Origin of the sequence: Trichlorobacter thiogenes, from assembly GCF_900167465.1 — a bacterium.
Classification (GTDB): Bacteria; Desulfobacterota; Desulfuromonadia; order Geobacterales; family Pseudopelobacteraceae; genus Trichlorobacter; species Trichlorobacter thiogenes.
The window spans coordinates 1-180,317 of the sequence record NZ_FUWR01000005.1 but is presented as its reverse complement, the minus strand read 5'-3'; the positions used below and the strand labels follow the sequence as shown (position 1 = coordinate 180,317).

Genomic DNA, 180,317 nt, shown 5'->3' with positions numbered 1-180,317 from the left:
CAGATTTGTAGGCGGGATGCTCTATTTCGTTCACCAGGTAGCTGCTCAGACCATCTTCGGCAGGTCAGTTACCCATAAATTCTGCGGAAGAACCTTAACTATAAGCATAAAATCAAGCTTCAAGGACCGTGTTTGCACATATCGCAGATAATATCCAAGTTTGGCTGGCAAAATCTCTTCAATGTAAGCCTTGTCAGGATTTGCGGCAGCGCCCAGAATGTCATTTTCATCCTTGTATTCAATAGATGCAAAATCAGTTATTCCAGGTGGTACAGAAAGTACAATCTGGCGAGTATCTTCAGGATACATTGCTACGTACCTGGGAACTTCTGGCCTGGGACCGACCAGACTCATCTCGCCTTTGATCACATTCAGGAGTTGTGGCAACTCGTCAAGTTTGTATTTGCGTAAAAAAGTGCCTGATTTTGTGATTCTCGGATCATTCCCCACTGTGATTTGACGTCCCTTGGCTTCGGCATCAATGCACATGGTGCGGAACTTGAGTATTCTAAATGGTTTTCCAGACTGCCCGACTCTTTCCTGACGGAAAAACACAGGGCCTTTTGAATCGAGTCTGATCCAGATGGCTATAATTAGCATAAAAGGAGCTAGTAGCAGAAATCCTGGAATAGTAAAAAGAAGATCGAATAACCGCTTTGCTAGCATGCCAGAATCTCTTTAACAGCCTGGATGACGCGCTGTTGGTCTTCCTCGGACATTTTAGTATATAGTGGCAGACTGACAGCCTGCTCAAATCCACTCTGGGCATTAGGAAAATCCTCCGGCTTAAGTCCGTATAGATCCCGCCAGTACGGATGGAGGTGCAGTGGTATAAAATGTACGCTGCAGCCGATCCCTTTTTCAGCCATTGCCCCAATGAAACTATCTCGGCTGATACCAGCTTTATCATGAAGGCGAATGACATAAAGATGCCAGGCATGTGTGTCGTTATCAGGCGCATGTGGAGGCAACGTCAATGGCAATCCATAAAAGGCAGAATCGTATGTGGCGGCCATCTGGCTTCGCTTCTGCTGGAAAGCTTTGGCTTTCTTAAGCTGATGAATGCCAAGCGATGCGGCAATGTCGGTCATGTTGTACTTAAAGCCAGGGGCAACTACTTCGTAATGCCAGGCAGGCTTTATGGATGTGTATCGATCAAAGGCATCACGGCTAATACCGTGCAGTCTCATTATACGACAGCGCTTGGCCAACTCAGGCGAGTGGGTTACCACCATGCCACCCTCGCCGGTAGTAATGGTTTTTGTGGCATAAAAGCTGAACACGGCAGCATCACTTTCAAGTGCACCGATCAATTTGCCGTTGCAGGTAGTAGGGAGGGCATGGGCAGCGTCTTCAACCACCTTCAGATTATGCTTACGCGCAATTGAAAATATGGCCTGCATATCGCATGACAGGCCTGCAAAATGCACCGGGACAATGGCTTTCGTGCGGGATGTAATGGCAGCTTCAATTTTCGAGGGATCGATATTAAAAGTGGCTGCATCAATGTCAACTAAAACAGGATCCGCTCCCAAGTAACGAATTACCTCAGCTGTTGCCGTAAAAGTATAGGGCGTTGTAATCACCTCATCACCAGCTGTTATACCTACGGCTTCAAGAGCAAGATGCAACCCCGCAGTAGCAGAATTTACGGCAATTGCCTCACTGTTGTTACCAATGAAAGCTGCAAAATCCTCCTCAAACCGTTTTGTTTTGGGACCGGTGGTCAACCAACCAGAGCGGAGAGAATCAAGTACTTCATTGATTTCATCTTCACAGATATCCGGTAGGGCAAAGGGAAGAAAACTCATGATTAGTTCCTTGGCGAATATGCATTAATTAGATAGGAATTTCTGTTAAAACATCATGCTTCTGATGGTGACTCACCAGCTGCTTTCGCAGTGCGCTCTGCCAACCAAGTTTCAATCACAGAGGGATCATAATAGTTTTTTTGAACCAGTTCATTCTTGAAATATTTCCTATCGAGCTTTCTGGTGTCACCTATAATCTCAGCAGGGTTCCCGGATACAATAGAGTAATCAGGAATTGATTTTGACACGATTGCCCCTGCCCCGATAAGGCACCCTTTGCCGATGGATACGCCCGGCATGATAAGCGCTTTTGCACCGACAAAGGTGTATTCACCAATTGAAACAGGCCCGCGTTGATAGCCGATCCGCTCATCTTTTTCAAAGTAGATATACTTTTCTCCAAGTAGCCTGACGGCCAAGTGGCTTCCGTGGGTAAATATGCCCACCCAGGCCCCGATCTGACAGCCCTTTCCGATTGAAATGCCGTTGCTGGCATCCAGTATGCTGTGATGCCACACCCAGGTATGGTCAGCAATATCCAGCTGCTTTTTGTCAATGATTACTGCGGTGGAACTTATCCGTGTGTATTTGTTAAACCTGTTGGTGCGGCGGTTTAAGAAGCCATATACCATAAACGGGCGGTGCAGTATCCCAAACAGATTCATAAAAACAGATATTAAATAGCCAATTGGAGATACATAAATCTGCTTTAACATGTTTAGACCTTATTATTCGCAATATTTTCAATGAAAATGACATAATTGGGGTAAATCGTACCGGTGTCAAAAGTATGTGCACACATCAGTAGATTGTTGTGCATATTTTGCAAAAGTTCTTTGTCCAGGTGTAACAGCTTGATTGCTTGCGCCAGAGAGTCTGCATCTCCAGCTGCGTATTGGACACCAAGTTGCTTGTCGGCAACCAATTCTCCCCAATCTTTATCAAGCGAATTCACTACAGGTAGGCCAGCTGCCAGACAATCAAATGCTTTGACAGGCATCGAAACGGTAGAAAGACCACGATAGGTGGAGAGCGCAATATCACAGTGTTTGTACAATGCATTCAGCTGATCAACCGGCAAGATCCCAAGGTAGGTTATATTGTCAAGTTTCTCACCTCTGATTACATTTGTTATCATAGTGCGTAATGGTCCTTCTCCAACGACAAGTAATTGAACATGGCATTGTGTCTTTTTGAGAATACGGGCAGCTTCAATAAGTGTTCTTATGTCATAGTTTATTCCAAGTGTACCTGCATAAATCACCCAAGAATGCTCGGGAGTTTTTATGGGCAGCTCAACATTTGCCAACGCATTACTATTTCTAAGCGATTTATAAAAGTCATCTAAATTGATCCCCAAATAAAATACATTGCCAGGCGTTTCTGGTGCTGCATTTAATGCCAGATTAAGATAATTTTTTGATACAGCTACGATGCCATCTGCCTGCCTAAGAAGCCACGAGCGTTTTCTGTAGAGTGGCGCAAAGAGTATGTTTCCAAGCCATGATAAAGGGCGAGGAAGTACTAGATGGAAGAGCTCAGGCCACAAATCCAGAATATCAACGACAAGCTTGCAACCTGCACTTTTAGCATAGGCGACAACGTCAGTAGAGGTAAAGAGTGCGGGGTCGGCTATAACAAGTACATCTGGAGATGAATAGGCTTGTGATAACTGAACAAAATTACGTGCAAATTTTTTTTCAAAACGGATTCTTGCAAGTGAAATATTGTGTGAATATGCTGTTGAGGGGACCAAGTGGACCTTGAATTTTGAGGAGACATCCCTCACTTCAAATCCCGTAGTTCTAAATTGTTTGGTTCGGTGTTCAAAATTAGCTACCCACCAGATAGCTTCGTGCCCAGCCTTTTCTAATGCATGCGCCAACATTGTTGAACGATAATCTCGCCAGCCTTCACCTGGCAAATTACCGTATGGATTGACAATCCAGACTTTCATTTGGTGGTTGCGTCGTTTTTTGCTGGCTGACACGTTCTATAGCACGGATATAGAAGCTTGCGCAGTGTTGTGACAAGAGGGGCGAGTACATGATACCGTTCCAGCATATATCTGATATAGGGGAATATAAAAGCGCTGGCTGTTGAGTATAGCACCCCCGCACCAAGAGCGCGGCGAACAACAAAAATTTCCTTTGATCTTGCCAAAGAAGCCCCGCTTGTAAGGCCTCCAAGGCGAAAGACACTGATCACTTCGTTACGTATTGAAAATTTAATACTGTTTCTGATTTGCGCATAGAAAAGCTGCTCGCTCGTAAAACGAAAGGATTCAGGATACAACCCGAACTTGTTGTGAACTCTACGGTGGGCAACAACTGATTGATGGGGCCATACCGAATCTGCTGTTGGATGGCATGCGTAGGCTAGCTTTCCGTACATGTCAACAACGTTTTGTCCGAATACAATCAGGTCGTCCTTGGAATCACGAATTGAGTCTAAGTGGGTACATGCACCTTGTTCAAGCGTATCACCTGAATTAATAACTATAATCCACTGCCCGCTACTGCACGAGATGCCAATATTTTGAGCGTGGTACACCCCCTTCTTTTCATCAAGCCGATACACAGTAGGGGCAGATGCATCGCCCAGCATGTTTCTTATGCACTCAAAGCCAAACGGCTCATCACTACCATCAACTATAACAATCTCACTTGATTCAGGTAACTCTCTGCAGATGGAATTAACAGTCTGCTGTAATTCTTCGGGATTGTTTCTGGTTACAATCACAAATGAAAAACTAATTTGTTGTGGATCATGCAGGTCTGCAGGGATATTGGGTAACATATTAGTCATAGCTTGTGCTTTAAACCGTCTTGGGTAGTTACTTTATATGTATGCTTAGCACCCAAAATTCTGGATTTTAGCTTGCGTCTGTATTGTGGGGGGATCAGGTTCAAAAGTTTTGACCGAAAGATCATTATCTTAAGCAACAGCTCTTCAGTCAGTGACAATCTAGCTCGTCTGTTGTCGTTGAAGTCAGTGCATAACGTACAGATCTTTCTATAAGCGCAGTTTCTCCATTTGCCTTTGATAATGCCGTTTAATACGTTAAAAGAGTCTGTTTTGGTAGCATAAAAACCGTCAAAGCGGTCTGACCGAATTGTTCCGTTGATTTCAAAGTCCCAAGCACTCTCACCAGAAACCAGCAGGTCCGATAACACTGATTTTCGCCATAAGGACATAACGGTTGAGGTACGGTAGATAGTCCCGGCAGATACACGGCCAAAATAATTATTGCACGGTAAGTCTGCATGAATAGTGGGATTCAGGCGTAGATAGTTACCGTCTCTCGCTATAAAATCGTTTGTCATTTCAAGAACCAGAGATGTGTCTACATGCTGTAACAAGAAGAGGTCATCTATCCAAATAAGCACATACTGCTCTTGAATCAATGTAAGTGCGTACTTGAGGTTGTCGGACCATGATACATCTTCGCCAACCAGCAGAGTTTTTACACCAGGCACAGAATACTCTTTGGTGTTGCTAATGAGATAGGTATTGAACGGGCAGTCAGGCCAGAAACGTGAGTAAAGCTCGAAGAAAGGAGACCACACATCGGAGTAGTTATCACAAGAAACAACCAGAACAGCCGTTTGCTGGTCTGACTTGTTCATTTTTGTACCTATATTATTTAAAGTCATAGCTAAATATTCTCATATCAGTAGCTTCCGATATACTGCAAGTGTTTCAGTCGCACATCGTTCCCAGGAAAACTTCTGAATTCTCTTTCTTCCAGCCTCGATGAGGGTATTTCTCAGAGTTGGGTCATTGGCCGTACGTTCAATGGCAGCCATTATTTCACCTGTACTCGTTGGATCAAAATATTGACCGGCATCTCCAACAACCTCGGGAATGGAGCTTACATTGCTACACACAACTGGGCAATCATATGCCATCGCCTCAAGTGGGGGAATACCAAACCCCTCATAGAGAGAGGGGTAAACAAATAAGCACGCATGTTTATACAGACCTGCAAGCATAGCGTCTGAGCCCGACAACTGGCAAACGCTATTTTCCTCGAAGCAGAGTTCCTTAATCAGCTCCTGCTCTTTAGCTGAAAACGGTCCGCCGCCGAAGCAGACAATACGATACTTTTTATGCAAATCAGGCGATAAAGCCACTGCCCTCAAAAACCTTTCAAAATTTTTATATCCGGTCCGCATCCCAACATAAAGCAAATATGGTGAAGTATCTCCCAGGTGACACGCTTCTATCTGGTGGGTAGTGAGCTTGAATCCCAAATGTATAACCGTTGTTTTTGCAGGATCAACGTTAAGCAGGTTGATCAAATCACTCTGTGTTTGGTGGGAGATGCAGATGATATGGTCTGCACGTGCAACTGCAGTAGCTTTCATCTTGCTTGTGGGGTCTGATGCTGAAAAATACTCAGGGAAAATCTCATGAATCATATCAAAAACTGTGAGTACGATTTTTGCCCCCTGAGGTGCTCTTCGCGTATAGGAATAATAGGTTTCATGCACTATGTCAGAGGTGCTAAACTTTAATAAACAACCGTTCACAAGTGAGCCGATTGGGGGTAAAATTATTCCCGAACCTTTAAATTTATTTATAGCAAAACCAACTATATCAATGTCTGATTCGGCTTGTTTCAAGTATTTGTTTACGTGCGCTGGTGCAGATACAGTAGCTTCAGTATTAGGCCTCATAGTAAGTTCTTTAGCAAGCTCAACAAAATAGCGCGAAATCCCTCCGTAGGCCTGTAAGCAAAATATTTGATGGTCAAAGACTACTTTTATTTTCATCATTTCAGCTGGTGTTCCGAACGTCTGTAGTGGTCAGACATCATTTTTGAGCCAAGTTTGCGCCTGACATAAAGTGCCGTAGGTATACTTAACCGCGATGTTAGCAGTCGTGACAAAGACAGGTTTTTGATGTGCTGATCCGTAAAGACCTGCAGGCCGTGTATGTTATAATAACGCAAGCCCAAGAGTTCTGCCATTACCTCCATGGTAGATCTCTGAAAAAATGAGATATGTTGGCCATTGCTTCGCGCATAGTACCACCAATCCGGTGGTGGTGGGAACTCACCGGAATAAAGTTCAGTACTGAAAATTAAGGTTTTGGTACCAAATTTATTCAGCGTTTCAGTAATGAAACTGACAGGATCCGGTAGGTGTTCAAGCACCTCAAAAGCTGTTACCGCAGTGACAGGGGGTTGAGCTTGGCTACTCTCAAAGCCTCTAGCCATAAGATTTTGGCAATATTTATCTTCCCAGTAAAAATCAAAACCGAAATCTCGCATAAGGCGAACCAGCAAGCCATATCCACCAGCAAAGTCGATATAAGTTCCTCTCGGGTCGAAGGAACAGTAAAGCAAAGAAGCCAATTTAATTGATGTTGATATATTTCTCATCACTAAGCCGGTGTCGGTATCGACTATTGCATCACTATACGCTTCCTTAAGCCAGTAAGGTGTTTCGGTGTGCAAAAAACCACATGTTTGACAGCGATAGTAAGCAACATCATATTTATTTAGTATTAGGGCATTGAAGCTCCATTGCCCTTCAATGCCGCAGATAGTACATTTCATTAATTTGATCCAATACGGAGTCTATTCATGACAAACCTAAATTTTCTCAAGATCCGTCTTCCAACAGAAGGCATAAACATTGTTTTTACTGTAAAGTTATCAGCTTTGTAATGAGTTAAAAAAAGCTCTGGGTGTGTTAGGGGAAAGGGCATAGGGGATACTGACATGTTTGCGTAGGGAGTGACTCCTTGAGTATGAGTGGCATCACTACCGAATCCGATGTTTGATATCAGGTTTACAGATGGTATGATTGAAACCATGTTGTTGATATAACTTGCAAAATCCACTTGATAATCCCAGGTGTCAATTTTGCCTTCGTAGACAGTCTGAAAGATGTCAGACCAAAATCTACATTCACGCTGATTGGGTATTACCGACTTGAGCCATTCTTCAGCATTGATTGTTGGCCACAATTTAATATCACGGTCATAATGCTTCCAGGCTCTCCGCCACGAGGCCCAACCCCATATGTGATTATAACGCGTAAAATAGTAGCTTGCATTTGTTCTTTTTTGACTAAATTGAAAATTTGCTCCGCAAATCATAAAAATACGTTCATCATGTCGATATTTTTCTAGCAACTCCTCACAAAACCGGAAGAACGTTGGGTCAGGCAGGCAATCATCCTCTAAAACAATGGCCTCTTCAACCTGTTCAAACACCCAATCAAGCCCACTTGACACCCTCATCTTACAACCAAGATTTACATCGGAGTAGTTTTTTAAAATATCACAGGGCCAGTCAACAGTATCAATAATCGCACGTACGGCCTGGCACTTTTCTTCCTCTTCTGGTCTGTCTACACGTGGACCATCAGCTACAATCAGCAATTTAGGAGGACGTGCGCGTCTAATTGCTTCGAAAACCTGTTGGGTCGTATCGGGGCGGTTGAATACCAAAAAGGCTACAGGTGTTGTAAGTTGGAAATCATTTATCATGGCGAAGGTATATGGATATCATGGAACTGATCGTCAATTCGTTTGGATAGTACATTTATCCACTTACAGGGGGTCTTACAGACAAAAGAGTGAATTTCAAACGGCTCAATCACAAATATGGCCCCTGGTCCAACCGTGAAGCTTTTATTAGCACCGCCGTTGATTTCAGAAATAGTAATTTCAATATCTCCCTCAATTATAAAGAAAAGTTCACGTGTTTCTTTGTGGTAGTGCCCACCGCGCACCTGATTAGCTGAGGTTTCTACAAAGTTTATCTCTTCCCAGTGCCCTGAATTTACAATGCCAAGGAAACTGCCTCTGCTGTCTTCAAATTGTTTATATGCTTCAAGGTGCTTCATCTATTCTCCTTCTTTAACTTTGTTAGAGCTTCGCGGATTCCGGTGTTTCTAAACTTGAATGTTTCAAGTGACCAATCGCAGTTTAACGATAGGTTGGGGAAAAGATACTTTCCTCCATTGACAGCACTCGTTTTTTTCACCAACCTAGTTTCGAGGCCAAAAACTTCGGCATAAATGAGAGCAAAATTGTAACGTGACGTTGCTTCGCCACAGATGTGATACACAGGCCCGGTCAGGCTTTGATCATAAAGTAAAGTATCAATGGCTACTAACAAATCTTGGTAATATGTTGGTGAATATATCACGTCTGTAAAACAGTCGATCGATTGTCCTTGTGACAGCTTTTCTTTAATAAATTGTGGAAAGGCTGCTGCGTCATCGTACAGTGCACTGAGTCGAATGGTTACGAAATTGCTCCCAGCTATGCGTCGACCTTCTGTTTCTCCACATAATTTACTCTTCCCATAAACTGTCTGAGGTGATGGTATATCATTTTCTTTATATCCACCTTGTATTCCATCGAAAACATAGTCCGTTGAAAGATAAAAAATTCTGGAGGTTGAGCCAAATGCTTCAGCCACATTTTTTACTGCATTACAATTGATCTGAAAAGCGTCATCTGGGTGTTCTTCACAGAAGGCAATATTCTTGTTACCTGCAACATGGATTACCACTTCAGGTGTAGTAAGCATCGCAAGCGATCTTACAGCGTCAGAATTGGTTAAATCGCATGAGATCTGAGCAGCATTGACTGAACCGACTTTATTAGTCTTAATTAAATTATGGTGTTCGGCAAGATAACGGCTTACGATAGTCCCAATATATCCTGACGCGCCGGTTACAAGAATTTTCACTATTTATCCTTCCGGGCTTTAACCTGTTTCATAATGGTATCAGTGCCACCATCATATAACTTAAAATCATCAACTTTTATTCCATCTTTCAGCAAAGTCTCATACATTTCTGTACCGGGGAAGGGTGCACACGCAGCAAGCTGATAATTTCGGTATTTATCTTTCAGAGAGAACCCCATTTCCTTTAATAAACACATATCCCGTTTGTGAATATCATCTGTCTGTCCAGGTAAATCCTTCATCATCGTCACATGTAGCATGAGTTTTGGGTATTTGTGGCTTATGTGCCGAAGAGTTTCAACCAGTGCTTCCGATTCAAGACCTTTTTTGATATTTTTAAGTACCTGCGTATCGAATGTTTCTATCCCAAAGCGCATACCAACACATCCCGATGCAACCATTTTGTCGTAAAGCCACAATGGTGAACAGTCAAGTCGTCCCATCATAGTCCAAGGCAAACCTATTGCTTTTAATTCATCACAAAGCTGGCTTATGCGATCATTGCCAACATTGAAGGTGTCGTCATCAAAAAAAATACTTTGATAGCCATACTTGGCTATACATTCTCGAATTTCAGCGGCAATGCACTCAGGCTTACGATATGAAACCTTTCCCTGGTACATGGTTTGAGGCCAGAGACAGAACGTGCATTTAAACGGACACCCCTTGCTGGCATAAATCTGCAGCTGTGGTCTTGCAGTTGGCATAGTCGGATCATAATAGCGTGTAGCAGCCGAATAATCCCGGTAGGGAAACGGCAACAAATCCAAGTCGTCAACAACGGTAGACTCATAAATGCCAGCGCGGCGAGTACGAACCATCTCCAGGCAGCTGCGGATGTACTCGCCTTTAAGCAGATAAGTGATACTTGGGTGTTTTAAGTGAATTTTTTCAGCATGGCTTGTTAGGTGAGGACCAGCAAGGCAGACCGTAGCAAACGTCGCAACCTTTTCGGCAAACCAGATGTCTATATCTATGGTAGGGGTAGAACATTCAATTACAACTATGTCAGCCTTAAAATTTCTAACGTTTTCAAGACAGGCAGAGTATGAATACTCCTCGTCTGCAACAGCATCAATAATAGCTACGTCAAAACCATTAGATTGGAGGTTCGCTGCTGCATAGCCCATAAAAAAAGGATAGGGAGGCCCACCGTGCGGTACATCCATCGTCCATGGCCAGCGGGAACCAGCACGAACACCATACCTGATTCCTTTTCCTGCTCCGATCATTTTTTTTAATTTATTAAATCCTGGTATTTTTCTATATCTCGGATGCGATATTAACCCATCGATTTTAAAATCATTCTCCGGAGACGATTGAGCAGAACGAATTACAGGTGGATTAACAAAAAGAACTTTCATGCTATTCCTTTTAAATACGCTAAGAATTTCTCTGCCCTTCGTTCTATAGTTGCATGTTGAATGACATACTGATAGCCTTTTAAGGCTATTGCATCTCTTTCTTGCGGGTGGTCAAGATAATATCTGATTTTTTTTACAAGATCATCGTCACCATCTGTAAAAACTACGCAACCGTCGAGCTCTCTCTCTGCAGCTGAGACTCGGTCGGTAATAAGAAATCCTTTGCAGGCTAAAACCTCTAAGGTACGGAGTGTAATAACATCCCAATCAACACAATCCTGGGCCGTGCAGTTAAGGTTTATTTGAGTACTGGAATACAGTATAGGTACATCTGCCTGAGGGATCTTGCCGCGAGATAGCTTTTCAAAAGTTTTTTGATAATTAGGACGTTTCCCCCAATTTTTCCAAATTCTGAACCTAGATCTCGGTATGACCCAGTTTCCAAATAAGCCAAAATTATATCCTGTTGCAGGTACAAGATAGCGAACGGTACGTTCTTCTCCTTTTATATCACTGCCCACATAAGCAACATCAAAGGCATAACAAGCTTCTTTGGGCACAGGCCTAAAGGTTTCAACATCCACACCAAAAGGGAGAAAAATGCCACCATAACCTTCAGCTAAATGCAATTGAAGCAATCTTTTGGAAATAAATGCATACCCATCATATTTACGAGACTGGAATTTGCGAAGAACAGCATCAGATCCATCACCATAAGCGTTTTGCATATAAAGCACATGACGTCGTGCCCATTCTTTAACGGGCTCATTTTCGTTCATATATATCATAATATCAAGAGCACGATCAGGCAGATGATTGGGTGCATAAAGCTCACACCAATCTATTTCTGGCAGCCTTCTGAATGCCCTTACAAGTGATTCACCGATTAATTCATCGCCCAGCACATTACCTTTTGAATTCATAGAATTTTTGGGCCACTGAATATAAAAACCTATTTTCATGGCCGTCTCAATGTAGGGTTAGTAAGAAAATCATAGTATGTTTTTTCAAGGCCTTCACGCAGAGATGTTTTGTGACGCCAGCCAAGAGAGTGAATTTTAGTTACATCCATAAGCTTTTGTTGGGTCCCATCTGGTTTTGTGACATCCAACTCAATTCCGCCATTAAAACCAACCACTTCAGATATTAGCTGTGCAAGCTCCATGATGGTGCAATCTTCTCCAGTCCCTATATTCACTAATTCGCCTACAGCGGCAGAGGTATAATTTTCCATCAAGAACACACAAGCCTCTGCCAGATCATCTGCAAAAAGAAACTCTCTTCTTGGGGTACCAGTGCCCCAGATAACAACACGATCCAAACCATTTATTTTTGCCTCATGAAACCTACGCAGAAGCATTGGAAGTGCGTGACCATTTTCAGGATGGTAATTATCATTTAATCCATAAAGGTTCGACGGCATAACGCACATAAAATCTTTGCCATATTGCCTGTTCATAGCACTACATAGCTTAATGCCAGATATTTTTGCGATAGCATATGGCTCATTCGTCTGCTCAAGCAAAGATGTTAAAAGGTATTCTTCTTTAATTGGTTGTGGAGCCGCCTTTGGATAAATGCAACTTGAGCCCAAGAATAGTAACTTTTGAACCCCATGCCGCCAAGCAGCTTCAATTATATTGTTCTGAATCTTCATGTTACCAAGTAAAAAATCGACAGGGTATGTACTATTACCGTGTATGCCACCAACTATCGCGGCGGCAAGATAGACCGCGTCAGGGCGTTCTGACTCAAAAAAGCTATTCACTGCAATAGCGTCAAGTAAATCAAGCTCATCATGGTTCTGGGTTATAATATTGGTGTACCCATTTGTTGATAAACATCTGTGAATAGCACTTCCAACTAAACCTTTGTGGCCAGCTATAAATGTTTTTTGAAAGAGTTTGCTCATTTAAACGCCTATCTTAAGATAATATTTTCTGCTGTTTAATCGCTTTTCTTTTGAAAAATGCACATTATATCAGATGTACCGGCTCGCAAAACAAGTCGATATTTTTTGAGTAAAAAAGCTCTTCCACCTCCAAGGTAAAAATTGTTTGCGGCCTCATCAATATGAGTCAGTTGACCACGCCAAGGTGCTTTCAAATATAATAGTCCATTTATTTTTAACATAGGATGTATATTGTTAATAAAAATATCTGAAGAATTTTCAAGATGCTCAAGAACATCAATACAGTATAAACCAGAAGCAATATGGCTTTTTTTAAAAGAAGTTACCTCATGAAACAACGACCTAGTACCAATATTATGTTTATTTATTCTAAATTCAACGAATTTATTTACATCATTATAAACATCTAGCATTATGATATTTGGTTTAAATAATTCTTGTATGATAAATGATATACTTAAGGTGCCAGTACCACATCCGAAATCTATAATGGTATCACTGTAATCGAATGATTTAGCAAAATATTTATCTATAATTCTAAAATTGATAGTATCGTAGTGCTGATTTAAAACATTCGCACATATATTATATTTGGTATAATCACCGCTCCATGACTCATAAAAACTTGAAATATTACTTTTATTAGTGAATAGTTTTTCTTCTTGCCTTGACCACTCGACAGCATAATTAAAAAAATCATCGGTGCTAATTCCTAAATAATCCTTTACATCGTTTACAGATGATATAAGGCTTTTTGAAATAATATTATTGCAGCTAGGGAGAGAATTTATTGTACTGCGGTGAACAAGATAATAAGCTAACAAAGCCTTTTTCTGGCACCACTTTTCAGTTAAACTTGGCATAATTTTCCTTGTTTAGTACGTAATATATCGATTCTATATGTGTTGTTAATATTCTTTTGTCTACAAGTAAACCTAATGATACTGTTGGGACAATATAACTGACTAATGTAGAAATTGCAGCTCCATTAATTCCATATTTATCTATTAGCCATAGATTTAGCAGTACGTTTGCTATAGCACCTAAAGCTGTGCCAATCATGCTTACTCTTGTAGTATTGTCAAGTATATATTTTTGGCTGAATACAATTCCCATACTTACAACGACACCAGAATAAATATGAATAGACAAAACTGAAGATGCTTCTGCATAACTAGCTCCATACATAAGCGCAACTATTTCTCTGCTGAATCTTGTAATTATCATACCTAGTAATAACGAGCCCCAAAATAAATAACCCATAATCATTTTAAGTTTATGATAAAATAACTCTTCCGACTTATGATAAGACTCGATTAACGTTGGATAAATAGATACTGAAATTACAGTAGGTATAAAATACCAGACTTCTGAGACCTTTGTTGCTGCAGAATAAACTCCAACCGCTTTATCACCCATCATGCTTCCTAACATAATTTGATCAATTTTCATGTAGATCATTATAAGCATCCCTGAAAGAATCAACGGCCAACCACTATTAAAAAGTCTTATTGATCTATCAAGGCTAGGATGCCATAACATCCTAAATGTTTGCTGTTTCAAATAAAATAACAGTAAACCAACGCCAGCAAGTATGATCTCAGCCAAGGCAGCCCACGCAAATGTCGTTAAAGGCGCTTTATTTAGAATCAAGATAACCTTGACACATGCCAACACGACAAATGCACCATTCTTTGCCAGAACAGTGTATTTAGATTGCACCTGTGACTGGAACCAGAGGTCTATTGTATCAAGAGATTGAAAGATCATACCTGAAGCAATAATGCCGACCAACCAGTGGGCCTGAGAGTCTGCAGGGCGTATGACAAAAATAGAGGCCCATGCCATTATAAAAGCTATGCAGCCACCACATAGCTTCAGTACAAAGGCAGAAGAAAGTATTTCATGCTTTTTCTCAGGTTCACGAACTATATCACGAACAACAATGCTATCCAGCCCCAGCGAAACAAAAGCACCAAAAAGAGCGACAAAAGCAATGGCAAAATTGAAAGCGCCAAACTGTTCCGGCCCCAGATAGCGGGCTACCCAGACGCCAACAATCAGACCAATACCCATTCTCAATATCTTGTCAAAGAATAACCAGCCAATATTACCTAGTATCTTTTGTAAATTAGGACGGCCTTCAATTCTCTTTCGTATGAAGGAGGGGAGATATGTAATCAAAGTGTTATTCAAGAAAGAGCCCCGCTGTTGCGTGGGTGTTTAACATTATTCATTGAATTACTCCGGCTGTATCTGCTCTTTCAACAGACGCACAAGATACTGTCCATACCCGTTTTTTGCAAGCGGGGACGCAAGTTTTTCAAGTTGTTCTGCACTGAGCCATCCCTGTCGCCAGGCAATCTCTTCAGGACAGGCCACTTTTAGCCCCTGTCTGTTTTCAATGGTGGCAATAAACTGCCCGGCCTCCAATAGGCTTTCATGGGTACCGGTATCCAGCCAGGCATAGCCGCGGCCCATGATCTCTACCGACAAATTTCCTTCGTCAAGATAGAGCCGGTTGAGGTCGGTAATCTCCAGTTCTCCCCGGGCAGATGGCTTCAGACTTTTAGCTCGCTGCACCACGCTGTTGTCGTAAAAGTAGAGGCCGGTAACGGCAAAATTTGATTTTGGCTGTTGAGGCTTCTCTTCAAGGCTCACTGCTTGCCCTGCCTTGTCAAAGGCAACCACACCATACCTCTCTGGATCGTGTACATGGTAAGCAAAGACCGACGCCCCTGATTCTCGCTGCATGGCGCTGCTCAAAAGCTGATTAAAATCATGCCCATAGAAAATATTGTCACCTAAAACCAGGGCAGAGGGGCTGTTGCCGATAAACTGTTCACCGATGATGAACGCCTGGGCCAGGCCATCAGGGCTGGGTTGTACGGCATATTGCAGTTTCAGCCCCCACTGGCTACCGTCTCCCAATAGCTGTTCAAAGCGTGGTGTGTCCTGTGGTGTTGAGATGATCAGGATCTCGCGAATCCCTGCCAGCATCAGGGTGCTGAGGGGATAGTAGATCATTGGTTTATCGTACACGGGCAACAGTTGTTTCGATACGGCCAGAGTTGCCGGATGCAAACGGGTGCCGGCTCCTCCGGCCAGGATAATGCCTTTTCTGGTCATAGCATGTTTCCTTTCGGGGTGGCTAAGCGGCTAGCTTGTAGTATTCCTGATACCATTTAACAAAATGTGCAATACCTTCTTCTATGCCGGTGGTTGGCCTGAAGCCGGTATCAGCAACCAGATCATCGATATCGGCAAAGGTCGTCAGTACATCACCGGCCTGCATCGGTAGAAAGTTTTTCTGCGCGGTTTTCCCTAACTGTTGTTCCAGGATCGCTATGAACTGCAGCAGCTCAACCGGCTTGTTGTTGCCGATGTTGTAGATACGGTAGGGGGCAAAGCTGGCACCTGGGTCCGGCTGACTGCCTGACCATGCTGGATTTGCCTTTGCAGGCTTGTCAGCTATGCGGACAATACCCTCCACGATGTCATCCACATAGGTAAAATCACGCTGTAGCTTACCCTGATTGAAGATGTTGATCGGTCTGCCTTCCAGGATCGCCTTGGTGAAGGAGAAATAGGCCATATCCGGCCTGCCCCAGGGACCATAGACCGTGAACAGCCGCAGGCCGGTAACCGGCAGGCTGAAGAGGCTTGCATAGCTATGGGCCATCAGCTCATTGGCTTTTTTGGTGGCTGCATAGAGAGAAACAGGGTGATCAACATTCTGGTGGACAGAAAAAGGGATGGCGGTGTTGGCACCATAGACCGAGCTTGAGGAGGCAAAGACCAGATGTTTGACTCCAGCGTGGCGACAGCCCTCCAGGATGCTCATAAAACCGGTTAGATTGCTGTCAACGTAGGCGTGAGGATTTTCAAGTGAGTAGCGGACACCAGCCTGGGCTGCCAGATGAATCACGAGATCAAACGGTTCCAAGCTAAACAGTTGTTCAATTACAGGGCGGTCTGCCAGATCCGCCTGCACAAACCTGAATCCGTTCCGGGTCGTCAGTTGTGCAAGACGGGCCTGTTTCAGGCTGACATCATAGTAGCTATTCAGATTATCCAGCCCCAGGACAGCATCGCCCCGTGCCAGCAGTCGCTGGCAGAGATGAAAACCGATAAACCCGGCTGCGCCGGTAACAAGAATCTGCATGGTGCTTATTGCTCCGTTGTAACAGAATAGCCGCGCTTGGCAAGCAGTGCCAGTACCTGATTGGCATGATCCTGGCCACGGGTCTCCAGCAGCAACTGTACGGCAGTGGTACCCATGACCAGCCCCTTGGTACGGCGATCATGGGTGATATCATGGATGTTGGCGCGGGTAAAGGCAAGGTCTGTGGCAAGATTTGCCAAGGCACCGGGTGTGTCCTGCATCTCAATCCGCAGTTTCAGGTAGCGACCTGCTGCCAACAGACCACGCTCAACCACCAGGGCCAGGGTGCGGACATCAATATTCCCACCGGAAAGCAGACAGACCGTTTTGCCCCGGATTCCCTTTGCACGGCCATTCAGCAGGGCAGCCAACGGCACAGCACCAGCCCCTTCCACCAGCAGCTTGCTTTTTTCCAGCAGCGCCACAATGGCCAGGGCTATCTCTTCCTCTTCCACCAGCACCAGATCATCCACCAGGCTCTGGATAATGGGGGTGGTTAACTGACCGGCTTTTTTGACCGCAATGCCATCGGCAATGGTGGTGCTTAACGGGACTTCAGAAATTTGGTTGTCATGCACGGCCCGGTACATGCAGGGGGCAGCCGCAGATTCAACACCGATGATCCGCACCTGAGGGTTATACTCCTTGATGGCGGTTGCAATGCCGGCCAGCAGACCGCCACCACCAATCGGCACCAGCAGGTTGGCAATATCCGGCAGGTCTTTCAGGATCTCAAGCCCGATGGTGCCTTGCCCGGCCATGACCAGCGGATCATCAAAGGGATGGATAAATACGGTGCCGTTCAGGTTGCTGTCTGCCTGGGCTGCTGCAAAGGATTCATCAAAGTTGGCGCCGGTCAGCACCACCTCTGCCCCAAGGTCGCGGGTGGCCTGCACCTTCTGGGGCGGCGTGCTTTCCGGCATGAAGATCTTGGCCGGTACCCCCAGCAGATCAGCTGCATAGGCCACCCCCTGGGCATGGTTGCCAGCCGATGCTGCCGTAACCCCCTGGGCCAGTTCAGAGCGATCACGGGCAGTCATAAAATTCATGGCGCCACGCAACTTGAAAGCACCGGTGGTCTGCAGGTTTTCGCACTTAAGCAGCAGGGGATAGCCCAGTTGCTGGCTGAAATGGGTTGAGCTGATCAGTTCGGTGTGGCGTACCCGTTTGCGCAGGCGATCCTGGGCTTCCAGTACCAGTTCATAGTTGAGGTGTATTGATTCCATGGCCTATGCCCGTTCCAGTCCGGCAAATCTCAGTAGCAGCTTTTTCGGGCCGCAACTGGCAAACCAGACGACCGCCTTCTGTTCATCGCCTTTGCCTTCTATCTTGCGGATGGTGCCCACGCCGAATTTGCTGTGGCGCACCTTGAGCCCCACATAGATACCGCTACCATAGTCATCGCTTGGCTCCGGCACCATTTCCACCTCGGCACTGGCCGAAGCCACTGCAGCAAGGTTGTGGGAGGGAGCAGGGGTAAAAGAGCTTGTATGCTGCACTGCTGCTGACGGTTCAGAGCTGTAGGAAACATGATTGCGTTCCATCAACTCTGCCGGAATCTCCTTTAAAAAGCGTGAAGGCAGGTTGGCCTGTTCCTGGCCAAAGATCATTCTACGCCGGGCATAGAGAAGGTAGAGCCGTTCCCGCGCCCTGGTCATCCCCACGTAGCAAAGTCTGCGCTCTTCTTCCATGCCATCAGGGTCATCCAGTGAACGGACATGGGGAAAGAGCCGTTCCTCCATCCCCACCATGAAGACCGCCTTGTATTCCAGGCCCTTGGCAGCATGCAGGGTCATCAGGGTCACGGAAGGCCTGCCAGCCTCGCCCCGCTCCAGATCAGACACCAGGGCCACCTGTTCCAGGAAGTCAGCCAAGCCGGCCTCAGGGTTTGTAGCGCTGAACTCCTCCACTGCCGAGACCAGCTGGGCCAGGTTTTCCAGCCGTTCACTGTCCTCTTCATCCCTGCTTTCCTTTAAGCGCGCCAGATAACCGGATTCTTCCAGTATGGCTCGAACCAGTTCAGGCATGGTTGTGGTGGCAGCAACCCGCCGGAACCGCTGCAGCAGCTCCACAAAAGCAGCCACCTTGCTACGGGGACCGGAACCCAGCAGGTTTGAATCCACTGCCCGCTCAAAGGCCTCAAACAGGGTGAGCTGCCCCTGTCTGGCCAGTTCTGCCACCCGTTCCACCGTGGCAGCCCCGATCCCCCGGGGCGGCACATTAATGACCCGCTTCAGCGAGACATCGTCTGACGGATTCTCCAGCAGGCGTAGATAGGCCAGAATATCCTTGATCTCAAGCCGGGCATAGAACCGGACACCGCCCACGATGTGGTACGGAATCCCCTCGGCTGCCAGCGCCTCTTCCAACAGGCGGGATTGTGCATTGGTGCGGTAAAAGGCTGCCATCTCCGACAACGGCAGTCCGTTGCGCTGCAACAGGGCGATCTCTGATGAAACAAAACGGGCCTCGGCCCGGTCAGACTCCAGCCGCTCACAACGGATCGGCTCGCCGTCCGGGTTGTCTGTCCAGAGCGTCTTGGCCTTGCGCCCAAAGTTTCTGGCCACCACGGCACCTGCCGCCTGCAGGATGGTGGGGGTGGATCGGTAGTTCTGCTCCAGCCGGATCACGCTGACCTGGGGGAAATCCTTCTCAAACTCCAGGATGTTGCGGATATCTGCCCCGCGCCAGGAGTAAATTGACTGGTCATCATCCCCCACCACGCAGAGGTTCTGACGTTCACCGGCCAGAAGGCGGATCAGGCGGTACTGCACCGGGTTGGTGTCTTGATACTCGTCCACCAGCAACCACTGAAAACGGCCCTGCCAGCGGGTCAAGGTATCTGGAAACTGCTCGAACAGCCGCACGGTCTGCAGGATCATATCGCCAAAATCAAGGGCATTGCAGCGCTTGAGGCGTTCCTGATAGGCAGCATAGATCCTGATGAACTGCTGGTTCCAGAGATCCCCCGCTGGCAGTTCTTCCGGCAACAGTCCCCGGTTCTTGCAGTCATCAATCCGCGCACCAATCCCGTTTGCCGGATAGCGTTTGTCATCCAGATTCAACTCTTTGATGACATCCTTCAGCAGCCGTTCGCTGTCCTTGTCGTCATAAATGGCAAAGGATGATTCGTAGCCCAGCTGATAGATATCCTGGCGCAAAATCCGGCCACAGGTGGCATGGAAGGTGGCAATCAGCGGGGTATCATGGGAGCCGAGCAGATGCTGCACCCGTTCAGCCATCTCTTTGGCAGCCTTGTTGGTAAAGGTCACGGCCAGGATGTTCCTGGGACGGATGCCATGCTCCCGGATCAGATGCACGATCCGGTGGGTGATCACACGGGTCTTACCGGAACCGGCACCGGCCAGGATCAGCAGCGGGCCTTCAGTGTGGAGAACGGCCTGTTGCTGTGGTGGGTTTAAATGGGCTAATAAATCCATAGACTGGTTGTAGTATCGTGTATCTGCAGCGTCAAGAAAAAGTAGTGCTTGCGGCAGCGGTCTCCCGCAGATAGGCCAGAATCCCGCTGAAGTCCTCCGGCGGTTCACTGCTGAACTCCAGGTACTGGCCGGTGACTGGATGGATAAACCCCAGTACCCGGGCATGCAACGCCTGCCGTCCCAGGTGGGAGATCATCCCCTTCAGACGGGTGTCTTTGAGGTTGTTGAAGCGGCCACCATCAGGATAAAGCGGATCACCCAACAGCGGCATGTTGGCTTCGGTCAGGTGGACCCTGATCTGATGGGTGCGACCGGTTTCCAGCCGCAACTGAACCAGGCTGGCTGCGCCAAATCGCTCCAGTACCCGCCAGTTGGTGGTTGCTTCCTTGCCGTGCTTTGCCTTGCTTGACATCCGTAGCCGGTCAGAAGGGTGACGCCCAATGCTGTTACTGACCTTGCCGGTATCTTCACTAGGGGAACCATAGATCAAGGCCCAGTAAAGCCGTTTGATACTGTGTGCGGCAAACTGTTCTGCCAAGCCCCTGTGGGCAATATCATTTTTGGCAGCCACCAGCACACCGGAGGTGCCTTTATCCAGACGGTGCACAATGCCAGGCCTGATCTCGCCACCAATACCGGACAGGTCAGTGCAATGGCCCAGCAGCGCATTCACCAGGGTGCCGGTAGCCGCCCCGGCTCCGGGATGGACCGTCATGCCAGCTGGTTTGTTGATCACGATCAGATCATGATCTTCATAGAGAACATCCAGGGGGATCTGCTCTGCCAGCGGCACTGCCGGGGCAGGCGGTGGTATATCCACCGTAATCTGCTCGCCACCAGCCAGCTTCATTGACGACCGTGGCTTTCCCTCAGCCAGCAACACCTGGCCTTCGTCAATCAGACGTTGTACCGCAGCCCGGCTTAAATCAGGCAGTTGGGTGGCCAGAAAGGCATCCAGCCGCTGCCCTGCTGCCTCAACCGGCACATCAAAACTGTAATGAGTTATTTCCACTGACACTCCAAACAGAAGAGGCGCGCCACCAGGACACGCCTCTTTCTAACTATATACACATTGGTTTAAAACGCTACCAGATGGCCGATTCAATCTTACCAGCCCGCTTGATCAGAATATCAACCAGGTTCAGATCAAACATCCGTTCCGGGTTCAGTTCCGGGGCAACGCGCGAATAAAAATGCTGACGACCTTCTTCGATCTCTTCAGACAGCACGTCAAAGATGTTGTCATTTTTGATGCCGCTTTCAACCTTCTCCTGATTGTAGATCGCCACATCGGAGATAATGGCCCGTGCCAGACGCGCCGCCTGTTCCTTGGTGGTGAGAATATTCATGATTCTTCCTTTCGGAGGGAAGTCATCCAAACATTTTGGTACTCTAGCCTAGTTTTATCGCAAAGTAAATCAATTGACTTATCGTGCGCCCTCTTCCTCATTAATTCGACGCGATGAACTGGAGCTGTCGGCGTTGCCAGGCTTAACGGTTACCGTCATTTTGCGCCCTCCACGCAGAATCACCACCGGCAGCGCGGCACCGATAGGGGTTACCGCCGCCAGTTGCTGCAAATGGGAGGGATCGCGCACTTCGTTGCTGCCAAGCATAAGCACGATATCGCCAGCGCGTATGCCTGCCTTTGCTGCCGGACCATCACCTTGTACGCCAGCTATCAAGGCGCCAACCGGCTTGGATAAGCCTAAAGAGCGTGCCTCTTCATCGCTGACCGGTTTGATGCTGACCCCCAGCCAGGCCCGTGTCACCTTGCCCTTTTCAACCAGCTGGGCAATGATCGGACGGGCCATATTGGTGGGGATGGCAAAACCGATCCCCTGGCCTGCTGCCACTATGGCGGTGTTGATTCCCACCACCTCGCCATGGATGTTTAGCAAAGGACCACCAGAGTTGCCGGGATTGATGGAGGCATCGGTCTGGATGAAGTTCTCAATACTCTCAATCCCCACATTGGAACGCCCCGTGGCAGAGATAATCCCCACGGTCATGGAGCGTTCCAGGCCAAACGGGTTGCCAATGGCAATTGCCCATTGTCCCACTTCAATCCGGTCCGAATCCCCCAGCACCGCCACTGGCAGATCAGTTGCATCAATCTTGATCACCGCAATGTCGGTTTTGGGATCACCACCCACGACCCTAGCCTCATAGACCTTGTCGTTGGAAAGTTTAACCCGGATACTCTCTGCATCCCGCACCACATGCTGGTTGGTAACAATAAAACCATCGCGACTGATGATAAAGCCTGATCCCAGACTCTTGTCGCGACGAGCAGCGCCGCCGCCAAAAAACTCTTCAAACAGGGGCGGCATGTCAGGAAGAGGACGCACCAGCTTTTTGCGACTGATGGTGGAGATGTTAACCACAATCGGGGTCACTTTTTTGGAAACCTGACTGAAGGCACGCTGGGTGGACAGGATATCAGCCGGCACATCCTTAACCGGCGCTTCAGCTTCAGCAGCCGGGCGCTTTGACTTGAAAAAGAGCGGTTCATCCTTGGACGATGAACAGGCGCTAACTGAACCGATGATGAAAATCAACAGAAGAAGGCGGGATAGATCTCTCATCATATTGACAACCTTACTGAATGGAATGTATACAGGATAGCATCTGTGTCGTAGAACAGGGTTAGGCTAGCCGAAAGATTGCTGGCTGTCAACTGCCTGGCCCGGCATGGCAATGGTAGCACCCAGGAGGCGTACGGTGACCGATATCAAGGCACAAATCAAGGAGTTCCGGATTGGCGAAAAGATCCGGGGACAACGACAGCAACGGCGTTTGACCCTGCAGGAATTATCAGAATTAACCGGTCTTTCCAAGCCGCTACTGTCCCAGATTGAAAATGAACAGGTTGTGCCTCCCCTGGCAACCCTGCTAAAGATCTCCCGCGGACTGAAGGTTGATATCCATTTCTTTTTTGAAGACGAGGGCAATCGCCAGAAGCTGGTGCTGACCAAGGGCGACGACCTGCGGCCTGACCTGCAGCGTCAGGCGGTTAATGCGGAAAACCGTCCCTATACCTACCACTCACTGGCCCACGGTATGCGCCAGAAGCATATGGAGCCATTTCTGGTGGAGGTTAAAAACTCAACTTGGGATGACAAACTCTTTTTTCGCCATGAAGGGGAGGAAGAGTTTCTGTATGTGCTGGAAGGTGAGATTGATCTGCACTATGGCAATGAAATTCACCGGGTAAAGAGCGGTGACAGCGTCTACTACGATTCCAGCGAACCCCACGGGCTGGTGTCGGTGGGGGACCAGAAGGCCCGGATTGTTGCGGTGCTCTACTCCAAGTAATCGGGTTGTTTGAAAAAGAAGAGGGGTGCCACAGGTGGGCACCCCTCTTCTTCTATTCTATCTATGCCATCTCAACCACGACCTTGATACACTTCCCAATCCCTTCATACACCTCTGAAATCCTGCCAGCCAGCATGTACGCCGGTGTGGAGACGATCTTGTTGGCCTGATCGATCACGATATCATTTGCCGGGCAGTCCTGATGCCTTGCCCCGGTTTTTTCAACCTCTGCAGCAGTGCCCGGATCGGTGCCGATGGTCAGAGTTGGGTGCGCCTCTTTACCCAGAATGGCGGCGATCAGGGCCGGTGCAATGCAGATGGCGCCGATCGGCTTGCCTACAGCATGGATCTCCCGTGTCAGACGGGCCACTTCAGGGTTGACTGAGGCAGCCGCACCTTTCTGGCCAAAATCGCACAGGTTCAGGGCAGCGCCAAAGCCGCCGGGAAAGACCAGAGCGTCTAGGTCAGCAGCCTTGATTTCGGCAATATTTTTGATCTTACCACGGGCAATCCTTGCTGATTCCACCAGTACCTTGCGCTTGGCGCCGGTCAGCTCCATGCTGCAGTGGTTCATCTCATGCAGCTCTATGTCCGGGGCCATACAAATAGCCTCGGCACCGGCCTGGTCAATGGCCAAAAGAGCACAGACCGCTTCATGGATCTCACTGCCGTCACGAAAACCGCAACCTGAAAGTACCACACCGATCTTTTTCATAAAGGACCTCCTGCATGTTGTTCGGCCAGAGCCGTTCGTATGGCGTCATTATAGGGGGTCAGCCGGATCGGCAACAGTTCCTGAATCCGGTTGTCCCGGCAGATTACTTCATTTTTAAGTCCTTCAATCAGGGCGATGGCAATGGCTGACTTGACCGGTGTTACCAACCCCACCCAGTAGGAAGAAAGTTTTGGTGTCAGCACCGGCACCGGAATGATCCAGAGCCGCTTGCCTTCCAGTGCCGCAAACCGTTCCATCATCTCTTTATAGGTCATGATATCAGGGCCACCAATATCAAAGGTCTCGCCAGCGGTTTTGGGCTCTTCCAGGCAACCAGCCAGATAAGCGATCACATCAGCCACAGCAATCGGCTGGTTACGGGTGGCAACCCAGCGGGGGGTAATCATGACCGGTAGCCGTTTTACCAGACTGTGCACCATCTCGTAGGATGAACCACCGTAACCGATGATCACTGCAGCCCGCAGGAAGGTAGTACTGAAACAACCGGTCTGCAGGATATGAGCCACCTCAAGACGGCTGGCCAGGTGGTGGGAAAGGTTGTCGCCGGTCTCACCCAGTCCGCCCAGATAGATGACCCGTTTGACACCAGCCAGATCAGCGGCAGCAACAAAGTTGCGGGCTGCCTGGCGATCCTGTTCAGCAAAATCACCTTTGCTCTGCCCCATTGAATGCACCAGGTAATAGACCGTATCAATCCCGCTCAGGGCAGCAGTCAGGCTGTCAGATCTCAGCAGATCAGCCTGAATCTGTTCAACCTCATCAGGGAAATCTGAAGGGCGGCGTACCATGCAGCGCACCCGGTAGCCCCGCTGTAGCAGTTCTTTCACCAGGCGCCTGCCTATAAAGCCGTTTGCGCCGGTGACCAGTATGGTGGTCTGTTTTTGTACACTCATAGTAGCGCTATTCTGCCACAAATTCTGGTGCTGGCAAGTGGACAGTTTGTGTGGCACACTGTTTGCCATGTCAGCCAAGGCTCCGTTACAGATCGCCTGTCAGCAGGTGCTGCAAGAGGATAGTTCGGTCTTCTCAATCCAGTGGACCGACCTGCCCCTTGAGCTTGCTCAAGGGATGACCCCGCAACGCCTGCTGGAAGCCTATCTGACAGCCATCAGGCGGCTGACCTGGGGACTGATTCAACCAGATCAGACTGCAGAAGGGATCGCCTTCAAGCTGTTGGGTTGTGTTCCGCTGCTTTGCTTTCTGCAGCCTGTACCAGAGGCGGGCGGGCTGTCCCTGAGGATCTGTGGCGGGCTACTGGTGCAGCGGGACCAGTGTGATCGAGGTGAGTTGGCTTTTTGCTGCGAAGCCAAGCCTGATAGCTTTGTCAGAGTCACCCTGCGGCTGTCGGATTACTGCCCGTTGCTGCTCGGTTCGCAGCGCCCGTCCGTTGTGCGACGCTGGTTGTACCGGCTGACCCAGGCGACCCTGCACCGCCTGGTAACGATCCGTTTTCTGGCCCGGTTGTATCGGCAACTGGGTGGCACGGCCAAAAGGGTTCAAACCGTGCAAGTGCAGGTACAACAGGGGCGGAACACCTGATTGAAGATTGCCGGTTGTCATGGTACTATGTATCCCCTGAATTTTACTGATGCAAAGAAAGAAACCAGATGCCCCATAATGAACTGACCATACCTGCAATCCTGCCGCTTTATCCGTTAAAGGATATGGTGGCCTTTCCCTACATGGTGTTTCCACTCTATCTGGATGAGCCGGAGCTGGCCCTGTTCCGTGCCGCCCAGGATCAGTACGACGGTTTTGTTGCGGTTTCATTTCCCCGTAAAGAACCGCAAGGCACCGATATTCTGGCAACCTTGCATGAGATCGGTACGGTCTGCCGGGTAACCCAGATCAAGAAGGTCTCTGGTGGTCGCTACAAGGTGACCCTGGAAGGGATCAACCGGATCAGGTTGATTGAGCTGGAGCGGATGGCACCCTATCCGCTGGTACAGGCGGCAGTGGTGCGGGAATTTGCTGAAAAGGGGCTGGTGTCCGAGGCACTGGTGCAGTCGTTGATCGGCCTCTTGAAGATCTCGCTCTCCTATGGCAAGCCGTTGCCGGATGATGTGATGAAGATGATCGACTACATCGACAACCCGGCCCGCCTGTCTGACCTTGTGGCGTTGTACGTCAACCTGCCCCAGTCCGATCTGCAGGAACTGCTGGAAACGGTTGATCCGCTGGAGCGGCTTAAAAAGGTCTATGTCCATCTGACTAATGAAGTGCAGAAGCTGCAGGTGCATGGTGAGATGAAGACCGAGCTGAACAAGCGGGTCGGCAAGAACCAGAAGGACTATCTGCTGCGTGAGCAGATGAAGCAGATTCAGGAAGAATTAGGGGATGAAGACCCCCGCAATGCTGATGTGGCTGATCTGCGCAAGCGGATTGATGAGGCTGAGATGCCGGAAGAGGTGCGCAAGATCGCCATCAAGGAGCTGAAACGGCTGGAAAAGATCAATCAGGCCTCCCCGGAATACAATGTCAGTCGCACCTATCTGGATTATCTGGCTGGCATGCCCTGGGCGATATCCACTGAGGATTCGCTGGATATCACCAAGGCTGAAGCGGTGCTGGATGAGGACCACTACAACCTGAAAAAGGTCAAGGAGCGGATTCTTGAGTTTCTGGCTGTGCGCTCCCTGAAAGATACCATGAAGGGGCCGGTCTTGTGCTTTGTGGGGCCGCCAGGGGTGGGGAAAACCTCGCTGGGGCGCTCCATTGCCCGCAGCCTGGGACGCAAGTTTGTGCGGGTTTCATTGGGCGGCGTGCGGGACGAGGCCGAGATTCGCGGCCACCGCCGCACCTACATCGGCGCCCTGCCGGGCCGGATCATCAAGGAAATCTACCGCTGCGGTTCCAACAACCCGGTGCTGATGCTGGACGAGATCGACAAACTCTCCCATGATTTTCGGGGCGATCCTTCTTCGGCCCTGCTGGAGGTGTTGGACCCGGAACAGAATTTTTCCTTTCAGGATCACTACCTGGATGTGCCGTTTGATCTGTCCAAGGTGATGTTCATCACCACAGCCAACCAGATGGACCCGATCCCCGGTCCTTTGAAGGACCGGATGGAGATTATCCGGCTGGCAGGCTACTCCAGTGAGGAAAAACAGCATATTGCCAACCGTTTTATCATCCCCCGTGAGATTGAGGAGAACGGCCTTGCCAAGACTCAGCCAACCTTTACCGAAGAGGGCCTGATCAAGCTGATCCGTGAATATACCCGTGAGGCAGGGGTCCGTAACCTGCAGCGCACCATTGCCCAGGTACTGCGCAAGCTGGCCAAGGAGATCACCCAGGGCAAGGAGCTACGGGCTGAGATTACCCCTGAACTGGTGGCTGAACTGCTGGGGCCGCGCAAGTTTCATGACGAGGTTGCTGCCGAGTCCGACCGGGTGGGGGTGGTGACCGGCCTGGCCTGGACCGAGACCGGCGGCGATATCCTCTTTATTGAGGCCACCAGCATGCCGGGCAAGGCAGAACTGATCCTGACCGGTTCCCTGGGTGATGTGATGAAGGAATCGGCCAGGGCTGCCCTGTCCTACATCCAGGCTCATGCAGCAGAGTTTGGCATACCGGATGGTGTCTTTGAAAACCGCACCATCCATATCCATGTCCCCTCCGGTGCCATTCCCAAAGACGGCCCATCAGCCGGTGTTACCATGGTCACCGCCCTGGTTTCTCTGCTAACGGGCAAACCGGCCCGCCGTACCGTGGCCATGACCGGCGAGATCACCCTGACCGGACGGGTACTGGCCATTGGCGGCCTGAAAGAAAAAGTGCTGGCTGCTCACCGGGCCGGGGTCAAGACGGTATTGGCCCCTACCCGCAACCGGGACGATCTGGAAGATATCCCGGATAATGTCCGTAATGAGCTGGAGTTTATCTTCATTGACGAGGCAGCCCAGGCAGTGGAAGCGGTGTTATAATCATGATCCGGCTGTCTGCCATTGACCAGCAGTTGCTGGGATTCTTTGCCCGGTTTCAGGCATTCTTCTTCCTGGCATGGCAGGCCTTTGTCCGTATCTTTCACAAGCCGTATTACTACCGGGATTTTGCGATTCAGTTTGACAAGCTGGGTTTTTCCTCCCTTTTTATCTGTGTCCTGACCGGCCTGTTTACCGGCATGGTCATGGCCCTGCAGGCCCTGATTCAACTTAAGCCGTTTGCCGCCACCAGCTATGTGGGCGGTATGGTGGCGGTGACCATGATCAAGGAACTGGGGCCGGTGCTGGCCGCCCTGATGGTGGCTGGCCGGGTTGGATCAGCCATCACCGCCGAGCTGGGCACCATGGTGGTGACAGAGCAGGTGGATGCCATGCGGGTGGAAGGTACCGACATCATCCAGCGTCTGGTAACCCCCCGCCTGAAGGCGATGCTGGTGGCCCTGCCACTGCTGACCATCATTACCGATGCAATCTCTATGCTGGGGGGCTACCTGATCGCCTCCGGCTACGGTATCAGCCCGATTATGTACCTCTCTACCTTCACTCAATTCATGGTGCCGCTGGACTATCTGGAAGGGGTTACCAAACCGCTGGTCTTTGCCTTCCTGATCACCATGATTTCGTGCCAGACCGGCCTGAACACCGGTGGCGGCGCCGAAGGGGTCGGGGCGGCTGCCAAGCGGGCCGTGGTGCTCTCATCGGTACTAGTGCTGATGTGTGACTTTTTTATTGCCAAGATCTTTGTGGTGTTCAGGTGAACCAGGTGACGGAAGAACAGAGCATACGGATGGAAAAAGTCTGCTACACGGTTGGTGGTCGGACGATCTTGAGCGACTTCGACATGGAACTGGAGCGGGGGGTGAACCGCACCATCCTGGGGGTGAGCGGCTCTGGCAAGACCACCATCCTGAAGTTGATCTTGGGGCTGATCCATCCCCAATCCGGCAGGGTTTTTATCAACGGTCTGGAGATTACCAACAGGGCTGAGGCAGAGTACCGTGAACAGCGCAAGAAGATTGCGATTGTGTTTCAAGGCGGTGCGCTGTTTGATTCCATGACCGTGGGGGAGAACGTGGGCTATCGCCTGTTTGAGGAAGGGCGCTTGTCCCAGGCCGAGATTGAAGAGATCGTACAGGAGAAACTGCGCTTTGTGGGGGTGGAGCCGGCCCTTGATCTGTATCCGGCAGAACTGTCCGGCGGTATGAAGAAGCGGGTGGCCATTGCCCGCGCCTTGGCAGCTGACCCGGAATATATCTTTTTTGACGAGCCGACCACCGGCCTTGATCCAATTGGGGTCTACAATATTGTCTCTCTGATGAACCGGCTGCAGGAGGCGGGCAAGACCACCCTGATGGTGACCCATGACCTGCCCACGGCCTTTGCCACTTCGCAGCGGTTTTCTCTGATCCATGAATCCAGGCTGGCCTTTGAAGGGACTGAGGCAGAGCTGCGGGACTGCCCGCTGCCCAATGTGCAGGAGTTTTTACAACCGACAGACAAGTCGCTGTTTGTATGAAAGGGATTGCAGGCCATGAAGCTCATCCCGTTAGTGTTTTTGCTGTTGCTGATGGCAGGCTGCGCCCATAAGCCGCTGCATGAGAAGGATTATCAACGCTGGTGGTGTGAAAAACATGCTGGAGAGCTAGAATATCGGCTGCCGGACAAGACGCGGGTTGATTGTCTGACCAAGGAGTATGCGGTTGAGGTGGAGTATGCCTCCAAATGGGCAGAGTCGATCGGTCAGGCATTGTACTATGGGCAGAGTACCGGACGTAAACCGGCTGTGCTGGTGATTGTGCGGGACAAGGATGACGAGCGGTTTTTGAAGCGGTTGCGGACGGTGGCAAAAGAGCAGGGGATCAAGGTCTGGACCGTACGGCCAAAGGATCTGGAGTGACTATTTGGAAGTGATGTTTATTTTGGAGTGTTCGCCATAAAGAAAACCGATAGGTCGCCGTAGTGGGGAAAATGTCCTATGATCACGCGCAAACGTTTCACCCTTGGATTTGTTATAACCGTGCTGTTTGTGCTGGCAGTCACCGCCGGGGTGTATTATGTGGTTCAAAAGCGGATTCTTGACCGGGCCGAGCAGAGTGTTGAAAACCTGATCCTGTCCCAGCGTGGCCTGCACCATTATATCCAGCGGGTCATGCATCCCACCTTTTTTGAGGGCATTGAACACGGAGACGTTTCCAGGACGTATTACACGCCTAAAATATTTTCTTCCACCTACATTGTCAGGACTATGCACGGTTTTTATAATGAAGAACTGGTGAAGCATGGTCAGCATGAAATCTACTATAAACTTGCTGCAAAAAATCCGCGAAATCCTGTCAACAAGGCCAATCAGCATGAATTGGCCCTGTTGGAGAGGTTTAATAAGGACCGAGCGTTAAAATCACATCGTGAAATTCTCACGATTGATGGTCAGAAATACCTTTACTATGCCATACCGTTTCTGGAAAACACCCAGGCCTGTTTGCGGTGCCATGGCAAAAGGGAGGATGCTCCGTCGGGACTGCTTGCACTGTATCCCGGTGAAGGCGGTTTCAATGAGAAAGTGGGCGACATCCGCGCCATAGAGTCAATCCGGGAGCCGCTAAGCGGGGAATACGAAACTATCTTTATCATTTTGGCGGCGGTTGGGTCAGCGGCACTCGCGCTGCTGGTGCTGTTCTGGTTCAATAAACGGCTGCGCTCGGAGGTGGAGACAAAAACAGACAGTCTGCAGCGGGAACTGTTAGCCCGTACTGCAGCTGAAAATGAATTGCGTATCCAGGCAACGCTGCTTGAAGACGAAATAGCTGAACGCCAGAAAACCCAAGAGGCGTTGCACAATGCAAAAGAGATGGCAGAGGCGGCCAATAAGGCCAAATCCCTGTTTCTGGCCAATATGAGCCATGAGCTGCGCACTCCGCTTAACGGGGTTGTGGGGATGGCGCAACTACTCGCCATGACCGAAGTAAATCAAGAACAAAAAGAGTACCTTGAAACGCTTCAATGTTCTGCCGACAATCTGCTGGCGCTTATCAGCGATATTCTTGATATTACCAAGATTGAAGCAGAGCAGTTCCAGATTTACCACGCCGAGTATTCACTTCGCAGTTGTCTTGATGAGATCATCATGATGCAGCAGGCGGCCATAGATCAGAAAGGGCTGATGCTGGAACAGGATATTCCGGATACGGTACCTGATACCATTGTTGGAGATCGTCTGAGAGTTATGCAGGTGCTGTCCAACCTGCTTTCAAATGCAGTTAAATTTACTGAACAGGGTGGCATCAAGCTTTCAGTGACCGTTAAAGAACAGCATGGTTCAATACTGCTGCTTGATATGGCTATTACTGACACCGGTATAGGTATTGTCCCTGAAAAAATCGGGTATATTTTTAGCGCCTTTACCCAGGCTGACGAAACCTTTACCCGCAGGTTTGGCGGTGCCGGTCTGGGGCTTGCCCTGAGTCGCAAGCTGGCTGAACTGATGGGGGGCAGTATTACCGTTGAAAGCACACTTGGTAAAGGCAGCACGTTCCATCTGCAGCTTCTCTGTACCGTGCCCTCCCGGCCGAACGGTAAACTCTACGATGTCTCCGAAGCGTATGCTGAATCCTCAACGAGATCGCTGTCAGTGCTGATTGCAGAAGATAATCCAGCCAACAGTGCCTATGCCCAAAAACTGTTAAAGGCCCTTGGGCATCAGGTTGTGCTGGCAACTGATGGTAAACAGGCATTGGAAGCATGGGAGCATGGTGCCTTTGACCTGATCCTGATGGATGTTCAGATGCCGGTTATGAATGGGGACGAAGTAGTTAGGCTGATTCGTCAGCAGGAAGTGGACAAACGAATCCCGATCATTGCCGTGACCGCCCATGCCTTGGTGGGTGACCATGAGCGCTTGCTGGAGGCGGGCTGTGATGGGTATGTTGCCAAGCCGTTCAAGATTGAAAAACTGGCAGCTGAAATCAAACGGGTAATGGCCTGATATCCCGGACCGGGTATGTCGGGTAATGCACGTAGAACTGCGTGACAGTAAAGAGGATACCTAATGGAACGAAGTAATCAGATCGGTTGGGCCCAGGTCAGGGCCGGTGTATTTATTCTGATCACCCTGCTGCTGGCAGCAGGGGCGATCCTGCTGATGGGGCAGAAGACCAAGCTGTTTATCCCTACCAGCACCATCCGCATCACCATGAAGAACGTGATGGGGCTGAAGGAGGGGGCACCGGTCTGGCTGGCAGGGGTTGACGTGGGGGTGGTACAGCAGATCCGCTTTGAAAACCCTCGCGACACCAATGAGGTGCTGATTGTTGCCGAGGTGGATTCCAAGGCCCACAAAAAGATCGGACCGGATTCGGTGATTACCATCAAGACCCGTGGCCTAATGGGGGAAAAGTATGTTGATATCCTGCCCTCTGCCAGTTACCACGAGCGGCCGATCACTCAGTTTAACGGTAAGGCGGTGCATACCCTGGATGACGTGGCCCAGAAGGCCGGTACCACTTTTGAAAAGCTGAACAGTATTGTGGATAACGTCCAGTCCGGTAAAGGAACCCTGGGTCTGCTGGCAACCGACACCAAGTTGTATATCAATGCGGTGCAGCTTTCCAGTGAGCTGAACATCCTGGCCGGTAACATCAACCGTGGTCAAGGTACTTTGGGCAAGCTGGCCCGCAGTGGTGAACCATACGACAAGCTGATGCAGATCCTGACCAGGGCAGACAAGACCCTGCAGGATATCCAGACCGCAGATGGCAGTCTGAATCGGTTGATTCATGACAAGACACTCTATACCAAGCTGGTCAGTCTGGCGGAGAAGAGCAACCAGGCTGCTGATGATGTACGGGAACTGAACCGCAGGCTGACCTCTAAGGACAATACGTTGGGGATGCTGATTAATGATAAAGAGTTGTATGATAAGAGCCTGTCGCTGATCTCCCGGGCGGATAATTCCATGAAAGATCTGGAAAGCGCCACGGCCCGGATTAAGGCTGGTGAAGGCACTGCCGGGAAGTTGATCAATGAAAAAGAGCTGTACGAAAAACTGAACCGCGCAGTGGATAACATGGATGCCCTGATGGTGGATATCAAGAAGAACCCCGGCCGTTATGTCAAACTGTCATTGTTTTAGAAAGGGATACTGAATCATGATGCAGCGTGTTGTAAAAACCATTGCCAGCCTTTGCCTGGTCCTGTTGCTGGCTGCACAGGTGGGGGCTGCCAACCTTGAAGATAAAGTGGTGGAGCATACCTTTAAAAACGGTCTGAAACTGTTGATGGTGGAGCGTCACAGCTCCCCCACGGTTTCGGCCTGGATCCGTTTCAAGGTGGGTAGTGTCCATGAACGCAGTGACGAGCGGGGGCTGGCTCACCTGCTGGAACATATGCTCTTCAAAGGCACCAGGACACTGGGTACGAAAGACTACGCTGCTGAGGCTCCGCTGCTGGAAAAGATCGAGCAGACTGCTCAACTGATGCTGGCTGAAGAAGCCAAAGGGGGCAAGGCAGACAAGGCGAAGCTCGCAGCCTTGCGGGCCGAACTGGCAAAATTTGAGAAGCAGGCTGAACAGTATGTGATCAAGGATGAGTTTTTTGATCTGTATGCCCGCAACGGCGGTTCCGGCTACAACGCCTTTACCGGTCGGGACGGCACCACCTATCTGATCTCCCTGCCTGCCAACAAGCTGGAGTTGTGGGCAGCCATCGAGTCTGACCGGATGAAGCATCCGGTGCTGCGGGAGTTTTATACCGAGCGTTCCGTGGTGATGGAAGAACGCCGCCGTTCCTATGATGCCGAACCATCAGCCAAGTTGTGGGAGACCTTTGTGGCAGCAGCCTATCAGGCCCATCCCTATGGTCAGCCCACCATCGGCTGGACCTCGGACATCAGGCAGCTTTCCCGCACCAAGGCCGAGTCGTTCCTGAAGCGCTACTATGCCCCCAATAATGCCATTATGGCGGTGGTGGGCGATATCAAACCTGCTGTGGTAATTCCGCTGGTTGAGCGCTATTTTGGCGACATTCAGCCCGGTACACCGGTACCTGATGTGCCGGTGCAGGAGGAACCGCAACAAGGTGAGCGGCGGGTTGAGCTGCTTGGTGATGCAGAGCCGGAGCTGGTGATCGGTTTCCATAAAACCGCCATCGGCAGTGATGATGACTATGTCTTTGACCTGATCAGCTCGATTCTTGGGCAGGGCCGCACCTCACGGCTGCACCGTTCCCTGGTGCTGGAAAAGCAGTTTGCTACCCAGGTTTCAACCTTTGATGCACCTGGGAATCGGTATCCCAATCTGTTTGTGCTGTATGCATCCCCCCGAGCCCCCCATACTGCCGCTGAGGTTGAACAGGCCGTGCTGGCCGAACTGGAACGTCTGAAAAAGGAACCGGTCAGCCAGCAGGAGCTGCAGCAGGTGCTGAACCAGCTTGAGTTTGAAGAGGCGCGGCGGATGGGGACCAATGGCGGTCTGGCCCGCAATCTGACCGAGTATGAGTCCATAGCCGGTAGTTGGCGTTACATGACCACCTATCGGGCCAGGGTTGTAAAGATTACCCCCGCAGACATTCAGCGGGTGGCGCAGCAGTACTTTACCCGAGAAAACAGGATCGTGGGTACCCTTGTGACGAAAAAGGCAGGAGGTGCCCAGAAATGAAAATTCGTATACTTTTTGTCTGCATCATCTGCCTCTTTGGTCTTTCAGCTGCCTATGCTGCGGAACCCGCCAATCCGCGCAGCATGAGCTTTCCTGCCTTGAACTTCAGTATCCCCAAAGCAGAACGGGTGGTGCTGAAGAACGGCACGCCGGTTTACCTGCTACAGGATCAAGAACTGCCGATTGTGACAATCTCGGCCCTGATCCGCACCGGTTCGGTCTATGATCAGAGCGACAAGAGCGGCTTGGCCAGCCTGACCGGCTCGCAACTGCGCGGCGGCGGCACCCACGTCCTGGCCCCGGCGGAACTGGACCGCGAGCTGGAGTTCATGGCCTCTGCTGTGGAGAGTTCCTTTGGCACTGATCTGGGGACGGTTTCACTCTCCAGTCTGACCAAAAATCTGGACCGCACCCTGCAGATCTTCACTGATGTCCTGCTTCATCCCCGTTTTGATGAAAAGCGGCTGGAGGTGGTCAAACGCCAGGCATTGGAGATGATCCGGCGCCAGAATGATGATCCCAAAGAACTGGGGGATCGTGAGCTGCAAAAGGCGCTCTATGCCGGGCATCCGCTGGGGATTGTGCCAACTGCTGCAACGGTCACTGCCATCAAACGCAACGACCTGCAGGCCTTTCACCAGCGTTTTGTCCGGCCTGACAACATGATCCTGACCGTTGCCGGTGATTTTGACCGGACAGCCATACTTGCTGCGCTGAACCGGCTGATAGGACAGGTCAAGCCAGCAGGACGTTTGCAGCTGCCTGAGGTGCCGCAGGTAAAGACGCAGTTTGCGCCAGCGGTGCTGCATGCCCCCAAACAGGTCAACCAGTCTGTGATCCGCCTGGGCCATCTGGGAATCACCAAGGATAATCCTGACCTGTACGCCATCCGCGTACTGGATTTTATCCTGGGCGGCAGTTTTACCTCCCGCCTGATGATGGAGATCCGCACCAATCAGGGCCTGGCCTACAATGTGGGTAGCCATTTTGATGTGGGGCGTCGCTTTACTGGCAGCTTTACCGCAGAGACCGAGACTAAGGCTGAGGCTACGGCAAAAACTGTCGGTTTGATGACCTCCATCATTGCAGGGGTACGCAAAGAGCCGGTGACTGAGCAGGAGCTGAAGCTGGCAAAGGACTCAATCATCAATTCCTTTCTGTTTGGCTTTACCACGCCGGCCTCTATTGTAACGCAGCAGGCACGGCTTGAATTTTACGGCTACCAGTCTGATTATCTGGATCGTTACCGGGATCGAATTGCTGCGGTAACCCGTGAAGATATCCTGCTGGCAGCCCGCAAACACCTGCATCCTGATGCCTTCAAGCTGGTGGTGGTGGGTGATCAGAAAGGGTTTGACAAGCCGTTGGCGACATTTGGAAGCGTGACAACCCTGGACCTGAAATAGGTATGAGTTCAAGGGCATTTCTGAAACATATGCCTTTTACGATTTAAGGTTTTTGAAAAGGTTGCCGAAAGGATAAGTAATGGAGGGCAAACCATGCGTATAGATAGCTCAACAACCGCAATTTTTGGTGCTCAACCGGTCATGAAGACCGCTAAAAGTGAGGCCAGCCGGGCAACACAAGCAAGCTCTGGGGTGCAAAGCCCGTTTAGTGTTCAATTAACCAATATGGTTGAAAAACTTTCCAGTGTTCAGCCATCCAGTGGCGATGTACGTCTTGATAAGGTGCAGGATATCAGTCAGCAACTGGCCAATGGCAGTTACAACATCAGTGGTCAGGATGTGGCTGAAAAGATGTTAATGGCTCTACAGGGCTAAATACTGTTTATTCATCTTGTTGCGTAAAGGCCCCACCGGTTAGCGGTGGGGCCTTTTTCTATTTAGTGTTTGCAAAGTACAGTTCTAGATCACTGACAAGGGCACCCAACGTAGCCTGTTCCGGTTCCACTGCAACGCTAAGCCCCAGCTCCTGACAGGCCCTGGTGGTGACTGGCCCGATGGAGGCAACTGCCAGATTTTCCAGCATCGCCTGCAACTGAGTGACACCACCCACCAAGGTGGCCAGATTACGCACTGTTGAAGGAGAGCTGAAGACAACAGCATCAAGCTGGTGCTGCTCCAAAGCCTGACGGGCAGCGTCAGGCAGGGCCTGGGGAATGATGTTGCGGTAGACCACTGGATCAACCACCTCTGCCCCCATACTGCGCAACTGTTGCGGGATCAGCTCTCTGGCACCATCCGCCTTGGGAAACAGTATCCGCCTGCCCTGTAGATCAATCCCTTGAAATGCAGCCACAACACCTTCGCCGGTAAACTGTTCAGGCACCAGGTCAGGCGTGATGCCCAGCTCCAGTAGCGCCTCTGCGGTCTTTGGTCCCACCGCACAGACCTTGCAGTTCTGCAGGTCATGGGTACTACGCCCCAGCTCCTGCAACCGGGTAAAGAAAAACCTGACCCCGTTGGTTGAGGTCAGGATCAGCCAGTTAAAGCTGGGTAAATCGTTGATGGCAGCATCTACCTTGGTCCAGGCTTCAGGTGGTACCAGTTGTATTGTGGGGCATTCCACCACCACAGCGCCACGTTGACGCAGCTGTTCTGTGAACTCAGCCGCCTGTTCCGCAGCGCGGGTTACCAGTATCCGGCGACCCTGTAGCGGATTAGTGGGCAATTTCACGCTGGTACACATCTTCAAGAATCGCCTTGCCGCCAGCTGCCAGCAGTTTATCTGCCAGCTCAATTCCCATCTTGACCGCATCTGCTGTTGAACCACTGATGCTGTCCCGTACGGTCTGCTTGCCATCCACTGAGGCGATGAAGCCAACCAGTGTCAAGGTGTCACCACTTACCGTGCCATGGGCTGCGATCGGTACCTGGCAGCCACCTTCACAGCGCTTGAGCAGGGCACGCTCTGCTGCCACAGCAGCGGCGGTGTCGGCATGGTTCAGGAATGAGAGCGCCTCAATGGTGGCAGCGTCATCCAGACGGCATTCCAAACCCAGGGCGCCCTGGCCAATGGCCGGGATGGAGAAATCCACATCCAGCAGTTCGGTGGCCACATCTGCAAAGCCCAGCCGGTTCAGACCGGCAGCAGCCAGGATCACAGCATCCAGATTGTCTTCCTTCAGCTTGCGGATACGGGTTTCCACGTTACCACGGATGATCACCATCTCAAGATCAGGCCGAGCCTTGAGCAGTTGGGCCTGACGCCGCAGGGCACTGGTGCCGATTCTGGCACCCTGACGCAGTTCGCTGAATTTCACCTTGTCAGAGATAAAGGCATCGCGGGGGTCTTCCCGCTTGGTGGTCACCACCAGCCCCAGTCCATCAGGAAACTCAGTGGGCACATCCTTCATGCTGTGGACAGCCAGGTCAATCTCGCCACGCAGCATCGCCTCTTCGATCTCTTTGACAAACAGACCCTTGCCGCCGACCTGAGCCAGGGGTACATCCAGAATCTTGTCCCCCATGGTCTTGATCTTGAGCAGTTCAACTTCAATGCCGGGGTAGACTCGCTCCAATTCAGATTTGATCCAGTTGGCCTGCCAAAGGGCAAGCTGGCTGGCGCGGGTTCCTATGCGAAGGCGTTTTGGTGCCATGTCTGTTCTCTCCTTGTGATCAGTTATTCTTCAAGTTCAAGTGAATCATCAGTGTCAGTGGTGCCAAGCTCCAGATCAAACAGGGCGCGCAGGGCATCCAGGTACAGATCGTTACGGTTTCCCTGTCCGGCTTTTTTCAGCACCATGGTGGGTTGGTGCAGCAGTTTGTTCATAAAGGCACCCGTCAATGCATCCAGTCGTTTTTCTGCATCCGCTGGGGCATCTTTCCAACCGGCCAGGGTGCGCTCCAGTTCCGCTCTGCGCAGTTCTTCAAAACGGTTACGCAGCGCCACAATGGTGGGGGTTACCTCAAGGGTGCCCACCCATTTGTAAAACTGGATGATCTCTTCGGCAATGATCGCCTCGGCCTTGTCAGCCTCCTGCATCCGGCCTTCCAGGTTGGCCGCCACTACCTGCTGCAGGTCATCCATATCATACAGATAGACCGCATCCATCTCGTTCACTGCCGGGTCAATATCGCGGGGCACGGCAATGTCGATCAGGAACATCGGGCGCATCCTGCGGCGTTTGATCACCTCTTCAAGATCAGGCGGGGTGATGATGGCATGGGGGGCGCCGGTGGAGGTCAGGACAATATCTGCCTTGTGCAGATGCAGAAACAGCTCCTCAAAGGGGATCGCTTCACCGTTGAACTCTTCGGCCAGCTTCTGAGCCCGCTCAAAGGTGCGGTTGGTGACCATCACCCCTTTGGCGCCGTTGGTCAGGAAGTGACGGGCAGCCAGTTCACACATCTCACCAGCGCCGATCAGCAGCACGGTCTTGTCGTTCAGGCTGCCAAAAATCTTTCTGGCCAGCTCAACGGCAGCAAAGGAGACCGAGACGGCTGACGAGGCGATCCTGGTTTCAGTACGCACCCGCTTGGCCACGGAAAACGCCTTGTGCAGGAAGCGGTTCAGGATAATGCCGGAGGATTTGTACTCGGCAGCATAGCCGTAGGAGGTCTTGATCTGCCCCAGGATCTGGGGCTCACCCACCACCATGGAATCCAGTGATGAGGCCACCCGGAAGACGTGACGGATCGCCTCTTCGCCGTGGTAGCTGTACAGGTGCGGATCCAGCAGGTCATGGGCCAGGTGGTGATAATCGGCCATAAAGCGGCGGATGCGGGCAATGCCACCGGCAATGTCGCGGGTGGTTGCGTAGATCTCCACCCGATTGCAGGTTGAGACAATCACCCCCTCAACAATGCCTTCAAGGGACACCAGTTCACGCAGCGGTTTTTCAATACTGTTGGGAGAAAACGCGACTTTTTCGCGGATATCAACCGAGGCTGTTTTATGGGACAGGCCAACCACAATAATGTTCATGGTCAGAGTCCTTTAGGTGTAGCTGTGCAGGCCGGGTAGCCAGAGGTTGACCCCGATGAAGGTAAACAGCATGATCAGAAAGCCGATGACGGTCAGGATGGCAGCCCGCTTGCCACGCCAGCCGGTGGTCAGTCTGCCGTGCAGCAGTGCCGCATAGATGAACCAGGTAATCAGCGACCAGCTCTCCTTGGGGTCCCATGACCAGTAGCTGCCCCAAGCTCGGGAGGCCCAGATGGCGCCGGTAATGATTGCCACGGTCAGCATTGGAAAGCCAAAGGCCAGGCAGCGATAGCCGATTTCATCCAGAATATCCAGTGAAGGGAGCTTCAGGAACAGGTTGCCCAGATGTTTTTTCTTTAAAAAGTGCGACTGAATCAGAAACAGAACCGCCACAGCGCAGGAGATGGTGAAAAATGAATAGGCGCCAAAGGCCAGAATGGTATGGGAATAGATCCAGGCTGATTGCAGGGCCGGATTAAGCGGCTTGATGGTTGTGGGGACCAGTCCGGCTCCCAGCGTTATCAACAGGGCAAACGGCACCACAAACGATCCCAGGGAGTTGACCTTGTAGCGGGTCTCAAAGTAGAGATAGATGCCGACAATGGACAGGGCAAAGAAGGACAGCGATTCATGCATGTTGGTGATCGGCAGATGTCCGGCAGCTATAAAACGGTGGATGACCGCCAGACAGTGGGTGAGGAAGCCGACGATAAGTATCCGGCGGGCTATGGATGCCTGGCAGGGAGTGGTACGCAGCAGGCAGGCAAGATAGGCCAGTGTGGCAATGCCGTACAGCGCCAGGGTAAGATAGAAAGAGATCTCTGTCATTGAATAGTGTCCAAAACTCCTCAGTAGAAACGGAACGCTGGGGCAAAAGTACTGATCGGGTATTGTAAGGGCTGGCTATTACCAGCGTCAACAGCTTTTCGTTGTCTGCACATCTCTGTTGGATTTCCTGCTTGCATTTTTTCTGAAACGCGGTAGTATTCAAAAAGTTGAATACATTCACCTAGCTTAAGGAGGCTTTCCATGGCCAGCGATGCGGTTCTTACCCTTACTGACGCAAATTTTGATCGTGATGTGCTGCAGTCAGACCTGCCGGTACTTGTAGATTTTTGGGCTACCTGGTGTGCCCCTTGTAAAGCGATAGCTCCCTTGATTGACTCCGTTGCTGCCGACTATGCCGGTAAGGTAAAGGTTGGCAAGGTAAACGTTGATGACAATCAGGCTACTCCCGGTAAATATGGTGTGCGTGGTATTCCTACCCTGATCCTGTTTAAAGGTGGCAAGGTGATTGATCAGGTGGTTGGCGCGGTTCCCAAGTCGCAACTGGATGCCCTGATTGCCAAGGCCCTCTAGGATGCTGCCACGGTTTAATCAACGCATTTTCAGGGCTGTGACGCTGGTTGTCACAGCCCTTCTGCTAAGTCTGGCCCCGCTGGATTCAGATGCGGCGCCACGCCGTAACCAGCCTGCACCCGCCTTTAAGACCTTTTCTATCAAAGGACAACCGATTTCCTCAGAAGGGCTGAAAGGCTCCGTGGTTCTGCTGGATTTTTGGGCCACCTGGTGTCCTCCCTGTCGGGAGTCAATCCCCCATCTTGCTGAACTGCATCGCAAATATGGCAAGCAGGGGTTGGTGGTTGTGGGGATGAGTGTGGATGAGGGGGGCGAGCGGACCGTCAAGGAGTATGTGGAACGTCAAGCCATTCCGTACCAGATTGTCATGGCCAGTGGCAAGATCAGCTCAGATTACGGGGTGCGGGCACTGCCGGTGCTGTATGTGATTGATAAAAACGGCGTGGTTCGAGAACAGGTCATGGGGTTTTCTGATCAGGCCGGTAAGGTGATCGAGAATCTGATTAAAAAGCTACTGAATGAAAAATAGGGCGAGGTAGTAATGCCTCGCCCTGATCTTGCTACTGACAGCCCAGTCGTCCCTTTAGGTAAGCCGTAAACTCATCCTTAAATTCATCCCGCTTTAGTGCCAGATCCACCGTTGCCTTCAGGAATCCCAGCTTATCTCCGCAGTCATGGCGTAACCCTTCAAAGAGACAGCCATACACCGCCTCATCCTGAGACAGACGTTTGATGGCGTCGGTCAGCTGGATCTCGCCGCCCCGTCCCGGCTGCTGCTGCTCAAGAATCGGGAAGATGGCCGGGGTCAAGACATAGCGGCCGATAATGGCCAGGTCAGAAGGGGCCTCGGACCGCTTCGGTTTTTCCACCATGTCAGTCACTTCCATCACCCGGTCTGTGATCCGGTTAACCGCCACACAGCCATAGGAAGAAATCTGCTCCATCGGTACCTGCTCAAGGGCCAGCACACTGCCCTTGTAATGCTCATATACTCCCAACAGCTGGCGCAGGCAGGGGTTGGCTGGGGCATCGATAATGTCGTCACCCAGCAGTACGGCAAACGGTTCATTGCCGATAAAGTCGCGGGCACAGAGGATGGCATGTCCCAGGCCAAGGGCCTTTTTCTGGCGCACGTAGTAGATATCCACCAGATCAGAGATCTCGCGCATGGCCTGGAGGGTATCTTCCTTGCCCTTTTCCTCAAGGTGGCTTTCCAACTCAGGTGAGCTGTCAAAGTGGTCTTCAATAGCCCGCTTGGTGCGACCGGTCACAAAGATGATCTGCTCAATGCCGGCTGCCACCGCCTCTTCAACCACGTACTGTACCAGCGGCTTGTCGATCAGCGGCAGCATCTCTTTGGGGGATGATTTGGTGGCAGGCAGGAAGCGGGTTCCCAAGCCAGCCACCGGAAAGATCGCCTTGCGGACTTTCATGGCACGTCCTCTCAATTTTTTTCAACGCAGAGTCGCAGAGATGCAAAGAAAACCAAGGGAAAAGCAAAAACCTGGCTTTGGTTCTAAGGACTTTAGCCTGAAATAGTATGCAGTTGTCTTTCTCTGTACCTTTGCGTCTTTGCGTTAAACGGTTTTGACTTTTCTCTGTGCAGACTCAAGCGTGTTTTGTAGTAGCATGGCGATGGTCATGGGGCCGACACCACCCGGTACCGGAGTAATGGCGCTGGCCCGCTCAGCAGCAGCTGCGTACTCCACATCACCCACCAGTTTTTTCTCGCCAACCCGGTTGATCCCCACGTCAATTACTACCGCGCCCGGCTTGATCCAGTCCCCTTTAACCATCTCTGCCTTGCCCACCGCAGCAATAACCACATCGGCCCGGCGGACAACATCAGGCAGATCTTTGGTGCGGGAATGGCAGATGGTGACCGTGGCATGGCGGGAGAGGCACATCAGCGCCACCGGCTTGCCCACGATGTTTGATCGACCAACCACCACCACCTCTTTGCCCTTCAGGTCATAGCCGATCTCATCCAGCATCACCATCACGCCATAGGGGGTACAGGGCTGGAAGGTCGGTTTACCGATCATCAGACGGCCGACATTATAGGGATGGAAGCCATCGGCATCCTTGTCCGGCGAGATCGCCTCCAGTACTTTGTCAGTATCAATATGGTCCGGCAGCGGCAACTGCACCAGAATGCCGTGTACCCGTGAGTCAGCATTCAGTTGCCCGATCAGTGCCAGCAGCTCTGCTTCAGTGGTGGTTGATGGCAGCTCATGGTCAGCCGAGTACATCCCCAGCTCTATGCACATCTTCTTTTTCATGCCGACATAGACCCGGCTGGCCGGATCATCGCCCACCAGCACCACGGCCAGGCCGGGGGTAATCCCTTGCTCTTTCAGGGTTGAAACCGTGCTGCCGATCCGTTCACGAACCTTTGCGGCAATTGCCTTGCCGTCAATAATCTGTGCTGCCATAGCTGTCTCCAATCGATGCCTTAGAATATCTTTATATGATACGTTCAGGTCTGCTGCTTGTAAAGGCGGTATACCGTGAAAAATAAAAAAATCCCCTGATGGGTATCACCAGGGGATCAGGTTTGCAGTTGTTTCCGACACCCGGCCGGAATCTTACACGCCTCAGCCACCGGCTGAGCAGGCTGCCGGTTTGGGGCCGCCGCTTGAGGGGCAGTAGCCGGAGTTGAACCAGCCTTCGCCCTTCAGGCTGAAAGCGGTCTGGGAGATCATCTTTTCGACTACGCCGCCACATTGCGGGCATTCAGTGGCAGGTGCGTCAGAGAACTTCTGGCGCAGTTCAAACTGGTGATTACAGGATTGGCAACGGTATTCGTACATCGGCATGGCAACAGCCTCCTTCTGATATATCTCTTTTTGAATATAGTAGTTCTTCTGGCTATTTGTCAAGGGGACGCAGAAAAATGACAAAGGCGCCGCTGCCGCCCATTTCTTGCGGGGCCGGGGCGTATTCAGTAATCAGGTCTCGTCCCTGATCGCGCAACCAGCCAGCCACCACCTGTTGCAGAACCGGGCCTTCAACAGAGTGGGTACCCTTGCCGGTAATTACCAACACCCCTTTTTCGCCACCTGCTCTGGCTGCCTGCAGAAACGGCCCCAGTGACTCGACAGCCTCTTCACGGGTCAGGCCATGCAGATCCAGCTGGCGATCCAGCTGGATGATGCCCCGCTTAAGCTGCCGCAGGCGGTTGCCGTTTAGCGGGCGTAATTCATCATCCGGCAGGCTGTCTTCAAAGCGGACATCCAGCTGCAGCTTTTCCACCTCTTGCAGAAACGTCTTGCGGGCGGTGATCTCTTCTCTGGCCAGTGGCTTTGTTGGGCGGGCTTGCGGTTTGCTGGCAGTGGCTGCACGCTTTTTGGGGCTACTGTTTTTGGGGGATGCGCCTGTGACGTCATCATCCAGTCGGCGAACCCCGGACATGGCCTGTCTGAAGAGATCTTCGCCAGCTGGTTCCGGTTTTGGCACTGCCACCTTTTTAACCGGTTCAGGTGGCGGTGCTGCTGCCTCAACGGTAATTCCTTTCAGCGTGGCAAAAGGGTTGTTCCGAAACGGGGCTGGTGCTGCCGGTTTTTGCTCTTTCTGTTTCTTGGGCGACATGAGGCATTCCTTAACGGTAGAACAGGTACGGGATCAATACGCACCGTGGAAGGGTTGTGCTTAGTCCTCCTGAACGGCCTTCTTGCTCAAGGAACTGAAGATCATGTCCAGCACCGCCTTCTGGCGTACTTCATGTTTGTTGAGTACGGCAAGACAACTGCCCATGGGGCACTGTTCATGAAGAAAATCAGCATCCCTGCTGGAGAGGATTACTATCCGGTTTTTTTCTATGCCGGATTGAACGGCAAAATTCATCAGTTTGCGGCCATCAAGGGTCGGCATCTCAAAGTCAATCAGGATCAGGTCATAGGGGGCACGACGAATAGCGGTCAGTGCTTCAAGGGGATTGTTGCAGACATCCACCGCGAGAAGGGGATACTGTTCGGCAATATACTCGCCCAGCAGGCGGGTAAAGACAGGATCATCATCTATGAGGAGTATCTTTCCCATATAATCCTTAGCCCCTGTTAAAACAGATAGGGTGAGTGGTTGGTGAACTGCTCACGCTGCCGTTGAATCACCCAGCTGATCCAGAGGATAATCCCTACGGTAACCAGATTGCTGAACAACATGCCTGTGGGATCAATCGGACGTTCCAGCAGACGCTCCAGCTCTTTGTGCGGTACCAGCCAAAGGTTGAGCAGGGTGTTCAGCACCTCATAGCCGTTATAGATCAGTAGCAGGTACCAGGTCAGGCGCTGGCGTTTTAACAGCCCCAGAAACAGGTGCAGGCAGACCAGGCTGTCCACCATGATAAAGATCCGGGCCGATGTGCCTTCCAGCAGGATACCGAAGAGCGGCACCGGCTGACCATAGCTCATCAGGGTCATCAGCAGCAGGAAGAGGTACAGGCCGGTCAGCATCACCATGGTCTGTGAGCGAGGCTGTATCTCTTCTGTATCAGGCAGGTCTTCGGTCATGACTTCTTTTTGCGCATGTCGCTGATCGCTACACAAAAGGCGATTACCAGCAGGATAAAGCCGATAAACAGCCAATCGGCGGTGCTAAAGCCGAACATCTAGCACCTCCCCCGCACTGCATCAGCCTTGTCGGTCAGGTTAAGTGCCCGGTAACACTGCTCCAGAAAATGGTAGACCCCGGCCATGGGAAACTGGGCGCAGAAGACGGTGTCCAGCAACACATCCTCTACAATGGCAGCTGCCTCATGCAACTGGTCATCCTGATGCTGCTCAAAGGCAACCGAGAGAGCGGTCAGGTAGTCCACCGCTGGTACCTTGGGCAGCTCGCCACGCTGGATGGCGGCAATCCGTGCCTCAAGGCTGCGGCGTTCACCGTCCTTAAGCTGTTCCACCAACGGCTGCCACAGGGCCAGTGCCTGATCATAGTGGCCCAGTACATAGTGGGTCTCGCCTAGTTGGTAGCAGGTATGCAGGTCATCCGGGGCAAGCTCAAGGGAACGGGTCAGGTATTTTTCTGCGCCGTACCAGGACTGGACAGCCAGGTGGGCAGCCTCCATCCGGCTCCCTTTTTCCATCAGGGTGCGGCCGATTTCGCGCCACAGAGCAGCATTGTCCTGTTCCAGCAGCGCCATGATCTTCAGCAGGTTGACCTTGCGATCAAGATAGGGCGAATCCACTTCCTTGGCATCCAGCATGATCGCCTCACCGCCGATTTCGGCAATGATGTGGGGATAACCGGCTTGCAGTACCCGCGCATAATCAACCCCGTAGGTGCAGTCCGGGTTCTGGCGCAGGGCAAAAAACATTCCCTGTCCGATCTGGTCGTAGCTGGGGGCTCCATGCTCCAGGGCTGCGCGGTAGCTTTCCTCTGCCAGGGGGATTGGGAACTCCCACGGAATGTTAACCCGGCCATCACGGCCGGTGATATGGAACTCTGCAGGGGGCTGAAAGTAGCTGATCCCGTCCAGCGGGGTTGGTGCGATGCAGTTCTGCATTAGTGCTGCTCCTCAATCCGACGATCCGGGAAGGTGTTTAACCCGGCATCTACGCCGATCATTTTATAGATTCTGATTTCATCCCAGGGTTCGTCCAGTATCCCGTCATGGATGGCCCAGCTGCGGCCTCGCACGGTCTGTTCCATCCCCGGCATCCTGAACGGGCTGGAACCATCCAGCCGCTTTTGCAGCCTGCCACCGGGCTGGAACTGGCGATCAATCTCCAGCATCAACCGTTTACCGGTCAGATAGTCAAAGCCGTAACGTTCATAGCGGATGGCGTTATCGTAGGAAAGCGGTTCCCCAACGATCATCTCCATCCCCAGGCTGTCGGTAAACTGCTCCAACAGCGCGAAAAATTCACCAAACATCCTTAGGCCCTGTCGGGTCTGGTGCGGAAACAGCCCGGCCTGCATGGCTCTCAGCTCTTCCTGCAGGTTCCTGCCTTGGGAAGTGAAGTAGTTTACCGCCCCTGCTTCGGTCACGTCAACCGCAAAGCGTGGGGCAGCAGGATCACAGATGATGCAGAAGGCCAGTTCCATCTGATGAAACTGGGTGTCAGTCAGCTCAACGAAAAAAACAACATCAGCATCTTCAGGTCGGGCACGGACCTCGATCCTGACAAAACTCAGGCCTTCCGGCGCGATCACCTGCACCAGCTGTTCGTTGGTATGGTTGCGGAGGGTGACAGTATCAAGCTGTAGGAGATCAAGCAGCCGCTGCGGTAACAGCCTGGCGTAGATTGACTCTTTTTCCGGAATGTCCAGCCGGTTAATGGCAGCCAGAGAGGTCAGTGGATGACCATCCCGGCTCAGCATCGGCCTATTTCCCGGCAGCTTCGGCATCAGAGCAGCTCCGCCAGATCCCCGCCGATAATGACCGGGAAGACCTGCTTTTTGATGGTGCTGATACTGCGTTCCAGGGCATCCAGGGCCAGGCCGCGATCATGTTCATCTGCCCAGTGCAGGGCATCCAGCAGCATGGTGTGGGGGTAACCCTGCTGTTGGATCTTTTTTACAAAAGTAGCCGGCAGCCGTGGTGGCAGTGCCACCTTATTCATGGCGCCCCAGGCAATGGTCCAGGCCCGGGCCGTGTTCATCAGGTCGTAGCCGCCACCCCCCAGTGCCACCCAGGGGATCTTCAAGGCCTGCAGCTTGCGCATAATGTAGGCATAGCTGTGGGTGGTAAGCTCCAGCCGGGTCAGGGGGTCGGTGCGGAAGGCATCTGCACCGATCTGGGCCACGATGATATCTGGGTTAAAGGCCGCCAGCAGGGGATAGACCACCTCATCAAAGGCCCGCATGTAGAGCGGATCATCGGTGTGGGCCAGCAGTGGCAGGTTCACCGTGTAGCCCCGCCCGCAACCGGTGCCGATCTCATCCTCAAACCCGGTGCCGGGAAAGAAGTAGACCCCGCTTTCATGCAGCGAGATCGTCAGCACCTGATCATCAGCGTAAAACCCCTCCTGCATACCGTCACCATGGTGGGCATCCAGATCAAGGTAGGCCACCCTGCGGCCCCGCTCCCGCAGCCAATTGATGGCGATTACCGCATCATTTAAGTAGCAGAACCCGGATGCCTTTGCACGGTGGCCATGGTGCCAGCCACCAGCCAGCGACAGTACACTGTCAAAACGTTCCTCCTCAATCAGGCGGCAGGCCTCCAGGGTGGCGCCTGCACCCAGGGCAGCATAGTCGTACAGCCCTTTAAAGACCGGACAATCGGCATCCCCCAGGCCAAACATGAAATCAGCCCGCGGTTCATCCGAGGCGCTGAACTCCTTCAGTCGTTGCAGGTAGGCCGGGCTATGAAAGGTCAGGATCTGTTCGTCAGTCACCGGACTGCAATCACGGCGCTCCATGCCGGGCAGGTCAAGCAGACCATAGGCCTCCAGCAGTTCCAGTGCCAGGCCGTAACGATGCAACTGGAACGGGTGGTGACTACCATAGCTGAACTGTTCAAAACGGGATGAGTAAACCAGGGCAGTACGGGACACAGGCGGCTCAGGCAAAGGAGGAGATCAGCGACGGGATGTCGCGTACAGAACGGTCTGGTTGACTGAAACCGGTTGCGTTTGATGAAGAAGAGTCAGGGCCTTGGACCGCAGGATTGCCATAGGCGCTCTTTATCTGGGCGTCGGTTGCTTTGGAACCGGATTGGGCGTTGTTCTCACCGGATTTTTCTGGATTAAGGGCCGTGTCAATCGCCTCTTGAGCGGGATCAACCGGCTGGGCGGGATCTTGTCCGCCAGTTGGGCTGTCAGTCTGCAGTTTTTGCTGCTGTGCCTCTGCCATCCGGCTGGCAGCTGCAGCAGCAACAGCACGGTCCTGGCCGGATGGATCAGAGGGGGCCAGTGCTGCCCGGATCACCTGCTGCATGCGGGAGATGGTCTCCTGCGGGGTGCGGCCATCAGACATATCAATCTGCACTTCACCGCCGGTGATATAGCTTTGGCCATCCGGTCCACGGGTATAACTGTAGGAGGCCGAGCTGGCCAGATTGCCACCCACTGCCTTGTGGGCCGCCTCATGGGCCTTGACCTTCTCTTCGGTCTGTTTCAGCTTGGCAATTTGGGCCTGAATGGCCGGATCTTCAACGCTTTGGCCGGTGGCGGTGGTTTTTTCACCCGGCTTGGCTTCTGACTGGTCAGCCTCTGGGGAGTCAGAGGTTTTCTCTGCCGATTTCGGGTCAGTCTTTGTGTCAGGCTGTTTGCCAGAAAGGGTAACGGTATCTTCTGGAAGTTTGATGCCTGAAGCGGTCGTAGCTGTAGTGGTTTGCTCAGCTCTGGAAGCGGCCTGACGTTCATCCGTTTTTCCAGAGCTGCCTGTTTGCGTTACGGTTGTGTAATCACTGTTGGTGATGCTACCCAGGGGTTCCATGACCGCCATTCCGTTTTAGAAATATGCTGTCTTATTCAAATTATACAAAATCAGTGGACAAAACTGCAATAAAACATTGTTGGGTCTTACAGGCCTGCCTTGGCCAGCTCTTCCACCAGCTTTTTCTGGCTGCTGTTCAACCCTTCCGGCACATGCACACTAATCTTCACGTACAGATCTCCCTTGGCATTGGAGCCAAGCGCTTTGATGCCGCAGCCCTTCAGGCGGATCTTCGTGCCGGGCTGGATACCTGCCGGTACCTTGATCCGTTTTAGTTCTTCAAGGGTCGGCACCTCAAGGCTGACCCCCAGACAGGCCTCGCTGAAGCGGATGGTCCGCTCCACAAACAGGTCGCCACCGTCACGGGTAAAGACCGGATCATTGGCAACCCGGATCTCAAGATAGAGATCGCCATTGGGACCGCCATTTTCTCCGTCACTTCCCTTACCGGCAATCCTGATCCTGCTGCCATTATCAACCCCGGCCGGAATCTTTACCTTCAGCTCTTCCCGTTGCCCGTTGCGGCGGAAGGCCACCAGACGTTCACCGCCGGTGGCAGCATCACGGAACCCGAGATCAACGGCCAGGGACAGATCACCCCCCTGGCGGGGAGCCCTGCCAAAGCCCCGGCCACCGCCGCGACCAAAGGCACCGCCGAACAGGCGTGAGAAGATATCCTCACCACCGCCCATCCCCATATCCTTGAAGGTGCCGGAGAAGTCAAAGTTGCGGAAGATATCCTCCTGGCTGTACTGCTGGTGGAAATCTGATGATCCAAAGGTATCGTATTTTTTGCGCTTCTCCGGGTCAGAGAGGACGGCGTAGGCCTCGTTGATCTCCTTAAACTTCTCCTCTGCCGCTGTGTCGCCCTGGTTACGGTCCGGGTGGTATTTGACCGCCAGTTTGCGGAATGCCTTTTTGATATCGTCAGCTGAGGCGTCTTTGGCAACACCCAGCGCCTCGTAGTAATCTTTCTGTGCCATTGTTTGGTACTCCTTTCATCCAATTCGTATAACAATTTAGGCAGGTTTTGCCCAACTGTCAACGTTGCTTGACAGTCCTGTGGGGCCACCGTACTATCTTTAGCACCACAGTATGAGAGGACTACCATGAAAAAGGTGCTGGTGATTGGCGGTGGCATATCCGGACTTTCAACCGCATGGCTGCTGGACAAGCGGGCCAGAGAAGCAGGGATAAGTCTTGATCTCTGCCTGTTTGAGCAGGAACAACAGCCTGGTGGCAAGATTAAATCGGTCCGTGAAGAGGGGTTTCTGTGTGAATGGGGCCCCAACGGTTTTCTGGACAGCAAGCCCCAGACCCTGGAGCTGTGTGCTGCCTTGGGGATAACCGATCGTCTGCACCGCAGTAATGATAATGCCCGCAAACGCTATATCTTCACCGGTGGAGAACTGCACCGGCTGCCGGAAAACGGCCCTTCGTTCCTGAAGAGCCGCCTGTTGTCCTGGCCGGGTAAATTCAGGTTGCTGGGGGAGCCGTTTGCGGCCAATCCGCCGGGCACAGACGAAAGCCTGGCTGCCTTTGGCCGCCGTCGTCTGGGGGCAGAGGCGCTGCAGAAGCTGATTGCGCCGATGGCCTCCGGCATCTTTGCCGGTGACCCCGAAACCATGTCGCTGGTCTCCTGCTTTCCCCGCATTGCTGAGTTGGAGCGGGAATACGGCGGCCTGTTTGTGGCCATGCTGGCCCTGGCAAAGAAAAAGAAGCAGGAGCGCAAGGAAGGCAAGATCAGCAGTTCTGCTGCCGGACCGGGCGGCACCCTGACCTCATTTAAAGAGGGGATTCAGTTTCTGACTGATACCCTGGCTAGTCAACTGGGGAAGCGGGTCAGGACCGGGGTTGCGGTTGCTTCGGTTAACAGACTGGGCGACGGCTGGGAGGTCAGAACCATGGCTGGCGAAACCCTGCAGGCAGATCTGGTTATCTCGGCAGCGCCGGCCTTTGCTGCTGCCAACATGTTGGAAGGGGTTGATGCCAGCCTGGTTGATACCTTACGCCAGATCCTCTATTCCACCCTGAATGTGGTCTGCTGTGGTTTCAAAACCGAAGGTTTGGGACATCCGCTGGATGGTTTTGGCTATCTGGTGCCCAAGGAAGAAGGACGTACCGTGTTGGGCACCCTCTGGGATTCCAGCATGTTTGAACAACGGGCACCGGACGGCATGGCGCTTTTGCGCAGCATGGCCGGTGGTGCCTGCAAGCCGGAACTGATGGAACTGCCAGAGTCTGAACTGCTGCAGCGGGTACGGGATGACCTGCAGGTTGCCATGGGGATCAGCCAGCCCCCCTGTTTCAGTCGAATCATCCGCCATCAACAGGCGATCCCCCAATACACCGTGGGACATGGCAAGCGGTTGGAGGCGATTGAAGGACGCTTGTCCAGTCTGCCTGGCCTACTGCTGACCGGCAACGCCTTTAAAGGGGTGGGCTTGAACGACTGTGTGGCTGCCTCACAGGCCACCGTTGATAAGGCACTGGCGTTTCTTGGAGGGTAATCATGAAGATCAGAAGAAAACTGTTTGCTGATTTTGAGTATGAAGAGGTGCTGGACAGCAAGACCCGCGAACTGATCCGGGTCGGCTGTGCCGTGGCGGTTGGGTGCCCCACCTGACTAAAGAAACACTTCGCCCTGGCGAAGGAAGCCGGCGCCGGGAGCGCCGAACTGAAGGAAGCCATGGCCTACGGGGTGATCGCTCCGGCTGGCAGGGCCAAGAATTTTGCACTGGAACTGATGGGGGAGTTAGAGCAGTCCTGATTCCACAAAGCTGAAGTAGCTGCCATCCCCGATAATGATATGATCCAGTACCTTGATCCCCAAGATCTCGCCGCCCTCTTTCAGGCGGCGGGTGATCTCGCGGTCCTCCCGGCTGGGGGCCGGGTCGCCGGAGGGGTGGTTGTGGATGAAGATTACGGCAGCGGCTGATTCCCGCACTGCCGGGGCAAAGACCTCCCGCGGGTGGACAATGGACTGATTCAGGCAGCCTTCTGATATCTGTACCTTGCGGGTGATCCGGTTCTTGCCATCCAGCAGCAGGATCAGAAACAGTTCTTTGCGGTTATCCCGCAGTTCATGGTGGAAAAAGTCAAAGACCTGGGCCGGTGCCGTAAATCGTTCCAGTGTCTCAAGTTTGCGGGCCTGGAAGCGACTCCCTAACGTAAAGGCAGCTTTGATTGAGGCTGCTTTTGCCAACCCCAACCCCTTGATCTGCTGCAGCTCATTCAGTTCAGCCTGTGCCAGTTCCCGCAGGTTGCCGTTACATCGTTCCAGCAGTTCCCGTCCCAGATCAATGGCGCTCTTGCCTGCAGCTGCATCGCCAGTACGCAGCACCAGGGCCAGCAATTCTGCATCAGACAGGGCTGCTGCCCCACGTTTCAGCAGCTTTTCCCGTGGCCGCTCATCTTCCGGCCAGTCTTTGATGGCGTTGCTGCTCATGGCATCAGACCTGCCCCCAACAGCGCCATAACCCCGACTCCAGCTGCAACCCGGTACCAGACAAAGGGCCAGAGGGTGCGGCTCTGCACAAACTTCAGCAGAAAGGCAACGCTGATGTAGCCGACAATCGCCGAGACAGCTACCCCCACCAGCATCGGCATGGCCATACCCGGTTCAATGCCATGCTTCAGCAGATGAATCCCTTTCAACAGTGCAGCGCCAAACACAATCGGCAGCGAGAGCAGGAACGAGAAACGGGCCGCATCGGTCCGGGCCAGCCCCAGCAACAGTCCGGCGGTGATGGTGATGCCGGAGCGGGAAACTCCCGGTATCAGGGCCAGACACTGGAAACAGCCCACCAGCATGGCACCCCCCAGGGTAATGGAGGCTACATCGCGCAGTTGTTTGCCGTAGCGGTCAGACAGACCTAAACCCAGTCCGAACAGGATCAGCATCAGGGCGATCATCAAGGGGCTGTTGCGAAAGATTGCCTCTATCGGCTCTTCCAGGGTCTTACCAACCACCGCTGCCGGAACCGAGGCCAGCACAATCATCCAGGGCAGCCGCAACTTCTTTTGTTCGCCCGGCTGATACAGGCCGGTCAGGCCATCCTGTACCAGTGTAACCACATCCTTGCGGAAGTAAAAGAAGATGGCCAGAAAGGTGCCAAAGTGCAGGGCAACATCAAAGGTCAGGCCGGAATCGGCCCAGCCCAGCAGACGGGGGATCAGGATCAGGTGGCCCGAGCTGCTAATCGGCAGTACTTCGGTGGCACCCTGAATCAGGCCCAGCAGGGCGGCATGCAGCAGGTCCATTGATTGTTACTCCTTGGGGAGGGTTTTCATGGTGGGGTGTAAGCGTAGAGAAGCGCCATCCTGTCTGCCTTGATGGAAGGCCTCTGACACAACGGTGGAGCTGCGACTGCGCCGGGTTCTCAGTTCGCCGATATGCTCTTCCCGGTACTGCTTGATCAGGGCGTCTTTAATCGGCACCAACGCCTTGCTGGTGGTGGGGGTCTGGGCCTTCTGGGCCTGCAGGGCCTGTCGTATGCCATGCACACCGCCCAGCAGATAGGAGGTGCGAACCCTCTGGCGGTCAGTGGGGTGCAGTTTGTCATCACGCAGCTCCAGGCTGCTGAGATAGCCTGAGGCCAGCCGACGTAACTCCTTGATCAAAAACTGCAGGGTGCAGGCTGCCACACCGGGATCTTCTCCTACCCCGATGAAACGCAGACGGCTGTTTTCCGGGGTTGTGGTGACAATTGGGAAACAGTCAAAGGCATTGGCCACGGTGGCAAACAGGGACGAGAGCCATTTGGCAACGGTCTTGGCCACCACCAGCTCTGCCTCGCCAGCCCCTTCTTCCTGAACCTCCAGCTCTGACATGGCCAGGTTGTGTTCAGCCAGCAGGCGTTGGGCATGGGCCGCAGCCAGGGCTGCTTCATGCTCGTTACTGCTGTTTGAAAGGGCCAACAGCTTGCGGACCCGCTCAATAATCCGCTCACGGGTCATGCTTCACCTGCTTTGGTTCCAACTCAAGATCTTCACCGGCGATGATTGATTCACGGGTCAGTTCTGCCAGACCAGGGTCTTTACGGCGGAAGCGTACCACCAGCCAGTAGCAGAGAAAATAGGAGAGAACTGCTGCAGCAAGGCCGATGATGGAACTGCCCAGCAGCACAGCCTTGGCATAGGGCTTTAAAGCTGTCCAGCTGAGTTCAGTCAGATGGAACGGTCGAGGCGGAATGTTGAGTAGCCATTCGCCAAATTTGTAGCTGGCGGCCAGAACCGGCACAACGGTCAGCGGGGTGTTGACCCAGGCCCCGGTAATGGTGGTTAGCTTGTTGAGGCGAAACAGAAATGCTGCAGCAATGGCCAACGGCGTGTGGACACCAAAAAATGGCGTAATGCTGATAAAAACCCCCACCGCAAAACCGGCGGCAATATGGCCGGGGTGGCTGTCCAGGGCAAGAATTGCCTTCATCCGTTGTTTTATCTGTTCTTTATTCATGGGAAAGCCCACTCTAAAGAGCGGGCTGCAGGTTTGTCAATCGTCAAAAACAATTGCAGCATAATTGTAATAATGGTAACCAGTCCGCACCAACCATTACAGACTACTATTCCTGTCGGGAGTAAACCATGCCCCATCGTGAGCTGACCCATTATGCTGTTTCAGTAGTTGGTGCTGATCGTCCCGGCATTGTTGCCGGAGTTACCGAGGCACTCTACAAGTTGGGCTGCAATATTGCCGATTCCAGCTGCGCCATGCTGGCTGGCGAATTCGCCATGATCCTGATTGTCTCCCACAAAAAGCCGTTTACCAAGGCCCTGCTGATTGAAGAGTTGAAGCCGGTTTGTGAGCGGATGGCCATGACCCTTTCGGTGCGTCATCTGCCGTTGGGTGAAGAAGATCGCAAGGAAACATCGGGCGAGATCTGCCAGATCACCGTCTATGGGGCTGATCAGCCGGGGATTGTCTACCGGGTGACCAATACCTTGGCAACACACCAGATAAATATTATGGATCTGCAGACCAAGCTGGCCGGAACAGAACAGGAGCCGGTTTATATCATGCTACTGGAGGCAACCCTGCCGGATGGTTGTGAGCCGGAAGCGGTGGAGCAGCTTCTGGATGGACTGAAGCAGGAGCTGCAGGTTGAAATCAGTGTGCGGATAGTTACCCCGGTGGAGCTGTAATGGCGGTTCAACCGATTCTGAAATACCCGCACCCGCTGCTGAAAAAGATGGCCCACCGTGTTGATAGTTTGGATACAGCTATTCAGAATTTGGTGCAGGACCTGCTTGACACCATGGCGGCCGGTCCCGGTTCGGTGGGGGTGGCTGCGCCACAGATCGGGGTGGGGTTACGGATCTGCGTGGTGGATGTGTCCAACAGCCGCCACGGCAAGGATAATAATCACGGTCTGCTCTGCATGGTTAACCCGGAAATTATCAGTCGCAGCGGTAACGCCGTGATGCGGGAAGGCTGCATGAGTGTGCCGGATTATACCGGCGATGTTGAGCGGGCCACCGAGATAACGGTCCGTTTTCTGGATAGCCAAAGCGGTCTGGAGCGGGAAGTGGCTGCCTCCGGGTTTGAGGCGGTGGCGATCCAGCATGAGATGGATCATCTGGATGGTCTGCTTTTTCTGGATCGGGTTATTAGTGTATCAACAGGCCTGTTTCGCAGAAAAAGCTACCGTTAGGGAGCAAAGATGAAAAAGACTGAACAGAAGCTGTTGCTGCAGCTAGCCAGGACAACCATCGTGGCACAGGTGAACGGACAGCCTCTGCCCGGCATTGAAAAACCGTCAGAGGCGCTGCAATCCCATTCCGGCTGTTTTGTAACCATCAAGCAGCAGGGGCAGTTGCGTGGCTGTATTGGCAGTTTTGTGGCCCAGCAGCCACTCTGGCAGACCGTGCGGGAAATGGCGGTTTCTGCTGCCACCCGGGACCCCCGTTTTTACCCGATGCGGCCTGCAGACCTGGCTGATTTTCAGCTGGAGATCTCAGTGCTTTCGCCGCTGCAGCTGATCCAGTCGGTTGATGAGATTGAGGTTGGCAGCCACGGGCTCTACCTGATCAAAGGACATGCCCATGGTGTGCTGCTGCCCCAGGTGGCCACGGAGTACGGCTGGGATCGGGAGACCTTCCTGCGCCATACCTGCCTGAAGGCCGGCCTGCCGGAAACGGCCTGGAAAAAGGATTGTGAGATCTACATCTTCTCTGCCGAGGTGTTTGGAGAAGGGTCTTGATGTAAGGTCTGTCTGCGATTTTGTGTGTTGTATACTGATTGATATCCCGCCTCAATACGATTATCTGGTTGTCCTATCATTCTTGTCAAGTTATACTCATTAAAAGTCCCCGCTGTCGTTATTGTGTTTTTGTTACGCCTACTGAATGCAATAGGGAAACATCACAGGAGTTGTGATATGCGACGTGCCCTTGTTTCTTTGGTTCTGCTACTGGCATCACTGCTGCTCTCCGTTGCACCTTGTCTGGCCGTAAAACTTAACAGTCCGGCCCCAGACTTTGTTCTCAAGGATCTGCATGGGGTTAAACAGGCCCTTTCAGCTTACAAGGGTAAGCTTGTACTACTTAACTTCTGGTCAACCACCTGTCCCCCCTGCGTGCAGGAATTGCCCTCACTGAACGAACTTTATAAGGAACAGAAACAGGCTGGCTTGGTGGTGCTGGGCATCGCCCTTGATCCTGCTGAAAAGCCGGTTCGTGAGCTGGTCGGCAAGCTCAAAATCGAGTATCCGACCATGCTTGATAGTAACAAGGATGTTTACTTTGACAGTTACGGCCTGTTTGGCCAGCCGGTGAGTGTGATTGTTGACCGTACCGGTCTGGTGCGTGAAAAGATTATTGGTGCCGTAGACTGGAACTCGCCTCAGATCAAGGCAAAAATGAACAGCTATCTGAAAGGACGGTGACCCTATGCAATTCTGGATGAAGTTTGGTGTAGTGCTGATTGCAGCTCTTGGCATTAGCGGCTGCAGTTCCGGGAATTTTATGGTCTACAAGGATTCCAAACATTTTTATGTGACCAGTACCGGGCCAGAGCTTAAGAGAATCCTGTGCGATACCGGGGATATGGATAAAATTGCCAAAGAATCTCAGCTGCCAGCCCCCCTGCAGAAAGATCTGAAAGATGGCATCTGCAACAGTAACAAGGTTAAGGAACGTCTGTTAGCAACCCTTGAAGGGATGACTAAAGAGCAACGTACGGCACTGAAGACCGCATTCCAGCAAAATGGTTACGATATCAACGTTGTGGCCAACTGTTGAGGCAGCGGCTACTAGCGCCCGTGTGGCGCATCAGGAACCGAGGCAGGAAGTAGTCTTCGAAACAATGGCCGGGTGTTTACCCGGCCATTGCCGTTTAAGCAACGGACAGTCTTTGAGGGGCTGACGTGTGCCGTTTCATTGACAGCTTTTGCTTTTACGGTAAGCTTCTCAAGCGACACGCAAAGAACGGGAGGTATATATGTTCCTGTTTCGCATAGCCGCAGTTTTCTGTTGCCTTTTAAGCCTGCTGATTGCCTGTTCGCCCAAAAAGCCCGTTAAGATCGGTTTTCTGGGTGGCATGTCAGGTCGGGTAGCCGATCTGGGGGTGGCTGGCCGCAATGGTGCCATGCTGGCCATTGAGCAGAGAAACACTGCCGGTGGTATTCATGGGCAGCAAGTGGAGCTGGTGGTAAAGGATGATGGACAAAATTCGGAAGTTGCCCAAAAAGCAGTTGCCGAGCTGCTGAACAGCAACATTGAGCTGATCATTGGCCCCATGACCAGCAGCATTGCCTTGGCGGTGCTTGATCAGGTTAATGCCTCAAAGGCGATTCTGCTTGCTCCTACGGTGAGCACGACGGCCCTGACCGGCAAGAATGACAATTTTCTGCGGATTATTGGCGACACCAGTACCTACGCGACCAAGCTCGCCCGCTATCAGGCGCAGAAGTTTGGACACCGCCGCGTGGCGGTGATCTATGACCTGAACAACCGTTCCTACACTGAAAGCTGGTTTGGAGATTTCAAACGTGAATTTGAACTGCATGGCGGCTCAGTCGTTGCGGTAGAAACCTATCATTCCTTACCCACAACCTCTTTTCATCAACTGGCAACAACGCTTTTAAAACAGAAACCAGAGCTGGTGGTTATCATTACAAACGCTGTTGATGCTGCCCTGATCTGCCAGCAGATCCGCAAACAGGATGCTGCGGTGTCGATCGGTATGGCCGAATGGGCCTCAACCGAGCGGTTTATTGAGTTGGCAGGCGGTGCTGCGGAGGGGGTTCTTGTTTCCCAGTTTGTAAATCGCACAGATCCTTCAGAACGTTATCAGAGATTTCTAAAGCAGTACCGTGAGCGTTTTGGTGGTCAGGAGCCTGGCTTTGCAGGGCTTGCTGGCTATGATGCTGCCCTGGCAGCCATGGATGCCTATGCTGCGCGCAAATCAGGAGAGACTCTTAAGCAAACCATAATCCGCCTGAACAGCTTTCAGGGGGGGCAGCAAAAGTATCAGATTGATCGTTTTGGTGATGCAAACCGCTTAACAACGGCCACCATTGTGCGTAACGGAATCTATCAAACTCTGGAGTAGGCATGGCTATGGCTGTCCGCCCGCTGCGTCATATGCTGGTCCGTTTTGCTGCGCTGGTTACCCTGTTGCCCCTGGGGTTAAGTGCGCTGCTGGGCAGTCTGTGGCTGTTGCCCCAGGCGGAGCAGGAGATCGCCTCCTACCATCGCCAACTGGCATTGACCATTGCCGGACAGGTTGATTCGTTCTTTAAAACATCACGTGTCACCGCTGTTTCCGTGGCAGGCGTTATTGATCATGACGAACATGTTGCTACTGTCCAGAAGGCCATTGCAACCAACCTGCAGTTACTCAAACGTCTCCGCGCCATGTATCTTGTTGATGCTGGCGGTCGGGTGCGGGCGGTTGGGGTTAACAAAATGTCTGCGGCACTGCAGAACGATCTGCTTGGGCTTGATCTTTCCCGCAATGAGCTGTTTCAAAAGGCAAAAAGCACTGGTGCGGAACAGTGGTCTGACAGTTTTCTTTCGGTGGTTGGCGGAGGACTGTCGGTTGCCGTAGCCGTACCGACAGGCACTAACGTGGTGATTGCCGAGTTTGATCTTGCCTATCTGAGTGAGTTTTTGCAGCAGACAACCCCCGTTTCTGACCAGGTGATCATGCTGATTGACCGGCGTGGACAGGTGGTTGCCGATCAGGCAGGGACCTGGACCGCTCAGCAGCTGAATCTGAGCAACATCCCGCTGATCCGTGATCGTCTCAACTCCTCGAAAGAGGTGCATGGACGTCTGGTGCTGAATGGTGTTGAAATGGTGGGCAGCCTGCACAGAATTGGCACGGTTGACTGGTGGGTGCTGGTGGCGCGCCCCACGCAAACGGCCTACCGCCAGCTCTGGACCTCACTGGGTATCATGGCGGTAGCACTTTCAGCCACCACACTGGCCGCCTTTGGGGTGGCCATGGTGCTGACTCGCCGGATGTCACAGCGTTTTGAATCGCTGGCTGAACATGCGCAATTGATCACCCGTGGTGGAGCAGCAACGGACTGGCCGCATTCCAATGTTGCTGAATTTAATGCGTTGGCCGACAGTCTGCAAAAGATGTCAGGAAGCCTGCATGAACGGGCCCGACTGCTTGAAGATGAGATTGCAGAACGCCAGCAGGTGCAGGAACAACTGCATGAAAAAGCGTTGCTGCTGGAGCAGGAGGTGGCTGAGCGGGTGTTGGCAGAGCAAAGTCTGCAGGTTAAACAGACGCAGCTTGAGACGTTGAATCTGACCCTTGAAGACCGGGTCCGCCAGGAGCTGGCCAAAAACCGCGAAAAAGATGCCATTATGATTCAGCAGGGACGTCTTGCTGCCATGGGGGAGATGATATCCAACATTGCCCACCAATGGCGGCAGCCGTTGAATGAACTGGCAATCATGGTCCAGACCCTTAGGCTGGAGTATGATGATAACCTACTGAATGGTGAACGGATTGATGAGTTTACCGATGACTGCATGAATACCATTCAGCACATGTCTCAAACCATCAACACCTTCCGTGACTTTTTTAAGCAGAATCGCGCAGTACAACAGTTTGATCTGTCGACCGCCATCACGGCAACCGCTAATCTGCTTCAGGCCTCGCTGCAGGCCGCTGGTATCAGCCTGAAGCTTGATCTGCAGCCAGGTTGTCTGCTGCAGGGACAGCCCAATGATTTTTCTCAGGTTGTGCTGAATATTTTAAATAATGCCAGAGATGCACTGCTGACTCGAGCGGTGCCTGCTCCGGCGGTAACGGTGACAACCCAGCAGGTCCAGGGGATGGCTCAGATCACCGTAGAAGATAATGGCGGCGGTATTGCAGCCGATATTGTTGATAAGATCTTTGATCCGTACTTTACCACCAAGCATAAGGCCCAGGGCACAGGTCTGGGGTTGTATATCTCAAAAAAGATCATTGAAGAGAACTTTAACGGTACGATAGAAGTGGAATCCTGTTCAGGCGGTACCCGCTTCAGGATTGTCGTGCCGGTGAAGGCGCCTGATCTGCAGCAACAGAATTCTGCCTAGCCGCATTAACAGGCAGTACACATACTTTCATGCCGTAGCCGGGCCGCCTTTTTGTGAGAGGCGGCCCGTTTTGTGTTTAAGAGTCTGGCGTGTCCAACAGCCCGTCCTTCAGGCGGATGGTGCGCTGGGCGTAGCGGCCGTTATCCGGGTTGTGGGTCACCATCACGATGGTCTGGCCAGCCTGATGCAGCTCTGCAAAGAGTCCCATGACCTGGTCGCTGGTGGCGCTGTCCAGGTTGCCGGTCGGCTCATCGGCAAACAGGATCGCCGGGCGGTTGACTACGGCCCGTGCGATTGCCACTCGTTCCTGCTCTCCACCGGACAGGCGGCTGGGCAGGCGTCCGGCGCAATCTGCCAGCCCCACCCGTGTCAATGCGTCACTGGCCAGCTGTTGTTTTTCCAGCGCTGACATCTTCAGCGGGGCCAGCGGCAGCATGACGTTCTCCAGTGCGGTCAGGTAGGGCACCAGATGAAAGGACTGGAACACGAAGCCGAAATGCCCGGCCCGGAAATCCGCCAGACCATCGTCATTCAGGCTGTAGATGGCAGCGCCATCCACCTCGACACTACCGGCACTGGGGTGGCACATCCCTCCCAGAATGGTCAGCAGGGTACTCTTGCCGGAGCCGGATTGCCCCATGATGCAGACAAACTCGCCGGTCTCCACGGTCAGATCAACCCCCTTCAGGGCAGCCACGTTGCCTGCACCAGAGGGGTAGTTTTTTGTCACATTGGATGTGGTTATCATGTGGTTCCTCGTTTTCAGAAAAAGGCCATTTCCTAAAGACTTCTGAGTGCGTCTGCCGGGTCCATCCTGCCTGCCCGCCGCGCCGGATAGACCGCTGCCAGCAGACTGACCAGTCCCACGGCAGCAATGGCGGCAAGGGCCACCTGCCACTGTAGCAGCAGGTGCGGGTGATCGGACTGAGCCAGCAGAGGTAGCGCAATCGCCGCAGCCCCAAGCCCCAGCAGATAGCCTGCCAGGCCTGCCACCAGCCCCACCAGCCCGGCCTCCAGCAGGATAATCCCCATCACATGTCCGGTGCGGTAGCCGATGGCCCGGAAGATGCCGATCTCCACCTTGCGCTCATTGACATTGCCCATCATGGTGATGAAGACCACCAACAGACCGATCAGGGCGATCACACCGCCCATGCCCAAGGAGAACCGCTTGAGCTGGCCGATGGTCTGCAGCCGCCCCTCCACCACCTGTTTGATGGCGCTGACCTTGGCATCCGGCAGCACCGCGGCAATCTGATCCACCATCTCGCCAATCGGACAGCCGGAACAGAGCGCTGCCACCTCGATCAGGGTGATTTTACCCTGTTTGGCGGTAATGGCCTGGGCAGCTGCCAGCGGCACAAACAGCAGGCCGTCATCCTGGGAGCCGGTCTCCTGCAAAAGCGCCGCAACCTTGAACGACCTGTCCCCTACGGTAAGCCGGTCACCCGGCTTTACCCCCAGCACCCGTGCGGCGTTGCTGCCGAGTAAAGCATCGTCAGCTGCCGACGGCTCCGTACCGGTCAGACGCCACCAGGGCTTCATCCGTAATTCAGCCGCAAAGTCCACCCCCACCAGTAGTAGCTCCTTGCCCTGCAGGGTGACTGCCCCCAGCACCTTGGGGGCAACGGCGGCGATGTTCTGGTGGTTCTTGATGGTGCGGATCCGCTCCAGCACCGATGGATCAAGCTCACGCTGGTCAAAGGAGACCCGTCCCAGGCTGATGCCACCGTAGGAGAGGGCCAGATCATTGCTCTTGGGGGTGATCAGGATATTGGCCCCGAACTGATCCATGGTGTGCTCAATATCAGCAGTCATGGAGTTTGAGAGGGTGACCAGCGCCACCACCGCAGCCAGCCCCACGGCCAGTGCCACGGTCAGGAAAAACATCCGGGCAGGTCGGCGGATCAGGTTTTTTAAGGCGATCTGATAGGGTCTCATGGGAAGAACCGTGCCCCCTGTTTCAGTTCAGCCACCGGCAGGAGCAACTGATCACCTGTCACCTGTGAGGGCAGGAAGTGGGGGTTGCAGCCACCTACAGATGATGGACCGATCCGGTCAATCGGGAAGGTCAGGTTGCAATTGCGGCAGAGCATCACGTCCCCCTGCTGTTGATAGCCTTTGCGTTCCTTAAAGCAGACGTCGCAGGCATCCAGCGCGGTCCTGATCCGGCCATCACTGCCTTTGACCGCAAAAAAGCGGATCTCTTTGCCGTCCAGGGTAATCCGGTAAAAGGAGGCCTGCTGCGGTTGCAACTCTGCCAGCGGAATCTTTACTACGTTGCCGTCTGCCTGCACCGTCTTGTGTGAACCACTGCTGCAGGCTGTTACAACAATCATACAGATCACCATCAAAACCTGTTTCATAGCGAATCTCCTGATGTTTTATGTGGGTATGGCGTCTCAATACCGTTATTGCAGGCAGCGCAAGGTGCCTGCGGTCCAGTATTGGGCCACTACTGCAGTATATGAGCTTGTGTAATAGGGACTTTTAGGGTTTAGAAACGGTTTTGAGGAGGAACAAAAATGGAGATATAGACCTGTGGCGGTGCTTGTGGGGTTGGGAGGTTAAAGTTACTGGCAATGGCAACCGGCAAAGGAACTGTAATGGCTTTCAGGGTCAGGGGGGCATGGCAGGCGCAGGCACAGGCGGTTGTTGCGCAGCAATCGTCCTGCTGGGTATCCGCTGCATCATGATGACAATCATCACAACCAGTGGCTGCAGCTGCAGAACTGACAGTTTTGGGCAGATCCTGATGGCTCAGTGCAGCCACCGGAGCCATCAGGATCGTTGCCAGTGCCAGTATGCTCAGCAGGGTGGTGCTGAATATGCGGATACGTTTTTGTAGCATAGTTAAATAGTAGGGATTCCCCTGGATGTTTGTCAAGCTGTTTCCAGCAGTTCATCGGTTTCCGGTTTCCGCAAAAGCAGCGAGGCAACCACTGCAATTACCAGGGTTACCACGATCACTGCAAGCGACAGGCTGATCGGGATATGGAAGCCCAGCATCATCAGGATCATCTTCACCCCTACAAAGGCCAGGATCAGGGCGATACCAAACTTGAGGTAGGCGAACATCCCCATCAGATTTGACAGCAGGAAGAAGAGTGACCTGAGTCCCATGATGGCAAAGATGTTGGAGGTCAGTACAATAAACGGATCCAGGGTGATGGCGAAGATAGCTGGAATGGAGTCCATGGCAAAGATCAGGTCGCTGCTTTCCACCACCAGCAGCACCATGAAGAGCGGACTGGCGATCCAGAGCTGCATGCGACGGGTAACAAACCAGTCGCCCCTGATCCGTTTGGTCATTGGCAGAAAGCGGCGGGCCAGTTTGACCAGCGGGTTCTTGTCCGGCTCGATCTCGTCATCGCCGCTGAAGGCCATCTTCCAGGCGGTGTAGACCAGCAGTGCACCAAAGAAATAGAAGAGCCATTGAAATTCCTTCAGCAGGACGCTGCCAGCGAAGATGAAGGCCAGCCGCATCACAATCGCCCCCAGAATACCCCATTTCAGCACCTTGGCCTGCAGTTCGCCCCGCACCCCGAAGACCGTGAAGATCATGATGAATACGAACAGGTTATCCACCGAAAGCGACTGTTCAATCAGGTAGCCGGTCAGAAACTCCAGCGCCTTCTGCTGGCCCATGGTGAACCAGATTCCGCCACCGAACAGCAGAGCCAGGAGCATCCAGACCACGGTCCAGGTGGCTGCTTTTTTGAAGCTGACGTGACCGCTCTTACGATTCAGGCTCAGGTCGATGACCAGCATAAAGCTGATCAGTACGGCAAATACTATCCACATCAGTGTTGTCGGGGACATATACAAACTCCAGATTTACAGTGAAAAGAGGCGCCAGCCCATGGCAACGCCAAATACCAGAAACATGAATCCGGCAGTGCGATGAATCCAGCAGACCGGGATATATTTAACCAGTTGTTTACCGGCAAATATGCCGATCAGCGAGACCAGCCAGAGTGCCAGGGTTGAGGCCACAAAGACCGTGCCCATGCCGCTCAGGCTGCCGGAATGCTGGGCTGCCTGACTGGCGGTAACCAACTGGGTCTTGTCACCCAGTTCCGCCATGAAGATCATCAGAAAGGCGGTCCGCACTGCATCAGCCGCTGTGGGGGGGGGACCATCTTCATCTTCAGCATCACAGGCATTTTTCAGGGTGCTGTAGCCAAAGTACAGAAACAGCAGGGCAGAAACCAGGGTGACCCAGAAGATCGGCAGCACCAGAAACAGGATCTTGCCCACCAGTACCGCTGCAAGATTCAGCACGGCAAAGGCAGCGGCAATGCCGATGAAGATCCGTTTCCAGGGGTAGCGCAGCGCCAGGGCCATGGCTGTGAGCTGGGTCTTATCACCCAGCTCTGCCAGAAAAATCAGCCCAAAGGTGCTGATAAAGGTGGACAGCTCCACCTAGAACTTTACTTTCGGTGCAACCTTGGCTCCCTCTTCAGCCTTGAACGGTTCCTTGCGCTTCAGGTGCAGCATCAGGGAGTTGGTCAAAGAGTTGGGGAAGGTACGGATGCTGGTGTTAAAGGCCTGTACCTGCTTGTTGTAACGCTCACGGGCCACGTTGATCCGGTTTTCAGTCCCTTCCAGCTGTTTCTGCAGGTCAAGGAAGTTCTGGTTTGCCTTCAGGTCAGGATACTTCTCTGCCACCACCATCAGGCGGGACAGGGCGCCGGACATCTGACCCTGCATCTGCTGGAACTTGGCAATGGCAGCCGGGTCATTGATGACATCCTTGCTCACCTTCATGCCACCCACACTGGCACGGGCCTCGGTGACCGCCTTCAAGGTGTCGGCCTCATGTTTGGCATAGCCTTTGACCACCTCAACCAGGTTGGGGATCAGGTCGTTACGACGCTGATAGGCAGATTCCACATCACCCCAGGCAGCAATTACCGCTTCTTCATTGGCCTGCATGGAGTTGTAGCCGCAGCCGGACAGCATGCTCATCAGCAGGGTTCCCATAATCAACAGCATGATTCGTTTCATTGTGATTCCTCCGTTTTCTTTGGTTTCTTTACTTTCTTCTCAATGTAGGTCTTGACCTTGTGCAACAAATCCTTGGCCCAGACAAATTCAGTGGCCAGGATCCCCAGGCCCAGTGGTATCACCACGATTGCCGGGCCAGGGGTAAAGATCATGATGATACCGATGATCACCACCGTGACACCTACCACCGCCACCACCAGTTGGCGGGCCTTGCGCAGGGTCCAGTGCAGCATTAACGCTGGGCCATGGCCTGCAGCCGGGCGATCCGCTCTTCCATGGGCGGATGGGTGGAGAACAGGCTCATCATACCGCCGCCGGTCAGCGGATTGACGATGAACATATGGGCTGTGGCCGGTGTGGCGTCATGCATCGGAATCTGGTACGATGCGTTCTGCAGCCGTCCCAGGGCACTGGCCAGGGCGCGGGGCTTGCCGCAGATCTCGGCGCCGGTTGCATCAGCCAGATATTCCCGCGAGCGGGAAACCGCCATCTGGATCAGCATCGCCATAAACGGGGCGAGAATTGCCATAGCCAGTGATCCCACCAGGCCGCCAAGACCGCCACCTTCTTCATCATCCCGCCCAGCGCCCAGCATGGCTCCCCACTGCAGCATACTGCCGATCATGGAGATGGCACCGGCAAAGGTGGCAGCAACCGTGGAGATCAGGATGTCGCGGTTCTTGACATGCCCCAGTTCATGGGCCATCACCCCTTCCAGTTCTTCAGGTGAAAGAATCCGCAGGATCCCTTCCGTGGCTGCCACTGCAGCATGGCTGGGGTTACGACCAGTGGCAAAGGCATTGGGTGACTGGTCCGGGATGATGTAGACCTTGGGCATCGGCAGATTGGCCCGGCCAGCCAGCCGCTCCACCATATCGTAGAAGGCCGGGTTCTCAGTGCGGGTGATCTCCTGGGCATTGTACATTCGCAGTACGATCTTGTCTGAAAACCAATAGCTGCCAAAGTTCATGACTGCCGCCATGACAAAGGCGATCAGCATGCCGCCTGATCCGCCAACAGCGCCGCCCATGGCCACCAGCAGCACCGTCAATAGTGACAGTAGCAAGGTTGTTTTAAACTGGTTCATCATTGTTTGGTTCCTCCGTTAGGTTGCTTTGATAAAACCGGGGAAGGCCAAATAAAAAAGACCTTTACCCACGGCGAAATAAAAATTTTGCACCTGGATAAAGGTCTTGCTGGCGATTTCTCGTCCCACGTCCGAGCCCTTTTTACAGGACTGTCTTGACGAATCGTGGGCCGACCATGTCTCCGGTCGGTAGCTACTCCCCTTTACGTAGAGAAATCATAATCAGCCTTGGTATGCTTGTCAAGGGGATTCGATAAGTTGTTTTTTATGTCATTTCAGCAGGTTTTAAACAAGCAGCGTAAATTCGCCACTGGCAGGGTGGTAGCTGTACAGGTTACCGGACTCAATATCAAAGTACCAGCCATGCAGGTCCAGTTGTCCGGCATCAACCCGCTCCCGTACCCAGGGGAAGGTCAGCAGGTTTTCCAATGAAACCAGTATCGAGGCATGTTCGCAGGCCTTGGCCTGGCGCTCCGGCGAGTCACCGGCAAAGTTTTCCAGCACCTGCTGCTTGGCCCGCTCGGCAATGCTGACCCACTTGCTGATATACTCACCGTTTTTATCAGACGGAATCCCCTCCATTAAAGAACGGATGCCTCCGCAGTTGGAGTGACCCAGCACAATGATATGCTCCACCTCAAGATGGCAGACCGCATACTCAAGGGCGGCGCTGACCCCGTGGTAGGCCTGGTCATGTTCGCAGGGGGGGACCAGGTTGGCCACGTTGCGGACAATAAACAGATCCCCCGGCTCCGAGCGAACCATCATGGAAGGATCGACCCGTGAATCACTGCAGCCGATCAGCACCACCTTGGGGCGCTGCCCCTTTTTCAGACAATCAAACAGCTCGTGGTCTTCATGGAAGTATTCTTCCTGGAAGTTACGGAAGCCGTGGATAAATTTTTGGATTTCCTGCATTGCAGCTTCTCCCTCAAGCCTGCTTCAGGCGGGTCTGCAGCTCGCTGGATTTTGTCTCCAGCTCCTGACGGGTGGAGGCACGGAACTGCTCCAGCTTCTCTGCCAGCTCAGGTCGTTTGATGGAAAGGATTGAGGCAGCCAGATAGCCGGCATTTTTGCCGCCATCAATGGCCACGGTGGCTACCGGAATGCCGGGGGGCATCTGCACTGTGGCATAGAGGGCATCCACACCGGCCAGGGCACCTGATTTCAGCGGTACGCCAATCACCGGCAGGGTGGTATGGGAGGCGACAACGCCAGCCAGATGGGCAGCCATACCTGCCCCGCAGATCAGGACCTCAATCCCCCGTTCGCGGGCGGTACGGGCATAGACAGCGGTCTTGTCTGGCAGACGGTGGGCAGAACTGATATCCATTTCCCAGGCGATTCCCAATTGGCTTAAAACCTCGGCAGCCTTCTCCATTACCGGCAGATCACTGTCGCTGCCCATCAAAATACCAACCAGCGGCTTGTTCATGGCGTACGTCCCTTTCAAATGTTGTCGCAATTGTATGAAAATAAAAAAGCCTTTATCGCACAGTTTGGATCTCTGGACAAAGGTTGGCACAACCTAACGAAACAGCCGTTTGCTGTCAACAGCTTTTGGGCCATGCAGGCGTTGATGCAGCTGGATTCTGGTAATCAGCTGTGGCATGATGCGCCATGCCCATTTCAACCTCAGATACAAGCCGTTCACTGCACTACGGCTGGGTCATTGTGGCGGTCGGTGCCTTGGTGCTGTTCTCCTGTCTGGGGCTGGCCCGTTACGCCTACACCATGCTGCTGCCTGCCATGCAGGCCGGTCTGCAGCTGTCCTATGACCGGATGGGGCTGATCGGCACCGCCAACTTCAGCGGCTATCTGGTTGCCGTGGTGCTGTCCCCCTGGCTGATCCGCCGTTTCCGCCCACGGGCGGTGATCAGTGCCGGTCTGCTGCTGATCTCACTCTGCATGGCCGGTATCAGTCAATCCCACGGTTTTCTTCCGGTTGCACTGCTCTATGCGCTTACCGGTCTGGGTGGTGGTTTTGCAAACATCCCCCTTATGGCGCTGGTTCCCTGCTGGTTCCGTAGTCAGACCCGTGGCCGGGCAGCCGGGCTGATTATTGGTGGTAATGGTCTGGCCATTATCTGTGCCGGGTATCTGATCCCTCTGCTCAATCGCTCTTACGCTGCCGATGGCTGGCGTATGGCCTGGCTGCTGCTGGCAGCCATGGCTCTGCTGACTGCTTTGATTGCGGCCCTCTGGCTGCGTAATACCCCTGCAGAAAAGGGGCTTGAACCGCTGGGGCCGGTGCAGCACGAACAACACGGCAGCATGCCGGTACCCCATGAACATCGTGGTGATGGCGGGCTGCTTGTCCGGTTGGGATTGCTGTATCTGGCCTTTGGCGCAACCTTCATGGTCTTCGGCACCTTTATTGTCACCAGTATGGTGCGGGAGTACGGTCTGAGCGAGGTCCGGGCAGGGCAGTACTGGTCATGGGTAGGCTTCTTCAGCGTTTTTTCCGGGGTTGGCTTTGGCGCCCTGTCTGACCGGATTGGGCGCAAGCAGGGGCTGATACTGGTTTTTCTGGTGCAGAGTACCGCCTATCTGTTAGCCGGTCTCAAGTTGGGAAGCGTTGGTCTACTGTTTGCCATTGTCCTGTATGGCTCCGCTGTCTTTGCCATACCGGCCATCATGGCCGCTGCCGTGGGTGACTATCTGGGCAGCGCCCGGGCTGCTGCTTCATTTGCCACCATTACCCTCTTTTTTGCGGTGGGGCAGGCCATCGGGCCAGCCGTTGCCGGGCTGCTGGCGCGTCTGTACGGTTCATTCAGCCCTGCCTATCTCTGCGCTGCTGCTATTACACTCTCTGCAGCCCTGTTTGCCTTTTTTCTGCCCTCTCCAAAACAGCGTGGAATAGCTTGACATCTCATGGTTTAATGGCAGACTTTTACACGCCTTTAAGCTGATTTAACAACACTGGGCACTGAAGTCTTAATGCGGGTGAGGCCTCCCGTTGAGGTTAAACTAGATGATCTATCTTTCCCTGATTCAGAACATCGCCCTGCTGGTGGCCTTAACCTTCCTGCACGGGCTGCTGCTGCGCCGCATCCGGCACCAGGGGCTCGGGTATGCGCTGGTGTCCGGCCTGCTGTTTGGCGGAGTGGCCCTGGTGGGGATACTGACCCCGATAGTCCTGCAGCCCGGCCTGATCTTTGACGGACGCAGTATTGTTATTGCCGTGGCCGGTCTGTTTGGTGGTCCGGTTACCGCCGGGGTTGCCGCCGTTATGGCTGCCGGCTACCGCTATTGGCTGGGCGGGGTCGGGGCTGCCATGGGAATCGCCGTTATTATCGGCGCTGGCGGCATCGGTGTGATCGGTTACTACCTGCGCCGCCGCTATCCCGGTCTGGCTGGTCTGCCCGGTATCTATCTGTTCGGGCTGCTGGTGCACCTTTGGATGATCGGCTGTACCGCTCTGCTTCCTTCGGCTGTAATTGCCAAAACACTGGCAACCATTACGCTGCCGGTCCTGGTTATCTATCCCCTTGCCACCCTGCTGGTCTGCCAGCTGTTTCTTCAGATGGAGCGCCATATTGCCGTTGAACAGGCCCTGGAAGCTGAACGTGCCAGCCTTAACAGTCTGATTCAGGCCATACCGGACCTGTTGTTTGAGTTGGGGCTGGATGGCCGTTACTATGCCTGTTATACCCGTGATCCAGACAAGCTGGTTGCACCGTCTGAGCAGTTATTGGGCAAGACGGTGCATGAGATGTTGCCGCCCCAGGCAGCAGAGGTCTGTCTTGAAGCATTGCAGGAGGCCCATATAACCGGCCATTCCCATAGACGGCAGATCATGTTGCCGCTTCCAGATGGCGATGCCTGGTTTGAGCTGTCTGTTGCCCGGAAGTCGGGAACTGGCGGCGATCAGCCACGCTTTGTGGTGCTTTCCCGTGATATTACCCTGCGTAAGCAACATGAGGCGCAGTTGCTTGAAGCCCGTTACGCTGCAGAGGCAGCCAACCGGGTGAAAAGTGAGTTTCTGGCCAATATGAGCCATGAGATCCGCACCCCGATGAACGGCCTGCTGGGGATGGTGCAGCTGATGCGCTATACAAAACTGAATCATGAGCAGGAAGAGTATTTGGAAAACATGGAGCTTTGTTCCAGCACCCTGCTTTCTCTGATCAGCGACATTCTGGATCTTTCCAAGATTGAAGCAGGCCGGATCGAACTTGAAGAGATCACCTTTCCAATCCGTCTGGTGCTTGAAGAGGTCGTTGCTATCCAGAGTGCCACTGCCCGACAGAAATCGCTGCAACTACAACTTGATCTGGCGGATGATCTGCCGGAGCAGATGCAGGGCGACCCGTTGCGCTTCAAGCAGATTATCCTGAACCTGTTGGGGAATGCCGTCAAATTTACCCAGCAGGGGGGCGTTACAATCAGTGCTTGCCGTCTTGCATCAGAACAGGATACACCGGCCAGATTGTTGGTAGCAGTCAGAGACACCGGCATCGGCATCTCTGAGGAACATCAGAAACAGATATTTGCCCCTTTTACCCAGGCCGATGGAACCATCACCCGTAAGTTTGGCGGCTCCGGTCTGGGGCTTGCCATCTGCAAGCGTTTGACCGAGTTGATGGGAGGGCAGATCCGGGTTGAATCAGAGCCGGGCAAAGGAAGCTGCTTTTATGTCGAACTACCGCTAGCAAAGGAGCTCCCATGACAGAACGTATCATCCTGCTCTGTCTGCTCTGTTTTCTGTCTGCTCTGGTGCTTATGTTCCGTAATCTAAGCAAGCGCCTGCAGACAGAGATTGATGAACGGGAAAAAACCGAGCAAGAGCTGGTTGCCAGGGAAGAGCAGTTACGCACCCTGATCAACTCTGTGCCTGATATTGTCTGCTTCAAGGATGCCGAAGGCAGGTGGCTTGAGGCCAATGAGTTTGATCTGCAGCTGTTTCAGCTGGAAGGGGTTGACTACCGGGGCAAGAAGGATTCAGAACTTGCCGCCTACAGCGGATTTTATCGGGATGCCTTTTTAGGCTGCGAAGACAGCGATGAAATCGCCTGGCGCAAGGGCAGCCTCTCCCGCTCTGACGAGATTATTCCCCGACCTGATGGCAGCAGCAAGATCTTTGATGTCATCAAAGTACCCACCTTTGACCAGCAGGGCAGGCGCAAAGGGTTGATCGTGGTGGGGCGGGATATTACGGAGCGCAAACAGATTGAGCAGAAGCTGGAGACCGATCGCAACTATCTGAAGGCATTGTTTGAGTATGGCGGTTCCGGCCACCTGATTGTCTCTTCGCAACGGATTATTGTGCAGGTAAACCAGCAGTTCTGCGAGATGCTGGGCTATACGGAACAGGAACTGCTGGGGCAGTCGGTGCGGATGCTGCACCTTGATGAGCAGCACTATCTGGATTGGGCCCCGCGCTTTATCCAGGCCCGTAACGGTGTTACCCATCTGAGCGCAGAACATCCTTCATTGCGTAAGGATGGCAGCATTATCTGGTGTGTCTTTACCGGGGTGCGCTTAACCCTGCCTGATGGCGATCAAGGGGTTGTCTGGAGCGTGATCGACATCAGCGACCGCAAGCAGGTTGAGGATGAGCTGCTGCACGCCAAAGAGGCTGCCGAGGCTGCCAACCGGGCCAAGAGTGAATTTCTGGCCAACATGAGCCATGAACTGCGTACCCCGATGAATGGGGTGATCGGTATGGCCCATCTGTTGGGTGCCACGGAACTGAGTCCTGAACAGGAGAAGTATCTTGGCTGCATTGAAAGCTCAGCAAACAGCCTGATTACCTTGATCGGTGATATTCTGGACCTCTCCAGGATTGAGGCAGGCAAGCTGGAGCTAGAGCAGGTTCAGTTTTCGCTACGGCGCATGGTCGATGAACTACTGGCAAGCCAGCAGTTTGAGATTAACCAAAAAAATATCAGCGTCCATATTGATCTGGCTGACAGCCTGCCGGAGATCCTGCTGGGTGACCAGATGCGGACGCGGCAGATCTTGCTGAACCTGCTGGGCAATGCGATTAAGTTTACCGGGCAGGGCAGGATTACCATTGCCGTGGAACTGGTGGCACGCAGAAACGGTAGTGCAGTGGTCCGTCTGACTGTTGCCGATACCGGCATCGGCATGTCGCCGGACAAACTGGCGCGGATCTTTGCCCCCTTTGAGCAGGCTGATAACTCAACCACCCGCAGGTACGGCGGCAGCGGATTGGGTCTTGCCATCTGCAGCCGTCTGGTTGAGCTGATGGGAGGACAGATCTGGGCGGAAAGCCAGGAAACGGTTGGCAGTAGCTTTCATGTTGAACTGCCGTTTACCGTGCCGGATCAGTCAACCATTCAGCAGCAGTGCAATGGGGCGGAGACGGATAGTGGGGTGGTGTTGCGGCCATTGGCCATCCTGCTGGCAGAGGATAATCCGATCAGTAGAGAGTTTGTTGTAAAATTACTGACACGGTTGGGGCATCAGGTCACTGCAGTGGCTAATGGTCAGGAGGCGCTTGAACAGGTGGAACAGCAGCGGTTTGATATTGTCTTGATGGATATCCAGATGCCGGTACTGGGGGGTGATGTTGCCACCAGGAGTATCCGCCAGCAGGAGCAGCAGAGCGGCGGCCACCTGCCGATTATCGCCCTGACGGCCCACGCCATGCATGATGAACGGGCACGATTGCTGGAGCAGGGGTTTGATGCCCATGTGTCCAAGCCGGTGGATGTCGCTTTGTTATTGGATGTCATGAAGCGACTGACAGGTATCGCGTCATGACGGCATCTGTCCTGGTCTATGGTGTTGGCATGCTGATTCTGGCTGCTTTGTTTCTGTTGTATAGCTGGCAAAAACGCCAGTTGCAGCACCAGGTAGCATTCAAGCAGGCGTTGCTGGAACGCACCACCGCAGGGATTCTGATCGTATCATCAGAGCGGATGATCGTTGAGGTGAACCGACGTTTCTGCGAGCTGTTCGGGTATGGTCGCGATGAACTGGTTGGCCAGAGCGTGGAGATTGTGCATCCTGACCACGAGCAGTATCTACGTTTTGGTCAATGGTTCGCCAATGCCCGTGCCAATGGACCGCTGGTACAGATTGAATGGCAGTACCGACGCAAGGATGGCAGCCTGTTCTGGGCGGTTATTTCCGGTGGCGCCATTACCCTGCCTGATGGTGATGGCGGGGTGGTCTGGAGCCTGACTGACATCAGTGATCGTAAACAGGCTGAAGAAGAACTGCTGGCTGAACGCAGCCACCTGCAAGCCCTGTTTGAACATAACGGCACCGGCAACCTGATTGTCTCGTCAGAACGGCTGATGCTGAAGGTCAATCAGCAGTTCTGTCACCTGTTCGGGTATCAGGAAGAAGAGATGGTGGGGCAGTGCGTACGGATGCTCCATGTTGATCAGCAGCACTATGAAAACTGGGCGCCCACCTTCAGGCAAGCCCGGGATGGCAAGACGCACCTGACTGCTGAATACCCGATGCGCCGCAAGGACGGCAGTGTCTTCTGGTGCTTCTTAACCGGGGTCAAGTTGCCGCTGCAGGATGGCGAGATCGGGGTCGTCTGGAGTATCATTGATATCACCGAGCGTAAACAGGGAGAGATCGCCCTGAAACGTCTTTCACTTGCCGTGGAACAGAGTGCCAATATAGTGGTGATCACCGATCCCCACGGGGTGATCCAGTATGTGAACCCCCGTTTTAGCGAGGCAACCGGTTACAGCCCGGAAGAGGCCATTGGTCAAACCCCCCGGATACTCAAATCAGAGTATCATCCCCCGGAGCTGTATGCCGAGCTCTGGCAGACCATTACCGCAGGCCAGCCCTGGCGGGGTGAGCTGCTGAACAAGACCAAGGATGGCACGGAATTCTGGGAGCAGGCCACCATCACCCCGCTGCTTGATGATAGCGGAGCCATCATTAACTTTGTGGCGATCAAGGAGATTATTACTGAGCGCAAAGAGGCAGAACGGCAGATGGCCCTGCTGAATTTTGCCCTGGATACGATCCATGAGGCGGCCTTCATGGCCGACAAGGATGCCCGTTTTTACTATGTCAATCAGGAGGCCAGCCGTGCCACCGGGTACAGCCGCGAAGAACTGCTGACCATGGGGATTGGCGATATTGATACTGATTTTTCACTGGATGAGTGGCCTGCCCTTTGGCACCAGCTGATGGCACAGCGCAGCATGACCTTTGAGGGATCTCACAGAGGCAAGTCAGGTAAGCTCTATCCGGTTGAGGTTACCGCCAATTACCTTGAGTTTAATGGAGAGGGCTACAACCTGGGGCTGGTACGGGATATAACCGAGCGGAAAAAGATTGAGGCAGCACTGCAGGAGGCCAAGGAACGGGCAGAGACTGCCAACCGGGCCAAGACAGAGTTTCTGGCCAACATGAGCCATGAACTGCGTACGCCAATGCACGGGATCATCAGTACGATACACCTGTTGCAATCAACAAAACTAGATCATGAACAGGATGAGTACCTGGAGAATGTTGAGCTCTCTGCCAAAAGCCTGTTGGCAATAATCAGTGATATCCTTGATATTTCAAAGGTTGAGGCAGGTAAGCTTGAGTTTGAATATGTTGATTTTTCCCTGCGCCAGACACTGCATGAAATTATTGGGTCCCAGACCTATACCATCAGCCAAAAGGGACTGGAGCTGATCTGTGACCTGCCGGAGGAGCTGCCGGATACCCTGCAGGGGGATGCGCTACGGGTCAAGCAGATCTTTCTCAACCTGCTGGGCAATGCCATTAAATTTACTGCACAGGGGCGGATTACGGTTGCGGCCCGGCAGATTTCCCGTGATCGCAACAGTGTCACCCTGCGTCTATCGGTCAGCGATACCGGTATCGGCATGTCGGCAGCGGCAATGGAGCGAATCTTTGCCCCCTTTGAACAGGCAGACAGCTCCACCACCCGCAAGTATGGCGGCACCGGTTTGGGGCTTTCAATCTGTCGCCGACTGGTTGAGCTGATGGGGGGACGGATCTGGGCAGAAAGCAAGGAAGGGGTTGGCAGCAGCTTCCATGTTGAGCTGCCGTTCCTGCTTCAGAAACAGCCGGAACGGTCCCTGAGCCAGGTGGTTAAGGAGAATCTCCCGGAACAGAGGCCAACCCGTTCTCTGAAGATCCTGCTGGCAGAGGATAATCAGATTAACGCCCGCAGCATGACTGCCATCCTGAGCCGGATGGGACATCAGGTCACTGCAGTGGAGGATGGCCTTCAGGCGCTTGAGCAATGGCGAACGACTGAGTGGGACTGCATCCTGATGGATGTGCAGATGCCGGTAATGGATGGCATTGAGGCCACCCGTCAGATCCGCCAGGAGGAGCAGCAGCGGGGGAGCCACACCGCCATTATCGCCCTGACCGCCCACGCCCTGCGGGGTGACCGCGAACGGATCATGGCAGAAGGGTTTGACAACTACATCGCCAAGCCGGTGGATATGGAACTGCTGCTGGCAGCATTGGCATCACTACCAGGAGGTACATCTGCTTCTGCTCATCGGGTCTGATAGAAGCACAGTGTAACATTGCCTATGGGCCATGTGACGTGGCATCGGAGCCTTACCTATGACCAGCCCATTTAAACTGCCCCGCCTGAGTTTGTTCACCCGCCTGCTGCTGGTCAGCGGTTTTGTCATGTTTGTGATTACCTCGCTGTTGGTCTGGTTTCAGGCACTGCATGAACTGGACAGCCTGCGTGAACGGATCAGGGAAGAACTGCATGATCAACTGCGGGATCTCAGTGCTGTTGTTGCCGGTAATGCTGCTTCAGGTGATTATCACAGCATTGAGCAGGTCTTGCGCAGTACGGTAAAACAGGAACGTATCTATCTGATTCGTTGGACCGATCAGTCAGGCAGGGTGCTTGAAGTGGTTGACAATGCTTCAAGGAGGCATGCTCCGGCGTGGTTTGAAAAACTGACTGATATTCATAAACGTCGTGAAAGCACGTTGGTAGAAGCTGGTGGGCGTTCCTACGGCGAATTGGTCCTGGGCTACTCACCCGCTAAAGAACAGGCACTGTTCTGGCGTTTGTTGCAGTTGCAAGGTTTTTTTCTGCTGGTTGGTCTGGCCTCCTTCTGTGGTCTGATGGCGCCTGTTATCAGGCAGGCATTACGGCCACTGCGTAGTCTGCAACAGGCTGCAGAGCGGTTTGGCAATGGTGATTACCGTATCAGGGCAGAGCTTTGCCGCCTGCCGGAGATCGATACCTGTGTCACCGCCTTCAATGAGATGGCTGCTACCATTGAAGATCTGATCCACCAGCGTGATCTGCGGGAGCAACATCTGCAGGATCGTCGTGCCTTTCTGCATACCCTGCTGGATACGATCCCGGCCCTGATCTTCTACAAAGATGTCAACGGCTGCTATCTGGGGTGTAATACCCTGTATGCCGAGCGTTTTATCGGCCTGCCCAGAGAGCAGATTATCGGCCATTCTGATCTGGAACTGATTAAGGATCAGGAACTGGCCGGCTTTATTCGACACAAAGACCGTGAGGCGCTGGAAGCCGGACAGCCGATCAGCTATGAGCTGCCGGTAACCATGCAGGATGGCAGTCAGGTGCAGGTGGAAAGTACCAAGATGGCCTTTCGCGACAGCGCCGGGCAGGTGGTTGGGCTCATCGGTATCAGTCATGACATCACGGCACGTAAACAGGCAGAAACCGAATTGCGCCGCAGTCGTGATGAATGGGAGCGGACCTTTGATGCCATGGCTGATCTGATTTTTATCATTGATGCCAACCACCGCATCATCAGAGTCAATCAGGCTGCTTTGGATGCACTTGGTGTCACCAGGACCCAGGCGGTGCAGGCCCCCTGTTACCTGTGCATGCATGGCAAAGAAGCGCCCCCTGAGTCGTGCCCCCAATCCCAAACCCTGCTTGATCATGACAACCATTGCGTTGAGACGCTGGTGGAGCGGCTGGGGCGGAGCTTCCAGGTAACCACCATTCCGATGTTTGGTGCAGATGGCAGCTACGAGGCCACGGTGCATGTTGCCCATGATATTACCGAGCGGAAGCAGCATGAGGCAGAGCTTGAGCTGGCCCGGGAGGCAGCTGATGCGGCCAACCAGGCCAAAAGCGAGTTTCTGGCCAATATGAGCCATGAGATCCGTACGCCGATGAACGGTGTCATCGGTATGTCCCAACTGCTTCGCTTTACAGAGCTGACCCCGGAGCAATCAGAATATCTGCACAGTATTGAACTGTCTGCCGACAACCTGCTGTCGTTGATCAATGATATCCTTGATCTCTCCAAGATTGAGGCGGGCAAAGTTGAACTGGAATATGCCGACTTTTCCCTGCGCAAGACCATCAACGATATTGTCAGTACCCAGATCTCCCGCATTCACCAGAAGCGGTTGCAGATCAAGGCTGATCTTTCAGCAGCCGTGCCGGATCTGCTGGTGGGTGATCAGTTGCGTATCAAGCAGATTCTGCTGAATCTGTTGAGTAATGCCATCAAGTTCACTGATTTGGGCAGCATTACCATTGGGGCAACGGTTGTTTCAGAGGATGGTGGTCAGCTGGTGCTGCGCCTGAGTGTGAGCGATACCGGCATCGGTATCTCGCCGGAGGCGATGGGGCGGATCTTTGCCCCCTTTACCCAGGCAGACAGTTCCACCACCCGCCGATACGGGGGCACCGGTCTGGGGCTGGCAATCTGTCGTAAGCTGGCAGAGCTGATGGGGGGACGGATCTGGGCTGAGAGCAATGATGGAAGCGGCAGTGTGTTTCATCTGGAATTGCCCTTTGCCGTACCACAACAGCTGATCTGCAGCAATGATGACAGATCAGCTGCAATACCGGTCTGGAGCGGAACACCACTCACACTGCTGGTGGCAGAAGACAATCCGGTTAACGCCCGTTTTATCTCTACCCTGCTGACCAAGATCGGGCATCAGGTCACCACGGTTGAAAACGGCAGGCAGGCGCTTGAACGGTGGCAGCGACAGCGGTTTGATTGTATCCTGATGGATGTGCAGATGCCGATCATGAGCGGTACTGAGGCATTGCAGACAATGCTGGCCATTGATCAGATCGGCGGCGGTCATACGCCGGTTATTGCACTTACGGCCAACGCGCTGCGTGGTGATCGTGAACGCCTACTGGCTGATGGATTTGACGGCTATGTCACCAAGCCGGTTGATATCAGACTGCTCTGCGCTGAAATGCAGCGGGTAACCACAAAGGAAGGGCCATGACAAACACCAGCTTCACCGACCATTTTGCCAAGGTAGCGGCCCACTATGCCAGCCACCGTCCCAGCTATCCGGCAGAGCTGTTTCGCTGGCTGGCTGATCAGGCTCCGGCCCGCAAGCTGGCCTGGGATTGCGCCACCGGTACCGGTCAGGCCGCGGTGGCACTGGCTGATTATTTTGAGCAGGTCTGGGCCACCGATGCCAGTGGGTCACAGATTGAGGCAGCTACCGCCTGCGCCGGGGTGCAGTATCATACCGCACCGGCTGATTGTTCCGGTCTGCCGGATCAGTCGGTTGATCTGGTAACCGTGGCCCAGGCCCTGCACTGGTTTGATCTTGAGCGCTTTTATGCCGAGGTACGACGTGTGCTGAAGCCGGGCGGTCTGCTGGCGGTCTGGACCTATGGTGTCTTTCAGGTTGAAGGGGCTGATACGGTCGGGATCCAGGCGCTGCTGGACCGCTTCTACTACGAAACCGTTGGTGACTGCTGGCCACCGGAACGGCGTCATGTGGAGAACGGCTATGCCGACCTGGCTTTCCCCTTTCAAGAGTTAAAACCACCGGTTTGTGCCATGGCGGTTGACTGGGATCTGGATGACCTGTGCGGCTATCTGCGTAGCTGGTCTGCCACCAGTCGTTATCGTGATCAGCATGGCAGTGACCCGGTGGTAAGCCTGTCAGCAGAGCTTGCTCCCTACTGGGGGCCGGGCTGTCAAAGGGTGGTCTGGCCGCTGTCGATCAAGGCGGGTCGGATCTGATTTTTTCTGTCTTCATTGTAAACCGTTAAACCGGTGGTACACTGATCTGACAATGGTCTTAACCGCACGGGAGCTGCCATGAAGTTCCGTACCCGACTTACCATAACCTTTGCCGTGATTATCCTGCTGATTGTCAGTGTGGAGCTACTGGTCAGCTATCTGGGGGCCACCCGTAATGATCAACAGGTGGCGACCCGCAACCTGCTGGGTACCAGCCATCAGGTCAGCCATACCATAGATCTGCTGCTGCAACAGGCATCCCGTGACCTGGCAATGGTCTCCCGCTCTGCCTTCCTCAATGAACCGGGCCGTAGTATTCCCTCCATTAACCGTCGTCTGTTTGACTTCCGTGAAAGCTCTGCTTCCTTTGGACACCTGACCTTCTGTGGGCCTGACGGCACGGTTCGGGCCGATGCCGATGGTCTGAACCTGGGGCAGCCGATGGATAAAGCGCTTTGGCAGAAGGGGATGGCTGGTCAGAGCGGTTTCCTGATTCAGCCGGGCAGCGGCAGTACAGCGGCCGGGGTGTTGTTTTATGCGCCGGTACGCCGTGAAGCAGGGGAGCAGCCCAAAGGGGTTATCGTTGGCAGGCTGCAGGAAACCCGGTTGAGTGCCTTAAGCGAGTATTTTCAAACCTATCGAATGAGCGGGGCAGATCGTCTGCAGGTTGCGTTGCTGAACCAGGCCGGGCTGGCGCTGTTTACCAGTGGCGGTAATCAGGCGCCGGTTAGCGGACCGTCCGGCAGCGCAGGACAACTGGTGCGTGATAGCGGGTCAGAACTGCAGATTATAACGCCGGTGCAGGGGCTGAGTAGTTCAACAACAGGAATCTGGCATCTGCAGGTGAGTATTCCCAAGGCCCAGATCTATGAGGTGGCCCGTCAACGGCTGAAGCGCAAGCTGGTGGTAAATGGGTTCATGTGTGCGGTCGGCATTGTGATTGTCTCGCTGATGGTGGGCAGGATCAGCCGTCCCCTTGAAGAGATCTCCCGTGCCGTCCGTCGTCGGGGTGAGGGTGATACCACGGCGCTGGAGCAGCTGCCGGTCCGTCGTGATGAGTTTGCCCTGCTGCAGGAAAGTCTGCAGCAGATGTCTGCCCGCCTGCAGGAAAGCATGGAGCGTCTGGCCGCCAGTGAAGAACAGTTCCATGCCCTGTTTGATGCCATGGCTGAAGGGGTGGCATTGCATCGGATCTGTTACGATGCAGAGGGTACTCCTTGCGATTACCGGCTTGAAGAGATCAATCAGCGCTATCGTGATATTCTGGGGCTTTCCCGCGATGAGGTGGTGGGGAAGCTGGCCACAGAGGTCTATCGTATCTCCCATGCCCCCTACCTGCAGGAATATGCCACCGTGGTGGCAACCGGTCAGCCCTGTAGTTTTGAGGCGTATTATGAGCCGCTGCAACTGCACTTGACGGTTTCAGTCTGTCGGATCGGGGCGGAGCGGTTTGCCACCATCTTCAGCGATATTACTGCCAGGATCTGGCAGGAAGACGCCCTGCGCAGCACCATGACGCAACTCAAGCAGGCCAACGAGGCCAAGAGCCGTTTCCTGGCGGTGATGAGCCATGAAATCCGCACCCCGTTAAACGGTATTACCGGCATGGTGCAGCTGTTGCAGGATATGGAGATGCCTCCTCTGCAGCAGGAGTTTCTGGATAATATTGAAACATCAGCAGAAAGTCTGCTGAGCGTGATTAACGATATCCTTGATTTCTCAAAGATCGAAGCTGGCCGGATGGAGCTGGAGGAACTGCCGTTCCAGCCCTGTGGACTCTTGAACGATACCCTGCGGGTGATGCGTCTGCGGGCACAGGCCAAAGGGCTGCAGCTTACCCTTGCCTGCAGCGACAGCCTGCCGGCAGCACTGACCGGTGACCCCCACCGGTTGGCGCAGGTGCTGAGTAATCTGGTGAATAACGCCATCAAGTTTACGGTGGGTGGTGAGGTCGCGGTCCAGGCTTCAGCCAGAGAGGTCAATGAGGAAACGGTGCTGTTTCTGGTTGAGGTCAGGGATTCCGGCATCGGCATGGATGCAGCAACCCAGCAGGCGGTGTTTGAGCCGTTTATCCAGGCCGATAGCTCCACCACCCGCAAGTACGGTGGTACCGGCCTGGGGCTGGCGATCTGCAAGCAGCTGGTTGAGCTGATGAACGGCAGTATCAGTCTGGTCAGCAGTCCGGGCCAGGGTAGCACCTTCAGCTTTTCCGTGCCGCTTAAACGTGCGGAACTTCGGGAGGCTATGCCGGAAGCAGTCCCCATTATTACGCTTGATCAACCGTTAAAGATACTGGTGGCAGAGGACCAGCCGGTGAACCAGCGTTTTGTGGCAGAGATCCTGCGGAAACAGGGGCATACGCCGCTGTTGGCCAATAACGGGCAGGAAGCGGTCGCCCTCTGGCAGGATGAGTCAATTGATCTGGTGCTAATGGATATCCAGATGCCGGTCATGGATGGTCTGAAGGCGTTGGCGGTTATCAGGGCGGCAGAAGACTCGATCAGACGGCATACCCCGATTATCGCCCTGACGGCCCACGCCATTGTGGGGGATCGGGAACGGCTGCTGAACGCCGGTTTTGACGGCTATCTTGCCAAGCCACTGCAGGTCAGCAAACTGTTTGAAGAGATGGCACGGGTGCTGGAACTGATCAGCAAGGAGAAACGCGGATGACAACGGCTGAGCATCGTGCAGAACTTGAACGTCAACTGCTTGAGTCGGAACAGCGCTATCATGCCTTTACCGAGCTGACCTCCGATTTCTGCCATGTCTGCAGTCGTATCGCAAACGGAGCCTATCGCGTGCAGTGGATCGGCGGACAGTTTGAGCGGATTACCGGCTATTCCGAGCAGGAACTGTATGACTTTGGCTGCTGGTTGCCATTGGTCCATCCCGATGATCGGGAGCGGATAGCAGCCGGGCTGTTGAAAATGGCAGATGGTGATGAGGTCCGTACCGAGTTCCGCCTTGTCCGCAAAGATCAACATGTACGCTGGATCCGCGAACACAACAAATGTGTGCAGCACCCCTCTGATCCAGATCAGTTGCTGCTGTATGGCACAGCCCGGGATATTACCGCTGCCCGTGAAGATGCCCTGGCGCTGCAGGCGGCAGAGAACGCCTACCGGACCATCTTTAATGCCACCAATGACGTGATCTTTATCATGGATGCCCAGCAGGGGATGATCATTGACTGTAACAAGCAGGCGCTGGAACTTTTTGGGCGTCCACGGGAGGAGCTGATCGGGGCTAACCCGGCGCAGCTTTCTCCGTCGGATCATTCTGCATTCAGTTTTGAACAGGCCCAGCGTTATATACTGGCAGCATTAGAGGGTGAACCGCAGCTGTTTGAATGGCTTTGTGCGCGCCCTGATGACACGACCTTCTGGGTCGAGGTCAGCCTGCGGGCCGCTGAGATCAACGGCCGACAACGGTTGCTGGCGGTGGTGCGGGATATCAGCGAACGTAAAAGGCTGGATGCCGTGCTGCGAGAAAGCGAACACCGCTTCCGCGCCCTGGTGGAGAATGTGCCCCATCTTCCGGTGCAGGGATATGACAGCCAGCGCCGGGTCATTTTCTGGAACCATGCCAGTGAGCTGTTTTACGGCTACAGTAGCGAAGAGGCGTTGGGCAGACAGCTCGAAGATCTGATCATCCCCTCTTTCATGCGGGAAGCGGTTATTCAAGGGGTGCAACAGTGGATTGATGAGGATATCCCGATCCCTGCCGGAGAGCTGCAGCTGCAGCACAAGTCAGGTCAGTTGCTGGATGTTTTTTCAAGCCACGCCATGCTGCGTAATATCAATGGCGAGCTTGAGATGTACTGTGTTGATCTTGATATTACCCAGAGAAAACTGGCTGCCCTTGAACTGCAGCGGACGCGGGATGCAGCTCAGGCCGCTACGGTTGCCAAGAATGAATTTCTGGCCAATATGAGCCATGAGGTGCGCACCCCCTTGAACGGCATCATGGGCTTGAGTCAGTTGCTACGGACCACCAACCTGACTGAAGAACAGGCCGGTTATATGGATATGCTGGATGGCTCGGCCCGTAATCTGTTGACCTTGATTAACGACATTCTTGATATTTCAAGGATAGAGGCCGGCAGCCTTGCCATTCAACAGACACCGTTCAGCCTGGCCAAGCTACTGCGTGAGGTGGCTGCCCTGTATGAGAAACCTGCAGCAGAAAAAGGGATCGACCTTACGGTGCAGCTGCCGGATGATCTGCCCCCGGCCCTGGTGGGTGACCCCCTGCGTCTGAAACAGGTCTTGATCAACCTGGTGGGGAACGCGATTAAGTTTACCAGCCGTGGCGGGGTCAGCGTTCAGATTCATCGGCTGCATGATTCTTCCCAGGGGAGTCGGCTCCGGTTTGAGGTGTGTGACAGCGGTATCGGTATGGCGCCGGAAACCCTGCAGAAGATATTTAATCCCTTTACCCAGGCTGATGCATCCACCGCCAGGAATCATGGCGGCAGTGGGTTGGGGCTGGCGATCTGCAGACGCCTGTCTGAGTTGATGGGGGGAAGTATCCGTGCTGAAAGCAGCCTGGGACAGGGCAGCTGTTTTATTGTGGAACTGCCTTTTGGGCGCTATGCAGGTGAGCAGGTTGCCGATGATACTCAACCGGCAGTGTCAATCCTGCAGCTTGAGCCGCTTCAGATTCTGCTGGTTGAGGATCAGGAGGTAAACCGTACCTTTGTGCAGCGGCTGCTGGAGCGGCAGGGACATCGGATAACACCGGCGGTCGATGGCCTGATGGCTCTTGATCTGCTGGGACGGGAACAGTATGACCTGATGCTGCTGGATATCCAGATGCCCGGTATGGGTGGTGAAGAGGTGCTGGCTCGTCTGCGTCAGACTGAACAGGCCAGCGGGCTGCATCTGCCGGTTATCGCCCTGACCGCCCATGCCCTGGCAGGGGACAAGGAAAAGTTGCTGAAAAGCGGTTTTGATGGCTATATCAGCAAGCCGGTCCAGATTGACCAGCTGATGGCTGAAATGGCACGAGTCGTTGCGATGAAAGGGACGTTTCATATATGAGTGATAGTGACAACCAAGCGCTGCCAGAGTCTGAACTACTGGATAACAGCGGTGATGAGAGTACAACCGACTGGCAGCCGGTTACCGATCTGCTTCGGCGCGTTCTGGGTATAGATTTTGGCTGTTACCGTTCCGGTACGGTAGGGCGCCGGATTTCGCGCCGGATGGAGATGCTGCAGCTTGATGATCCGGCTGATTATGTCACCCTGTTGTCAGCGGATCAGGAAGAGGTTGAGCTGCTGGGTCGTGATCTGCTGATCGGCGTGACGGAGTTTTTTCGTGATCCCCAGGTCTTTCGGGGGCTTGAAGAACAGCTGCGGGAGCTGTTGCGCGGACGGTCGGCATCCGATGGGTTCCGGGTCTGGTCCGCCGGCTGTGCAACCGGTGAAGAGGCCTATTCACTGGCGGTGCTGCTGCACAGCATTGCCCAGGAGGTTGGGTTTAGCGGTGATCTGAAGGTGTTTGCCACTGATGTCCACAAAGGTGCGCTGGAGATCGCTTCACGGGGGGCCTATTGCGAAGATTTGATTGCAGGGATGCCAACCCCGTTTCTTGAACGTTACTTCCGTGCTGAAGAAGAAGGCTGTTACCGGATAGATCCCCAGATCCGGCGTATGCTGGTCTTTGCCCACCACAACCTGTTGTCTGATCCTCCTTTTACCCGGATTGATCTGGCGGTCTGCCGTAATATGCTGATCTACCTGCAGCCCGATGCCCAGCAACGGGTGTTGACGGCCCTGCAGTTTTCATTGGTGCCTGGCGGCCTGCTGCTGCTGGGTCCCAGCGAAGGGGTCAGTCATCTGCCCAACGCCTTCAGTAGCGTACAGGCCGGGATCAAGCTGTTTCGGAAACAGGCCACCCCCCGTGACAGCATCACCGTGCCGGGTATCCCCTGGATGGCCCGTAATCCCTTAATCGCCTCGCTGCATCAGGGGCCGCGCAATGCCATCGCCCTGGACCGTCACCTGCTGCATGACTATGACCTGATCCTGGAACGGTATGCCCCGCCCGGTATGCTCTTAAACAGCAACCGCCAGGTGCTGCATATCTTTGGCGACCTGACCCGCTATCTGCGCCCTCTGACCGGTCGTTTAAGCGGTGATATTCTGGGCAGCCTGCGTGATGAGCTGCGGCCTGCCCTCTCCACCGCCCTGTTGCGGGCGGAGCAGCAACATGAAAATTCAGTGGTGGACCGGATTCCACTGCTGCAGGATACCGGCTGCAGCTATGTTGATCTCTCGGTCAGCTGCCTGAGGGATGACCGGAGCAATGAGATGCATTTTCATGTCACCCTGGCCCCTTCAGACTGGCAGCCGACCCAGGAATCTGATCGTGTCAGCTGTCACCATGATGCTGCTGATTCAGCTGCCCACCACCGCCTGTCAGACCTTGAGCAGGAGCTGCACTCCACCCGGCATTCCTTGCAGTTAACCATTGAAGAACTGCAGGCCAGTAACGAGAAGCTGGATCTGGCCAATGAAGAGCTGATCTCCTCCAACGAAGAACTACAGAGCACCAACGAAGAACTGAAATCGGTCAACGAAGATCTCTACGCCGTTAATGGTGAGCTGGAACGGCGCAATGAGGAGTTGCTGCGTCTGAATAGCGACCATGACAACCTGCTGGCCAGCACCGAAGTGGGCACTGTTTTTCTGGACCAACAGCTCTGTATCCGCAAGTTTTCCAGTGCCATCAGCGGGTTTATGAAGTTGTTGCCCCAGGATCTGGGACGTCCCATCGATCATATTGCCTATGAACTGAGTTCGCCCCAGGAGTTCAGGCGAAACCTTATTCAGGTGCTTGAGACCGGCCTGCGGATGGAGCAGGAGATTCAGTCCGGCCCTGATCAGTGGGTGCTGCAGCGTATCCTGCCCTACAAGGGTGAAGACGGCACGGTGGATGGTGTGGTGCTGACCTTTACCGATATCAGTGCGGTCAAGCAGGCCCAGGCTGCTGTGGCAGAGATGAACATCCAGCTTGAGCAGAAGGTGCAGGAACGGACCCGGGAGCTGTCGGCCAGCGAAGCCAATATGCGTGCCTTTATTGAAAGTTCTGTTCAGGGATTCTGGCAACTGGGGCCGGACCGGTTAACCATCAAGGTTAATCCGGCTTTGTCTGCCATGCTGGGCTATAGCCCGGAAGAGATGCTGGGTCGTTCTCCGGTTGAGTTTGCCGTTCAGGAATCACGGCCTGCCTTCCTGTACCAGCTGGGTAGGGTTGAAGGGACGCTTCACCGTAACTTTGAGCTGAACCTGCAGCACAAAAACGGCGATCCGGTGCCGGTCATGTTTCATGCCACCACCCTGTTTGATGAAAACGACACGGTCAAATCATCCTTTGCCTTTGTCACCGATCTGTCAGAACAGAAAAAGGTTGAGCAGGAGATCCGGCTGGCCAGGGATGCCGCTGAATCTGCCAACCGGGCCAAGACCCAGTTTCTGGCCAACATCAGCCATGAGGTGCGTACCCCCTTGAACGGTATTATGGGGATGAGCAACCTGCTGCATATGACCCCGCTGGTGGATGAACAGCTGGACTACCTGCGCCATCTGGATGATTCTGCCCAGAGTCTGTTGTCGGTCATCAACGACCTGCTGGATCTGACCCGGATTGAGTCTGGCGGATTTGGCATGGAACAGGCAGACTTTGATCCCGATGAACTGGCCAATGACATCCTGCGGATTCACCAGCCGGTTGCCCAGCGTAAAGGGGTGGGCCTGCAGCTCAAGCTGGCCCCGGACCTGCCTGCCACCATGCGCGGTGTGCCTTCACGCCTGAAGCAGGTCCTGCATAATCTGGTGGGGAACGCGGTCAAGTTTACCGATCAGGGGCAGATTGTGCTGCAGATAGAAGCGCTGTCCCAGCCGGGGCAACCGCTCCATGCCCGCTTTCGTGTGACCGATACCGGCATCGGCATGGAGCCGGATACCCTGAGCCGGATCTTTGCGCCGTTTACCCAGGCAGATGAAACCATCAGCCGCCGCTATGGCGGCACCGGCCTTGGGTTAGCCATCTGTCAGCGCCTGACTGAGCTGATGGGGGGGAGTATTGAGGTTGAAAGCACGCCCGGTGTCGGAAGTTGCTTTACGGTTACCCTGCCGATGAAGGTACCGCTGGGGGCCATCATGCCCCACAATCTGGCTGAAAAGGCACCGGTTCATACGCAGGGACAGTCGTTGCGGGTGCTTCTGGCAGAGGATCAGCCGGTGGGACGGCTCTATGCCACCCGGCTGCTTGAACGTCTCGGACATCGGGTGACCGCAGTGGAAGATGGCAAGGCAGCCCTTGAAGGTTGGGTTAAGGGGGATTTTGATCTGATTTTGATGGATGTGCAGATGCCCGGTATGGATGGTGTTGCAGCCACATCGGCAATCAGGACGCAAGAAAAAGGTGGTGATCGTCATACGCCGATCATCGCCCTGACCGCCCATGCCCTGACCGGCGACCGGGGTAAGTTGCTGGAGCATGGGTTTGACGGCTATGTGGCGAAACCGATTGATGTTGATGAGTTAGTGACGGAGGTGAGCCGTTTGATGCGGCAGGATGGTAGCGGTTTCAGCCAAAAGGAGGAAACGCCATGAAAACAGTTGCGGGGTTGGTGATGCTGCTGATGTTGGCCATGGGACTGCCTGCCCAGGGGGCAGAACAGAAACCGTATATTTTTGCCGTGCTGCCGCAACGGCCGCCGGTGACCATGCATACGACGTGGCGACCGTTTCTGGATCAACTGGAACAGGAGACTGGAGTCAAGTTTAAGTTAAAGCTGTACGAGACCATGAACCAGTTTGAGGCTGAATTTAAACAGGGGGTGCCAGATTTTGCCTTTTCCACCCCCTACCAGCTGATGCTGGTGCATCGCAGTCAGAATTACCGGCCGCTGGTGCGGGGCAGTCACCTTCTTGCCGGTATGTTGATTACCAGAGCTGATTCAGCCATCAAGGTACTGCCAGACCTGGATAACAAGCAGATTGCCTATGTCGGTAGTCGTAACGTCTGCAGTCTGTCATTGCGGCAGATCCTGTCACAACAGAATATCAAGCTGAACATGAAAGAGGTTTTTGTCGGCTCCAGCAGTAATGTCTATAAAATGGTCTTGTTGGGCAAAACCGATGCCGGAACAGTGCTGAACGTTGATTTTGATGCTCAGCCGGAAGATGTGAAGGCGAAATTGCGTGTCTTGATGAAAGCACCCATGATAGCGCCACACCCGATCTCAGCGCACCCCCGGACATCAAGGCAGGTTCAGCAGGCGGTGGCTGATGCGGTGCTGCGGATGGCCGGCAAGCCGGAAACAAATCCCCTGCTTAAGCCGGTACAGTTGGGTAAGCCGGTTGTGGCGGAGTATGATCGTGATTACAAGGCCCTGGAAAAAATGGATTACGAAGCAATGACCAAAGGTATCTAAACAGATGCAACTGCTGCCGCAGCGTTTGTATACCCGCATGTTGCTGGCGATTACCCTGGCCATGGTGATCGGGACTCTGGGGCTGTCCTTCTGGACCGCTGCAAGTCAGTCAAATCAGCTGCTTGCCGCACGTCTTCAGCAGGCAATGCTGTTGTCTGAAAATCTTGCCGAGGGGTGTGCCCATCCCCTGGCCCTTGAGGATTATGCGGCACTGGATCAGTATCTTCGTCATGCCACCGGCCTGCCGGGGTTGCGTAAGGTAGTTGCCACCGATGCCAGAGGAGTGGTGCTGACGGTATTTCAGCGCACCACTGATACCTCTGCAGCAGAGTTGGCTGATGGACCACCTGCGCTGCAGGTGCCTGGTACCGCAACGCAAGCGACGCAGTTGGCCGGTACTACCCTGCTGGTTTGGCAGCCGGTGCAGGCGGGCGGCATGTTGGGGTGGCTACAGATTACCTATAGCCTGGAGGAGATTACTCAATTACAACAGCAGATCTGGCGGCACGGTATTATTCTCAGCTTTGTAGAGAGCTTGATCGGTATCAGTCTGGTGGTCCTGCTGCTGCGACGTCCCCTGCGATCCATCAGCACGCTGTCCGGTTTTGCCCGGGAGCTGCCACAGCATAAAGGTGCAACCGTGCCGGTTGAGAGTAGTGTGACAGAGGTGCAGGACCTGGGGGCATCGCTCAACTATGCCTCGACAGAGCTGTGCCGGATTGAGCAGGAACTGCTGGAGTTGAATCGCACCCTGGAGGCGCGAGTTGAGGAAGAGGTTGCCAAAAGCCGTGAAAAGGATGCCCTGTTGCTGCAGCAGGCCCGCTACCAGACCCTGGGTGAGCTGCTGGTCAATATTGCCCACCACTGGCGACAGCCGCTGAATAACATCGGGGCGCGGGTGCAGGAAAATGCCTGGTTGCTGGCAAATGGTGAACTGGCCCCTGAAAATGCCATGGCCGCTGCAGATCTGGTGATACAGGATCTGAAGCAACTGTCCCGCTCGATTACCGGTTTCCAGTTGCTCTGCAAGCCTGCGGTTCCTGATGAAACGGTCTTGCCCTCAGACGCCGTGAAGCGTTCTATCTCAATGGTGCAGGACAGCTACCAGCAGTCGGGGATCAGTTTTGAGCTGAACCTGATCTCGGAACAGGAACTTCAAGGGGCTCTGCAGGATCTGGTACAGTGCGTATTGAATGTTTTTACGAATGCCCGTGATGCCATTGTGGCCAGTCAGGCTGCTACTGGACGTATTACGGTAACTATTGCCAGGCAAACCCCGGACGTTTTATGTATTGTCGTGGCTGATACGGGTGGCGGTATTCCGCAGCAGCTGCTGGGCTCTCTCTTTGATCCCTACGTCACCAGCAAGTTTCGTACGCAGGGGGTTGGTCTGGGGTTGTTTGTGGTGCGGCAGATTATTGAACAGCGCTTTAATGGCACGGTTACGGCTGAAAACCAGGATGGTGGTGCCGTCATAACCCTTGCCATTCCGCTGAAACAGGGAGAAGTCTGATGGACGCTACTGAAAAACTGAAGCAGTTGACCCTGCTGTATGTGGAAGACGAAGATATTGCCCGTCTCTCCATCGGCAGTTTTCTGCGCCGCTATATGGGAGAGCTGCTGCTGGCTTCAAACGGCAGCGAAGGTCTGCAGCTGTATCAGGAGAAACGGCCTGCCGTGGTGATTACTGATCTTGAGATGCCGGTTATGAACGGGATGGAGATGATCCGTAAAATACGGGAGCTTGATCACAGCATTCCGATTATCATTACCACGGCCTACGATGATGATGCCCACTACTGTCCTGAGGCAGACCTGACCATCCTGAAGCCGATCAGTTTTATGGAACTGCTGCAGGCGGTGAAAGACTGTCTGGCAGCACGGGAGAAAGGGTAGTTGGTAAGAACTGAAACCAACCCCCCTTAGTCCCCCCTTGTCAGGGGGGAATCCTTTAAAATTGCTACGTTGCGCCCCTCCCCTGACAAGGGGAGGCTGGGAGGGGTTTGATGTAAAATAAATTGGTTGTCTGGCTTACTTTACCGCAGTACCGCCTCTGCCATAATCTCTGCAATATCCTTCACCTGCACCTTTTCAGCCTTTAGATCTTTCATACCGTCATCCAGCATGGTCAGACAGTAGGGGCAGGCGGTACAGATCGTATCCGGCTGCTGTTCCAACGCCTCGGCTGCCCGCACCAGGTTGATCCGGTCGCCGGTAAACTCTTCCATCCACATCCGTCCTCCACCGGCACCGCAGCAGAAGCCGTCTTCACGGTTGCGGGGCATCTCCAGCGGCTCTGCACCGGTGGCAAGGGCCAGTGCCTCCCGTGGTTCGTCATAGATGCCGTTGTGGCGGCCCAGGTAGCAGGAATCATGGTAGACCAGTTTGCCCAGATCAGCCTGCTTGGGCAGTTTCAACCGGCCATCCTGCACCAGATACAGCAGCAGCTGGCTGTGGTGGATCACCTCCAGCTCGATACCGTACTGCTTATAGTCATTTTTCAGGGTGGTCAGGCAGTGGGGGCACTGTACGATCACCTTCTTGATCCCCCGCTCTTTGAACAGGGCCACGTTCTCTTTGGCCAGCTTGTCAAAGACATACTCATTGCCCAGCCTGCGCAGGCTGTCTCCGCAGCACTTCTCATCCTTGCCCAGCATGCCCCAGGAAACCCCGGCCTTGTCCAGCAGCAGGGCGGTGGCTACGGTAATCTGCTTGGCACGGGCATCAAAGGAACCGGCACAACCAACATAGAAAAGATACTCGCTCTTGCCCGGCTCATAGGGACGCTCGCCCAGCTGGGTGGCCCACTTGCCCCGCTCAGTGGGGGCGATACCCCAGGGGTTGCTGCGTCCTTCCATGTTTTCAAACAGGTTCAGCAGTTCTTCCGGGAAGCGTGATTCCATCTCCACCAGATGTCTGCGCAGTGGGATCAGCTTGGGCATCTGCTCGATAAAGACCGGGCAGGCCTGCAGACAGGCGCCGCAGGTGGTACAGGACCAGATCGCTTCTTCAGAGATGGAGGCCTCACCTTCGCCGATCAGCGGCGTGGTGGCTGCCTTGCCCTGCTTCAGCTGGGGGCCGTTGGCCATCAGGTTATGCTTTAACTGGGCGATCACCCCCCGCGGGTTCAGCGGCTTGCGGGTCTGGTCTGCCGGGCAGACATTCTGGCAACGGCCACACTCGGTACAGGAAAAAGAATCCAGCAGTTCTTTCCAGGTATAGCCGTCAACCTGACTGATGCCGAAGCTGTTGCCAGCATTAAACTCTTCCCGTTCCGGCAGGGGCGGATGCTCGCGCCGCCGCAGAAAGACGTTGGGGATGGCGGTAATGATATGGAAATGCTTGCTTAACGGCAGCAGGTTCATGAACAACAGCAGCACCAGGGCATGGGTCCACCAGGACAGGTCATGCACCAGTCTGCCCATGCCTGGCGGCACATAGGGGGCAAACAGGCTGGAAACCGGCATGATGTTTTTTGCCATCTCCAGCATTGAACCCTGCATGCGGGAGATCTTGGCGGCATTCACGCCAAAGTTTGCCATCATCAGGGTGGCGATCAGAAACAGGATGAAGAACGCCTCAAAGGTACGGGCCTCAGGATAGGGCGGGGCCACCAGCCTGCGGATGGCAGCCGCAGTCACCGCCAGCAGGGTGATCAGCGAGACCACGTCAATCATCTGCATCAGCGGCATGAAGATGCCGTCCGGCAGCTTGGTGAAGCTGACAGCAGGGAACAGGCCATGCAGAATAAATTCAGTGTTGGCAACCATCAGCACCAGAAAACACCAGAAGATGGCCACATGGATCAGGCCGGACGGCTTGGCCAGGACCCGTTTCTGGGCAAAGGCGTAGCTTAGGGTGTCGCCGATCCGTTGGCCGATGTTGTCAAGGCGGTTGTCAGGCCTGCCCAGTGCGGTGAGCGAGAGTCGTTTCCAGCAGCTCCAGATAAACAGGGCGGTGGCGGCAATAAAAAGTGGTGCGAAGATGGTCTGGGTTGATGTCATTGTTTTTTGCCTCGTGCTTTCAGCTCACGAATTTTTCGCGTCAGGACAGGTACCACCTGGAACAGGTCGCCCACAATGCCGTAATGGGCCACTTCAAAGATCGGTGCATCCTTGTCCCGGTTAATGGCGATAATCAGATCAGCATCCTGCATTCCCACCAGATGCTGAATAGCGCCGGAGATGCCGCAGGCGATGTAGATCTTGGGCCGCACGGTCTTGCCGGTCTGGCCCACCTGCCGGTCATGGCCAAGCCATCCTGCATCCACTGCAGAGCGGGAGGCCCCCACCACGCCGTTCAGCTCTTTGGCCAGCTCTTCCAACATGCCGAAGTTTTCCGGTCCCATCATGCCACGGCCGCCAGAGACAATAAATTCAGCGCCGCCGATATCCACCTTGTGCTTGCTGTCCCCATCACGGATGATCTCCAGTACCTTTGCCAGTACCTGATCTTCCGGGGTGGTAAAGCTGTCTCTGATGATCTGGCCGGTTGCCCCCGGTAACGGTTCCGGCATCTGCATCACATGGGGCCGGACCGTGGACATCTGGGGCCGGTACTTGTCACACATGATGGTGGCCATGATGTTGCCGCCAAAGGCCGGGCGGGTCTGCATCAGGTTGCGTTTGTCATCAATATCCAGGCCGGTGCAGTCAGCGGTCAGGCCGGTGCCGACCCTGGTGGCCACGGCCCCGGCCAGGTCACGGCCCATACCGGTGGCCCCCATCAGGATCACCTCCGGCTTGTGCTGCCCGATCAGGTGGCACATCGCCTCAAGGTAGGATTGGGTGCGGTAATCGGCATAGAGCGGTGCATCCAGCAGATAGGCCTTTTCTGCGCCGTACTTGAATGCCTCATGGCAGAGTGGTTCCACCTTGTGGCCGATCACCACGGCAGACAGGCCGACCCCCAGCTTGGCAGCCAGCTCCTTGCCCTTGCCCAGCAGTTCCCAGGAGACCTTGGCCGCCTCACCATCAGCCTGTTCAATAAAGACCCAGACCCCGCGATACTGGGCCTGCAGTTTGGCAATGGCAGCAGCTTCAGGATCCTCATCTTCAGCCTGTGGTGCTGCCCCTGCTGCGGCAAGCTGATCCAGAATCTTCTGCTCTTCAGGGGTGAAGAACATCTCAATCGCCTGGGCCGGACAGACCTTGACGCACTTAAGGCAGCCGATACACTTTTCAGCATCCACCACCGGCTCGCCGGCCTCATTCATGCTGATGCAGTTGACTGGGCAGGAGCTTTCACAGCGGGCACCGCAGGCGATACACTTGCCGTCCAGCAGGCGGGCGCGTCCACGGGGTTTTTTGATCTTTGGTGTGGTTTCACTCATAGCGGTAGCAGATCCTTTTCCATCAATTTGCCCAGCAGCAGGTCAACGGTCCCCTCCGGGTCAGCGTAGCCGTCCCCCACAATTTCGCCTTTGTCACGTTCTGGTGAGAAGATCTTGGATACCCAGGTGGGTGAGCCTTTCAGGCCGATGGTCTGCGGGTCCAGTTGCAGCACCCCGTTATCCCAGACCTCAACCTCGGCAGTGGCCGCAGCCAGCCGCATCGGCACGGTGGGGTAGCGGGGGCGGTTCAGCTCCCGTACCACCGTCAGCATGGCCGGTAGCGGTGCCTGCACCCGTTCGTGGCGGCCTTCCAGCTTACGGCTGACCACCAGCTTTTTGTTGACCAGGTCCAGTTCTTCCACCTTGTCCACCAGGGTCAACTGCTGGTAGCCCAGCCGAACCGCTATGCCCGGTCCCACCTGGGCGGTATCGCCATCAATGGTCTGCTTGCCGCAGATCACCAGTCCCACCGGCTCCACCTCGGCATTCAGCTTGGCAATGGCAGCGGCCAGCACCTTGCTGGTTGCCAGAGTATCGGCACCGCCAAAGACCCGGTCAGACAGCAGAATGGCACGATCAACACCGGCAGACAGCGCCTTGCGCAGGGTGGCCTCGGCATTGGGCGGCCCCATGGAAAGTACCGCAACCCGGCAACCAAACTGGTCTTTCAGTTGCAGCGCCGCCTCCATGGCATGGGTGTCATAGGGGTTCATGATGAAGGGGATCCCTTCACGCACCAGGGTGTTGGTGACCGGGTCAATCTTGACCTGGGTCGTATCAGGGACTTGTTTGATACAGGCGACAATCAGCATGTTTTCCTCGATATGACTATTTAATGTGCAAAATGCCGGGTTGCGTTTGCTCGTACAGCTGGACTGATGTAAATACTGCATCAAAATAAATCATGCAATACCTAAAGTGCTGATTTTGCTATTAGTGGTGCGGCTCGTTATTTGGCGCATGAGTTACATTCTGCGCCAAAAGTGAGCTGATAAATAACTCTAATTCAACTGTTACGCTGCTATGGCTGCGCGGGTGTCGTCAGTGTAAAATAAAATAGTGCCCATATTGTGTGCTGTGCTGCGAGTTATCTGTATAAAACGTATGCAGCTGAATATTTATTGGGCATATATACTGCATGCTTGATTCGGTTTATACATCCAGAGCCCAAGGTTCTGCATATTAAGGAGGCATTTATGGCCAAGCTGGACGAAAAGATCGAAGGTATCTACAACGACGTACTCAAACGCAACCCAGGTGAAATCGAGTTCCATCAGGCCGTGTTAGAGGTTCTTGAATCCCTCGGGCCGGTCGTGGTCAAGCATCCTGAATATCTTGAGCGTAAAATTATTGAGCGGATCTGTGAGCCGGAGCGTCAGATCATCTTCCGGGTGCCCTGGCAGGATGACAAGGGCCAGGTACATATCAACCGTGGTTTCAGGGTTGAGTTTAACAGCTCTTTGGGACCTTACAAGGGCGGCCTGCGTTTTCACCCTTCGGTCTATCTGGGTATCATCAAGTTCCTCGGTTTTGAGCAGATCTTTAAAAACTCACTGACCGGCCTGCCGATCGGTGGCGGCAAGGGCGGCTCGGACTTTGATCCCAAGGGCAAGTCCGATGACGAAGTGATGCGTTTCTGCCAGAGCTTCATGACCGAACTGTACCGTCACCTGGGCGAGCATACCGACGTACCTGCCGGTGATATCGGCGTGGGCGGCCGTGAAATCGGCTATATGTTTGGCCAGTACAAGCGGATTACCAACCGCTATGAGCCCGGCGTCCTGACCGGTAAAGGTCTGACCTGGGGTGGTTCGCTGGTTCGCACCGAAGCGACCGGCTATGGTGCCACCTACTTCATCAACGAAGCCCTGAAAGTACGCAAAGAGAGCTTTGAAGGCAAGACCTGTCTGGTGTCCGGTTCAGGTAACGTGGCCATCTATACCATTGAAAAGATCCATCAACTGGGTGGCAAATGCGTTGCCTGTTCAGACTCTAACGGTGTGATTTATCATGAAAAAGGCCTGGACCTTGATCTGATCAAGCAACTGAAAGAGGTAGAGCGCCGTCGTATTTCCGACTATGTTAACGCCCACAAAGATGCAAAGTATATTCCAAATGGCAATATCTGGGATATCCCCTGCCAGGTGGCCATGCCCTCTGCAACCCAGAACGAAATAAACGGTAAAGATGCCGCAACCTTAGTGAAGAACGGCTGTATTGCTGTCGGCGAAGGCGCCAATATGCCCACCACGCCGGAAGGGGTAAAGGTGTTTCTGGATGCCAAAATTGCCTACGGACCAGGCAAGGCTGCCAATGCAGGCGGCGTTGCCACCTCGGCGCTGGAGATGCAGCAGAACGCCCAGCGTGATTCCTGGACCTTTGAGGATACCGAGGCCAAGCTGGAAAACATCATGAAAAATATCCATGCCAACTGCTACGAGACCGCAGAAGAGTATGGCGCACCGGGCAACTATGTCCTGGGTGCGAACATTTGTGGATTTATCAAGGTCGCCAATGCTATGGTAGCCCACGGTCTGATCTAACCTGAAACGGCAATCAGCCACAGAGGTCACAGAGAAACACAGAGAACTGCAAGAAAAATCGGATGGTAGTGCCTCATCCAAAAGCAAACAGGTAGTGCGTTGTATTTTTTGTTTTTTCTCTGAGAACTCTGTGACCTCTGTGGCAACTGTTTTTGTTTGTAGTACCTGCGTTCTGTTTGGTATCTAGCCCAGCCCACAGCTGGGCTAGATCTGTATCAGCAGAGATGACAACACGGTTATCACGAGGTTGCTATGGCATCGGTAGTTCAAAAATATGGCGGTTCTGCAGTCACCTCGCCGGAGCAGATCAGGAAGATCGCCCAGCGGATTATTCAGTCGTACAACGACCGCAACGACGTCGTGGTGGTCATCTCGGCCCGGGCAGGTGAAACCAACCGCCTGATTGAGATGGCGCAAGAGATCAGTCCGGCCCAGACCGGCAGCCAGTATGATCTGCTGATCTCTGCCGGTGAACAGGTCTCCATCGGCCTGCTGGCGCTCAGCATCAGCTCGCTGGGCTACAAGGTCAAGACCTACCTGGGCTGGCAGGTGCCGATTATCACCGACTCGCTGCACACCAGGGCCTCCATAGAATATATAGACCCGACAAAAATCAGGGCAGACCTCAACCATGGCGCCATTGTGCTGGTTGCCGGATTCCAGGGGATTGATCGCAGCGGCACCATTACCACCCTGGGACGGGGCGGCGGTGATACCTCTGCCGTGGCCCTGGCCCACGCTCTGGGTGCAGAGGTCTGTGAACTGTACTCCGATGTTGATGGCATCTTTACCGCTGATCCGGCCATCTGCGAAAATGCCCGCAAGATTAAAGAGATCTCCTATGATGAGATGCTGGAGCTGGCCAGCCAGGGGGCGCGGGGTGTCCAGATCCGTGCCATTGAATACGCAAAGAAGCATAACGTGACTATGCATATCCGCTCGGCATTCACTGCTGAAAGCGGCACACTGGTCGTAAAGGAGCATATGCCAATGGAAGGTGTGGTTGTTACCGGGATTGTGGCAGACAAGAATGAGGCGAAGATTGCGGTGCTGGGCGTACCTGATAAACCGGGCAGTGCCGCAAAGATCCTGACCGGCCTGGCTGACAAGGATATCTCCGTTGATATGATTGTCCAGAACGTGGGGCAGGATGGTCTGGCGGATATCACCTTTTCCGTCTCAAAGACCGATCTGGACAAGGCCCACCAGATTACCGCCCAGATCGCCAAAGAGGTTAATGCGCGGGAACTGCTTGCAGACCGCAACATCAGCAAGGTCTCCATTGTCGGCCTGGGGATGAAGAACCACGCCGGTGTGGCAGCCCGGATGTTCACCGCACTGGCCTACAACAATATCAATATTCAGATGATCTCCACCTCGGAAATCAAGGTCTCGGTGGCCATTGAAGAAAAGTACACTGAACTTGCCGTGCGGGTCCTGCATGAGGCGTTTAAGGTGGATCAGTGCAGCGAGTGATGGGGGCTGATGCTTGAAACGGCAGTTACTCACGCGGAGCCGCGGGGCCGCGGAGAAAATCTGATGGTTAGGAGCTTGCAAACGATAACCCTGTTGGAGAAACGGAAACATACGTGAATAATCCTATAAAAAGCATTTGAAACTGGGATGAATAGGATAAACACAGATACATCAAAGAGTTAAAGGCAAAAGACAGTCAGGTTTTATCCGTGTTCATCCTATGTATCTGTGGTTAACTGCCGTTTTATAGATAATAGCTTGATTTTTTCTTCGCGTCTCTGCGTCTCCGCGTGAAATGGTTTTTCTGGGGGTATTGTTTTGTTCTGTCAGCAGGCTGGCCGCAAGTCAGGCTTCCGTGTCCCCAGATCCTGCAGTACCAGCCGCTCCAGCGAGGCATCCAGCATCGGGCGATGGCATTCCACGGTGTCGATTGCTCCATTTTTCTGTAGCGTCAGCAGCCGGCAGCCACCAAAGCAGATCGGCAGGTAGGCGCAGTCCAGGCATTCGTCATTCTTCCAGATATCCAGCCGGTGAGATTCTTGGTAGTCACTCACCCCCTCGGCCAGGGTGCCGACACAGAACTCCGGCCAGCCCATCAGGCTGGGGCATTTGTACAGGCTGCCATCGTAGTTAACCACCAGAGTCTGTTCCAAATCAATCATGCAGATGCCCATCTGCAGTTTGTCCATCGCAAAGCCGCGCCGCAGTATTTCTTCCCGCAGAAACAGGTTCGCCTCAATCAGCCACGGTTCGTTAGGAAGGACACAGGCTGCGGCGTGGGGATCAAACAGGCCGGACTTGGGGTGGATTGGTGAAAACTGCACCGGTCCCAACCGAGACGGATCAATACCAGCCTCCAACAGCAGGTCCAGCATTTCCGGAAAACAACGGTAATTGTCGCGGGTGAAATTGCCACCGGGCTTGATGGTGACCAGATCGTACACCGCTGCAAGATTGTCGATGATGGTCTTGAAACTTCCTTTGCCTGATACAAACGGACGCTGCTGGTCGTGGATCTCCGGCGGTCCGTCCAGAGTAATGATGGCGCTTTTCAGGCCAAGGGGGAGCAACTCTTCCACCATTGCCCGCGTTAACAGGGTGGCATTGGTCACCAGGCTGAATGAAAAGGTTTTGCCTGCGTTTGCAGCCGCTGCCAGCAGCGGGGTGGCAATCTCCTTTAGTCGCGTGGTAGCCATTAATGGTTCGCCGCCATAAAAGCGCAGTTCCACATTGCGGCCCTGATCAAGATGATTCCTGATAAGATAATCAACCAGCACCCTGCCGGTTTCTTCAGTCATCTCCTGGCCGTCCCGGAACGGTTCTTCAAAACAGTAGGGACAGGCCAGATTACAGGCCAGGGTCAGCACCACTGTGGCGGAAAAGAGCGGGGCATGGCTATTGGTATGATCAACAATGGCTGCCATCTCGCTACGCTCGGCATCCAGATCATTGGTCCAGAGCTGGAGCTGCTGCAAGGTGGCGCGTTCTTCATCTGTAAGGGTGTTGTTTGTAATAGCGGTTAACAACTGCTCAGAAACCCTGACCAGAGACCCCTTGCGGGTGGAGTACAGAATTGTAAAGCCAGGACGCTGCGGGTCGGGAAATGAGATGGCGTAACGGGAAAGCGGCATGGTCAGGCTCCTGAAAAAATGAATGGGGAGCAAGCGCCCCCCATTCAAATACAGCTTTTTGTTTTTTGTTACTTGCGGGCGCTGTTGGCACCGCCGGTGCAACAGCCTGCCACTATCTGACACTCTTCCACTCCCTGATTCAGCACTTCAATTTCCATGACGCACCTCCTTTTGAGTGTAATACCATCCAAATAGATGGAATGTAGGGTGTTTACCCTAGACGAATGCCTATAAATTTGCTAGTAAGAATTTGCACTGCAGGCAGGTTTACCAGGAGTGGTCATGTTGATCCGTATCAACTGCAAAACATCATGGTTGCTTCTGCTGATGCTGTTGTGGCACACAACAGCCGCTACGCTGTGTGCTGCCGATGACGGCCTGGAGGATCTTGGTATTATTGAGGCCCAGGCTGAATCGGTTGTTGCTGCCTCTCGCAGTCCCCGTCCTACCTCCCGCGTTGCTGAAAACATCACTGTTATTACTGCTGATGATATTGAACGACTGAATGCCCACACCCTGGCTGAGGTGTTGCAGACCGTGCCGGGCATCCAACTTGACTACCTGCGTACCCCTGGCACCTTTAGTTTTTTCAATATCCAGGGGGCATATAACACCACAATTCTAGTGCTGGTGGACGGTATCCGCCAGAATGATTTTGATCAGAACATGGCCATTCCCGGCTTGATTCCGGTGCAACAGATTGAGCGGGTTGAGATCATCAAGGGGGCTGCCTCGGCTGCCTGGGGGCCGGCCCTGGGCGGGGTGATCAATATCATCACCAAATCCCCTGATGCTGAGCGCAAATTCAGCGGCATGGTGTCCGGCTCTACCGGCTCTCAGTTTACCGCAGATTCCCGCGCAGAGGTAAGCGGTACTCTGGACCGTTTTGGCTATTACATGACCGTCGCTAACCTGCGTTCTGATGGTCTGACCCCCAATGCAGGTACTAACCAGAATAACCTGTTTACCAAGCTTGCCTACCAGTTACCGCACAATGGCAGCCTTACCTTTGGGCTGTCCTATCTGACCGCCAAGCCGGGTCTGGATGAAGGGGAAACAGTTAGTTGGGGCTTTGTCCATGACAATAACCAGTACCGCCGCACCAATGCCTACCTGAAACTTAACCAGCCTCTGACTGATCGCTTGACCCTGGAGCTGGACAGCTACCTGACCAACCGTGATGACCATACCAAATTTGGTGCTCCTGATGGTCTGGGTGGTTTTGCTTTTTATAGTGATGGTGTGGTGAGGGACACCAGCCAGGGGATCAATGCCCGTCTGCGCTGGGGTGACTACCAGAAAAGCCTGCTGCTGGGGCTTGATTATAGCCATGCCTGGGCCATTAACAAAGACGTCTTGAGCGGTAGTCCTCCGCTCTACGAACGAAGCTGGGACCGTTGGGGCATCTATGCCAATGGCGCCTATACCCTGGGGCAGCTGACTATTCTGCCCGGTGCCCGTTATGACATTACCGGTACATCCGGCGATGTTACCAGTCTGACCCTGGGGGCCACCTATCAACTGGCTGAACATACGCTGCTGCGGGCCTATGCTGCCCAGGGCTATACCCTGCCAACGCCAAAGGCCGACAACAGGCTGCAGAAGATCAAGACCGTTCAAGTAGGGGTAGAGAGCGAGGCACTGCCTTTTGTCTGGCTGAAGGGGACCTACTTTTTTAATGCCCTGCGTGACAGCCAATCTATCGGTACCGTAACCACCACCAGCAACCAGCAGCGTCAGGGGGTTGAGCTGGAGGCCCGCACCACGCCGCTGTTCGGCCTTTCTCTGGCCGGCGGCTATACCTATCTGGATGCCTGGGATAGTGATACTGGCCAGCGGCTGCATACCAACAGCAATCAGGCGGTTCCCCCCCATACTGTCAAGCTGGCCTTGAACTACGATAACCGTGAGTTGGGGTTGCGTGGAACGGTGACCGGCAACTATGTCTGGTGGAACCGGGATGAAAGCACTCTTGCCCGTGACACCGGCATGATCTGGGACCTGCACCTGAACTGGCGGATAAAGTCATGGTATGGCCTGACACCTGAACTGTTCTTCTCTGCCCATAACCTGTTCAATGGCGTACAGACTACAGACACCGAACTGTATCGTAACGCTGGCCGCTGGTTTGAAGGCGGCATGCGGGTGAAGTTCTGATGCGGCGCCTGGTCCTGTGCATACTCGCCCTGGCGTTGCTGCTCCCCTCATTGGCCCAGGCCTATGACGTGCTGGTGCTGCAGAGTCAGCGTAACCCGGCCTATGATGAGGTGTTGAAAGGTTTTTACCGTGATCAGGGGATTACCCGGCGGTTGGTGCTGCTGTCTGACTATGCTGAGGTGGATGTTGTGCGTCTTGTGCGTGAAGACCGGCCCCGTATGATCCTGGCGGTGGGGGATGCTGCCCTGGCCCTGGCCCGCAAGATACGGACGATTCCGGTGATCGCCCTGATGTCCCTTGATATCCATCGCCTGAAGTCTGTTCAGGCCAACCTGACCGGTATCGGTATGGTTGCCCCGCCTGAACAGTATTGTAATCTGCTGCGGCAGATGAAGGTGCGCCGGGTGGGGGTGGTCTATAATCCTGCCAGAAGCGGCTGGTACCTGCGGCAGGCACAGCAGGCAGCGGAACAGGCCGGTATCAGTCTGGTGCTGCGGGAAGTGACCACAGCCCGCGATACCCTGCCCCAGCTGGCCTCGCTGGCCGGCAAGGTGGATGCGCTCTGGATGCTGCCGGATCTGACCGCAGTAACCAGAGAGACAACCGAGGCCTATTTCTACTTCAGCCAGCAGCACGGGGTGCCGGTGGTCTCCTTTACCGCCAGTTATCTGGGGCTGGGGGCTGCGGCGGTGCTGGATATTGATCGTGCTGCCCTGGGGCGTCAGGCAAGGGATATGGTTGATCAGCTGCTTGAAGGTGGCTCTGGTGACAGCATGTCACTGCGCTTCCCTAAGGGCGTGACCCTTAAAACCAATGCCGGTCTGTTGAAACGTCTGAAAATCAACGATACTCTGGTTAAACAGTTGGTTGAGTAGTAAGGAATCCTCCATGATTACCCGCCTGAAACAGTTAGATATCCGTACCAGCTTTCAGCGCAAACTGCTTACGATTTTTACCCTGTTTACCTTTCTGATTGTCCTGCTGTTAAGCACCCTGTTTATTACCCGGGAAATTTCAAAAACAAAAAATGAGGCGGTTAAGCATCTTCAGCTGCAGGCCCAGTCCCTGGCCCAATCGATCCGGTTGCCGCTGTTTGCTGAAAATACCTTTCTGCTGCGCCAGATGGCAGAGCAGGTGGCAGAGTCACCTGAAATCTACCGGGTGGTGATCGCTGCTGCAGATGGCAGGGTGCTGGTTGATCTGCATGCCAAACCCACGGTGCCCACTTCAGAAATCATCAGCCAGACCGTGGAGGTGCGTAGCAATCCGCAGCTCTCCTCTATCAGTTCATCGCTGGGGGCCGGGGGGGATGTGCAGTCTGTGCTGGGTAGCCTGCGGATCGAGCGCAGCACGACTGATCTGTCCCGTTCAGTGCGGATGCTGGTGGGCTGGTCGGTCAGTATCGCTATTCTCTTCTGGGTGGCTGTCTCTTTCCTGAGCCATCTGGTGCTGCTCCGGTTGACCCGTTCTTTTAACGCACTTATGCGTGGCATTGATACCTTGCAGAAGGGTAATTTCAGTTCCCGGATTGCTGTGGAATCCGATGACGAACCGGGCCAGGCGGCGCTTGCGGTTAATGAGCTGGCAGATTCACTGGAACAACGCTTTGAGGAAAAACGGCTGGCCAGGGAAGAGTTGCTTAAGGCCAAGGCTGAGGCAGAAGCGGCCAACAATGCCAAGACCGAGTTTCTGGCCAACATGAGCCATGAGATCCGCACCCCCATGAGCGGGGTGATCGGTAATGCCCAGCTGCTCCGCTTTACGGTTCTTTCTGAAGAGCAGTCCAAGTATCTTGCCAATATTGAGGCTGATGCAAAAAACCTGCTGTCGATGATCAATGATGTGCTTGATATCTCAAAGATTGAGGCAGGCAAGCTGGAGCTTGAGAGCGCGCCGTTTAGTCTGCGCAGCTGCATCACGCAACTGATCAGATCCCAGGAAGCGCGGGCTCAGGCAAAGTCTGTTGCCGTTGTGCATGAGATAGCTGATGGTGCCCCTGACAGTTTGTTTGGTGATCAGTTGCGCCTGAAGCAGATCCTGTACAATCTGGTGGGCAACGCCATCAAGTTTACCAGTAAGGGTGAGATTCGGGTCAAGGTCCAGTTGCTGGATCGCCGTGATGACAAGGCGCAACTCTGTTTCAGCGTCAGTGATACCGGGATTGGTGTCAAGCAGGAGGCGCTTGAGAAGATATTTGCCCCCTTTGCCCAGGCCGATACATCAGTAAGCCGCCGCTTTGGCGGCACCGGACTGGGGCTGTCCATCTGCAGCCGGCTGGTCCATCAGATGGGTGGGGAGATAACGGTTGAAAGTCAGGAAGGCAAGGGCAGTACCTTCTCGGTTACCCTGCCGTTCCTGATCAACTCTCAACCGGCACCCCAGCAGGAAACCCTTACGCCTGACCGGAGTAAGTCACTATGGGATGGGCCGCCGCTGCGAATTCTGCTGGCGGACGACAGTGAAACCAACTGCATGATGCTGAGTCTGCTGCTTTCACGCTACGGCCATACCGTTACCCAGGCGAATGATGGCGGTGAGCTGCTGCACCACTGGCAAAAGGGTGAGTTTGATGTGGCCCTGATGGATATTCAGATGCCGGTTATGGATGGTATGGAGACCACACGGGTTATCCGTGAGCATGAGAAAAAGAGCGGCGCGCATCTGCCGATTGTCGCCCTGACCGCCCATGCGCTGAAAGAGACCCGGGAACATATGTTAAGTTCCGGCTTTGACGGCTATGTTGCAAAACCGGTTGATCTGAAGCTGCTGCATGAGGAGATGAAGCTGGTGATTGCGCAGGGTGGGGGGCAGGCGTCGAAAGAATAGTCCTGAGAAAAGCAGTTGTCCACGAAGTTCACGAAGAAACACGAAGAAAAACGTATTGTTTAAAAAAGAGCAAACACCTTTTGGGTGAATCGTTTGTTTGCTGTAACTGCTTAATCTTCGTGAAACTTCGTGTCCTTCGTGGATATGAGCTGCTGTGTTTGTTGTTGGTTAATTTGCTGCGCCAGTTCCTGACTGACCCCTGCCACGGTGGCAAGTTCCTCAACCGTGGCATTTTTAATCCCTTCCAAAGAACCAAACTGCGTCAACAGCAGCCGCTCCAGTTTCGGCCCGATGCCGGGAATATCCCGCAGGGCGGAACGGAGCGTTGCTCTATCCCGCAGGCTGCGGTGGTACGTGATGGCAAAGCGGTGGGCCTCATCACGGATAGCTGCCAGTAGTTTTAGCGGGGCTGAATCCTGCCGCAGTCTGAGCGGGTTACGGCGGCCCGGCAGAAAGACCCGTTCTTCAGTCCGCTCTACGTGGATATCTTTTCCATCCCCTTTAACCCTGCTTTTTGCCAGCGACACAACCGCCAGCTGTTCTGAAAGTCCCAGTTCTGTCACCACCGCCAGGGTGCTGTTCAGCTGCCCGATGCCGCCATCCACCACCACCAGATCCGGCAGGCCCCATTGCTGGATCCGCTCCGGGCTGAAACGCCGGGCAAAGACCTCCTGTAGCATCCCGAAATCATCCTGCCCCTGGCTGTTTCTGATCCGGTAACGCCGGTAGCGGGCCTTGTCCGGCAGCCCATCCAGAAAGGCAATGCCGCTGCCGACGGAGTGCCGTCCCTGCAGGGTAGAGATGTCGTAGCATTCAATCCGGCGGGGCAGGCTTGGCAGGGACAGTTTTTGCTGCAGCTCTTCCAGCGTCCGGTCCTGTGAGCGACTGGTTGCTGTTTTTTCAAGCAGTGCAGCCTGGGCGTTACGGCCAGCCAGGTTGACCAGATCCAGTTTGTCGCCGCGCCGGGGCTGATGCAGGCGGACCTTTCTGCCCTTCAGTTCACTGAGCCATTCTTCCAGCGCCTGGCTGGCTTCAACAGGCAGCGGCAGCAGCAGTTCATCAGGGATAAACCGCTCCTCATGGTAATAGCGCTGGATAAAGGCGGTCAGGGCATCCGCGGTATCCAACCCGCCGGAGCCATGCAGGGCCGTGCTGCCGGACAGGTTGCCGCCCCGCACAAACAGTACCGCAACAGTCAGGCTGTCGCCATTGCTGGCCAGCCCCAGGATATCGCTGTCGCCCCCCTGGCTGACCATCTTCTGGTGCTCCAGGGTGGTGTCAATCGCCCTCAGCAGATCACGCCAGCGGGCAGCCTCTTCATAGCGCATCCCTTCGGCAGCATCCTTCATCCGGGTTTTAAATCCAGCCACCAGATCCTTGCTTTTGCCTTCCAGAAACAGCACCGCACCTTCCACCAGCAAGCCGTACTCCTCGGCTGAAATCAGCTTGTGGCAGGGGGCGCTGCACTGGCCGATCTGGTGGTACAGGCAGGGGCGGGGACGGTTCATGCAGCTTTTGAGCGGGTAGTGACGCAGCGGAAACATCCGCTGCAGCTGGCGCAGCACTTCACGGGCAGCACTGGCAGAGGCGTAGGGGCCAAAGTAGCGCGCACCGTCCCGGCTGACCTTGCGTACCACCTGAAAGCGGGGAAACGGCTTGTGCAGGTCAATCTGCAGAGAGAAGAAGGTCTTGTCATCCTTCAGGTTGAGGTTGTAGCGGGGCTGATGCTGTTTGATCAGGGTGTTTTCAAGCAGCAACGCCTCTTTTTCAGTATCGGTGATGGTGAATTCAATGGTGGCCACACGGGCCATTAGAAAGCGGACCTGGGGCCGCCCATCGGTGTTGCCGAAGTAGTTACTGACCCGCTGGCGTAGGTTACGGGCCTTGCCGACATACAGGATCGTACCGGCGGTATCCCGCATCAGGTAGACGCCGGGGCTGGTGGGAAAGCTGCGGATGGTGTCACGAAGTTCCATGGGGGCGGGGTTATGATCTGGTGCTGTTCAGCAGGATGACGCCTGGAATAGAGGCGGCCTTGCGGTCAAAAGTAAGCATTGCAGAGCAGCCGGAACGCTTGTAGCCGGTGGCGATCAGGCAATCGGCAAAATCGGCGTTGTTGTTTTCGTACAGGTACAGGGCATGTTCAAGGTAGTCCTCATGTTCAATCAGCAGATCACGGGATTCGAGCAGCATTCTGAAGGTGGTTATGATGGTCTTTTTATCAAGTTTTGCGCATGAACGCAGAACCCATTCTGTCTCCAGCACAACCGGCAATCCGACTGCCACCTGATCACCAGAAGCCAGAGTCTCTTCAATCACTCGCCTTGCCTGTTCTGCCTGTACCGGATCGTCTTTAAGCAGAAAACGGACCAGTACATTGGTATCAAGTCCAAATATGCTCATCAACGGCACCGCATATCTTCAAGCGGAATGGTTGATCTTTTCGGGTCATGCAGCGCACCAAACAGCTCCCGGATAGCCCGCTTTTTTACCCTCATGATGACGGTTTCATCGGCAATCAGGGTAAACTGAACCTGGTCTTTGGGCTGTAGGCCAAGACAGTCTCTGATCTCTTTGGGAATGGTTGTCTGTCCTTTTGAGGTGATCGTTGCAAGTGACATGGCTCATCCCTCCTTACTTTTTAATATATGGTAAGGACGCGGGCGTTGTCAACGATCTCTGTTGTTACATTGTTGGCAGGAGGCTGCTTCGATCAGAAAACGAAGCGGTTTGGTGTGATGGGAAAACTGTAGATGGTGATCAAAATAAAGGCATATATGCATATATTTTATGCAGACATGACTGCCTTTATTTTGTACTAAGGCTCCATTTTTCAGGCAGTTGCAGCGTAAGTTGCTGATTGGCCACATTTTTGCTTGTCTGGTTGCTGCCATCTATTGATGCAGTGCAGTTTAAATTATGCCCAGGAGGCAGCAACAATGGAGTTGTCACCCCTTACCCCCCTGAAACAAAGTGGAGATGTCCTGTTCTTGATGCTTGGTGCGGTGATGGTCTTTGCCATGCACGCCGGATTTGCCTTTCTTGAAGTGGGCTCGGTCCGCAAGAAGAGTCAGGTGAATGCCTTTGTAAAGATCCTGACCGACTGGTCTGTTTCAACCATTGTCTATTTTTTGATCGGCTTTCCGCTGGCCTATGGCATCTCGTTTTTGAAACCGGCTGATCAGCTGATGCAGGGCGCCATGGGCTATGACCTGGTCCACTACTTCTTTCTGCTCTGTTTTGCCGCCTGTATCCCGGCCATTATCTCCGGCGGTATTGCGGAACGGGCCAAGTTCTGGCCCCAGGTGATCGCCGGGGCGATCTTTGCCGGTCTCTGCTATCCCCTGTTTGAGTCCCTGATCTGGGGTAAGAACGCCTCGCTGCTACAAGGGATCTTTAAGTCAATCGGCGGGCTTGAGTTCCATGATTATGCCGGATCGGTGGTGGTACACTCCATTGGTGGCTGGATCGCCCTGCCTGCGGTGATTCTGCTGGGGGCACGTAAGGGGCGCTATCAGCATGGCAAGTCCCACCCCCTGCCGATCAGCAATATCCCGTTTCTGGCGCTTGGCTCCTGGATTCTGGCGGTGGGCTGGTTTGGTTTTAACGTGATGAGCGCCGGTAATCTGGAGAAGATCTCCGGTCTGGTGGCGGTCAACTCCTTGATGGCCATGGTGGGTGGTGTGCTGGCAGCACTGATTGCAGGCAAAAATGACCCCGGCTTTGTGCATAACGGTGCCCTGGCAGGCCTGATTGCGGTCTGTGCCGGCAGTGACCTGATGCATCCCCTGGGGGCGCTGGCAACCGGTGCCATTGCAGCAGTGATCTTTGTCTATGGGTTTACCTTTGAACAGGAAAAGCTGAAGATTGACGACGTGCTGGGTGTCTGGCCGCTGCATGGGGTGATCGGTACCTGGGGTGGTATTGCCGCCGGTATCTTTGGCCAGAAATTTTTTGGCGGGATGGGCAACATCAGTTTTATTTCCCAGCTGGCCGGTTCTCTGACCGCGGTACTGTTTGCGGTTGCCAGCGGCTTCATTGTCTATGGCGCCCTGTCAAAAACAGTCGGTATCAGGATGCATGAAGAGGATGAGTACAACGGGCCTGACCTGGCAATCCATAAGATTGGGGCCTACCCAGAAGACCATATACGCTAAACCTGTTAAACGGTCTTTTTCGCTTCAGACCTCGTCATACAGCAGAAGGGCTTGTGCGACGTACTGTACCGTACGTCTCCGCGCCCTTCTTTGTCTGCCAAGCCCTGAAACGAAAAATCCTCGTTTCGTCAATGCTGGTGATTGTTTAAAACCCTCTGCTGCTCGCTTTCCGCGGTTGACAAGGGACGGTGAAGATGCTAAGGAATACCCATTTTACCCAAGTATTTCTTGGCAGTTACCACCGCCGTCCCGGTCAGCCGGGGAAAGGGTGCCCCCCGTGAAGATGCTTAGATACTGCCGTGCCTTAACGGCATTTTTTACCTGCCTGCTCATTGCCACCCTGCTGTGTGCAGCAACGGTCGTTGCTCAAGAGACCGAAGACTCCCAACTGTTCCTTTCCGGCTTCAATGCCTACCAGCAACAAGATTTCTCTGCAGCAGTGACCCGCCTTGGCGATGTCCTGAAGAAATATCCTGACACCCCCCTGCGTGACATGACCCTGTTCTGGTTGGCCCGGGCCCACTTTAAGGCCGGTAGCCGTTCTGATGCAGCCCGCTATATGGCCCAGTTTTCCCGCGAATATCCCGATAACCCCCTGAAAAATACGGTTGAAGAAGATCTGCTTGCGTTGGCGTCCCAGTATGAAAAGGGTCAGGGTAGTGCTGTTCAGGTTGCCGCTGCAGCGCAGCTGGAGGCTGAAAAACAGCGTGCTGCAGAAGCCACGGCGCAGGTTGCCCGCGAAAAGGCTGAGGCTGATCGCCTGGCAGCCGCCAAACTGGAATCAGAGCGTCTGGCTCAGGAAAAGGCGGCCCAGGAAGCAGCCGAGAAGGCCCGTATCCTGAAGGCCAAGGCAGAGGCAGACCGGATCGCCCGCGAGAAGGCGGAAACAGAGCGACTGGCAGCCATCAAGCTGGAACAGGAAAAACAGCAGGCCGCAGCTGAGGCAGAGCGGGTTGCCCGTGAAAAGGCTGAGGCTGATCGTCTGGCAGCCGCCAGGCTGGAGTCAGAGCGTGTAGCCCAGGAACAGGCAGCCCGGGAAGCAGCTGAGAAGGCCCGCATCCTGAAGGCCAAGGCTGAAGCAGAGCGGATTGCCCGCGAAAAGCTGGAAGCTGAACGTCTGGCGGCTAAAGCGCTTGAAGATAAGCGTCAGGCGGATCTTGCAACAGAGAAGCAGAAGCTGGTTGCGCTTGAGGCGGAAAAGATGCGTCAGGCGGCGTTACAGGCAGAGCAGCAGCGTGCGCTTCAGGAAAAAGCAGAAGCTGATCGTCTGGCAGCCGCCAAGCTGGAGGCAGAGCAGCGCTTAGCCCAGGAAAAGGCCGCTCAGGAGGCAGCCGAGAAGGCTCGCATCCTGAAGGCTAAGGCAGAGGCTGACCGGATCGCCCGTGAAAAGGCAGAGGCTGATCGTCTGGCAGTAGCCAAGCTGGAGGCAGATCGCCTGGCCCAGGAAAAGGCAGCCCAGGAAGCAGCTGAAAAGGCCCGTGTCCTGCAGGCCAAGGCCGAGGCAGACCGGCTTGCAGCGGTGAAGGCTGAAGAAGAACGACTGGCCAGGGAAAAAGCGGCAGCGGATAAGGTGGCAGCCGAGAAGGCAGCTGAAGAACGCCGTGTAGCTGAAAAGGCTGCCATGGCTGCAGCCGAGCAGAAAGAGCGTGAGCTTGTGGCGGCCCGTAAGGCGGATGAGGCCAAGGCGGCTGCAGAGAAGCTGCGTCAGGAACGGGCCGGGCTGAAGGAAAAGGCGATTGCAGGATACAAAGGGATTCTGGAGCGTTTCCCCAATACGCCGGCAGCCCGTACTGCGGCATCACGCCTGAAGGAGTTGGGGGTGGCAGTGGCATTGCCACCAGCATCAACGCCGTCCCAGCCGGTTGAAAGTAGCGCCACTGCCCAGGTGCTGACCCTTGAGGTTGCCCAGTATGCGGCCTTTGAGTTTGATGTGCAGTCTCCCCAGGCTCCCCTTGAAGTTGCCCGCAAGAATGTTATTCCGTTTGAGATCCAGAACCGTGGTAACGGTCAGGATAGTTTTTATCTTGCTTCAGGGTTCCCTGCTGAGTTTGGTGCCCGCTTTGCTGCTGCCGGAATGCCAGAGCAGTCCATCAACCAGACCCCGCAGCTTGCGCCCGGTGAAAAATTCAAGGGTCTGCTGGTGCTGAGCGTGCCTGCAGCTTCAATTGACGGTCTGAGGATAGCCCATCCGATCAAGGCAGCTTCTCAGTTTATGGCTGAGGCATCCCAGAGCCGGACGGTATCACTTGCTGCTGCTGCTCCGCTGCTGCGTGCTGTGGTCAAGACTGACAAACCCCAGTTACTGCCCGGTGATACGGTGCAGTACCGGGTTGCGGTGCTGAACGTGGGATCAACACCGGCAGAGGATGTTACCCTGCGCCTGAATTTCCCTCCCCAGTATCAGGCGGTTGATTTTGCCGCCGCAGGCTTCCGGCAGGAGATGGGAGCGGCACTGGTACTGGACGGCCTTGCACTTAAGCCGGGCGAAAGCCGTGATCTGACCGTGACCTTCCAGCTTAAGGCTGAGGCGCTGGCAAAGGAAGAGCTGATCGTACGGGCTGATCTTATGAATAATCCGCTGCAGATCAGAGGCACCTTCCTGTCCAATGCCAGCTTTGTGCTGCCGGTTAGTGAGCTGGCGGTGAAGATGGCAACGGAGCGGGTCAAGGCGGTACCTGGACAGGTGGTGACCGTTCCGGCCCGGATTGTGAACAAGGGCAACCAGCGTGAGCGTTTCAGTCTGGTGGCTTCATCGGCACCGTTCCAGAAGGTTGTTGTCTATCATGACCTGAACCGTGACGGCCTGCGTCAGCCGGGTGAGCCGGAGGTGGCGGTTATCGGCCCACTGGGTCCGAAGGAAGAAGCTACACTGTTGCTTGAAGTGACCACATCAAAGACGGCACTGGACGGGACGGTTGAAAAACTTTCTCTGAGTGCCGCACCTGAAGCGGTGCAGGGTAAGGCCGTTATGGTTGAAGCCGAGATCGGCTATTCACGGCCAGTGCTGCAACTGGCGATGAAAGGGCGCGAAGGCCGGATGGTTCCGGGGGATCTGCTGACGATCGATCTGGATATCCTTAACCGTGGTTCCAACCTTGCCAAGCAGGTGGAGTTGGCAGTCACCTGGCCTGAGCAGATTGAGTTGGTGGCCATTGATCAGGCTGCCGGTAAAGCCGAGGCAGGTACGTCTCTCTGGCGTTTCAGTGAGCTTGGTGCCGGTGAAAAGCGGGTGGTGAAGGTGTCATTCAGGATTAAGCCTGGTACCGGTGTTGGTACCGGTGTTCAGCTGAAAAGCATCCTGACCTACCAGGATCAAGTGGGGAACAGGTACTGATATGCATCTACCAGGTGTAAAGATTCCATTGTTGATGGCACTGTTGTTGTGCGGGGCAACCGCAAGCTGGGGCGCTGATTACCTCTATTTACCCCAGCCGTTTAACGGCGAAGCCGGTGAAGGGGTGCTGGTGCGGGAGGTTACGGTTAAGAAGGGTGACAACCTTTCGCGGATCTCCAAGAGGTATTCTGGCCGTGATTACTACTATCCCCAGATTCTGCTCTTTAATGATATCAAAAGACCCCATTGGATTCAGATCGGACAGGTCCTGCGGGTACCGCTTTCCCGCAAAGCCGCCGCGAAACTTGGCCAGCAGGCTGTAGAAGAAAAAAAGCCGGAGCAGAAGTCTCTTACCCATGAGTTGACCGTGGATGTTCCTAAGAAGAGATCTGAAAAGCAGCGCCCCTCTGCTGGTGCCAAGGGCGAGTACAATGCCTATAACCGTGGGCTTGAAGCCTACAAAAAGGGTGATTGTGAAACAGCCATTGCCCAGTTTGATCAGTTTATCAGCAGCTACCCTTCATCGGCACTGCTACCTGAAGCTACCTTGAACCGGGCGGAGTGCTATCTGAAGCTTTCGGCAAAATAGAACGACACTGTCGTTGTCTGCTTAACAAAAGAACGGGCACCCCAATCAGGGCGCCCGTTCTTTTGTTGTTTATCCTTAAAACAGCAGTTTCTCACGCAAAGCCGCAACGCTCGCAACGAAAACCAAACAGTTACAGAAACATTCAGATACATCCGTTTGGTGAGAGGCTTTGTTTATGCAAGATTTTGCTTTTATTGCGTAGCGTCGTTGCGCCGTTGCGTGAACTGCTTTTTTTAGTTTTATGGTTATTCTTCCCGTTAGGGCCAGGTAATTACAAATCCCCGCATCCTGCCCCCCTGGGCATCCCGATACTGTACCAACTGTAGACCGGCCAGCTCACCACGGCGGATCTCATAGCCTTCCTTGATCTCTGAAGAGGTGGGGCGCATTACCGTCGCACCGGCCAATTCTTTAAGGATGGTGGTGTAAAAAGATTCCTGGATACCGGCGCCACTGCGGTCAATGACCTGAATCGCCTTGATGGCGCCATCCTTTTCGCGGAAAACACGGTATTCACTGGTCTGGCCGCGATAATTTTCCCAGCCGGGATTGTCTTTGCCATAGCCCAGCTCCAGACCTTCTTTGGGAATAAAGCTTGGCAGACTGCGGGGACGTCCGGTGCCATGGGAGGCAAGAGCCGGTTTCTGCTCTGGTTGAGGAGCAGCAGCGGGGGCTGCCGGAGGTGGCGTTGGCGCCGCTGCTTTTTGTTCTGCAGCAATCTTGGGAGCTGGTGTTGTCGTGCGGTTTGAACGATGCTGGAACAGGCTTACGGCCACCACCACAACCAGTGTGACGCTGATCAGCATGAACGATGTTTTGCGATACCAGGGCTGCGGCTCTTCAAAATCTGCAATCAGATGCGGTTCCTGGTGCAGGTCCCTGATCTGCAGTTCTCGTTCGCGGTGGCTGAACGGTGCGGCTACAGGTTCAGGTTGGAGGGTGTCTGATCTGGTGTCGAGCTGCTTGCTGAAATCAGAAATAATCGAGAGACCGGTGCGGCGCGGCATTTCGTAGGTGAGTGGAGTTGCCGGTTGTTCCTCATCTGCTTCAGCATCACCTGCTGCATCAGATAGCGGGGGCTGCTGCTCCAACGGCAGTTCTGGTTCCTGTGCAGGGGCAGCAGGCTGGCTAAGAGCTGCAATCTCCTGCTTTTTTGCGGGCTGGCGCTGCAGGATTCGTTCGAGTGCCTGCTCCAGCTGCGTATCGTCCAAAGCCGGGTCCAGGATGGTTTCAAACTGTGCAGAGGTGTCAACATCCAATGTTGCTGAGCTGCTGATCAGACCAAAGCGGGCCTTGTGCTGACCCAAACGGGATTTAAGGTGCTTCTGCAGAATATCGGCCGACAGACCGGAAAGGTGATTCTGGATAATCACCACGACCGGTTTGCGGCTTTCAAGCTCCTCAATGCCGCGATGAATCTCGTTGACCACGACCAGATCAGGGTACTGTTGGACCAGGCGTTCAAAAAAAACAGTCATGCGCGGTATGTCAGTGATGGCAACTATCTGCATGGGTGTCCTGTGTGTATCCGGGTTAAATGTTTAGGGCTCCTAGCCGGCTAAGGCTGCCTTGGCCCGTTGGATCCGGGCCACTGCCTCTGGTACCCCTAACGCCATGACAATCTCACCAATACCAGGGGCCTGGGTGCTGCCGGAAAGTGCTATCCGCACCGGCTGGCCAACCTGGGGCATCTTCCAGCCACCTTCTGTGCAAATTTCCTTGAACAGTGCATCGCACTCTGCGGCAGTGGTGATTGCTGCAGCTGACAGTTTTGCGGCAACTGCCGTAAAGACCGCTGCCAGATGGGGTTTCTCAAACTTGGCCAGGGCTGCCTCATCATAGCTTTGGGGTACCTGATAGTAGAAAAGAGCCCGCTCGGCCATCTCTTCCAGGGTCTGGGCCCGTTCCTGCAGGGTGCTGATTACCCCGGCAAGATCAGGGGCTGTTGTGTCAGTTACACCACGGCTGGCCAGGTGTGGTTTCAGCAGCTCTGCCAGTCGGGCAGGATCGCCGGTCTTGATGTAGTGGGCGTTCAGCCAGTTCAGCTTGTCCGGGTTAAAGACAGACGGAGAACGGCCCACATTGGCGATATCAAACTTCTGTACCATCTCTTCACGGCTGAAGATCTCGTCATCGCCATTGCTCCAGCCAAGCCGTACCAGATAGTTGTTCAGCGCCTCCGGCAGGTAGCCCATATCACGGTAGGCGATTACGCTGGTGGCTCCGTGGCGCTTGGAGAGGCGGGCCTTGTCACTGCCCAGGATCATCGGCACATGGGCAAAGATCGGTACCGGATAGCCCAGTGCTTCGTAGAGTTGAATCTGGCGGGGGGTGTTGTTGACATGGTCATCGCCACGAATGACATGGGAGATCCGCATCAGGGCATCATCAATCACCACGCAGAAGTTATAGGTGGGGGTGCCGTCAGTACGGCTGATGATCAGGTCATCCAGTTCAGCATTGGGGAAGGCGATCCTCCCCTTGATCAGGTCATCAAAGGCGGTTTCTCCCTCTTCAGGGGCCTTGAAGCGGATTACGTGGGGCTGATCAAGCGGTTGATCCTGGCGGTGGCGGCAGGTGCCATCATATTTGGGCTTGCGCCCTTCTGCCATGGCTGCCTCGCGCTTGGCCTCCAACTCTTCCGGTTTGCACCAGCAACGGTAGGCCTTGCCTTCCTCTAACAACTTCTGCACATGCTGCTTGTAGAGCGGAAAGTTGTCGGTCTGAAAGAACGGCCCTTCATCACAATCCAGCCCCAACCACTCCATCCCCTGTAAAATAGCATCCACCGACTGCTGGGTGGAACGCTCGGTATCGGTATCCTCAATCCGTAGGATAAAGGTGCCGCCAAAGTGGTGGGCGTAGAGCCAGTTAAACAGGGCGGTGCGGGCGCCACCAACATGCAGGTAGCCGGTGGGGGATGGGGCAAAACGGACACGCAGATCAGACATCGGGGGAAACTCCTGAAAGATTTTTGATAGTCCTGCTTAATGATAGTATTGGCAGACAAGATACTACAGAACGTATTCGCAAGATACGCACTTTTTTTGACCAAGGTCATGCATTATCTAAAAGGACTGCTATACTCTTCATACCATACAAACGACCAAAACGCATCTGATGAGGATGTACCTAACCCAAAGGAGGATTCGAGTATGAGTATGTTCTGTAACCAATGTGAGCAGGCAGCAAATGGAACCGGCTGTAACATTTCCGGTGTCTGTGGCAAGAAGCCTGATGTGGCAGCCCTGCAGGACCATCTGTTATACGGTCTGAAGTCTGTCGCCCTGTATGCTGATAAAATGGGACGTGATGCCGAGATCGACCGCTTTACCATTGAGGCGCTGTTCAGCACCGTCACCAACGTGGATTTTGATCCTGAAGATATCGGCAAGCTGATTCAGAAATGCTACCGGTTGAAGGAAAAGGCCAAGGCAGCCTCCGGCGCTGCAATCGCCTGCCCGGTTGCTGATTGGAAGCCTGCGGCCGACCTGGCCGGCATGGTGGCTCAGGGTGAGCAGCACGGCATCAACACCCAGCATATTAACGAAGATATCCGTTCCGTGATCGAGATCCTGATGTACGGCCTGAAAGGGATGTCTGCCTATATGGATCATGCCATGATCCTGGGTCGCAGCGATGACGCAGTAATGGCCTTTTTTCAGAAGGCGCTGGCAGCCACCACGGATCCGGCTCTTGGTCTGATGGATTTCGTTGGCCTTTGCATGGAGTGCGGCAAGCAGAACCTGACGGTCATGGCCCTGTTGGACACGGCCCACAACGAGACCTACGGCGCACCGACCCCGACCTCGGTTAACCTGGGCACCAAGGCAGGCAAAGGGATTCTGGTTACCGGTCACGACCTGAAGATGCTGGAAGAGCTGCTGAAGCAGACCGAAGGCAAGGGGATCAACATCTATACCCATGGTGAGATGCTGCCTGCCCACGGTTATCCCGGCCTGAAGAAGTACCCCCATCTGGTGGCCAACTATGGCGGCGCATGGCAGGATCAGGCCAAGGAGTTCCCTAACTTTCCCGGCGCCATCATCTTCAACACCAACTGCATCCAGCGTCCGGCTGATTCCTACAAGGATCGTCTCTATACCTGGGGACTGGTGCAATGGCCAGGCGTAACCCACATCAGTGGCTGGGATTTCTCCGAGGTGATTAACAAGGCGTTGGAGTGCCCAAGTCTGCCGGAAAATCCGGGCCAGGAGATCCTGACCGGCTTTGGTCACAAGGCAGTTCTGGGTGTGGCTGACAAGGTGATCGCAGCGGTCAAGGCTGGCCAGATCAAGCATTTCTTCCTGGTGGGCGGTTGCGACGGCGCGAAATCAGGTCGTAACTACTACACCGAGTTTGCCGAGAAGGCACCCCAGGATACCGTGATCCTGACCCTGGCCTGCGGTAAGTACCGCTTCAACAAGCTGGAGTTTGGCGATATCGGCGGTATCCCCCGTCTCCTGGATATCGGCCAGTGTAACGATGCTTACAGTGCCATCCAGATCGCGGTGGCCCTGGCAGGTGCCTTTGAGTGTGGCGTGAATGATCTGCCGCTCTCCATGATCCTGTCCTGGTACGAGCAAAAGGCGGTGGTGATTCTGCTGACCCTCTTGTCACTGGGTATCAAGGATATCCGCCTCGGACCTTCACTTCCGGCCTTTATTACGCCAAACGTACTGGCCTTCCTGGTGGAGAACTTCAATATTATGCCGATTACTACGGCAGAGGAAGATCTCAAGGCCATTCTGGGGTAGAAGGGCAACGATCTTTTTTCGCCCTGATGCAGGTCAAGCAGCGGGGTGAGTTGTGCGGCGTACTGCTTAGTACGCCGCACAACTCACCCCTTGCTTACCCCGCACAGGCCGAAAAAATCTTCGTTGCAAACGTTCAACTGTTTATGAAACATTTTAGAAAGCGGGCAGTCCCTTGGCGGGGCTGCCCGCTTCTGTTTTAATAACGCAACTGAAACTTTACATCTCCGTCACATACCTGTAACATGCCCTCGCTTGTCATGATCTGTCAGTTGTCTGCATTGAAAAAGGAGAGCAGCATGTTTGGATTGATCCCGAAGGAAGAGAAGTTCTTTAAGATGTTTCAGGATATGGGCGTGATCATTACTGAAGGTGCCCAGCAACTGAAGGTGATGTTGGATGATTACGTTGATCCCCTTGCCAGTCAACGTCAGATTAAAGATACCGAGCATAAAGGTGACAACCAGACCCACCTGATTATCAAGACCCTCAACAAGACCTTTATTACCCCCCTTGACCGCGAAGATATCTATTCGCTGGCCTCGAAACTTGACGATATCATTGACCTGATCGATGCCTCGGCCCAGCGTTTCGTAATGTACAATGTTGAGAAACCGACCCCGGAGGCACAGCAGCTGGCCTTTATTATCCTGAAGTGCTGCCAGACCGTTGAGCGGGCACTGAAGCATCTGGGCGGCAAGTTTGAGGATATCAATGACTGCTGTGTCGAGATCAATGCCCTGGAAAACGAGGCAGACCGGGTCTGCCGTGAGGCGATCAGCCGCCTGTTTGATGAAGAAAAAGATCCGATCAACCTGATCAAGTGGAAAGAGATCTACGAGACGCTGGAAAAGGCCACTGACAAGTGTGAAGACGCTGCCAATATTCTTGAAAGCGTGGTAGTGAAAAATGCCTGATCTTGCCTTGATCATGCTGGTGCTGGTGATTGTTGCCGCACTGGCTTTTGATTATATCAACGGCTTCCATGATACCGCCAATGCCATTGCCACCTGTGTCTCTACCCGTGCCCTGTCGGTTAAGGCTGCCATCTTCATGGCCGCCTTTCTGAACTTTGCCGGTGCCATGGTTTCAACCAAGGTGGCATCAACCATCGGCAAAGGGATTGTCGATGCGAATAATGTTACGCAACTGGTGGTGCTGGCCGGAATTCTCGGGGCCATTATCTGGAACCTGATTACCTGGTATTACGGTATGCCCTCCTCTTCATCCCACGCCATTATTGGTGGCATCATGGGGGCGGTTATTGCCCATTCCGGCACTGCCACGCTGCATTGGAAGGGGTTGCAAAAGATCGTGATGGCCTTGATTCTTTCACCGATCATCGGTGTTGCCATCGGCTTTGTATTTATGATGATTGTCATGCGACTGTTTCATGACAGCAATCCTGGGCCACTGAATAAAAATTTCCGTAAGTTACAGGTTGCTTCAGCCGCATTTATGGCCTTCTCGCACGGTACTGCCGATGCTCAGAAATCAATGGGTGTTATCACCATGGCCCTACTTTCCTATGGCCTGATCCCCTCTTTTGATGTGCCTACCTGGGTCAAGATCTCCTGCGCCATTGCCATGGGTCTGGGAACTGCTGCCGGTGGCTGGCGGATTATCAAGACCATCGGCAAGGACTTTGTTAAATTGCAGCCAGTGCATGGGTTTTGTGTTGAAACCGCGGCAGCCGGTGTTATTCTCGGCGCTTCCTCCATCGGCATGCCGGTCAGTACCACCCATGTCATCACCTCAACCATTCTGGGGGTGGGGGTTTCCAAGCGGTTGACCGCAGTTAACTGGAACGTTGCCAAGCGGATTGTCTGGGCCTGGGTTCTAACCATTCCGGCAGCGGCGTTGGTTGCCTTTATGACCTATCAGGTCTTGCTGCCACTACTTGGCTGAGTTTCTTCTGTGGCGAATTAATGGTCTGTACAAGGCTGCTTCTGTTTGGAGGCAGCCTTTTTGCATTCTGCCACAAACTGTTTGCACCGGCGTAACAAGCCTGTAACCTTGCTCTGATACTGTTACAATCTAAAATAAGCTGTTTTCTGGTTTAGTGGCACAGGAGATGACCATTATGAAGAAGGTGTTGATCGTTGAGGATGAGCGTGATCTGGCGGAGTTGCTGGCCTATAACCTTGAAAAAGAGGGCTATCAGGCGCTGGTGACCGGAACCGGTCTGGAGGGGTTGGAGACCGCCCGGCGGGAGTTGCCGGATCTGATTCTGCTGGATCTGATGCTGCCCGGCATGATGGGGACCGAGGTCTGTTCATCCCTGCGCCACAGTGACAAGACCCGTGGCATCCCGGTGCTGATGCTGACTGCACGGGGTGACGAGATTGACCGGGTGGTGGGCTTTGAGATGGGGGCCGATGACTATATCGTCAAGCCGTTTTCCATGCGGGAGCTGATGCTGCGAATTCGTGCCATTCTGCGACGCAGCGGTCAGGAACCGGTCAACACGGAACGGCAGATCACCATGGGGACGATAGCCATTGATTGTGGCAGTCATCGGGTCACCGTGGCCGATGCAGAGATTGAGCTAACCAGCACAGAGTACAAACTGCTGCTCTATCTGGCTGAGCATAGCGGGCGGGTCATGAAGCGTGAACTGCTGCTGCAGGATGTCTGGGGCTATAATTTTGTGGGTGATACCCGTACCGTGGATACCCATGTAACCCGTTTGCGGAACAAGCTGGGGGATGCCGGTGAGATGATCAAGACCGTGCGTGGCTTTGGCTATAAGCTGGAGGAGTAGACCATGTCATTTCGCTGGAAGTTGTTTCTATCGTATATCTCCCTTTCGCTGCTGATTGCCGGTGGCGGGTTCGGCTATGTCAATCATCTGCTGGAACAACGGCTGCTGGATGAAAGTCGCTTAAATCTCCAGCAACAGGCCAAGCTGGCCAAGCTACTGGTTGAACAACAAAAGGAGCTCCCTCCCCAGAAGCTTGCCCACAAACTGGGAGCAGCGATCAAGTCGCGGGTTACCCTGATTGCAGCCGACGGTCGTGTGCTGGGTGAATCAGACCTGCGTGATGACCAGCTGTCCGGCATTGAGAACCACCTAATGCGGCCGGAGGTGCAACAGGCCCTGAAGACCGGCAGCGGCAGCGCCATTCGCTATTCAGAAACGGTACGGGCTACCATGCTGTACGTGGCCCTGCCGGTTGCAAGCGGTCAGGCGGCGGTGCTGCGGCTTGCCCTGCCCCTTGAATCGTTTGACGCAGCTAAAGAGAACCTGCATGGCCTGCTGGGCGGTACGTTGATTGCGCTACTGATCATCTCGCTGATTTTAAGCGTCATTTTCTCAAAGATCACGGCCCGTCCGCTTCGTGAGATCGCCGATGCTGCGGCCCGGATCGGTATTGGTGAGCGGGGTGTGCGGGTGCCCACCGGTAAAGGTGAAGAGATCGATTATCTGGCCCGAGTCCTGAACGAAATGGCTGCCCGGATTGAAGATCAGATGCACAAACTTACCTCGGAACAGCAGCGTCTGGCTGCCATTCTGCGGGGCATGGGTGAAGGGGTGATGGTGACCGATACCCAGGGGGCCATTATTCTGGTCAACCCGGCCTTCCGCAAACAGTTCGGCCTGCCTGGCGAGGTGGAAGGCCGACCACTGGTGGAGGTCTGCCGACATCCTGATCTGCTGCAGGCCTTTGAGGAACAGCGTGAATCCGGTGATGAAGTGACCTGCGAGATCACCATCCCTGCCACCAATCTGGTGCTGATGGCCCACTGGGTGCCGCTGTCTGGAGAACATGGCAAGCGCGGTACCGTGGCGGTCTTCCACGATATAAGCGATATGAAGCGGATTGAGACCATGCGCCGTGATTTTGTGGCCAACGTCTCCCATGAGCTGCGCACCCCGGTGGCGGTCATCAAAGGCTATGCCGAGACCCTGCTGGATGGCGCGCTGGAAGATGTACCTGAGCGGGGGCGACATTTTGTCTCCATTATTGCCGGTCATGCCGAGCGGCTGACCAGCCTGATCAATGATATTTTGACCCTGTCCAAACTTGAAGCGCGGGATGCCGCTTTGGCCCTGCATCCGCTGGACCTGTGCGGAACCATTCGTAAGGCCCAGATGCTGATGGAAGATCATGCCCGTACCAAGGGGATCCGGTTGACTGCTGCCTGCCCGGAATCAATACCCAAGGTGCTGGCAGATCAGGGGCAACTGGAACAGGTGCTGCTGAATCTGCTGGATAACGCCATCAAGTACACCCCGGATGGCGGTGATATTGCGATACGGACCCGTCAGGAAAACAAGCGGGTGGTAATTGAAGTCAGCGACACCGGCATCGGTATCCCCCCCAAAGACCTGAAACGGATTTTTGAACGATTCTACCGGGTTGATGAAGGACGTAGCCGGGAACAGGGCGGCACCGGCCTGGGGCTGGCCATTGTCAAACATATTGTCCAACTACATGGCGGCGAGATTGCCGTGACCAGTGAGGCGGGCAAGGGCAGCACCTTTACGGTAACACTGCCAGCGGCTTGAACTCTTGGCAAAATGCGTTAGACTCTACGAAGAGGAGACTACCGATGGAGATCTATCTGGTACGACATGCAGAGGCGGTAGAACAGGCTGAAGGGCTTGAGGACAGTACACGCTGGTTGACTAAAAAAGGGCGTAAGGCCATGCAGAAGGCGGCCTCTCGTCTGCATAAAAAGCGGGTGCGGCCTGATCAGATCATTACCAGCCCCTTGACCCGGGCTGTGCAGACAGCAGAACTGCTGATGGCTGAAGTTGGCAGCCATGCCGAGCTGTCGGCTGATAGTCGGCTTGCGCCGGAATCTACTGCTGATCAGGTGGTGGAGCTGCTGCATAGTCGTCAAAAGCTGAAGAGTATCATGCTGGTGGGACATGAACCATTGCTGAGTCAGACCGCTGCCCTGTTGCTGGGTAAAGAGCAGGTGGCCGGATTGGGTAAAGGGAGCTGTCTCTGTCTGGAACCGCGTCTAAAACCGGGCAAACCGGCCCGTTTTCTCTGGCTTGCACCAGCCGGCGGCAAGCTGATCAGTTCAGTAAAGAAAGTCCTTGTCCCTGTCCAATAGTCCGCATAGAACGGTTCAACCGCCGTTACCCGGCAGCCGTCAGCTGCTGGAGGCCTTTGCTGCCTGTCTTACCTCCCGTTGGGATGATCTCCTGCAATTACGCCATCAGACCCTGAACTGTTTTGATGTTGAGCATATCCACGATCTGCGGGTGGCCAGCCGTCGTCTGCGTGGCGCGGTTGAACAACTGGGGCCGTTTATCGGAACAGAACGGATGGACCGCCTGCGGCGGCCTATCAGACGCCTGACCCGTGAACTTGGACTGGTGCGGAATCTGGATGAAACCCTGCTCTATCTGGAAAAGACCGGCGAACAAGGGCTTGAGCCGTTGCTTGCCTCATTGGGACAACAGCGGAAACAGGAGGCGGCCCAGGCCAGACGTTTACTGGAAACGCTTGATTGCATGAAGCTGGAACGCCAGCTCCGTGCTGCGGCAACAGCGCTGGTGACACCGGATAATATCGCTTCGCAGGGGCTGCTGGCGCTGTTGTCCGAACGCAATCTGGCCTTGTACTACCCGATCCATGCCCTGCTGCCGTTGGTGGCTGCCCCAGAGATGGTGGAGGAACGCCATGCCCTGCGGATTGCGGTCAAAAAGTGGCGCTACTTCACCGAGCTGCTCCATGCTATACTGGGTGGCAAGCAGCAGGTCTTACTGGATCAGCTGCGCCAGTATCAGTCAGTGTTGGGTGATATGAATGACCGGGTGGTGATTGCAGCCCTGCTACAGGGGGCGGCTGATCTGCCGGAACCGGTGCGGGAAAAACAGCTGAAAAATATTGCCAAAGAACAGCGTAAACTGCTGAAGAAGTTGTGTGATCTGCTGATTGCCAACCCGATTGCCTATTGTTTTGAGCTGTAGGGAGTATCCATAATGACCAAAGACCGTCTTGCCGCCATAGATATCGGTACCAACTCCATTCGTTGCATCGTGGTTGAATGTAATCAAGACGGTAGTTTTCGTATTCTTGATGACGAAAAGGATACGGTACGGCTGGGAGAGGGGATTGCCGAGACCGGCGAGATCTCCGCTGCAGCGGTGGCACGGGCCGAGGCAGCCCTGATCCGGATGCACAAGCTGGTAACCGGCCTCAAGGTCAAGGCGATTGATGCGGTGGCCACCAGTGCCATGCGTAAATCAGCCAATGGTCCGCAGTTGGTTAAACGTTTTTCCGAACTGCTGGGGAGCGAGATCCGGGTCATCTCCGGCGATGAAGAGGCCGCCCTGGCAGCCCAATCAGCCCTGCGTAACTTTGATACCCACGGCAAACGGTTTGGTGTGCTGGATGTGGGTGGCGGCAGTGTTGAGCTGATCACTGCCCAAGGTGTGCATGTGGAGGAGTTCTACTCTTTTGAGCTGGGCGCGGTGGTGATGACCGAGCAGTTCCTGAAGGCTGATCCGCTCCGCTCCACCGACTACCGCAAGTTTCAGAAGCATATCCGAGATACGGTCAAGAAGCAGCTGGATGGGGATAAGCTGACCCTGCCGACCCTGATCGGCTCTGGCGGTACCATCAACGCCATTGCCCAGATGGCCCTGCAACTGCGTCGCAACCCGGTGGAAGGGGTGCATGGGTTGGAGGTGCTGCGCTCAGAGGTGGTGCATCTGCTGGCCATGCTCCAGCGTCGTGACCTCAAGGGACGCCGTGAGGTGCCGGGGCTTACGCCGGACCGGGCTGATATTATCGTGGCCGGTGTCGGGCTGGTGGATACCATGATGGAGCTGTTTAACGCCAACACCCTGTTGGTAAACAGCCACGGTATCCGGGAAGGGATGATCGTCGAGGCGATCAAAAGGCGCGGTCTGGCGCCGGATGCACCTTCGCCCCGTTCCTGGCGTGAATCAGTGGTCAGCTTTGGCCGATCCTGTCAGATGGATGATATGCACTCCCAACAGGTGGCAACCCTGTCACTGGCCCTGTTTGACGGGTTGGCCGATAGCTATGGGCTGAAAAAACGTGAACGGGTGCTGCTTGAGGCAGCTGCCCTGCTGCATGATATCGGCTACTACATCAGCTACCACAGCCACCACAAACATTCCTGCCACCTGATCCGCCATGCCGACCTGTTTGGCATCACCCCTCGTGAACGTGAAATGGTGGCGGTCATCGCCCGTTATCACCGCAAGTCGTTGCCCAAAAAGAAACATGATGAATTCCAGCGTCTCACAGTCAAGGAACAGACAACGGTGATCAAGCTGGCTGGCATCCTGCGGTTGGCCGATGGGCTTGACCGGCGGCGCTGCTCAACGGTCAGCGGTCTGCAATGTTGCGTTGAAGGCAGTCTGGTGCGGCTGACTCTGTCCGGTACTGAAGATCTGGCCGTGGAACTGTTTGGTGCCAGCGCCAAAAAAGACCTGTTTGAAAAGGCCTTTGGTCTGCAGGTACTGTTTGCAACAGAGGGTTGCCTGCCATGATGCGCTATCAGTTTACCGCCTTTGCCATTGGCGGCGATCTTGACCTGAACCGTCTGGCAACGCGATTGGGGATTGATCGCAAGTACCGCTGGGAAGAACCGATGCGGCTGAATCCGGTTACCTTCACCCCTTCTGCAGCAGGTGACGGGGTCTGGGTCTACCTCTATTATTTCGGCGGTATGGTCTTTCTGAACTGCAGTGACGACATTGTTGCCCGCTGCATTGAAGGGTTGAAGCAGCACCTTGAACAGCTGAAGGAACAGCCCCAGCTCCCTTTCCGTGAAGACTATCAGCTGGAGATCAATCCGGCTGCTGAGCCCTCCATAACCAACGACAGCGCCAGTATGCCGGAGTTCAAGCAGGAGCTGCTGGAGATCATCTGTTTTGTGATTGCCAAGTCGGTTGCCCTGGAGCGGATTGAAGAGCATGTGGATGCGGTCTTTGACGAAGTCGGCGTCATGATCAACCGCCTGGGGCAGGGTGTGCTGGAACTGCCGGACAAGCGGCTTGCCAAACTGGCCTCAGTGATACTGGGCTTCAAATACACCTCAATCGCCCATATCATGGTGCTGGATAAGCCGGAAAGCACCTGGGATGACGCTGAGGCAGACCGCTTTTACCTGACCATCTCCAACCTGTTTGAACTGCGTCCCCGCTATCAGGAGATCAAGCACAAGGCAGAAACTCTGATGGATGTCACCGATGTCTTTTCAAACCTCTCCCATGCCCGCCGCTCCGCCCGCCTGGAATGGATCATTATCATCCTGATCGCCTTTGAGATCATTATGGCCCTCTGGCAGAAGTTCTGGGGTGGTTGATGTCTTTTTTGGTAATCACTCTTGTTATTGCGGGAATCTGTGCTAGTTAAAAAAGATAACGTATTTTTTGATAAGGACGATATGTGATGAAGAAGCGCAGCGTATTGTTGATGACCATGTTTGTTTTTTTGTGGTCAATACTACCAGAGATATCTATGGCTAACCCTTCTTCGAATTTGTCAACAATTAGCCTTGCCGGAGTTGTAAAAGACCGCGTAAATGCCTCGGTGGCAGGTGTCCTGGTTGAAGTTGATGGCAGCCCCACATTATTTAACGTGACTGACGAAAATGGTTTTTTTGTTGTGTCTGGCATTCCTCAAGCGGCACTCTTTCGTCTCAAAATAACGAAGGTTGGCTACCTGCCTGTTTATACCCAGTATTATTCATCTTCCCAGAGTTTTGATAACTCAAACTATCCTTATTATCTCTTTACCCCTGACGAATTAGAACTATTACCAGGGCGTAGTGCTGTCATAGTGGGCGTAGTTGATAGCAATAGTGGGTCTCTACTTAGCGGTGTTTCTGCTAGTACTAATGTAGCGACGACCCAGATTATGTATGTTGATGCAGCTTCGCATAATATTGTTCCTGGTACGGAGACTGATTTAAGCGGTGTCTTTGTGGCCATTGTTCCCTCTGCTCATGAAGTTACACTATCCGGCATGAAGTATGGGTATTTCATGAACAGCCTGACCACTACGGTCCCAAATGGTTCAATTATTGAAGCTGTATTGCCGCTTTCTCTCAGACCTACATATTCCCTGACTTTGCAGCAAACAGGCTCTGGGAATGGTTTTCTTTCCAGTTCCCCTGGGGGTACATGCACCGAACCTTCTTGTACTATTTCTATAGTTGCCAACCTGGGCTCGACAATAACTGCAGTTCCAAGCGATAATTCAAGTTTTGGCGGGTGGGTGGACAGTAATTGTTCAGGCCAGAGCAATCCGTGCGATATTTGGATGAGCGACAATAAAACAGTCATTGCATCTTTCTCTTTGCAGCCGTTTAAAATAGAGGGTGCAGCGAGATATTTTTCTTCGTTAGCGGAAGCCTTTTCTGCTGTTCAGAATTATGAGACAATTTTTGCACAGAAAAGCTACACTCCAACAGGAACCACCTTTAACCGACCGAATGTGTTGGCCACTTTAAAAGGTGGTTTTAATGATTCATTTAATAGCTCAACTAGGGAAGTAAATGATTTTACTTTAATCGATGATACGCTGGTTGTCAGTCACGGGACCCTCGTTGTGGATCAGATCATCATAAAATAGCCTGAAACAATTTGTGCAACGTTGTAATTGATTAATCAGGTTGCTCTTGCGGGCTGTTTTGAAAGCGCTATGCCCCTCTAGCGAAGAAACTGGGGTAGTTGACGTCTTAGTGATGCCTGCTACACTTGGGACGAACCGAGGAGGTTCGTCATGCTTCCCAACGCCCCACCACAGGTACGATTGGCTGCATTGCGTATTGTCGGCATTTACGCCTTCTTTGCAGCGGTCTGGATTCTTGTTTCCGACACTATTGTTGGTTGGTTGGTGTCTGACCATGACACCCTGACCAGGATTGCGCTTTTCAAGGGCTGGCTGTTTGTCCTGCTTACCTCGTTGATCCTCTATAAACTCATCTATTCCGATAACCTGAAACTGGCAAAGGCAACTGCCCTGTTGCAGGGTAGTGAAGAGCGCTTTCATACCATTTATGATTCTCTTAACGACGCCGTATTTATCCATGATGCAGAGTCAGGGCGTATTCTTGACGTGAATGAGACCATGTGTCGGCTCTACGGTTACAGTCGAGATGAGGTGCTGAACAAAGGTCTCTATCAGGTAGGAACGGGAGAGTCGCCCTATAGCGAAGTTGAGGCACTGGAATGGATTCAGCGTTGTGCAGAAGGCGCTCCCCAGACCTTTGAATGGATCACCACCACAAAATATGCCAGCCGTCTGTGGGTTGAGGTCAGCATGCGCCGGGCAACCCTTGACGGTGAAAACCGGATTGTGGTGATGGTACGGGACATCTCTGAACGCAAGCGGGCTGAAGAACAGCTCAGTTTGCAGCAGGCACAACTGGAGGAGCTGAACCACACCCTTGAAATGCGGGTTGCTGAGGCGATTGCAGAGTTGCGTCAAAAGGATGAACTGCTGTTACAGCAGAGCCGCCATGCCGCCATGGGAGAGATGCTGAACAATATTGCCCATCAATGGCGGCAACCATTGAACAATATTGCAATTTATGTCCAAAGCATGCAGCTACTGAAGGCCTCTCATGAGCTGACCGACGAGCAGATTCAGAGCGATGTCCAGAACATCATGGCAATCATCAATTATATGTCGAAGACCATTGATGATTTTCGTACCTTCTTCAGAAACGAAAAACAGAAACATCCGTTTTCAGTTAAAGAGGCGGTCAGCAAGGCGATCAGCTTTGTCTCGGCGCAGATGGAACATTACGGCATAAGCTGTCAGTTGAATGTCCATGACGAGCTTATGGTCAACGGCTATCAGGCCGAGTATATTCAGGTGGTGCTGAATATACTCAACAACGCCATTGATGCGCTAAATCACAGCATCAACCCGGATAGACGGATTCTGGTCAGAATCAGCGCAGAAAACAACAGGGCAGTCCTGTCGGTTCAGGACAACGGCGGCGGGATCGCCCCTGAAGCGTTGCCTCACATCTTTGAACCGTACTTCACCACCAAAGGGCCGGGGGAAGGAACCGGCATCGGTCTCTATATGGCAAAGACCATCATTGAGAAGCATATGGCTGGCAGCCTGTCGGCACGGAACAGGTCCGAAGGGGCAGAGTTCATTGTCAGTTTGCCGTAGGCTGCCAGCCACTGAAAGCTTTGTGAATAATGCATAGACGTAAAAAACCGCATGGTCCCTTTGGCAGGGCGATGCGGTCACAGGAAGCAGGTGTCAGTGTCATCACTGGCTTCAGATCGGTGATACCTGCTCTTCAAGCTGGCTGCAGCCTGACAGACAGAGCCTGCCGGTGTTGCCATTGCTGGAATAGATGCTTTTCAGCTCAGCGCCACAGGCGTAGTTGATGATCTCCATTTTGAATTTGGGCAGGACGTTGTCAATGGTTTTAGAGACCGCCCTGCTGCCGCACTCCAGACAAAATTCCTTTAGATTTTTCATGGTTTGTTTCCTCCCTACGATTTGAATGTATGAAGGAAATGTAGCATGCAGATGTGTCAGACAGGTTGAGCTGTCCTGAAGGTTGTGCAACGCTTTTCAGGTCACCAGTCGATCAAGTTCTGCTGCAAGCTGCTGTATATCAACCGGTTTGGCAACATATCCATCAAAACCGCTACTCAAGAACTGTTCCCGGTCACCACGCAGGGCGTGGGCGGTCAGGGCGATGATCGGCATATGCTGCCCGGTCTGCAGCTCGGCTTCACGGATAATGCGGGTAGTCTCATCGCCACCAAGAACCGGCATGGAGATATCCATCAGGATGCAATCATACCTGCCTCTAAGCAGGCAGTCCAAGGCCTGTTGGCCATTGCTGGCCAGCTTAATCTGGTGTCCGAGCTTCTTCAGCATAGCGATAAGTGTGGCGGCGTTCAGTTCATTGTCTTCTGCAAGGAGCAGTTTGAGGCTTCTTGTGCCATTGCTGCAGGTCTGCGCAGCAGGCTCGGGTTGCTGCGTCTGTTGTTCTGTAGGTAGCTCAAACGGCAGTTCAACCAGGAAACAGCTGCCTTTTGCCGGTTCTGACTCTGCCCAGATTCTACCCCCCATCAGTTCTGCCAGGCGGCGACAGATGGTTAAGCCTAATCCGGTGCCGCCGTATTTGCGGGTGGTGGAGTTATCGGCCTGCTCAAAGGGGGCAAAGATTCTTTCCAGTGCTTCAGGCGTCATGCCGATACCGGTGTCCTGCAGTGACAGCTGGAGTTTCAGGCTGCTACCCAGACGTTCGATTGTGCTGACGGTCAGGGTGATACTGCCGGTTTCGGTAAACTTGATGGCGTTTGCCAGCAAGTTCAGCAGAATCTGTTTGATCCGCAGTGGGTCGCCAAGCAGGAAGTCAGGAAGTTCATCAGCAATATTGGTGGTAAATTTGAGTCGTTTCTGATGTATCTGAGAGATCTGGGTGGTAATCACTTCCTGGATACTCTGGCGCAGTGAGAATCTGGTGTTTTCAAGTGTGATCTTGCCTGATTCAATCTTTGACAGATCCAGAATGTCGTTCAGCAGTGACAACAGGTTTTTGGTGGAGCTATCCAGGCACTGCAGATACTCCTGCTGTTCCGGGTTCAGGTCGGTAAATTGCAGTAGCTGCGCCATGCCGATGATGCCGTTCATCGGGGTGCGGATCTCATGGGACATATTGGCGAGAAACTCGCTCTTGGCGCGGTTGGCAGCGTCGGCTGCCCTGCGGGCCTGCTTCAGTTCTTCTTCGTACTGCTTGCGCTCACTGATATCACGGGTGATGTTCAGCAGGCACTGCTCGCCATTTACGGTAATAATGCAGGCCGACATCTGTCCGGTAATTATTGATCCGTCTTTACATCTGAACTGTGTTTCAAGGTTTTTAACAACGCCGTACTGCCTTATCGCTTGCACCAGTCGCTGACGGTCTTCCGGGAATACCCAGATGTTCAGATCAAGGGATGATTTGCCCAGTACTTCTTCAGCTTGGTAACCGACTATACTGGTGAAGCCCTCATTAACCTCCAGATAGGTGCCGTCTGTGAGCCGGTTGAGGTTGACGGAGTCTGGAGAAGCCTTGAAGGCACTGGCAAACTTTTCTTCAGACAGGCGTAATTGTTCTTCAGCCCGTTTTCGCTCCGTTATATCCCGGACAAAATTAAGCAGGCATTCCTCACCATTAATCATAATCAGTGCGGTGGACATCAGGCCGATTTGAATCTGGCCGTCCTTGCGTCGGAATTGTGCCTCCATATTTCGAACAGATCCCTTGTCCCTGATCTGCTGTACCATCAGATCCCGATCAGTCGGGTTTACCCAGATGTTCAGATTAAGAGAAGACTTGCCGACGACATCTTCCGACCGGTAGCCGAGCTGCTCGGTAAAACTCTCGTTGATATCCAGGAATACGCCGTCTCGGAAGCGGGTCAGGGAAAACGCATCGGGTGATGATTTGAAGGCGGTTGAAAATTTTTCTTCAGACAGTCGCAGCAGTTCGTAGGCCCTGGTTCGTTCAGATATATCACGGGCGACTCCCAGTACGCCGATCAGTGTGCCCTTACTATCAAACATGGGGGTTTTGATTGTCTCAAATCGGCCATGGTAGCCGCTTGCAGCAAAGGTCAGCCATTCCTCGTTAACGGTTGGCTTTCCTGCTTCTGCTGCCTTACGGTCGTTGGCGCGGAAAAAATCACCCAGTTCTTTGTCAACAAAGTCGTAGTCAGTCTTGCCGATAATGTCAGATTCTTTTGCTCCGTACAGGTCTTCAAAGCGGGGGTTACAGACAAGGTAGACGCCTTCTGGATCTTTAAGCCAGACCAGGTCTGGCAGGGTTTCAATCAACGTTTTTTGGAACTGTTCATTTTTTTTAAGCAGTTGAACAGCTTGATTGTGTTCACTGATCTCAGCTCCAAGTCGTTGATTGGCTTCCAACAGACGCAGATTAAGTCGTCTGATACTGAAAAAACGCCATATCAGTGCCCCTGCCAGGAGCAGGATACCGCTGCTACCCACCACCATTACAGCACGCTGTACGGTCCACCACGGTTTGGGTTTACCCATCCAGTGCTGGAAAATTTTTACATGTTCAGGTGATTTGTGAAAGGCCTTGATGGCATTGTTGAGTTGAAGTTGCAGAATCTGGTTGCCGGGATGCACTGCTATGGCACGTCGTGACTCCAGTGCCGGTGGTTCAATCACCCGGATTTGATCGTCCAGGCCGCTTTTCTCGGCCATCTGCATAATGGTGCTTCTAAAGGTCAGTACCAGATCAAGCTGGCCAGACACCAGATCAACCAGCAGATGCTGCAGACTTTCATAGGGAATGACCGTAATGTCGTTGCGTTCCCGCAGCATGCTGTAGGCGGTGCTTTTGTTCATGACCCCCACCCGTTTGCCGGGTGTCAGGCCTTTGGTGCTGTGGTCTGTGGCGCGTACTAAATAGTTGATTGGCGCGACATCCAGCACCTCAGTGAATAGAAACTGTTTTTCTGTTGCCGGGTTAATCACCCGTAACGGAATCAGGTCTGCCTGACCTTTTGCCACCAGCTGATCTACCTCATCCCACGCCTTGGCAAAGCGGTATTCAACGGTAAACCCGCCATGGCGGGCCAGGGCATTGGTGATGTCAACGGCCAGTCCGGCAGGCTTGCCGGTGGCAGGGTCACGGAAATAATAGGGGGCAAGGTCGGTGGGAATGACGGCGATCAGCGGTTTGGTAACCGGCGGTGCAGCAGTGGTGGCTGCTGTAAGGGCCTTCCCCTGCAGGCAGAAGAGTAGAAACAGCAGGATTCCTATGATGCAGCTGCTACGTTTCATGAGCTGGCCTCTAGTAGCGGTAGCCGTACAAGCTCTTCTGTAACACAGTTTTTTGATAAAACAACCGGCTGTTCTGCAATTTCTACCCGGTTCCTGCCCTTGTGCTTGGCCTGATAGAGTGCGGTATCGGCCCTGGCTACAAACTCTTCAGGTTCTTCTCCATACCAGTATTGGGTTACCCCGAAACTGACCGTTATTTTAAGGCCATTGCCAAAGTCAAACTGTTCGATCGCCTCACGCAGGATTTCAGCCAACTCTGCTGCCTTGCATACATCATTTTTAGGGGCCATGATGACAAACTCTTCCCCGCCCCAACGGCTGAAAATATCGTAATTCCTGATTCTGCCTGAAATCAGCTCTGCAATTTTTTGCAGGACATGGTCGCCGGCGGCATGTCCCAGGGTGTCGTTAACCTGCTTAAAGTGATCTATGTCCATCATAATCAGCGATAGTGAAGAGTTGTAGCGGTAGGAGCGGGCGATTTCGGCAGTCATCAGGCCATCAAACATCCGGCGGTTATAGATGCCGGTCAGATAGTCGATCCGGGCATGGTTAGCCAGCAGCTCATTGGCCTGTTTCAACTCTTCCTGAGATCGGCGACTGTCAATGATTTCCCAGGTGACATCTGCCAGATACAGCACCTCTTCGGCATCCTTCAGCGTGTAGTCGCTTTCTTTGTTGCCTACCCCCAGTACTGCCACAATCCGCTCATCCCGAATTACCGGCACCACCAGCTCACGCATCACCGGCGCATGGCCCGGCGGCAGCCCCTTTTTGTTGGGTAGACCGGCATAGTCATTATGGATAGCTGGTGCCCTGGTCTGGATGCATTCTGCCCAGACACCGGCCTGTTCAACACCATAGTGCATGCCGTGCCCTTCAGCCCTGCAGAACTCCTGCAGGGTACGGGTGGACCAGGCTTGCAGGGTCAGGGCCTGTTGGTCAGGGTCAACAAAGTGGTAGAATCCGATCGGACTGTCGCTGATCCGGCAGACTTCATCAAGGCCGTACTGCAGCAGTTCATCCACCGTATGCATGGTGGCATATTCCAGCAGTTCATAGCGGATCTGCACCATCGCCTCTGCCCGTTGTGCCTGCTTTTCAAACAAAGACTGGCGCCGGTGCAGTAGAAATAGCCCGATTGAGCTGCCGATGCAGGCCACCAGAAACAGCAGCCCCTGAAAGATCGCCTCATTTTTCCAGCTTTCCAGGACTGCATCCGGGCTGCGGCTGATGATGATCACCAGCGGTTTATCCATTTTAAGTTCTTTGGGCTGGAGGGTCAGCAGGGCCACCATACGGTACTCGCCGGTGGCATAGGCGGTGTCGGTAAAGATGTTTTCCGGCTTGCCGCTCTCTTTATGGCGGGTAAACAGGGAACCGGGTACGGCCAGATTTTTGCCAACCTGCCCCTCGCGATACGGCATGGTCATGAAACGGAGGCCGTCACCATGGTTAATGGTGTTCCACATATCCGGTGCATAGAGGGTTGATGCGAGAATCGTTTCAAAATAGTCAGGATCGACTCCGGCGGTGACAATGCCGTTAAACGAACCGTCAGGAGCGGGGATGATCTTGGTAAGATCAAAGACGTATCTGTTCAGGACTGATTTGAAGGGAGGAGAGATATAGAGTGTATCAGGATCAGGATGTCGGCGCGGTTCATCAAAAAACTGTCTGGTTGTGACGTTACGTCCGATCAGTTCCTGTCGGTTAGAGGCCAGAATAGTCCCTTTGGCATCAGTATAAAACAGGGTGCGCACGCCGGGCATGGCATCGGCCAGTACGCTTAGACGTTTGTTGGCTTGTGCATGATTTTGTGGGCGATGCAGCTCCGGCAGATCATCAATAATTCCCTCAAGAGTCAGGCTGGTTGCCGTAAGCTGACGCTCGATATTTTTGTCGATTACTCTGGCCTGGTTTGTCAGCCTCTGATGTTCCTGGCTGATAATCCGCTGACGCATGGAAACCAGATTGTAGGCAACAATACAGCCAAGCAGGGTAAGCGCAACAGAGAGTGCCAGCCAGTGTTGACGCATTCTGTATTGTGATGATCGGTCCAGTGTTTTGCTCATCGTTCTGGAAAGCCGATACAGGTATTGGGCTGGTGTTGTGGCAGGTGGCTCTGGAGTAATGCTTCGCATGCCACCACCAGTTGTTCCATATTCTGATGATGGGCTGCCAGGGCTGTACCGGCAACACTTACGGTGCAGGCAAGTGAGTCTTCAGCCGCAACAACTCGTATCTGTGCAGCCTTTTCCCGTATCCGTTCAGCAACCGGCAGGGCATCGGTAACTGCAGATTCTGATAGCAGGATGCCGAAGGAGTCTTTGCCGACCCGGCCGATCAGGTCTGTGGTGCGTACCGATGCGCGACAGATCTCGGCCAGTTGCTGCATGTACTGGTTGCCGGCCGGATAACCGAAGCGGTCATTAACCTCTTTAAAGTGGTCAATATCCACAATCAACAAGGTCATGGATCGCCCGTAACGCAGAGCTGCGGCAATGTCACGATTTCCCAGTTCAAGCAGGATTTTACGGTTATACAGACCGGTAATTCTATCATTTATGGCGTAGGCGTAGATCTCTTCTTCCAGCCTCTTTTGGCGGGAGATGTCTTCCATGACCCCTACATAGCGGGAGATGCCGTTGTGGTGGTTGCGGATCGGTGCAATATGGAGGTGTTGCCAGTAGCACTCACCGTTCTTTTTGCGGTTAAGCAGCTCGCCGCTCCAGGCATAGCCCCGGCTGATGGTGCTCCAGATGCTTTGATACAGCTCAGGGGGGGTCTGGCCGGATTTGAGAATCCTGGGGTTGGCGCCCACAAGTTCTTCGGCAGTGTAGCCGGTCATCTCTTCCGCCCGTTCGCTGACATGCTCTATGGTGCCCTGGGTGTCAGTGACCAGAATCAGGTTGGGTGATTGGTTCATGGCGGCAAAGAAGCGGGCAACCTGTATCTCTTTATGCATGCGGGGCGAAAGGTCTTGGGCCAGAAACACCAGATAGGTGCCTTTGTCCTGTTTCACCAGGGTTAGGTGGGCCTGTATCCAACGTTCTCGCTTGTCAATGGTTACGGTAATGTCGCGACGGATCTCCCGCCCTGTCTCAATCACCTCGTCTGCCATGGCAAGCAGGCCAGAATCACGCCACCAGTCAGTTTGTCTAAAATTGCCCTTGCAGCCGTCCCAGCTTGGACAGCCCATCAGACGGACCATGGCCATGTTTTTATGGATACATTCGCCGGTGGTACGGAAGGTGGCAATGGCCACCCCGCTCATATTGTTAATCGGATGCAGCGCAAACGCCTCGTCACTGCCACCTGATTTGAGTTGGGTCAGCCTGAAATTATTCAGGAAGCGGTAGCTTTTGTCTCCCTTGTCAAAGTAGATCGGATAACCGGCTGCCTGCAGGTGGTTCAGATAACGGTAGATGGTGCGGACCCCGACATGAAAGTCCTGCGCCAGCAGCTCTGGGTTCAGTTGTTCTCCGGTATCAAGCCGTTTCAGTATGGCAGTGAGTGCATCAATTTTATTGGCATACTTGTACATAAAAAGGGCGTTGTCCTTTGGAGATGCAGGATTTTCGACGTAGTTGTAGGGGAATTATCCTGATTTTAACGGATAGCTATAGCAGACTTCGGTGACAGGTGTCTGTCACTTTAAAAGGAGTTGTTTAAAATAATCTTATTTGTTGTGACGAATGGTTGAAAATTCACCTGATTGTTACCTGTTGCCAGCAGTTCCGACATACTGAAAGGGTACGGTTACCGCATGTCATCCTTTCAGAGTAGATGAGGCCCCCATGCCGGAATTGTCACGCCCGTGGTGTACGACAATCAGCAGAGAACACAAGCATCAACAGACAGGTATAGCTCAGGCCCTTTCATTGGCCGGTGTCTGCCTGGAGCGACCTGAAACCATCATTGCCTCACTCCCTTTTTCAGCCGGAGATGTGACTGCCGGGTCTGAAAGTGAGCTGCAGGCGGTGGTGGCTGGAGACAAGCGGCATGTTGATCTGCCGCTGATTATTGAGCAGTCAAACTACTTTGCCAATATGATGAAGCGGGCCGCATCGGGCGAAACCTCCCATCGGGCGGTGGCTGATCTGGAGCGGTTTTTGGCAGACAACAGCAGTGCTGTCTGGGAAAACAGCTGGGTTCGCTTTCCCCTTAAACGGCTTTCAAGCTATGCCAGGCAGGTGCTTGATCAGGATCTGCTGGCAGACAAGCAGAACCCGGCGGCAGGACAGCGGGCCGATGCCGCACGCTTCTTTTTCCATGCTGCAGATGGCAAGGTTATGCTGCGTCTGCCGATCAGTTATCTGATCAAACTGGCCCTGGCCGACCTGATCGGATCTCAACAGATCCTGCCGGACCTGATCCGCCAGACCGGTATCCGGTTGCTGGGGCACTACCTGAACGACAACACCTCGCCTGAAACCTTCTCCTTTAACGTGGTTTCCCTGACCCCCCAGAGCGGTATGGGGGCAGCCATTGCCCGGGAGACCGCCATCCGCTTCCTGATGACCCAGTTGTTGATCCTGTATGCCAATCAGGCCTTTGGCATCACCGAACATGGCCAGCAGGCCATGGCCTACTTTGCCCCCCATCCGCCGGTGCGTCAGAAAGAGCTGAACGACCATATCCCGGACAGCTTCTACCGTGAGCTATTCATGAGCCCCTGCCTGTCCGGCTGGGATCGTGGAGAAGACAAGTTCCGCTACATGCAGCTCTGCCATCAGGTCCTGTCCCGCAGCCAGCTCAACGCCGTGGCCAAGCTGAAGGATGCCGGGATCATCCTTAATAATCTGGTGGTGCTGCCCAATGTCTCCAATGTCAGTCTGGCCAACAACGGCACCCATATCAGCATTGGCAGCCGCAGGTTGACCGCTGCCCTGCAGGACAGTGGATCAGGCTTCACGGCAGCCCATGAAAAGCTGCTGGGGGATCTGACCATCAAGATCAGCGAGCATTTTCTGCCGCTGTTTGTTGGCTCTTACACTGCTGCACCGTTCCGGCTGGCCTTCAGTGATTTTCACCCTGAAAAGGCGCTGGGCTTCCTGCCCCATGAGCTGGATTACACCCACCTGCGGATGCTCTGGCGGCGCTGGCGCAAGAAGGCGGATATCTCCATCTTTGGGCAATCAGTCACGCCGTTTGGTCCTCCGGCAGTGGATTCATTTCTCAGCCGTGCCTTTGGTCTGAAGGGTGATTTTGTGCCGGATTATCGCCTGGTGGATTATCTGGTCTGCCTGCTCTCAACCGACCGCAGCCCGGCCTTGAATGGTCAGCCGGGCAATACCGATTTGCTGCGGCGTGACCTGGCTGATATGGGGGTCTTTGATGAGCAGATGTCGGTCTACCTGCTCTACAAACAGCGAGAGTTTGCCAAAATGGGTTTTTCCGGGTTTGAAGGGCGTCACTACAGTCTGTTCCAAACCTTTAGTGGTGATATGGGGCGGGCGGCTGACCTGCAGACCCTGATCACGGCCCTGGCCTACAAGTATATGGCGCAAGGGGTTGATCACCGCAGCATACCTGATGATCCTACGCTGGAGAGCGAGCGGCGGCAGATCTTCTTTGGGGCAGCCATCGGCCTGCCTACCTTCTTTGTCCGTAAGGATACCGCCAATGGCTTCCTGCAGCGGATCATTGCCAAAACCCAGGGGGTGCGCCCCAGTAAACGGTATCCCGGCTATCTGCGGGTCCAGATTCATGAATACCGGCTGGCGCTGCTGCGTGTCCTGCGGGAGGATGCTGCTGACCTGATCGAGCTGATGGGGCTGCAGGATACCATTGCCGATCTTGCATGTCGGCTGAGAGAGCCGGAACAGTACGCTGCCAGCGGCCGCCTGACGGGCGGCATCCTTGAACAGATCGGCAGCAGATCTGCCCTGAAAACCGAGGCCCGTGACTTCAATAGCGGGGCTGAAGAGTATTACCGCACCACCCTGCGTAAGGAGCAGATGGCTGAGGCCTTTGATCTGCTGCAAGACGAATGCTGCAGGCTTGATCAACAGGCAACAGAGCTGGATGAACCGCTGCGCAAGGCGTTGTTGCTGACCCTGCAGGGGCAGAGTGCGGATCAGTTTATGGGCTTGATCAGACAGGATATCCTGCAGGAGCAGGCTGATATCCCGACCCTGCAACGTCTGATGAATCTGCTGCTGGTGAAGGTACACCATGATCAGCAGCAGTCCATGACCAGAAGGAGTGAACAGGATGCTGCAGCACCAGTATATCGAGCGGGATAGCGGCGCAGTGATGACCGAACAGCTGCTGGGTGACCGGATGGTGCAGCTGCTCTACCATCAGGTCAGGGAAAACAGCAGTGGGCTGTTCCGTCTGCTGACCAGCAGCTGGTCATCCAGAATCCTCGGGGCGGTCAACTTTGATCGTCCGCTCTTGAACCGGCAGAGCTTCGCAGCACGCTGCGGCATTGATCTGAGTGAATGCCTTGATCCGCCGGAACAGCTGGACACGGCCCGCAAGGTCTTTGAACGCCGGATCAGGTACGAACAGTGTCGGCCGATGCCGGATGATCCTGCTGCGGTGGTCTCTCCGGCCGATGCACGGGTGATTGTGGGTTCGCTGCAGGAGACAGAGCTGTTCTTTCTGAAGGATAAGTTTTTCAGCTTTGAAGAGCTGATCGGCCCTGAACGCAGCTTCTGGCGCCATCGTTTCGCAAACGGTGATTTTGCCCTGTTCCGCCTGACCCCGGACAAGTATCACTACAACCATGTCCCGGTCAGCGGTAAGGTGGTTGACTTCTACAGTATTGACGGTGCCTACCACTGCTGCAATCCCACCGCCGTGGTCAGCATGGTCACCCCCTATTCCAAGAACAAGCGGGTGGTGACCCTGATCGACACCGATGTGGAGGGCGGCAGCCGGGTCGGGCTGGTGGCAATGGTGGAGGTGGTGGCATTGATGATCGGCGATATTGTGCAGGCCTACAGCCACCAGGGCTACGATGATCCCCGGCAGGTCAGGGTCGGTATGTTTCTGGAAAAGGGACAGCCCAAGAGTCTCTACCGCCCTGGCAGCAGCACCGATATCCTGCTTTTCCAGCCCGGCAGGGTCAGCTTTGCCGCAGATCTGCTACAGAATCAGTTGCGTAGCGGGGTGGCCAGCAGATTTACGCAGGGTTTCATCCGGCCTTTGGTGGAGACCGATATCAAGGTGCGCTCACTTTTAGCAACAGGGTGCTAAAACTGTTGCCTGGGGTGTCAGACCCTGATCACCTCTCTGCTACCTCCAAGAAAACGGCTCGTTTGTCCCGCTCCCTCTGCGCTGTTACCTTGCCGTTTCTGCTGCTATGGCTGCTGCTGTTTTCCAGCACCGCAGATGCCGGTTCCCGCCGTCTCACCATCTCAATCCATGCATCACCCCAACTGATGGCCTCAGCACCTGCCAAAATCGCTGTGGACGATACGCTGCAACTGCTGCAGCGCGTGTTTCCTCAGTCAGACGTGACGCTTAATCGTGATGGCGCGGTGATCCTGCAGTTGCCTGACCGGACAACACCGACGGCTGCAGGGAAGGTGCCGGATCAGCGCTATCGCTGGAGTTCCAGCCGTCAGGGGGCACGAACTGTCCTGCACCTGCAGGCCACTACGCCTGAGGGGGTCAGCGCCGGTCTCTACGGCCTGCTGCAGGAACAGCTGAAGATCAGATTTGTGCATCCACGCCAGACCATTTTCCCTCGCTACCGTGCCTGGCCGCTGCCGGCGGTATTCAGTTTTTCCGGGCAACCGCGTTTCCGGCATCAGGGCTTTCATCTGCATACCCTGCACCCGATGGAGTTGACGGAGCAGCTGCATGATCCGCTGCATCCGGGCGGCTTTGAGGATATTGCCGCCTATCTGGACTGGCTGGCCCGCAATGGTCAGAACAGCTTTCAGTTCTTTCTGCTGCGGGAGGTGGACCGTGCTGCCTGGCCTAGCCATGCCCGCCGGATGGTCGCCTATGCCCATGGCCGCGGCATTCGTTGCGGGGTTGAGATCTCGCTGGCCATGCTGCAGCAACAGGCCTTTCAGGCAATAACTCTGCTGAAGCCGCTGCCCACCCATCGCCGCCAGGTTGAGCAGACCCTGGGCTGGCTGTTTCAGGTCCCCTGGGATTTTATCACCCTTGAATCGATGATGGGTGAGCACCTGCCCTTGATCAGCAGGCTGCTGCCCAGCGCCCAGCGACATCTTGAGCAGTTGGTGGAGCAACAGTACGGACGCCCCCTGCTCTACGCCACCCACGTCATCAGAGGCAAGGGAGAGGAAAAGGTGCGGCGTCCCCTGCATCCGGCAAGTGGTATCCTGATCCATACGGTGATGTGCTACTCGGCATCGGAAGACAAGGCACCGGTCTATGGCAATCGCAACCAGTGTTTCATGCTTGAGGCAGCCAAGGCCGAGGTGTCCGGGCGTCAGACCTGGTACTGGCCGGAATCCTCCTACTGGGTCGGCTTTGACAGTTCCGTGCCGCTACTGCTGTTGCCGTATCTGGACAGCCGCTGGGACGATATCAATCTGATGGGAAAAGTGGGCGTGCATGGCCATCTGACGTTCAGTACCGGCTGGGAATGGGGCTACTGGCTGGTGGACTGGAGTATTGCCCGCTGGTCCTGGCAGTACCGCGACAACGGTCGGTTGCGGGGCACGTCGCCGCTCTCCCGTCTGGCCGAACTGCTGCCGGATCGGAAGCTGAGCAGACAGTGGCAACAGGCGTTGCAGCTGCAGAATCGTTTTCTCAAACAGCAGGAGCTGCTGCGGTATCTGGCGGCAGCCACCCCCTTTTCAGAACTGCCCGCCCCCTTTGACCTGCCGTTTCAGCCTGCGCCGGAGTTTTCATACCGTTGGCTGCTACACGATGCCGATGACACGGCATCTGTGGCACTGCTCAACGGACCGGTGGCAGATCTGAGGAGCTATGCTCAGCAGATGGCGGCGGTTACGGACCGACTGGCCGCCCGGATCAGCCGCCTGCGTCGGAACAACAGCGTTGACGAGGGACCGCTTGCACTGGCGCAAGAGTTTTGTGATGCCCTGCAGATGACCGCCTTGCGGGCACAGCACCGGAGTCTGACCCTGCAGGCCTTGATCGTAAAACATCGAGACGCGCTGGGCGGACAGCAGGAGTCAGACCGGCTGCTGCTGCAGGCCCGGCTGGTGCGGCAGAATGCACTGCAGCTGGTACACCAGCGTGAGCTGCAGTACCGCTATCCGGTGGAACTGCTGGCACGGCAGCGTCCCAGCCTGACCGCCTATCCCTTCGGCTACCTCTACCCGGTATCCGGGCTGATTTTCTGGCAACGGGAAGAGGAACAGGTCCGCCATGAACGTTTTGATCCCCTGTTTATGAAGCTGTGGGATATTCGCCGGACCCTGGGGCTTGGGAGCGCTTTCACGCATAACTAATCAGGGCGCAACCTGATTATTGCACCACCTTAACCTGAACGTAACAGTGGGCTGTTAGGATGAAAATCAGCAGAAGAACCGTATGGAACGCAACCGTGACCCTGTTCAAGCCAACCGTAGCCGCCGTAACCAGTGAGAGGCAGCCGCCATGAAGACCTATAAAGCCGACCTGCATGTCCATTCCAGCTACTCTAACAAGCCAACCTACTGGGCGATGCGTAAATTCAACTGCCCGGAGAGCTATACCTCGCCCCGGCAGTTGTATCAGACCGCCCTGGCCCGGGGTATGGACTATGTCACCATCACCGATCACAACGCCATCGGCGGGGCATTGGAGATCGCCCATCTGCCCAGGACGTTTATCAGCGCCGAGATTACTACCCACTTTCCTGAAAATGACTGCAAGGCCCATGTTGTGGTGCTGCATATCTCCGAGGCCCAGTTTGGCGAGATCATGCGTTTGCGTAAAAATATCTATGATCTGGTTGTCTTTTTGAACCAGCAAGGGATTGCCCATTTTCTGGCCCATCCGCTCTATGCCCAGAACGACAAGCTGACCTTGGAGATTATTGAAAAAAGCCTGTTGCTGTTTTCAGTCTTTGAGATTCGGAACGGCTGCCGGGCCAGCCGGTTCAACAATTTTACCGCGACATTGGTGGGAACCCTGACCCAGACGCTGATCGAGCGATTGGCCGACAAACACAACCTGACTCCTCTGGGTGATGAACCGTACCGTAAGGGGGTGGTGGGGGGATCTGACGATCACGGTGGCCTGTTCATTGCGCGGGCTCACACCTGCAGCCGTCGGGGTGAGGATCTGGATGCCTTTCTTGATGCGGTCCGGGAAGGCGGCACCTGGGCAGAGGGGGAGCATGGCGGGCCTCTGACCATGGCCCACAGTCTCTATGGTGTGGCCCACAATTTTTATCGTGAACGCTTCGGCGAGCGCAGGCGGAGCGCCACCCCCTTTGTCAGTGCCCTGCTGGACCGCTTTTTTAATCTGGGCACGGACAAAGGTTCCTTTGTGGAAAAGATCAGGCTGTTTGTGCTGAAAAACCTGCCGGAAAAACGTTCATCGCGGGAGCTTAGCTTTGAAGAGCTGCTGGACAGTGAGGCCCGACAGCTGCTCAATGACACCCTCTTTCTGGAGGGGATCAAGGGGGCTGACCTGAACCGGAAGATATTCATGGTCACCAGCCGGTTGGCAAACCGGATTCTGTACCAGTACACCAACCGCTTCATGTCACTCTCCATGCAGGCCGGTTTTTTCGATTATCTCAACACGGCAGGCACCATCGGTCTGGTGCATCTACTGATCTCCCCCTACTACCTGGCCTTTCATCATCAGCACAAGGGCAAGGAACTGATCCGTGAGATAGCGGAGCAGTTGCCGGAGATCCCGTTTCCACCTGCAGAGGAGAAGATCGCCCTGTTTACCGACACCCTGGATGAGATTAACGGCGTGGCCATGACCATCCGGCGTCTGATCAAGACCGCACAGGAACGCGGCATTAGTCTGACGGTGATTACCTCCGGCGATGGCAGTCAGGCGGTACCCGCAGGGGTGAAACAGTTCCAGGCGGTGGGCGACTTTGTGCTGCCTGAATATCCTGAATTGAAGCTGAGCTTTCCGCCGATTCTGGATGTGCTGAATTACATCGAGAAAGAGGGAATTACCCGTATCCATGTCAGCACCCCCGGCACGGTGGGTCTACTGGGGCTGCTGATCGCCCGGTTGATGAACATCCCGGTGGCCGGTACCTACCACACCGACATCCCCCAGTATGTCCGCAGTCTGACCAATGACGAGTTTCTGGAGCAGGCGGCCTGGAGCTATATGATCTGGTTCTACAATCAGATGGAAGAGGTGCTGGTCCCGTCTGCCGGTACGCGGGAACAGCTGCTCTCCCATGGTCTGCCGCTGGAGAAGATGAAACCGCTGCCGCGCTGGGTCGATACTGATCAGTTCAGGCCGGACAAACGCGTCGAGCAGTACTGGAAACAACGGGGACTGGCTGACGGTACCGTGCTGCTGTATGTCGGGCGGGTTTCAAAGGAAAAGGCGCTTGACCTGCTGGTGGAGGCCTTTTGCAGGCTGTTTGACGAAGGGGCAGAGATAGCTCTGGCCATTATCGGCGATGGTCCTTACCGCGAAGAGATGGAGGCCGCCCTTGTGGGCTATCCGGTGCTGTTTACCGGTTACCTGCAGGGTGAAGAGTTGCAGCGGGCCTATGCCTCGGCAGACCTGTTCGTCTTCCCCAGCGCCACCGATACCTTTGGCAATGTGGTCCTCGAAGCACAGGCATCAGGCCTGCCGGTGATTGTCTCTGATGCTGGTGGGCCAAGGGAGTTGATGGTTGCCGGAGAGACCGGTCTGGTTTTCAGTGCCGGCAATCTGGATGCACTGGTTGCAGCGATCCGGCAGCTGATCGCAAACCGACTTGTGCTGTCCCTGATGGGAGACAGTGCACGGGCCTTTAGCGTTGAAAAAGCTCCGCATAGTTCAGATACCTACAGCACCATCCTGCAGCCCGGCCTCAGGCTGGATGCCGGTTATTCCATCTCCGGGGAGAACCCATGTCCGCAGCCCTGTTCCTGCTGATCGCAACATTTCTGCTTGGCGCCTACCTCTGGTGGGGTTTTCGTTTTTTACCGGCTGAACGCTGGCAGATCGTTGCCGCAGTGCCAACCGCCAGAGACCCCCACGGCAACGGCTGGCTGGGGATCAATATTACCTGGTACGGCCTCTTGACCGCCAACGCCTATCTGGTGGCCGTTGCCGTGCTGCTGGTGCTGCTGGGGTCGGTGGGGGTGTCGCCGCTGGGCACGGCGTTGCTGGCTGCAGCCATGCTCTGCTGCTGTGTACCTGCCTCCCGGCTGGTGGCGCGGATCGTGGAGAAAAAGGCCCACACCTTCACCGTGGGGGGGGCAGTCTTTGTGGGGATCATCATCACCCCGTTTCTGATCGGTCTGCTGAACCGGCTGGTTGGTCCGCAACTGGGCTTTCAGATTCCGGTCATGGCAGCCTATGCGGCCATTGCCATTGCCTATGCCTTTGGTGAGGGGCTGGGGCGGCTGGCCTGCATCAGCTTTGGCTGCTGCTATGGCAAGCCGGTTCCGCAGGATGGAGGATGGTTACACAGACTTTTCAGTGGTCGCGGATTTGTCTTTAAGGGCAGCACCAAGAAGATCGCCTATGCAGACGGTATGGAGTCAGTGGAAGTACTGCCGGTTCAGGCGCTGACTGCCGTGCTCTACACCGTTTGCGGCCTGCTGGCAACCGCGCTGTTTCTTTCCGCTCACCATGCCGCTGCCTTTCTGCTGGCCACCACGGTGACCCAGGGCTGGCGTTCCTTTTCAGAGACCATGCGGGCCGATTACCGTGGAGAAGGCCGGATCTCAGCCTATCAGATTATGGGAATGATCGGCGTGCTCTATGCCTTTGCCATGGTCTGGCTGCTGGGTGGTGCCACAAGCGCACCTGCTCAACTTGCAGCAGGCCTGCAAAGCATCTGGAGTCCGGCCCTGATCCTGTTTCTGCAGGGGATCTGGTGCATCATCTTCTTCTACACCGGACGCAGCACCGTGACCGGGGCCACCCTCAGTTTTCATGTTCACCATGATCGGATCTGACCCGAATACCAGGCCACTGCTTCAACGGATATCCCAACCTTTTATCTGTCGCATTAGGGCAATCGCAACCTGTGGGCTCTCCCCGCGTCAACTTATCATGACACTCTGTATCGGCGGAGCACTGGGGGTGCTACCGCTACTCTGGGGCACCTCGTTGATCTGTCTCTGGCTTGCCCAGAGATTCAGGCTCAACCATCTGGTGCTTCAGTCGGTAAATTATCTGCTCTATCCGGTTCAGCTGGCACTGCTGGTGCCGTTTTGCAAACTGGGCCAGCTGCTTATTCCCTGGGGGCCGAGCGTTGCACCTGATCAACTGCTAACCGTCCATCACACAGGCGTTTTTGCTGCCTTATCATTGCTGCTCTGGTTGTCATATAAGGCGTTGCTGGGCTGGTTGATCACGGTCCCGCCTGTGACGCTGCTGGTGTATTTGGTGCTGACAAGGGTGGCCAAAAGGTTGGAATCAGGGGCTGTAGATGTTGCCGGATTGTGACACACAAAGGGTGAAATTGAGCCTATTCTGGCAGCTTAACACAATGAGGTTGCCATCATGATACACCACCCCAATCAGCTTTCCCCTGAAGAGGCGCAGGAACTGTTGAAGCAGCTGGTGCTGCTGGACGGGCCGGGTTCAACCGGTCTGTCCCGGCTACAGGTGATGCAGCTTTTGTGTGCGCGGAAACGAGCCCTGGCAGCCGGTGACCAGTCCTTTGACGGGCTGCTGTTTGAGCTGGGTAAACAACTGGATGAGCAGATCCGGGACGGTGCCCCATTGGCGCTTAAAAAGCGCTTTACCCTGCTGACCGACTACTTCCAGAGGTTGGAACTGGCCACCGGCCACCTGAACCATCTGGCTTTTATGGGCAGCTCCCAGCTTGATCTGGAGCTGTTGGTGGAGCTGAAGCATGATATGGAGTGGTTCGAGTCAATTGATGGCGGGCTTTTTGCCCGCTTGATGGTGGATGACCTGCTCAAGAGCCAGCTACTGGACAGCTACGGACGGCGCAGGGTCAAGCTGCTGGTGGATGGTCTGGCCAGGATTCAGACGGTACAGACCCAGAAAAATGATATGAAGTTTTTTGATCTGCAGGCGGTGCAGGGGATTATCTACCGGCTGCAGCAGCTGGAAAAGGAAGAACGGCTCTTCATGCTGCTGGCTGAAATTGTTGCCGAACAGTCCAAGTTGAATCAGGCTGCCATGAGTACCCCGCAAGGACAGGAGGTAATCCGGCGGGTTACCACCATTGAGCTGCGCCAACGCCACGGGGTGGAGGGTGATATACCGGATGCGCTGTTTCAGAAGGCCTTTGAACTGGTCAAGCTGGAGGCGATCTATTCCAACGCCATCCTGCCGCAAGTGGTGCGCGGCAATGCCGCCCTGCGGCAGGATTTTATCGAAAAATCAGGGCTGGATCTGTTTTATATAGAAGATCTTGAGGATCAGTACTGCAGCAAAAACAGACTTTCGTCTGATATGCTGAAGATGATTCGAAGTGTCTGACCAGAATCACCGTGGGCTCCCGCACCGCCCCCCTCCAACGGACAGACCATCAACTACCCGCGACTCCTGCCTCTGGATTACTGCCAAATGTATATTCCAGTGTAGCGAAATAATTCTTGCTCATACTTCCGTCATGCGGTAGCATTGGCCATGATCGTTTCATTCCATGACAACGAAACCCAAAAGGTTTGGGAGGGGCAGTTCTCCCGCAAGCTGCCCCACGACATTCAGCAGGTGGCCCGGCGTAAGTTAAGGATGCTTAACAACGCCGGCAGGGTGGATGACCTGCGTATCCCCCCACAAAACAGGCTTGAGAAGCTCTCTGGCGATCGAGACGGTCAGTGGAGTATTCGGATTAATGACCAATGGCGAATTTGCTTCCTCTGGAATGAAGGAACAGCTTCGCGTGTTGAGATATGCGATTATCACTGAGGTGAAGCTATGGCACAACTAGCAAACGTACATCCTGGGGAAGTATTGAAGGAAGAGTTCCTGATACCCATGGGGATCAGTCAGTACCGGCTTGCAAAAGAGATCGGGGTGACGGAATCCAGAATATCGGCTATCTGCCAAGGCAAACGGGCAGTTGGAGCAGATACTGCCGCCCGTTTTGCCCGTTTCTTTGGAACAACGGCTGCTTTCTGGCTGGGACTTCAGGCCGATTTTGATTCAGAGGAGGTGGAGCGTAACCTTTCCACCGAGCTGAATAAGATTCATCCGTGGAAGATGGCGGCGTAGCCTTGGACTGAAAGAACGTGAGAAAATTTCAGAGCCGTTATATTAGGTGGAGGTGTAACAGTGCTATTTCACTGATGCTTTTGGGTGCTCATCAAAGCACAATCCCCACCCCTCATCGCGGACTATAGTGCCGCTTAAGCCAGCGGCTCAGACCATCAAGCCCTGGAAACAGTACCCGTTCCGTCACGTTGGCTTGGTCCAGCTTGTCGCGGATTTCCCACTTTAAAGCAGCTGGTATGATGATCTTGCGACCGGTGTCGGGATGTTGTTCCAACCAGCTGTCCAGCGCCATACCGGGTGAGGTCATGACTGAGCAGAAGGCAAACTGGTTGACGATCCGGTCATCTATGGAGGGTGGTTCAAAAAATACGGCAACATCATCCTGGGTAATGGCATCCAGTTCAGGCAACGATGTAATCACTTCAGATAACATCTCTACCGTGAGTACATTGGCCCCTTCCTGCTCAAGTTTGTGACGTAATACGTCGGGTAATAGCTGGTGCGCCTTGACGTAGTTGACTGCCCAGACCACTCCATCAAGATCACTCTTTTCAATATTGGCCGTGGCAAAGTGCATGGCAATAAATGGTGAATAGGTCCAGTCCAGCAAGCGGGTGGGCAGGCCGTAGTGCTGCGCCACCGACAGCCAGTGCCAGATGGAGTCACGTTCAACCACCCGCTGATGGGCATATTTTTTGAAATTACGCATCAGGTGGTGTTCCAGATCGGCGTATTGGCCGCCCAACCGCATCAGGGTGGTTTCAAGGCGGTAATCAACATCGGACAGGCCCCGAAAGGCAAAGCGGGAACGGTAGCGGCCCAGCTCTTCGTTCCATGAATCGGCAAACAGTGCCTGCTGGAGTTCATCCCAGGAGTGGACGGTAATAGTTTCAATCATGGGAGTCAGGCCACATTCTTTAAGCGTTGTTTATACGCTTCATAATCCTGCATCATCCGGTCGTAGGGGTCATGCATCAGGGATGACGAGATCATGAAATCAGCGGTGGCGCGGTTGCAGGCCACCGGAATGTTCCAGACAACGGCTATCCTCAAGAGCGCCTTGACATCCGGGTCATGGGGCTGTGGTTCCAGCGGATCCCAGAAAAAGATCACAAAATCAATCTCCCCCTGGGCGATCATGGCGCCGATCTGCTGATCGCCACCCAGCGGGCCGCTCTGCAGCCGGGTTACCTGCAGGTCTAACTGCTCACAGAGCAGTGCGCCGGTGGTGCCGGTGGCGTACAGGTCATGCTCCACCAATATGGCCCGGTTAAAGCGGGCCCATTCAATCAGATCCCGTTTCTTATGGTCGTGGGCCACCAGGGCGATCCGCTTGCGTGATCCCATTTCGATGATGTTGTATGACGGCATGGCTGTTTCCCTTTCCTGCTGGTGGTGTGTCATGGCAACAGTACACCGTTTAGCGGATTGGTTCCAGTAGCAGTTATCCAGAAAAAGCAGATACTCACGCGGAGCCGTGGGGCTCGCGGAGAAAATTAAACCTGATGAGCACCAATCTTCAGAAAATCCCCTCGCCCTTGAGGGAGAGGGTCAGGGTGAGGGGGAAAAGGGTCACATCAAGCCGCTGCTGTCCCCCTCATCCGGCCTTCGGCCACCTTCTCCCTCATGGAGAAGGGGCATTCTACATCTCAGTGCTCATCAGGTACCCATTTGGGTTAAGCGCTAAATTTAGTAACTGATTGATTTGACTCTGCGAACCTTTGTGCCCTCTGCGGTAAAATCGTTTTTACGGTTATCGTTTTGCCAGCCAGATTTCTACCCGGTTATTGCGCTGTTTGCCCTCTTTGGTGCTGTTGTCGGCCATCGGCAGGCTGGAGCCGAACCCTTCTGCAGCGGCAACCATAATGCCTCGGGAGCGCAGTTCCTGGGCTACCTGTCCCACCCGCTGATTGGAAAGCGCCAGGCTGGTGTTGGTATCACCGGCATCATCGGTGAAGCCGAACAGCAGCAGTTGCCGTCCTTGCAGCTCTTTTGCCGACATCGCCCGCACCAGACGGTCAAGATCGCGGTAGGCCTTGTTATCAAGCTGGCCGTCTGCTGCAAATTTAAAGGTGATTGAGAGCCGATCTGAACCGCTGGCCAGCTGGCGGTAGCGCTCCGGCGCGTTGGTGGGGATGTATGAGTTGCCGATCCGTACGTTGAGCGGCACGAATCCGGTCTTTTCGACAATGGCCTGGCCTTCCGGCGAGAGGGCAAACTCGACAAAGTCCCTGATCTTGGGATTCTTTGGCTGCCCCGGCGTGTAGAGGTAGAGGCGCCGTGCAAGACTGTAGTCCTCGGTGGCAACGGTGAAGGCGGTGGGCAGGATCGGTTGGCCGCCGCTGCTGATGGCCACCGCCTTGGATGACTTGACATAGGGCAGGCCGATAAAGCCGATTCCGTTGGGATCTGTGGATACCTCTCGTGAGAGCTTAACGCTGTCTTCAAACCGTTTTGCCGCCTTGGTAAGCTCTTGCTTGTGCAGTACCAGGCTTTTGAAGGTGTCGAAGGTGCCTGATTTGTCATCACGGGCGTAGAGATGGACCGGTGCAGCCTTGGCAATGCCGGTCAATCCCTTCCAGTCAGGGGTCTTACCGGTAAAGAGCGACTGGGTGTCGTCCAGTGAAAGCCGGGAAACCGGGTTTGCGCTGTTAACGATTACCGCCACCCCGTCCAGGGCCAGAATATGCTCGTTTGCGCGGGAGGTCATAGTTCCCAGCAGTGATAGCTTCTTTGTTTCGTCATCCTTGACCCTGCGGGAGGACATGCCGATATCGCAGGCATTGGCCAGTAACCCCTCAAAGGCGGTGGTGGAGCCATGGGCCTTGATCTCCACCGCCCGGTTGCGACGCCCTTCCATGATCCCTTCCACCAGCAGCTCTTCATGATTCTTGCCCGGCACCCGCCGGGTGCGGACCGCCCCGTTCTTTTTCAGAAACTCTTCAGCCAGCGAGGGGGCCAGTTCTGCACCGATGGTGTTTGATCCCTGCAGTTTCAGGATGATGTCGTAGGAGTTGATCCAGTTGTAGTAGTAGCCGCCACTACTGGCCAGCAACAGGGCTCCCACCAGTGATGACATCACCAGGCCACGGCGACGTTTGAACCATGAATCGGCAATGCCGTTGGCAGGGGTGCTGGGCAGCATGGCGATCCGGTGTCTTTCCAACGCATTCAGGAATTCAAGGCTGCTCTGGTAGCGGTTAGCCGGATCTTTTTCCAGGGCCTTGTGGAGAATCAACGCCAGTTCTTCATGGGTATCCTGCGCAAACTCCCTGATGTCAGGAATGGTGCGGTCAAATTGGTTCAGCAGGGTGTCAACCGCAGATTCTTCCTGAAACGGCAGACTGCCGGCCAGCATGTTGTAGAGAATCATCCCGACGGCATAGATATCGCTCTGGGGGGTAACGGTAAAGGGGTTTAAAATCTGCTCCGGGCTCATAAAAGCGGCATCGCCCCCTTGTCCCACCTCTTGCAGGTCTTCACCATACTTCAGCAGAGCTACGCCAAAATCGGAGATCTTCAGTCCGCCGTTACGGTCAACCAGAATAATTGAGGTACACAGACCACGGTGGACGATCCCTTTTTCATGGGCAAATCTGAGCCCTTGCAACAGCCGTATGGTAAAATGCAGGGCAAAATGTTGGGGGAAAGGGCCGTTATGCTCAATCATCCGGTCCAGGGCCGCGCCGTTGTAATACTCCATCACCAGCCAGAATCCACCATTGTGCTCAAAAAAGTCAGTGGCCTGGAGGATATTGGGATGCACCATGCCGGCCAGCAGCTTGGCTTCGTTGTAAAAGCGTTCCCGATAGGATTCGGTGCCGGGTTGCCTGCTGGTCAGCGATTTAAGCAGGAAGCGTTTGCCCAGCAGAACATGCTCGGCTGATAACAGGGCCCCTTTGCCGTAGGGGGCCGGTCCTTCAATACGATAGTGGTACAGCATTTCTCCCTTTTGCATTGTAAAAACTCCTGAATGTATGGTTGGTTACGATTCTGCTGACAATGCTCCAAGCATCACACGGGGGGCTTCATTGTTGTCTTTGATTACCACCGATGATCCTTTGACTTTTTTAGCGGTTTTTTTGACCTCGCTGGCCATGGAGGCCAGTTGCGCGTAGGAACCGATCTTTAGGTTGGCGGTGCTGATTGCCGCTACAGAAAGGGACAGCAGGTTAAAGGTCTCCAGTTCTCCTTTGCGGTTAAAAGAGGTGTAGCAACCTTTGGCATAGTCACTTGCGCCATGCAGCAGGGGTAGCCGGGCATCAAATTCCGCAATCATTTGCCGTGACAGGGCCACGGCATGGCCGGGACCGGTGATGATGATGAAGTCATCGCCGCCGATATGACCGCAGAAGTTTCTGGACGGTCGATCCTGCAGCAGGTCATCGGCGTACTGTTTCAAGATATCTCCCACCACCTGAATCACCATGTCGCCCCGTTCAAAACCGTAAAAGTCGTTGTACGGCTTGAAGTGGTCAATATCGATATAGGCGATGTCAAACGGCATGCCTGATTCCAGCCGTCGGGTGGTTTCCCGCTGGATACTCTCGTTACCCGGCAGACCGGTCAGCGGGTTGGCCCCCTTGGCCAGCTTCAGGTTCAGGGCGGTGATCGCCTCCACCAGGGTGCGGACGTCCAGAATGCCTCGATAGACGCCACGTTTGGCAACGCAGATGTTCTCCAGCCGCATGCTGCCAAAGTTGCCGTGCAGTGCCTGGGCCGCCTCTTCAATGCTGGCTTCAGCATCAATCACCAGCGGTACCGGCTGCATCAGATCACGCACTTTTTTGGAATGGTTGATATGAAAGGCGTAGCCGATCCGCCCCACAATCTGTTCTTCAATGAACTCGGAGCGGTTCAGTACCCCGGCTACCCGGTGCTGGTCCACCACCGGCAGTACCTGCAACCGTTTATCGGTCTGAAACCGTTCCAGGGCGGTGTTCAGGCGGTCTGCCGGTCTGAGGGGCTCGATATGCAGGGTGATATCTGCAACGGTCTGCAGTGAGCGATCAACTTCTTCCGGTGCAGCCGCCAGGGGAGGGCAGGGATGCAATTCCTGTGTTGTCTGATCTGCACTCACGTCGGTTGGATCACCAACAAGCAGTGGCGTGCCTGCCTGTAAAAAATCTTCAAAGGTTTCCCGTGGCATCGGTTTGCCAAAGTAGTAGCCCTGCATGGTGTCGCAGCCCAGCTCCTGCAACAGTTGGTGCTGATGGGCGGTTTCTACCCCTTCTGCAGTAACCTTGAGGTGCAGTGAGCGGGCCATGGCGATGATGGCAACCACAATCGCCCGGTCATCAGGGTTGCTGTCCAGCTCCTTCACAAAGGAGCGGTCAATCTTAAGGCGGTCCACCGGCAGATGTTTCAGGTAGGTCAGGGATGAGTAGCCGGTGCCAAAGTCATCAATGGCCAGTTTAACCCCCAGCTCCTTCAGCCTGAAGATCTGCTCGGTATTTTCATTGGAATGTTCCATCAACAGCGATTCGGTCAGTTCGCAGCAGAGTGCATCAGGTGGCAGCCCCACCATCTGCAGTTGACGGGCGACCCGCTCGGCAAACTGGCGATCCTTCAGCTGACGGGTCGAGACATTAACCGCCACGGTCAGATGGGGATAGCCCTGTTCCCGCCACTCTTTGCAGTTTTGCAGGGCCAGCTCCAGCATTCGGTCCCCCAGCTGCACGATGGCACCGTTATCCTCGGCCACCGGAATAAACTTATCCGGCCCCACCAGCCCCAGGGTGGGGTGCTGCCAGCGGGCCAACGCCTCCATACCGACCAGTTTTTTACCATCCTGGCTGAACAGTGGCTGATAACAGGCAAAAAATTCCCCGGCCCGAATCCCCCGCAGGATGCTTGACTCTATCTGCATCTGCTCACTGACCGCCTGGTTCATCTCCTCTGAATAAAACTTGAAGCCGCATTCCCCACCAATTGACTTGGCCTGTGCCTGGGCCAGTGCCAGATGGGCATGCTGCAACAACACCTCACCGGTGCGGCCATCATTGGGAAAGATGGCGATACCGATATGGACGTTCAGTTGGAACTCTGCGTCATGCAGGTTGATCGGTTCATTGAGGGCATCAAGCAGTTTGGTGATGACCGGTAAAATATCCCGTTCACTCTCGGTCTTTGGCAGCAGGATGCCAAATTCACCCTTTTGCAGCACTGCCAGACTGTCGGTTTCGCGCAAAACACCCTGCAGGCGGTCTGCCACACAGCGCAGCAGCTCATCGCAATCATCATTGGCCCGGGCACTAATGGCGCCGGGACAACGCCCCAGGGCAAGTTTCAGCACGGACAGCGCCTGTTCATCACGGTTGCTGATGGCCAGCAGCTGACTAAGCCGGTCATTGAGCAGTTTCTGGTTGGGCAGCCCGGTGATGGCGTCATAGCGGGTCAACTCTTCCACCTTGCGGGCCGCCTGTTTCAGCAGGGTGGTATCTTCCAGAAAAATGATGGTGCAGGAATCTCCTTCAAACAGAATCCGGTGGGCAGAAACCGCGCCGTTCAGCAGTGTCCCATCCTGTTTCCGCAGGGTGACCTCAAGCCCCTGCACAACACCGTTGTCACGGATCTGGCGGATCAGATCCAGCCGTTCTGCGCTGTTCTCCCAAAGGTTAAGGTCGCTGTCGCTACGGCCAACAATGGTAGCAACCGTATAGCCGGTCATACCGGCAAAGCGCTGGTTTACCAGCAGGATCTGGCGGTCATGATCCCGCACCACCGCAATACCGTTAGGGGAGGCATGAAAGGCCCTGATGATCAGCTCATGGGATGAGGCGTTGTTTTTGGTAAAGCGGCGGATCAGAAGATAGAGCGATATGGCGGTGATGATAAGCAGGCCGATACCGGTAGCAATATGCGGCAGGGTTGACAGGCTGAACTGCTGTTCAAGCAGCCCGGCTGCAACGGTCCAGGCGCAGCCGAACAGTAGAAATGCGATGGTTGTGTTGCGGGCTGTCAGCGCAATCGGTATGCCGAACAACAGGATCTTTTCCTGTCGTCCCGGTATATCTGCCTGTTGTGTGGTTTTCTCTGAAGACCACAACCTGCCTGCTATCTGGTGCTGCGTAACGCTATGCATAGGTGGTTCCTCTGTGAGCAAGGTTGACGGACAACGTTCAGTTGCGGCTACGCTGCTGCAGGGAGGTTGTTCAGCATGTTAAAAACAGGCGGCTGGTAGCGCTGCTGCGGTGACGGTTCGGTGGTTAAAACCGGTGGTTCGTCATACTGAAACTGATTCAGCTCGGCCTGTAGTTCCTGTGAGATGGCTGCCAGCCGGATTGATTCTTCCGAGATGGCACCGGTGGCCTGCAGGGTCTGCCGCAGTGAGCTGTCAATGGCAAGGATGTCATCGCTGATCTGGCTGGAGGTGGCAGACAGCTCTTCCGTTGCAGTGGCGATCTGCTGGGTCATCCCCTGCAGACCGTCAACGCTTTCAACAATACTGGCAAGGGCAAAGCCCGCCTTTTCAGAGTAGCGAATACCTTGATTAACCTGTGTCAGGCTCTGCTGCATGGTCTCAACGGCCCTGCTGGTGTCACTCTGGATAGCGGTGAGCTTTTCGGCGATTTCAGCTGTGGCTTCCTCGGCACGACGGGAGAGGTTGCGTACCTCATTGGCCACCACGGTAAAGCCAAGTCCGTGTTCGCCGGCCCGGGCCGCTTCAATGGCGGCATTCAGCGCCAGCAGGCCGGTCTGGTCGGCAATGTCACGGATGGTTGCAAGGATCTCACCGATCTGTTGAGATCGCCCATGCAGGCTGGCAATGGTAGTTTGTGACTCCCCCACCGAATCGGCTATGGCCTGTACCTCTGCAATGGTTCGGTTCACCACCTTGGCACCGTCCTGAGCGGTCTGTCGGGCCATTCCGGCTGAATCAGCAATCCGTGCCGTGTGCTGCGCGACATCTGCCACGGTCTGGTACAACTCACTGCCTGCCGTGGCAACCTGGCTGACCCGTTCACTCTGTTCCTGTACCTGGCAGGTGATCAGGCTTACCGTGCCTGAAAGTTCCTGTGAGGTGTTGGCCAGGGTTCCGGCGGTTCCGGCTATGGTGCCTACAATACGTCTGAATGAGCTGATCAAGCGGTTAAAGGCATTGATGGACTGACCGATTTCATCGTGGTTCTGGACCTCAATACTGCGGCGCAGGTCACGACTTTCTGCAATCTCGCCGATAGTTGTTTGCAGCAGAGCAAGGGGCTTGCGGATAATTCTGGCCACCAGCCAGTTAAGGGTCAGTACCAGTATGCCGATTGTCAGCGCACCACCCAGCATGATTCCAGTCCGTTTGCGTGAGGTGCTGGTCATCTCCTCAACAAACGTATGCTGCTCGCTGGTGGTGGCTGAGACCTGGGCCTCACTCTGGCGTGCCTGCTCCATGGTTACCTGTCTGACTTTGGCTACAGTTGCCTCAACCTGCCCCATGCTGGCCAGCACATTGCGCTGGGCCGTGGTGATCCGCCTGATTGCAGCGCCTGCCCGTCCTGTGCCGTTGCCGATCTGCTCAATGGCATCCTTGACCACGCCACCGCTTTTGACTGACATGACTTCTGTTTCTGCCTGCTTTAAATGCTTACTGATTCTTGCTTGAACACCATTGATCTCTGCCACCAGTCTGTCCAGCTCCGCTGCAGAGCTGCTGAGCATTACCATCCGGGCCTTGGCATCCAGCAGGCGCAGGTCAATATGAATGCTGTCCACTGCTTCAACTGCAGTCATGACCCGCTTGTTGATCTCCATGTCGTTTTCAACACCATTACGATAGTTCTGAATCTTGTCCTGCAGGGTCGCGGTATCGTTCAGACCGGTTACGGTTTCACCTTTCAGGGCGCGGTCAATATCTTTTGAATAGGCTGAGGCACGCCGTGCTGCCGTGCTGCGCAGTCCTGAGATAACGTCACGAATCCCTTCAAGTGATTTTTCAGCAGCCTTAATGGAACCGCTCAGATTGGTAGCCTCTGCCTTAAATATCTCCAGACTGGCGAACTTGTCGCGCAACGCCGCAGCCACCTGCTGTTCAAGGGTTGCAAAGGCAGACACATCCAGTTGTACCCCCTTCAGCTCCTGTATCTCTTTATTCAGTTGATCAAGCCTTTTACGGCGCTCTTCCATCACAGCGGTCTGCTTCTGCAGCTCTTGGGGATCTTCCAGCATGCCGGTTTGCAGCAGATCACCGGAGAGCCGTTCCACGGTCTGCTGGAACTGCAGCATCTTGACCTGCAGTGGGGTGGAGCGGGTGGTCAGCTCCCGTATGTTGGTCTGAAATCCGGCGATGGTGTAGTAGCCCAGCAGCACAACAGCAGCAAAACCGGCAAAGGTAATCAGGCTGTTGATCAGCAGTTTCAGGCGAATGGTCATGGCGTGTTTTCCTCCCTTTTGATGCGTGAAACAGGACAGTAACAGGCCGCTGTTACAGCCCTGTGACAATAGAGAAAAATGTCTGTGGCATGCCCGATGGCCGTTTTCAGGCTTCTGGCCGTTGTTGCAGACTCTTTGGAATCCCGACACCCAAACGTCATGTTTAAACGGTATGGTCTGACAAACAAAAAAAGGATGCCAATGAACGAGGCAGGAGGATGACTGCGATGAGAACAAAGACCCTTGATGATTACTATGCCTGGACCTGTGACTGGTGTGACAGCGAAAACCGGACCCTCTGGGTACGGGTGGCAAACGGTGATGTTGCCTGCGGCGCCTGCCACCGCACCACCAGTTTTCCTACTTCAAGTATCGCGCTGGCTGGTGGACAGCGGCAGATGATGGCCGGACAGTGCTAACGAGGTGGACTATGTTTCTGGTGCGGATTTTGACGATGAAGCGGCAGTTTGATCTGATTGACCAGCAACTTGAGCGCCTGCGGCGCTTGACCGGCCGACAGGCCTAATTCCAATTCCATTTCAAGGTGTTATCTTCGTTGGCTCGTCTTCGGCTCCTCAACGTACTGCGTGTACGCCTACGTCGCCGAATTCCTCGCCGCCTTGATCTCATCCTTGAACTGGAACCGGAATAAGATCGGGGAGATCACCCATGAAGCAGTTGTTAAGCAGGCACCTGCAGCCGTTAACTGAGCGTCACCCGGCGTTGATGACCATGGCCACAGCCACGGCCGGATTTTTCCGTTCCATAGCGATCAAGCCGTACAAGCAGCGTCACCGTCCACGGGAGCTGGCGTTGTGGGAGCGGTATCACAGTCTGCATGCGGTGCGCTGCCAGGTCTATCGTGAAAAGTCTGCTGGGGGGCGGCCCACCATTGTGGTGGCTGGGTTTGTACCGGATGCCACCGAGGTGGTGGAGTTCCAGCGTCCGATCCTGCGTAGCCATGGCAGCATCTACTATCTGAATTATCCCCGTAACGGTTTTAGTCAGGAGCTGTTTGAGGCCCAGTTGGCAGACCTGATTGATGAGCTGACGCTGAAGGGGCAGCGGCCGGTGCTGATGGGGGTCAGTTTCGGGGCCGGTCTGGTGGTTGATTTTCTGCGCCGCGCCTCAGAGCAGCTGCATGATCGTTTGCGCGGCCTGCTGCTGGTCAGCCCGGTGCTCTGTACCGCTGACCTGATTCGGCCCGATGACCAGCGCAGTGGCGGCGTGCGGATGCTGGAATCAAATCTCCGTAAAATATTGAAGGCCGACCCCAATGATGAGACCAACCTGAACCGCCAGCTTGAACGGGCACGGCGCTGCTTTCAGGCGCTGTTTGAGGCAGGGGCGGAAAATCGTAACCTGACCACCCGCCATCTGGCCATTCGGCAGCGGATCTTTGGTGTGCTGGAACATACCTCCAACCTGGGAGGCTATCAGCGGGTACTGGCCTTGCGCAGCTTTGCTGAGCCAGCTCCGGCCAGGACCATCTTTAGTGGACCAACCCTGGTCATGCTGGCAGAGGATGAGCAGAGCATTCTGGTGCCTGGTTCACCCACCCTGCAGCTCTGTGCTGACCATGCTGCCCTGCGGTCTGTCTTTCCGGAAGGCAAGACCTGCCTTATTGCATCCAACAGCGATGCCGATCCGGTGGCCCATGCCTCGCTGATCTTCCATCAGCACTGTTACAATCCACGTATGGAGCAGTGGTTGCAGAAGCTGCATAATCAACCGCTGTTGGCGGTTGTGTAATGAAACCTGAAAATGATGACTTGCCGCAAAAAACACAAAGAAATAAGTAACTATTCAGTAGTAATGCAACAGCTTGAACTTCCAAAGGCTTTTTGACAGGGATAAAAAGGATGAACAGGATAAAACCATCTAAAACAGGCATCCTAATGTGATTTTTGGATCTTATCCGCTTGTATCCCTTGTATCCCTGTTACATTGCCAGTTTTTGACTTTATTTGCTGAATAGGTGTCTTTTTTAGGAGACTCATTGAATCTCTCATCACTACTTTCCCTTCCGCTGCATGCCGCTGCTGATATCCGCGCCCGGCAGTTTTTGCGTAAAGATCCACTGGACAGCCAGCGTGAATTGCTGCCGCGCCTGCTGCGCAAGGCCGCTGCCACCCGCTTTGGTGTTACCTATGGTTTTGCCGGCTTGGCCGGTCTGCCGTTTGATACCTGTTATCGCCGTTTTCAACAACAGGTGCCGATCCGTACCTATCGTCAGTTCTGGGATGACTGGTTTGCAGCCAGCCTGACAACCACACCACAGGGGCAGCAGTTGCGCTTGCAGGACCAGACCTGGCCCGGCCTGGTCCCCTGGTTCTGTGAGACCTCCGGCACCACGGCGCCAACCAAGTTCATCCCCTTTACTGCCGAGATGTTCAACATGAACCAGCGGGCAGCCCTGGATATGCTTTGCTGCTATCTGGCTGCCAAGCCGGGTAGCAACATTCCAGCGGGCAAGATCCTCTATATGGCTGGCAGCACCCAACTCAAGCAGATGGGAGAAGGGGTGCTGGCCGGCGATATGAGCGCCATTACCCTGCAGCAGCGCCCCTCCTGGCTGAATCCGTTTGTGGAGCCGCAGGAGCCGCTGACTTCGGCCCCCTGGGACCAGCGACTTGAGGGGATGGCCCGTCTGCTGCTGGATGACCAGAAGATCCGCATCATTTCCGGGGTGCCGCCCTGGATCTTGCTGCTGTTGAAGCAGGTGGAGGCCCTATCAGGCCGCTCTGTGTCTGAGGTGTTGCCTAATCTTGAGCTGATCATCCACGGTGGCACCAGCATGGCCCCCTATGCTGCTGAATATCAGCGCCTGCTTCCTTCAGGCGGTCCTGATTTTCTGGAGCTGTTGCCCTCATCCGAGGCGTTCATGGGCTTTCAGGTGCAGGGTGAGGCAACCATGCGGCTGACCCCGTTTTATGGTGCTCTTTTTGAGTTTGTGCCGATTGAGCAGCTTGATGAGACCGGTGCGCCGTTGCCAGATGCCCGAGCCGTATCCTTGGCCGAGGTGGTGGTGGGGCAGCGCTATGCCGTGATCCTTTCCACCTGTGCTGGTCTCTGGCGTTACCACATCGGTGACACCCTGCGCTTTCTGGACAAGGATCGGTTCAGATTTGAGTTTACCGGCCGGGATAAATTTTTGGATCGTTTTGAAGAAAAGGTGACCCAGAGTGAGGTGGAGCAGGCGGTTGCCGGGTTGAACGGTAAGCATGACGGTATGGTGCGAGAGTTTATGGTAGGGGCTGATATTGGTGGCCGCTGCCACCACTGGGTGCTGGCCTGCCGTGGTGATGGGCTGTTGTCTGATCAGGCAGCAACGCTGCTGGATGAACAGCTACGTGATTCAAATGCCGATTACGACACCTTCCGCCAGCAAGGTAGGATCAACAGTCCTCGTGTGCTGTTGGTATCGGAACAACAGATTTACGACTGGTCTGCCCAGGTGCGTGGCAAACTTGGTGGCCAGAGCAAGATCCCCCATATCGACCCGACCCTGACCGGAGAGCTGGTACAAAGCCTGTCTGCCTATGCCTGTAACAATAGTCACCAACCTTTTGCCTCTCCGTAACATGCCTGTCACAAAAGCTGTGTAAGGTGGCAATCAAGCTACACACAACCTGAAAACACGAACAATACCAAGGAGGATGTACCAATGTTGAAAAAGAGCGTTCTGGCGCTGTGCGCCACCTTCTGTATCGCCACTGCGGCCCATGCAGAAAAAGTGAAGGTAGATGCCAAGCTGCCAACCTATAAGGCAACGTCCGGCGTATCCGGCAACCTGGGCAGTATCGGTTCCGATACCCTGAACAACCTGATGACCTACTGGGCAGAAGGGTTCAAGAAGAAGTATCCCAACGTGAACATTCAGATTGAGGGCAAAGGCTCTTCAACTGCTCCTCCGGCCCTGATCGCCGGTACTGCTCAACTGGGTCCCATGTCCCGCGAGATGAAGGGCAAAGAGATTGAAGATTTTGAGAAGAAGTACGGCTACAAGCCGACCAAGATCGGTGTGGCCCTGGATTCACTGGCTGTGTTTGTCAATAAGGATAACCCGATTAAGTCCCTGTCTCTGGATGAGGTTGATGCCATCTTCTCCAAGACCCACAAGCGTGGTCTGGCCGATATCACTACCTGGGGCCAGGTTGGTGTAAGCGGTTCACTGGCAGCCAAGCCGATCTCCCTGTTCGGTCGTAACTCTGCCTCTGGTACCTATGGCTACTTCAAGGAGCACACTCTGAATAAAGGTGACTTCAAGAGTACCGTAAAAGAGCAGCCCGGCTCCGCTTCGGTTGTTGAAGGTGTTGCCAAGGATATCAGTGCCATGGGCTACTCCGGTATCGGCTACGCCACTTCAGGTGTTAAGGCAGTGCCCCTGTCTGACAAAAAAGGTGGCACCGTCTATGAAGCCAACTATGCCAACGTGTTGTCCGGCAAGTATCCCCTGGCTCGTATGCTCTACATCTATGTAGCCAAGAAGCCGGGTCAGCCGCTGCCCAAGGTGACTGAAGAGTTCCTGAAATTTGCCCTTTCCAAGGAAGGTCAGCAGATTGTGGTGAAGGATGGCTATGATCCGCTGCCTGCCAAGGTTGTTGAGCAGCAACTGAAAGCACTGAAGTAGAAACGGTCTTTTTCTAGCCTGAGCGTGTTAATCGATGGAGTGGCTTGTGCGGCGTACAAAGTAGTACGCCTCCTCGCCACTCCTTGATTGCCCCACTCAGAACAAAAAAATCCTCGTTTCATTCCATTTGCGTATATGAAATACAAAGACAGTACCCGGATTTTCCATGGCCTCCTCAATTGTAGATAAATCCCGCCGTAATGACCGTCTGGCTGCCTGGCTGATCAAGGCTGGTGGTCTGTTCGTTATCGTTGCCGTTATCGGCATTCTGTTGCTGATCGCCAATGTTGCCCTGCCGCTGTTTTACTCGCCTTCTGCAGAAAAACTGGCCGATGTTCCGGCTGAACTGCAAAGCCTGGTTGCAAGTGACGCTAGTGGCACACACCAGACCCGTGAACTTGGTGAAAAAGGCAACATCTCAGTGCGGCTTTTGCCGGATAACCGGATTGACGTGCAGCGGAAGATGATTGAAAAAGATCTGCTGGGTAACGAAAAGGTCAGTCAGCAGAGCTATCAACTGAGTGACAGTCTGCCCGGTGCCATCTCTGCCGTCTGGTTGGGACGTAAAGGGCAGAATCTCTACGCTGCCACGGCTAACGGCTGGCTGGTCCGCTGGGATCTGGCCGATGAAGGTCAGGGGCGGCTGGTGGAGACAGTGGAGGCGTTTAAGGATCACCGCAAGATTACGGCGCTGACCACCCTGCTGGGAGATACCTCTTTGGCAGTGGGTGATGCAAAGGGGCAGATCACCACCTGGATGCCGGTACGCAAACCGGGTAGCGGTGAAGATAAACAGTTGACCCTGATTCACCATCTGCCCGGCTTCATGCAGCCGGTCCAACGGTTAGTAGCCTCCCCCCGCGACAAGTCTCTGGCGGCCTTTGATGCAGCTGGGACGATCAAGCTGCTGCATATGACCAGTGAACGCCTGCTGCTGGAACTGAAGGCCGGTTCCGGGGTAGCAGCTGCTGCCTTTGCTGATAACGGCAGAAAACTGGTGGTGGCTGGCTCAGATGGCAAGGTATCAGTCTGGAAGCTGTCCATACCTCACCCGGAGGTCTCGTTCTCTACCCTGTTCGGCAAGGTCTGGTATGAAGGGTATGACAAGCCTGAGTATGTCTGGCAGTCCTCTGCTGCCACCGATGATTTTGAAGCTAAAATATCGTTGATGCCGCTGATCTTCGGTACCTTTAAGGCCACCCTGTTTGCCATGCTGTTTGCGGTGCCGCTGGCGCTGTTGGGGGCGCTCTACACCAGCCAGTTCATGTCTTCAACCCTGAAAGGCCGGATTAAGCCAGCGGTTGAGATCATGGCGGCAGTGCCATCGGTGGTGATCGGTTTTCTGGCCGGTCTCTGGTTGGCGCCGCTAATGGACAAGAACCTGTTGATGCTGTTTCTTGCGGTGGTAATCGTGCCAGCCATGCTGTTAATAGCGGTCTTCAGCTGGAAGGCGGTTGCAGACACCGCTGTCGGGCGACGACTGAAGGGGTATGAGTTTATCTGCATGATGCCGGTGGTACTGCTGGGACTCTGGTTATCCGGTCTGATCGCCCCACCGCTTGAGGCCACCCTGTTTGGCGCTGATCTGAAACAGTGGCTCTACTCGAGCCTTGGGGTGCGCTATGACCAGCGTAACAGCATCATTATTGCCATTGCCCTGGGCTTTGCCGTGATCCCGATTATCTTTACCATTGCCGAGGATGCCCTCTCTAATGTGCCACGCAACCTGGCTGCCGCTTCACTGGCTCTGGGCGCCAGTCGTTGGCAGACCGCCTGGCGGGTGATCTTGCCTTCTGCCCTGCCCGGTGTTTTTTCTGCCATTATGATCGGCTTTGGTCGTGCGGTGGGGGAGACCATGATCGTGCTGATGGCCACCGGCAATACGCCCATTATGAGCTGGTCCCTGTTCAATGGCTTGCGGTCGCTTTCAGCCAACATCGCGGTGGAGATCCCTGAGGCTCCTCTGTTCGGCACGCTGTACCGGACCCTGTTTCTCTCGGCAGTGCTGCTGTTTGTGCTGACCTTTATCATCAACACCGCTGCAGAACTGCTGCGGCAACGGTTCCGTAAGAAGTACGGAAGGTATTAAGGATATTTCACCACAGAGGACTCAGAGGTTCGCAGAGGAAAGGCTTTAAAATTGTCAAAGTGATTTTACAAAAGTTTTTTGTTTCCCTCTGCGTTCCTTGGCGTCCTCTGCGGTAAAAAACAAAGGTGTAACGTGAAAAACTACTGGAAACGTGGCGAACCAATGGTGCTGACTGCCGGGGCAACCCTGGCAGTGATCCTGTTTATGACCCTGACCTTGATGGCCGTTATCCTGGGCAACAGCCTGGGCTACTTCTGGGTCAAGGGACTGGTGCGGTTTAAGCTGAATGACGGCTCATACGTGATGGGGCAGTTGACGGCTGCCGAATCCCACGCCCTGACCAAGGCCAAACGGCTGCAGTTGAAGGTGGGTAACCGTGACCTGTACAGCCAGGATTTCAGATGGGTGGATGAAAGTGAGATCAGCAGTAAGGATATCCCCAAGGATGCCTATCTGTTGGAACGGTTTGAACATGGCAATTTCTTCGGTTTTTTAAAAGAGCTGAAAAAGGCAGATGGCAGTACCGTTGCCGCCGATGCTGCGGCTTTGCAGCAGGCCCACAGTGAAATCATGAAAAAGCAAAAAGGGCTGAAGCAGATCAAGGGTCAGATGTCTGATCTGAACCAAAGCTCTGAGGCGTTACGGCTTAAGATCCAGAAACTGGAATACCGTGGCGCAGAGGCCAATAGCGCAGCCATCAACAGTCTGAACGAAGAACGGGCCAAGCTGACAGCAACCTTTGATGGGCTGAACGAGAAACTGAATCAACAGCAGGCGGAACTGGGCAAGGTAACAGCGGTTTTCAGCGATGCAGCCGGTGCTGACAAGGAACTGCCGCTGCTGGAGATTGTCCGTTTTTACCAGCCTAACAGTATGTCGATTTTTGCCAAGGCTGGTGCCTATCTGGTCAAGATTAACGAGCTGCTGTTTGATGATCCCCGCGAATCAAACACCGAGGGCGGTCTGTTTCCAGCCATCTTCGGCACCGTGATGATGGTGCTGCTGATGTCGGTTTTCTCGCTGCCCTTTGGTGTCATTGCAGCCATCTATCTAAGGGAATACGCCAAAGAGGGCAAGCTGGTGCAGCTGGTGCGGATCGCGGTCAACAATCTTGCCGGTGTGCCATCGATTGTCTATGGGGTGTTCGGTCTGGGCTTCTTTGTTTACGGCATTGGCGGTTCACTGGACAAACTGTTCTTCCCGGAGCGGCTGCCTACTCCGGTCTTTGGCACCGGCGGCATCCTCTGGTCATCCCTGACCCTGGCACTGTTGACCGTGCCGGTGGTGATCGTGGCCACTGAAGAGTCGCTGGCCTCAATCCCCAAAGGAATCCGAGAAGGATCGCTGGCCCTGGGTGCCACCAAGTTCCAGACCCTGACCAAGGTGTTGCTGCCAATGGCCACACCGGGGATCATGACCGGCCTGGTACTTTCCATGGCCCGCGCCGTGGGTGAAGTTGCTCCCTTGATGATGGTGGGGGTGGTCAAGCTGGCCCCGACCCTGCCGTTTGATACCCAGTTTCCGTTCTTTCATATGGACCGCAAGTTTATGCACCTGGGCTTTCATATCTTTGACGTGGGCTTCCAATCCCCCAACGTGGAGGCAGCCAAGCCGATGGTCTATGTCACCACCCTGCTGCTGCTGTTGATCGTAATCGCAGCCAGTAGTCTGGCGATCCGTTTCCGTAACCAGATGCGGCGCAGATACACCACATCGCACTTCTAATCACCCAAAGGATACTGACTGATGAGTCCTGAACCTGTTGATCTGAGTAAACACCCACCCCTGATTGAGGTGGATAAGCTACACCTGTACTATGGTGCCTCCCACGCCCTGAAGGATATTTCGCTGACCATGCGTAAGAACCAGGTCACCGCCTTTATCGGTCCCTCCGGCTGCGGCAAGTCAACCCTGTTGCGTTGTCTGAACCGGATGAACGACCTGATCGATTCCGTGCGGATCGAAGGGAGTATCCGGCTGGATAAGGATGAGATTACTGGTCGATCCACCGACGTCATCTCGCTGCGTCGGCGGGTGGGGATGGTCTTCCAGCAGTCCAACCCGTTTCCCAAGTCGATTTATGAGAATATCGTCTATGGCCTGCGGATCGCCGGGATTAACGACAAAGCAACCCTTGATGAGACCGTGGAGCGGAGCCTGAAAGGGGCCGCGATCTGGAACGAAGTCAAGGATCGTCTGCACGACTCAGCCCTGGGGCTGTCCGGCGGCCAGGCCCAGCGGATCTGTATTGCCCGTGCCATTGCCACCAACCCGGAAGTGATCCTGATGGACGAGCCCTGTTCGGCCCTTGACCCGCTTTCAACGCTGAAGATTGAAGAACTGATTGACGAACTGAAGGAACAGTATACGATTGTGATTGTGACCCATAACATGCAACAGGCAGCACGGGTTTCCGATTCAACCGCCTTCTTTTATCTGGGGGAGCTGATTGAGATGGGTGACACCAAGAAGATCTTCACCAACCCGGAGAAGCAGCAGACAGAAGATTATATCACCGGGAGGTTTGGTTAATGAGTGGACATCTGGTGGCATCCTATGATGCCGAACTGAAAGACCTGAAACAACACGTTCTGACCATGGGTGGGCTGGTGGAAAAGATGATCACCGATGCCATCAAGGCACTGGTTGATCGTGATACCGAGCTGGCAGAGAAGATCATCGCCATGGATCATGAAGTTAACGGCCATGAGGTCGCCATTGATGAAAAGTGCCTTGAGTTACTTGCCCTGCGGCAACCCACCGGACGTGATCTGCGTTTTATCACCCTCGCATTAAAAATTGTGACCGATCTGGAGCGGATTGGCGACAAGTGTGCAAATATGGCCAAGCGTGCCCGGCAATTGAATCAGGAACCGCCACTTAAGCCGTACGTTGATATTCCTCGCATGGCCCACTGGGTTGAGCAGATGATTAAAGAAGCGCTGGATGCCTTTGTTCGGGGCGATGCAGAGCTGGCCATCAAGGTCTGTAAGGATGATCAGATGGTGGATGATCTGAATCAGCAGGTGCAGCGTGAACTGTACACCTATATGCTGGAAGACCCGGCCACCATCAGCCGCGCCATGCGGTTGACCTACATCTCAAAATCTCTGGAGCGGATTGCCGACCACGCCACCAATATTGCCGAGATGGTGATCTTTATGGTGAAGGGTAAGGATATTCGCCATACACTGCCCTGATTGTTAAGCATGTAGCCGACAGGATAAACAGGAAGCGGCGGCCTCAAAAAAGGTCGCCGCTTTCAGTTTCAGGACAGGTAAGCTGTAACTCTACCAGCCCCCCACCTTCTGTGCGGCGAGCAGCGTGTAGATCTGCTCAAGCAGTTCCGGTGCAAAGCGGGTCTCACCTGATGCGGTACAGCTGCAGTCAGGTTTTCCCTGTCTGACAACCGTCAGTCTGCGGTAGGATGTTGGGGCTGTCTGGCCATGCTGTGGTTGTTGGTCATTGGGCAGCAGTTCTGCAGCCAGCTGCATCAGGTTTGACAACTGTGCCAGTTGATCCGCTGGCATCCGGCCTTCATTGCGGTAGATGCGGGGTGGCATGCCGGACAGATGGCCGCCGCTGAGTGTACCATCGGCCAGAACCGTCTTGTGGGCCCTTCCATCCCTGCCAACAGATTCAATGGTAATAGAGCTAAAAGTCATTTCTGTTGCCTGAGATATGGAAGATACGCAAACCAGAGACACCGTGAGGAACAGGAATAAAAGGATACGAGACATAGTGGCGTCCGATCAGTGTTCGTGATAGCCCAACACCACCAGTACACAACTGTGGTCGGCAATCACGTTGATCCCGACAGCCTTGCAGCGTGCAATGGCCGCATCACTCTCCGCCCCCGGCTGCATCCAGATGTTGGTAATGCCGCGGCTAATGGCTGCCTCAACCACCTTCTCAGTCACTGCTGGAGGGGTGATGACCGAGATACTTTTAACGTTGTCCGGCAGGTCTGAAACCGTGGCAACGGTGGCAATCCCCTCAACAGATGCTACTTTGGGATTAACCGGAATGGCGATTTTCTTATTTTGCAGGTAGCAACGCAGCACCTTGTTGCCATACTTACTGCGGTCTTCCGATGCCCCCACAACACCAAACGCCTCTGACTTCAAAAAGGTCTCAATCGCGTCAGTCATTGTTTTTCTCCTTATCTTGATCTTGCACCGTTTTTATAGTTGCCGTATGCTGTCGGCATGACAACATTAGCCACTATTAAAGAAAAAGTCCATGCCGGTCAACGGCTCTCTGAAGACGATGCACTGGCACTGTATGCTTCCAATGACCTGTTGGCCATCGGCGAGCTGGCAGCCTGGGTAAATGAGCAAAAGAACGGTGCAAACGTCTATTTTAACGTTAACCGTCATATCAACCCCACCAATGTCTGTGTCAACCGCTGTGCCTTCTGCGCCTTTTCCCGCACTGCCGATGCTGACGACGCCTATACCCTGGCCATGGACCAGATGGTGGGCCGTGCAGTTGAGGCGGTTGGGCAGGGGGCTACCGAGGTGCATCTGGTGGGTGGACTGCACCCTGACCTGACCTTTGAGTTTTATCTGGAGCTGTTGCGGGATATCCGCATAAGCGCACCGTCCCTGCATATCAAGGCCTTTACCGCGGTTGAGATTGATTACTTTGCCCAGATCAGCCAGCTGACTGTGGAACAGGTGCTGGCCCAGCTGATTGAGGCCGGGCTTGGTTCCATGCCTGGTGGCGGGGCCGAGATCCTGGTGGAGGAAGTACGCCAGAAGATCTGCCCGGAAAAGATCAGTGGTCAGCGCTGGCTGGAGGTGCATCGTCTGGCGCATCATGCCGGACTTAAGACCAATGCCACCATGCTGTACGGTCATGTTGAGACCGCTGCTGACCGGGTGCGCCACATGGCGCTGCTGCGTGAGCTGCAGGACCAGACCGGCGGGTTCCAGGTCTTTATCCCCCTGGCCTGGCAGCCGGAAAATTCACCGCTTAAACTGGATACCAAGGGCACCTCCGGTCTGGATGACCTGAAGACCCTGGCCATTGCCCGGCTGTTTCTGGACAACTTCCCGCACCTGAAGGCCTACTGGATCATGCTGGGGGAAAAGATCGCCCAGGTGGCGCTGGCCTTTGGGGTGGATGATCTGGATGGCACCGTGGTGGAGGAGAAGATCGGCCATGATGCAGGCGCAGCCTCGCCCCAGTCGTTAACACTGGAACGCTTGATCAGGTTAATCAAGGTTGCCGGGAAGACGCCGGTTGAGCGGGATACTCTCTATAATCAACTACGCAGTTTTTGATGTGCCTGCCTGTCCATTAATACGCCAGCCTGACCCAACCCGGTTTCAGGCTGGCCTGCGGAAGCTAAACCAGCGCTTTACCACCTATGCTGCCACCTCACCACAACCGCTACCGGCTCCGGGGCTGATCATCACTCCGGAGATCCGGTTGCAGTCCGAACTGTACCTGCCGATCAACGAGATCAGGCGACTATTTAATCGCTTGTACGATGCAACCCTTAGCCATGCTCCCATTCTAAGCAGCACCCCGTTTCATGCCAGTCTCAGTTGGGCTGATTGCTTTGTTGATCTGCCTGTCTGGCTGCAGTTTTCAGCCGATCCAGCCTGTTTGCTGGATCGGTTGCTAGCGGATCAGCAGTTGTTGATCCGCTTCCTCTTTTTTTCTTTTCTGCCGGGCCGCTTTAATGGCGCCGGATTCGGACGTTATCCTGCACAGCTTGACTGGTTACAACAGTATCTGTCAAAGCGGAGCGATTCTCTGCGAATACTTGATGCTGCCTGCGGCAGTGGTGAAGGAACCTGGGAGTTGGCAGAGGTATTGGATGGGAATGGCTGGCAACCGGAGCAGGTTCAGGTTGAGGGCTGGACCATTGAGCCGCTGGAGGTATGGGCAGCGCAGACGCAGCGCCTGCCCCATGAACCGCAGCGGGAGAAAAACTATCAGCAGCGGATACAGCCATTACTGGAACAGGGCTGGGAAGAACGGATCAGCTTCAGGGCTGCGGATCTGTTGGCAGAGCAGATCGAATCAGCTCCCTTTGACCTGATCCTCTGCAACGGCCTGCTGGGAGGACCGATTATTAATCAGCCCTCTCGGCTTCAGCAGGTACTGAAACAGCTTGCAGGGCTCTTGTCCCGAGGAGGCGTGCTGCTGGTTGCTGATCATTTCCACGCTGGCTGGAAAAAACAGCTGCCGGAAGCAGTTTTGGTTAAGGTGATGGAAGAGGCAGGGTTGTCGATACAGCAGGCAGGAGAGGGGTTGGCTGGTGTCAGACGGTACACATGATCCGCTTGACCAGATAATCTCCACCTATCACCAGATACTCTCCCTCGCCCTTTAACAGACTGGTGGGGAGTAGTTCATCAAAAAAGAAGATCTTTGAGGTGGGAACCTGCACCCGCCAGACTACGGAACCAAACTCCCAGGCCCGTTCTTCTTCATCAGTAAAGGAAACCAGGTTGTTCAGCCGCACGATCTGCTCCCGTTTGCCCACCTGCTCCAGGATTTGATCTTCGGTTGCGCCGTTGGTGCCACGAAACAGGGTCAGGCAGGCCAGATCACCATGGCTGCGCTGCAGCTCGTACTGGCAGTATTCGTACAAAAGATCAAGCTGGGCATTGATGGCGTTGGTCCGCTTGCTGCCACGGGTCCGGTCCATAATATAGCGGTAGTGGGCCTCTGAATCAGTGCCGTTGATCCGGCCATTGTGGAAGGTGGGGGCGATCCCCATTCTGCTTTCTACCCAGCTTTTCAGCACCGCCCCTTCCACCGAGTTGCTTTCCATCATCCAGCCCTTAAGGAAGCGAAGGTAGCTGTTACGCAGTGCCCTGCGGGCAGAATCGGTATGACCATCTTCATGGTGGAGCTGGAATTTGACTGAAAGGTAGTCACTGAACACCTGACCACGCTCTTCACGGCTTGCAACGGCATCAAGTTTGTTGAATAGAAAGCGGTTGGCATCCCGCACCCCCTGCAGAAACAGCGGTTGTGGATGTTCATTGAAGTGACGCGAGGCGATCACCCAGGGTGGCAGATTACAGAGATTAAAGATGGACATCGGCCGTCACCCCGTTGAGATGGCCTGCAGAGGATTCAATACAGTTTAATTACTTCTTTCAACACGTCAATAACCGGGCCACTGATGCTGATTATATCAACCCCCAGTCGCTCCATCTCCTCTTTGGGAGATTCGCCAATCATGGCAGTCACCACCACTCTGCACGCGCCTAATCCAGTGGCAATAGCCGCCAGCTTGTCTGCCATCAGACTGTGCCCCGGTCCGGTACCGCCGCAGTAGCGGGGGGCCTGCACCTCATACAACAGTGCAGGCTCTCCCACTCCTACTTCGTAGACCAGAAAGCGATCAGCCTTGCCGAAATGGGTATCAATATGTTTGCCATCGGATGATGTTACGGCAATCAGCATCACAAACCCTTTCTTACGTATGCAGGAGCGAGGAGTTTTTCGTCCTGGCCAGGCTGCCCGAAGGAGTGCGGCGGAGGCTTATGACCAATACGTCGAGCACGCACGACCGAAGGGTAACGCAGCCAGGGCGAAAAAGAACCACTCCTAGGCTGCAACCGGTGCAAAGGTGAAACACTTCTTGGAACAGGTCTTGCCACAGGCCTCACAGCCGATACAGTTACCGGCGTTAGCCACCCGCATGAACATCTTGGCTGAATCATCCTCATCCAGTTCTTCAAATGCCAGCACGTCGTGGCTGCAGACCTTAAAGCAGCGGCCACAGCCGATACAGGTCTCTTCGTCGATTGAAACAATATACTGCGGGGTCCATTCCTGCTTGTCTTTGGTTAATCCGGTGATGTAGGCCATTTGGCACCTCCTGTGTGGTTAGTGAGTCTATTCTTCATCTTCAAATGATGTTACCTGTCCCTTGTTCATCGCCTTGCGCAGCCAGGGTGGGGGATTACCCCGTAATACCTCTTGCAGCCTTGCCACAGTCTCCGGCAGGCTGACTTCGGTGTTGGTCTTCATCGGGTGAATCTTCAGGGCCACCAGTTTGGCTGCAGCCGGACCACCGATCTGCATGGTGTAGACAATGGCGCAGTCGGATAGAATCTTGGCCCGCGCTGCGATCCGGTCCTCTTCGTCAGAGCCGTGTGCCTCGGTTGTCACAGATTCAAGAAATGATGCCTGATCCGGTCCGATCTCCCAGATCTGGAAGCTTTCACACTGGCCAAAATGCTGATCAATCATGCTGCCGTTGGTGGTGGTAAATGCAATTTTCATAGTCTGCCTCCTTTGCGAAAAGCACACAAAACGGCTAGCACAGAATGTGCCAATGTGTAACTTGCCAAAGTTACTTGGATTTGGCTGGTGGGTGCTCTGGTGATTGTCTGTTTATTCAGCAGATAAAGGAGGTAAAGTGGCAGCGGTGTGGTGGGCGGCCAAACAAAAACGCCCCGGAAAGCGGGGCGTTAGTTCTCGTTAAGTATACATGTTGTTTTCTGGAATTATGCTCGATAATCTGCCTTATCAGGATGCTTATTGATTAAAGAACAGCGTGTTTTGTCTGAAACCCTGGAAAATAACTATTTTTTACGGCGATCCGCCAGGGAGACGACTTTCTGGCCTGCGTCGGCAGGAACAGTCTTTTGGACTTCCTGAACCTGCTTTTCCAGCTGGCGCCGTTCCTCATCAATGGGAGAGACCAGTTTTTCAAGGCGTAGCGGGGTGCCGCCCATGGTGAAGGGGGCCTCGTCCAGTTGTTCTTCATCCAGAATCCAGGTGAAGACCTGCAATGGAAAGGTCAGTACCAGCAGTTTTACCTGCCACCAGCCAGCCTTGACATCAGGGCTTATCTCTTCTGCTCGGGCGTAAAAGCCGGGTTTGTTGTCCACATGTACCAGTACCAGATCTGATTCTAAAATCATGGAGTATTCCTTGTGAAATTGAAAATATTGGTTGGAGCAGGCCGTAAGCCGGGTTCTGTTCCTGTTGGCGGTTACCCGCGTGCAGGTGACGATCATTCATCTAGGATCACCGTTACCGATGACCTCAAGCAACCAACCCGGAGACACGGGCGGGCCGCCCTTAACGCCTCCCTATTCGGTCTTGCTCCTGGCGGGGTTTACCTGGCATCCGATGTCACCACCGGACCCGGTGAGCTCTTACCTCACCCTTTCACCCTTACCCGTCGAAACGGGCGGACTTCTCTCTGTGGCACTTTCCCTGGGGTCGCCCCCGCTGGTGATTACCCAGCGCCCTGCCCTGCGGAGCCCGGACTTTCCTCCCTCTGACGGTGTCAGACAGCGATCATCTGGCCTACTCCAACCAATCTGTGGCAAACGGCCTTTCTTTGTCCCGACTGCGACACGCTTACGTTAGTGTGTCATATCCGGGACAGAAAGTCGCCGTTTTCATTTGCTGTTACTCTGCTGCTGCTGCCGGTTCCTGCTTCAGGATCAGAATACGCTGGCAATGGGGGCAGAAGTACATCTCATCACCTTTAAACAGGGTGTTGTACAGCTGTGGTGGAAGTTGCATGTTGCAGCCCATGCAGGAACCATCGCGGGCTTCTGCCACGGCCTGGCCCCGGCGCTGATCGCGCAGTTGTGTGTAGCGGCGCACCAGATTACTTGAAAGCTCTTTCACGATTACGTCACGTTTGGCAGTGGCAGCGTCAATAATGTCTTGCAGGGCGGTGATGGCAGCCTGCTTTTCATCGCTACCATTTTTAGTGCTGTCGGCGAGGGTGGCAAGTTCGGACTGGCAAGTGTCGATAGTGGCCTGCAGTTCTTCAATCCGGGTATCAATCTGCAACTGTTGCTCTTCAAGGTCGCTCACCTGTTTGCGGGCAGCGGTAATCTCACGGCCAATAGCCTGAAATTCCTTGTTGGTACGAATCTCCTTCATGTTTGTTTCAGAGCGTTTGATGTTTTCCTGCTCGGTGTGCATGGCGGCATCCAGGTCAGCTCTTTCGCGGCGCAGCTCAGTCATCTGGGTCTGATGCCCGGTAAGGGCTGACTGAACTGAAGCTAAAGCTTGCTCAAGCTCTGTAATGTCCGCCTTGAGCGTCGTCTGCTCAGCTTTTTTACCGTCAATGGTCTGATCAATGCCTTGTAGCTCTTCCAGCAGGTCAAGTTTCTTTTTCACTTCTGACTCCTTGTTTGAAATGCGGTCTTCTAGAGATGCCTGGTTATGGTCCTGAATGGGTCCTGTTCACAATCTGCAGTGAGAATTTCTATCGTATGGCCAGCCTGCTGCAGTGCGTTGGTAAGGAAATCACGTATAGCTGCCACCATGAGGATCTCGGTGCCAAAGTGTCCCGCATCCACCAGGGCGATCCCTTGGGCCTCTGCCTCGCGTGCCTCATGGTATTTTACGTCGCCGGTCAACAGCAGATCAGAGCCGGCGCGGATCGCATCCCGTAGCAGCGAGGCACCGCTGCCGCTGCAGAGGGCAATCTTTTGTATCATTCCAGCTGGATCGCCTACAAAACGGACGGATCTGCATTCCAGTGTCTCTGCCAGGTTTGCAGCCCAGTCTGCCAGTCTGACCGGCTCTGTCAGTGAGCCGATTCTTCCCAGCCCCTTTGGCGGGGCTTCGTTCAGCAGGGGATAGCAATCAAAGGCCGGTTCTTCGTAGGGGTGTACCGCCAGCAGCGTGCGGATCGCTTTAGAAAGCTGATCGCGTCGTAGCAATAGTTCAAGTCGTTGCTCTGCCACTTTTTCCAGTTTGCCAATGGTGCCAATGGTCGGCTGTGCCCCGGCAAGGGGGAGGAAGGTGCCTTCACCAGCAGCGCTAAAGGAACAATCCTGATAGTTTCCAATCGACTCTGTATGGGGTAGTAATGCCGCACGTACTGTTGCCAGTTGTTCTTCTGGAACAAACACAACCAGTTTGATCAGCTCATTCCGTCCGGTAATCTTGAGCGGTCGGGTCTGCTCAAGGCCGATGCGCTTTGCCAACAGGTCATTTAATCCATCTTGTGCAATATCATAGTTGGTATGCATGGCCAACAGGGCCAGGTTGCTCTGGGCTGCCTTGAGTATGCTGCTACCGGTGGTGGTTGAAGAGGTTATCTGGCGGAGCGGAGAGAAGATCAGGGGGTGGTGGGTAATCAGCAGGTCGCAGTTGCTGTTGATGGCGGAGGTGATGACCTGGGGGAGCGGGTCAAGTGCCACCATGATGCGTGTTATCTCTGTTGCCGGATTTCCCAGCTGAAGCCCTACGTTGTCCCATTCTTCAGCCAGTGCAAAAGGGTATTTTTTGTTAATGATTCCGGTTATGTCTGATAGTTTTAGATTGGTCATGCCATATAAATGAAAAGAGTGCATCCTGGTGAGATGCACTCTTTTTGACCTATGGTCGTTATTGATCGGTAATTGTTTGACCGCATCCGGTCTGAACCTCTGCTGGGGGGATTGGTATGGTGGGCCCACCAGGACTCGAACCTGGGACCAACCGGTTATGAGCCGGTGGCTCTAGCCAACTGAGCTATAGGCCCGTGCAGTAAAGTGTATTAATACAGCGGTGTTGCTCTGTATGTCAAGGCATTTCAGGTCAGGCGCGGCTGACAAACCTGCCTTCACGGGTATCGACCTTGATCTTTACGCCATTTTCAAGGTAGGGAGGCACCTTTAGCTTTAGCCCGGTTTCAAGGATAGCATCCTTGGTCTCTGCTGTTGCGGTCGCATTTTTGATGACCGGTGCTGTTTCGGTAACGGTCAGTTCAACCACCATTGGTGGCTCTGCCATGACCATGCGGCCTTGGAAAAGCCCCAAGGTTACTTCGGTTCCCTCCAGCAGGTAGGGGGAAATGGCAGAAAAGGCCGCCTCTTCCATCTCAAACTGCTCATAATTTTCCATATCCATAAAGACGCCGCGATCACCATCGGCATAGAGAAACTGCCCTTTGTGGCGCTCGTAATCTGCCTCATCCACCTTGTCGCCGGAACGGAAGGTGCGATCAAGTACCTGGGCGGTTAACAGGTTGCGATAGCGGGTCTTGACCATGGTGTTGGCACCACGGGCAGAGGGTGATTGGACAGTGACATCCAGTATCAGGCAGGGGGCGCCATCCAGTTGAATCACCAGTCCCTTTTTGAAGTCAGAGGTGGTAAGCATTGCTACAACTCCTTGGTAAAATAAAATGAAGAGGTATCATAGCTGTTTGGATAAAAAAACACCAGCCCTTCGACGTGTGCCGATGGGCTGGTGTTGAGTATGCCGGGTAGTTGCGGGAAGCTGATCAGGCGTTGCCGGCTTTGCTCCGCTCTGCTTTTTTAAGCAGGGTTGCGGCAACCGGATGGCTGTTGTTTTCAGCATACAGCACAGCGGTATTGCCGCACTTGGTCTTTGCGCGAGGGTCGGCCCCCCCTTCCAACAGTGCCTGGACGGTCAGGTTGCAGCCATAAATGGCGGCCAGCATCAGCGGGGTGTGGCCGTCACGATCCCGGGCATCAACCTCGGCACCGCTTTCAATCAGCATTTTGACGATCTCGGTTTTGCCGTTGGCAGCAGCGTAGTGTAGGGCGGTCTTGCCTTTATCGCTGGAGGCGGTAATATCGGCGCCACGGTGCAGCAGGTCTTTAACGCTATCAATCTGTCCCTGCTTGGAGGCGCAGATTAACTGGGTGTGGCCGTTACGATCTTTGGTGTTTACGTTCTCCATTGGTCTTTCCTCCCTTTGCTTGAAGTGGTTTTGCTGGTTACGTTGGGGTAACAACAGGTAGAGGGGCGGGATCTGAACTGACTGCCATACTGGTGATACATGCGGTGTAATCGGATCTTTTGCTGGATAAAAAGGTTCTGGTTGCGGGGCACATGAGAGAAGCAGAGGGATACACAGATGCGGTGGAATTGGTGCTATCCTGGTGTGACGCCATGGGGGGGTAAGGCAAGCCATCATGGTCAGCAGTAAGGGGGGCACTGCTGCCATAACGGCAAAAAACGCTATGTCTGCGGCCTGATCCATCATGGACACCTGCCGTGACAATAAAGTAGTTGCAGAGAGTTTTTCTATACCACATCTTGTGTGTCGCTGAAACTAAAAATTCGGTAACCCAAACCTGTTTTTACTGTCCATCGCTTGCCCTTGAGGCAATCTCAAGGTATAGAAGAAGGTGGATTTTAGACATTTTAAATTCACCGGGAGGTGTCAACATGAAAAAGTTGTTCTGTGCTATGGCTTTGTTGCTGGTCTGGGCGGTGTCTGCCCAGGCATCAACGGTCTATCTGAAGTATGGTGGCACGATTAAGGCTAAGCGGGTCTGGCGAGAAAAAGGGAAAGTGGTGGTGCTGGTCAACCGGGACTCAATTACCAGTTTTACTCCCGGTGAGGTTAACCTTAAGAAGACCTTTCCTCCCCGTAAGAAGCGGGTGAAGCGTATTGTCGCCACTCCGGCAGTTTCAACAACAACGCCTGGCGTTACGGCACCGGGGGCGGCACCGGCTCCGGGGACACCGACAGCAAAAGGGGATAAAAAGATTTCACTGCCAAGTTTGCCCAATAAGCTGCCGGAACGTCCAATCCCGCAGGCATCAGAAGAGGGAGCGATACGCAAACAAAAGCGGGAGATGGAAGAGCGGATGAAAGAGTAGTCTGTTTTAGTGGGAGATCAACAGTGGCACCGGTGTCTTGATCAGTAGTTCTTGTGTCAAGGGACTTAACACCGGTGCCCGGTTTGATTTGTAAGCGAATCCGCCCAGAACAATCAGATCAACTTTTTCCTGGGCGGTCTGCTCCAGTAGTACTTCCGCCACAGTGCCTTTCTGCATGAATACCGTTTCTGTGCGGACTGCAACTCGGCAACGCTCCAGGTGCTTTTGCAGTTTGAGCATGGATTGTTCTTCCAGGGATTGATCCGTGTGATTGCTAACTACTGCAATAATTGAAACATCAGCAGCTGTCTGAAGAAACGGCAAGGCATCGTTAACAGCCCTTACCGATTCCCTGCCACCTTTCCAAGCCACCAGAATCCGCTCACCAAACTGAAAGATATCGCCACTGGCTGGAAATACCACAACCGGTCGCCCGGCCCCGAGAATCAGGCTTTCGTGAAAATCTAGGCTTGTCCTGCGGTTGTGCAATTGGGCTGGTTGTCCGACCAGAATAGTGTCGGCGTAGTAGCAGTGGCTGGTAACAACCTGTGAAAGTGGCGTGCCGACGGTGGCCCAGTCAACCAGCAGCCATTCTGCTTCAATACCGGCTTTTGAGGTGGCATTGATGAAAAATTCACGCACCTGGGCAAAGTCGGTCAGATAATCAGAGTTTGAAGCGTAATGAGGGTGGGTAATGACGTAGAGCCCCTTGAGGCGAGCGCCATGGCGGAGTGCAAGATTGATTGCAGCCATCAATCTTGCCGTGCATCCGGCACCCCTGTCCATATGAGCGATGATGTCGGTTAGCATCCGTTGTTCCCCCCCCCCACTACAATTCAGTCCATCGTTGGCACCAATATCAGGCTGCGCCTTTCAGCCAGCGCGCCACATCTTTGGCGTGGTAGGTAATAATCAGATCAGCTCCGGCCCGCTTGAAGGCCAGCATGGTCTCCATCACCACCCGCTCTTCATCAATCCATCCGTTTGCTGCAGCGCCTTTGATCATGCTGTATTCGCCGGAGACGTTATAGACCGCCAGCGGCATGGTGTATTCATTGCGAAGGTCGCGCAGGATGTCCAGATAGGGTAGGCCTGGCTTAACCATGATGATGTCGGCCCCTTCGTCAATATCCTGCTGTGCTTCACGCAGTGCTTCACGGCGGTTGGCCGGGTCCATCTGGTACGAACGGCGATCTCCGAACTGTGGTGTGGATTCGGCCGCTTCACGGAATGGGCCGTAGTAGCCTGAGGCATATTTTACGGCATAGCTCATGACCGGGATATGGCTGAAACCGTTCTCGTCCAGGATCTGGCGAATGGCCCCAACCCGGCCATCCATCATATCTGAGGGAGCCACCATGTCGGCCCCGGCCCGGGCGTGGGAAAGGGCTTCTTTGGCCAGCAGATCAACGGTGGCGTCGTTATCTACATCACCATCTCTGATGATGCCGCAATGGCCATGATCAGTGTACTCACACAGGCAGACATCGGTGATTACCGCCAGCTGCGGGACTTCCTTTTTGATGGCCCGGATCGTTTCCTGAATGATGCCGTGTTCGGCATAGGCATCACTGCCAACAGCGTCTTTTACCTCGGGGATGCCGAACAGAATAACGGCTGGTATGCCCAGGCCGTAGACTTCTTTTGCTTCAGCAACGATATGTTCAATGGATTGCTGATAGATACCCGGCATGGAAGAAACTTCTTTTTTTATGCCACTGCCAAAGGCAGAGAACATGGGGTAGATAAGGTCATTGGTCGAGAGAGTGGTCTCTCTGACCATACGGCGGAATACCTCTTTCCCACGGATTCGACGAGCCCTGAAGCGGGATGAAAACATACGTTCGGACCTCCAATTATACGCTTTTATGCTGCTGCAGCATCATACAACGTCTGTTTTGACGAATGCAAGATCAGCAGAGTAATTGACAATAAAAAAAAGAGTGGTAAACATTAACCATTAGAGTGTTGTAAAAAGATATAATTGAAGGTTTTCAGTAAACCACCGGCTCTGCCGGTGAGACTTGAAAAGGCTCTGCCGTTCCAGCGATAGTTCCTCCTGAGGAAAGCCCCTAA

159 protein-coding genes, 1 tRNA gene and 1 other RNA gene are annotated in these 180,317 nt (G+C 54.1%); 73 read left to right on the top strand and 88 right to left on the bottom strand.

The window, feature by feature from the left end; all coding sequences use genetic code 11:
- Positions 1-45: 45 nt before the first annotated feature.
- From B5D39_RS06700 to B5D39_RS06590, 23 genes are all read right to left on the bottom strand, one after another.
- On the bottom strand, positions 46-666 hold the full coding sequence (locus B5D39_RS06700; protein WP_078789688.1) for a sugar transferase: 621 nt from the start codon (positions 664-666) through the stop codon (positions 46-48).
- On the bottom strand, positions 660-1,811 hold the full coding sequence (locus tag B5D39_RS06695) for a DegT/DnrJ/EryC1/StrS family aminotransferase (RefSeq protein WP_078789687.1): 1,152 nt from the start codon (positions 1,809-1,811) through the stop codon (positions 660-662). The genes B5D39_RS06700 and B5D39_RS06695 overlap by 7 nt, the downstream gene beginning before the upstream one ends.
- Before the next feature lie 53 nt (positions 1,812-1,864).
- Positions 1,865-2,527: an acyltransferase gene (locus B5D39_RS06690; RefSeq protein ID WP_078789686.1), complete on the bottom strand. Its 663-nt coding sequence runs from the start codon at positions 2,525-2,527 to the stop codon at positions 1,865-1,867.
- A 2-nt stretch (positions 2,528-2,529) separates the two neighbouring features.
- Positions 2,530-3,768, bottom strand: a complete 1,239-nt coding sequence (locus tag B5D39_RS06685; RefSeq protein WP_078789685.1) for a glycosyltransferase family 4 protein — start codon at positions 3,766-3,768, stop codon at positions 2,530-2,532.
- Complete coding sequence (locus tag B5D39_RS06680; RefSeq protein WP_078789684.1) at positions 3,765-4,619, bottom strand: glycosyltransferase; 855 nt, start codon at positions 4,617-4,619, stop codon at positions 3,765-3,767. Before B5D39_RS06680 ends, B5D39_RS06685 begins: the two co-directional genes overlap by 4 nt.
- Positions 4,616-5,440: a hypothetical protein gene (locus tag B5D39_RS06675; RefSeq protein ID WP_078789683.1), complete on the bottom strand. Its 825-nt coding sequence runs from the start codon at positions 5,438-5,440 to the stop codon at positions 4,616-4,618. Before B5D39_RS06675 ends, B5D39_RS06680 begins: the two co-directional genes overlap by 4 nt.
- A 39-nt stretch (positions 5,441-5,479) precedes the next feature.
- Positions 5,480-6,589 carry a glycosyltransferase family 4 protein gene (locus B5D39_RS06670; RefSeq protein WP_161947438.1) on the bottom strand — a complete coding sequence of 370 codons (1,110 nt, stop codon included), beginning with the start codon at positions 6,587-6,589 and terminating at the stop codon, positions 5,480-5,482.
- Positions 6,589-7,377: a class I SAM-dependent methyltransferase gene (locus B5D39_RS06665; RefSeq protein WP_078789681.1), complete on the bottom strand. Its 789-nt coding sequence runs from the start codon at positions 7,375-7,377 to the stop codon at positions 6,589-6,591. The genes B5D39_RS06670 and B5D39_RS06665 overlap by 1 nt, the downstream gene beginning before the upstream one ends.
- Positions 7,377-8,315 (bottom strand): glycosyltransferase family 2 protein, encoded by a 939-nt coding sequence (locus B5D39_RS06660; RefSeq protein WP_208610552.1) that lies wholly within the window; start codon positions 8,313-8,315, stop codon positions 7,377-7,379. Before B5D39_RS06660 ends, B5D39_RS06665 begins: the two co-directional genes overlap by 1 nt.
- Positions 8,312-8,674 carry a cupin domain-containing protein gene (locus B5D39_RS06655; protein WP_078789680.1) on the bottom strand — a complete coding sequence of 121 codons (363 nt, stop codon included), beginning with the start codon at positions 8,672-8,674 and terminating at the stop codon, positions 8,312-8,314. The genes B5D39_RS06660 and B5D39_RS06655 overlap by 4 nt, the downstream gene beginning before the upstream one ends.
- Positions 8,671-9,528 (bottom strand): SDR family oxidoreductase, encoded by an 858-nt coding sequence (locus tag B5D39_RS06650; RefSeq protein ID WP_161947437.1) that lies wholly within the window; start codon positions 9,526-9,528, stop codon positions 8,671-8,673. The genes B5D39_RS06655 and B5D39_RS06650 overlap by 4 nt, the downstream gene beginning before the upstream one ends.
- The gene (locus tag B5D39_RS06645) at positions 9,528-10,892 is read right to left on the bottom strand and encodes a B12-binding domain-containing radical SAM protein (protein ID WP_078789678.1); all 1,365 of its coding nucleotides are present in this window, start codon (positions 10,890-10,892) and stop codon (positions 9,528-9,530) included. The genes B5D39_RS06650 and B5D39_RS06645 overlap by 1 nt, the downstream gene beginning before the upstream one ends.
- Complete coding sequence (locus B5D39_RS06640) at positions 10,889-11,854, bottom strand: glycosyltransferase family protein (protein WP_078789677.1); 966 nt, start codon at positions 11,852-11,854, stop codon at positions 10,889-10,891. Before B5D39_RS06640 ends, B5D39_RS06645 begins: the two co-directional genes overlap by 4 nt.
- Positions 11,851-12,804, bottom strand: coding sequence for a GDP-L-fucose synthase family protein (locus tag B5D39_RS06635; protein ID WP_078789676.1), 954 nt, complete (start codon positions 12,802-12,804; stop codon positions 11,851-11,853). Before B5D39_RS06635 ends, B5D39_RS06640 begins: the two co-directional genes overlap by 4 nt.
- Before the next feature lie 35 nt (positions 12,805-12,839).
- Positions 12,840-13,667: a methyltransferase domain-containing protein gene (locus B5D39_RS06630; RefSeq protein WP_078789675.1), complete on the bottom strand. Its 828-nt coding sequence runs from the start codon at positions 13,665-13,667 to the stop codon at positions 12,840-12,842.
- Complete coding sequence (locus B5D39_RS06625; RefSeq protein WP_279627295.1) at positions 13,651-14,988, bottom strand: flippase; 1,338 nt, start codon at positions 14,986-14,988, stop codon at positions 13,651-13,653. Before B5D39_RS06625 ends, B5D39_RS06630 begins: the two co-directional genes overlap by 17 nt.
- A gap of 57 nt (positions 14,989-15,045) precedes the next feature.
- Entirely contained in the window at positions 15,046-15,933 is an 888-nt protein-coding gene (gene rfbA / locus B5D39_RS06620; protein WP_078789673.1) for a glucose-1-phosphate thymidylyltransferase RfbA, read from the bottom strand.
- Between the two features lie 22 nt (positions 15,934-15,955).
- Positions 15,956-16,969, bottom strand: coding sequence for an NAD-dependent epimerase (locus B5D39_RS06615; RefSeq protein WP_078789672.1), 1,014 nt, complete (start codon positions 16,967-16,969; stop codon positions 15,956-15,958).
- A gap of 5 nt (positions 16,970-16,974) precedes the next feature.
- Positions 16,975-18,195, bottom strand: coding sequence for a threonine ammonia-lyase (gene ilvA, locus B5D39_RS06610; protein ID WP_078789671.1), 1,221 nt, complete (start codon positions 18,193-18,195; stop codon positions 16,975-16,977).
- Positions 18,196-18,198: 3 nt separating this feature from the next.
- Positions 18,199-20,409, bottom strand: coding sequence for an ATP-dependent helicase (locus tag B5D39_RS06605; RefSeq protein WP_078789670.1), 2,211 nt, complete (start codon positions 20,407-20,409; stop codon positions 18,199-18,201).
- A 31-nt stretch (positions 20,410-20,440) separates the two neighbouring features.
- A complete protein-coding gene (locus B5D39_RS06600) occupies positions 20,441-21,415 on the bottom strand; it encodes an RluA family pseudouridine synthase (RefSeq protein ID WP_167370382.1) in 975 nt (324 codons plus the stop codon).
- A gap of 79 nt (positions 21,416-21,494) precedes the next feature.
- A complete protein-coding gene (locus tag B5D39_RS06595) occupies positions 21,495-21,758 on the bottom strand; it encodes a hypothetical protein (protein WP_078789668.1) in 264 nt (87 codons plus the stop codon).
- A gap of 78 nt (positions 21,759-21,836) precedes the next feature.
- Positions 21,837-23,000 carry a trypsin-like peptidase domain-containing protein gene (locus B5D39_RS06590; RefSeq protein WP_078789667.1) on the bottom strand — a complete coding sequence of 388 codons (1,164 nt, stop codon included), beginning with the start codon at positions 22,998-23,000 and terminating at the stop codon, positions 21,837-21,839.
- Positions 23,001-23,103: 103 nt separating this feature from the next.
- On the opposite strand from B5D39_RS06590, the gene B5D39_RS06585 reads away from it, so the two are divergent.
- A complete protein-coding gene (locus B5D39_RS06585; protein WP_244161367.1) occupies positions 23,104-23,727 on the top strand; it encodes a helix-turn-helix domain-containing protein in 624 nt (207 codons plus the stop codon).
- A gap of 61 nt (positions 23,728-23,788) precedes the next feature.
- On the opposite strand, the gene elbB is transcribed toward B5D39_RS06585, so the two are convergent.
- Both elbB and B5D39_RS06575 read right to left on the bottom strand, forming a co-directional pair.
- Positions 23,789-24,442 carry an isoprenoid biosynthesis glyoxalase ElbB gene (gene elbB / locus B5D39_RS06580; RefSeq protein WP_078789665.1) on the bottom strand — a complete coding sequence of 218 codons (654 nt, stop codon included), beginning with the start codon at positions 24,440-24,442 and terminating at the stop codon, positions 23,789-23,791.
- A complete protein-coding gene (locus B5D39_RS06575) occupies positions 24,439-25,356 on the bottom strand; it encodes an NAD(P)H-binding protein (RefSeq protein ID WP_078789663.1) in 918 nt (305 codons plus the stop codon). The genes elbB and B5D39_RS06575 overlap by 4 nt, the downstream gene beginning before the upstream one ends.
- Positions 25,357-25,423: 67 nt before the next feature.
- On the opposite strand from B5D39_RS06575, the gene B5D39_RS06570 reads away from it, so the two are divergent.
- The 10 genes from B5D39_RS06570 to flgM all read left to right on the top strand — a co-directional run bounded on the left by B5D39_RS06570 (position 25,424) and on the right by flgM (position 36,838).
- On the top strand, positions 25,424-26,002 hold the full coding sequence (locus tag B5D39_RS06570) for a hypothetical protein (protein WP_078789694.1): 579 nt from the start codon (positions 25,424-25,426) through the stop codon (positions 26,000-26,002).
- Between the two features lie 68 nt (positions 26,003-26,070).
- Positions 26,071-28,389: an endopeptidase La gene (lon, locus tag B5D39_RS06565; RefSeq protein WP_078789661.1), complete on the top strand. Its 2,319-nt coding sequence runs from the start codon at positions 26,071-26,073 to the stop codon at positions 28,387-28,389.
- Positions 28,390-28,391: 2 nt separating this feature from the next.
- Positions 28,392-29,165, top strand: a complete 774-nt coding sequence (locus tag B5D39_RS06560) for an MlaE family ABC transporter permease (protein ID WP_078789659.1) — start codon at positions 28,392-28,394, stop codon at positions 29,163-29,165.
- Between the two features lie 29 nt (positions 29,166-29,194).
- On the top strand, positions 29,195-29,923 hold the full coding sequence (locus tag B5D39_RS06555; protein ID WP_139366698.1) for an ABC transporter ATP-binding protein: 729 nt from the start codon (positions 29,195-29,197) through the stop codon (positions 29,921-29,923).
- A 15-nt stretch (positions 29,924-29,938) separates the two neighbouring features.
- On the top strand, positions 29,939-30,304 hold the full coding sequence (locus B5D39_RS06550; protein ID WP_078789656.1) for a hypothetical protein: 366 nt from the start codon (positions 29,939-29,941) through the stop codon (positions 30,302-30,304).
- Positions 30,305-30,382: 78 nt separating this feature from the next.
- The gene (locus tag B5D39_RS06545) at positions 30,383-32,389 is read left to right on the top strand and encodes a c-type heme family protein (protein ID WP_078789654.1); all 2,007 of its coding nucleotides are present in this window, start codon (positions 30,383-30,385) and stop codon (positions 32,387-32,389) included.
- A gap of 63 nt (positions 32,390-32,452) precedes the next feature.
- Positions 32,453-33,535: an MlaD family protein gene (locus tag B5D39_RS06540; RefSeq protein WP_078789653.1), complete on the top strand. Its 1,083-nt coding sequence runs from the start codon at positions 32,453-32,455 to the stop codon at positions 33,533-33,535.
- Positions 33,536-33,551: 16 nt separating this feature from the next.
- Entirely contained in the window at positions 33,552-35,057 is a 1,506-nt protein-coding gene (locus B5D39_RS06535) for a M16 family metallopeptidase (RefSeq protein ID WP_139366694.1), read from the top strand.
- Positions 35,054-36,463 carry a M16 family metallopeptidase gene (locus B5D39_RS06530; RefSeq protein ID WP_078789651.1) on the top strand — a complete coding sequence of 470 codons (1,410 nt, stop codon included), beginning with the start codon at positions 35,054-35,056 and terminating at the stop codon, positions 36,461-36,463. Before B5D39_RS06535 ends, B5D39_RS06530 begins: the two co-directional genes overlap by 4 nt.
- Before the next feature lie 93 nt (positions 36,464-36,556).
- Entirely contained in the window at positions 36,557-36,838 is a 282-nt protein-coding gene (flgM, locus tag B5D39_RS06525; RefSeq protein ID WP_078789649.1) for a flagellar biosynthesis anti-sigma factor FlgM, read from the top strand.
- A gap of 58 nt (positions 36,839-36,896) precedes the next feature.
- Here flgM and B5D39_RS06520 read toward each other — a convergent pair whose 3' ends face one another.
- The 4 genes from B5D39_RS06520 to ccsB are packed head-to-tail and all read right to left on the bottom strand — an operon-like array spanning position 36,897 to position 40,772.
- Complete coding sequence (locus tag B5D39_RS06520; protein WP_161947436.1) at positions 36,897-37,694, bottom strand: uroporphyrinogen-III synthase; 798 nt, start codon at positions 37,692-37,694, stop codon at positions 36,897-36,899.
- Positions 37,678-38,616, bottom strand: a complete 939-nt coding sequence (gene hemC, locus B5D39_RS06515; protein WP_078789646.1) for a hydroxymethylbilane synthase — start codon at positions 38,614-38,616, stop codon at positions 37,678-37,680. The genes B5D39_RS06520 and hemC overlap by 17 nt, the downstream gene beginning before the upstream one ends.
- Before the next feature lie 23 nt (positions 38,617-38,639).
- The gene (gene hemA / locus B5D39_RS06510) at positions 38,640-39,944 is read right to left on the bottom strand and encodes a glutamyl-tRNA reductase (protein WP_078789644.1); all 1,305 of its coding nucleotides are present in this window, start codon (positions 39,942-39,944) and stop codon (positions 38,640-38,642) included.
- Between the two features lie 12 nt (positions 39,945-39,956).
- Complete coding sequence (gene ccsB / locus B5D39_RS06505; RefSeq protein WP_078789642.1) at positions 39,957-40,772, bottom strand: c-type cytochrome biogenesis protein CcsB; 816 nt, start codon at positions 40,770-40,772, stop codon at positions 39,957-39,959.
- Between the two features lie 201 nt (positions 40,773-40,973).
- Here ccsB and trxA point away from each other — a divergent pair, with 201 nt between their 5' ends.
- The gene (trxA, locus tag B5D39_RS06500) at positions 40,974-41,303 is read left to right on the top strand and encodes a thioredoxin (RefSeq protein WP_078789640.1); all 330 of its coding nucleotides are present in this window, start codon (positions 40,974-40,976) and stop codon (positions 41,301-41,303) included.
- A gap of 37 nt (positions 41,304-41,340) precedes the next feature.
- A complete protein-coding gene (locus B5D39_RS06495) occupies positions 41,341-41,832 on the top strand; it encodes a TlpA disulfide reductase family protein (RefSeq protein ID WP_244161366.1) in 492 nt (163 codons plus the stop codon).
- A gap of 31 nt (positions 41,833-41,863) precedes the next feature.
- Here the strand turns inward: B5D39_RS06495 and galU are convergent, their stop codons facing one another.
- From galU to B5D39_RS06440, 11 genes are all read right to left on the bottom strand, one after another.
- Complete coding sequence (galU, locus tag B5D39_RS06490; RefSeq protein ID WP_078789638.1) at positions 41,864-42,736, bottom strand: UTP--glucose-1-phosphate uridylyltransferase GalU; 873 nt, start codon at positions 42,734-42,736, stop codon at positions 41,864-41,866.
- 144 nt (positions 42,737-42,880) lie between these two features.
- The gene (gene folD / locus B5D39_RS06485) at positions 42,881-43,738 is read right to left on the bottom strand and encodes a bifunctional methylenetetrahydrofolate dehydrogenase/methenyltetrahydrofolate cyclohydrolase FolD (RefSeq protein ID WP_078789637.1); all 858 of its coding nucleotides are present in this window, start codon (positions 43,736-43,738) and stop codon (positions 42,881-42,883) included.
- Between the two features lie 162 nt (positions 43,739-43,900).
- Entirely contained in the window at positions 43,901-44,122 is a 222-nt protein-coding gene (locus B5D39_RS06480) for an FmdB family zinc ribbon protein (RefSeq protein ID WP_078789635.1), read from the bottom strand.
- A gap of 52 nt (positions 44,123-44,174) precedes the next feature.
- Positions 44,175-44,894: a Smr/MutS family protein gene (locus B5D39_RS06475; RefSeq protein ID WP_078789633.1), complete on the bottom strand. Its 720-nt coding sequence runs from the start codon at positions 44,892-44,894 to the stop codon at positions 44,175-44,177.
- A gap of 60 nt (positions 44,895-44,954) precedes the next feature.
- Positions 44,955-45,344, bottom strand: coding sequence for a response regulator (locus tag B5D39_RS06470; protein ID WP_078789631.1), 390 nt, complete (start codon positions 45,342-45,344; stop codon positions 44,955-44,957).
- 17 nt (positions 45,345-45,361) lie between these two features.
- Complete coding sequence (locus B5D39_RS06465) at positions 45,362-45,814, bottom strand: hypothetical protein (RefSeq protein WP_078789629.1); 453 nt, start codon at positions 45,812-45,814, stop codon at positions 45,362-45,364.
- A 98-nt stretch (positions 45,815-45,912) separates the two neighbouring features.
- The gene (locus B5D39_RS06460; protein WP_078789627.1) at positions 45,913-46,809 is read right to left on the bottom strand and encodes a tetratricopeptide repeat protein; all 897 of its coding nucleotides are present in this window, start codon (positions 46,807-46,809) and stop codon (positions 45,913-45,915) included.
- Complete coding sequence (locus B5D39_RS06455) at positions 46,809-47,654, bottom strand: hypothetical protein (RefSeq protein WP_078789625.1); 846 nt, start codon at positions 47,652-47,654, stop codon at positions 46,809-46,811. The genes B5D39_RS06460 and B5D39_RS06455 overlap by 1 nt, the downstream gene beginning before the upstream one ends.
- A complete protein-coding gene (locus B5D39_RS06450) occupies positions 47,654-48,805 on the bottom strand; it encodes an acetoin utilization protein AcuC (RefSeq protein WP_078789624.1) in 1,152 nt (383 codons plus the stop codon). The genes B5D39_RS06455 and B5D39_RS06450 overlap by 1 nt, the downstream gene beginning before the upstream one ends.
- Before the next feature lie 7 nt (positions 48,806-48,812).
- Positions 48,813-49,688, bottom strand: coding sequence for a putative metalloprotease CJM1_0395 family protein (locus B5D39_RS06445; RefSeq protein WP_161947435.1), 876 nt, complete (start codon positions 49,686-49,688; stop codon positions 48,813-48,815).
- Between the two features lie 86 nt (positions 49,689-49,774).
- A complete protein-coding gene (locus B5D39_RS06440; protein ID WP_078789620.1) occupies positions 49,775-50,671 on the bottom strand; it encodes a DnaJ C-terminal domain-containing protein in 897 nt (298 codons plus the stop codon).
- Positions 50,672-50,797: 126 nt separating this feature from the next.
- Here B5D39_RS06440 and hemG point away from each other — a divergent pair, with 126 nt between their 5' ends.
- Together hemG and B5D39_RS17405 are read left to right on the top strand one after the other, a co-directional pair.
- On the top strand, positions 50,798-52,198 hold the full coding sequence (hemG, locus tag B5D39_RS06435) for a protoporphyrinogen oxidase (protein WP_078789618.1): 1,401 nt from the start codon (positions 50,798-50,800) through the stop codon (positions 52,196-52,198).
- Positions 52,199-52,200: 2 nt separating this feature from the next.
- A complete protein-coding gene (locus tag B5D39_RS17405) occupies positions 52,201-52,458 on the top strand; it encodes a GSU3128 family (seleno)protein (protein WP_279627294.1) in 258 nt (85 codons plus the stop codon).
- On the opposite strand, the gene radC is transcribed toward B5D39_RS17405, so the two are convergent.
- Genes radC through B5D39_RS06415 form a run of 4 tightly spaced genes read right to left on the bottom strand, consistent with a single transcriptional unit; the run spans position 52,444 to position 55,146 of the window.
- Complete coding sequence (radC, locus tag B5D39_RS06430; protein WP_078789616.1) at positions 52,444-53,136, bottom strand: RadC family protein; 693 nt, start codon at positions 53,134-53,136, stop codon at positions 52,444-52,446. The two genes, B5D39_RS17405 and radC, sit on opposite strands and share 15 nt — an antisense overlap.
- Entirely contained in the window at positions 53,133-53,951 is an 819-nt protein-coding gene (gene uppP / locus B5D39_RS06425; RefSeq protein WP_078789614.1) for an undecaprenyl-diphosphatase UppP, read from the bottom strand. The genes radC and uppP overlap by 4 nt, the downstream gene beginning before the upstream one ends.
- Positions 53,952-53,957: 6 nt before the next feature.
- Positions 53,958-54,647, bottom strand: a complete 690-nt coding sequence (locus B5D39_RS06420) for a DUF7168 domain-containing protein (protein ID WP_078789612.1) — start codon at positions 54,645-54,647, stop codon at positions 53,958-53,960.
- A complete protein-coding gene (locus tag B5D39_RS06415; RefSeq protein ID WP_078789610.1) occupies positions 54,637-55,146 on the bottom strand; it encodes a DUF2062 domain-containing protein in 510 nt (169 codons plus the stop codon). The genes B5D39_RS06420 and B5D39_RS06415 overlap by 11 nt, the downstream gene beginning before the upstream one ends.
- 128 nt (positions 55,147-55,274) lie before the next feature.
- Here B5D39_RS06415 and B5D39_RS06410 point away from each other — a divergent pair, with 128 nt between their 5' ends.
- The 7 genes from B5D39_RS06410 (at position 55,275) to B5D39_RS17330 (ending at position 61,235) form a co-directional block, all read left to right on the top strand.
- On the top strand, positions 55,275-55,832 hold the full coding sequence (locus B5D39_RS06410; protein WP_078789609.1) for a glycine cleavage system transcriptional repressor: 558 nt from the start codon (positions 55,275-55,277) through the stop codon (positions 55,830-55,832).
- Entirely contained in the window at positions 55,832-56,341 is a 510-nt protein-coding gene (gene def / locus B5D39_RS06405; RefSeq protein WP_078789606.1) for a peptide deformylase, read from the top strand. The genes B5D39_RS06410 and def overlap by 1 nt, the downstream gene beginning before the upstream one ends.
- 9 nt (positions 56,342-56,350) lie before the next feature.
- Positions 56,351-56,890 carry an AmmeMemoRadiSam system protein A gene (amrA, locus tag B5D39_RS06400; RefSeq protein ID WP_078789604.1) on the top strand — a complete coding sequence of 180 codons (540 nt, stop codon included), beginning with the start codon at positions 56,351-56,353 and terminating at the stop codon, positions 56,888-56,890.
- 177 nt (positions 56,891-57,067) lie between these two features.
- Entirely contained in the window at positions 57,068-57,574 is a 507-nt protein-coding gene (locus tag B5D39_RS06395; RefSeq protein ID WP_078789602.1) for a peroxiredoxin family protein, read from the top strand.
- A 4-nt stretch (positions 57,575-57,578) separates the two neighbouring features.
- Positions 57,579-57,929 (top strand): hypothetical protein, encoded by a 351-nt coding sequence (locus tag B5D39_RS06390; protein ID WP_078789600.1) that lies wholly within the window; start codon positions 57,579-57,581, stop codon positions 57,927-57,929.
- A 199-nt stretch (positions 57,930-58,128) separates the two neighbouring features.
- Complete coding sequence (locus B5D39_RS06385) at positions 58,129-59,241, top strand: ABC transporter substrate-binding protein (protein ID WP_078789598.1); 1,113 nt, start codon at positions 58,129-58,131, stop codon at positions 59,239-59,241.
- Between the two features lie 2 nt (positions 59,242-59,243).
- Positions 59,244-61,235 carry a sensor histidine kinase gene (locus B5D39_RS17330; protein WP_078789596.1) on the top strand — a complete coding sequence of 664 codons (1,992 nt, stop codon included), beginning with the start codon at positions 59,244-59,246 and terminating at the stop codon, positions 61,233-61,235.
- Positions 61,236-61,311: 76 nt separating this feature from the next.
- Here the strand turns inward: B5D39_RS17330 and B5D39_RS06375 are convergent, their stop codons facing one another.
- The 11 genes from B5D39_RS06375 to purE all read right to left on the bottom strand — a co-directional run bounded on the left by B5D39_RS06375 (position 61,312) and on the right by purE (position 68,767).
- On the bottom strand, positions 61,312-61,983 hold the full coding sequence (locus B5D39_RS06375; protein WP_078789594.1) for an ABC transporter ATP-binding protein: 672 nt from the start codon (positions 61,981-61,983) through the stop codon (positions 61,312-61,314).
- Positions 61,984-62,015: 32 nt separating this feature from the next.
- The gene (locus B5D39_RS06370; protein WP_078789593.1) at positions 62,016-63,176 is read right to left on the bottom strand and encodes an ABC transporter permease; all 1,161 of its coding nucleotides are present in this window, start codon (positions 63,174-63,176) and stop codon (positions 62,016-62,018) included.
- A complete protein-coding gene (locus tag B5D39_RS06365; RefSeq protein ID WP_078789592.1) occupies positions 63,173-63,601 on the bottom strand; it encodes a DUF2318 domain-containing protein in 429 nt (142 codons plus the stop codon). Before B5D39_RS06365 ends, B5D39_RS06370 begins: the two co-directional genes overlap by 4 nt.
- 131 nt (positions 63,602-63,732) lie before the next feature.
- Positions 63,733-64,086: a hypothetical protein gene (locus tag B5D39_RS06360; protein WP_078789591.1), complete on the bottom strand. Its 354-nt coding sequence runs from the start codon at positions 64,084-64,086 to the stop codon at positions 63,733-63,735.
- 32 nt (positions 64,087-64,118) lie between these two features.
- Positions 64,119-65,057, bottom strand: a complete 939-nt coding sequence (locus B5D39_RS06355; RefSeq protein ID WP_078789589.1) for a TerC family protein — start codon at positions 65,055-65,057, stop codon at positions 64,119-64,121.
- A 15-nt stretch (positions 65,058-65,072) separates the two neighbouring features.
- A complete protein-coding gene (locus B5D39_RS06350) occupies positions 65,073-65,660 on the bottom strand; it encodes a TMEM165/GDT1 family protein (protein ID WP_078789587.1) in 588 nt (195 codons plus the stop codon).
- Complete coding sequence (locus B5D39_RS06345; RefSeq protein ID WP_078789585.1) at positions 65,661-66,245, bottom strand: LemA family protein; 585 nt, start codon at positions 66,243-66,245, stop codon at positions 65,661-65,663. It abuts the gene before it with no gap.
- Positions 66,242-66,478 carry a PGPGW domain-containing protein gene (locus B5D39_RS06340; protein WP_078789583.1) on the bottom strand — a complete coding sequence of 79 codons (237 nt, stop codon included), beginning with the start codon at positions 66,476-66,478 and terminating at the stop codon, positions 66,242-66,244. The genes B5D39_RS06345 and B5D39_RS06340 overlap by 4 nt, the downstream gene beginning before the upstream one ends.
- The gene (gene htpX, locus B5D39_RS06335; protein WP_139366695.1) at positions 66,478-67,332 is read right to left on the bottom strand and encodes a zinc metalloprotease HtpX; all 855 of its coding nucleotides are present in this window, start codon (positions 67,330-67,332) and stop codon (positions 66,478-66,480) included. The genes B5D39_RS06340 and htpX overlap by 1 nt, the downstream gene beginning before the upstream one ends.
- 285 nt (positions 67,333-67,617) lie before the next feature.
- Positions 67,618-68,250: a carbonic anhydrase gene (locus B5D39_RS06330; RefSeq protein ID WP_078789579.1), complete on the bottom strand. Its 633-nt coding sequence runs from the start codon at positions 68,248-68,250 to the stop codon at positions 67,618-67,620.
- Positions 68,251-68,263: 13 nt separating this feature from the next.
- Positions 68,264-68,767: a 5-(carboxyamino)imidazole ribonucleotide mutase gene (gene purE / locus B5D39_RS06325; RefSeq protein ID WP_078789577.1), complete on the bottom strand. Its 504-nt coding sequence runs from the start codon at positions 68,765-68,767 to the stop codon at positions 68,264-68,266.
- 185 nt (positions 68,768-68,952) lie between these two features.
- Between purE and B5D39_RS06320 the strand changes: the two genes are divergently transcribed.
- The 12 genes from B5D39_RS06320 to B5D39_RS06265 all read left to right on the top strand — a co-directional run bounded on the left by B5D39_RS06320 (position 68,953) and on the right by B5D39_RS06265 (position 91,616).
- On the top strand, positions 68,953-70,200 hold the full coding sequence (locus B5D39_RS06320; protein ID WP_078789575.1) for a YbfB/YjiJ family MFS transporter: 1,248 nt from the start codon (positions 68,953-68,955) through the stop codon (positions 70,198-70,200).
- 106 nt (positions 70,201-70,306) lie between these two features.
- Positions 70,307-72,004, top strand: coding sequence for a hybrid sensor histidine kinase/response regulator (locus B5D39_RS06315; RefSeq protein ID WP_078789573.1), 1,698 nt, complete (start codon positions 70,307-70,309; stop codon positions 72,002-72,004).
- On the top strand, positions 72,001-74,064 hold the full coding sequence (locus B5D39_RS06310) for a PAS domain S-box protein (protein ID WP_078789571.1): 2,064 nt from the start codon (positions 72,001-72,003) through the stop codon (positions 74,062-74,064). The genes B5D39_RS06315 and B5D39_RS06310 overlap by 4 nt, the downstream gene beginning before the upstream one ends.
- Positions 74,061-76,814, top strand: a complete 2,754-nt coding sequence (locus B5D39_RS06305) for a PAS domain-containing hybrid sensor histidine kinase/response regulator (RefSeq protein WP_078789569.1) — start codon at positions 74,061-74,063, stop codon at positions 76,812-76,814. Before B5D39_RS06310 ends, B5D39_RS06305 begins: the two co-directional genes overlap by 4 nt.
- Before the next feature lie 58 nt (positions 76,815-76,872).
- Positions 76,873-79,515: an ATP-binding protein gene (locus tag B5D39_RS06300; RefSeq protein WP_078789567.1), complete on the top strand. Its 2,643-nt coding sequence runs from the start codon at positions 76,873-76,875 to the stop codon at positions 79,513-79,515.
- Positions 79,512-80,270, top strand: a complete 759-nt coding sequence (locus B5D39_RS06295; RefSeq protein WP_078789565.1) for a class I SAM-dependent methyltransferase — start codon at positions 79,512-79,514, stop codon at positions 80,268-80,270. Before B5D39_RS06300 ends, B5D39_RS06295 begins: the two co-directional genes overlap by 4 nt.
- A gap of 78 nt (positions 80,271-80,348) precedes the next feature.
- A complete protein-coding gene (locus B5D39_RS06290) occupies positions 80,349-82,943 on the top strand; it encodes an ATP-binding protein (protein ID WP_078789563.1) in 2,595 nt (864 codons plus the stop codon).
- On the top strand, positions 82,940-85,315 hold the full coding sequence (locus B5D39_RS06285; RefSeq protein ID WP_078789562.1) for a PAS domain S-box protein: 2,376 nt from the start codon (positions 82,940-82,942) through the stop codon (positions 85,313-85,315). The genes B5D39_RS06290 and B5D39_RS06285 overlap by 4 nt, the downstream gene beginning before the upstream one ends.
- Positions 85,312-88,896, top strand: a complete 3,585-nt coding sequence (locus B5D39_RS06280) for a CheR family methyltransferase (RefSeq protein WP_078789561.1) — start codon at positions 85,312-85,314, stop codon at positions 88,894-88,896. The genes B5D39_RS06285 and B5D39_RS06280 overlap by 4 nt, the downstream gene beginning before the upstream one ends.
- Positions 88,893-89,720 carry a phosphate/phosphite/phosphonate ABC transporter substrate-binding protein gene (locus tag B5D39_RS06275; protein WP_078789558.1) on the top strand — a complete coding sequence of 276 codons (828 nt, stop codon included), beginning with the start codon at positions 88,893-88,895 and terminating at the stop codon, positions 89,718-89,720. The genes B5D39_RS06280 and B5D39_RS06275 overlap by 4 nt, the downstream gene beginning before the upstream one ends.
- A 4-nt stretch (positions 89,721-89,724) precedes the next feature.
- The gene (locus tag B5D39_RS06270) at positions 89,725-91,233 is read left to right on the top strand and encodes a sensor histidine kinase (RefSeq protein ID WP_078789557.1); all 1,509 of its coding nucleotides are present in this window, start codon (positions 89,725-89,727) and stop codon (positions 91,231-91,233) included.
- Positions 91,233-91,616, top strand: a complete 384-nt coding sequence (locus B5D39_RS06265; RefSeq protein WP_078789555.1) for a response regulator — start codon at positions 91,233-91,235, stop codon at positions 91,614-91,616. The genes B5D39_RS06270 and B5D39_RS06265 overlap by 1 nt, the downstream gene beginning before the upstream one ends.
- Positions 91,617-91,756: 140 nt before the next feature.
- On the opposite strand, the gene B5D39_RS06260 is transcribed toward B5D39_RS06265, so the two are convergent.
- From B5D39_RS06260 to B5D39_RS06250, 3 genes are read right to left on the bottom strand one after another with little or no spacing between them, the layout of a single operon-like run.
- The gene (locus B5D39_RS06260) at positions 91,757-93,724 is read right to left on the bottom strand and encodes a (Fe-S)-binding protein (protein WP_078789553.1); all 1,968 of its coding nucleotides are present in this window, start codon (positions 93,722-93,724) and stop codon (positions 91,757-91,759) included.
- Complete coding sequence (locus B5D39_RS06255) at positions 93,721-95,052, bottom strand: electron transfer flavoprotein subunit alpha (protein ID WP_078789552.1); 1,332 nt, start codon at positions 95,050-95,052, stop codon at positions 93,721-93,723. Before B5D39_RS06255 ends, B5D39_RS06260 begins: the two co-directional genes overlap by 4 nt.
- The gene (locus tag B5D39_RS06250) at positions 95,049-95,864 is read right to left on the bottom strand and encodes an electron transfer flavoprotein subunit beta/FixA family protein (RefSeq protein ID WP_078789550.1); all 816 of its coding nucleotides are present in this window, start codon (positions 95,862-95,864) and stop codon (positions 95,049-95,051) included. The genes B5D39_RS06255 and B5D39_RS06250 overlap by 4 nt, the downstream gene beginning before the upstream one ends.
- 384 nt (positions 95,865-96,248) lie before the next feature.
- Between B5D39_RS06250 and gdhA the strand changes: the two genes are divergently transcribed.
- Positions 96,249-97,595, top strand: coding sequence for an NADP-specific glutamate dehydrogenase (gene gdhA / locus B5D39_RS06245; RefSeq protein ID WP_078789549.1), 1,347 nt, complete (start codon positions 96,249-96,251; stop codon positions 97,593-97,595).
- Positions 97,596-97,847: 252 nt separating this feature from the next.
- The gene (locus B5D39_RS06240) at positions 97,848-99,071 is read left to right on the top strand and encodes an aspartate kinase (protein WP_078789547.1); all 1,224 of its coding nucleotides are present in this window, start codon (positions 97,848-97,850) and stop codon (positions 99,069-99,071) included.
- 326 nt (positions 99,072-99,397) lie between these two features.
- Here B5D39_RS06240 and gptM read toward each other — a convergent pair whose 3' ends face one another.
- Positions 99,398-100,702 (bottom strand): geopeptide radical SAM maturase, encoded by a 1,305-nt coding sequence (gene gptM / locus B5D39_RS06235; RefSeq protein WP_078789546.1) that lies wholly within the window; start codon positions 100,700-100,702, stop codon positions 99,398-99,400.
- A gap of 282 nt (positions 100,703-100,984) precedes the next feature.
- On the opposite strand from gptM, the gene B5D39_RS06230 reads away from it, so the two are divergent.
- The 3 genes from B5D39_RS06230 to B5D39_RS06220 are packed head-to-tail and all read left to right on the top strand — an operon-like array spanning position 100,985 to position 105,685.
- A complete protein-coding gene (locus tag B5D39_RS06230) occupies positions 100,985-102,859 on the top strand; it encodes a TonB-dependent receptor plug domain-containing protein (protein ID WP_078789545.1) in 1,875 nt (624 codons plus the stop codon).
- On the top strand, positions 102,859-103,734 hold the full coding sequence (locus B5D39_RS06225; protein ID WP_078789544.1) for an ABC transporter substrate-binding protein: 876 nt from the start codon (positions 102,859-102,861) through the stop codon (positions 103,732-103,734). Before B5D39_RS06230 ends, B5D39_RS06225 begins: the two co-directional genes overlap by 1 nt.
- Positions 103,735-103,747: 13 nt before the next feature.
- Positions 103,748-105,685, top strand: a complete 1,938-nt coding sequence (locus tag B5D39_RS06220; RefSeq protein ID WP_078789543.1) for a hybrid sensor histidine kinase/response regulator — start codon at positions 103,748-103,750, stop codon at positions 105,683-105,685.
- Between the two features lie 110 nt (positions 105,686-105,795).
- Here B5D39_RS06220 and uvrC read toward each other — a convergent pair whose 3' ends face one another.
- From uvrC to B5D39_RS06205, 3 genes are read right to left on the bottom strand one after another with little or no spacing between them, the layout of a single operon-like run.
- Positions 105,796-107,661, bottom strand: a complete 1,866-nt coding sequence (gene uvrC, locus B5D39_RS06215) for an excinuclease ABC subunit UvrC (protein WP_078789542.1) — start codon at positions 107,659-107,661, stop codon at positions 105,796-105,798.
- Positions 107,662-107,671: 10 nt separating this feature from the next.
- Positions 107,672-108,088, bottom strand: a complete 417-nt coding sequence (locus B5D39_RS06210) for a PIN domain-containing protein (protein ID WP_078789541.1) — start codon at positions 108,086-108,088, stop codon at positions 107,672-107,674.
- A complete protein-coding gene (locus B5D39_RS06205; RefSeq protein WP_078789540.1) occupies positions 108,088-108,306 on the bottom strand; it encodes an AbrB/MazE/SpoVT family DNA-binding domain-containing protein in 219 nt (72 codons plus the stop codon). The genes B5D39_RS06210 and B5D39_RS06205 overlap by 1 nt, the downstream gene beginning before the upstream one ends.
- A gap of 318 nt (positions 108,307-108,624) precedes the next feature.
- Here B5D39_RS06205 and B5D39_RS06200 point away from each other — a divergent pair, with 318 nt between their 5' ends.
- From B5D39_RS06200 to B5D39_RS06190, 3 genes are all read left to right on the top strand, one after another.
- On the top strand, positions 108,625-109,842 hold the full coding sequence (locus B5D39_RS06200; protein WP_078789539.1) for an ammonium transporter: 1,218 nt from the start codon (positions 108,625-108,627) through the stop codon (positions 109,840-109,842).
- Between the two features lie 283 nt (positions 109,843-110,125).
- Positions 110,126-113,176 carry a hypothetical protein gene (locus B5D39_RS06195; protein WP_244161368.1) on the top strand — a complete coding sequence of 1,017 codons (3,051 nt, stop codon included), beginning with the start codon at positions 110,126-110,128 and terminating at the stop codon, positions 113,174-113,176.
- Between the two features lie 34 nt (positions 113,177-113,210).
- Positions 113,211-113,765, top strand: coding sequence for a LysM peptidoglycan-binding domain-containing protein (locus B5D39_RS06190; protein ID WP_161947434.1), 555 nt, complete (start codon positions 113,211-113,213; stop codon positions 113,763-113,765).
- A gap of 257 nt (positions 113,766-114,022) precedes the next feature.
- On the opposite strand, the gene B5D39_RS06185 is transcribed toward B5D39_RS06190, so the two are convergent.
- Both B5D39_RS06185 and gltX read right to left on the bottom strand, forming a co-directional pair.
- The gene (locus tag B5D39_RS06185) at positions 114,023-115,276 is read right to left on the bottom strand and encodes a hypothetical protein (RefSeq protein ID WP_078789536.1); all 1,254 of its coding nucleotides are present in this window, start codon (positions 115,274-115,276) and stop codon (positions 114,023-114,025) included.
- Positions 115,277-115,315: 39 nt separating this feature from the next.
- Complete coding sequence (gene gltX, locus B5D39_RS06180; RefSeq protein WP_078789535.1) at positions 115,316-116,716, bottom strand: glutamate--tRNA ligase; 1,401 nt, start codon at positions 116,714-116,716, stop codon at positions 115,316-115,318.
- A gap of 204 nt (positions 116,717-116,920) precedes the next feature.
- Here gltX and hcp point away from each other — a divergent pair, with 204 nt between their 5' ends.
- The 11 genes from hcp (at position 116,921) to B5D39_RS06125 (ending at position 129,651) form a co-directional block, all read left to right on the top strand.
- Positions 116,921-118,522: a hydroxylamine reductase gene (gene hcp / locus B5D39_RS06175; RefSeq protein WP_078789534.1), complete on the top strand. Its 1,602-nt coding sequence runs from the start codon at positions 116,921-116,923 to the stop codon at positions 118,520-118,522.
- Between the two features lie 296 nt (positions 118,523-118,818).
- A complete protein-coding gene (locus B5D39_RS06170; RefSeq protein WP_078789533.1) occupies positions 118,819-119,436 on the top strand; it encodes a DUF47 domain-containing protein in 618 nt (205 codons plus the stop codon).
- Positions 119,429-120,427 carry an inorganic phosphate transporter gene (locus B5D39_RS06165; protein ID WP_078789532.1) on the top strand — a complete coding sequence of 333 codons (999 nt, stop codon included), beginning with the start codon at positions 119,429-119,431 and terminating at the stop codon, positions 120,425-120,427. Before B5D39_RS06170 ends, B5D39_RS06165 begins: the two co-directional genes overlap by 8 nt.
- Before the next feature lie 175 nt (positions 120,428-120,602).
- A complete protein-coding gene (locus B5D39_RS06160) occupies positions 120,603-121,283 on the top strand; it encodes a winged helix-turn-helix domain-containing protein (RefSeq protein ID WP_078789531.1) in 681 nt (226 codons plus the stop codon).
- Positions 121,284-121,286: 3 nt separating this feature from the next.
- Positions 121,287-123,032 (top strand): two-component system histidine kinase PnpS, encoded by a 1,746-nt coding sequence (pnpS, locus tag B5D39_RS06155; RefSeq protein WP_078789530.1) that lies wholly within the window; start codon positions 121,287-121,289, stop codon positions 123,030-123,032.
- Between the two features lie 44 nt (positions 123,033-123,076).
- Positions 123,077-123,589 carry a phosphohistidine phosphatase SixA gene (sixA, locus tag B5D39_RS06150; protein WP_078789529.1) on the top strand — a complete coding sequence of 171 codons (513 nt, stop codon included), beginning with the start codon at positions 123,077-123,079 and terminating at the stop codon, positions 123,587-123,589.
- Positions 123,573-124,451, top strand: coding sequence for a CHAD domain-containing protein (locus B5D39_RS06145; protein WP_078789528.1), 879 nt, complete (start codon positions 123,573-123,575; stop codon positions 124,449-124,451). The genes sixA and B5D39_RS06145 overlap by 17 nt, the downstream gene beginning before the upstream one ends.
- 12 nt (positions 124,452-124,463) lie before the next feature.
- Positions 124,464-126,005 (top strand): Ppx/GppA phosphatase family protein, encoded by a 1,542-nt coding sequence (locus B5D39_RS06140; RefSeq protein WP_078789527.1) that lies wholly within the window; start codon positions 124,464-124,466, stop codon positions 126,003-126,005.
- On the top strand, positions 126,002-126,823 hold the full coding sequence (locus B5D39_RS06135; protein WP_078789526.1) for an RMD1 family protein: 822 nt from the start codon (positions 126,002-126,004) through the stop codon (positions 126,821-126,823). The genes B5D39_RS06140 and B5D39_RS06135 overlap by 4 nt, the downstream gene beginning before the upstream one ends.
- Positions 126,824-126,909: 86 nt before the next feature.
- Positions 126,910-128,094, top strand: coding sequence for a carboxypeptidase-like regulatory domain-containing protein (locus B5D39_RS06130; RefSeq protein ID WP_078789525.1), 1,185 nt, complete (start codon positions 126,910-126,912; stop codon positions 128,092-128,094).
- 150 nt (positions 128,095-128,244) lie between these two features.
- Complete coding sequence (locus tag B5D39_RS06125; RefSeq protein WP_078789524.1) at positions 128,245-129,651, top strand: PAS domain-containing sensor histidine kinase; 1,407 nt, start codon at positions 128,245-128,247, stop codon at positions 129,649-129,651.
- 111 nt (positions 129,652-129,762) lie between these two features.
- On the opposite strand, the gene B5D39_RS06120 is transcribed toward B5D39_RS06125, so the two are convergent.
- The 4 genes from B5D39_RS06120 to B5D39_RS06105 all read right to left on the bottom strand — a co-directional run bounded on the left by B5D39_RS06120 (position 129,763) and on the right by B5D39_RS06105 (position 136,846).
- Positions 129,763-129,969, bottom strand: coding sequence for a hypothetical protein (locus B5D39_RS06120; protein ID WP_012468681.1), 207 nt, complete (start codon positions 129,967-129,969; stop codon positions 129,763-129,765).
- 96 nt (positions 129,970-130,065) lie between these two features.
- Complete coding sequence (locus B5D39_RS06115) at positions 130,066-133,299, bottom strand: PAS domain S-box protein (protein ID WP_078789523.1); 3,234 nt, start codon at positions 133,297-133,299, stop codon at positions 130,066-130,068.
- Positions 133,296-135,374 carry a diguanylate cyclase gene (locus B5D39_RS06110; protein WP_161947433.1) on the bottom strand — a complete coding sequence of 693 codons (2,079 nt, stop codon included), beginning with the start codon at positions 135,372-135,374 and terminating at the stop codon, positions 133,296-133,298. Before B5D39_RS06110 ends, B5D39_RS06115 begins: the two co-directional genes overlap by 4 nt.
- On the bottom strand, positions 135,371-136,846 hold the full coding sequence (locus B5D39_RS06105) for a diguanylate cyclase (protein ID WP_078789521.1): 1,476 nt from the start codon (positions 136,844-136,846) through the stop codon (positions 135,371-135,373). Before B5D39_RS06105 ends, B5D39_RS06110 begins: the two co-directional genes overlap by 4 nt.
- A gap of 253 nt (positions 136,847-137,099) precedes the next feature.
- Here B5D39_RS06105 and B5D39_RS06100 point away from each other — a divergent pair, with 253 nt between their 5' ends.
- The 9 genes from B5D39_RS06100 to B5D39_RS06060 all read left to right on the top strand — a co-directional run bounded on the left by B5D39_RS06100 (position 137,100) and on the right by B5D39_RS06060 (position 148,581).
- Positions 137,100-139,550, top strand: a complete 2,451-nt coding sequence (locus B5D39_RS06100; RefSeq protein ID WP_078789520.1) for a hypothetical protein — start codon at positions 137,100-137,102, stop codon at positions 139,548-139,550.
- A complete protein-coding gene (locus B5D39_RS06095; protein ID WP_078789519.1) occupies positions 139,519-140,508 on the top strand; it encodes a phosphatidylserine decarboxylase in 990 nt (329 codons plus the stop codon). The genes B5D39_RS06100 and B5D39_RS06095 overlap by 32 nt, the downstream gene beginning before the upstream one ends.
- Entirely contained in the window at positions 140,502-142,709 is a 2,208-nt protein-coding gene (locus tag B5D39_RS06090) for a hypothetical protein (protein WP_244161365.1), read from the top strand. The genes B5D39_RS06095 and B5D39_RS06090 overlap by 7 nt, the downstream gene beginning before the upstream one ends.
- Positions 142,710-142,857: 148 nt before the next feature.
- On the top strand, positions 142,858-145,311 hold the full coding sequence (locus B5D39_RS06085; protein WP_078789518.1) for a glycosyltransferase: 2,454 nt from the start codon (positions 142,858-142,860) through the stop codon (positions 145,309-145,311).
- Positions 145,287-146,342, top strand: a complete 1,056-nt coding sequence (locus B5D39_RS06080) for a prolipoprotein diacylglyceryl transferase family protein (protein WP_078789517.1) — start codon at positions 145,287-145,289, stop codon at positions 146,340-146,342. Before B5D39_RS06085 ends, B5D39_RS06080 begins: the two co-directional genes overlap by 25 nt.
- Positions 146,343-146,439: 97 nt before the next feature.
- Entirely contained in the window at positions 146,440-146,835 is a 396-nt protein-coding gene (locus tag B5D39_RS06075) for a DUF2062 domain-containing protein (RefSeq protein ID WP_244161364.1), read from the top strand.
- A gap of 57 nt (positions 146,836-146,892) precedes the next feature.
- Positions 146,893-147,843 carry a TIGR04442 family protein gene (locus tag B5D39_RS06070; protein WP_078789515.1) on the top strand — a complete coding sequence of 317 codons (951 nt, stop codon included), beginning with the start codon at positions 146,893-146,895 and terminating at the stop codon, positions 147,841-147,843.
- A 150-nt stretch (positions 147,844-147,993) separates the two neighbouring features.
- The gene (locus B5D39_RS06065) at positions 147,994-148,275 is read left to right on the top strand and encodes a type II toxin-antitoxin system RelE/ParE family toxin (RefSeq protein WP_078789514.1); all 282 of its coding nucleotides are present in this window, start codon (positions 147,994-147,996) and stop codon (positions 148,273-148,275) included.
- Between the two features lie 9 nt (positions 148,276-148,284).
- Positions 148,285-148,581, top strand: coding sequence for a HigA family addiction module antitoxin (locus B5D39_RS06060; RefSeq protein WP_078789513.1), 297 nt, complete (start codon positions 148,285-148,287; stop codon positions 148,579-148,581).
- A 112-nt stretch (positions 148,582-148,693) separates the two neighbouring features.
- On the opposite strand, the gene B5D39_RS06055 is transcribed toward B5D39_RS06060, so the two are convergent.
- From B5D39_RS06055 to B5D39_RS06035, 5 genes are all read right to left on the bottom strand, one after another.
- Positions 148,694-149,479, bottom strand: coding sequence for an FRG domain-containing protein (locus tag B5D39_RS06055; protein WP_078789512.1), 786 nt, complete (start codon positions 149,477-149,479; stop codon positions 148,694-148,696).
- A gap of 5 nt (positions 149,480-149,484) precedes the next feature.
- Entirely contained in the window at positions 149,485-149,985 is a 501-nt protein-coding gene (locus B5D39_RS06050; protein WP_244161363.1) for a methylglyoxal synthase, read from the bottom strand.
- 349 nt (positions 149,986-150,334) lie between these two features.
- A complete protein-coding gene (locus B5D39_RS06045; protein ID WP_078789510.1) occupies positions 150,335-152,539 on the bottom strand; it encodes a protein kinase domain-containing protein in 2,205 nt (734 codons plus the stop codon).
- A gap of 27 nt (positions 152,540-152,566) precedes the next feature.
- Positions 152,567-155,665, bottom strand: coding sequence for an EAL domain-containing protein (locus tag B5D39_RS06040; protein WP_078789509.1), 3,099 nt, complete (start codon positions 155,663-155,665; stop codon positions 152,567-152,569).
- A gap of 47 nt (positions 155,666-155,712) precedes the next feature.
- Complete coding sequence (locus B5D39_RS06035; protein WP_078789508.1) at positions 155,713-157,944, bottom strand: methyl-accepting chemotaxis protein; 2,232 nt, start codon at positions 157,942-157,944, stop codon at positions 155,713-155,715.
- 227 nt (positions 157,945-158,171) lie between these two features.
- Here B5D39_RS06035 and B5D39_RS06030 point away from each other — a divergent pair, with 227 nt between their 5' ends.
- The 8 genes from B5D39_RS06030 (at position 158,172) to phoU (ending at position 167,866) form a co-directional block, all read left to right on the top strand.
- Entirely contained in the window at positions 158,172-158,363 is a 192-nt protein-coding gene (locus B5D39_RS06030; RefSeq protein ID WP_078789507.1) for a hypothetical protein, read from the top strand.
- Positions 158,364-158,613: 250 nt separating this feature from the next.
- Positions 158,614-159,696 (top strand): alpha/beta fold hydrolase, encoded by a 1,083-nt coding sequence (locus B5D39_RS06025; RefSeq protein ID WP_139366690.1) that lies wholly within the window; start codon positions 158,614-158,616, stop codon positions 159,694-159,696.
- A 247-nt stretch (positions 159,697-159,943) separates the two neighbouring features.
- Positions 159,944-161,527: a GH3 family acyl-acid amido synthetase gene (locus B5D39_RS06020; RefSeq protein ID WP_078789506.1), complete on the top strand. Its 1,584-nt coding sequence runs from the start codon at positions 159,944-159,946 to the stop codon at positions 161,525-161,527.
- Positions 161,528-161,611: 84 nt separating this feature from the next.
- Positions 161,612-162,577, top strand: coding sequence for a PstS family phosphate ABC transporter substrate-binding protein (locus B5D39_RS06015; protein WP_078789504.1), 966 nt, complete (start codon positions 161,612-161,614; stop codon positions 162,575-162,577).
- A 166-nt stretch (positions 162,578-162,743) separates the two neighbouring features.
- Complete coding sequence (locus B5D39_RS06010; RefSeq protein WP_078789503.1) at positions 162,744-164,666, top strand: ABC transporter permease subunit; 1,923 nt, start codon at positions 162,744-162,746, stop codon at positions 164,664-164,666.
- A gap of 132 nt (positions 164,667-164,798) precedes the next feature.
- A complete protein-coding gene (gene pstA, locus B5D39_RS06005; RefSeq protein WP_208610551.1) occupies positions 164,799-166,391 on the top strand; it encodes a phosphate ABC transporter permease PstA in 1,593 nt (530 codons plus the stop codon).
- 21 nt (positions 166,392-166,412) lie between these two features.
- On the top strand, positions 166,413-167,198 hold the full coding sequence (pstB, locus tag B5D39_RS06000) for a phosphate ABC transporter ATP-binding protein PstB (RefSeq protein WP_078789501.1): 786 nt from the start codon (positions 166,413-166,415) through the stop codon (positions 167,196-167,198).
- On the top strand, positions 167,198-167,866 hold the full coding sequence (gene phoU / locus B5D39_RS05995; protein ID WP_078789499.1) for a phosphate signaling complex protein PhoU: 669 nt from the start codon (positions 167,198-167,200) through the stop codon (positions 167,864-167,866). Before pstB ends, phoU begins: the two co-directional genes overlap by 1 nt.
- A gap of 90 nt (positions 167,867-167,956) precedes the next feature.
- Here the strand turns inward: phoU and B5D39_RS05990 are convergent, their stop codons facing one another.
- Both B5D39_RS05990 and B5D39_RS05985 read right to left on the bottom strand, forming a co-directional pair.
- Positions 167,957-168,331 (bottom strand): hypothetical protein, encoded by a 375-nt coding sequence (locus B5D39_RS05990; protein ID WP_078789498.1) that lies wholly within the window; start codon positions 168,329-168,331, stop codon positions 167,957-167,959.
- 87 nt (positions 168,332-168,418) lie between these two features.
- Complete coding sequence (locus B5D39_RS05985) at positions 168,419-168,817, bottom strand: CoA-binding protein (RefSeq protein WP_078789497.1); 399 nt, start codon at positions 168,815-168,817, stop codon at positions 168,419-168,421.
- A 57-nt stretch (positions 168,818-168,874) separates the two neighbouring features.
- Between B5D39_RS05985 and mqnE the strand changes: the two genes are divergently transcribed.
- Entirely contained in the window at positions 168,875-169,954 is a 1,080-nt protein-coding gene (gene mqnE, locus B5D39_RS05980) for an aminofutalosine synthase MqnE (protein ID WP_078789496.1), read from the top strand.
- A gap of 1 nt (position 169,955) precedes the next feature.
- Positions 169,956-170,960, top strand: coding sequence for a class I SAM-dependent methyltransferase (locus tag B5D39_RS05975; protein WP_161947431.1), 1,005 nt, complete (start codon positions 169,956-169,958; stop codon positions 170,958-170,960).
- On the opposite strand, the gene B5D39_RS05970 is transcribed toward B5D39_RS05975, so the two are convergent.
- From B5D39_RS05970 to B5D39_RS05920, 11 genes are all read right to left on the bottom strand, one after another.
- Positions 170,944-171,732, bottom strand: a complete 789-nt coding sequence (locus B5D39_RS05970) for an NAD(+)--dinitrogen-reductase ADP-D-ribosyltransferase (RefSeq protein ID WP_078789492.1) — start codon at positions 171,730-171,732, stop codon at positions 170,944-170,946. The genes B5D39_RS05975 and B5D39_RS05970 overlap by 17 nt on opposite strands.
- A 35-nt stretch (positions 171,733-171,767) precedes the next feature.
- Positions 171,768-172,100: a NifB/NifX family molybdenum-iron cluster-binding protein gene (locus tag B5D39_RS05965; RefSeq protein ID WP_078789491.1), complete on the bottom strand. Its 333-nt coding sequence runs from the start codon at positions 172,098-172,100 to the stop codon at positions 171,768-171,770.
- A 144-nt stretch (positions 172,101-172,244) separates the two neighbouring features.
- Positions 172,245-172,508 carry a ferredoxin III, nif-specific gene (gene fdxB / locus B5D39_RS05960; RefSeq protein ID WP_078789489.1) on the bottom strand — a complete coding sequence of 88 codons (264 nt, stop codon included), beginning with the start codon at positions 172,506-172,508 and terminating at the stop codon, positions 172,245-172,247.
- Between the two features lie 27 nt (positions 172,509-172,535).
- Positions 172,536-172,925: a nitrogen fixation protein NifX gene (gene nifX, locus B5D39_RS05955; protein ID WP_078789488.1), complete on the bottom strand. Its 390-nt coding sequence runs from the start codon at positions 172,923-172,925 to the stop codon at positions 172,536-172,538.
- Between the two features lie 302 nt (positions 172,926-173,227).
- Positions 173,228-173,569 (bottom strand): hypothetical protein, encoded by a 342-nt coding sequence (locus B5D39_RS05950; protein ID WP_078789487.1) that lies wholly within the window; start codon positions 173,567-173,569, stop codon positions 173,228-173,230.
- 29 nt (positions 173,570-173,598) lie between these two features.
- An RNA gene (gene rnpB / locus B5D39_RS05945) (RNase P RNA component class A) lies at positions 173,599-173,967 on the bottom strand.
- A 98-nt stretch (positions 173,968-174,065) separates the two neighbouring features.
- Entirely contained in the window at positions 174,066-174,791 is a 726-nt protein-coding gene (locus B5D39_RS05940) for a zinc ribbon domain-containing protein (RefSeq protein WP_078789485.1), read from the bottom strand.
- Between the two features lie 29 nt (positions 174,792-174,820).
- Positions 174,821-175,951 (bottom strand): Nif3-like dinuclear metal center hexameric protein, encoded by a 1,131-nt coding sequence (locus B5D39_RS05935; RefSeq protein ID WP_078789483.1) that lies wholly within the window; start codon positions 175,949-175,951, stop codon positions 174,821-174,823.
- 117 nt (positions 175,952-176,068) lie between these two features.
- Positions 176,069-176,145: transfer RNA gene (locus tag B5D39_RS05930), tRNA-Ile, on the bottom strand.
- Positions 176,146-176,201: 56 nt separating this feature from the next.
- Positions 176,202-176,765, bottom strand: a complete 564-nt coding sequence (locus tag B5D39_RS05925; RefSeq protein WP_078789482.1) for an elongation factor P — start codon at positions 176,763-176,765, stop codon at positions 176,202-176,204.
- Between the two features lie 124 nt (positions 176,766-176,889).
- Positions 176,890-177,312: an ankyrin repeat domain-containing protein gene (locus B5D39_RS05920; protein ID WP_078789481.1), complete on the bottom strand. Its 423-nt coding sequence runs from the start codon at positions 177,310-177,312 to the stop codon at positions 176,890-176,892.
- Positions 177,313-177,803: 491 nt separating this feature from the next.
- Between B5D39_RS05920 and B5D39_RS05915 the strand changes: the two genes are divergently transcribed.
- Positions 177,804-178,241 carry a hypothetical protein gene (locus B5D39_RS05915; RefSeq protein WP_078789480.1) on the top strand — a complete coding sequence of 146 codons (438 nt, stop codon included), beginning with the start codon at positions 177,804-177,806 and terminating at the stop codon, positions 178,239-178,241.
- Between the two features lie 6 nt (positions 178,242-178,247).
- Here B5D39_RS05915 and B5D39_RS05910 read toward each other — a convergent pair whose 3' ends face one another.
- Together B5D39_RS05910 and hemB are read right to left on the bottom strand one after the other, a co-directional pair.
- On the bottom strand, positions 178,248-178,994 hold the full coding sequence (locus B5D39_RS05910; RefSeq protein ID WP_161947430.1) for a universal stress protein: 747 nt from the start codon (positions 178,992-178,994) through the stop codon (positions 178,248-178,250).
- Between the two features lie 106 nt (positions 178,995-179,100).
- Positions 179,101-180,081, bottom strand: coding sequence for a porphobilinogen synthase (gene hemB / locus B5D39_RS05905; RefSeq protein WP_078789478.1), 981 nt, complete (start codon positions 180,079-180,081; stop codon positions 179,101-179,103).
- Positions 180,082-180,317: the final 236 nt, after the last annotated feature.

Coding starts and splice junctions, on each gene's coding strand:
- ccsB (WP_078789642.1), bottom strand. CDS start 40,772: ATGACAGAGATCTCTTTCTATCTTACCCTGGCGCTGTACGGCATTGCC.
- B5D39_RS06385 (WP_078789598.1), top strand. CDS start 58,129: ATGTTCCTGTTTCGCATAGCCGCAGTTTTCTGTTGCCTTTTAAGCCTG.
- B5D39_RS06185 (WP_078789536.1), bottom strand. CDS start 115,276: ATGCAGATAGTTGCCATCACTGACATACCGCGCATGACTGTTTTTTTT.
- B5D39_RS06270 (WP_078789557.1), top strand. CDS start 89,725: ATGCAACTGCTGCCGCAGCGTTTGTATACCCGCATGTTGCTGGCGATT.
- B5D39_RS05925 (WP_078789482.1), bottom strand. CDS start 176,765: ATGCTTACCACCTCTGACTTCAAAAAGGGACTGGTGATTCAACTGGAT.
- B5D39_RS06110 (WP_161947433.1), bottom strand. CDS start 135,374: ATGAGCAAAACACTGGACCGATCATCACAATACAGAATGCGTCAACAC.
- B5D39_RS06585 (WP_244161367.1), top strand. CDS start 23,104: ATGGCAATGGTAGCACCCAGGAGGCGTACGGTGACCGATATCAAGGCA.
- B5D39_RS06125 (WP_078789524.1), top strand. CDS start 128,245: ATGCTTCCCAACGCCCCACCACAGGTACGATTGGCTGCATTGCGTATT.
- B5D39_RS06075 (WP_244161364.1), top strand. CDS start 146,440: ATGACACTCTGTATCGGCGGAGCACTGGGGGTGCTACCGCTACTCTGG.
- B5D39_RS05985 (WP_078789497.1), bottom strand. CDS start 168,817: ATGACTGACGCGATTGAGACCTTTTTGAAGTCAGAGGCGTTTGGTGTT.
- B5D39_RS06315 (WP_078789573.1), top strand. CDS start 70,307: ATGATCTATCTTTCCCTGATTCAGAACATCGCCCTGCTGGTGGCCTTA.
- B5D39_RS06080 (WP_078789517.1), top strand. CDS start 145,287: ATGTCCGCAGCCCTGTTCCTGCTGATCGCAACATTTCTGCTTGGCGCC.
- B5D39_RS06015 (WP_078789504.1), top strand. CDS start 161,612: ATGTTGAAAAAGAGCGTTCTGGCGCTGTGCGCCACCTTCTGTATCGCC.
- B5D39_RS06655 (WP_078789680.1), bottom strand. CDS start 8,674: ATGAAGCACCTTGAAGCATATAAACAATTTGAAGACAGCAGAGGCAGT.
- folD (WP_078789637.1), bottom strand. CDS start 43,738: ATGGCAGCACAGATTATTGACGGCAAGGCAATTGCCGCAAAGGTTCGT.
- B5D39_RS06635 (WP_078789676.1), bottom strand. CDS start 12,804: ATGAGCAAACTCTTTCAAAAAACATTTATAGCTGGCCACAAAGGTTTA.
- B5D39_RS06675 (WP_078789683.1), bottom strand. CDS start 5,440: ATGAACAAGTCAGACCAGCAAACGGCTGTTCTGGTTGTTTCTTGTGAT.
- B5D39_RS06320 (WP_078789575.1), top strand. CDS start 68,953: ATGCCCATTTCAACCTCAGATACAAGCCGTTCACTGCACTACGGCTGG.
- B5D39_RS06640 (WP_078789677.1), bottom strand. CDS start 11,854: ATGAAAATAGGTTTTTATATTCAGTGGCCCAAAAATTCTATGAATTCA.
- B5D39_RS06210 (WP_078789541.1), bottom strand. CDS start 108,088: ATGAGCATATTTGGACTTGATACCAATGTACTGGTCCGTTTTCTGCTT.
- gdhA (WP_078789549.1), top strand. CDS start 96,249: ATGGCCAAGCTGGACGAAAAGATCGAAGGTATCTACAACGACGTACTC.
- B5D39_RS06205 (WP_078789540.1), bottom strand. CDS start 108,306: ATGTCACTTGCAACGATCACCTCAAAAGGACAGACAACCATTCCCAAA.
- phoU (WP_078789499.1), top strand. CDS start 167,198: ATGAGTGGACATCTGGTGGCATCCTATGATGCCGAACTGAAAGACCTG.
- B5D39_RS06460 (WP_078789627.1), bottom strand. CDS start 46,809: ATGCAGAACTGCATCGCACCAACCCCGCTGGACGGGATCAGCTACTTT.
- ilvA (WP_078789671.1), bottom strand. CDS start 18,195: ATGGAATCAATACACCTCAACTATGAACTGGTACTGGAAGCCCAGGAT.
- uvrC (WP_078789542.1), bottom strand. CDS start 107,661: ATGGAACTTCGTGACACCATCCGCAGCTTTCCCACCAGCCCCGGCGTC.
- B5D39_RS06390 (WP_078789600.1), top strand. CDS start 57,579: ATGCAATTCTGGATGAAGTTTGGTGTAGTGCTGATTGCAGCTCTTGGC.
- B5D39_RS06065 (WP_078789514.1), top strand. CDS start 147,994: ATGATCGTTTCATTCCATGACAACGAAACCCAAAAGGTTTGGGAGGGG.
- B5D39_RS06470 (WP_078789631.1), bottom strand. CDS start 45,344: ATGGGAAAGATACTCCTCATAGATGATGATCCTGTCTTTACCCGCCTG.
- B5D39_RS06045 (WP_078789510.1), bottom strand. CDS start 152,539: ATGCAAAAGGGAGAAATGCTGTACCACTATCGTATTGAAGGACCGGCC.
- B5D39_RS06165 (WP_078789532.1), top strand. CDS start 119,429: ATGCCTGATCTTGCCTTGATCATGCTGGTGCTGGTGATTGTTGCCGCA.
- B5D39_RS06695 (WP_078789687.1), bottom strand. CDS start 1,811: ATGAGTTTTCTTCCCTTTGCCCTACCGGATATCTGTGAAGATGAAATC.
- lon (WP_078789661.1), top strand. CDS start 26,071: ATGCCCCATAATGAACTGACCATACCTGCAATCCTGCCGCTTTATCCG.
- B5D39_RS06455 (WP_078789625.1), bottom strand. CDS start 47,654: ATGCCGAAGCTGCCGGGAAATAGGCCGATGCTGAGCCGGGATGGTCAT.
- B5D39_RS06070 (WP_078789515.1), top strand. CDS start 146,893: ATGATACACCACCCCAATCAGCTTTCCCCTGAAGAGGCGCAGGAACTG.
- elbB (WP_078789665.1), bottom strand. CDS start 24,442: ATGAAAAAGATCGGTGTGGTACTTTCAGGTTGCGGTTTTCGTGACGGC.
- B5D39_RS06415 (WP_078789610.1), bottom strand. CDS start 55,146: ATGAATAAAGAACAGATAAAACAACGGATGAAGGCAATTCTTGCCCTG.
- B5D39_RS06545 (WP_078789654.1), top strand. CDS start 30,383: ATGATCACGCGCAAACGTTTCACCCTTGGATTTGTTATAACCGTGCTG.
- B5D39_RS06630 (WP_078789675.1), bottom strand. CDS start 13,667: ATGCCAAGTTTAACTGAAAAGTGGTGCCAGAAAAAGGCTTTGTTAGCT.
- B5D39_RS06035 (WP_078789508.1), bottom strand. CDS start 157,944: ATGACCATTCGCCTGAAACTGCTGATCAACAGCCTGATTACCTTTGCC.
- amrA (WP_078789604.1), top strand. CDS start 56,351: ATGAAAAAGACTGAACAGAAGCTGTTGCTGCAGCTAGCCAGGACAACC.
- B5D39_RS06660 (WP_208610552.1), bottom strand. CDS start 8,315: ATGATAAATGATTTCCAACTTACAACACCTGTAGCCTTTTTGGTATTC.
- B5D39_RS06025 (WP_139366690.1), top strand. CDS start 158,614: ATGAAGCAGTTGTTAAGCAGGCACCTGCAGCCGTTAACTGAGCGTCAC.
- B5D39_RS06560 (WP_078789659.1), top strand. CDS start 28,392: ATGATCCGGCTGTCTGCCATTGACCAGCAGTTGCTGGGATTCTTTGCC.
- B5D39_RS06475 (WP_078789633.1), bottom strand. CDS start 44,894: ATGTCGCCCAAGAAACAGAAAGAGCAAAAACCGGCAGCACCAGCCCCG.
- B5D39_RS06590 (WP_078789667.1), bottom strand. CDS start 23,000: ATGATGAGAGATCTATCCCGCCTTCTTCTGTTGATTTTCATCATCGGT.
- B5D39_RS06170 (WP_078789533.1), top strand. CDS start 118,819: ATGTTTGGATTGATCCCGAAGGAAGAGAAGTTCTTTAAGATGTTTCAG.
- B5D39_RS06690 (WP_078789686.1), bottom strand. CDS start 2,527: ATGTTAAAGCAGATTTATGTATCTCCAATTGGCTATTTAATATCTGTT.
- B5D39_RS06105 (WP_078789521.1), bottom strand. CDS start 136,846: ATGTACAAGTATGCCAATAAAATTGATGCACTCACTGCCATACTGAAA.
- B5D39_RS06290 (WP_078789563.1), top strand. CDS start 80,349: ATGAAGTTCCGTACCCGACTTACCATAACCTTTGCCGTGATTATCCTG.
- B5D39_RS06140 (WP_078789527.1), top strand. CDS start 124,464: ATGACCAAAGACCGTCTTGCCGCCATAGATATCGGTACCAACTCCATT.
- B5D39_RS06285 (WP_078789562.1), top strand. CDS start 82,940: ATGACAACGGCTGAGCATCGTGCAGAACTTGAACGTCAACTGCTTGAG.
- B5D39_RS06100 (WP_078789520.1), top strand. CDS start 137,100: ATGCCGGAATTGTCACGCCCGTGGTGTACGACAATCAGCAGAGAACAC.
- B5D39_RS06345 (WP_078789585.1), bottom strand. CDS start 66,245: ATGAAACGAATCATGCTGTTGATTATGGGAACCCTGCTGATGAGCATG.
- B5D39_RS06605 (WP_078789670.1), bottom strand. CDS start 20,409: ATGGATTTATTAGCCCATTTAAACCCACCACAGCAACAGGCCGTTCTC.
- B5D39_RS06275 (WP_078789558.1), top strand. CDS start 88,893: ATGAAAACAGTTGCGGGGTTGGTGATGCTGCTGATGTTGGCCATGGGA.
- B5D39_RS06040 (WP_078789509.1), bottom strand. CDS start 155,665: ATGCATAGCGTTACGCAGCACCAGATAGCAGGCAGGTTGTGGTCTTCA.
- B5D39_RS06340 (WP_078789583.1), bottom strand. CDS start 66,478: ATGCTGCACTGGACCCTGCGCAAGGCCCGCCAACTGGTGGTGGCGGTG.
- B5D39_RS06255 (WP_078789552.1), bottom strand. CDS start 95,052: ATGAGTGAAACCACACCAAAGATCAAAAAACCCCGTGGACGCGCCCGC.
- B5D39_RS05990 (WP_078789498.1), bottom strand. CDS start 168,331: ATGACTTTTAGCTCTATTACCATTGAATCTGTTGGCAGGGATGGAAGG.
- B5D39_RS06265 (WP_078789555.1), top strand. CDS start 91,233: ATGGACGCTACTGAAAAACTGAAGCAGTTGACCCTGCTGTATGTGGAA.
- B5D39_RS06700 (WP_078789688.1), bottom strand. CDS start 666: ATGCTAGCAAAGCGGTTATTCGATCTTCTTTTTACTATTCCAGGATTT.
- hemA (WP_078789644.1), bottom strand. CDS start 39,944: ATGAACATTATTGTGGTTGGCCTGTCCCATAAAACAGCCTCGGTTGAT.
- hcp (WP_078789534.1), top strand. CDS start 116,921: ATGAGTATGTTCTGTAACCAATGTGAGCAGGCAGCAAATGGAACCGGC.
- B5D39_RS06115 (WP_078789523.1), bottom strand. CDS start 133,299: ATGAAACGTAGCAGCTGCATCATAGGAATCCTGCTGTTTCTACTCTTC.
- uppP (WP_078789614.1), bottom strand. CDS start 53,951: ATGGACCTGCTGCATGCCGCCCTGCTGGGCCTGATTCAGGGTGCCACC.
- B5D39_RS06680 (WP_078789684.1), bottom strand. CDS start 4,619: ATGACTAATATGTTACCCAATATCCCTGCAGACCTGCATGATCCACAA.
- B5D39_RS06550 (WP_078789656.1), top strand. CDS start 29,939: ATGAAGCTCATCCCGTTAGTGTTTTTGCTGTTGCTGATGGCAGGCTGC.
- B5D39_RS06615 (WP_078789672.1), bottom strand. CDS start 16,969: ATGCAGATTCTTGTTACCGGCGCAGCCGGGTTTATCGGTTTTCATCTC.
- trxA (WP_078789640.1), top strand. CDS start 40,974: ATGGCCAGCGATGCGGTTCTTACCCTTACTGACGCAAATTTTGATCGT.
- radC (WP_078789616.1), bottom strand. CDS start 53,136: ATGAGCAGCAACGCCATCAAAGACTGGCCGGAAGATGAGCGGCCACGG.
- def (WP_078789606.1), top strand. CDS start 55,832: ATGGCGGTTCAACCGATTCTGAAATACCCGCACCCGCTGCTGAAAAAG.
- B5D39_RS06395 (WP_078789602.1), top strand. CDS start 57,068: ATGCGACGTGCCCTTGTTTCTTTGGTTCTGCTACTGGCATCACTGCTG.
- B5D39_RS06160 (WP_078789531.1), top strand. CDS start 120,603: ATGAAGAAGGTGTTGATCGTTGAGGATGAGCGTGATCTGGCGGAGTTG.
- B5D39_RS06570 (WP_078789694.1), top strand. CDS start 25,424: ATGTCAGCCAAGGCTCCGTTACAGATCGCCTGTCAGCAGGTGCTGCAA.
- B5D39_RS06420 (WP_078789612.1), bottom strand. CDS start 54,647: ATGACCCGTGAGCGGATTATTGAGCGGGTCCGCAAGCTGTTGGCCCTT.
- gltX (WP_078789535.1), bottom strand. CDS start 116,716: ATGTCTGATCTGCGTGTCCGTTTTGCCCCATCCCCCACCGGCTACCTG.
- pstB (WP_078789501.1), top strand. CDS start 166,413: ATGAGTCCTGAACCTGTTGATCTGAGTAAACACCCACCCCTGATTGAG.
- B5D39_RS06280 (WP_078789561.1), top strand. CDS start 85,312: ATGAGTGATAGTGACAACCAAGCGCTGCCAGAGTCTGAACTACTGGAT.
- B5D39_RS06670 (WP_161947438.1), bottom strand. CDS start 6,589: ATGAAAATAAAAGTAGTCTTTGACCATCAAATATTTTGCTTACAGGCC.
- B5D39_RS05915 (WP_078789480.1), top strand. CDS start 177,804: ATGAAAAAGTTGTTCTGTGCTATGGCTTTGTTGCTGGTCTGGGCGGTG.
- B5D39_RS05950 (WP_078789487.1), bottom strand. CDS start 173,569: ATGATTTTAGAATCAGATCTGGTACTGGTACATGTGGACAACAAACCC.
- B5D39_RS06050 (WP_244161363.1), bottom strand. CDS start 149,985: ATGACACACCACCAGCAGGAAAGGGAAACAGCCATGCCGTCATACAAC.
- B5D39_RS06095 (WP_078789519.1), top strand. CDS start 139,519: ATGCTGCAGCACCAGTATATCGAGCGGGATAGCGGCGCAGTGATGACC.
- B5D39_RS17330 (WP_078789596.1), top strand. CDS start 59,244: ATGGCTATGGCTGTCCGCCCGCTGCGTCATATGCTGGTCCGTTTTGCT.
- B5D39_RS05965 (WP_078789491.1), bottom strand. CDS start 172,100: ATGCTGATTGCCGTAACATCATCCGATGGCAAACATATTGATACCCAT.
- B5D39_RS06220 (WP_078789543.1), top strand. CDS start 103,748: ATGATTACCCGCCTGAAACAGTTAGATATCCGTACCAGCTTTCAGCGC.
- flgM (WP_078789649.1), top strand. CDS start 36,557: ATGCGTATAGATAGCTCAACAACCGCAATTTTTGGTGCTCAACCGGTC.
- B5D39_RS06200 (WP_078789539.1), top strand. CDS start 108,625: ATGGAGTTGTCACCCCTTACCCCCCTGAAACAAAGTGGAGATGTCCTG.
- B5D39_RS06370 (WP_078789593.1), bottom strand. CDS start 63,176: ATGAGACCCTATCAGATCGCCTTAAAAAACCTGATCCGCCGACCTGCC.
- B5D39_RS06310 (WP_078789571.1), top strand. CDS start 72,001: ATGACAGAACGTATCATCCTGCTCTGTCTGCTCTGTTTTCTGTCTGCT.
- B5D39_RS06250 (WP_078789550.1), bottom strand. CDS start 95,864: ATGCTGATTGTCGCCTGTATCAAACAAGTCCCTGATACGACCCAGGTC.
- B5D39_RS06130 (WP_078789525.1), top strand. CDS start 126,910: ATGAAGAAGCGCAGCGTATTGTTGATGACCATGTTTGTTTTTTTGTGG.
- B5D39_RS06540 (WP_078789653.1), top strand. CDS start 32,453: ATGGAACGAAGTAATCAGATCGGTTGGGCCCAGGTCAGGGCCGGTGTA.
- B5D39_RS06260 (WP_078789553.1), bottom strand. CDS start 93,724: ATGACATCAACCCAGACCATCTTCGCACCACTTTTTATTGCCGCCACC.
- B5D39_RS06300 (WP_078789567.1), top strand. CDS start 76,873: ATGACCAGCCCATTTAAACTGCCCCGCCTGAGTTTGTTCACCCGCCTG.
- rfbA (WP_078789673.1), bottom strand. CDS start 15,933: ATGACCAGAAAAGGCATTATCCTGGCCGGAGGAGCCGGCACCCGTTTG.
- B5D39_RS06010 (WP_078789503.1), top strand. CDS start 162,744: ATGGCCTCCTCAATTGTAGATAAATCCCGCCGTAATGACCGTCTGGCT.
- B5D39_RS06355 (WP_078789589.1), bottom strand. CDS start 65,057: ATGTCCCCGACAACACTGATGTGGATAGTATTTGCCGTACTGATCAGC.
- B5D39_RS06330 (WP_078789579.1), bottom strand. CDS start 68,250: ATGCAGGAAATCCAAAAATTTATCCACGGCTTCCGTAACTTCCAGGAA.
- hemB (WP_078789478.1), bottom strand. CDS start 180,081: ATGTTTTCATCCCGCTTCAGGGCTCGTCGAATCCGTGGGAAAGAGGTA.
- B5D39_RS06295 (WP_078789565.1), top strand. CDS start 79,512: ATGACAAACACCAGCTTCACCGACCATTTTGCCAAGGTAGCGGCCCAC.
- mqnE (WP_078789496.1), top strand. CDS start 168,875: ATGACAACATTAGCCACTATTAAAGAAAAAGTCCATGCCGGTCAACGG.
- B5D39_RS06685 (WP_078789685.1), bottom strand. CDS start 3,768: ATGAAAGTCTGGATTGTCAATCCATACGGTAATTTGCCAGGTGAAGGC.
- B5D39_RS06135 (WP_078789526.1), top strand. CDS start 126,002: ATGATGCGCTATCAGTTTACCGCCTTTGCCATTGGCGGCGATCTTGAC.
- htpX (WP_139366695.1), bottom strand. CDS start 67,332: ATGAACCAGTTTAAAACAACCTTGCTACTGTCACTATTGACGGTGCTG.
- B5D39_RS06060 (WP_078789513.1), top strand. CDS start 148,285: ATGGCACAACTAGCAAACGTACATCCTGGGGAAGTATTGAAGGAAGAG.
- pnpS (WP_078789530.1), top strand. CDS start 121,287: ATGTCATTTCGCTGGAAGTTGTTTCTATCGTATATCTCCCTTTCGCTG.
- purE (WP_078789577.1), bottom strand. CDS start 68,767: ATGAACAAGCCGCTGGTTGGTATTTTGATGGGCAGCGACAGTGATCTG.
- B5D39_RS05970 (WP_078789492.1), bottom strand. CDS start 171,732: ATGTCCATCTTTAATCTCTGTAATCTGCCACCCTGGGTGATCGCCTCG.
- B5D39_RS06645 (WP_078789678.1), bottom strand. CDS start 10,892: ATGAAAGTTCTTTTTGTTAATCCACCTGTAATTCGTTCTGCTCAATCG.
- B5D39_RS06240 (WP_078789547.1), top strand. CDS start 97,848: ATGGCATCGGTAGTTCAAAAATATGGCGGTTCTGCAGTCACCTCGCCG.
- B5D39_RS06410 (WP_078789609.1), top strand. CDS start 55,275: ATGCCCCATCGTGAGCTGACCCATTATGCTGTTTCAGTAGTTGGTGCT.
- B5D39_RS06375 (WP_078789594.1), bottom strand. CDS start 61,983: ATGATAACCACATCCAATGTGACAAAAAACTACCCCTCTGGTGCAGGC.
- B5D39_RS06530 (WP_078789651.1), top strand. CDS start 35,054: ATGAAAATTCGTATACTTTTTGTCTGCATCATCTGCCTCTTTGGTCTT.
- B5D39_RS06360 (WP_078789591.1), bottom strand. CDS start 64,086: ATGCTACAAAAACGTATCCGCATATTCAGCACCACCCTGCTGAGCATA.
- B5D39_RS06055 (WP_078789512.1), bottom strand. CDS start 149,479: ATGATTGAAACTATTACCGTCCACTCCTGGGATGAACTCCAGCAGGCA.
- B5D39_RS05910 (WP_161947430.1), bottom strand. CDS start 178,994: ATGGCTGCAATCAATCTTGCACTCCGCCATGGCGCTCGCCTCAAGGGG.
- B5D39_RS06480 (WP_078789635.1), bottom strand. CDS start 44,122: ATGCCGATGTACGAATACCGTTGCCAATCCTGTAATCACCAGTTTGAA.
- fdxB (WP_078789489.1), bottom strand. CDS start 172,508: ATGGCCTACATCACCGGATTAACCAAAGACAAGCAGGAATGGACCCCG.
- sixA (WP_078789529.1), top strand. CDS start 123,077: ATGGAGATCTATCTGGTACGACATGCAGAGGCGGTAGAACAGGCTGAA.
- B5D39_RS06365 (WP_078789592.1), bottom strand. CDS start 63,601: ATGAAACAGGTTTTGATGGTGATCTGTATGATTGTTGTAACAGCCTGC.
- B5D39_RS06120 (WP_012468681.1), bottom strand. CDS start 129,969: ATGAAAAATCTAAAGGAATTTTGTCTGGAGTGCGGCAGCAGGGCGGTC.
- B5D39_RS06555 (WP_139366698.1), top strand. CDS start 29,195: ATGGAAAAAGTCTGCTACACGGTTGGTGGTCGGACGATCTTGAGCGAC.
- nifX (WP_078789488.1), bottom strand. CDS start 172,925: ATGAAAATTGCATTTACCACCACCAACGGCAGCATGATTGATCAGCAT.
- B5D39_RS06305 (WP_078789569.1), top strand. CDS start 74,061: ATGACGGCATCTGTCCTGGTCTATGGTGTTGGCATGCTGATTCTGGCT.
- hemG (WP_078789618.1), top strand. CDS start 50,798: ATGAAAAAGGTGCTGGTGATTGGCGGTGGCATATCCGGACTTTCAACC.
- B5D39_RS06195 (WP_244161368.1), top strand. CDS start 110,126: ATGCTTAGATACTGCCGTGCCTTAACGGCATTTTTTACCTGCCTGCTC.
- B5D39_RS06230 (WP_078789545.1), top strand. CDS start 100,985: ATGTTGATCCGTATCAACTGCAAAACATCATGGTTGCTTCTGCTGATG.
- B5D39_RS06440 (WP_078789620.1), bottom strand. CDS start 50,671: ATGGCACAGAAAGATTACTACGAGGCGCTGGGTGTTGCCAAAGACGCC.
- gptM (WP_078789546.1), bottom strand. CDS start 100,702: ATGCCGCTTTCCCGTTACGCCATCTCATTTCCCGACCCGCAGCGTCCT.
- B5D39_RS05935 (WP_078789483.1), bottom strand. CDS start 175,951: ATGACCAATCTAAAACTATCAGACATAACCGGAATCATTAACAAAAAA.
- B5D39_RS06030 (WP_078789507.1), top strand. CDS start 158,172: ATGAGAACAAAGACCCTTGATGATTACTATGCCTGGACCTGTGACTGG.
- B5D39_RS06595 (WP_078789668.1), bottom strand. CDS start 21,758: ATGAATATTCTCACCACCAAGGAACAGGCGGCGCGTCTGGCACGGGCC.
- galU (WP_078789638.1), bottom strand. CDS start 42,736: ATGAAAGTCCGCAAGGCGATCTTTCCGGTGGCTGGCTTGGGAACCCGC.
- B5D39_RS06535 (WP_139366694.1), top strand. CDS start 33,552: ATGATGCAGCGTGTTGTAAAAACCATTGCCAGCCTTTGCCTGGTCCTG.
- B5D39_RS06225 (WP_078789544.1), top strand. CDS start 102,859: ATGCGGCGCCTGGTCCTGTGCATACTCGCCCTGGCGTTGCTGCTCCCC.
- B5D39_RS06190 (WP_161947434.1), top strand. CDS start 113,211: ATGGCACTGTTGTTGTGCGGGGCAACCGCAAGCTGGGGCGCTGATTAC.
- B5D39_RS06465 (WP_078789629.1), bottom strand. CDS start 45,814: ATGACCGAAGACCTGCCTGATACAGAAGAGATACAGCCTCGCTCACAG.
- B5D39_RS06445 (WP_161947435.1), bottom strand. CDS start 49,688: ATGGAACCCCTGGGTAGCATCACCAACAGTGATTACACAACCGTAACG.
- B5D39_RS06665 (WP_078789681.1), bottom strand. CDS start 7,377: ATGAAATGTACTATCTGCGGCATTGAAGGGCAATGGAGCTTCAATGCC.
- B5D39_RS05920 (WP_078789481.1), bottom strand. CDS start 177,312: ATGGAGAACGTAAACACCAAAGATCGTAACGGCCACACCCAGTTAATC.
- hemC (WP_078789646.1), bottom strand. CDS start 38,616: ATGGCACCAAAACGCCTTCGCATAGGAACCCGCGCCAGCCAGCTTGCC.
- B5D39_RS06085 (WP_078789518.1), top strand. CDS start 142,858: ATGAAGACCTATAAAGCCGACCTGCATGTCCATTCCAGCTACTCTAAC.
- B5D39_RS06575 (WP_078789663.1), bottom strand. CDS start 25,356: ATGAGTGTACAAAAACAGACCACCATACTGGTCACCGGCGCAAACGGC.